Source organism: Leptothoe sp. EHU-05/26/07-4 (assembly GCF_043421015.1).
GTDB classification, from domain to species: domain Bacteria; phylum Cyanobacteriota; class Cyanobacteriia; order Phormidesmidales; family Phormidesmidaceae; genus Leptothoe; species Leptothoe turfae.
Window position 1 is genome coordinate 1,672,334 of the sequence record NZ_JAXSQV010000007.1, and the last position, 230,686, is coordinate 1,903,019.

Genomic DNA, 230,686 nt, shown 5'->3' on the forward strand with positions numbered 1-230,686 from the left:
GAGAGATAAAAAACACCTTGGATATTGTCTTCTATGGTCATCCGAGTGTGGGCTAACAGACCTGTGGTTAAACCCACTTTCTGAAGCAAGGCTAGCCCCAGGTGGATAGCTCCAAAACGAAGAATCCAGTTTTTGAATTGGTCTAAGGAGTCTTGTGTAAATGGAACGGAAATAAGGGCGGCCAAAAAGATAAAAGGCTCTGAGATAATCATGAGCCCTAAGAAGACATTGATCAGGCCTGCGTTATTTAGTAAGGCGCTGGCGGTTGCGATCGCAAACAATGCCACCAATCCAACAAGTAGAGCCTGTACAGTAGCCAACTGCCTGCGGGATTGATGCCGACTGCTCAACATCACTAGGCTGCAAGCCGCAGGTAGCACAATAAAGTGAACAAAATTGATCGGTGCTGGAGCCCCCATTGACTCAAGGAGTCTGGGAAAAAAAACCGTCGCAAATGAAATTAGTAACAAGCGAGAGCTTGAAATGAAACCCGCAGGCGCTTTGGGACGAGGTAGAGTCTGAGTCTGCATTGTTAGCGTAAAGTAACCGGTGTGGCCGATGGAGCCGATGGAGAAACGGGCACAAGTTGGGAGTAAATGGCCATCAGCTGCGAATAGTTAGCGGTTGCTGTATAGTTGGCCTCAAACTCAGCACGAGCATTTTGACGCATCTGTCCCTGAGGTTCAGGATGGTCTAACATCCAATGCACCTGACGGGCTAGATCGTCAGGATTGCCAGGGGTGAAATGTAAACCAGTATGGCCAGATTTAACAATTTCTGTGATGGCACCAATCTTAGAGGCAACCACAGGAGTACCCGTGGCAAATGCCTCGACAGCAACTCGACCAAAGGTTTCATACCACTTAGATGGAAAGATCAAAAACTGAGCCTCCCCCATCAGCTGATGCACCTCAGCCATCGGTCTACGGCCCAGCCATTCTATGTGGGGCATCTGTTCAACTGCTGCGGTCACCAGTGTCGACAGTGGCCCATCCCCTACAACTTTGAGGGGTAACGGTGTTTTGAGCTGTTTCCAGGCGTCTAGCAAGGTATCCAGCCCTTTTTCCACAGAAAGACGCCCCACATACAGAGCGTAACCGCCTTTGCCAGCCCCTATCTGCGGCTCTGGGGCAACAAAGTTGGGTTTGACGACAATTTTGTCAGCAGGTAGTCCCCCCTCAATGAACTTTTGTCGCGCAAACTCTGTTAACGCAATATAGCAATCAACTTTATTTTTCCATGTGCCCATGGCTCGATGGGTGGAGAGCATGGCCGCAACTCCGGCACTGGCTACACGATTTTCTCGGTAACAGCCATGGACCATGCCCGGATAGGGAATTGGCTTACCGACACAGTCTTCACACACCTGTCCCTGGCGGAAGAACAGGCCGTTAGGACAGACAAGACGATAGTTATGGAGAGTTTGAACAACAGGAATATTCTCAGCTTTAGCAGCGTAATAGATGGAGGGAGAAATCAGAGGGAAAAAGTTTTGCACATGCACAATATCGTAATGTTGTTGTGCCAGGCGCTTACGCACTGCGTTATAGGTAGTCTGTGACCACACAGTTTGTGCTGCCAGGGATAACTTACTCACCTCAGCAATGCGGTCATTGGTTTCCTCATAGAGATCCACCTGGTGCCCCTGCTCTTGCAGTAGACCCATTTCAGCTTCGTAGCATTCTTCTTCGCCACCACGGATCTGGTAGCGATTGTGAACCCCTAGAATACGCATTTGTAATCTAACTCCCTACGGTCTAAATTTACGAGTCCTTACTGCCAAGTCGGAATAGTTTGAAAGACGTCGGCAGTTTTTGTGAAAGGGCTTACGTTACATACCTGGTGACACAGCACAGAGTTCTTGATACAGCTGACTTAGCTGTGACGCTTTTGCCTGCCAGCTATAGTGCTCACGCACTAGCTTTTTCCCCGCTTCACCCATGGTTTTCCGCAGGCCAGGATCCTGTGCCAGCTTAAGCATTGCCTGACTGAGGTCTTGGGTCGCTTGCTCTGGTGTATGGGCTGCGATTCTAAATCCAGTTTCATCGGTCACCTGGACCGCTGGACCGCCTAGATCTAAGCAGAGAATCGGACGCCCTGCCGCCATCCCCTCTAAGCAGACCCAACCACCCGAATCATGCAGGCTAGGGTGTACCAACACGTGACTTTGAGCTAGCTTTTCCAGGGTTTCCTTACGGGGTAGCCGTCCCCAAAACTTGACTTTGTCGGCTACTCCCAGGTCCTTGGCTAGTGCCTGAAAGTTCTCCAGCTCCGGTCCCTCTCCCAAAATCCAATATTCAGCATCGGGCAAATTCGCTTTCGCAAATGCCTGAATACCCAGATAAAATCCTTTCCAATGGAGTAAACGTCCCATGCTGATCAAGCGGAAGGGGCCAGTCTCTGGCAGGGGACAACGATTTAACTTTTCTATCTCTTCTGGAGCCAGACCAGACTCTGAAGCGATTTGCACATGGGATGCGCCCATTTTGCTTAGTTGTTTAGCCGTGTCATGGGTGGTTGCTCGTACAACAGCACTACGTTGCGCCGTTAACCGGGTAAAGGGATCAATTTCACCCATTTTATGGGCTAGCTTACGCAGGGTTTCATACTGTTTTGCTTTGTCGCTAAAGTCTTTGAAGAAACTCTGAGGAGCCTGTTCGCCACCGCCCACCGGCCCCCAAACAAAGGGAACAGGCAATAGGGATAGCCAGCTAGGTGTTGAATAACGGACAAAGGTGACATGGTGAGCCACGTCAAAATTAATGTCTTGATGTAAGCGCCGGGCAACAAAGTAGGCTTGAATCTGCCACAGATAATAGTGAATTTGCATGGCACCCGATTGTCCCAGGCGCATGCTATCTTGCCAAAAGGGTAGCGTAAAGTAAACGAATTTCAGGTTGGGAATGGGGTTGCGGGCCAGTTCAGCTTCGATGGCCTCTTTGCTCTCATCAGGGCGAGTCAGCACCCAAACCTGATGGTGTTGCGCAACTTCTCGGGCAATATTCCAGCCCACACCAGGTTCTGAGCCTTTGCCAGGTTCACACGAATATGCTGATATAAGAACTTTCATCTGGAATACAGCCTTAAGGTTAACAGTCGAACAATTTTTAGCTTTTGTGACTACCAATCAAGACCCGTTTCATAACCAAGTTCAATCAGTAAATCTCCAGCAACTTTCTTGAATGCTGCCTTATGGTCTTCTTTGAAGTACTGTTGCCATCCTCCAATAGCGCCTTTTCCACCTTTCTTAAATGTGTGAGATTCTTCTGGGTTCATGGCATAGGAACCAAATTTAGCCTTGATTTCTTCAGAGGAAAGGTTGACCTGAAGATGGTCCATAATTTGACCAATAAGGTGTAGCCGCTTGTCTTCAGAGCCACCCCCCCTTTCTCCCACCAGATCTTCAAACTTAACCGCCAGGGTTTGTGAATCCTGAAGCCAGCCATGCCAGCGTGAGAAGTCTTGAGCAATATTAGGCTGGGAAAGGTTTGAACCAAACGGTGAGCCGACAGGGACACCGACAATGGAGTTCATTAACTGCTGGTCGAAGTTAGATTGCTGCTGATAAATATCGTGCAAAAATATGCGTTTCTCTTTGGTGACCCAGCGAGCATGGGAAACCGCTACGTCTCTGAGATCGCGATAGATAAATAAAGGCTTGCAATGGTGCTCACCTAAGATGTCTAAAATCTCTTGTGAATGCATCAGATGCGATCGCACAATAGATTGATTAGGGGCAGACCCTAACTTCCATCGAATATGGTTAGGCGTGTTCATAATGCCGCAAAGGGCTTGAACAGAAATAATGTCATCCCATCGCTTGAGGCCAGGGGTTGAATAAAGAATCTGATACAGTAAGTGAGTGCCACTTTTAGGATAGGAATTACAGATCACGAAATTCTTAGGACGGTTACCTGAAAGAGCTTTCGCTTTAAGCGTCCTAGTCAAAAAAACAGCATCTCTAGCATGTAAGCCTAGAACATTTCTGAGTTGATAGCTCATCCTATAATTCCTTAAATTTAAGCAATATTTGTTTCAGCAGCACTAGCTAATAGCGATTCATATATCTGAGCAATTTGCTCGGCGGTGTTTTTCCAAGTAAATTTCGCTGCGCGTGTTGTCCCCTTAGTTATCAGCTCACGTTTTACATCTGGATCTTTAAAGATTGCTTCTACTGATTTAGCAATACCATTAATATCCAGAGGCTCCACAAGGATAGCGGCATCATCAACCACCTCTGGTAGTGAGGTGACATTGGACGCAATTACAGGCAGACCACAGGCCATTGCTTCTAAAACCGTGATCCCAAAACCTTCATATGTTGAAGGCGCGACTAATATGTCAGCTGCATTATAAATTTTGATCAAAGTCTCCTTGTCAGGTTTACCTAGATAAGATATACGACCATCAAGTTGATGTTCCGCAATAAATTTTTTCTGGTCATGGGTAAAGTCATCCCCTGCCTTCCAAAAGTGAATGGGGAATCCTTTAGTTTGCAACTGAGCCACAACCTTCAAAATTGTAATGATATTCTTGCGTGGGTTGTTAGAGCCAACATTGAGTAAACAGCATGTTTCCGCAGGTATGTTTAAATCTTGACGAAAATGGCCCTCTGCCTGGGAAGTTATAGCCTGAAAAATATCGTCTACCCCGTTGGGAACAGTTTGGATTTTCGTTGCGTCCACGTCCAAATACTTAATAATATCTTGGGCGGTATAGTCCGAAACTGAAACAATTCGATGGGCTTCACACATGCTGCGCAGTGAATATTTCCATGTGGCTAAACTTAACCAAGGCATCAGAGCTCGATCACGAAATAACTCTGGATGGACTAGATTGATCAAATCGTGACAGGTAACAACAACAGGCACCTGGGCTGTTTTAAGCCAGTTCACGAGATAGCCATCACTGTGGTCAATAATATGAAAAATGTCGGACTCACAATTTTGTAAGCCTTTAGGATATTGCCAATATCTCTGGTGATATTTTTGTATGCCTTTGAGTAGAGAGTTAGTACGCTTGCCCTGAACAGGGTTATCGGGAAAATTTTCCACAATTTCCCAATTCGGTCGAACGGCTCTAAGTCCTTCCACCACGGCGTCGGCATACACATCCATACTAAAAGAAACGCCGGGAGAACGCCTTAATATTGTTATGCGCATTTCAGGTATAGGTCCTTAGTATTTACAGACAACTTCATCTCGTTAAATCTCGAAATACTAAGACGAAACAGGATGTAAATTCAATTTTTGTCCAGTTTTTTGCCGCTGGATGCGCTCAATAACTGCTAAAAAGGCATTGACTTCGCAATTTAAGTCTTGATTAGCAAACACTTCGCGCGCACGTTGGCTATAGGTTTGGCGAGTTTGGGTACAGGTCAGCGAGAGGATAGCGTTGGTCAGGGCATCCACATCCCCACAGGGGTAGACAAGACCGTTATAGTGGTGACGAACGGTATCGCTATAGCCCCAGTTGCCACAGCGATCGCTAATAATGGCGGTACAACCACAGGCCATGGCTTCAGAAACCACCAGAGGATGGGGGTCTGACCATGAGCTAGCCACAAATACATCTAGAGCTGCATAGTATAGGGGCAGCTTACTTTGATTAATAAAGCCAACGTTGATCACCTCTCCATTTAATTCACTCAAGCGCTCATTAATGGCAGCGTTGAGTTCGCCACCGCCTAGCATAATGCCTCGCACCCGTGGATCTTTACGATGGGCTTGCACAACGGCATCGATAAACTCAAAGGGGTTTTTGCGCTCAATATATTTGCCAACAAAACTATACAGAATCGTATCGTCATCCCAGGCTAGCTCTGCCCGAATTTTCTTGATCTCTTCTGGGTTTTGGGCCAGTGTCTGCTCGTAGCGATCGCGATCAACCGGATAACATCCCCGTACAATCTTGTCAGCGGAAACGCCATAGTGACGGAGATATATTTCATTGTGATCACCACTGGAGATCCAATGATCTACCAGCCCATACATGGATGGATACAGTAAAGTAGTGGCCAGCTTTCTTAAGTAGCTAAAATGTGAGTCTGTAATAATTGTGGCATCATTTTGCATAATAATGGGGATACCCTGCTGCTTACACAGCAAGATTGCCAGTCGATAGGAATAGGTGAAAAAGCTACTGACAAAGACAGCGTCAAAGTTTTTTGCCTTAAGCCTATTGATCAAGCCTGGAGTAAACAGTCCACGCTTAATCTTTGGGGCCACACTACCATTCCAATTCTTCAGATACTCATAGGTATAGCCACTGGTCAAATCCACGTCCCAAGCGGCTGTATTACCCACACCTTTAGCCCCTTGGGCCTGGTTTTCAGTACACAGATAAAAGGCTGAGACATCGACTCCTGGTTGAGCATTTAACTGACGCCAGAGAGGAGCATGGTGCTGAGTCGGATGAGTAAAAACAACGCCTAGACGAAAGTTATCAGTTGACATAGAGCTAAACACCTAACGCTAATGCTTTAGTAACAGAAAAAATAAACTGGTCATAGAAGAGTGAGAAGCCCCTGACCATTGTCTCAAGAAGAGGCAAATCAAAAGGAGCAGACGTTTTAGTGATTGAAGATTGAGTTTAGACTGATCGGCCTAGCAATTTTGGACTAGAAAATAGCCTTAAGTACTTTTTCCTAACCTGACAGACCGATCTGGGAGCTTCTTTGCAGAGTTTTTAAGCTGCGATTAACTGGTAGCTGGTTTAGAGAAAACGCGGCTCAATAGCCTAGGTCGTTTATTGGGCATAAATAACCAGTTAATGGCAAGTTTGGCCAACGATAATGGCATTAAACCAACCCAGATAAACCAAACACTGAATAATAGCTTTTTTGCCAGATTATGATCTGAAAACTGCCATAGCGCACGGATGCCAAAGTAAATCAACTTCAGCGAATTATCAGATGTAACCAAATGCTCTTGAGGATCGAGGCGTAAAGACACTAGTCGAGACCAAACTCGGCCAAACGAACGAAATTCTAAATCATCAGGGACAGTGTGACCTAAGGCTGACCCTTTTTGCCGGAGCAGCTCACAGCGCTGTAGATCATGTTTAATGAAACGGCGGAAGCGGCTACTGGACAGGTCAACCAGTGCCCACTGATTACTATCGTGAATACGATAACAACCGAGTGGTTCTTCAATGGCAATCACCTCTCCATGTAAGGGGATTAGAACAGAAAGGTAATCATCGGAAGTGGTACTAAATTCTGCTGGAATCGGGAAATTGGGAATCATGGCCCGACGATTCAGCGCATTTCCGCTAGTTGGGACACTGCGATATGTACCTATCTCTAAAACCGTAGACGCTAAATCACCTTGATCCAGTGGTTTGCCTCCTGGAGGATAGGAAGATCCTTTATCCTGACCTTGGCTATCGACAACGTCTAAACGATAGTGAACTTTAGCAAGAGTAGGTCGCCAGACGGATACAATTTTCTCGACAGCATAGGGATAGAGATAGTCGTCTGAGTCTAAAAAGATGACGATATCACCCTTACTATGGGAGAAGCCGTTATTAAAAGCAGCACCTTGTTTGCCATTGGGCTGAAGGATAGGAATGATGCGATCTCCATAGTCATTGATAACACTACGAGAATTATCGGTAGAACCATCATCAACAACTATAACTTCAACATTTGAGTAAGTCTGTTCTAAGGCGCTGCTAATGGCCTTAGACAAAAATTTCTCGTAATTATAATTGTTAATTATGATACTAACGAATGGTTGTGTACTCATGTGCTGTATCTCCTTATGCTATGTGTAAAATGACTCCCTATTTTTTATTACAACTATGACAACCATCCAGAAAGATCTTTGTTAATTATCTCTTGTAGCTTCAAGACGTCATCTTGATAGATTTGAGTTAGTGTTAACCGCGTTTTGGGGGATAATTCTGGTTTTTTCCCAATATTCCATTGCTTGATACGTTTTGCAGTTTGATGTCGCAAATCTTCGGGTACAACTGTCTGGATTGCTGATCTGACAACGTTGTCTTTAGAAAAGAACTTTTGTAAAAGCTTGCTTTTAGGCATCCCAGATACATTCTGCTTGGTCATATCTGGGTCAAAGTCAGGATCTACGCCTAAAAACTCAAAAATATCCCTTAGTACATTGAGGGAATCACGGCATAAATCTTCAAAAAGATAGATTCTGAATTGCTGTTTATCAAATAGTTTAAAATATGGTTTCAGCTGTCTATAATAATATCCAGCTGTTTGATAATGCCACAAGTGAGACCAGTTATTAGCAATTCTTGATGGCTCTGCTTTTAGGCCTTCCTCAAACGATAGAGGTTCATAGTCTTCACGTTTTAAGTGAGTGTAGCAAGAAAATGCCCTATCGACAGGATTTCGTAAGATGACAATCATCTTAACATCAGGAATATAGTGCTTAATACGATTAGCGGCCTTTTCACTGTATAAGTAAATGGGTGATGCCTCACCAATTGCTATCTCATCACTGACGTCTTCAAATAATTTCTGATAATCTTCTAAATTATTAATGGAGTATTGATTAATACCTTGATCAGGATTTTGAAAATTTAGTTCTTCACCTTCTAAGGCAAAAAATTTAGGCTCTTTAGAAAAGGGCATAAAAATTTCTGGATGCTGCCTTAAATAATAGTGGAGTGAACTTGTTCCTGCTTTGGCAGAGCCAATGATCAGAAAGTTTGGCATAGTCATAGCTTTAGTCCTTACTTTTACTCTGTACTGTCAATTTGCTTGACATGCTAAAGAATTATCTGTTAAACCATTTCTGCAAAGTAAAGCTTGAATGAATAATAGATGACCATCAAGTTCATCTTTATTCTGTTCAAGAAGCTTGTTTTAGCTAAATAATCTTTGACTAAATTCGTGAAAACCTGATCGGTTATCTGACTCTTTTTCTTAAGACTTACACCTTTTGCTAAGAGTTTGTCGCTTAGCTTTTCAAACTCAGGTCCCTTGGTTTTAATCCAATAGCCTGTGGCAATATAATTTTCAGCTCCAACTTTTCGTCTATTGACAAAATCGGTGGATGAAACAATGTTGTTATGCAATCTAAAGATACATAGATTCCTTTCTGTCTGATAGCCTGTTCCTAAGCCGACAGCTAATAATTTAATATACATATCATTAATAGCAATCCCTGATTTACCCCGTACTTCAGGCATAGGAAATATTTTTTGAGCAAGGGATCTAGATAAGCAGATATTAGACGTTGCTGGCGCAAAATCAGGTGCTTTGCCATTGCTAAGCTCAACCCTGAAATCAATTTTTCGAGGGGTTTCAGTTGTGTTGTTATGGTTGATCTCCTGAAAATGAGAGCCTAGCTTATCGTCGATGAGTTGGTCAGAGCGATAGGCCATTGAGCGATGAAAAAACCAGTCAGTATTATTATCTTTTCTAAAAATATTGACGACGTCTAAAACCTTGTTGGGGAGATAGAGGTCATCAGCATCAAGCAAACAGATAATCTCTCCGTTACTTTTGGCAAACCCTGCGTTTAATGCTGAGGCTTGACCACCATTGTCCTTAAGGACAGCAATTACTTTATCCCCATAGCTACGAATCACATCTTGAGAATCGTCTTGAGACCCATCATCTACGACAATAACTTCAATATTTTCATAGGTCTGATGGAGAGCACTGTCAATTGCCTGATTCACAAATGAACCATAATTATAGTTATTGATAAGTATGCTAACTAAAGGTGTATATTCGCTCATGATCAATATCAATGGTTGTGTACATAATGAAGAGGGACAATAAAATTGGTCGCCTGATGGCTTTAGGTCAATGGTTAACCACGTTCAGATATCCCACCGCCAAACTGTAGTCTCATTCTTTCTTTAATAGCGGCTCCTCTAAGGCGTAACATTACCGTAGTAAATTGAATTTTTTGGCGAGTTCCCCGCAATCGGTTGTCATGCCAGATGCGTATAAAAAAGCGGAAAGGGGGTTTGAGAAAACCAATAAAGTCGATGAGCAAAGCAAGCTGTGTTTTTTTGCTAGTATTGATGGCATCATAACGACCACCCATAATTCGAGTACAACGTTTATGGAGATCGTCCCAGGTATTTCGAGTAGGATGTTTTACACAGGCATCTTTACCATAAAGTTGTTTATAACCAGCCTTAAAGACCCGTTGTCCCCATTGCTTATCCCCGCCAGATTTGAGTGTTTTATCAAAATCACCGATGGCTTTGATAACATGGCTAAATGTAAATAGATTGGCGGTGACACCAAACTGACCATTCTCTAAAAATTGATCCTGTGGAAACCCTAGGGCGAGCATTTCATAGAGCTCATAGGGATTAGGATTATCAGGATCTTCGGCAAATAGATCAATGTGACCAGCAACTAAACCAACGTTAGGTTCACTAAGTAGAACAGCTACGCCATTTTCTAACCATGTTGGAGTTGGGATGCAGTCTGCATCTGTGAAAGCAATGACATTGCCCTTAGCTAAGGAAAGTCCTTTGTTACGTGCGACATATGAGCCAGGCTGAGATTCATGCGTCAATGTGACTTGCTCAAAGTCATTGGTCACATCGCTAACAGTTTCTTGTGAGTTGTTATCAATAACAATAACTTCGTACTGATCTTTTGGATACGTCTGAGCACTGAGCGCATCTAAACAAATGCGTAATGACCTGTTGTCATTAAAAACAGGAATAATAATAGAGACAAACGGCATCTTGTGAAAGTTTTCAGCCATAATTTTATCTGAAAGCCTAAGGGGATATAGCTTCTCCTGGGAACAAGTCGTAATCAAATTCTTTCTACGGCTATTGCGCCTCTAATTCCAGATATTATTGGTAGACCGCAAGGGTTTTTTCAGTGATCATCTCCCAAGTCCATTGACTCGCAACCTGATAGTTGTGTTGACCCATTTTATCGAGTTGTTCTGGAGGTTGCAGAGATGCATGCAATGCCTGAAGCAGTCCGTCTGGTAAATCTGGATCATACAAAAATGCGCCAACGTCGTCTAAAACCTCTCCGATATGTCCTCTACGAGGTGCAATGCAGGCTTTTCCAAAAGACATCGCTAAAATAACAGCACCAGATGTTAAAAATTCTCGGTAGGGAAACACAATGGTATTAGCCGCATTCATGTAGATCTGCAACTGTTCATCAGGGATAAACCCTGGCAAATATCGGACGTGAGCATCGTTTTTAGCAGCAGTTGTTAATTCGTCTGCTAGTCCTTGATCCTTAGATTTACCTGCAATGACCAGGTATGTATTGGTCGAATTCAGCTTTTTGAAAGCCTGCAGTAGATCGGCGACACCTTTATAGGGATGAATCGTTCCTAAGAACAATAGGACTAATCCTGACTCTGGCAGATTTAGTAATTTTCTAGCTTCTTGGCGTGTAATGGTATTGGGATAGCTGCCAATGTAATTAGCATGGGGTAACACATGGATACGTTGCTGATTGGCTAAGTAAAACTTTTGGGTTATCTCTGTTTTAGCTGTCTCACTATGGACAATCAACTTGTGAACAATGTGGGCAACTAAAAATGAAGCGATATTATCGAGTAATAGATATTTATTCTGATGATTTTTCAGGTTGTGAATTGTCCAAACAATATTAACTTTAGAAAACCTAAGGATAATTAGCTGAACAATAAATAGACAAAGCTTCAAAGCGGCTCTAAATCGGCTCTCTTCCTCTAAAAAGAAATGATGTAGCCAATGTAAATGTAGAACATCTGCCTGATTATTTTTAACTGTTTTGAGTAAGCTAGATGTGCTACAGCTAACGCCTGTAACCTGGTGCCCTTTTTGGGTTAACTGATCAGATAATTTTTGTTGATACGGGTTGTCAGTATACCAGGGGGCAATAATCACGTTAAGACTATCCTGGGATTGATTAGATGCTTGGATATTTTGACCAAAACTAGTCTCGCTAGCCCCTTTTTGGTCTGCCTGAGTCAATGACTTATTGTGTGTAAATGCTCCAAGCATATATTTTAAGTCTCCTAGTTCTTCAAGCCACGTTAGAATTACACCTATGTTCAGACAATCATGGGAAAATCATTGGCCATGGGTTACGAATTCTGAAAGAATCGTTTAGAGCGATTACGTTTAGATTCCTCAGGATTGGAGCGACAAATTGCTTGGGCGTAGCTCTGCGTATGATCATCAACTATGGTGCTGATCTGTAGCTGAGTGCGTAAATGTTCGATGGCTGTATTGTTAGACTCTTTCAGTTGAGATAGAAGATTGCTTAGAAGCATGGCCAGAGAGTTGGCAGTGTAAGGCTCAAAGGTATGGATTGAACCCGGTGAAATGTTATTATATTCCTCAATTTGAGGGAGCTTATAGGCGGCTACCTTTGGGTGTGAAATCGATATCCAGGTAGATAGTGAACCGGAGGCAGAACATTTCATAAATGGACAGACGGCAATGTCTGTAACCATAAGATATTCTTCTAGCTCTTTTTCGGATAGATAGCCTGTTATTTTTAGCCGATCAGCAACTTTGAGAGTTTCCGCTAATTGGGTGAGTTCTTGCAAAAACTGTTCGCCACCGATACCTTCACTGTTTTGTCCTGCAAAAACGACCATCACATCTGAGGGAAGTTTAGGGAGAGTTTCCACCACAAGTCGATGGCCTTTGCGGGGATGAATCCACCCTAGCAGTGTAATGATTTTCTTATTTTTAAGATCTAAAGACTGCCGAACCTCTTCAGGATTGATTTGAATATCCCTTGTTTCCACAAAGTGAGGGATTATTTTGATCTTTTCTTTAGCCTTAGTTTGCAAGTTAGATACGGATACGAGTCTGTCAAACTCCTGTTGGGTGCAAACAAAGACTTTCTGCATACGATGGATTAAAAACCGAATCGCTAGCGCTTTAGGCCCATACATGGCCTTAAAATAAAAGGCTGGTTTAGACCATTGAAAGGGGACTTGTTCCCAGTAAACATCGTGTAAGCTTACAACTAAGGCAGCGTTGCAGCTGAGGGCAAAAATAAAGAGGTTTAACGCACTTAGTGTTTCCCCCCAGATGGCCTTGTTATATTGAAAGTGAACGATATCGGCATCGGCCAATTTTTGTGCAGCTTGATGCAACGTTAACAGGTTTTGCCACCAGGCTTTGTCTAAAGCTGCACTGGTTTCAATAACAGAGTCATTGGGCCGTGTTTTGGCTTCCTCAGCAATGAGCCGACCATAGCGATGTAGGCCATGTTCTTGGGGGCCTACATGTAAGTAACCGATATTCATAGTTTTACTAGCTTGTTTATATAGCGTTTGGCAAGCTTTAACTTTTGCTGAGTATGTTTTTGGGCGTTCGCTTTTAAGAGCGGCCAACTGGCAGATTGCGTCTTATATCCAAGTTGGCACATCTCGCTGCTGGCAACCGCTTCAATGGTGGCAATTTCTAGGGTGGATAGCTCGGTTTGCCAGCGGTTTAAGGATTTGTTATTGACGGGTCTAACGGCATTTCCTTTCCAGGGTTCACGGTTGACATTGACTCGCTTAGATTGTTGGGTGTGATAGTCCAACATGCTGGCATCAAACGATAGCTCTAAAAAGTTGCACAGCTTTTTAAGACAATCTTCTGACGCTGAGATTAGTTGCTCATAGTGCAATGTACAAATAGCACCATTATTTGGTGGCAACTGACGTGCTGTGGCCATGTATCGTCGCCAAACCTCAGCGTCACCCCCAACACTGCCTGTACTCCACGGCACCGTCTTCCAAGAGTTAACGACAGCTCTAGGATCTCGTATTATGTGAATAAAACGAGCTTTTGGAAAGAAGGTCTGTAGGGTCTGCATATAGAGCAGATGGTTAGGGGTTTTCTCTCCTACGATCTGGGTGTTGCGACCTTGGCGAAACTGCTCTAGCAACAACTTGAACAGTGCAGCATAGCTTCTATCGAGTGTTTGTGCAGCATCCTGAAAAGTTGACAGGTCTAGTTCCATCTCCGCAAATTCGGGGATGTCGGCAATGGCGTGAAGCAAGACTTGGTAATTGGCATCTTCTGCTAGGTCGCCATAGTGCTCCCGCTTTAGCCAAAAATTTCGGATGAAATGGGTTTCAGGTGCGATCGCAACGTCTGGATGAGCATCCAACATCTGCTGTAGCAGCGTGGTACCAGAGCGCGGACACCCCACCAAAAAAATAGGATTTAGGGTCTGCATAGGTTTGCTATCTTTCATGGCGCTAGTGAGCATATCCCAACTGCCGGAGTAGAGAGCCTGCCTCTTGATTCACCTGTTGGCATTGTTCTTCAGCAAACTCCCTTTCCCAACCGCCAACGGACGTTGCTTTAGCTTGTGAGAATGCTTCGTAGAGCGTTTGGCTAGAGACCGAACCCTCAATTCCTAAGTAGTTAAGTAGCTTTTGTGCCGCCTGCTGAGGCTGACTAACCAGGTCTTCATAGCGTAGTTCGTAGTATTGATCGGCTGGTAATGCTTGGGCCTGCTCAAGAATACTGCTGACATGACGTCGCCAGGCCCAAATACAACGATGAATATCACTAGTGCTTTCAAACTCCTTCACACGTTCAGGTTCTACCCAGAAGCGAGCATAAGGACCATGGCGATAGCCGCTAGACTCTCGTTTGTCAGAGTTAGCCGAAGCGGTCTGTAGCCATGGCTTTTTGCTATGGGAGAGCGCGGCATCTCTGCCATCACGAATAATGTGAATAAACTGGGCGTCGGGAAAGGCTTGATAGAGAAAGTCAATTAAAAAGCAATTACGGGGGGTTTTTTCGGCAAAGCGTAAATCTCCATCTCCATGCAGTCGCATTAGCCATGCGTAAACAAGCTGATAGAAAAATTTAGCCTTGTCAAAGCTCCACGCCTGGGTATGAATATAGCGAGCGGCTGATTTAGTGGCGACTGGCTCAAAGTGATAGGAAAGCTCCGGCAGTTGGCCAATACATGATCCTAGAAATGTGGTGCCAGAGCGAGGAGAACCCACAATAAAAATAGGACGACTCAGATTGGGGAATAACAAATGCCACAGCCGATCTGTCGAGATCGGACGCTTTTGGTTGTGATAGTTCTTACGGTCGACAGATACTGTTTGTCGAGCCCAATCTAGTAGGTTAAACCAGCGGATTGGCTCAACCATTTCATGTGGCATAGAAGTCATTTTACCGCTAGTAGTTTCACTAAAGCTTTTCATACCTAATATCTTTAATTCAGGATGAAGTCTTGATTATCTGACCAAGTCTTAAAAGGTATAATTGCAGCGTTTGAAATTCATCTATAATACAGCTAATCAGTTGCTATACCCTGGTAGAGAAAAAGCCATTATACTATTTTTATTTTATCATTTTTTATTAATAAAGAGTATTTTTAGATCAGGCTTAAATTAAAATTATTTCAAAGCGGATTTCAGGTATTTTTATATACCTAAAAGTCTTATTTTGTGTGAAAAATTATATCTAGTAAAGAACAAAATTTATTGCTAATCACACATCCAAGCGTACTCAGTATCTTTAAGATACTCTTTAACTTCACCGTAATTGATGATAATTTCCGATAATGGAAAGGGATTAGTTCGACTAAGGCGAACAGGGGTTTCTTCTGGCTCTATATTGAGAAAATCACAAACCTGTAAGTATGCATTATTAGGATTTTCTGCAATATCATCTTCAAAATTCAGTTTTAGATATTTTTGATTAGCTAATAACTTCTCTAAATAAATATGATTTTCTTTTTGCATGTTAAGATGCTCAAGTAGTGTTTTTTTCGTTCCATTATATCCTGTATTTTTCACATCAATATTAACCTGCTTTAAAGTAGCCTTTTCAGATGATTTATTATGCGTTTTTTTCTCTGCTAGGCTATACATAACTGTATGAGAGATGATTGATCTTAAAAAATTTTTTCTTCTAAGGATCATATAATAAAAATCTTTTTTATTAAGTATCTCAATAAATTTTTCAATGTCGATATGCCCTTCAACTAAATGATGAAACTTAATTTCACAGCCAAAGTTCTTTGAGCCAGCTGCAAACATCTTTCGCTGTAAAAGCATTAGTGGATCTGGCGTTAAGGTAGGAGTTTTTGGATTTTGAGTTGTCTGAGTACGCCAATCATGAATATAAGGACAATAGATTTCTCCATTCCATTGAATTCGAGAATGCTGATATAAAAGATCTCCTAAAACACTGCTGCCACAGCGCCCCATATGAAACATGGCAATATTTCTAGCACGAAAAATTGACATGGGCATACCCCAAGCTGGAGCTGTTTTATAGCTAACGTATTTAATAACTTCCCTTGGTGAAGATAAGAAAGATACAGCTTTGGTTAACGTATTTGAGGTATTTTTCATTGCCTTTTTAACTATTACGTACTAGGATTACTTCGATTCAAGTTGCAATTACTTAAGATCTGATGGAGCTGTTCGCAAGATCTCCTCAACTCTTTCCAGCCAGTCAGAAGCAGGGTTGTCAAAGCTTTTAGCTAATGATTTGATGCTCGCATAATATTTCTGTGCAAGGTAATATTCGATCTCATCAGGTATGTCTTTCTTTATAGAAGTGTTTTTAGGTGATACTAAGGCATCAGAATATGCAAATTTTGATATATCAAGCTCTAAAAAACTAGATATTTCTAGAATTAATTTTTGAGGTTTTTTAATAACATCATCAAAAAAACCAATGAAGAGCTGATCATACTCAAAATAAGCAGACCAATTTTCAATTATACGTAGATAATCGCTACGTAAGCATTGAGATGGATGCTCAATCTTTGCTTTGATTTTTTCTAAACTTTGAATATTATCGATTCGATTTTTCATATAATCAAACCGTAATTGAGACCAGGCTCTATCAATTGGATTTCTTAAAATGAGAATGACCTTTAGATCGGGGAATAGTTGTTTGATTCTTTGGATATCATTTTGAGATAAAATAGAGTAAGAAGGTGTTATTTCCCCTTTGACTGAGTTTTGCCCATCTTTGAATAAGGACAAGTACCAATCATCACTATATGTGCCTGTGTAGTAGTGATGATTCCAGGCTGCTATGTCCCAAGCTTTGAGCTTAATTAGCTGCAATAAGTAGAATCTAAAGTGTTTACGAAACTCTTTATTGCAATCTTCTTTTCCAATCAGACGTTGAAAAAAATGTTTAGAAGCAAGATGGCTTGGTGATGGATAGCCGGGATCACGATCAAAATAGTGTAACTCTTTCTTCGGTGGCATCCATATATCTGGATGAGTCTTTAAAACACTCCATAGCCAGGTTGTCCCAGCTTTTTGTGCACCTATCCCTAAAAAATTTATGTTCTGTGGTGTCATCTTAATTTAACCCTTTACATTAGAGTGACTTCATATGTTCCTGCTAGAAACGTTCTGAGTATGAGACCAAATCAATTAAGACTATACTGGCAACACTATTGAGGATTTAAGGATGTAAATGTCGCCTTTAATGATGGCTCTACCTGTAAAGTGACTTCGTGTTGCTTATGACTATCACAACAGATAATTTTGTAACCATTGTTTATTGTGTGGCTTTGAATAGAGGAGAGAGCTGGTTGATCGACAGCGCGCCAATGTAGCACTCTAATTCCATAACCTTGTTGCGCATGATGATTGACAACCATGGTGAAACAAGGGTCAATGCTTTGCTTTTCCGCATCAAACGTCCACCCAAGTAAAGGACTCTCCTGTCCTCTGATAAGCTGAATATTCGATGTTGAAAAATCTCCCCCTAATAAAATATCAAGGGTTGTGTCATTATTTTTTGTGTCTTCAACACATATGGAGTGCTCATTTCGACTGGCCTCTAAGTCTGGGGCAAATGGCATTATAAATTGCCAATGTTCTTTTTCACTTCCCTCAAACTGGTCAATAACGAATAGCAGTTTTTCATGGCGCACAAAAATCAAATACCGAGTCACCTTTCCATTTCTAGGAAAGCGCTGTGAGATCATACTTACCACAGCTAATTGATCGGTTGAAAGATGGTCTTTGGAAAGTGTAGCGGAAAGTTCTGGGTGCTGTTGTGGCGCTAAGGCTTGGTCTCTAATAGCGCAAGTATTATGGGCATATGCACTTTTGAAGAATTGGTTGTATTTCTTGTCCAATGTGAATGCATATCGACCTGGATCAATGATCCAATGACGACCGGCTCCATACACAATGAAAGAGAGTGCATCTTCATGTCTATGGACGAGTGGAAGATGTTGCGATGAATGGCAGCAAATGTAGAATGTTTTTTGGTATTCTTCTGGAGTATTGCCCCAGATATCTCTTAATGTAGCTTCCCCTGCTGTTGGGAAAAACTTATCCAGCTCTTCCGGTTTCTGACCTTCTTTACCTTGAGACATAACATAGGTTACTCCTGGAGACCAACCTCGTGCTAAACTGCGGACTGCATTCATATTGGCAGTATCTCCGATGGTGGGCAGTGTGCCATCTGGTAACATGATATGCGTTATATACTGATCACTCAGCTCAAAGAAGCCTTTCAAAACCTGAGGTATTGGCAACTGATTTTCTTTGAGAAAATGCATTAAATACCAGAGCCATTGGTCTATATAGACCTGATACCCTGGTGTATGTTCTAACCACACACCTTCTTCAGAACAATATTCCGTTAATTGTTTTTCAAGCCCTAATAATGCAACCTGTCTCCAGGTGGGAGCTTCTTGAAAATAGGGCATTGCATATGAGGCAATTATTAAAAGGATATCCTGACGTAAGCCATGGTTACCAATCTGGTAATGCTGATTGCGTTTGAAGTAGAGATATGATACATGTTGATGGATAGTTGCTAATAACTTATATAGTGGAAGATTTTGTGAAGAACCCAAAGCTTTATAAGTCTTCAAAAACTCCAATAGTACGCCAAGTCGATGTACAACACATCCTTCGTACCAGGCGGCAGTATGGGCACCATTTGGGTAAGGGTTAGATTTTAACCAGTCGATCAGAATATTTTCCGCTGCGATGAGATATTGTCGATCCCCAGTCTTACGAGCTTCTTGGAGTAAAGGTACAAGATATCCTAAAAAATGGAGAACTCTTATGTAATAAATGCGTTGAGTTGGATTTTCACCCCACGGCAGAGGAGTTTTGAAGGGAATTGAAGCCTCACCGGGAACAAGTTGTAGTTGATTTCTATGGTAGTTTTTCAGAACTTTCTTGTTTGAATATAGATAGCCTAATAGGCCATTAGTTAGTGTTTGGGACAATATCACATTCCCAAAAACCTTACTATCACTATCCTTTAATTTTTTCTTTTTTATAAAAGGCTCTAGCTCTATGGTTGAAGCTATTTTTTCTCGCAACCATCTCCACGTAAATGATTCATAAGTAAACCTTGGAATTTTAGTTGAGTACGTTATAAATCGAGGCAAGTATCGAAAGATATTTCCTTTTACTTGTTTCTTTAAGATTTTCAATAAACTCATACATGGACCTCAAGCAATCATAGGATAAACAGCTAATAGAAGATAATCTTTAGGGATTTTTTATTAGACTGGGAAATCAGCATCCTGTATATACTCTACTCAATTAAGACTATCTCTTTGTACTTTCTTAAAATCTCAGTTAGAAGCATAAAAAATATTTCTTGATTTTCACTCAAATTAGAAAACCTAAAAGAGCTACTATTAATACAGCAAAATTATTTGTTTACACAGATTAATCTTGGTATAATATTTTTATCTGGATGGAGTCTCAAAAAATTTATGATTAATAGAAATTTTCTCTGTCATTTTTAAAAGAGATAGAATGAAGATCTTATTTCGAGAAATCATATATTTCTTTTTATAAAGAGAGCGCAGATGCTGACTACCTTTATCTCGAGCATCAACAAACTCTTGAATCAGTAATTTTCTATAGGCTCCTCTTTTCACAGTTGTTTTTTTAGAAAAGTTTTCAGGCTTATTGGCAAATTTTTGATACCAATCATGAAAGCCAATAGAATCAAAATGCAATAACTTTATTTCTTGAGTATCTGTAAATCTTGTATTTTCTTTGTCATATTCAAGCGGTTGATGAATTGCAATTTTTTGAATCTTTGAAGTCATTTTGATAGCTACTTTTGATCTTGTATGACCTTTGAAATAATTATTTCCATAGAAAACAGATTTGCAGCCGAATACCTTAGCTATTTTTACTTTTCGAGGTGATGGGTTAGGAACTTTAAATATCCTAGGTTCAAAGATATTTTTGTAATTTTCAATTTCAGGAATAGCTTCGCGTATTGATAATCTTATGACATCTGATTCACTATTATCTAAAACAGACTTGAAATTTTTGGATGAATAAATTAATTCATCTCTATCAATATGTATAATCCATTTGCAGCCGAGTTCTTTTGCAATAGTTATACCTTCATTAGCATTGATAACCTGCCTCTCCGTATGCAATTCAGGTCTATGGGAAGACTTTTTTAACCAATATTCATCCGTGCATGTTACTGCATGAACATTTTTATATGTTGAATGTATGTGATCGATGCAATTATCATTAGGATCATCGAAGAATAAAATAATTTTATCAATCCCTATATTCAAATGATAGTTGATGAATAAAATTAATTCCTCTAGAGTCCCTTTAACGGTAGAAATAATGGCTACTTTAGGGTCGTTTTTCATAATGAGTTCCTATACTGTATAAATGTCTCTCATCAATGCCTTAGAAGCTTAGCTAGTTGAAATTATTTTGACTAGAATACAATTTAGCTAGAGCTTCCTAGCGATAAAAAATATATAGAGATAAGAGAGTATTTCAAGCATCAATTCTATTAAAACTAATGCTTGAAGTAGATGTTAGTTAAGCTTCGACTGTAAGTGAAATATTGTACTCATATAGAAATTTAAAACCATTCTGAAGGCTTCTGGTACATCTTTGATGCCAAAAGTGGATTCTAAAATGCTTTTAGGTAGTTTTCCAATCATCTTATCTTGATGAATTTTTCCCTCACGGGGACCATCGTGGTTCCCATGTCCACAGGCCTTAGCCGCCCCTAAGAATGGGAAGTTTTCAAAATTAAGATATTCCGACTGATTAATATGTCTCCCCAAAATATTTACAGGATGCCATTCTTCTGCATAGTGGTCCTTTGAAATCTGATCTAGCCAGTCCGTCATTTCTGTTGGTATTGCAACAGTTCTTTCTTGGTGTGCTGCCAACCAATGGCTTGATTTACTAAATATATCTGAGTGAATTTCTAGAAGCTTAGCACGTAAAGTTGCTTGCTTAAATATGCGACATGTCCCACAAGATGAGTTGAATCTTCTGATGAAATATGTATTTCCATATTCAATCTCATTGTTTGAGTTAACCTTCACTTCTATCTGAAGACCCTTGTTAATGATATAGCCATCTACTGTAGAACTTTGCAGCGTTTTATCTAATGAATTGATGGCATATTTAGCAAGATTACTATTCACATAGTCATCACCATCAACGCGCATAAATAAGTCTACTTTGAATTTCTCAAGAGCATAAAGTATGCCTACTATAAACTTTAAACCCATATCTACCCTTGCAATATTTCGATTTGGTTTAAAGGTTTTAGAGTCGGCTACATCTAGAAAATAAATATTGTCACCAATGTCTTTTGCCCAGTCTGGAATTTTACAGCAGACAACTATGATTTTTATATCAGTAAACGTTTGTCTCCGTAATGACTCTAATGTCCTTTTAAGGACTATTTCAACATGCTCATAGTTGCTTACTTTAACGCTATCAGGATGAATTACAGGAAGAATAAATGCGAAACTCATAGGGTTAAACTCCTAACGTACTAATTTTCAATAAAATCTTAGCGACTTACAGTTTCTGGACATTTCAACCAATGGTCTAAATTTCTTTCAGTTAATAACTCAAGACTTTTTATTTCAGGTTCGAAAAGAATTTTGAGCCTTTGGAGCTGTTCATCTTTTAGCGGTATTTTATATTCCCTTTTATGAATTGTCTTTGGCTCAATTTTAACCGTGTCATCAACTTCTAAAAAGGAAAATATCTGCGACAGTGTCTCATTATGTTTCTCTTGTAGATCTTCTGATAAAAGAATCAAAATCTGATCTCTTGGGAAGAATCTAAGGAGGCGGCGTATTTGAGATGAGTAAAAGCTTCGATCAAGATAGGAAAAAGTTCTATTTTGGTCTGAGATAAATCTCTTCATTTTTGACGTTCCTGTCTTGACCCGTGAATAATCAAGTTCGGTAAAAATTGCTTCAGAGAAATCTCTATGCTCGTTACCTCTGGAAGCTGCCATGTTCCAATGGGAATAAGCTCTAGTGATAGGGTTTCTTAGCAACAGAATGATTTTTGCATCTGGATTATAGGTATGAATCCTTGCTGGTGCTTTTTCATTCCACATATAGCAAGGGCATGCTTCGCCAACAACTTTAGTAGATGGCGAAGGTTGGAAAAATGCATGATATTTTCGATAAGCTGGAAAAATAGAATGCAAATTTATAAAAAATCTATCATTGTCGAAAAAATGCACTTCCTTTAAGGAATAGGGCATACAAATCTCTGGATGTTTAGTAAGAAAATCATGCAGAGCTGTTGTTCCTCCTTTTTGTGTTCCTGCTATAAAAAAGGTCACTAATGGTTTGCCAACAGTAGCGGATCTACAACGCTTGACTAACTTTGAAACAATTTTTTCTGTATAAGTTACTTCACTAACGGTATGCATGCTGATTTCCCAATATTGATAACTTTCAGATTAATTAGCGCTACCCAATTCAAATTGCATTTGGTGATATTTCCAAAGCTTGCCGCGCTCTTTGAGTAAACTCTGATAATTTCCTTGCTCTACAATTCGCCCTTTCTCTAAGACGACAACTTTATCCGCATTAGAAATTGTTGATAGTCGATGGGCAATAGCAATTACAGTGCGCCCTTTTGATAACCTCTCGATTGATTCCTGAATCAGTTTTTCAGTTAATGAGTCAAGAGCACTTGTTGCCTCATCCAGAATTAAAATTTCGGGATCTCGCAACAGAGCACGCGCGATCGCAATCCTCTGACGCTGTCCTCCTGATAATCGGACACCCCGATTACCCAAGATCGTTTCAAATCCCTTCGGTAATTCTTGAATGAATTCCAGGGCATTAGATGCTTTCGCCGCTTCGATAATATCCGTGTCGCTAACATTTTCAACACCGTACACTAAGTTTTCGGCCACTGTTGTATTGAAGATAAACGTATCCTGGCTGACGATAGCCATTCGCTTTCTAAACGAGTTTATTTTTAATTCGTTTAGATCTACGCCATCAATTAAAATTCGACCGCGCGAAGGGTCATAAAAACGTGGAATCAAATCTGCCAACGTAGTCTTACCAGCCCCGGAAGCACCTACCAGTGCCGTCGTTTCCCCTCGCTTAATGGAGAGCGTAATGTCGTGGAGTATCGGCTCACCAGGATTATAGGAGAAGTCAACCGAAACAAAATCGATTGAGCGCTCTAACCGATGAAATTCTTGATGGCCGTCTTGGAAATAGGGCTTATCATCGCGTCGGAGCAGGTCATTGACTGAATGTAAGGCACCTTGCGATGAGAGAAAACCAACACGGATACCGTTTAAGGATGAAACCAGTGGTGTGGTACGAATCAGTACAAATAAGAATGTCAGTAGCTCTGCTGCTTTGAGTTGTCCCCTAGCAATGAGTAAGCTAAAGGATATGACAACCATGCCCACCAGGAGGGTAACGCCCAGACCTTCAATTAAGGGTCTTACTAATGCGGAAAAATTAATGACTGCAAGCTGAGAATCATGAATTTGCTGGGCAGCTGCATAAAAGCGCTTTCGTTCAAAGTCCTGTGTGCCTGAGGCGTGAACGGTGCGGATGCCGTTAATAAATGCAAGAGCGCGGTTAGTAAAGGCTTTGTTAGCAGCCGGGACTGCAAAGCTAGCCTCTCTCACCTTGGCCGTTAGAGAGGTTAATCCAACGGAGATTAGAGAAAAGACAAGGGTGGAGATTAAAAATAGCTGCCAGGATAACAGCAACATGGACGTTAGATAGGCCAAAACCTTAGAGCCTTGGACAACAGACGTTGCAAGAACATTAAATGCCTGCTGAACCTGATTCACTTCCCCCCGGATAGTGCTCATCAAAGCTCCAGGACTCACTGTGGTGTAGTAGCTGAGTCGCAAGCTTTCTAGCTGATCAAAAATTCGACCACGTAAGCGATTGACAAGGGTCAAAGAGGACTTCTTAGCATAGATAGTGCTTAAATAATCAAAGCAACCCCGTAACCAAACTCCCACCAGCAATAGACCAGACAGTCTGTAGATCCGTTCTGTTGCAGAAGCCTGGGTTGCCAAAAAAATGGTATCAAACCACTGAATTCCTGTTTGAATAGGAGGCTCTTCAGGGTTAGTGAGTCCTTGTAGAAAGGAGGCAATAAATCCAACCGTTACCCCTTCAAAGGCAGCTGCAATCAGAGCAAAGAGGATTGCTAGAAAGACGATTCTTCGAAAATATTTAAATTCCCTAAGAATTAAATGATGTTCCTTCCAGATCTGAGTTGTTTTGATCAGTGTACGAAGGGCACCAGGTAGCTTTATTTTCATGAAGTCAAAATATAGAAAATACTTCTGGGAAGCAGTTTATAACCCACAAACGTTAATCTGAGCCTATACGCATCACACTATAGTTTTCCTAATGTAAAGCGATTTTCGGGAAAGGTCAGAAACACCGAAAAGCAACCCATAGCTTTACCTAAACCACATCATTTAGCTATCACTAAAACAGTTGCTTCATCAAGCAACTATCTGATTTTCAGCATTGCTTCAGACAGCTCAAATAGCCCATCGAGCTGTTCCATGTCCTCAATGGGCTACAAGCGATAGAAAGCTTTCTACTGAAAGCGTTCTATCAAATCACCTAATGTTTTGGGCTATCGTCTACCATGCATCCCAAACGCAACGTTTACTTGAGGGCAACCAAATCTAGGCTCTAATCCTAACTTCACCTTAACCAGTTGCTTAAAGGCCAACAACAAAAATAAGGGGATTGTTTTGGCATAGCGCTTCCAAAGTCTGCCTGGCTCTTGTACTAAGCGATACAGCCATTCCAGGCCATTCTTTTGCACCCAAACAGGGGCCCACTTCTTCTCACCAGCAAAAATCGGAAATACACCACCTATACCCACCATAACTGACTGGATCCGGCCTTTGTGATGATGCATCCACCACTCTTGCTTAGGACAGCCCAACGATATCAGTACCAAGCCAGCTCCACTATCGTTGATCTCCTTAACTAAGGCCGCATCTTCATCCCGAGTGAGTGGTCTAAAGGGTGGCGATACCATACCTGCAATCTTTAAGTTAGGATACTCTCGCTTGAGCCGTTGTTCCATACTCCACAGCACATCAGGAGTAGAGCCTAAGAAAAAGATGCTGATATTTTCTTTAGATGCTTTTTCGCACAGGCTAAGAAAAATATCCATCCCTGCGACTCGATCTTGCTTGCGCTTTCTCAGGCGACTGGTTAGCCATACTAGGGGCATACCATCCGGCGTGAGCATATCGGCTCTATGTAAGACCCAGGCAAAGCCTTCATTGTATTTGGCCTCAACTAACATGTGGACATTTGCCACACACACGACTTTACTGAGTCGCTGATGTGCCCAACCTAACATCGTATTAATTTGGGCCTCAAAGGGTTCTGCTGTAACTGGAAAACCAATCACACTCTGCTTTTCCAGTTTTTTTGTGCTTCTCTTCCAAAGACCAGTAAGGTTAGACTTAGTAGTCGAATACAGCATAATGATTCTCGATTTTTGTTGAGGGCGGATTACAAAAACTTCTGTTTCTAATGCGATCGCACAAAATCGAATAAACCTATGAATCTTTATTGATAAATCTGCTTTCTTAAAATCAAATTTATCAAACTTGCACTACTGTAAGTACATTAAGAGAACTAAATGATTTAAGAAGGTTTATTCGCAGTGATGCACTAGAGCATCTACATGTAATAAAAGTCACTGCTGCGTTACTGCTGCCTTGAACGTAAGACTGACGAAGTTTGGAAGATTATCTTCAGAACACCCTTAATCCAAGCATTTTATCCATTTACTTAGATAAATCTGTTTAGTCTAAAAGACTGATTTAGACTAAAAGACCTATGGAAAAACTTCCTTGGTAGCGTAAACCCTGAGCCCCGTGTAAATCTTTACCAAAGATTTAGGTAGATAATACACAGAACAACACTCTATTCAATGGCTGGTAGCAACCTCAGGAGAATTATCTGTTAGTCATGTTTAATTAACGCGATAAAACTCAGAGACCCTGAAACGAATATGGTAGACCTTCTAGCCGTTGTAGATTTGGGGTTGGGTACACGAAGATAAACCTGCCGATTCATCCTACGTTACATATTGACAAATTCCTTGCTAATAGGTGTCGTCATATGATAAAAACACATTTTCTCAGTGGGAAAGCAATCTATACTTCATAATTGCTTTATAAACACACGTTTTTATTTCATAAACACCCTTGCTTTGCAGCCAGTATAGACAAAAAAAAATGATTTGTCATTAGCGGCAGTGGTCATCTATTTAAGTTGCACAATGGATCTCTACAAATCGATTGTTCAGTTTTACGGGCATTTTTATAACTACGGCTATTGTCTTGATGAGACCTATTTACTTATATAGATAACAACAGGCAATAATGTACGGCAGATCAAGGGTTACGACGATTCTGCTGCCAGTAAATATGTGAAATTAATGGCAGCGATTTCAAAATTAAACGGATTGGTGTAGATTCACACAGAAAACTGATACACCCCTAAAGGCTTATAGCTTATGGCCTGAATACAGTGTGTTCGAAGCTTGTGTTCTAACTTCTCACATTGCAATCTGTTTGATACCTATGTTTAATCGTCGCCTGTCCCAGCAAAACCTAGCCCTACTCTGTTTTGCACTCTGTGCAATGGGTATCTCTACCTCTCCAGCAAATGCTCAGCTTCAACCATTGCCAGGGTTGGATCGTAATAGAGAAGTCCCCACAAGCCGCAGTGCTGCACCCACATCAGAGGCCATTGCACCACCATCTGAAACATCTTATACATTAGGTGCTGGTGATGTAGTTCGTGTCGATATCTTTAGAGTGCCGCAATACAGTGGCGAGAGTGAAGTCCTTGTGGATGGCACTCTTAACTTACCCCTCGTGGGGCCTATAAACGTAGCGGGTCTGACGTTAGGCGAAACCACAGAGTTGTTGTCTAGTCAGTACGGTCAGTATCTCAAGCGTCCCTTAATTACCCTCAGTCTATTAAATAGACGACCTCTACAAGTTGGTATTTCAGGTGAAATCAACAGCCCTGGCTCCTACACCCTGACTCAAACCGGGACCCAGGCCCCCAGATTAAGCCAGTTACTAGAACGGGCTGGGGGGGTTACGCAAGTTGCGGCTATTCGGGACATTCAGATCCAGCGCCCTGGACGTAATGGAGAACAACAGACATTCACCGTTGATCTGTGGGAGCTGCTAGAAACTGGTAACTCCCAGTACGATATATCATTAAGAGATGGAGATTCTATTTTTATCCCCACAGGTACCCTCTCTCTACAAGAAGCCTCTTTTTTAGCAGATGCTAGTTTTGCCGCCAGCGTTAGTCAGCCCATTAATGTGGCTGTGATTGGTGAGGTTTATCGTCCAGGTCCATATACACTGCAAGGAGGTCGGGCTAGCACTGGAGATGCTGGTGTTCCGGGTGCCTCTTCTAGCTCGTCAACCCCCACTACGGTGACGCGAGCGCTACAATTGGCTGGCGGCATCAAACCCAGAGCCGATATTCGCAAGGTGCAAGTTGTGCGCCCGACCCGTTCTGGTGAGACCCAGGTTATTGATGTTGATTTGTGGAAATTGCTGGAAGTAGGGGATATCTATCAAGATGTCGTGCTGCAGCCTAACGATACTATCTTTGTTCCAGTCGCAACAGCTTTGAACCCTGCTGAAGTACCGACAGTTGCAGGTTCCAGCCTATCACCTAACTCAATTCGCGTTAACGTTGTCGGGGAAGTAAGCCGATCAGGAGTCATTGAGTTACCCCCTGACACCTCTCTCAGCCAAGCGATTCTTGCAGCTGGTGGGTTTAACCGTCGTGCCAGAAAAGGTGAAGCGGAATTGATCAGACTCAACGCGGATGGCACCGTTGCCCGTGAAACGATTCCGGTGGACTTTGCTCAAGCAATTAATGACGAGAATAATCCTATCTTGCAAAATAACGATGTCGTTATCGTTAATCCCAATGCTCTAGCTCGTGTAACCGATGATATTGGAGCTGTACTAGAGCCAGTTGGACAAGTGATTAGGAATGTCTTCTCTCCCCTAAGATTCCTGGATATACTCGATTAGGCAGAGATAGTCAAGAACTCTGAATTTTCACTTTTAATCTTGCACAATTCACCTCTATTATAATTATCTTCTACCTATGAGAGCCGATACCCTCCCCTCTTCACCCCCATGGACCCCTCAAGATCGTCTACCAACGACAGAAGATGAAGGTGGTCTAAATGTTGGCGGTCTCCTTAAAACACTACAGCGTAAGTGGTGGATCATCGCTGGCATGACAGTTGTGACCATGGGCTTGGCTGCGGTTAAAGTGATAACTACCAAACCCGTCTATAATGGCAGTTTTGAAATTTTAGTACAGGCTCAAAGTACTGAGACCGAGGTCATCTCGAACGTTCCTGAAACAATCACAAGCCAAGAACAAGTGGCCGTTGATGGAGACCTACTCAAGATTTTAAGAGGGCCTAAGGTCTTACAACCTGTTATTGAAGGCATTAGAGATCGATATCCTAATTTCTGTCCTCCAGCAGCCACGCAGTCAGAACCATTGGAGCTCAGTTATGATCCTTGCTACCAGCTGGTTACTAGTCGTTTAAAGGTAAAGCAGCTCGGCAAGAATTCAGACATCATTCAGGTAACATTGCAAGATCCTGATCCACAGACTGTTCGGGTTATCTTAGACCTAGTGTCTCAAGCCTATCTTGCCTATAGCTTAGAGTCAAAACAGGCTGATATTCGCCGAGCAATTGAGTTTGTTGAGAAAAAGCTACCTGATCTGGTCAATAAGGTAGAGTCTTTGCAAGATCAGCTGCAATCACTGCGTTTAGAGCACAATATTATTGATCCCGATTCCCGTGGAGCTCAACTATCAGGGCAGGTAAATGCCTTCTCTAAACAACAGCTTGACCTGCAAATACAGCTGGAGCAAAATCGGGCGACCTACGATAGTCTCCGCGGCCAGCTGAGTGGGCCTCAAGAACAGGCGTCTTCCTCTGCATTAGCTCAAAACCCCAGATATCAGACGCTACTTAATCAGTTGTTGGATCTAGATACCAAAATTGCTGAGGCCTCCACACTTTATCTAGACAGTAGCCCTGATATGGAAGTGCTCAAAGAGCAACGTCAGAATTTATTAGCGCTACTGCAACAACAGGGGGAACAATCCCAGAGAGATCTGATCAGTCAGCTGCAAGAGCTAGAATCACAGGAACGGGCATTGAATCAAACATTGCAGGGGTTGAGCTCAGGTGTTGATGACCTTTCAGGAATTTCGAGAGACTATTTAGAAATTCAACGGGAGCTAGGCATTGCCACAGAAAACCTGAATCAGTTTTTAGCAAAGCAAGCGGCTTTAGAAATTGATGAGGCTCAGCGAGAAATTCCCTGGGAAATTGTCACCCCGCCAACACAACCCAGCTCCCAGGCTGTGAGCATGGTGCAGAACTTATTACTGGGCGGTACCCTGGGATTATTAGTGGGTTCGATCATGGCCCTCTTGATGGATAAATCATCCGGGGTTCTGTATTCAGATAAAGAAATTCAACGGGTCATACAATTGCCTATCTTAGGCAAGATCCCCACGCCTCAACTGGTTGAAAAAGATATTCTAGAACCTGTCAAAGCGTTACAGTTATCTGTCAATAAGTCTTCTGTAGGCGATGCCCAAGCGAAAACGTCTTTAAGCAACGGGTCGGCATCTTACACTGAGGATCCATTTATGGAGGCGTTTCGCTCCCTTTACACTAACCTGAGACTCAGCAGTGTAGAGCAACCATTAACGTCGGTCGTGGTTAGCTCTGTGATGGATAATGAGGGTAAATCAATTGCTGCCATTCACTTGGCTGAAGCAGCTGCCTTGATGGGGCAACGGGTACTGCTGGTGGATACTAATCTACGTAATCCTAAGATTCACAGCTATCTTAAATTACCCCATGATGCAGGTCTCACTGATCTGGCTTCGATTGATCCTAGTTCCATTACCAAAAATACGTTTCTCCATGAACCTATTGATGGGCTTAAGGTTCTCTGTGCCGGAACAAAAGGTCACGATGCGGGCCATATCTTAACAACTAAGCGTGTTCAAGGCCTACTTCAACAGTTGAAAACCAAATTTGACTTAGTTGTATTCGATGCACCATCCTTGCTGGGTCAATCCGATGCATATCTGGTTGCTGAGCAAGCAGATGGCATGTTAATTGTTACGAACCCTGGTCAGATTAAGCAAAATCTAATCAACCAGGCTCTGGATCAACTGCGGATTGCCAATATTAATGTGTTTGGTATGGCTGTCCGAGAAAACTAAATCTTAGGAAACTAAACGATAGGCATTTTAGGTTTAGGCTTGCCTATTCTCACTTTTGTAATCAAGTCTGGTTTAATTACGAGGGGTCAAGAAAGAACCCATGGGTTCTTTCTTGACCCCTCGCAGTTTTGTGATTCAATGTAGCGTTTCTCACCCACCTTGATTGTGAGTCAGCATTGGGTGCACAGTCATTGATTTATTTTGCCATCCAGATAGCGACTGCCTAAACATACCGAGTCAGGCCTATGCGGTAGCGCTGTTTTTTGGTGATCATCACATCGCCAATTTCCAGTCTACCTTTACCGCGAATAGCGACTAGATCACCGGATTTTAGCGCATGACTGGATTGGGGAATCGTTTTCCAATTGACTCGAACATCGCCCGCAGTAATCATGTCTGCCATTTTGCTGCGGGACATGCCAAATCCTGCTGACGCTACAGCATCTAAGCGCATAGAAGCTTCGACAGTTGTGATTTCTTTTTTCTTGGGTTCACGTACTCTTAACTCACTCCAGTCAATGGGTTTTGTTTTAACGGGTACTGAACGTACCTGGGTCAGGCTTATTTCTAAAAATTCCACCAGCTCCGGAACAACAATTAGTTGGGCACCGCGTTCACCCAAGACAATGATGTCCCCCACTTTTTCCCGCACAATGCCGGTGCCCAATAATGCGCCCAAAAAGTCCCGGTGAGTTGCTGTATCAAACAAAAAGTTACCCGCTACGCTAAGTAATGCTAAGGGAAGCTCTTGTCCTGCTAACGGAATTTCAGTTCGTGCTATGGTCAGGCGCTGCCGTTCGGCCTGGGGGTACCCTCCGTGGGCCTGGGTATGAATATCGGTAAGACGACCAAATATGGCTTGGGCTTCGTAAAGCTCTGGTGGTGACAGAAAATCAGTTGTGACCGGCTCCCATGTACGAATAGACTGATCGGCTTGATCAATTACACGGGTTAGGGTTTCGGTGTTTTCAACACCCTTGAGTAGGTCGTCTTTGGGCAGCATAGGCGTGAGCTAGCTATACGATGGCTATTTTCTTACTATATTAAGCGGTGTTTGGTTATGCCGCTTTAGTCTGGCTCTGGGAAGCCCATGACATTTTATGGGGACAATATGCTTGAAGACTGCTCTCCATGGCTATTGAAGGTGTTTGTTTCTGCTTCGGGTTAACACTTAAATGATGGATTAAAGGTCAATCTGGCAATAGGATTAACAATCCGGAGGAGTTTGTATGACTTCTCCAACTGGCACGTGGGTCACAAGGTTTTCTTTAAAGTATGCGTCTCAATATCATGGGACATTTGCAGCTTTTAAAAACTCTCATCAGCTATACTTATAAATGGGAAAAACCTTTTATTCACAGGGCTTTTCAGGCTTGAAAAGATTTAAATCACTGTCAAATAGTCTTGAACTGTTGACATTTATGAGAATCAGTTTCTATGATGAATCACAGGTGCAGATCGCCACAACAACAAAGGGGAGATCCTAGCCGACTAGTTTATCCTCAACCTAATGCCGTTATAGAGTGATAGGTATTAGGGCCATACAAAAGTTCCCAATTGCCTCCAGAGTTGGATATTTCATATTGTGATGACCTGAGGCAGTGGCAAGGTTGCAATTGTTGCGATCGCATAGGTGACTCATTCTACTAAGTGTGTTCAACGCTAGAGAACCCCTTGATGGTTTTGCTATGAACAACGGTGCCGTATCTACGGCAGTTAAGTTAAATCGAGTTAGTTATACTAGCTGAGATTTAAGGGCTAGGGGAAGTAGTGAATTCTCAACGGGGTACAGGTACCACTTTTCAACCTAATCCTTTAAAAAAGCAAAGAACATGCAAATCAACGCATTTGAACGGGAAGTTCTTGAACTTACCAATGAGTTTCGTGCGCAAAATGGTTTAAAGCCTCTTGTTTTTGATCAAAGCTTGAACAAAGCTGCAGATCAGCATAGCAAGGACATGGCCCAAAAAGACTTTTTTAGCCATCAGGGTCAAAATGGATCAAGCCCTGCAGATCGAGCTAAAAATGCAGGCTATGAATCTGGATTTGTTGGAGAGAATATTGCAGCGGGATATCGTTCTGCCCAAGATGTAGTTGATGGATGGATTAACAGCCCTGGCCACCGCGCCAACCTGCTAAATTCTAACTATAACGAAATTGGCATCGGGTATTATTTCTTAGAAAATGATACGGGTAGTGTTAACTACAACAGTTATTGGACCCAGGTGTTTGGTAAGGGAACAATTGAAACATCTTCACCTAATCCACCTTCAAACCCAACTACACCCAAGCCACCCTCAAATCCCACCAACCCCAAACCACCTTCCAACTCAAATAACAACTCTGTTATTAGAGGAACTAACAAGGCTGACAAGTTGTTTGGTAGCTCGAAAAGCCAACGAATTTTTGGCAGGAGCGGCAATGACGTCATCGACGGAAAAGGGGGCAATGATACGATTTACGGTAATGCCGGAAGAGATATCCTGAAAGGCGGAGATGGCGATGACACGCTCCATGGTGGCTCTTTAAATGACAAGCTCTATGGTGGTGCTGGCAATGATCGGCTGCTAGGCGGAACACAGTCGGATGTTCTAGTCGGTGGTGACGGTAATGACCGTTTACAAGGGACCTCCTTTAGAAAGCGTGCAACCGAGAAAGACATTATGACGGGTGGTAACGGTCGCGATACCTTTGTTTTAGGTAACAAAGCTGGCGCTTTCTACGATGATGGCAAAGCCAAAACCAGTGGGCTAAACAACTACGCCCTAATCAAGGATTTCAAAGCTGGTCAAGGCGATATCATTCAGCTGAGCAACGATCATGACTATCGTTTAGGATCTTCTCCAAAGGGTGTACCCAATGGTCAAGCTCTATTTATTGATAATGGGGCTGGCCAAAAGGATGAGCTGATTGCTGTCATTCAAGGCGCAGGCAACCTGAATCTATCGAGCTCTAGCTTCCAGTACGTTTAAGCTGCTGGCGAAAGCCTGATACCGTTTAACATCAGGCTTTCTAAAATCACTTGAAACAGCTGACGAAACAGGGTGTTGAGTGCCTTTGAGGTGAAGCAAGAAAAAACAGCATGGAACCTTTTATAGGTGCATGCTGTTTTCTTCCTGTTTAAATCTACTGAGTTGACTGTGCCTACCAAGTAGACTGTTCTTTCTTTGAATAAATGTTCTTCAAGTGTTTCTTGACAGTATTTTCAGAAATAAATAGTGCGCTGGCAATTTCCTTGTAACTTTTACCCATCCGTTTTAGACACCATACATCGGTCTCACGAGTGGTGAGACCATAGCGCTGGGCCTCTTGATTGGCAATCACAGTGAGAGAATGTTGGCGGTCTTCTAATGTAATTAGGAAACAATTACTAGGCTGATAGCCAGTATTCTCCCAATCAAACCATTGGGCTCGCAAATGGATACTGCCATGCTCAGTGACAAGCTCATCCTCTAAAACAATGGTGTAATGTGTGGGAAAGAGATCTGAGACTTCATTTTGGTTTTCCATAAGACTTTGGCATGATTGCCAGAGAATATCAGGAATATTGCTGGACGATGGGCACGACATCTTCTTAAGTAGTGATTGAGCACGTTTGTTCTTGAGAAGAATAGTTCCATTTTGAGAAACAATCACAAGGCCAAATGTGGAATTTTCAATGGCAGCTATTAATAGAGCTGCTCGCATGTTAAAAGAGTCATTAGAATCATCGATTACTGCAACTGGAGAAGGAGCCATTGAGGGAACGAGTTGAGTCTGAGAAGCCATAACTAACGAGAAGTAATTGGCGGATGAAAATCTGAACTTCGTTGACTGTGCTAGTGGCGTCTGTGAGATTCGTATCAAATGCTGAATTAAACTAGTAGAAAATACGGATGCCGCTGTTGGTATTTACCTCATTTCCGAATTTGGAAAATCCGCATGAATTTGTGACAGTTTGGCGGGCGGCATAAATCAGTGCGCGTGTTTTGATTAGGGGATAGGGTGAGCATGTGGCATGCTGTAAAAGCAATGCGTAGATAGAATCTCGGTGTACGTTTTCACTCAAAAAGTATCTTCAGCACTGGAGCCAACATTGGCACTAGCACTAACGGCGGACGAGCGTACTCGCTCACGATATCGCTACAGTCTCTCCGGTGGTATTACGGACACTAAAGGGGAGACTGTAGACTTTAGTACAACCCAGCCAGAGACTACCCAGTCTGATGAAATCTATCTAGAACTACCCCGTGGAACGACGCTACGACACGGTGATTGCCTGGGAGGCAGCAACCATAGTCAGGTATTAAAAATTGTGGCAAAGCCTGAGCCAGTAATGACCGTGAGGGTTTCGACTAACGCTCAGCCCCCATCGACTAATGTTCAGGCCCCATCGACTAACGCCCAGGCGTCCTTGCGACTTTTGCAGGCGGCGTATCATTTGGGTAATCGTCATGTGGCCCTGGAAGTGGGGGCTGATTACTTACGCTTAGCGCCAGATCCGGTTTTGGCAGCGATGTTGCATCAGTTGGGTGTAACGGTCACGGAAGAAACTGTTCCCTTTCAACCAGAGTCGGGGGCCTATGGCCATCACCATTGATGAGCAAGCGCTGCTAAAGCTGCTGCAGTTGAGCAGTCCAGCTTTACCTGTCGGTGCCTTCAGCTACTCAGAAGGCTTAGAAACGTTAGTTATGCAGGGGCATCTTACCGATGGTGAGACGTTACACAGCTGGCTGCTGCAGGAGCTACGCTATGGGGCGGTGCGTTTAGACGTTGCGATCGCAACCCGCATCCACCAGAACCTTAACAGCCCTGATCAGCTTGCCTACTGGAATCAATGGCTCACCGCCAGCCGCGACACCGCTGAACTACGCCAGCAAAGCTGGCACATGGGTCGCGCCCTGGTGCGTCTGGTTTGCACACTTCACCCAGAGCTTCAGGCCACATTTAACGCCTGTGGCACCCCCTGCAATTTTGCCGTTGCCTTTGGCATCATCGCCGCCCACTGGCAAATGGATGTTCACACCATGGCCCTCGGCTATCTGCAAAGCTGGGCTGCTAACCTGATCGGTGCAGCCGTTAAGCTGGTGCCCCTGGGCCAAACCGACGGCCAACGCTGTCTGCTACAGCTAATTCCTGAACTGAGGACGGCAGCAGCCACCATGGTGGCACTGCAAGATGATCAGCTGTATGTGAGTGGGTGGGGCGGTGCGATCGCAAGCATGCAACACGAAACGCTATACACCCGCCTCTTCCGTAGCTAACGTAAAATCTAAAATTTTGAAGGTAAATTCTAGGCTCATTAAATAGGGGTTTTATCCTGGGATTTATTCCATTACCTATCCGGCATGCTCCCATGACTTCCTCCCCCTACCGTGTCGGTGTTGCCGGCCCCGTCGGTTCTGGTAAAACGGCCCTCGTCGATGCCCTGTGCAAATCCATGCGCAATGACTATTCCATTGCCGTGGTTACCAACGATATCTATACCCAAGAAGACGCCCAATTTTTAGTGCGCAGTCAGGCCCTACTGGACCATAACCGCATTGTTGGTGTAGAAACCGGTGGATGTCCCCATACCGCCATCCGCGAGGATGCCTCCCTTAACCTGGTGGCAATTGAGGAGCTAGAAACCCGGTTTGATGACCTAGACCTAATCTTTGTAGAGAGCGGTGGCGATAATTTAGCCGCTACCTTTAGCCCAGAGCTGGTAGATCTGACACTCTATGTCATTGATGTGTCCGCTGGCGACAAAATCCCCCGCAAAGGCGGTCCAGGGATTACTAAATCTGACCTGCTGGTGATTAACAAAATTGACCTGGCTCCCATGGTGGGCGCTGACTTATCGGTGATGGATCGCGACACTAAAACCATGCGTGGCGATAAACCCTTTGTCTTTACAAACCTTAAAATCAGCCAGGGGCTAGACACCATTCAGCAATTTATTCAGTTTCACGGGCGGTTGCCAGTTACAAATCTCACATAGGGGTGCGTAATGTTCTTGCCAAAACTTCTCTTGTTTCTAAACTCTTGTTTCTAAACTCTTGTTTAGAAAGTTAAATAATTCATTTTGCAAGAGATAAGGTTATTGAGACATAACATTCGAGTCTTTATTGGAGCCATAATCGCTTTATTTAATACCGGGGATCAAACGCAAACAAAAACAAATAAATCTACAGAGACCCGAAAAGTATCAAAGGCTACAATCGTCGTTTTCCTCAAGACTTACCATCACGAAGCGAATAAGTGTATCTACGGTAACTGCAACACTTGATTTGTGGCAGTGGCCGGTTCTTGATGCCATAGGTGTGTGAGTCTTTAGAAAGGAACGCCCAATGACGAGGATTAATAGACGTAAATTTTTGGTGTACGGCTCCACTGCCGTGGGTACCAGCATTTTGCTAAAGGCCTGTGGTGGAACTTCTGAGCCCACTGCAGATACTGCACCAGCCGAAGGCGAAACTACGATAGCGGCCGCTGGTGATGGCGACACAATTAAAGTCGGTATTCTGCACTCTCTAAGTGGCACGATGGCCATTAGTGAGACCACCGTGGTGGACGCTGAAGAATTAGCAATTAAAGAAATTAACGCAGCTGGTGGTGTCCTCGGCAAACAGATTGTTGCCGTTAAGGAAGACGGTGCCTCTGATTGGGATACCTTTGCTGAGAAAGCTGAAAAGCTCATCGACCAAGACCAGGTATCCGTGGTATTTGGCTGCTGGACCTCTGCTAGCCGTAAGAAGGTACTCCCCGTATTTGAAGCGAAGGACCACATGCTGTGGTACCCCGTACAGTACGAAGGTCAAGAATGCTCCAAGAACATTTTCTACACGGGTGCGGCACCTAACCAACAGATTGAGCCCGCTGTAGACTGGCTGCTCGAGAACAAGGGCACAGACTTCTTCCTGGTGGGTTCTGACTACGTATTCCCCCGTACTGCTAACACCATTATTAAAGAGCAGCTCAAGGCCAAGGGTGGCAACACTGTCGGTGAAGACTATCTACCTTTGGGCAACACAGAGGTCACTCCCATCATCACTAAGATTAAGGCGGCTTTACCCGATGGCGGTGTGATCTTTAACAGCCTTAACGGTGACAGTAACGTTGCCTTCTTTAAGCAGCTTAAGGGTGCAGGCATGGGTCCTGATAATTATCCTGTCATGTCTGTAAGTATTGCAGAAGAAGAAGTTCGCACCATTGGCCCCGACTTCCTGACAGGCCACTATGCAGCTTGGAACTACTTCCAAACTGTCGAAAGCCCTGCTAACGAGAAGTGGGTTTCCGATTTTAAAGCTGAGTATGGCGATGAGCGCGTAACCAACGATCCCATGGAAGCCGCTTACATCATGGTTTACCTATGGAAACAAGCGGTTGAGAAAGCGGGTTCTACTGATATTGCCGCAGTACGTGAGGCAGCCTATGGCCAGACCTTCGACGCACCAGGTGGTACGGTTACCATGAACCCCAACCATCACATTTCTAAGACTGTTCGCATTGGTGAAATCCGCGAAGACGGTCTATTTGAAATTGTTTCCGAGACTGATGGTCCGGTTGATCCAATTCCTTGGAATCAGTTTGTTCCTGATACTAAGGGCTATGCGTGCGACTGGTCTGACCCTGCTAAGGGTGGCAAGTTTAAAGCAGCCTAAAGCTTTTGTAGGTTAGCTGACAGGGGAGAGTCACTGTGGCTCTTCCCTTTTTTCATTCAAGGGAAGAAGAGTTTACTTTTTTGACAGGTAATTGTCGTGCTCGACGGTTTAATCAACGGCATATTTAACGGCATCAGCATTGGGGCAGTGCTCCTGATTGTTGCCCTGGGTCTGGCCATTGTGTTTGGTCTCATGGGTGTAATTAATCTGGCCCATGGAGAGCTAATGATGCTAGGGGCTTACACCACCTATGTGGTCCAGAACAGCTTTAAGTCCTTAGGGGACGGGGCTCAAGACTTCTACATTTGGTTAGCTTTACCCCTCTCTTTTATCGTGGCAGCCCTGGTGGGGCTCTTGTTAGAACGCAGCGTCATTCGATTGCTCTATGGGCGACCATTGGAAACGCTCTTGGCCACCTGGGGTGTCAGCCTCATTTTGCAGCAGTTTGTGCGCAGTGTTAGTTGGGCTATGGCCTTTGGCATTCTGGCTATTTGTGTACTGCTTTTTGGTGGGCGGGCTGTTTTGAACAAGTTTGCTAACTTGGGGCCGCGTCAAAAGCTGGCTAACTTTGTTGTTTTAGTACTTTCTGCCGCCATTGGCATCACGTTTGGGCGTTCTCTCAATGGTAATCCCACCATGTCCAAACCTTGGTTTAGTGCTCGTAACGTAGATGTAACGGCTCCCAAGTGGCTCCAGGATAGTATTAGTGTTACGGATACGCTTTCATTTCCAGCTGCACGTATTTTTATCATTGCACTGACAATTATTTGCCTGCTGGGTACATTCTGGTTTCTCAATAAATCTGCCTGGGGTTTGCGGATTCGAGCGGTGACCCAAAACCGTGACATGAGTGCCTGTTTGGGAATTCCTACAAAGCGAGTGGATGCCCTTACCTTTGCCTTAGGGTCCGGACTGGCTGGCATTGCCGGTTGCGCTGTTACACTGCTGGGCTCTGTAGGGCCGAACCTAGGCAGCAACTATATTGTTGACGCCTTTATGGTGGTGGTCGTTGGCGGGGTTGGTAAGCTCATCGGCAGCATTGTCGCTGCTCTGTTAATTGGCATCATTACCTACATCGTTGGTTCCGGCACTTTGGTACTGATGCTGCCCTCTAGCGAGTCTTTACAGCCTCTGATTGATACGGCGACATTCTTTGCCACAACGAGTATGGCCAAGGTCTTAGTATTTGCTCTGATTATTGCCTTTCTGCAGATTAAGCCAGCGGGCTTATTCCCACAAAAAGGCCGCTCGGTGGAGGTGTAACGATGGTAACGACAAAACCCGTAGGCAAAAAGCGCAGACGTGCCCTCGAAGCAAGTATTGTTATTGGTCTGGCCTTTGCCCTTATCTTTGTTGCGCCGTTAGTACTGTCTGGTTTCCGTTTAGGGTTACTAGGGCGGTTTTTAGCGTTAGCGATTGTGGCCCTGGGGGTTGACCTGATTTGGGGCTACACCGGGTTGCTGAGTCTTGGCCAGGGGATTTTCTTTGCCCTGGGAGGTTATGCATTTGCGATGCATTTGCAGCTCAATCTGGCTGGCGATGGTCTGCCAGAATTTTTTGGCTTGTATGGTGTGTCAGAGCTACCCTGGTTCTGGCAGCCGTTCTATTCATTGTCAGTCACCCTTATTGCCATGGTGGCCTTACCTGGTTTAGTGGCTGGTTTACTGGGGTATCTGGTTTTTCGTAACCGGATTCGAGGCGTCTATTTCTCGATTTTGACCCAGGCCATGCTGGTGGTGTTTTTTAACTTCTTTAATGGTCAACAAAAGCTAATCAATGGTACAAACGGTCTCACTACCGATACCACGGTTCTGTTTGGTCAGCAGGTGGGTAGCGATCGCATGCAGTTTGCCTTCTATGTTGCCACCGTTATTGTCCTTGCCCTTACCTATGGTCTTTGCCGATGGTTGACCCGTGGTCGCTTTGGTCGTCTACTCATTGCCATTCGCGATGATGAGAACCGCCTCAGATTTTCAGGGTATAACCCTGCCATGTTTAAGGTCCTGGTATTCGCCGTGGCAGGTGGTATTGCTGGAGCAGCGGGTGCTTTGTATACCGTTCAATCTAGCGGTATCACGCCACAGTACATGAGCGTTGCCTTCTCAATTGAAATGGTGATTTGGGTGGCTGTGGGTGGTCGTGCCACCCTCGGCGGTGCGATTTTGGGTGCCTTGGTGGTTAACTGGGCCCAAGCCCTTCTGAGTGAACAATTTCCAGAGGTGTGGCTATTCTTTCAAGGAGCCCTGTTCTTGCTAGTTGTCACGGTGCTACCTAAGGGAATCGTTGGTTGGGTCCGTGATGATGCCGTCCGCCAGATTCGTGATTTATTTGGTCTACAACCCCAGCTCAGCACCTATCCAGATCTGGAGCTAGATCCCGATGTCAAACGCGAACAGCGCGAATTAGCCGGTAAATAACCACCAAAAGCCTTGGTTGGGTTGAGCCTAAGCGCTAGCTCTTTTATTGATTGCTACGCCAATACCGCTCAATCCAACATCCCTCCATCCCACTTTCTCCAATCTCTGCAAGCGACCATCATTGCACACCCGATCATGGCCAATCCAATCCTCGAAATCGATAACCTCACCGTCAGCTTCGACGGCTTCAAAGCTCTCAATAAGCTCACCTTCTCCATGAACGAAGGTGAGCTGCGAGTCATCATTGGCCCCAACGGCGCAGGTAAAACCACATTCCTAGATGTCATCACTGGCAAAGTTCAACCCACCCACGGCAAGGTCCGATTCAAAGGCAAAAAGCTCAGCGGTCGTTCAGAACATAACATTGCCCGTCTAGGCATAGGCCGCAAGTTCCAAACCCCACGCATCTACCTTAATCTGACCCCGCGCGAAAATCTGGAGCTATGCTGCAACCAGGATAAGAACGTATTATCTACTCTGTTTAAGCCCACACCCACAGCAGAACGCCGTACCGTGGGTGGGTTGCTGGAAACTATCGGCCTTGACCATAAGGCCGACAAGCCCGCTGCGCTCCTCTCCCATGGCGAAAAACAGTGGCTGGAGATTGGCATGCTAGTGGCCCAGTCCCCAGATTTACTCCTGGTGGATGAACCGGTTGCCGGACTTACTGACGAAGAAACTGAACGCACAGGTGAACTGTTGATTGCCTTAGCCGAAAGCCATTCTGTAATCGTGATTGAGCACGACATGGAATTTGTGCGTCAGATTGCCCGTCAGGTAACGGTGCTGCACGAAGGTTCTGTGCTCTGTGAAGGTACGATGGATGAGGTACAAAATGATCCTCGGGTGATTGAAGTATATTTAGGTACCGAGACGTCCATTACACCAGACCAGATGTTGTTGTTACGTATCGCTGCAACTATGGCCTGGGCCGATGGCAACTTTGAACCCATAGAACAAGAGATTATTCTTGATCGCCTGAGTCGTCAGTTTGCCCATGAACCAGAGGAACAAGTTGCACTGAAAACAGAGTTAAAAGATTTGTTAGCGAAGAGAATTCCTTTACAAGAGTTGGTTCCTCAGCTGAAAACACCCGACCAGCGCGAACAGGCACTGATGCTGAGCTATGACGTCATTAAGGCTAACCAAATTAACCAGGCAGAAGCATCGGCATATCAGCAACTGTTACACCTGTTGGCGCTGCCTGAAGAAACCGTAAATCGTTTGGAAAACGCTGCTCTAGAACAATTTGAAAACGCTAATTAGGTTACCCAACTGCACTTTTTCGAAACTTCGATCTAGACAGTCTTTATTCCTCTTACTTCCCTTAAACAATCCTCATCCATGACAGAGACAGCCTACCCGCCTACCCATAAAGTCACCTCCACGGCTCCAATGCTGAAGATTTCCAGCCTTAACTTCTATTACGGTGAGAGCCATATTTTACGGGATGTCGATCTCACGGTACCCAGGGGCCAAATGGTGTGTTTGATTGGACGTAATGGAGTAGGTAAGACGACCTTATTGAAAAATATTATTGGGCTGTTGTCACCTCGTGGTGGTGCGATCGCATATGACGGACAAAATATTCATACTTTGACTGCCGATAACCGAGCCCGCATCGGCATTGGCTACGTCCCCCAAGGACGAGAGATCATTCCCCGCTTAACGGTCAAAGAGAATCTTCTTATTGGTTTAGAAGCGCTAGGAAAGCGTGCCCCCAAGGCTAAAAAAGAAATTCCCGACCTCATCTTTGAACTTTTCCCCGTCTTAAAAACAATGTTGTCACGGATGGGCGGAGATCTAAGTGGTGGACAACAACAACAACTATCCATCGCCCGTGCACTTATGGGGCAACCTCAGTTATTACTCTTAGACGAGCCAACCGAAGGTATCCAACCCTCAATTATTCTAGACATTGAAAATGCGGTACGACGGATTATTGAAACTACGGGTATTTCCGTTCTGTTAGTAGAACAGCACTTACATTTCGTCCGTCAAGCCGACTATTACTATGCCATGCAGAAAGGTGGTATTGTTGCATCGGGGTCAACGGATCAACTCAGTAATGATGTGATTCAAGAGTTCTTAGCGGTTTAATTCTCAGCGGTTTAACATAGTCTCTGTGGGCATACTGCTAGTACGCTCATTCATAGTCATTAGTCTCGGCTTTTCTAATGAAGAGGCGATGTTTTGCGATGTTTACATTATTTTACCTATGCATAGACAGGTAATTAAAGATATGTTGCGTAATGCCATTGTCCGTTAATTTTAGAAACTAGGGTTGAAACAACACGTCCGATTGTCTGGCATATCCACTTAGCCGTGTATAGCCGTATAACCTCTTTTAGACGTGTATTAAAAGGTATCTGAGCATTGGCAGATACACGGCACAGAAGAATCAACAACAATCAGTGAAATGCGTTTGTTGTCACGTACAAGATGCTTTTACTGCTTCTGGCTGTGGATTTTTACAGGAAACACTCACCATGTTAAAACGCTACATAAGAAAGTTCGTTCCAGTCAGCATTAGAACGTTTATTTCAAAAATCGAAAGCTTTTTACTATTTGATATTTATGCCTACCGCATTTTGGGTCCATTCCTCAGCAAAACGTTAAACCAGCGGCAACAGCCATCAAAATATCTTTTTGTTATGGCCCCCGCACGATCTGGTTCTACATTACTAGGCCACATACTCTACAGTCATCCGGAAGTGGCAGGTTATGGTGAAAGCCATGTGGGGTATTCATCAGAGACGGATCTGCGCCAGTTAACTTGGAGAACAGCTGCAGTTCTGGACAACTTTGATCCAATGGAACATACCTACATTGTGGATAAGATTGTTCGAAACTATCCGATTGCGGACAACATTCTGCAAAATAAACAGATTAAGTTTATATTTCTTCTGCGAGATCCCGCAGCCACTTACACAAGTACAGTGAAATCCTTTTCAGGACAAGAGTCCCCAGAAGGTGTCGATAAATGGCTTAATTATTACCGAAGGCGGCTAGAGTGCTTTGAAAGGCTAGTGATGCAAATTAATGACCCCAGTCGCTGCCTAACACTGAAATACAAGGATTTACTAGCTGATACCGACGCTACGTTGGCTGCCTTTCAGAAATTTCTTGGGACGAGTTCTCCATTTTCCGATAGCTATACGGTGGCGAAACACACGTCTCGTCTAAAGTATGGAGATAACTCCAAAGCAATTCAAGCCGGCAAGATTCTGCGTAAAAAGTTTCATAAACTGACGTTAAATGATGCTGTCTTTGCTCCAGAAAAGCAACAAGCTGCTTACGATTTTTACGCAAATTGTCTATCAACGTTAAGACAATACACCCAAGTTTGTGGTTCGATTTCCCCCCAGCCAGTTCAAGAAGTGAGTGTGCCACCCACAAAGGTTAACGTAACCTAGAATACCTACCCGTTTGTTAAAAACACTGATATACTTCCAAACAATTCACTTTGATGGTCGCAAAAGCCTAGGCGGGCTGTACGTTACAGCCGTAGTGCTTTAGTTGGCTCTATCGAGGAGCTAAGCTGCACCTCAATGTGGTTTAGCCTACACACTGAATTGTTGCATTTAAGGAAAACACAGTTATGGTTAGTAATCAGGCTCGCTCCCGTGCAGTGAATTCTGCCGGTAGTTTTATGAACGATTTTCGTGAGTTTTTGCTGCGTGGTAACGTTGTCGATTTAGCCGTGGCAGTTGTTATTGGTGGTGCTTTTGGTGCTGTCATCACCTCTTTTATTGAGGACATCATCACTCCTCTGTTATTGAGCCCTGCACTCAATAAGGCTGGCGTTGCCGATATTGCAGAGCTATCTGCCAATGGCGTCAAGTATGGTCTGTTCCTGTCGACCGTGATTAACTTTGTTGTAATTGCCTTTATTTTGTTCGTACTAATTCGTACATTTGAGCGTATGAAGCGTACTGAAGAAGTGGATGCTGGGCCTTCCACTGATGAAAAGCTAAACGATACGTTGGGTCGCCTCACTGGTTTCTTAGAGCAGCGGATGTAAACGTTGAGGCCTATTGACTGAATGGGTTTCATTTTGAATCAATGATTTCAGCAGCGAGTCGAGCACATTCTTGCCTCGACTCGCTGTTTTTATGTATCACTTACACCACCAGGCGATATTATATTCATCTCAATTGGTAACTGCTGTAGAAATATCAATATCGTTTAATTTCATGTATAGGAACTGCTAACTGTGGCTTCACCGACTGCAACACTTCTGATTTCTTGCCCCGATCAGCAAGGGCTTGTGGCTAAAATTGCAAACTTCATCTACGCCAATGGGGGCAATGTTGTCCATGCTGATCAACATCGCGATGAGCCATCAGAACTTTTTTTGTCACGCATTGAATGGCAACTGGATGGATTTAATCTAAAACGTGATCTGATTGGAGCAGCCTTTGATTCCATTGCTAAACCTTTAGAGGCAACATGGCAGCTCCACTTCTCTGATGAAGTCCCTCGCGTTGCCCTCTGGGTGAGTAAGCAGAATCACTGTTTGTTAGACTTGCTTTGGCGATATCAAGCGGGAGAGATAGCAGCAGAGATTCCGCTGATTATCAGCAATCATGAAACATTACGGTCCATTGCTGAGCAGTTTAATATCGCTTTTTACCATATTCCAATTACTAAGGCGACTAAAGCTGAGCAAGAAGCAAAGCAGCTGGCATTGCTAAAAGAGCATTCCATTGATTTGGTCGTGCTGGCCAAGTATATGCAAATTCTGAGCCCTGATTTTATCGAGCAGTTTCCCAGGGTGATTAATATTCATCATTCGTTTTTACCCGCCTTTGTGGGGGCCAATCCCTATCATCGCGCCTATGATCGAGGCGTCAAAATCATTGGCGCGACGGGTCACTATGTCACCTCAGATTTAGATGCAGGGCCGATTATTGAGCAGGATGTGGTGCATGTTAGCCATCGCGACCAGGTCAGTGATTTAATTCGTAAAGGTAAGGATTTAGAACGGGTGGTCCTAGCCCGTGCTGTGCGACTGCATTTGCAAAACCGCGTACTGGTGTATGGCAATCGCACAGTGGTGTTTGCCTAACCGTTATCGCCTACAAATTAATCACATTTGTTCAATCACATCTGTTCAAGTGGAGATTAGGCTAACGCCTAAATTATTGCTCAGTTCTTGAGCCAACCACTGGGATTCTCTTGTGGTTAAGCCTAAGGTCTTGCATTTAAGGTTATAAGAACGATGATTCGTGTGAATTTCAAGGATGTTTTTAGTTGTCTCTAGTCTTAAATGCAAGATATCTTCTCGCTGAGTCTGAAACAGAACTTTGCGCAATCGCATCAACAGTATAGTTTCTCGATAAATGATGAGATTGTCATCACTGAGACATATATGTAACTGACTCAGCAAACGATTCCTGGAGGGGGTAGGTAGCAGGACCATGCCTATAAACCCTGCAATAGCACTAACAACGCTGGAAGAAGCAAACCAGAACAAGATATAAATCCCTGAGAAATCGCCTATCAATGAAATGACAATCCCTACAGCCATTCTCACTACATAAGAGGAGATACTAAAGATGACTCCAAGAATCAATAGATCTAACCATGAACCCACTTGTTTCCTTCGAAAACCATAGGGACGAATAACAGTATCTACGGTGCTGTCCCGCTGATTCACTAAAATGCGATTTTGATCAAAAGGGCGTTCAGATAAAGCGCTTAAAGTACCCTTTTCTAAAACCGTCTGTAAGCCAGTCAGGGCCTCTGTGGCTGAGGCAGGTCGCTGGCTGACATCAGGGTGTATCAACCAGCGCAACCACTGGCGTATGGGAGAACTGATATGTTTGGCTTTGCTCTCAAACTGGATGCGCATATTGTTTTGGGGTAAATCCGCAGGATGGCATCCCGTCATCAGAAAAATTAGTGTAGCTCCCAAACTGTATAAATCTGAAGCCGGTGTGGCCCGTCCACCAAACTGCTCGGGTGGCATATAGCCATAGGTGCCCACAATGGTTAACGTGCCAGATGGATTTAGAAACGGGACCTGGACAGAGCCAAAATCTACCAAATAGAGCTGCCCCTGACTGTGGCCAGTACGATCACTGAGCAGAATATTACTGGGTTTCAGGTCACGGTGAATAATTGGCGGCATTTGACTATGGAGGTATTGCAAAATAGTCAATAGCCGCTGGGCAATGTCGATGACATCTGCCTCACTAAAACTCCGTCCTGTTTGCAGGTGCTCTTGTAGTGATTGTCCATGGACGTAGCTTTGCACTAGCGCATATCCCTTTGCGGATGGCAAATCTATCTCAAAATAGTCTAGATATCCAGGGATACCAGCATGATTAAGCGATTTGAGAACTTCCCCTTCTCGCTCAAACAAACGTAAATTAGCCCATTCAAAATCGTTACCGAATGTAATGACTTTAATGACGACAGGACATTGCGCTTGGGTATCATCAGCCAGTAACGTTCTACGTCCAACAGCTTTACCCAGCTCTTTGCGAATTTCATAGCGATTATTCAAGCACTTTCCTAGCCAAGCTGGTGGAGATGCCTCTGCCATCCTCTTTATCTCTAACTAACTAATTGAGTAAGTCTTCTAAGCGAAATCTAGCAATTTTTCCGATTTCCAAAATCGCTTGCTGTTTTTCTCTGACCGTCGTATGGTTCAAACGTTTGGCAAATGCAATTAATATCGCCGCCTTGGTCTGACCTTTGACTGCCATGATAAAGGGAAAGCCAAATTTTGTTTGGTAGGTGGCATTCAATTGCTGAAACCGTCCATATTCAGCTGGGCTCAGGCGGTCAAGTCCCACACTGGTTTGTTCTTGCACAGAGGCAGGGGCCATTTGCACCCGACTGCCTAAGTCAGGATGGGCTCTAATCAGCGTTAACTGATCGGCTTCAGGCATCTGTTCCACCAGAGTTACCATGATCTGGTGGAGACTAGCCAAATCCAGAAACGGACGATGATGCCAGGTCTGGGCTGCAATGCTGGGTGTGTCCTCAAACACGCTGCCAAAAACTTGAACAAACGCCAGCTGAGTCATGTGGTTAATCTCAATGATGCTATATCCCATGGCTAACTGCCTCGATAGGTGCTGTAGGACCAAGGAGAGCAGAGTAGCGGGACATGGTAGTGGGCTGTGGCATCGGCAATCCCAAACCGAATTGGTACGTTGTCCAGAAAAAGAGGGTCTGGTAGCTCTCCGGATTGTTGTTTGAAGTAGTCACCAACCGCAAATCGCAGTTCGTAGACGCCAATAGTGAATTCATTGTCCATTAGCAAAGGGGCATCGGTGCGACCATCGGCATTGGTGGTTACCGTTTTGAGCAGGTGCTCTGCTTTGAGTAGACCTTCTACCCACCAGAGTTCGATGGTCAGGCCTACAGCAGGGCAGCCTTGGGCTGTATCGAGAACATGGGTTGTAAGTTTGCCTGCCATGGTGATTTGCAGTCTAGTGAAACGGTCTAGTGAAACGGGCCTTTTTGGATGATTTTTGCGATCGCACCCATAATCCTACCGCCATCTTCCTGGGCCAACTCCTCGTACCACTGCTCAGTCTTTGCCGCGACGTTGCCATGAATCATATCCGCCCGCTCCCGCGCTTTAAGGATAATCTCAGCTGTCCGATCTTTCCTCTCAGTTTCATAGCGTTTCAGGGCATCTACCACACCGATATTGGTCGTTACCAAGTGGGTTGTTAAAGCCCAAGCATCTTCGATCGCCTGACAGCCCCCTTGCCCCAGGTCAGGGGACGTACTGTGGGCCGCATCTCCCAATAACGCCACACGCCCTTTTACCAGCTGTGGCAGCGGATCCACATCATGAATGGGAATGCGATTGGTCTTTTCTGGATTCAAACGCTGGATTAATGTTTGAACGGGTGCCGCCCAACCGTCGAAGTGATCGTTTAATTCCGCTCGCATATCAGCTTGGGGTTGAGCATCTTTGGGTAAGGGCACATCCAAGAAAAAGTAAAACCGATTATCACCCACAGGCATCATGGAGGCCCGCTGACCGTTACCCACATAAATCACCCAGCTATGGCTCGGAGCCAGCTCAGGGGCGATAGGTATCAGACCGTTCCAATTGACATAGCCTGCATAGCGCCGCTCTATGGTTTTCCCCACCACATAGTTGCGAAGAACAGAATGGGTGCCATCGGCGGCAACGACAAGATCGCCCGTTGCCCGTCGTCCATCCGCAAAAATAGCTGTAGCGTCTGTATCCGATTGTTCTATGCCGACACATTGAGAATTAAGCTGAACATTCTCTACACCAAAGGCTGATAACAACATCTGTTGCAAGTCTGTGCGGGCAACAGGATAGGGGCACTGACCAATCGCTTCTACCAGCGGTGTCAGGCTAAAATTGGTCAGAGTCTGTCCAGCTTGGGTGAAATACGCCATGCGCTGCATAGAACCACCGATATGGGCAATTTCAGCCCCTAAACCCAGTCGATTTAGCACTTTAATGCCATTGGACCAAAGGGAAATGCCTGCTCCTGCCGGTCGTAGTTGCCGAACGCGGTCATAGATCTCCACGTCGTAGCCTACCTGGCGCAGTGAGATCCCAGCCGTCAATCCCCCCATGCCTGCACCAACAACAATCACCTTTAGATTGTTCATGCTGAACTATCCTTATCGCTACGCACAACTTGAAATTTAACCTCCATGGTATAGTTTACGCGCAGCGAACATATACACCCCAAAATCATCCATAAATAGTCAATCTAGGAGATTTTCTAATGCAGAAGGAACAGCTTTTGACTCAAACAATGGCGTTTCTCTTATGTACAACCCCGGAAACTACACTAGGTAAACTATTGGGATTATGTTTAGCATCCAAAGTGGATGCTAAACACTCAGGCAAAAGCCCGTTAGAGTTTGCTGAAGAGCTACTACAATATCCTGAAACAATCTCCACCTGGATTTCAGATGTCGTTGATAGCGATGATCGCTACAGTGTAGAAGAAATGGTTGCACTTTCAGAAATAAACCTAAAGGATCCCGAAAAATTCATGAAGGAGTTGTTGAAAGAGATGACAACCTTAGATACCCAGGGGTTATAGACTTTAGAGCCGATGGGGTAGCCTATTCGACCAGGGCAGATCCAGAGTAAACTATCGTTAACTCCACATTAAAGACGCCAAGAAGGATGCAAAGACATCCCTCTCCCATCCCACCTCGTTACCCCATCTGTTTGACTCTATTTCTCCGAAATAACATTGATGGTGACGCTAGCAAAACTGTCACGAATACAGACCAAATTTCACGCTGTTACTGTTACAGAATATTGTCACTTAAATCCACTGCTAACACTCTGGAAAATCAGCATAGTCAACGCTCATGCAACTGTGGGGATGTGTACTGAAAACCGAATAATTATTGCTTGTTAAGATCCTAGTCAATTACCGAAAGGCTGTGTCAAGATCGATACGAGATACACAAAAGGCTGCTTAAAACAGCTGGGTTCTGAGAAAAATCCAACACATTGAGTGTGTCAATTTCAATGACCCCCAGTTTCTCCGAAGGCTGAATTGTTTAGACCTATTAAGGAGATTGCTTATGTTAGTGCGAAATGCGTTATTGGCTCTAGCTTTACCCATTTTTGTGGCGTTTCCAGGCCATGCAGCATCCGAAGAAGATCTGCAACGTTTGGTCATGACGGGTATCTGCCCTGACTGCGATCTCTCAGGGGCTGATTTGCAGTCCTCCCACCTAATTGGAGCAGATCTGCGAGGGGCTAATTTACAGGGGGTCAATTTGTCAGACAGCAATCTTGAAGGAGCTGACCTAACTGGGGCAAATCTGAAGGGCGCAAACCTGAGTAACGCCTTTCTAACCAATGCTGTTTTTGAGTCAGCAACGTTAGATGGCGCGAACCTATCTGGCTCAGCCCTCTACTTTACCGATGTCACTAATGCATCGTTGGAGAACATTGATATTGCGGATGCCGAAGTGGTGGGCACCCCCATCAGCATTGGTGGCCCCTATGAAGATTATGAAGAAGACGTTATGGGCAAGTAGCGCTGGCGTTGCGCGTACTAAGCAGCAGGGCAAGTCGCCCTGCTATTTTTTAGCCTAAACCGGCATGATTGAGCGCTGACAAGCCGGGCATACAGCGTGAATCAGAAGTTGACAATCCAGCAAGTGATAGCCTGATTTATCAGCCATTTTGGCTCCAGCTTTGAGTACGGAGTCGTTTTTAAACTCAATAGTTTTATTACACCGCACACAGATCAGGTGATGGTGGTGATGGGGAGAGGGCTGGTTGATTTCGTAGCGCTTCTGCCCTTCCGCTAGCTCTAGTTCGCGTAAAATGCCCATGCGGGACATCAGCTTAAGATTGCGATAAATAGTGGAAAGGCTAATGGGCTCACCCTCATCTTTGAGTAGCTCACACAGCTCCTCTGCGCTAAGGTGTTGCCCCTTATCAATATTTTGGAATGTATTTAGAATAGTTTCCCGCTGTGGAGTCATGCGCCATCCCCGTTCGTGAAGCTCAGCTTTCATTGCTGCGGGAGTGTAGGAGACCATAATCGTTCCTCTGGAGGATGTCATTAATAAGAGCTTAATGAGAATATAGCGAACTCTCAAGTTATTTGCAATAGTTTTACTCTATTGCAAATAATATCTAAAAGTTTATAAAAGAATAATTGAGGCTGTAATGGCCTCCGGATGGCGATAATACTTGCTAACTCGTTGAATATCAGTGGGTTAGTAGCGAAACTTCCGTCAACTTATGTTTACCTCTGCGCAAGGAATTTTTTGAGCTACAAACCGTCCAAGGATGTTCTTAATTATCAAGTAGGTCAGTTTTCCCCTAATATGATTATTTAGGAACTTTTCGCATTAACTGCTGGCTATGTCCTACAAACCTGTTTTCTTATGCATGGCACTCATGTCATTTGCGATCGCAAGCTGTGGTAATCAGGCGCAAGAGACGTCTGGGTCTGATACCCCTGCATCTGAGGCTGCGGCTGCCGTCGTCAATGTCTACTCCGCGCGTCATTATGAAGTGGATGATGAGTTGTTTGACAGCTTTACCGAGCAGACAGGGATTGAGGTCAATGTGGTCGAAGGTAAGTCGGATGAGCTAATTGAGCGGATTACGGTAGAGGGTGATGCCAGCCCGGCTGATGTATTTATCACCGTAGATGCAGGGCGACTATGGCGCGCTGAGCAGGCAGGGATTTTTCAGCCAATATCCTCCGCTGTATTAGATGAAAAAGTCCCTGAGAATTTACGCCATCCCGATGGACTGTGGTACGGCCTCACAAAACGGGCGCGGGTCCTAATCTACAACGTGGATACAGTAGATGCAGCTGAGCTGTCAACCTATGAGGCGTTAGCGGAGCCTGCATGGAATGGACGGGTGTGTGTGCGCAGTTCTAGCAATATTTACAATCAGTCTCTGGTGGGATCATTAATTGAAACCATTGGCCCAGAGGAAACGGAGGCTTGGGCCCAGGGCTTGGTGAATAATTTTGCCCGGGACCCCGATGGTGGAGATGTTAATCAGATCAAGGCAGTGGCAGCGGGCCAATGTGATGTGGCTATTGCTAATCATTATTATTGGGCACGACTGGCTAAGTCCGATGAGCCTGAGAGCCAGGATGTGATCGCGAAGACCGCTGTCTTTTTCCCAAATCAAGACGATCGGGGCACCCATGTGAATATTAGCGGCGTAGGTGTCGTGACAGGGGCTGAAAATAAGGAGAATGCGATCGCATTCCTGGAGTTTCTTGTGGGTTCTGAAGCACAGGAAGTCTTTGCCAGCAGCAATAATGAATATCCAGTTGTCGAAGGGATCACCATGGACCCTATCGTGGCAGAACTGGGCGAGTTCAAGGTAGATGAAGTCAATGTCTCTGCCTATGGTCGTAACAACCCCGAAGTTGTCAAAATAGTTGACCGAGCTGGTTGGCAGTAGGCCTCGGCTTAGTGAGTCAACATGGGATGACGGGCGGTGAGTCATGGGATATCAATGCCTTGCATGGGATGTTCACCGCCTTATCACGTTAGATCAGGGATGAAATCCCGTTAAACTGCCTGGCTAGATTTGGCCTATATCTCAACGCTGCTGCACAATGCTGTTTCAAATTCCTGATGTGCTCTCTGGGGATGAGTTAACCCAGCTCCACACAGCCTTAGCCAAGGCTGAATTTGTGGATGGCAAAGTCACAGCTGGCTGGTATGCCAAACAAGTAAAACACAACCAACAGCTCAAGCCTGGTGTCGGGCAACCACTAGAAGCAACGGTTAAGGCAGCCTTAACCCGCCATCCTTTATTTCAAGTCGCGGTTCGGCCCAAACATGTTCACAGTTTGCGATTTAGTCGCTACAGCCCTGGTATGTCCTATGGTACCCATGCAGACAATGCCATGATGGGGGGGTACCGTTCAGATGTGTCCTTTACGCTGTTTCTGAGTGACCCCACTGATTACGCAGGGGGAGAATTAGTCATAGAAGGAGCTGACGACGAGCAGCACTATAAGCTGTCAGCGGGCCATGCAATTGTCTATCCTTCGTCCACACTGCACCGGGTAAATGAGGTGACCCAGGGGCAGCGTTTGGTGGTGGTGGGTTGGGCACAAAGCCTGGTACGCGCCCCTGATGAGCGTGAGCTCCTGTTTGATATTGATACGGTGCGGCGATCAATTTTTGCCCAACATGGAAAGACAGCAGAGTTTGATCTGCTATCTAAAAGCGTGTCAAACCTGCTCAGACGTTGGGCAGAGTAATTTACCTGCTTACCAGGACTTTCCGCACATAGCTTCTGATTGCCGAGTAATATCCCAAAAGCCCTTCAGGTATAAATTGATAATATTTGAGCCAGCGTTCGTTGATCCGATTGCCCTGTTTACTGGTGGCTTTGGTAATTTCAACTCCTGCCTCAGGCAGTTCAATTTCAGAAAATTCAATGACCTGATGCAGGATGCCATCAAAATCTTCGACTAAACTCTCGTAGACCACTTCCAAAAAGGGCAAATCATTGCGTTGAAAAAACGACCGCCATTTCTGATTGCGTCCTGCAAGACCTTGTTTGTAGCGATAGATATTGAGGGGTTTAAAGAAGAGTTTGTGCGTTTTATTAGCGCGTTCCTTGTCGGTACCTTCGCTTCGCACAACATACACCCCTGTTTGCTTACCAATTTCCATAGAAATGGCCTGCTTAATGAGGTTCTGACGGCGAATAAAAATAAATCTAGGGTTTGGGAAAAGTGTAGAAAGGATTTCAATATCTGACCCTGTCTGCAAGGCTGGATCTGTGCGGACAATTTTGATCAAATTGATCATATGGTCCCAATGTAACTTGACGCCAAATACCTGGTTTGGCGTTTTTCCCTGAGCATACACGTTGGCTAAGTGTGGATATAACGTACTGACATGCGAATGCACACCATTTGCAGTCAATACATCGGGCCTAAAAAATTCCCTGGGCTTACCTGCATAGCCAGTATCTCCCAAAGAAAGCCCCAGAAGAGTACTCCCAGATCTACCTGTAGAACATATAACGATACTTTTAGTTGGCAATAACTCTGGCGCTATGGAATCCTTAAACGACATGGGAACCAGCCATCAGTGTTCCTACCAATAGTCAAGAGCTCCCAAGTAACATGATTTACTCTTCAACTCTTACCTAAATGACCAAATGCCTTGGTAGCAAATCTATGGTTTGCTACCAAGCTCGGTCTCCAAAGAGTACTATCAAAGCAATTAATAGGCATCCTGTAGCTCGTAGAAGTCTGGGGAAATGTAGTCTTTGCGCATGGGCCAACCCACCCAGTCCTCAGGCATAAGCAATCGCTTTAGATTGGGATGTCCCTCATAGATAATGCCGTACATGTCATAGCTTTCACGCTCTTGCCAGTCAGCCGCTTTCCAGATCCAATAAACCGAAGGGATCTTGGGATTATCCCGTGGAACGTAGACCTTAATGCGTACTTCCTCAGGGGCATCAGCATTATCACTAACCTTCAGAAGGTGGTAAAAACTAACTAAAGGTTTACCAGGGCCGGCATCGTATGCGCCCTGACACTGAAGATAGTTAAAGCCATAGGCATAGAGTGCCGTGCAAAAGGGAATCAAAAAGGCAGACTCAACTTTAAGCAATTCCACACCTAAATGATCACGCTCCATGATTTCATGGGCAAACCCCTGTTGCGTTAGCCAGCTTGATACAGGACCAGCTTCAGCCAGCACACCTGCGGCTTCAGCGGCAGGCTTAATTTCTTCATCAGCCATTAGTCTGCTTCTCCTCACCTAATTTTTCCGACTCAGCAACGTTCATAGGCATGCCCATGGACTGCATTAGCTCCTTAGAGGGAGCCTCACGACTGTCAGAACGAAGATATTTGCCAGTAAGAATGGGTTCAACCGCTTCCATCTTGTGGGAACGGGTATAGTAGCGATGGGTCTGCTCCAGGATGCCCCGCTCACGCATGGACTCATTTGCCACTTTCTTACGCAATTTGACTACGGCATCAAAAATGGCTTCAGGTCGAGGTGGGCAACCAGGGATATAAACATCCACGGGAATCAGCTTGTCCACACCGCGCACGGCTGAGGGAGAATCAACACTGAACATACCGCCAGTAATAGTGCATGCACCCATGGCGATCACGTACTTTGGCTCAGGCATTTGCTCATAGAGCCGCACCAACGCCGGAGCCATTTTCATGGTGACAGTACCAGCGGTGATCAGCAGATCTGCCTGACGCGGGCTGGAACGAGGGGCCAAGCCAAAGCGGTCAAAGTCAAATCGAGAACCTAAAAGGGCGGCAAACTCAATAAAACAGCAGGCTGTGCCATAGAGCAACGGAAATAAGCTGGACAAACGTGTCCAGTTATAAATGTCATCCACAGTGGTGAGAATGACATTTTCCGATAAATCCTGAGTCACAGTTGGCGGGGCTGCCGGATTCATAACCCGCTCATTGTCACTGATTAAGGAACTCTCTGCGGGAGACTTTATGACCATTCCAATGCTCCTTTACGCCACGCGTAAACCAGACCAATAAGTAAGATAGCGATAAAAATCAGAGCTTCCACAAATGCCAATACACCTAGCTTGTGGAAGGCGACTGCCCAGGGATATAGAAAAACGGTTTCTACATCAAAAATGACAAAGACCAGGGCAAACATGTAGTAACGAATGTTGAACTGAATCCAGGCCCCACCGATGGGTTCCATACCTGATTCATAGGTGGTGCGTCGAGCCGCACCCGTACCTCTGGCTCCGAGAAGCTTAGCTGCCCCCAGGGCCAAGACTGGCACCAGGCTGCAAATAATTAAAAAGAGTAAGAAGTATTCGTATCCAGTTAGTACAAACACGCGCGCTTTATGGTTTTCTCGTAGAGGGCTAACTGCCCCCAATAAGCTTACTTCTATTCTAGACAGCTGTGTAGGTTAATCCCATCGTGATAAAGAGATCCGACGATAAAAAAATCGAGACATTTCTATAGGACGTTTCTATAGATAGGTGCATGATGATGGCCTTGATACCTATACATGACAGGAGACGCAACTCAGTGTGTAATAATTGTTTACATGACGCTATCGGACCCCCCCATGAGTACTGAGCCTGATGCTAATCCAATAGTGGATGCGCCCGAGACTGATGTGCCTGAGACTGAAGAACCGTCTGCACCACTGACACCTTACGAGTTAGACCGCTACGAATGTCGTCCTTGTGGCTATGTTTATGAGCCTGTGAAGGGGGATGGTAAAGCGGATATTCCGCCTGGAGTGCCCTTTGATGAACTGCCTATCAAGTGGCGCTGTCCGGTGTGCGGTGCCCGCCCCAAGATGTTTGCCAATATTGGCCCTGCAGGTAAACCGTCAGGATTTAGTGAAAATCTGGGATATGGATTGGGGGTAAACACGCTGACACCTGGGCAGAAAAATATTTTGATTTTCGGAGCTTTGGCCGTAGCGTTCATGTTCTTTATGAGTTTGTACGGCCTTAAATAAGCTTTGAAAAACAGGCTTGTTCAGCCAGGGCGCTGAGTCTGATTTTCATCCCTGAATTTGTTTATTTGTCTTGATTTCGTAGAAATGCAAACGGTTTTAACAGACTTTTTCAATGAGCGATTGGCCATCGGGCTGAAGCGACTAATGCTGGTTGCGATCGCAGTTCTTAGCGTCGGCTGTACCAAGTTCTTCCTGCCAGCTTTGGAAGGTAATCCCTGGCAAACGATTGCCCTGGAAACCGACGCCACATTCTCCGATGTCGCGTTTACCGCAGATGCTAGCCATGGTTGGCTGGTGGGTAGTCGGACTTCTTTGTTTGAAACGAATGACGGTGGCGAGACCTGGGGACAAAGAACACTGGACCTGGGCGATCAGCGCTACACATTTACCTCTGTTAGCTTTGTCGGTGATGAAGGCTGGGTCTCAGGTTTGCCCAGCGTGTTGTTGCATACAACCGATGGCGGTCAGTCCTGGGCCAACGTGCCATTGAGCAATCAGCTTCCTGGTAGCCCGTTGATGGTGACGGCCCTAGCCAAAGGAGCTGTGGAACTGGCGACGGATGTAGGTGCTATTTATCGTACTGAAGATAGCGGTCGTCACTGGTCTGCGCTCGTCCAAGCCGCAGTGGGTGTGGTTCGTAACATGGCTCGTAGTGAAGACGGACGTTACGTAGCCGTTTCGTCTCGAGGCAATTTCTATTCCACGTGGGAACCTGGCCAGGATAGCTGGCAGCCCCATAACCGTGAGAACTCTAAGCGCCTACAAAATATGGGCTTTACCAGTGACGGCGATCTTTGGTTGATTGCTCGAGGTGGCCAGATGCAATTTAGCCAGACCGATGAAGATCCGGATGCTGTTAAATACGAAAGCTGGAGCGAGCCTTTGCGACCTGAGATCGGTACTAGCTGGGGGTTCTTAGATGTTGGTTATCGTACCGATAATGAGCTATGGGTAAGTGGTGGTAGCGGTACCCTGCTGATGAGTCCTGACGGCGGCGAAACCTGGCTTAAAGATGAGCCCGCTGGCGATGTTCCTTCCAATCTTTATAGGGTTAAGTTCTTTAATCAGGATCAGGGCTTTATTTTGGGACAGCGTGGTTATCTACTGCGATATTCCCCAGAAGCTATGGCTTAGGCCGTTTTGCTCGTTATGGGAGAAACATCAAGAGCGCGGAAACGTGAAGGAATCCTTAATCGTTGCTTGATAGGGATATGCCCTGTTCTCTATGATGTTACTAAACACTTTCCATCCATAGAACTTTGGTTTTCAGATAGTGAAAACTTTGTGTTCTAGTTTGGATATTAGTCACGCCTATTCGCTGTTAAGAGGAGATTGTGCAATGGCAGGTAATACTGGAGAACGGCCTTTTTCAGACATCATTACAAGTATTCGCTACTGGATTATCCACAGCATCACCATCCCTGCACTATTTATTGCAGGCTGGTTGTTTGTATCCACTGGCCTTGCCTATGACGTTTTTGGCACCCCTCGTCCTAACGAGTACTTCCCCAACAATCAGGTTCAAGTACCGATTCTTGAGAACCGCTACGATGCGGATAATCAAATTACCCAGTTTGGTAATTAGTCCCCTTTGTTGATTGTCAATTGAGATTGGAATCCCCTTATGACCAGCAGTAATCCTAACGAGCCCATCGTTTACCCAATTTTTACGGTACGTTGGCTTTCCGTTCATGCCCTTGGCATTCCCTCGGTCTTCTTCCTGGGTGCCATTGCTGCAATGCAATTTATTCAGCGATAGGAGATCACCGTGGATAGAATCCCGAATCCAAATAAACAGCCCGTTGAGTTAAACCGGACATCATTATTCCTTGGTTTGCTTCTAGTCTTTGTGTTGGGCCTGTTGTTTTCCAGCTATTTCTTTAACTAAAAGGTAACGGGTGTAGGTGGCCAATACTATGGCTGTCTACGCTCATTTTTCATGAGAGTAGGCGATAACTAGGAGATAAATGCATGTTTAAGGATGGCCGAATTCCCCTTTGGATTGTGGCAACTGTTGCTGGCACTGGTGTGCTAGTGGTTGTTGGTTTGTTTTTCTATGGTGCCTATGCTGGCGTGGGTTCAGGTGTATAACCTACCTACTAGCGCTCACTAATGTTGTGAACTAATGTGCACAAAGCTATAAAAAATAGGCGTTGAAAAACCCCTCAGGCTATTCAGCCTGAGGGGTTTTTCTAATTCAATACTTTTGGTGGTCTTACCACAGATTACATGTGATTAGAAAGTTCCACAGATAGATCGACAACCTATGCCGATGTTTCTTCCTGCTCTACATAGAGGAACATCGCGATCATAAATGCAAATGCATGAATAGCAACGATGGGGACCATAACCTGAGGCAAAAGGGATGTATCCATATATCGAGTCTCCTATCTCTCAATAGTGAGCAAATGCTCTAAAGAATTAATCATTGTCACATCCAGAAGATTAGGGCTTTCTCAAGAGAAAACTCCACATTCTGACTGTACGGTGGGTCTAGGACCTAGCCCTTAATTTACTGCGATTTGATGCGGTATATGTCAATTGTTTAGAAAGTTTGCATGGAATGTGTACACATTTTTAGGGGTGTTCCATGGAACGCCCCTAAAAAATTCCATCAAATATCCCAACCATCAAATATGGATAGGGAGTCGTCCGGTGGCATAACTCGTCGATTTTGCACGACTTTGCGACTTTCTTGTAAAGTCGCCATGTCAATTGAGATGGCAGCCACCTGCAGCTCTAAACAACCATGGGGAATCTGCACCCGCATAAGGGTTTCCAATTCATTGGAGTCGTTGGGGATAAACTGCATCAGCAAACGCGGCGAATCAATCATTGTTCGCGTTTGTAAATCGTTCATCCACACTTTGACATAGGGTTGATAATCGCCAGCCGGTACACGCACTTTGATGGCCATCCATTCGCCAGCTATTAATTCTTGCTCTGGTACGTCCAAAATGGGCGGAAATACTTGGATCGGATCATCTACCTCTTGAGCCGCCTTTCTTTGCTCAGGCCATGGAGAACGCTTCGGGGGGTCATACGCCACAAACTCATTTGTCTGTGTCCGTTGATTGCCCTTGTCCTCTAATGGTTGTTGCGCTTCAGAGGGGTGTAGCGCCTGCTTGACCTCCAGGGATTGACGATAACCCTCTTGAGTTAGCAAGTTAAGCTTTTGCCAGAACCGTTCCCGTAATTGCAGCTTTTGAAAAGCCTGATCAATGCTGTCAGTGGCTGGCTCCCACTGCGGCTCTTTGGACTCTTTGGAAGCAGAGTCTGGCTCAGGCAGACGGGTTGGGCGATTAACCACCACTGCTGCTGGAGCAACATCCTGCTTAAGAGCGGCATTGGCTACTTCCAGGTCTAAGTCATCGTCTTCAATGCTACTGAGCCCAAATACTCGGGGTTCGGCTACTCGGGGTTCGGCAAAGGGGAGTGGCTCGTCCATAGGAGGTTCTTCGACTTTTGTATCCTCCATAGCTGTTCCCAGTTCTATAGAACGCATCGCCTCAGGATCAGCATCGATGATTGGGGCCGTCGCAGGAGAGCCCTCTGACGGATTTTCTGCAATAGTGTCTGCGACTTCATCTGCCTGATCAGTCAATAGACTTTCTGTCTCAGCTTTGGTTGGAGAGCTGTCGGCGTTTACCTGAAAGGTGGGCAGTTCTGGTTGCCGGTCGGGATCCAGGTCTACATCACTGGGTGGCTTGATTTGAGGAGGTAGGGTCAAGCCTTCAGAAGGGATAATTTCCTTGGGAACTATAGGGGTATCGCTGGTAAGGAGTGCCTCTGATTTCTCTGGGGAGGGAACAAAGGCTTCCGTGGAGCCTGGAAAAATGGAGATTTCTTCTTCAAAATCGAGGTCTGGCTGATTTGCGATCGCATCCAGCATCTGCGCTAAACCGATGGTGACCGTAAAGGACGCCGACACCAACGCAGTTTTCTCCACCGAGCCATCTGGGCTCAGGAGCGAAATCGCCCCCAGAATAACCTGAGTAGATAGTTCCTCTGGCAACGCGATCGTGACCGAAAAGGGAGAGGGCAATGCTTTGGGTAAATCAAACGCCTTTTCAGTAACCGTACTGGCCGTTTGTGGATCCCGTAGCTCTACCCAAAGCTGCCCATTGGCTAAAGGACTCCCAGCCGTTTGAGATAGATGGCCAGTCAGGGTTAATGTTTGTCCCAACTCTGTTACATAGGCTTGTTGCTTTAGCTGCAACTGAACGTCAGGTGATTGAGCATCACCCAGTGCAATATCAGAGATACCAGCCGCTGGTTGCTCCGCACTGACCTCTGCATCAAGCGAGCGCCGATGGTCAACTGTAGCCTCCGACCAGTTAGGTTCCCAATCATCCTCATCTCGCGGCGTGACCTGTAATTGCACCGAATAATGCCATCCCCCCTCCCCCAGAAAGTCATCAATGACATTGGGACTGTTACACTCAATTTCCCAGCGGCCAGGACTCAGCTTGATAAACGGGAAAATAGCCAGCAATCCCGAGTCGTTTGTATTTGCTTTACGTTTACGAACACGACGGCGAGGAGGAATTTCATCTAGCAACAGTTGACTAACCCGAACTTCGACAGAAGTACTGTCATAGCTCGTATGGGCAGCCATGCGATAGCGACCTTCCAAGATTTCTACCTGCCTTGTTTCCAGCGGTAGCCAGGTCTGATCACCTTCCTGCTGAATTAAAAACTCCCAATAACGCATACTTAAACACCTGTCAGAGACCTGCCCGTATCACCTGTAGCCACTGGTGTGATCTATACAAACAGCTACAACATAGGGGCAATCCTAGCAAACATAGCTACGATTCTCACCTTTTTCCGTCAGAGTCACCGTTTTCCCTAAGCTTTCTGTACGTTAGCTATAGCAATACTAAAGAAATATGGCGAAGTACACGTTCAAATAAACAAGTTTTGTGATGTCAGTAATTTTCTAAAAAGACATTATACCAGTGGCTGGGGGTGGCTAATAGCATAGCCCTGCACATAATCTACACCCAGTGCCTGAACTTTTTTCAGCACAGCTGGACTTTCAACATATTCAGCAATTGTTTTTAAGCCCATGATGTGACCGATGTTGTTAATAGCTGCCAACATGGCACAGAGCAAATCATCTGTTGGGGATTCCTTGACAAAATTACCATCAATTTTTAAGTAGTCTACCGGTAAATGCCTTAGATAGCTAAAAGAAGACATACCACTACCAAAGTCATCTAGCGCAAAGTGACAGCCAATCTTTTTAAGTTTCAAAATAAGATCCGCCGCTTTTTGTAAATTAGCAATGGCTAGGGTTTCCGTTATTTCGAAACAGAGTATCGCGGGGTTGACGGGATACTTTCGTAGCTGCTTTTCCAAAAAACCGATAAAATTTTCGTCATTGATACTAGCACCCGATAGATTGACACTATAAATTGTCTTAGGCATCGGGGTATGGGACGTCAAATAACTAAAGAAACTTTCCACGACCCAACGGTCAATGCGGGGCATGAGGTTATAGCGTTCCGCTGTCGGTAAAAATGCCATCGGTGGTGCTATTTCACCGGTACGAGTATTGGGCAAGCGTAGCAAAATTTCACACAAGCGAATATCGCTAGAGTTGGGGACAGCGGATTCAATCGTTTGATAATACAGCTGAAACTGGTCCCCATCAAGGGCCTCCGTCACCCGTGAAAACCATTGCACATCTTCAGTTTGTCGGCTAATGCCGACATCGTCTGAGTGGTAGATTTGCACGCGATTACGCCCCTTATTTTTGGCGACATAACAGGCCTTATCCGCCAGCTGCATAACCTGTTTACTGCTGACAGTATTGGATACCATCGGCACAATACCAATGCTGACACCAATGTTGAACATCTTGCCATCGAACACAAAGCGAAACCCTTGAATACCCTGACAAAAGGACTTAGCAATTTCAGTGGCACGATCCAATTTACAGTTGTATAGCAACAGACCGAACTCATCACCACCAAGTCGAGCCAACACATCAGTTTGACGAATTTGCCTCCGCCACAGATCGGCCACTTGTTGCAACAACTGATCCCCAGCCGCATGGCCACAGGTATCATTCACAGCCTTGAAATGATCTAAATCCATATAACACAGCATGTGCTGTGATTCTGCACCGTGCAGCTCCTCAATGGCATTATCTAGAGCGTGCATAAACTTTTTGCGATTGAATAGTTCGGTCAGTGGATCGTGGGATGCTTGCCAGGCCAGTTGTTTAGCCCTACCCCGTTCTTCAGTGACATCGTGGAAGACAAGAACGGTGCCCAGCACCTCGCCGTTATCGGCACGAATGGGGGCTGCCGAATCTCCGATCGCAAATTCCTGACCAGTTTTAGAAATGAGTGTGGGATGATTGCTGAGGCTAATGGCTTTCTTTTCCTTGATGGCCTGTAAGGCTGGATTTTGCAGGGGCTGCTGGGTCGCACTATCAACAATGGTGCAAACTTCTGAAATGGAGCGTTTTTTTGCGTCATTGGCTTTCCAACCCGTCAGTTTCTCAGCCACCGGATTAAAATCCTTAATATAGCCATGGGCATCGGTTGTAATAACAGCATCGCCAATGGAGTGGAGAGTAATCTGGGCCAGCTCTTTCTCTTGATAGAGCGATTGCTCCAGATGTTTGCGCTCAGTGGTATCGGTTTGGGACCCGGCGATCCGGTAGGGCTGTCCTTCCTCATCCCATAAAGCCATACCGCGCGTTAACATCCAGCGATAGCTGCCATCAGCATGACGCATTCGATATTCAAATTGAAAGTTAGACCGCTGAGAAGCAAGGTGTTCTTGTAGTGTTTGTTCAAACTCTGACCGACTATCAGAATGGATACGTGACAACCACTCTTCAGGGCTATCACTAAGATTGCTGTGGTTAAGCCCCAGCATGGTTTTCCAACGGAGGGAATAACAAATAGTATTGGTTCTCAAATCCCAGTCCCAAATGCCATCGTTAGCCCCTTGCACCGCCAGAGCATAGCGTTCCTCACTAATTTCTAGCTTTTTTGTGAGTTCTGTACGCTCAATTGCATATTGAATGGTCTTAGCCAGGAGATTACCAACATCAACATAGCCTAACCTCTGCAATCTTTCGGGTGAAAATGTGTCTGATTTTACCAGGTAGTCTTGGGCACCCTCCTGCAAGGCAGCTATGGCAACGTTTTGATCTTGAATACCTGTTAGAACAACCACAGGCACCTTGGGCACAAGTGTTTTAATTTGCTTAACTAGATCGACACCTTGACCATCAGGTAGACAAAGGTCTAATAAAACCACATCAAAATTGTTATTAGTCTCTAGAGTCCTGATAGCTTCATTAAAGCGCTCAATATGATGCAATGTTGTTTCAAGCAGTTCAGAGGAAGATAACAGTTCTTGGAAGAGTTGAGCATCCGATATGTTGTCTTCAATCAATAGTGCATCTATACCTGTTGTCATGGGTACGCCCGTATAGGTTATATCTAAGGAGAAAATGTAAAAATGAAATAGCTAGTGTTTTATTCATAGGCATAGCAGCTCCTATAAATAGACTAGCTAGGTGGTAATCAGCACTGGTAATTATGCAACAACAAAAGAATAAATACGAGTCTCTACAGAAAACAACACGCAGCGTCCTAATTGATCTAGAGACATAGTAAGAAAAGTCGTTATAACTTGTATATCGCAAAAATACCTATTCTTACGATATGACTGCCTATACAGAGAGCACAGGTGCTACGGAATTGCTAGAGCATCGAAAAACATATATCGAGCTAACTCTACTCTAGATATTGGGTCAAAAATTGCTGAATTAGTATTTTAAGTTACAGACTGGTGGGCAATTGGGCAGTTTCAAGCCAAAAACCCAGGATTTTCTGAGCAATCAACTGATATTCCCTAAAGTTTGTGGGTTTAGTAATGTACGCATTAGCATGGAGCTGATAGCTTTTATCGATATCGTCACGAGTGGCAGAACTTGACAAGACAATGGTGGGAATAGCTTGCCAAGCTGAGTTCCCCTTAATTTCTCCTAGAACTTCGTGACCTGTTTTACCAGGTAAATTGAGATCCAGCAAAATCAGTTGAGGATGAGCGTGACTGTTATCGAATTGCTTTAGTAGGGTTAAAGCTTCGTCTCCAGTTTGAGCCAGTTGAATAGACCATTGGCAGCCGACATCATCAAAAGCAGCTGATAAGATAGCTGCGTCAGTAGGGGAATCTTCTACAAGAAGAATAGTTACGTCCATCTTAGTGGTCAGGCATGCTAACACCCATTGTGCACCCGAAGGCTATGATTCTAACCAGGACAGTGGACTTGAGGGTTTCCTCATAAGCAAACTTTAAGCTTCATGTTGATATTGATTTGGGACTAGAGTGAAATAAAATATTGAGCCTTCTCCTGGAGACGATTTGAGCCAAATATTACCTTGATAGTGCTCGACAATTTTTTTGCAGATAGCTAGGCCAATCCCATAACCCTTTTGCTCTTGTTGGTTATGCAATCGCTGAAATAGCTTAAAAATACGTTTTTGTTGGTCTTGGGGAATACCAATGCCATTGTCTTGTACGCTAAAAAACCACTTAGTGGCCTGCTGCTCAGCATTAATATGAATATGGGGCGGTTCCGGTCCTCGAAATTTAATGGCGTTACTGATTAAGTTTTGCAGTAGCTGTACAACATGATTTGTATCCACATCAAGGGTGGGTAAGTCCCCATGAGTAATAGTTACTTGATTTTCCAAACGTATAAGCTTAAGGTTTTCGAGTGCCGTGGCAAGGGCCTGTTCTAGGTTGGTGGGGTTGTTATTTAATTGTTTACTGTTAATGCGAGAGAGCTCTAAAATGCCATCTATCATGGCTTTCATGCGAGTGCCACCGTCAACGATATGGGTGATATATCGTTGGGCTGATGCATCTAGGCTGTCTTTATAACGCTGTGCCAACAGCTGGGAGAAAGCTGTCATGGCTCGCAGAGGCTCCTGCAAATCATGGGAAACGACATAGGCAAACTCCTCTAGATCCGCATTGGATCGGATTAATGCTTCAGCTTTCTGGGCTAACTTTTGCTCTGTTTGTTGTCGTTCCAATACTTCTGCTCGCAGACGTTTATTAATTGCGAGCAGTTCTGTCGTTTCGTTTTTAGGGTTATGGGATTGGGTTAAATTGTGCACTGATAAATCAGTACTGGCGCATTGGCCAAGCTTCTCTAATGAAGAGTCATAGGTCTCTCGTTCAACCAAAAGTGTTAAAAACTCTTCCGTTGACTCACTGGCAAGGTGTAAGTGAGCTTCTATGGTCACCCTATAGGGCTGTTCATTATCGACTGTGCTGATCTGGCCGCTAGCTCGTTGGATACCAGCATTGATGTGTGCTTGCTGGAGAGCTATGCTGACCGGCTGCCGCAATGAAATTGGCAAACATTTCAGGATGTCTTGACAATCACTACGGTCAGTCTGGGCATCAGACTGAGTTTTCAGCAGCCCAAGGGGATCGCCACAGACATGTAGTAAATAGTTTTGCCGATTGACAAGCAGACAGGTAACTCGGCGATGGTTTAGTAACGACTGAAAGGCTCTGCTAATTAGAGGCTCAGTTTGCTGGTTATATTGCAATGGCTACCAGAGAATGAAAAAGCTTAATAATTCAGTGACCTGGTCGCTGGGGGCAAAATGACCGTTGAGCTTAGCGCTACTGGAATAGGCTGGGTGCCCCTGGGGGTTGGAGCAAACTTTCCTATGCAGGCAAGAACTGGGAGGCGATAAACTAGCTATCTTAAAGTCTTACATCTACATGACATCTACAAATAAATAATAGAACCGGAGAGGTAATAATGACACCCCTCCGGTTAAAAGCCAAAACTTTCTGATGCTTGCTGACTAAACTGGGTTTATTTCGTCAGCTTAGCCAGGGATAAAGCCTGGGCAAAACTAAAAACTACCAGCTAGACTTCACTACGCCAGGTAGTAAGCCCTGGTGAGCCATATCTCTAAGAGCATTGCGGCAAAGACCGAAGTCACGATAATAGCCGTGAGGACGACCCGTTAACCAGCAGCGGTTATGCAAACGCGTAGGGGAACTATCGCGAGGCAGCTGCTGAATTTTTCGATGAATTTCTAACTTTTCTGCTTGAGAGCCAGCGGACCTAAATGTATCCAAAAGCTCCTGACGCTTAGCTGCATACTTTGCAACTGCCTTTTCGCGCTTACGCTGGCGCGCAATCATGCCTTTTTTAGCCATTGGGCTGATAATTTCCTAGGTGTTACCGATATTTACCACAGCTTCCCATAATAAAGGAGAACCTCTGCTTTGGCAAAGCTAACGTTAATAAATTAACGTTCTCGTTGATCGAAATCGTCTTCAATATCAAATTTAATCAGCCAATTAAGAATGCCAGCGGCTCCAATAAGAATGCCAATACCAACAAGTCCGAGTATGAACCAACCTAAACTATTCATAGGTTTTACAAGGGTTTGGGGGGGTGAACTCGTTGAGCTGTCAGGTACATACCCTGAATATCGTTGTCTTCATGCATTAAATTTCCCATCTATTCAGGAAAAATATATGGACGTTATCGGGCTAGGATTTCTTCTTTTTAGAGTTCTTGGTGCTTGCAGCCACAGCTCTAGCCTTAATTAGTTTAGGGCCAGAGGTGCACCATTCAATCAATTGACATCGCTCACAGGCTGGATTGCGAGCATCACAAACAGCACGGCCATGGTACACCAGCCGAATAGACCAGTTTTCCCAGTCTGGTTGAGGCAAAAGCTTCATCAGATCTTGCTCAATTTTGATGGGAGTGTCGTGTTTAGTCAGGCCAAGACGATTGGTAATGCGTTTTACGTGGGTGTCTACGGTGACTCCAGCATTGATTCCAAAAGCATGAGCTAGGACCACATTGGCTGTTTTGCGGGCTACTCCCGGAAGACTGGTGAGGGCTTCCATTGATTGGGGCACGTCACCACCAAAATTGGTAATAATCTTTTCACAGGCGGCGCGGATATTTTTGGCCTTATTACGATAGAAGCCGGTTGATTTAATGTACGACTCAATCTCGCTGACGTCTGCTTCTGCGTAGTCTGTGACCGTTGGAAAGCGCTCAAATAGATGGGGTGTGACAATATTGACCCGTGCATCAGTACACTGAGCCGACAGCATCGTAGCGATTAGTAGCTGTAGTGGATTGTCGTAATCGAGGGAGCAAGGAGCTTCGGGATAAAGCTCTTTGAGCTGCTCGAGGATGAATAAGGCTCGTCGTTTTTTAGTGAGGCGAGGGCGTTTGGTCTGGGCAGCGGTCACGGTGATTTAGGAGGCTGACAATGTCTTAGAAGGTGGCTTTGAAGGATTTGTCCTCACCCCAAACCCCTCTCTCTAGGGAGAGGGGTTTTGATGGCGTTTAGATGCTTTCACCTGAGCAAAACCAGCGCTCCTTTTGTACCCCTTTTCATGGAGGAGAAGGAGCTGGGGACTGAGGATTACCTACTGAAAAACATTCTGAAAAATTTCTAGGCGGGATATATCCCGAACAATCAACATGCTGCCTAAGCAAAGAAACAGCAGCAGGCCCGTTTGCATGACGCTCTCTTGAATTCGTCTTGGTAACGGTTTTCCCAGTAGAGCTTCTACCAGCAGAAAAGCCAGCTGACCACCGTCTAGGGCGGGTAAGGGCAGAATATTAATGATGGCTAGGTTGACGCTAATCAGGGCCGTAAAAGGAAACAGGCTGATAATATTGGCATCGGCCATGGTGCTACCCTGCTCAACAATACGTACAGGGCTGGATACCTGGTCGGATGTTTCAGAAAAGTTGGTTGCTAATTCAAAGAAGCCCTCGGCTGTACGGACAAATACATTTTGAAATTCATCAGCGGCGAACGTAAGCACCTCAATTGGATTAGCAGAACGCTCATAGCTAAATCTACCGTTGGGATATAGCTGAACACCGATAATGGGCGTCCCTTCGGGGGACATGTCAGGGGTCACCGTTAGATTGAGTTCCTGTTTCCCCCGCTGGATGAGCAAATCAACGGGTTTATTAGGGCTAGTTTGGATAGCATCAATCAACACCTGTACGTTTTCTTCGCCTTGGTTAAGGGGTTGATTCTCAACGGAGAGGATAATATCTCCCGCTTTGATGCCAGCTTGGGCGGCTGGGGATGTATTGGACATGACCTGAGGAATCAGGACACCTGGCTCAGGTATAAAGTCTTGAGGGACGCCAACGCTGGTGAACTGGATGACAAAGACAAGGTAAGCAAACAGAAGGTTAGCAATCACGCCTGCGCTCATCACAATGGCCCGATCCATCACCGGACGATTTTGCAGCAGGTTCGGATCGTCAGGGGCAAAACTGGTGTCCGAATCCTCATCCATGGGAAAACCCACAAACCCACCGAGGGGAAGTGCCCGCAGCGCGTATTCTGTTCGAGAGCCTTGAAACTTCCACAGGATGGGGCCAAAACCGATGGAAAACCGGTTAACGTGAATGCCCTGTAGTCGAGCAGCTAGGAAGTGGCCCAGCTCATGGACGAAAATTAATAGGGCAATGACAGAAATAACGGCCAGAACGGACATAGAAGACAGTAAGTAGGTCAGTAAAAGTCGCTTGATTGGTTCAGAACGTAGGTTTACTCTTGGGTATCAGAAAACCCACAAAAGCATTGACAGACAACGTCAATAAGACAAGCAAGCGAGTCAATTAACGAAAAACGTTTGTTATGATTCCCATTCTACCGTTCCCTTTAAATAGCTGTGGGTTAAATGCTTCAAAGAAACTCGCGACCCATGTAGGGTTGAAGGACCTCAGGCACTTTCACGCTTCCATTAGGCTGTTGGTAGTTTTCAAGGATAGCGGCCATGGTACGGCCAATAGCTAGCCCTGAACCATTGAGTGTGTGGACAAACTGAGTACCTTTCTGCCCTGGGGTTTTAAAGCGAATGTCAGCACGGCGAGCCTGGAAATCAACGCAGTTGGAGCAGCTGGAGATTTCTCGGTAGCGATTGGCTGAGGGTAGCCATACTTCTAAGTCGTAGGTTTTGGTGGCCGAAAAGCCGATGTCACCGGTACAAAGGGCGAGTACTCGATAAGGTAGCTTCAGCTGTTGCAAAATGTCTTCAGCATCCTTCGTCAAGGCTTCGAGTTCATCAAACGAGGTGTCTGGGTGCACAAACTTAAACATTTCCACCTTATTGAATTGGTGGAGGCGGATTAAACCACGGGTATCGCGACCATAGCTGCCTGCTTCTCGACGAAAGCATGGGGTATAGGCACAGTAGTTAATGGGCAGCTGATCTTCTGTGAGAATTTCACTGCGGTGCAAATTTGTGAGGGGAACCTCAGCTGTTGGTGTGAGCCAAAGATCATCATCTGCACATTTAAAGCTGTCTTCAGCAAACTTAGGTAGTTGCCCTGAGCCAGTCAATGAGGCCGAGTTGACCAAGATGGGGGGCAAAATTTCGGTGTAGCCTGACTTGGTATGGCGGTTGAGCATAAACTGAATCAAGGCTCGCTCTAGAGCTGCACCAGCACCGATCAAGGTCACAAATCGACTCTGGGCAATTTTGACTGAACGCTCAAAGTTCATGATGCCAAGCTTTTCACCTAGCTCATAGTGCGCAAGCAACTCATCGCCCTGGGGAATCAGGTCATCGCCCCAGCGACGAACTTCCACATTCTCCTCTTCATCCTTACCCTCTGGCGTTGTGTCGTTGGGCAAATTAGGTAAGGTTAGCAATATATCTTGAATCTTGGCCTTGAGTTCCTTTTCCTGAGGCTCTAGCTCGGCAAGCTCTTTTTTGATCTGGTTGCCTTCGCTGCGTAATGCCTTGACCTCATCACCTTTAGGGTCGGCACCGCCCTTGATCTTCATACCAACGGCTTTGCCGATTTCATTACTGCGAGCCTGGAGTTGAGATCGCACTCCCTCCAAGCCTCGCTGCTCACTATCTAATGCCTGGAGTTCAGATAGAGAGTTTGCATAGTCGCCGCTGCGTTTGGCTAAGGCCGCTGCCACTTGGTCAGGATTTTGTCGAATCAGCTTTAGATCAAGCACTGTGGTTCACCGAGTTTTCCCAGTAAATCAGGATAACATCCCTCACCCTAAATCCCTCTCCCCAAGGGAGAGGGACTTTGATGCTCTAAGCTACTTGTTCGATCTCAGCAATTTCAGGGATAAATTCGCGTAGGCGACGCTCGATACCCATGCGTAGGGTCATGGCAGAGCTAGGGCAAGAGCCACAAGCACCTTGGAGGCGTAGTTTAACTACAGGGCCATCGATGTCAACTAGTTCAACGTTGCCGCCGTCAGCCATGAGGTAAGGGCGGAGCTCGTCAAGTACTTTTTCTACGTTGTCGTTGGTGAGCGCTAGGGTTTCCATAGAGTCGGTTCTTAAAAAGAGTGAAACAGCTATTTTAATACTAGCTTTTGAGTAGAAAAGCTTGGTCTTAAGTTCTTCAATCCCCTACTTAGATAACTGCCAGCATCGAAGTTGACCGGCCCAGTCTCCGCTGATCAGGGTGCGGCCATCGGGGGCAAATACGGCTGACCAGACGCCGCTTTCGTGGCCTTCAAGGATATCGAGCAATTTGCGGGTGGTCATATTCCAAATGCGGATGGTGCGATCGCGACTGGCGGTCGCCAAAAGTTTGCCATCGCCACTAAACGTAACGCTATTCACCCCTTGGCTGTGGGCATCAAGTTCGGCTAGAAACCGACCGTCCCCCAGTCGCCAAAACATGACTTTATTGTCAGCTCCGCCGCTCACTAGTAACTCACCATCGGGACTGATGGCAAGGGATACGATGTCATCTGTATGCCGTTGTAAACGATGAAGAATGCGACCAGTTTTGGCATCGCAGATATTAATCTCCCGATCTTGAGTGCTGGTGACCAGGGTGCAACCATCGGGGCTCAGCACCAGGGTACGAATCCAGTGCTGATGGGTAATTAGGATGCCTTGTAACGTGCCATCGACAGCTGACCAGCGCCGCACCGTTTTATCCTGGCTACCCGTATATATCCACTGACCATCAGGACTAAACGTCACGGTGCGGATGCTATCGGTGTGGCCTTTGAGGATGGCTAATTGTTGGCCCTGCTCCAGTTGCCACAAACACACCTTGTTTTCATTGCCACCGCTGGCAATCAATGAATCATCCGGACTAATGGCTAAGGCTCTAACCCATCCCTGATGACCTTGCAGGGTTTGATGTAGCTGCCCACTGTTGAAATGCCACAGTTTTACGGAGCGGTCACCGCTACCGCTGACGATGTATCTTGCTTGGCTATCAATGGCAATGGAACGAATCCAGCTATTGTGGGCGTTAATCGTTTGAGTACATTGCCAGAGATGGCGACTCGGGGGTTGGGGAGACGAGTTCACAGCCGCAGCTCTAGTGACTACATGCATCAGAGGTACTGAGTAGTTATTATCACATTTGTTATGGGTTGTTTGACAGACCAAAGCCTTTGGGAGTGTCCGTTTGCAACAACGTACTATTAATAACGATTCCTCTAGGGAGAATTCCCGATAGCTTGAGCGGAAATTTTAATGCTGTCATGCAATTTTTTCCGGATGATACAGAGACGTCCAATGGCTGGGCGCAGCTGAACCCAAATCTTCAGGGATGAGCGCAGTCGCACCCTGATGTCGATCAGGCAATGCTGCCGCGTTTGCGAGCTTCTTTATAGGAGGTGCCAACATTTTGCAAACCAGCGCGAATCATTTGCTGCTCAAGTAGGGCAAAAAATCGGTTGCGATCGCCCCCCCGTACCACCGCCTGGTTATGGGCTTCTGCTAGGGAAACTGGGTAGCCAAAGCCTTTCTGTACTTGGGTGAGGGTCAGACTCAGGGCACTCTCAAATAGTTGATTGTCCTTGACCACCCATTCAGGAAACTCGACACGGGCAATTTCAGCGCCCACATGGACGTGGCAAAAATACACTTGATGGTCACCATAAAGTTGCAGAATGTCTGCCGAGCTTTTGAATAAGGGGCCGCGCTGTCCCGGTTCTAGCAGTGTGGCCCACAAGGTGACGTCTCGCAGTGGTGAAAATACCTGACAGGGGGCACCGTCGGTTTGCCCTTCGCAGTGCTTTTGACAATCTGGTTGCCCATAGGGACAGCTCTGCAGGCGTAGAAAGTTAAGGGCTTCGCTGCTCCGTGAGGCGCTGAGATATCCCACCAGGGGGACCTGGGCTGCACGGAGGGTATCCCAGGCCACCAGGATGGGCTCAAGAATTTGATCCCTGGCGGGTGCGGGCAGTTGATCGAGAAACCAATAAATTAATGACCCATCGGTCATGGCCAGGGTGGGGATGGATGCATGGGGTGAGGATTGCCTGGCTTCTAAGGTTGCTTGCGTCTCCGGCTGCCTCGGCTCTCCTTGCCCTCCATGCACATCCAGACCTAACTCTGCCAATACCACGGATTCTGATACCGTCCGGCGATAGCCCATCCACTCTTCTGTGCGAATGCCCCACTGGCGCGATGTGTAAAGGTCCTCGGGACGATAAATCACTTCTGGCTGGCTATCAAGCATTGGGAAGCGACTTTGGCCGTAGTGCAGCACAATACGACCGATGTTAAGCAAATAGCAATAGGCAATTTCGTGGTGGCTGGGGTTGATCTGTGAACCGTCGGTGGCAAGGACAGTGTGGGCTTCGGGGGCAGGTTTGATGTTGACTCGGGTATCTAGTGGTTCAACCGGTGCGGCGGCGGCAAAACCAATTTGCGGACCATGGGTTTGGAGTTGCTGGATTAAATGGGGTTGCTGTAATTGGGCCTGGTGGAGAAGTTGGGTTGCGATCGCAATCCTTGTCTTCGCTGCCTCAGCCTCCTTGGCCAGGTGATTACTGATCCCCTGCATCTGCTGTGCAATTTTTGATAGATCCAGCATGGTGCTGCCAGCCGCCTAAACGATATCGAACCTTTGTACTACCGAATTTAACGATAGCAGATGAATTCGATCGTCTTCCTGAGCCGCTTGACGTTCAGGCCCTAAGTTATAGCCCCAGTCGGCTAGAAACAGTTCAACGTGGTCTAGGTCAGATTGTTTCTTGACGGACTGGAGAGCCTTGATCCGGTCTTCGACAAACCAGATACTAGGGGGAACAGGATGATAGCCTTTAACTTCCTGATCAGTTTCCGTCCGAGCCATATGGCTTGCTGTCAGCAATCGCAGCGTTTCATATTTGGGTCGTTTAACCTCTTTACCCAGAATATTCTCAGCGGGCATGGCCACACCGCTTTGTTTAAGTAGCTGCTGGATAAAGCGGCCTTCTTTGGTGCTGACAATATAGGTGGGGCGTTTTTCCAGAGAGGCTTGTAGTACGGTTAACATATTGGGATAGAACCGATGCTGGGCTAGCCAGTTGTCTAAGTCGGTAGCAATCCAGTGGTCACGTTCACCATCCAAAATTTTGGCAGCTTCAGCCTGGGTAAGCTGGGTTTCTTCTAAAAACGGCAGCGCCAGGGTTGGCCAGCCTGGAATAATTTCCTCAGCTGTTTTACCTGAGACTAAAGCGCGTAACAGCATGGGCATTTCCCAGCCGGTCTCAATCACGGGACGCAGCGGATAAAACTGCTTAGCTAGTCCTTTAGGGGGCTCTAAGCTGTCTGGTTTAAACAGTTTGCAATAAGCCCGCCACGCCGTCTGAAAATATTCGATCAACCCGTCGCAAATTACTCCATCGAAATCAAATGCCAGAACATCTGGTTGCATGGTTGAGTTTCCTGTGGGGGCAATAAACAGAGGCCTTGAGTAAATAAAAACTCAAGGCCCGAGGGCGTAGAAGCACCCGATTCCAAACCCCACATTAATCTATACCAAAGGGGGTTAGTAAAAATTGTCAATTGATTAACTCTAATCAACTCAATCCTGAAACCTAACTGTAGCAGGATTGAGGGTTTAGAATAAATAACGCTTGACGCTGCTGATCCCCCGATCGGGTTGAAGCTGACAAGTTTTGCTGGATTGCACTCAATCCAGATCGGTATCTTGCAAAAATCAGCAACGGGAAACGCTGGATGGATAGGCCTATGAGCAGCTCGGTAGAGTTTTTAGATGAATTTGATGTAGTCGTGATCGGTGCAGGCCATGCGGGCTGTGAAGCCGCGCTGGCTTCAGCACGGTTAGGGGCTCGGACGCTGCTGCTTACCCTCAACCTGGACAGAATTGCCTGGCAGCCTTGTAACCCAGCAATCGGTGGGCCAGCAAAGTCACAGCTAACCCATGAGGTGGATGCCCTGGGTGGAGAAATTGGCAAAATGGCCGACCGCACCTATCTACAAAAGCGGGTATTGAATAATTCTCGTGGTCCGGCAGTGTGGGCTCTGCGGGCACAGACCGACAAGCGCGAATATGCCGCCACCATGAAAACCATCGTAGAAAACCAGGAGAATCTGGTACTACGTGAGGGGATGGCAACAGATTTAGTACTGGGTGACAACGATGAGGTGATTGGTGTTCAAACCTACTTTGGTGTTGCCTTTCGCTGTAAAGCGGTGATTCTCACCACAGGTACTTTCTTAGGGGGTGTTATCTGGGTGGGCAACAAATCAATGGCGGCGGGTCGAGCGGGGGAGTTTGCAGCTGTTGGTCTAACTGACACTCTAAACCAGTTAGGGTTTGAAACAGGTCGCCTCAAGACAGGGACCCCAGCCCGTGTTGACCGACGCACGATCAATTTTGATGTTTTAGAGAAGCAGCCAAGCGACACGGATGTACGCTGGTTTAGCTTTGACCCAGAGGTGTGGGTTGAGCGTGAACCGATGGATTGTCACCTAACTCGTACGACAGCAGAAACGCATCGCATCATCCAAGAGAATCTCCACATGTCTCCTATCTATGGTGGCTGGGTAGATTCTAAGGGACCTCGCTATTGTCCAAGCATTGAAGATAAGATTGTTCGCTTTGCTGATAAAGAAAGTCACCAAATCTTTTTAGAGCCAGAAGGTCGTACAATTCCTGAGATTTATGTGCAGGGATTTTCTACGGGGTTGCCCGAAAGTATTCAACGGGCGATGTTGCGCAGCCTACCTGGGTTGGAAAACTGTACCATGCTACGTCCGGCCTATGCGGTGGAGTATGACTATTTACCTGCCACCCAGTGTTTTCCCACACTGATGACAAAAAAAATTGAGGGATTGTTCTGTGCGGGACAAATCAACGGTACAACAGGCTATGAAGAGGCTGCGGCCCAAGGGTTTGTTGCTGGTGTTAATTCTGTTCGCTATGGCCGTGGTGACGAGATGATTATCTTCCCCCGTGAGGGGAGTTATATCGGTACGCTCATTGATGACCTGTGTACTAAGGATTTGCGAGAGCCCTACCGGATGCTCACATCACGGTCGGAATATCGGTTGATCCTGCGTTCAGACAATGCGGATCAGCGGTTAACGCCTCTGGGGCGTGACATTGGTTTGGTGGATGACCGACGGTGGGAACTATATCTGCGCAAACAGGAGAATATTGCAGCTGAAAAAAAGCGACTGCACAGTACACGGGTGAAGGCCCATGAGCCTGTGGGTAAGCAGATTGTGGCGGATACGGGGCAGAAAATTAAGGATGCGATCGCACTTGCCGATCTCCTCCGTCGCCCCCGGTTCCATTACACCCATCTGGAGCAATACGATTTAGGTAATTTAGACCTAACACGGGCCGAAAAAGAAGGTGCTGAAATCGACATTAAGTATTCAGGCTACATTCAGCGTCAGCAAAGTCAGATTGAGCAAGTAGCCAAACAACAGAACCGCAAGCTACCGAAAGATATTAACTACATGAGCATTGACACGTTATCGATGGAAGCTCGCGAGAAGCTAACATCTTTTAAACCCTTAACCGTAGGTCAGGCCACTCGGATCGGTGGTGTTAATCCTGCAGATATCAATGCACTCCTAGTACATTTAGAAATCAAGGAACGCAAAAAAGAAGCATTAGCCAAAACATAAAGGCCCATCCCTGTAGGGGCATTGCCTACGGTGCCCCTACAGTAAACAAAAAAAACGCTAGTCCTAAGGGAAACTAGCGTCTAGTTTACGTACCTAACAAAACTCTAGGAAAAGGAGAGAAACCTAACAAGACTAAACAGCTGTGGAACCCACCGTAACCACGGTTTGCACCTCAGTATCCTGTTCAATTAATTTCACCGTCTCAGCAGCAGTCTCATCATCTGCCGTCTTTACCTTACTTAATAGTGTGGCCTTAATCGCTTCCACGATAGCCTGTAGTTTTAGCTTGAACTGAGTCACAATGTCTTTCTCATCAGTAGCCGTTTCCTGTGCCGCTTGTTTTGCATTTACATAGGCTTCCTGTCCTTTTTCTTTGACTACTTGAACGGCGTTATCGGCTAGATCTTTAGCAAGGGGGTGAACGGTGCTGGCACCTTCTTTTACTTCACTGATAGCCTCCGAGAAAGCGGACTTAAGAATATCGCCAATCTTTTGAGTACGACGTCCGCCTTCTGCTTTGATGGACTGGAAGTTTTCGTTGATTACTTGGGTGTTGGTATTAGTCATGATTCTGTGCCTTATTGAATAAAGTGAATAATGAAACGTGATGAGCGCGACAAACTTACTCAAAGACTGAGCTAGCTAACGGATACCACCTCTACATCAACCACCTGCTCGGTTGTGCTAGTGGTATCAGGAGAATAATTAGCCTCTTGATGATTCTTTTTCTTAGAGGCGTTTACCTGTTCGAACAAGAGTTGAGACACTTCAGTAACTAGAAGAGTAGCGATAATGCCATCGTCTAGCCAGCCAATAATCGGCAAAACATCAGGTAAGATATCCAAGGGACTGACAAGATATAGAAGACTACCAAAAACCACAAGCCAACGATATTTAGAGTTGCGAATGGCGTTTCGGTACCAGTTGCGAATCCCTTCGATAATGGGTTGCTGTGCAGATGTCTTCATGGGCCGTATCTCTCTTGTTCGACAAATTCATCATCGCAAAAGGAGAGAATGGGTGCAGGTGGTGAATGCCCCCATGGGATGGGGTAAAATTACACCGACACTACCGTATACGGTTTCCCACTGAGATGGCTATAAACAAGGCTATAAAAGCGTTTTCATCGTTTTTAATAGTAATCATTTTGTCTGTTTTAATACTGCTTGTGCCAGTGGTAAAAGTGTCTTTATTGTTTCCTTTGTCTGTACCTATGGCTGATGCTGCTGCAAGAGACGACTTTCGACGGACTGATGTTAAAGGTGATGATGCTTTGATGGAAGCTTATCGCAATGGTGAGTCTGACCTGATTGTAGAAGGGGTAGGACGTGTCGAAAAGCTACTACCAGATGATTTGGAAGGCTCTCGTCATCAAAAGTTTATTTTGCGACTAGCCTCAGGGCAATCGCTGCTGGTCAGTCACAATATTGATAGGGATGTCGCTTCTCGTATCGATGCGTTACGCGTCAGTGATGAGGTGCGATTTCGGGGTGAATATGAATGGAATGAGCGGGGAGGTGTGCTGCACTGGACCCATGATGATCCCAAAGATTGGCATGCAGATGGATGGCTAGAACACAATGGGGTGCGATACGAGTAATCGGGTCCTTCCAAGCGATATTTTAGTTAACCACCACCGCAGCCGCTGCCACAGCCGCTACAACCACCACAGCCGCTACCAACACTGTAGTTGCTCCAATCTCCTTTAAGTCGAGGGCGAGAGGGGTCTTTGATAAAATCCACGAGTCCCATAATCATTCGTGTTGCGCCAAACCCTGAAGCAACAATCATAGCAGTGAGTAAAACTACCGCCAGTGGATTAATATTGCCTTCAGCACTGCTTAGATAATAACTACTGAATATCGAGGCTAAAAGCGTTGCTACACTGGCGATTGCTGCTTTTTGAACTTGTAATTTTGGCAGTATCCAATTCTGTTGGGTGTTAACTCGTAAAAAATGTAAGTCACGGCCAAAACGTTCTTCGGGTGCTGGCCAAAATTCTACTGGTGGTGGTTCGTCAAAAAGTTGTTCATAGCTCTCTAGAGTTTGACGATACCAATTATTGAACTTTTGGCTTTCATCGTCTCCCCCCAGGGTGGGATCGTGGTGTAGTGTTTTTTGCAAAACCCCAGAGCAGAATTCTTCCCAATAGGAGTGTGTATAGGACAAATGTAGGTGCCATACTTGGTCCACCTGGTCTGAAGGGGTGACTGGGTGCCCTGCTGCTAATGCTAAAAAGGCAAATTTCTTATATTCTTCAATGGCTCGCTGGGCATACTGCAGGGTCCAGCCATTATCTCTGGCTAGCCGTTTACTAAACGGTAGCTGGGCATCTGGCTTATCTAATGAAAACGCCTGAATGCGCTCATATAGTTCTATCTGCTTAGCATTCATTGATTGGGCACTTTCACCAGCCAACTCTTCAGTGTCTGCCATTGGACTCAACCTAGAGAAACTCTACCTTGAGCTTAGCACTGGCTTGAATACTCGTGGGATACCCCCATATCTTTTCCCCCTTGCAAACGGCAGCACGATTATCAGGTCGCTAGCAGTTATTCATTTGTTTCTCTTCTGTTTCTCTTCTTCAAGTTTGAATTTCATAGTAAAGCAATGGACGCTCATTAACGATTGCTCTCCGAGTTTGGGACAGCCCCACCGCTTCAAGCACTCGAATAGAAGCTTTGTTAGGTTCATCAACATCTGCCTCTACTTTTTTCAATCCAAGCACATCAAATGTGTAGCGAAGTACAGAAAGTGTAGCTTCCTTTGCATATCCCCGTCCCCAGAGTTGAGGCCGTGTGCCAAAAATTAGACTCGGTGAACTTTGTAATGAATGAAGTAGACCTGAAAACTCTTCTCAAAAATCCCTATACTAAATACTGCACAGCCCCATGGTATCTATCTTTCATGTCCCATCCCCTTAACGTTCTAGTCACAGGTGCAACTGGGCAAACCGGCTCCTTAGTTGTCAAAAAACTACAAACATTACCTGAATCGTTTCGTGTCAGAGGTTTTGCCCGTTCTCCTCAAAAAGCTAAAGCCCTCTTTGACTCAACCGATAATTTCTTCTTTGGCAATATTCTTCAGCCAAATGATCTAGTACCAGCTTTGGAAGGTTGTGATTCCCTGGTTATTCTCACCAGTGCAGTACCGCAGATGAAGGCCCCACCTCAGCCTGGACAACGTCCAGAGTTTACATTTGCCCCTGGAGAAATGCCTGAACAAATTGACTATCAGGGTCAGACCAATCAGATTGAGGCAGCCAAAAGGGCAGGTATACAACAGATTGTTCTAGTTGGCTCCATGGGAGGAACAGATGAGAATCATTTTCTCAACACGATCGGTAATGGCAATATCTTGATCTGGAAGCGTAAAGCCGAGCAACATTTGATTGACTCGGGTATTGACTACACAATTATTCGAGCCGGTGGGTTACTGGACCAGCCAGGTGGCAAGCGAGAACTCGTTGTCAGCAAAAATGATGTCTTGCTAAAAAATCCACCAGAAGGCATCACAACGTCGATTCCTCGGGCTGATGTTGCGGCGGTCGTGGTTCAAGCCTTGCTACAGACCACTGCCCGCAATAAGGCCTTTGATGTAGTTTCGAAACCAGAGTCACCGAATCAAACACCAGTCAACAATGACTTTAAGGCTCTATTTGCTCAAACCCAAGCTGGTTTATAGGTGAACTTAAGTTGCAAATACAAAGCCAATTACCCATGTCTTTAAGCTGATTTCTGCATACTTCCAACGAGCCTATATATTTATCCCATAGTAATCTCGAACATCTTTCCGTATTAGGAATATAAGCATCGGTATCCCAAAGAAAATGTATGCCGATGGAATATAGAGAACAGTAAGGACGAGGGCAACGATGTAAATTGCCTTGTTCGGTTTATGGACAATACAGGCAAAGAGAGTGGCCGCAATGCCTAGCAAGATTGAAAATAATCCAAAGCCATAGAAAAATACAGCAGGTAATTCAGCTGCATTGAGGACAGCTTCAAACCTTGGTAATACGCAGAAAGCAACACCTAAACCCAGATATAGCAATCCACTGAGTATCAGCGGGATGCGTATTAGGGAAAAAGGAATTTTTTGATGAGTCATGACTTTTTTCAGGAGAATCAGCAATGCCTAAGCTAGGTATAGCAGGTCTCGGTTCACTGAATCTGCCCTCTCAAATCCCATGAAGCTACATATACAATAAAAGTATCTGTCAACTGAGGTTGAGGCCATGCCAGAGCAAACCCGGCAATCGTGGGATTTTGGGCGCTTTTTTGACACCCTCAACTACTTTGAGGCCATCCCCATCATTAGCTCACTACAAAACATGTTCTTTGGTTCACCACCACCGCCGCCGCCCCAACTTCAAGCCAATGTAGTGTTTGACTTTCGTCAGCCTACAGAGCAAATGCGTGAACTATGGGGCGCTCTTGACGATGTGGTCATGGGGGGCGTCAGCCAGAGTGGAACCCAGCTACAACCTGAGGGTTTAGCGTTTACCGGATATGTTTCGACCGCTAACTCCGGGGGGTTTGCCTCGGTGCGCACGCGCAACTTTGAACCACCGCTAGATCTTAGTAACTACAGTGGACTTGAACTACGGGTCAAGGGCGATGGGCAACGCTATAAATTCTTTTTGCGTGATGGTGCGGGCTGGGACACCGTGGCCTATGCCTATTCTTTTGATACAGCTAATGGGGGCTGGGTAACTGTGCGCATCCCGTTTGCTGACATGAAGGCAGTACAACGGGCAAGGGTAGTACAACGGCCCCCAATTAATAGAGGCATCATCTATTCGCTGCAAATGATGTTGAGCAAATTTGAATATGATCGACAGCTCAATCCCCACTTTGAAGCAGGGCCGTTTCAGCTATTGGTAGAGTCGATCAAGGTTTACTAGCAGAGTTGTCGCTGATGGGAAACCAGAATTAAACGAGCCTATTTATAACTGCGTTGCGTCAGTTCAACGTTATCAAAAGCCAGTGTCTCTTTATGTAGTTCAGGGGGTTGTTCGTCACCACTGTAGGCCCAAGCTGCTACATAAGCATAGTCTTGATCATTTCGTTTGGCTTCACCATCACTGGTTTGATATTCTTCACGGAAATGACAGCCACAGGACTCTTCTCGATTGAGGGCATCACGGGCCATAAGTTCACCCAGTTCCAGAAAATCAGCTAGACGACCAGCATATTCTAGATTTTTGTTGAGGGTGTTAGCTTTGCCAGGAACCCGGAGATTTTGCCAGAATTCTGCTCGTAGGGATTGGATTTGGCGAATTACAGCTTTGAGACTATTGCGATCGCGACTCATGCCCACATGGTCCCACACCAGCTGACCTAGCTGACGATGGAACTGCATCACCGTTTTATCACCCTGGATACTGAGGAGCTTTTGGATTTTTGTTTGCACCGAGGCCTCAGCTTCAGCAAAGGCATCATCGGTAGTCTCTACTGCTGGTAAAGGGGTACGAGCCAGATAATCCCCCAGGGTGTACGGAATTACAAAGTAGCCATCGGCCAATCCTTGCATCAGGGCACTGGCCCCAAGACGATTGGCTCCATGGTCTGAAAAGTTGGCTTCGCCCAAAACAAATAAACCAGGTACCGTACTCATCAGATGATAGTCCACCCACAGACCGCCCATGGTATAGTGCACCGCTGGGTAAATGCGCATGGGCTGTTGGTAGGGGTTCTCGTCGGTGATGCGTTGATACATCTGGAAAAGATTGCCATAGCGGTTTGCGATCGCATCCTCACCATCCCGCGCAATGGCATCCCGAAAATCTAGATACACTGACAGCCCCGTTGCCCCCACACCACGACCGTCATCGGTCATATGCTTAGCATTGCGTGAGGCCACATCCCGAGGCACTAAATTGCCAAAGCTAGGGTAGCGTTTCTCCAGGTAATAATCTCTCTCATCCTCAGGAATCTCATTGGGCGAACGATTATCCCCTGGTTTTATCGGCACCCAAACACGGCCATCGTTCCGCAAACTCTCACTCATCAGGGTGAGTTTTGACTGATAGTCTCCTGATACCGGAATACAGGTGGGATGAATCTGGGTATAGCAAGGGTTGGCAAAATAAGCCCCACGCTTATAACAGCGCCATGCTGCTGTCACATTAGAGTTGCGACCATTGGTAGATAGGTAAAACACATTGCCATAGCCGCCGGTACACAAGAGTACCGCATCACCCTGGTGCCGCTCTAACTCACCAGTAATTAAATTGCGGGTAATAATTCCCCTGGCATGGCCGTCAATAACAACCAAATCCAACAGTTCACGCCGGGTGAAAATTTCAATCTGGTGGGCCATTTTCATCATGGCACTGTAGGCCCCTAGCAAGAGCTGTTGACCCGTTTGCCCACGGGCATAGAATGTGCGCGATACTTGAGCCCCCCCAAAGGACCGATTGGCTAATAACCCACCATACTCTCGGGCAAAGGGTACGCCCTGGGCAACACAGTGATCAATAATGTGATTACTAATCTGGGCAAGACGATACACATTCGCCTCTCGGGAACGATAGTCTCCCCCCTTGATGGTGTCGTAAAACAACCGCCAAACACTATCACCATCATTGGGGTAGTTTTTAGTGGCGTTAATCCCACCTTGGGCCGCAATACTGTGGGATCGTCGAGGAGAGTCTTGAATACAGAAACTTTTTACGTGGTAACCCAGCTCAGCTAGTGTCGCCGCTGCGGATGCTCCTGCCAAACCCGTGCCGACAATGATAATCGTATGCTTACGTTTGTTGTTGGGATTGACCAGCTGGCAGTGGTCTTTAAAGTTGTTCCACTTGTCTTTTAAGGAACCATGGGGAATGCGAGGATTTAAAGGCATAAGTGTAACGATAAGGAGTCGGTTGAGGTAAAGGGGGGTGGGTCTTCTTGGTTATTGGGTCTTGGTTATTGGTTTTGAGTTGCTGGCCTTTAATGTTTAAGAACACAAGAAAATTAGAGCTTTGAGAATCTGTTGCGGTCAGGAATTTGTGGAGCTGATAATTCCAAATTCATACCTCAAAATTCAACATTTTTTTTAGGTGATGAGCCCCAAATATATGGCTAAGGGTAAGACAATAAAGCCCAACGCGATGCCGATGGCTAATATAAAACTTGTCCCATACATGATGGGGCGTAGGGTGGCATTTAAGGCACCTAAGGATTGAAACGCACTCCAGATGCCGTGGCGTAGGTGGCTGGCAAGCATTACCATGACGCCGATGTAGCTAATCAAGTAGAAAGGCTGCTGAAATTTTTCGATAACCAGCCGCGATAAGTCGCGGATATCTGAGCCTGGTACGGTGTAGCGCACACCAAACTTAAAGGTGAGCAGATGCCAGACTAAAAAACTGCCCAGAACCAGCCCGGTAATGATCATGGAGCGAGAACTCATAGATTGGTAACTAGGCGTTCCGGCAGATGTATAGATGGCATATCCCTGAGGTCGTGCCCGCAACCGCCCCCAAAAAATCTGTATGCCCATCACAACGTGAATCAGCACAAACCCTAACAACCCCAGCTCAATCAGCCATGTCAATGGCCCCAATTGCTCGATCAGGTGACCATAACGGTTATAGCCATCGGCGCTAACTAGCAACACGAAATTGCCCGTCATATGAATGATGACAAAGGTGACCAAGGCTAAACCACTAAGGCCAGTGATGAGCTTTTTGCCAATGGATGACTTGTAAAGGGTAAGCAGGCGGTTTGACCCAGCCGAGGACGTAGAAGTCATAGTTGCTAATGCTGCGATTAGTTCTATTGTGTCTGGTTTACGAAAAGCCTTTGGAAGAATCGCAGGAAAAGTATAGAAGGCAAGTGGCCATGGCCCACTGCCCACTGCACCTTCCCCTGCCTAGGCCAGCGAACGACCCATTCCCTGACGAATGCCTAAAATATTTCTGCCAAGAGCCATAGTCGCTGCCATAGCTGTTTACTATAGAAAGTCTGTTGAGTTGATATGTTAATTGAGTTGGGAAATGCAGGCCATGGACTACACCCTGGTTTCAGAGCTGATGGACTACACCCTGGTTTCAGAACTGGTGGGTACTGCTGTAGGCACAGCGGCATTGGTGGGTGCAGTGATGGCGAGTCGCCTGGGCAAACAGAAGGCCCAGCAAGCGACCGAGCTGTCTAAGTTGGAGGGGACAAAAACCAAGCTAACTCAACAGGTAAATCAGGCTCAGACACAAAATAAAACCTTGAATGAGGCCATGGCCCTGGCTAAGGATGCGGTCATGGGCCTGGAGCAACAGGTGAGTGAGCTGAAGGCAGAACGCGATCGCATCTCTAAAATGGCCACTGCCGCTGAAGCTAAAGTGGCTCAGCTAGAAGGCAAAACAGCTCAATTAGAAGGCAAAGCGACTCAGCTAGAAAGCACAACGACTCAGCTAGAAGGTCAAGTAGCGGGTTTGACTTCAGAGAAACAGACGCTGGAGCAAACTTATAAAACGGAATGCGATCGTGCTAGCAACTTAGAACGCTCATTAAAAGCCACCCAGCAACGTCTGAATAGCCTAGAACAATCAGAGCAGCAGTTACGCCAGCTACGCCAAGAGACTCAGACTCGCCAAGCTGATTTGGAAACCCAACTGGGGCAACTACAGACCCAAACCTCAACTCAGCAGCAGCAGCAGCAGGATTTAGAGTCTGAAAAACGTCAGCTAGCTCAAACCGTTAAGACCTTAGAACAAAATAAGCAGCAGCTAGAGCAAACCCTGGCTAACGCCCAGACAGAAGCCACCCAAGCCCAAGCAACCGTTACCCAGCTCACGCAGCAATTAGAACAAGCCCAAGCCCAAGCCCAAACAGAAGCGACTCAGGCCCAAGCAACCATCACTCAGCTGACTCAGCAGTTAGAACAAGCCCAAACAACCGCCCAGACAGAGCAACAACAAGCGGCAGCAACCATTCATCAGCTCACCCAGCAACTGCAACAGGCAGAAGCGGCAAGCGAGACCGCTCAGACAGAAACGACCCAAGCTCAAACAACCATAACCCAGCTCACGCAGCAGTTAAAACAAACCCAAGCAACGGCTCAGGCAGAGACAACCCAGTCCCAAGAAACGATTACCCAACTCACCCAGCAGTTAGAACAGCTAGAACACACCAGAGCAACATCTCAAACAGAAGTTACTCAGGCTCAGACAACCATTACTGAACTGACGCAACAGCTAGAGCAGGTAACCTCACAGCTAGCCCAATTCCAGGCTCAGACATCAACCCAGCAGCAACAGCTTAAGAATTTAGAGACTGAAAACAGTCAGCTAGCCCACACCGTTACAACTCTAGAACAAAATAAACGACAGCTAGAGCAGTCCCTTGCGGCTGTGCAAACTGAAGATGAGCAAGTTCAGACAGCGATCAATCAGCTAACGCAGCAACTAGAACAAACACGCGAAACATCCCAGGCACAAATCGAAGCAGCTCAAGCAACCATTGCTGAACTCACCCAGCAACTGGAGCAAGCGCGCGAAACATCACACACAGAAACGACCCAGGCTCAATCGACCATCGACCGCCTCACCCAGCAGTTAGAACGGATAGAGCAAGCCCAGGCAACGTCTCAGATGGAAGCAACCCAGGCTCAATCGACCATCGATCAACTCACCCAACAACTAGAGCAAGTTAGAGCCGCTGCTCAAACAGAGTCTGCTCAGACTGAGACAACGATTGCTCAGCTGACTCAGCAACTAGAGCAGGTACGAGAACAGCAGGCTACGGCTATCCAGCAGCAAGAACAGATCGCCCAGCGTGAACAAACTAAGGTAGCCAGCTTGGGGCAAGAACGTGACCAGTTAAAACGTGACGTGGCAACCAGCCAGACCCAATTAGCTCAAACTCAGGCTCAGATTGCAGTATTAGAAGCAGAATTAGCCCAGGCACAGAAGTCTCTAGTAGATGCCCAGCTTTCCCATGATCGTGAAACAGCTCTACGCAATCAGCTAGAAGAACTGACCCAAGCTCATCAGCAACTGGCACAACAGACAGCTCAGAATACTCCCCAATTAAGTCGCCAGGTGGAGGAATTGACGGCAATGAACGCTCAACTGACTCAACAATTACAAGCCGCTCAGCAAACCATGACAACCCAGGCAGATCAGCTGAAAGTAACGGCTAAAGAGCAAGTGGCTATGAAAGAAGCCCTAGAGATTAGCCAAACTGTAATTGCGTCTCTCAAAAAACAACAAACCACTCCCGCACCATCGTCTGCCGTTGCGGTCCCCCCGTCTTCTCCATCTCCCGTTTCGGCAACAACAGCTCCGACTCCCACGCAGTCTAATGAACAGCCATCGACACAAGCTGCCAGCCTCACCACAGAACCATCTCAGGACACTACAACAGCCAAGGGGATAACGGGCAAAAGCTTTGTAATTACAGGCACACTCAAGGCTCTTACCTATGAGCAAGTGACCAAGCTAATTACTGATGCGGGCGGACGGCTTAATAAAATGCCCAGTGGAAAAACCGATTACATTATTGTTGGCAAAAACCCTGGCAGTAAACTCAAAAAAGCTGAAAAGTATAATACCCCGCAACTCAATGAAGCCCAGCTGCTAGCCCTGTTTGATACTGCTGATCAGTAGTGTAAAAGCAATACTACTTAGCCAAGACTTACCGGCTGAAGTTGATGCCCCATGGTTTTTATCGTTAACTTGCTGTTGACTTTCACCAGATCAATCTGATCTGGGTCAGCCTGCCTAAACAGTCGTTGAATGGGTTTAATGTAGCTAGAAAACATGAGTGTTTCTGGAGATGTGAGGTGCAAGTAAATCTCTTCACTAAGCCACTGAATCCCATACTGCACAAATTGCCAGCTAACTTTGGAACATGGGAAGACTAAAAGACATAGAGGCAGAAGCTCATTTTTAATAACCGATATATTGCCCTCCAGCAAAGAGAGCCAGATGTAGGTTTGAAACATGCTCAGATCGCGAACACTGGAGGTTTGCACCGGATCTGACTGGATGCAACCCTGACGACTAACATGATTTGGAAAAGTGCGTAATGCTCGATGATAAACCGCACTGGCAATAGGTTCCGTCAGGGGCAACATTTTGGTCACAAGTGCTGCTGCCGGGCTGTTGGATGAATGGTTACCTGCTGCTATGCATACGCGCTGCCAAGGCATACACAGCAATTCTTCAGTCAGTTGCAAATATGGAGAGAGCCAGATGCGCTCATAAACATCTAAACGACTTAAGATCCGTTGTCGAGATAGATGAATCTGTGTACTTAAAAAGCCAATGGCACGAAGATTGGTAGATGTTGAAATCAGAGATTGTAACCCCTTGAGTAACGGCGCTAATCCTTGCATCAATTGATGAAACTTGGGCAGTATCTGAAGTGCAACTACCTGTTTACTATCAATAGTGTGCAAATGCGGTAAGACCGGGGCAAATACAAAATCTCTCACATAAGCTTCCATTAAATATTGATAAATAGCCACTATCTGATGAGTGATTTTTTGAGCTTCAAGAATTTGCAATGGCATATGGCTATCCATCATCAGATGTTGCGCCCTTAACCCTGACATTGTGCAGTGGGCTGTTAGGTTTCCCAAAACTTTTCTACGGGTTTCTTGACGGGCTTCTGCTGACACGGCAACAGCAAGACGTGCCTTCACCTGGCTATGTGCTTGCAAAGAGATTAATCCCAGCTTGGGTAGATAGCGGATCAGCCAAATTTTAAGTAGGTCAATATTCAGTTTTTCTGAAGCTGGCGGGGAATCACAGGGTATCTCAACCATGACTATTCATCAAAAAACTATAAGGAAAAACTCGTTTTCCAATCACCAAAAGCGACTCCGATAGTTTTTACCATCCTCAATACAATACTGAGTGTTTTTTTGATGTTAGCCATAGGAATACGCTGTGTTAAAGATTACGAATCTTACAGCTATACTAATCGTAGAAATCCTGATAGTGCAAGACAAAAACAGGGTCAAATCACTCGGTATTTAGATATCTCTCTAAAGATGAGAAATATAAGACAAAAGACTGCGTTTAATGAGAAGAATGAGAGGGAATGAAATTATTTAAAAACAGAGATCTAAATAACATATCGGCCAAAAATGAAGAGATAGCATATTGCACAATAGGAGTTTGAGATTACTCTCTCTATTGTTAGTAAATTCTGTGGGGCTTGGTTAGCTATCTTACTCCCGAACACTCTATTCAGATGTGTTCTATTGAACCGTTCAATTAGTTGAACGGAAACTTATGGAGTTTATTTTAAATGCATTGACTTATCTATTGACTTATACGAAATTCTGACTAGTAACGCCCGATACCGAAGGGCATCCCTAAGGCATTGCCCCTACAGGATTGTCCATTTTTAATCAGGGTGAATAAATTCGGATTTGGTATGACATGAATGGGCCTCTAAAAAACTAGCCCTGTCTTTTCATGACCAATGAAGAGACAGGGCTGTAGTTTAAAGCTATTAATCATTAGCGGCTGGGCCACCAAAGCAATAGTTTTAGTCTTGAATGGTCACGGACACTATCTTATCGCCACCCTTAATGGCATTAACAACATCCATATCTGTGGTTTTACCAAAGACTGTGTGAACTCCATCCAGGTGAGGTTGAGGAGAATGGCATATGAAGAACTGACTACCTCCTGTATCACGACCGGCATGGGCCATGGATAGACTGCCTGCCTCGTGCTTGTTAGGGTTGATTTCACACTTGATTTTATAGCCAGGGCCACCAGTCCCAGTACCATTGGGACAACCGCCCTGAATCATAAAGTTGGGGATGACGCGGTGGAAATTGAGCCCGTCGTAGAATCCGTCTTTGGCAAGTTTGACAAAGTTTGCAACTGTATTGGGAGCATCGTTATCGAAAAAGTCGATATTGATAGTTCCCTTCGCGGTTTCCATGATTGCTTTAGTCATGCAGGCATCCTCGTATAGCAAAGCGGGTTAAAACCTTTGCCTATGATGGCAGCAAGCGTAGTTTGGCTCAAGCTGAGTTGCAGATATCTTATCGACGACGTTTGGTTTTGTTAGTTTTTTTAGCTTTTGGCGCAGGTTTCTTGCTGCCTTTAAAGCGATTGAGGGCGGCACTGGCAGCAGCTACAACACGGCTGTCAGTATCTCTAAGTGCCTGCCGCAGAAAGGGAATTGCCTTGATGGAACCAGATTCTTGAAGGGCTGTAATGGCTGCTAGACGAACATCAGCATCGACATCTTTGGTGAGCTTGCCAAGCTGGGGGACAGCGCGAATAGCTTCCTTACGATTGAGGGCGGCGGTTTTACCTAGTTCAGCTGCGGTTTGAGTCAGTTGGGTATTCTGGCTGGCGTTGGGCTGGCCAGGTGCAGTCGTTGTCTCAACCGAGGTTGTGGCCACTGTCTCTGGGGGGGTAGCGGGTTCAGATGTGGCTCCAGGTGGATTGTTGCTCTCTGCCCAGGGATCTGGAATGGGTGTAAAGGTTTGTTCTGGAATGGGTTGAGTGGCTTCAATTGGGGGCGCTGAAACCTCGTTGACTGCATCTGCCGTCGTTTCTGGCACTGCATTGGTTTCTTCTTGAAAGCCAATGCCGGTCAATGCTGCAATACGCGCTTCGTATTCGGCGTCTAGCTCGGTGAGTTGTTCTTCATGGGTGTCTTGGTAACGCTCAATTTTGGCGGCCAATTGCTGTTCGTAGTCAGCGGCCATTTTTTCCAGGGCTGCATTTAAATCTTGGGCATGATCTTCCTGGATGCGGTTCAAGCGATTAATGGATTGCTGTAAGGCATTATCCTGGCGACGAATAATGCGTTGCATTAAGAAGGCGGTTACACCCGAACCGATCCCCAATCCAATTAATACGCCTATCCCTGCTTGCGTCGCCATAACAGCGCTTCCTCATGTAGGTTCACTTTCTAAATCAGATGGATTATCCCCTAAAATCAGATGGATTATCCCCTATGATGCCAAAGTTTGACATCGGTAATGGCCATTAGGTATACCCACTGGTAATGTATTACACCTCGTTACACTATTGACTGCAGAATTGCTGAATGTGTTCTGCTTCAAATAATTTGCATTACCGTGTAGATATTGTTGATTTGATGAGGGAGCTTATTATCTTTGACTGAGGCACTTAGATTGGATACATCAGGAAATAGTGTAGATGCGATCGCAACGGAACAAATAGACGAAAAGGCATTAGAGCTGGCGACAGCCATTGCCAATGCCGCCGATGACCGGAAAGCAGAGGATATTTCTATCCTACAGGTGGGCGATGCGTCCTATCTAGCTGATTACTTTGTAATTGCCACTGGGTTTACCAATGTCCAGGTTCGTGCGATTGCCCGCTCCATTGAGTCCACCATCGAAACGGACCATGGCTGCTCTCCTCTACGTACAGAGGGCGTTGAAGAAGGGAAATGGGTGATTTATGACTACGGTGACGTCATTGCCCACATTTTTCAGCCACGTGAGCGCGAATATTACGATCTTGAGGCATTCTGGGGCCACGTTAAGCGCATTGAGTTTATTCCTACGCCCTCCCCTGGCATGGGGCCATAGGCCAAAGCGAGTGCTTATCCTATGATGAAGTTATTAAAACGTAACCATTGGCCATGAAACGCTCTGCACCACGCTGTCCTGTTCCTGCTGAGCAGCTGCCTATTCGAGAATATGAGGAAATGCGGGAGTCCTGGTTTTATAGCTGGGGTGCCCGTAGTTTGCGTGGTTACACCGTCCCTGTTCTAGTGGTTTGGGGGCTCAGTTGGTTAGTCTCCGCACCGATTGCCGCTGCCAGTTTTGCTCCAACCAAATTTTTGACTCAGTTTTTGGTGAGTGCCTCATTGGGAGCTTTGGTGATACCAACGCTAACGTTGCTACAGCTTTATGTGGGTTGGTCCCATGTGGGTCATCGCTTGCAAATCAGGGACCTGCCCTACGAAGAGTCGGGTTGGTATGACGGTCAGATATGGACTAAGCCTGATGATGTATTCAATCGCGATTGCCTGATCGTGGATTACCAGGTGAAACCAATCTTAAGTCGCCTGAGAAAAACCTTTGGTATCATAGCCAGCTGCCTGGCAACCAGTATTCTGGGGTGGTCGCTCCTCTAACTATTTTCCTGTTTTGCCAAGATAAGTCAGGTATTCAGTTTTTATCGGTGTATTCTGATCCCGGTTCAGATGGTCCGGTATCTTTGTATATCGTCATTTTCTAGCTGTTTCAATCAAAATTTATGCCTAGGCCAAGCCGTATCTCCACTACTCCATTGGCAGTCCAACTGTTGAGAGAAGGGATTGTCGAGTCTGTTCATCAGGTCCACGCGGCAGTGGCTGATAGTCGCGGGAGACTACTATCAGGAGCTGGTGATGCAGATAATGCCAGCTTTATACGTTCTGCCCTGAAGCCCTTCCAAGCGATGGCTATTGCATCTACAGGGGCTTTGGATGCGTTTAAGCTTACTGACAAAGATTTGGCCATTATCTGTGGTTCTCACCAAGGCCTGACCCACCAGGCCCGGCAAGTATTTGGCATTTTGTGGCGTGCTGATTTAGAACCTACGTGTTTACGATGTCCGGTGCCCGATGGCAAGAAGAGCCCGTTGGAACACAACTGTTCAGGTAAGCATGCGGGCATGCTGGCATGCTGTAAACAGCAAGGATGGGAACTCAATACCTATCTGAACCGCAATCATCCTTTGCAACAGCTGATTCTCAATCGCTTTGCCAGTTTATTGGGAATGCCATCTGACGAGTTTATTTGCGCCCACGATGACTGTGGTGCTCCCACCTATTTCATGCAGCTGCGACAAATGGCAACGCTGTATGCCAAATTGGCGTCAGGAGAAAACCTGGAGATGGAGCGAGTTGTGCGAGCCATGACACACCATCCGGAGATGGTATCAGGCCCCGGCGGATTTGATACGGAATTAATGTGCTTGACCCATGGCGAAATTCTCAGTAAGTCTGGGGCAGAAGGGATTCAATGTATGAGTCGAGTAGGGGAAGGCTTGGGGGTAGCCCTGAAGGTCGTGGATGGCTCTAAGCGGGCTAAATATGCAGCGGCTCTCCATGTTTTACGACAGTTGGGATGGATTTCTCCAGATATTGCCGACACGATGGCCGAAACCTATTTAAATTTGAGCGACTACAAGCGGCTCGATATGGTTGGTGAAATTGACCTTGTTTAGTTTCTTGAAAAGCCTACTGTCATGGGCTTTTGGCAGAATTAGATATGAAAAAATCTGGGGATCAAAAATTAATGGCAAAAAAGTATTGCACTTTACACAACCCATAGCTATAGTAGTAAAGCGCTGACGCGGGGTAGAGCAGTCTGGTAGCTCGTCGGGCTCATAACCCGAAGGTCGTTGGTTCAAATCCGGCCCCCGCCACTTAAGAAAAAATAAGGTTCGAAGTTTAACTTCGAACCTTATTTTTTTGTGTATCTCATCTAATTTCCTTAGTGTTTGAGACAACCTGTGGGCTTGGCCAGAAATGTTAACTTAAGTAAAGTATTTGCTTTGCTGTTGTTTGTTATGACCCTTTCGTTTGTCCGTCGTTGTATTTACCGTCTGGCTTTGTCGGTGCTCTTGGTGGGGGTGCTGATTTTAGGGCCATCATTACCGGCCCAAGCTCTCGGTGGTGAACAAGTACCGTTGGGGGAGCCTGCTCCTGCCTTTACGCTCCCCACAAATGTAGGCGATGGGGAAATTTCCCTAACAGATTACTTGGGACAGTGGGTTGTTCTTTATTTCTACCCCAAGGACTTTACCCCTGGTTGCACGTTGGAAGCACAACGCTTTCAGCGAGATTTACCAGAGTTTATTGAGCGCAAGACCCAGGTTATTGGTGTCAGTGCTGACGATGTGGATAGCCATGCTGAATTTTGTGATTCCGAAGGCTTAAAGTTTCCCTTACTGGCAGATACTGATGGTGCGGTGAGCCGTGCCTATGGGTCTTGGATGAAACCCATGTCGATGCGCCATACTTATCTAATTGCTCCAGATGGGACCATGCGCGAGCGTTTTCTCGGTGTGCGCCCGGCAATTCATAGCCAAGAAGTCCTGGCCCGATTGGACGAACTCCAGGCCTAATAATCGTGTGGGGACGTTCCATGGAACGTCCCCACACGATTTGGGGTATGGCTTTACGATTTGGACAACCCACGATTGGGTGATAGGCCTTAAAAAATGGTCTTGAGGTATTCGCGGCGCATGGTTGCGATCGCATCAATCGAAATTCCCTTAGGACAGACCGCCTGACATTCTCCGTGGTTAGAGCAATCACCAAAGCCTTCGGCTGTCATTTGTTCAGTCATGTTGATGACACGCTGACGGCGTTCGGGATGTCCCTGGGGAAGTAAAGACAGATGAGCCACCTTCGCCGCAGTAAATAGGGCGGCAGACGCATTGGGGCAAGCCGCTACACAGGCTCCACAGCCAATACAAGTGGCATAATCAAAGGCAGTTTGCGCTTTACCAGGGGCAACAGGAAGACTATTAGCTTCAGGCGCAGACCCGGTTTTTACAGATACAAAGCCCCCGGCTGCCATGATCCGGTCCAACGCACTGCGATCTACCACTAAGTCTTTAACAACTGGGAATGCCTGAGCCCTCCAAGGCTCGATGACGATGGTATCCCCATCTTTGAAGTTACGCATATACAGTTGGCAAGTAGCCGTACGCAGCTCTGGTCCATGGGCCTGACCATTGATCATCAGGTCACAAGAGCCACAAATTCCCTCTCTACAATCGTGATCAAATTCCACCGGCTCTTGCCCCGAGGCTGTGAGCTGTTCATTGAGTAAATCAAGTAATTCTAGAAAGGACATATCGGGAGATACGCCTGAAAGGCGATAGTCCTCTAGATGCCCTGATTGATCAGGAGCTGCCTGTCGCCAAACCTTAAGCTTTAGCTGCATTGTTCGTCATTGTTTTATCGATGGAATACATAGCCCTGAGATCTACGGTGCCGCTCAGAACTTATAGCTTGGCGCACATAGCTGTTGCTAGACACAAGGCAGATTTGTTTGCCAACAGTTCAATAGTACGCCCAGGGCTTCATGACTGCCACAACTATTATGTAATCCGACATTAGGCTGAAAAAAATAGTACTTAATATCTTTTGTTGGACTACCTCTTGTTTTTCAAGTCCGCAATTTTTCAGAATAGTTGACTACAAGTTTAAGTAAACACTCATCAAATTTCCTTGTTGTTACTGGCGTTTTTGTTATGACTCTCCTTTAGGGTATACATACAGGATTTAAAGATGTTTAGAGACCATAAATTGACTGAGCTAAGGTAATCTTGTCATGATGAATCGCGTTTGTTTGATGGCGGCAACAACTGCCATATTGACATTCTTTAAGGCACAAGTAGCTTTTGCTCACACTGTTTCCTATGACTTCACTGTAGATGTTACATCCGGCCCCCTCGCAGGAGAGCGCTATATAGGGTTAACATCCGTTGATGTCACGAATTTACTGAAAGAGAGTTACGAAACGGTTCGGCCTACGTCAATTATCTTTGATTTTGGTGGCATCACATTTACTGATGACAATGATGTTTTAGATATTGATGCCAACTCTCCAAAAGTCAACTTTCAAGATGGCCAGTTTATGGGTATCACCTATATCGTTTCTCGTTTAGGTAATAACCCTGCGGAAATTCCGCTTATTAACGATGTCGCAGTGGATGGATTTGCGATTGACAACAATGAATTTGGATATGTTGTGGGGGCAAATCTTTACCGAGGAGATACTGTGAATCATGCATTGCCCCCCAACTCGACTAGTCCAAATAGGCAGTCGGTGCCAGAGCCGTCTGTTTGGTTAGGCTTTGCCACAGTGGGCTGTGGCTGCTGGCTAACGCGCCGTCTAGGTTAGCAACACCCCCCTCCGTCATAGAACCAGGTGGATGGGGTTAAAACAATCTCATTAGGGAACTTGCTGGCCAGGTTAGCTGCAGTTTTATCGCATACTGCCAGGGGAATGCCTGGCTGCATGATATGTCCGGACTGATCGTCAAGGTACTCTTCTGTGCCAGCATAGACAGCTGTTTTGCCAGTAAAGACACAGGCTCCATCAGGAGGAAGGGGAACCTTGAACGCAACTGAGTCTAAGCTTTCTAGCAATAGGGGTTGATCTAGGTTGTAGGTTTCTTTACCCAGTAGACGGTAGGGGCGACGGGCTCGAATTTCCACCTGGCCAAAACCCGTGTCAATTAAGGCCTGAATATACTCGTTATAGGTGAGGGCTCCCGACAGGCATAGAGCCCGCAACCGTTCGTCTGCTTGCAAGTGGGGGGGGATTGGGCGAGTGGCAATGGGATCACTCATGACCAAACGACCGCCAGGTTTAATCACTCGATAGGCTTCTTTTAGAGCCCGTACTAGATCCGCCGGTTCAAAAATGTTGAACAGACAGTTCTGTGCCATCACATCGACGGAATTGTCGGGGATGGGCAAATCGAATGCATCACCTTTACGAATGTCGACAAAGCTGGGGTCAAACCAGTCGTTTTCTTCGGCAGCGATGGCTAGATTGCGCTGGGCTGCATCCCTCATCGCATCTACAGGATCCACAGCAATGACCCCCTGGGGCCGCCGTGAAAAATAGGCAAATTGTAAGGCTTCAATGCCACCACCAACGCCAACATAGAGCACGGTAGGGTCACCTGATAATTCGGACGGATGGACGGTTGTACCGCAACCGTAGTTCATTTCCTGCATCAGGGTAGGAACATTTAAGTCCGGTAGCTGCAATGGGGTGCTCTGAACACAGCACAGTCCTACCATGGGGTCTTCGGCCACGTCACTATAGAACTTAGCTGTGGTTTCAAGGTAGCTCATGTAATTCTCCTAGAAGAAAACGAAGGGGTGAGATAGAGGTCTGATTTTAGGCGGTTAGGCTGCTGTTATTAACGCCTACACAGCTGAAAATCTCCTGAAAATCGGCTGAACCTGTCGTGATGGCTTTGGATCATGCCATAGATTGTCTAATTTCTCTAATCTTGAAATGGTTAATAGAGAGAGGGGGGCTGTTGACTAATTTCTAATTCGAAGCAGTGAAATCCTTCAGGGTGTTGCCAGTTTTCGTTATTGGCATTGGCTAACTTGTGGGTGCTGCTATCGGTGGCAAAATTAGCGCAGAGCTGGTATAGACTCTCGTCAACTTTGCTATAGCCATAGGGCTCTTGAGTAATGGGATCTTGACGCTGATCATCCGGGTTTAGGGTGTCGGGTAGGACGTATTCTTCCTGGTCTTGATTTTGCCAATAAAGGGTATTTGCGATCGCATTCAAATCTTCCAATCGCTGTCGGTCACTCATGATCAGACGCTGCTGACCTGGTGTGCCCAACACCCAAAAACCAGCCGCTGCACCAGCAGCGACAGCCACAGTAGCGAGGGTGGCAAAGGTACGATCAAATGCTGAATGGTTCATAGTTTGCAAAGCGAGGTGGGCATAGCCCATCTGACGGTAGACGTTGAGTTAAATCTGAGCTGGACGTCGTTGAACCCATTGGTAGTAATATGCTAAGACGCTGCCGTCAATGACTAAAATAACCAGCACTTTGAGCAAAAACCGTGGAGTTAATTCGCCGCGCAAAAACGAAGTGAGAAACGCCATTAAGGTACCGATGCCCACCAATGCAACGATGAGTAGGGCAATATAGGTGAGCCATTTGCGGACACCGGAGTAGGTTTTTTCGCGATATACAGACAGGTCCTTGAGAATTCTGCGCATCAATAGCAGATATACCGGATAGGCCACCAACAGACGGGCTAGACAAAAGGCCACCTGAAACGATGAGTCGCCATAGGAACGGCTTAAGGGATCTGGGATGACGTGATTGATCAAGATAAACCCAATTTCTCCCAGTGCTTGGGTCCAAATTCCTAACGTGACAAACGAAAGCAGATAGATAAAGGCATCTCGCGCTGCTTCCCCTTGACCACCAGAGGGAGCAGGAATGGGCATGCCCACGAATTCTTCATAGACGACAAAATAGGCACGCTCAATCTCTCTTTGGGGCCAACCGAAATTGCGTAGTAGGCTACTAATAAACTCATCGGAGGCTCCCCGACTGCGAGCGGCTGCGATAAAATTTACCAGCTCTGAACGATTTTTAGGCTGGTTTAATGGGGTCTGAGGAGAGTTATCGGATATATCGTTAGATGGATCTTGGGCCATGGACACTCTAAATTAGCCTTTGATTCCGTTTACGCTAGCATCGCCATTGGAGCCTGTGACGGAAGTGAGGATATTTCTTAGTAATTGTCTCTGGAGTAATTGTCTCTGAAGGAATTGTGCCTAGTGCTTTTGGTGAGGGCTACGGGCTCCAGGCCATGGCCCTGGTGAGCTTTGGGGCAAGTCAAAAATATGTTGCTGTTGGTCATAAATGACCAACCCCCGCGCCTGATAATTTTTTAGGGCATGGGGACCATCAATGGAGTTGGTATGCACCCAGACCCGTGTTGAGGTGAGTTCCCAGGCTGTTTTGAGAGCCAGGGTTAGAAGATAGCCCCCGTGGCCTTGACCAATAAATTGAGGCAAGAGACCAAAATACTCAATTTTGGCACTGAGATCGGGTTGTTTTGACAGCTCAAAGTAGCCTGCTGGTACACCGTTGACATAGCCAACCCAGACACAAACAGACTCTTGGTTGAGATAATCGGCCCACTGTTGGTAGGTCCAACGCAGGCGGTCCATCCAGTACCATGATCCTCCCACTGCGGTGTAAAGGAATCGTTGGAATTCTGGACATGGGACAACAGCTTCTGTCAGGGTGATGTGCGTGGGCGAGGCAGGGTTAATCTGACTCACGGACAGCATTTCTAGATAGGTGGTGGTGACCTCTAGTCTTGACATAAATGGGTGAAGAGACGTTGCCTGCAACGTCTATACATGGGCTAATAGATCTAATTTTATTACTGGCGCAAGGTTGCAAGTTTGTTTTTTAGACTGTCAGCCTGTCTAATTAAATCAGTTTGAGACAGTTCTGACTGGTCTCCCGAACTCAGCCACTTTAGCTGTACAGTGTTCGCTTCAGCTTCGGCGTCCCCCAGAATCAAACAGCCAATAGCGCCGCTGCGATCAGCCCGCTTAAACTGTTTACCAAAGGCACTAGCACTCAAGTCGATTTCTACCGAAAATCCTGCATGGCGAAGCTTCTGAGCAAGCACTGTAGTCGCAGGCTCTGCTTTTTCACCTCGGGAAACGATGTAGAAATCTAAGGCAGGGACCGGTGTACTTTGCAGTTGCTGAAGTAAAATGGTGAGTCGTTCTAAACCAATGGCAAAGCCAATGGCTGGAACGTCTGGGCCGCCCAATTGTTGGACTAAACCATCATAGCGACCACCACCGCAGACTGTAGCCTGGGCTCCAAGATCCGCTGACATAATTTCAAAGGCAGTGTGGGTATAGTAGTCGAGACCTCGCACTAACCGAGGATTAATAGTGAAGTCAATGCCCAGGGCACTGAGCTGCTGTTGCACCTGGTTAAAGTGACGCTGGGAATCATCACTCAGATGATCCAGCAAACTGGGGGCATCGTTGACAATTTCCTGGGTGCGACTGTCTTTACTATCCAGAATACGCAGGGGGTTTCGCGTTAGGCGAGCTTGGGAATCACCGTCAAGTTCATCTCTGTAAGGGGTGAGGTAGTTCACTAAAGCATCGCGATAGACTTGGCGATCGGCTCCGCTACCGACTGAGTTGAGATCCAAGGTCAGAGACTTTAAACCCAGACTTTGGAGGATGTCGGTTGCGATCGCAATTACCTCCACATCCGCCCGTGGATCGCGACTACCCAAAATTTCTACATCTAGCTGATGAAACTGTCGCTGCCGCCCTTTTTGAGGACGCTCATAACGAAAGGCTGGCCCCGTATGCCATAGACGCTGTACACCGCCGCTCGCGTACAACTTATTACCAATAAAGGCCCGCACAAGACCAGCAGTAATTTCTGGCCGCAGTGTAATGGAACGTCCCCCCCGATCTTCAAAGGAGTACATTTCCTTACCAACGACATCGGTGGCCTCACCAATGCCCCGAGCAAACAACTCTGTTTGCTCAAACATGGGTGGGCGAATTTCTCGATAGGCAGCGCGATTGAGAATATCACGAGCTACTGATTCCACATGCTGCCACACCGTTACCTCATCGGGCAGAATGTCACGGGTACCTCGCAGTGCCTGGATATTGCTCATTAGTGAACTGTTAAAAATTTGCAGTGGGCATTGCCCACCCTATCAAATGATCGCCAGCTTAAACTTTATCCACAACCAGAATTAGATTTTTGTGCAGAAAAGACCACAGATGGCAACTTTGGTTTAAGACACTAGCTCCTGCTGGCCATTGGAGAGATGCTGATCATTATGACCATTAGTAGTGGGCAGGTTACAACAGTTAACGTCATCGATACAGACCTTGCCCCATTTCAGAGCCCAACGGACCAATGCCACCCGATTACCGGTGGCTGTTTTATTTAGAACATTACTGATGTGGTTATCAACGGTGCGCTTACTAATATCAAGCTCAGTTGAGATTTCTTGATTAGTTAAGCCAGCGGCAACCAGCTCAACAATCTGCAATTCCCGTTCTGACAAGGGAGTTTGCTCTTTTTCCTGGGAAGATTGGCTGGCTGACATGGAAGTACCCTTCACTCACTGCGTATATATGCTTAGTGCTTATTACATCATAACCATTTTTAAGATGAGGCGTGTTTGTTAGCTTTTTTACTTAATCTGCCCCATTTGTAACGGCCTGAGCAGAGATCTAAAATAAACCTGGAAAACTCTAGACATCCAGATATCTAACGTCTATCCAGTAATTGCCCAGCCCATTTCCATAGCCCGGTCAACCGACGACCGAGATTGAGCAATTCGGGGGCAACAGTGTCGCTTTCCACCAGCGGTGTGAATTGTTCCTGTAGTAGCTCCCTCAATCGGTTGCTAGTCAGGGGGCGATTCAGGCGACCCCGTTGGGCAATGGAAATAGAACCCGTTTCTTCAGAAACGACTATACACAGGCAATTTTCAATGCGTTCAGTAATCCCCATGGCTGCCCTGTGGCGAGTCCCCAACTGTCTTGAGGCAATTCTTTCTGAAATGGGCAGAATGACCCCGGCGGCTACAATCCGAGAAGCACGGATGAGAATGGCACCGTCATGGAGCAAGGTACTGGTTTGGAAAATAGTCTGAATCAGTTCCTTGGATAGATCGGCGTTCAGCCGTACTCCAGGAACCGAGAAATCATTTTCATCAATGGGGGGGCCAAGTTCTAAAATCATTAGCGCTCCCGTACGTTTTTGAGAGAGTTCCCGAACGGCATCCACCAGTTCATCAATCACACCATCTGGTCTGGATGTGGGGCGACTGGTGGGAGAAAACAGCTGAATAAGTTCGCCCCGTCCCAAAAGTTCTAAAAATCGACGAATTTCTGCTTGTAGCATCAGGGCCATGGCCACAGCGGCCCCAAAGGATAAATTAGTCAGCACAAAACCAAGCAGCGATAGCTTTAGCGCATGGCTAAGAACGGCTGCCAGCATCAGCACAATCAGTCCTCGAATCATCCATAGGTTACGGCGCTCGCCAATAACCACCAGCATTAGGTAGATGAGAACGAGAACAAGGGCAATATCGATGATATGGATGAACAGACCTAGCAAATGTCAGCCCCAACCTGGGTTTTCAATATAAGGATCTAAATAGTGCGTTAGACATTGCGTTAGACGCTCGGCTTTAGCATTCAAACCGTTCTTCTAATCACGGTAGCGGGGGCTACGTATCCTGCATATCGCTTTGAGAAGGACCCTGGTTGTTGGCCTGCCAAGGTAACCAACGCTTCCTCTAATTGCATTTACGAGATGCCACGGCAGATCTCAGGATGCACCCAGTTCAAAAATCAGGATTTACAGGATAAGACGCCACAGATAGCGTTAATAACTGTGGACGATTCATTGCTAAAGCGGCGGCTACTGTAAAGACTACCCAAGATGGCCTGCAGCATGTATCTTGGCTTCTATTCTAGGCAACAGCTCCATTGACCGCCAGATAGCCAAGCTCAGCTCCTCAAATAGCTGGGGAGACGGTCGTAGCGGATTAAGTCTGCATCGGTTTCTCGCTCTACTATTAATGAGGCCTCACCGTTTTTCACCAATACGGCTGCCGGTCGAGGAACGCGATTGTAGTTGGAGGCCATGCTGTAGTTGTAAGCCCCAGTGGCGGGAATAGCGACGATGTCGCCCGCCACTAAAACAGGCAGCTGGGCATCGTGAATCAGCACATCTCCTGATTCGCAGTGTTTACCTGCCAAGGTAACGGTTTCACTGAGGGGGGCTGACATTTTGTTAGCTGCTAACACTCGGTAAAGCGACTGATAGGTAATCGGACGAGGATTGTCAGACATACCGCCATCTACCGCAGCATAGGCACGAATACCGGGGACAGTCTTCTGGCCGCCGATGGTATAAGCGGTGATACAAGCTGTGCCAATGAGAGAACGTCCTGGCTCGCAGATTAATTTGGGTAAAGCCACATTGGCCTCTTGGCAAGCTTTGACCATGTTTTCGCAAACGACCTGTGCCCAATCAGTAATGCTGGGTGGATCGTCGGTTTCGGTGTAGCGAATGCCAAGGCCACCCCCCACATCGAGTTCGCTAATGGGTAAACCATGGCGTTTTGCTGCTTCCATCCAAGTTACAAGGACAGCAGATAAATCTTCATGGGGCTGTAGCTCAAAAATTTGAGAGCCGATATGGGCATGCAGACCAACACAAGCTAATGATGACTGCTGAGCTACGAAGGTAAAGACTTCTTCTAATTGATCGGGATCAAAGCCAAACTTGCTATCGATGTGTCCGGTGCGAATATAGTCGTGGGTGTGGCATTCAATGCCTGGTGTGATTCGTAGCAGAATAGTTGCGGGGGTTTGCGGACTGGCTAGCGCGCTGAGGGTTTTAAGCTCATGCCAGTTATCGACAACAATGCGGCAGCCTGCGTCAATGCCTCGTTGCAGCTCACCGTGGGATTTGTTGTTACCGTGAAAGTAAAGCTTATCTGGATTAACGCCAGCCGTTAGCGCCGTTAGGAGTTCCCCCCCTGATACCACATCCACGGCTAGGCCCTCTTGGGTTGCGATCGCACACACCGCCAAACAGTTCCATGCCTTTGAGGCGTACATCACTAGAGCCTCTCCCGGATAGTATTGGTCAAATGCCTGACGATATTGCTGACATGCCGTTCGTAGCGTCACTTCATCAAGAATGTATAACGGAGAGCCAAACTCCTTAACTAGCTCGACGACATCACACCCGCCAACTTGCAGATGATCCTGTTCATTCACCTGAACACTGAGGGGTAAAAGCCGCTGATTGGGTGAGTCAGACCCGTTAGTCTCCAGGTAGTCAAGGCTAGAACGAGTGGTTTGATTTGCAGAAGGAAGTGTGGAAACCATAGCTATTGTCAGAGGTTGTCAGCGGGTGAAATCACCCAATGCAAGCTTCCAGTGTACAATTCGTCACCGATCACCCTCTGGCTTCTTCTGAGAAAGTATCTATTTACCTGGACCTTTTCATACGCGTGATGACAACACTGACCTACCAAGTTTTGACCGATGAGTTGCTACCTGCTGTATTGCGGCTCGATCAGGTTTGTCTGGGGGGGCTGTGGACTGAAGCTGGCTACCGACGCGAAATTGACAGTCCCAATAGCGATCTACTTGTACTTTTGGCCAATCAAGATGTAATTGGTCTAGGCTGTCTATGGGCCATTCTAGATGAAGCCCATATCACTACATTAGCCATTCATCCCGATTATCACCGCCAATACTTAGGACAGCTCTTGCTCATTCAGCTGCTACAGCTGGCACGTCAACGCGAACTCACCCATGCCACGTTAGAAGTGCGAGCGTCTAATCAAAAAGCCCTGAGTCTGTATCAAAAATTTGGCTTTCGCACAGCCGGGCAACGTAAGCGATATTACCAGGACGGCGAAAATGCCCTCATTTTATGGCGCAGCCATTTGCAAAACCCTGAGTTTCTACAACAGCTAGAGCATTTAGAACTTGAATGCACAGAAACATTTCGTCAGCATCAATACCAATGGCACCCATGTAACAATCACTAATTAATACGTATTAAATATTTATGTGCGTAATGCCACGGAAAATCTGTGGAGTAAAATCTCTAAATTCAAGGCGTTTGCCCCCTAAACAAAGGCCCTGTCAGGCTTAAATCTTGGTTAAGGATGTCAGTAATCGGTGGTACACGATGTAACGAGCGCGACCAAGGACAATGCCACCTGACTTCACTCCCAGATCTACCCAAAAAATGTTTAAGTGAGTCTTTTTTTAGCGCTAGATCCATTGCAAGTCGTGAATACCGGCACAGTTTCAGCAAAAATGGCTGTGCTAGAATCATGGCAACTCCGCACAAGCCAGGTGATGAAAAGCCGCCATGTTTGAACGCTTTACAGAAAAAGCCATTAAGGTGATCATGCTCGCCCAGGAAGAGGCTCGCCGACTGGGCCATAACTTTGTGGGAACTGAGCAAATCCTCCTCGGTCTCATCGGTGAAGGTACCGGTGTGGCCGCCAAAGTTCTGAAGTCCATGGGGGTAAATCTCAAAGATGCTCGGATCGAGGTCGAAAAGATTATCGGTCGCGGTTCCGGGTTCGTCGCCGTAGAAATTCCCTTCACACCACGTGCTAAGCGGGTGTTAGAGCTGTCCCTGGAAGAGGCCCGTCAGCTAGGCCATAACTATATTGGCACTGAGCATCTGCTCCTTGGCCTAATTCGCGAAGGTGAAGGCGTGGCTGCCCGTGTACTAGAAAACCTTGGTGTCGACCTGTCTAAGGTTCGTACCCAGGTGATTCGTATGTTAGGTGAGACCGCTGAGGTCTCCACTGGTGGTAGTCAAGGTCGAACGAAGACGCCCACCCTGGATGAATTTGGCTCTAACCTGACTCAGATGGCCTCAGAGGGCAAGCTTGACCCTGTGGTTGGCCGTCAAAAAGAAATTGAACGTGTTATTCAGATTCTAGGCCGTCGTACCAAAAATAACCCTGTGCTCATTGGTGAGCCAGGTGTGGGTAAAACTGCAATTGCCGAGGGTTTGGCCCAACGCATTGCCAACGGTGATGTCCCCGATATCCTTGAAGAAAAGCGGGTTGTCACCCTGGATATTGGTCTGTTAGTGGCAGGAACCAAGTATCGCGGTGAATTTGAAGAGCGCCTGAAAAAAATCATGGATGAAATTCGCTCAGCTGCGAATGTCATCCTAGTAATCGATGAGGTTCATACCCTGATCGGTGCGGGTGCTGCTGAGGGCGCTATTGATGCTGCTAACATCCTCAAACCTGCCCTGGCTCGGGGTGAGTTACAGTGCATCGGTGCCACCACCCTGGATGAGTATCGTAAGCACATTGAGCGAGATGCTGCCCTAGAGCGTCGTTTTCAGCCTGTGATGGTGGGTGAGCCCAGCGTTGAGGAAACCATCGAAATTCTGCACGGTCTACGCGATCGCTACGAACAGCATCATAAGCTCAAGATTCTTGATGAGTCCTTGGAAGCTGCGGCCAAGCTGGCGGATCGTTATATCTCTGACCGTTTCCTTCCCGATAAAGCCATTGACCTAATTGACGAGGCAGGCTCTCGGGTACGACTGATTAATTCCCAGCTTCCCCCGGCTGCTAAAGAATTGGATCGGGAACTACGTAGCGTTCTAAAAGATAAGGACAATGCGGTGCGTTCTCAGGATTTTGACAAAGCGGGTGAGCTTCGCGATCGTGAAATGGAAATTAAGGCTGAAATTCGTGCGATCGCTCAAAGTAAGCGCACTGATGAAGCTGGTAGTTCTGATTCTCCTGAGGTTACCGAAGAGGACATTGCCCACATCGTGGCATCTTGGACTGGCGTACCGGTTAATAAACTGACCGAAACTGAGTCTGAGAAGCTGCTTCACATGGAAGATACGCTGCATCAGCGCGTTATCGGCCAAGATGAAGCTGTGAAAGCAATTTCTCGGGCAATTCGTCGAGCCCGTGTGGGTTTAAAGAATCCCAACCGGCCCATTGCGAGCTTTGTCTTCTCTGGTCCTACCGGTGTTGGTAAGACCGAGTTAACCAAGGCATTGGCCGCTTACTTCTTCGGCTCGGAAGAAGCGATGATTCGCCTTGACATGTCCGAGTTTATGGAACGCCACACAGTTTCTAAGCTGATTGGTTCTCCTCCGGGCTATGTCGGCTATAGCGAAGGCGGTCAGCTGACTGAGGCTGTACGTCGTCGTCCTTATACAGTCGTTCTCTTTGATGAGATTGAAAAGGCCCACCCCGATGTCTTCAACATGCTGTTGCAGATTTTGGAAGATGGCCGTCTCACCGATGCCAAAGGCCGTACAGTTGACTTCAAGAACACCTTGTTGATTTTGACCTCCAACATCGGTTCTAAGGTTATTGAGAAAGGTGGCGGTGGCCTTGGCTTTGAGCTAGAAGAAGATGCAGCTGAGTCTCAGTACAACCGCATTCGTTCTCTAGTTAATGAAGAGCTGAAGCAGTACTTCCGTCCTGAGTTCTTGAACCGTTTGGACGAAATCATCGTCTTCCGTCAGCTTACTAAGCCTGAGGTTAAAGAAATCTCCGATATTCTGCTCAAAGAAGTCTTTGGTCGGTTAACCGAACAGGGAATCACCCTAGAGGTAACGGACAAGTTCAAAGAGCGTTTGGTGGAAGAGGGCTACAACCCCAGCTACGGTGCTCGACCGTTGCGTCGCGCCATCATGCGTCTGCTAGAGGACACCTTAGCAGAGGAAATTCTATCCAGCCGTCTACAGGATGGAGATACAGCCGTCGTCGATGTGGATGAGAAAGGTAAGGTCGTTATCGCACCTAAGGAGAAGCGTGAGCTACTTACCCAAGGTGCCGATTAAGCTGCCCTAGTCTCAGTTCATTTCACAAATGACTTCTTGGAAAAGTTCCGAGAAGTCATTTTTAATGGCCATGCTTGGGCCAGATTGAGGAAACGATATCGCTTAAATAATCGCTTAAATAAGTAAGTTATTAACTATTGTAAACAGGTCTGATGCTTCCTTGCTTCCCACAGGCGTCAGATTTGATAATGGTTTTACCTCGCAGCGACTTCGTTGCAAGGTTATGATTGCCGATGGGATTCGGCGTATTTATTGCTGAACGTTGCTGTTTTTTGGAATAACTTAATCTGTAAGTTGCTAAATAATTCTTGGAATTCTTGGCGACGCAGCTAAAAATATTTCCTTAAATTAGCAACAACATTGCTGTTTGATTAGGAGCTTAGTTAGAGTGCTGGACAAACTTTTAGGTAAAAAGTCTGGATACTATTTAGAATTACCCGAAGAAGAAATCGCGGCTATTTCTGAGCCCACTGCTACGCCAGCACCTGCTGCTGCACCAGCGCCAAAGCCCGCTGCAGCGACAGCCAAAGCTCCTGCGGCTAAAAAGGTCAAGAATACTGATAACAAAGCATCCGAAACAGCTGCCCCAGTGGCCACTCCAACTGCCTCTATTTCAGATCCTATAGAACTAATTCGTACAGCACTGGCAGCTTCAGCTAATCAACCGCCAGCACCTGAACCAGAGCCAGCTCCCACATTTGATTACACAACCCCCGTTGCTAAGGCGAGTCGTCGTCGCCCAGGCCCCAGCATGTCGTCGTTTAAGTCCATGGCCAAAGCGATGAGGAGAACTACCGCTGGTTTCTAGTAAAGGCTGGATACAACATCCCTGCTGATAGCGCCCGGTGGCGAATCAATTCTATACCCAAAGGTCGGGCTAATCTATCAAGCTCGACCTTTGGGTGTATAGGAACATGCGGTTGATGCCACCTAGCGCTGGGCATAGGCAGCGATCGGTTCCTTGATAAATCGAATATACAGGTGCTTAAAGGTAGATTTCATCACCCGTGGCATGCCGAAATCAATGGGCATTAGCTTCTCGGGTAGTTGCCAGTTATCGATGTACAACTCAGCCGGTGACTGTAGAACAAAATCAATGTTAGTGGGGCATAGTCCAAGGCGTTGAGAGGCTGCAACGGTTGGCACTTGAGATGGCTTGATCTGAAGAACATCTACCATGGCCCGATCTAGAGCATAGACATTCTGTGATGCACCTAATACCCCAAGGTGTCGTGGTTCACCGCCGCTAGGTCCGTTACCTTCATGACCAATGATGCCATCTAAAATTGTCAGGTCTGGATCAATAGCTTGGGCAGTTTCCACCAACATTTGAGCAAATTTCTGACAGTCCTTACCTGATTCCATATGCCACCAGGCTTTCATTTTTCCTGGCACGCAGCCGAAGAGATTTTTGACACCCAATGTTAGCGTGAGCTGAACGTGGGATTTAACCTTAGGTAAATTGATCACCACATCGGCTTCCATTGCTTCTTTCGAGAGCAGCAGGTTATCAAAATTACCCTCTTGCTGAAGCTGATAGCGTTTACCGTGGAGTTCCACAATGGGTAGGTCAAGTTTCTTTGCCCACTGCAGTAGACCATTGGCCTTAGCAACACCGTAGGCGCTACCAAAGGCTGGGCTATCACCCAAAAACGGTTGGCCGCCAACTTCTTGAACCAGTTTAGCCACACAATAAACCAACTCTGCCCGCGTAGTGCATTCCTTGGTAGGACGTGCGCCTGTGAGTAAATTAGGTTTTAAAAGAACTCGCTGGCCTGGTTTGACATAGGCTGCCATGCCACCTAAAGGAGCCAGCAGGTCACGAAGCTGCTGCTCTAGGGTGTCGATATCGTAGCTGGTAGCTTTGAGCAGACTGACGGAAACCATAGATTATTCAAGAAAATGGTCAATATCATTATTTATTGTGAGTCTGGTGGCCCTAAATCGCAATCCAATATCTGATGTAGGGTCGTTCCATGGAACGACCCTACATGAAGAAATGCCTGGTTGATCCTGATGCGCAAGTAGAGTATTGACGACAAAAGGTGGGCTTAAGATTGTAGGGTGTCCAAGGGGACGATGATGGCCTCAGGATGCTATAGAAGATAAGAAAATAATGCTGAGCCTGTGGGCAAAGACAAGTGGGACCTGGATTAACGTGGTGCTGGTGCTATTGGGTACCACGAGTGGGCTAATTGTCAGGGGACGATTACCTCGGGCGATGCAGGATGTGATTACCCAGGCGGTGGGGCTGATCACTCTATTTATCGGAATGCAAATGGCTCAGCCATTGACTGAGGTAGATGCTGGCAACATTGCTGGTGTGATTGTTGGTTTGGTGGCCTTGGTTGTCGGTGGTCTGCTGGGCGAGTGGTGGCAGATAGAACGACGACTCATCGCTATTGGGGATGCTTTAAAAGCCAGATTTGGCGGCGGCGGTCAGTTTACTGAAGGGTTTGTTGCTGCGAGTTTGTTGTTTTGCATTGGCCCCATGGCAATTTTGGGCAGTCTCAACAACGGTCTTAGCGGTGATGGCACAATTTTAATTATCAAGGGCACTATGGATGGCCTGGTGTCGATCGCGTTGACCGGTAGTTATGGTGCTGGTGTTGGGTTTTCGGTGCTGCCCGTGGTGGTCTATCAGGGTGGTATGTCTTTGTTGGCTGGATTGTTGGCCAGTGGGATTGGTGATCCGGCATCTTCCCCCAGTGTGTTGTTGGTGACCGGTGTGGGTGGGGTCATTATTCTAGGGTTAGGTTTGAATTTGTTAAAAGTGGCGACTATCCGAGTGGCCTCATTTTTACCAGCGCTATTGTTGACACCACTGCTGTATAAACTTTGTCAGTTGTTGAGTGTTTAGAGACTACACTGCAAAAGCAGTTTGTTCTTCCATAATGCCAATGAGTACGGAGACTAAACTGTCTAAATCTCCTGGTAGTTTAAACAGTTCTAAGTCTTGAGTGATTTGTTGTTTCTGCGGATCGAGCTGACCAAATCGCCACACTTCACCAATGGTTACGGCACCAAATAAGGGGTCTAAGGATTCTTGTTGTTTTGCCAGGGCAATGAGTTCTACGGCTAACTGTGTAAAGCCTCGCGACAGATCGTCGTTTTTTGCCTCAATAATTAAAAACTCGTGATCAGATCGTAGGAGATAATCCAGATTACCTTTAAGCCATTGACTAACATTGAGGGGATATTCAATTTTGAGCTGACAATTGCAGAAAGCAGCTATTTCTATCAGGATAGGAGCTACCAAGGTCTCCCGACGAGCAGTTTCGCTAGTCAAACTCACGACTGGCAATGTACGTTCAATGCGCTGTTCTAATTCAGCAAGCTGAGGAAAGGTGCGTTTTCCCTGAGGTAAAGTAATTCGTGCCCTTTGTAGGCGATAGCCAAACTCAGCCAGGATATCCTCTGGATCATAGGTCATTTCAAAATATGACCGAAAGGTATATGAACGCTCAGGATCTAGGATTGGTGGTTTAGCCATTGAATTTACCTTTTAACCTAAGGCTCTGAAATACAGAAAGCACTTTAACTATAGCGAAGCTTCTAGTAAACACTTGAAGACAGAGGTTTGACTCATACGCGCATCCATTTTTTCAAGACTCGCATGGGCTGACCGCTTTTCGGTTCGGTTTACTCTTTACTCCAGGCATTGGGATCGGCAAAACTAAGCTTTAGGCAAAACCCGTACGAATGCCCCAAAGACAGTCGCAGGATGAGAGACTGAAGTTTCTGACTACGGATATTCATGAACTTGCGTCGCTGGATACAGTAGAGGGAACGGCTGATGCAGCGGAAGCGGTGTTGGGACTGGCAGATATATTCGTGACTGAAGAGCCTAATGTAAAAAAGCTGGCACCGCTAGTGGCGCAGCTAGACTCTTTGCTGGATGTGCTGAACTCGCCCTTGGGCAAGATTGTGGGGGCAAGTTTGCCGTTTGTGTCTATTGGTACAGGGCTAATGAAGTTTTACCTGGAAACTACCAAAGGAGAGCCGACACTAGCACAGTCGGTGGCGTTGATTAGCCAGGCTGCATATTTAGAAAGCTTCAAGGAATTTGCTCAACAGCGTCCAAAAGTTCAGAGCTGGTTAGCATCAGCCAGTCAAGGTGAAAAGGCAAAAAACATTCTGGCAAGGAATACAAGGAATCGACAGTGCCTTTGGTGTCCCGAATAAGCTAAAACAACAACTGGATTTAACTGATTGATAACAATCCAAAGTTTAGCTACAGCAATTGCCTCTGATGTAAGTGTGAATTACTTCAATACAGAGGAATTAGTCATCATAGTAACTAAGTTCACATCTACACCTTTAGTTTCAGTGATTTTAATTTTTGTACAATGGTTTTGAATCTGCATGCGCAAGAAACCTAGTCAAGTGTGCCACCTCATGCCCTTCACCACTGGCTATTCCGTCCCTCAAACCGAGCAGCCTCGCTCTCCGCGCGAGACACTGCCTACTATGTATGACCTACCCAGCGAATTTCCAGAGGAACCTGGTTTGCCAGACGAATTTCATGACCTACAACCCCAACTGCTGAGCCGTACTCTGCGCCTACAAGATTACGCCGCCGACAACCGCTTTACCGGCTCTGACCTTAACCTTTATTACGATGTTCAGCACCCCCTCTGGCACAAACGCCCTGACTGGTTCTTAGCACTCGACGTCCCTCGCCTCTACGATGGCCATGACCTACGCCGTAGCTACGTCGTCTGGCAAGAAGGCCAAGCCCCCACCATCGTTGTAGAATTTTTATCCCCCCGCACAGAACAGGAAGACCTGGGTCGATTTTTTAAAGATAGCGATCAGATTCCTGATGACGATAATAAAATTCCCGAGAGCAGAGTGGGCAATGCCCACCCTCCGGCCAATGGTGCCGAACGTCCTCCCAGCAAGGTCGACGTTTATGAAAAATATCTACGAGTTCCCCATTACCTGGTCTATAGCCGTTATACCCAGCGCTTGCGCTATTTTAAGCTCGTTGGTCGCCGTTATGAAGAGCAATCCATCCAGGATGGCACCCCTATGATTTGGCTAGACGATCTAAAAATCGGATTGGGTCTATGGGATGGCTACTTTGACGGGCTGCCTGGCCCATGGCTACGGTGGTGTGATGTAGACGGTAACTGGCTGCTAACAGATACCGAGCAAGCAGAAAAACGGGCAGAACAATTAGCAGAACGTCTTAGAGCGATGGGGGTTGATCCAGACACAGTTTAAGCAAGGAGACCATCAATGTCGCTTATTGAGCCAGGACCTAGGGGGAATTGTAACGATGGGCAGCACATTCACCCGATGGGTCATGCTGAGAATTAAACCGAGATGGGTCATGGGTTTTAGCGGCTAAAACAATTTGACCGTTGTCGTTAACCTGGGCGTAGCTAGCCTCAAGCATAGGTTGAGAATTTGAGATTGTTGGTCCCTCGATGATCACAGTCTCGCTTTCAGGTGCTGATGTTGTTGCCGCATCAACATCATTTAAAAAACGTAAATCTTGCCAGCCACCTGATGTTTGTAGTCGCTGGGTAGGATTTGTCGGTAGTCCGTTTTGGCCACCAATAACAAAACTATTGTTACTATCAGCGGCGCAACCTGCAACAATTTGATCTGTCGGATCGTTAATGGTGGCAGGTAACTCCACCAGGCCGCTGTCGGGTTCTAGCTCAGGTGTGTTGAGGTCGACCACACCGCTAAACTCAGGCCCCAATCCTGATGTGGCTGTAATGTCACTTGCAGGGGTTAGGTTTTCTCTAAAGGCTGTGCCGAGAATATTTTGGGCAGTGATGCTAACTCTTCCCCCTCTACCTTGTTGGGCATTGGCTGTAATATCGCTGTTTTCTAAGGCGATGAGAAAAACAGTATCAATGTCAATGTTGCCACCGTCGGCATTACCAGCATCGGTGTTAATGTTGCTGCCCTGTCTTAATAACAAAATAGGCGTTTGTAGCTCAATGTTGCCGCCAGCACCCGTGGTGGTGGCCGCGTTAATGGTGCCGCCATTTTCTAGTCGAATCAGATTGGCGGTGGCATTTAATGTGCCCGCATCACCAGGCCCCTGACTATTGATTGCGATCGCACCCCCATCTCGAATAATCAGCTCACCTGCAGTGACCTGTAGCTCTCCTGCTGCCCCATTGCCCACCAGCCCCGGAAAATCAGCCCGCCCAGATGACGAGACCAGGCTACTGGGCAATTCGACAATTACCCCTAAGGGTTGTCTTGTACCAGTGCCGCTGATTTCTAACACATCGGTCACATTGACGGTGAGTGTGCCCCCTGGACCATCGCTAAAGGTAGTGGTCGAAATATTGGCCCCATCTCGAATAAAGAGATTACCGGTGTTGAGTATTACATCACCTGCGGGAGCCCCGCTAAAGCTAGATGTACCCGGACCACTGCCAAAGCGACCATTTGGGGATAAGCCAATAATTTCAGTAGTGCCGCCGACGTTGAGAATGACATCTCCAGCGGGACCACCCAATGGAATGACGGCGGTCCCCAAAAAAGCCCCAGTTTGATTACTCACCTGCGCCCCTCCCATCATGGTGAGATCTTGGGTATTGACCGTGATATTTCCCCCTGAGCCTGAGCCAAAAATACTGTTGGCAAAAATGCCCGTAGGCGCAATGGCTCCAACCGGGGTATCTAGCAATTCAACTAACTCAGTAGCATTGACGATCAATTCACCGCCATCCCCTGAACCAAAGGTGACGGTTTGTAATAGTCCGCCATCACGCAATACTAGACGCCGAGTATCAAGAGTTAAATCACCTGCATCTTGGGTGGTGCCTTGCAAAGTGCCCGTTAAGATGGCTGAACCGATAATTTCAACTGACTCAGTGGTCTTGATAAACGCATCGCCACCCGCACCATTGCCACTAGTCGTGGTTGAGATTAATGCTCCGTCCTGCAGGCGTAACTGGGGCGTATCAATCCTTAGTTGACCCGCTGCTCCGGTTCCATCACTGCCGGCTAATAGTCCACTTTCAGCAGCAGAAATATCTAATGTGCCTTGAAGGGCACCGATAATCAGGGTTTGTAGTGACTGAAACCCAGTCCCGCTAAGTTCAATCGAGTCGCTAGCCCGCAGGATCAGATTACCTCCAGCTCCATTCCCTGCTGTGGAGGCCGATAGCAAACCGCGATCGCGAACCTGAAGCTGCCGTGTATCCACAATCAGGTCGCCGCCCATGCCATCACCAATGGTATCCGTACTCAAACGGCTGATAATCTGACCATTGGCCGAGTCTCCTTGCACGGTGACCGAATCAGTGGCCCTTATCCTTAAATCTCCCCCTGATAATGGCCCCTGGGTTACCGCTAATACCTGGGAACCGTCTTCCACAAGAACTGTTTGTCCCCGTAGGTCAATGTCTCCGGCCCCAGGGCCACTGGTGTTAAGTAAGGCTCCCTGACTCAGGTCAATTGCGCCAAATCTTGAGACGGTGTTGTATTGCAGATCAAAACCGTTGGTAACAGGCCTTAGTCTGACTGTCCCCTGGGCCGCACTGCCAATTTCTAACCGTCCCGATGGTGCCGACACAGTGCCACCGACTACACCGACATCACCTCCCAATAAAGCCAGGGTATGACCAGGGGACACAAATAAACCGGGCCGTGTGGGTGGAAAGTCACCTGAACCTTCCACAAGGATATCTCCTGGCGTTGTTCCTAGCTGCAACCCCACAGGGGTACTCACGGTTAATAACGGTGGAGCATTGGCTGTAGCAGCGCTAAAAACATCGCCATTGGCAAAGACAACACTGTCAGCGCTGCTGGCAATAAAAGAACCCGGCACCTGGAGCACGGCATTGGGACCAAAGATGACGCCGTTGGGGTTAAGTAAAAACAAATCAGCGTTGCCCTGGGCTGCGATCGCACCGTCAATATCCGAGCGTTGCCCCCCTGTCACCCGCGTGATGATCGTGCTCAGGGACGGATCATTCAAGAAAAGAGCCGCCCCGCCAGTAGGTACTGAAAACTGTTGAAAACTGTGAAAAAGAGTTTGACTATCGTCGCTGAGGATACCGCCCGTAATCGGGCATGTAGTACAGCCCTTGGGCACCACCGAGTTAGTCGTGTTGTCAGGCACAATCGGGTCCTGGGTCTGGGCCTGGGCTGCTGGGACAATCCCTGGGGGGGCCAACGCACTCAGCAGCGTTGCCATCACCCAGCTGTAACCCGTCAGCTTAGTAGACCAGTCTAATCGAGGTATTACTCGTCGGGGCATTACCAGTCGAGACATGATAGGGAGCCTTGCTTCTATGAGCGTTCATAACATGATTGGCTTGCCCAAAGACCAACAACTTTGTCTTCTTGCCATAGCTTACAAAACACAGCTAGAGCGATCGGGAGAATTGTTGAATCATGGGTTTTAATTTACGGATCATTCACTATAGGGTTAAGTCGGTCTTTAAAGGAGCACCTGGATAGAACAAGGCGTTAGCTACCCCATAGAATTAACTGGTCAGGGCTTAGAATCCTGGTAGATTCTAGCGTTATGGTCTAATCAAGGGAACTTGGCTTGAGTGGATATCCCCTTGCGACCTGGGTGGTTAAGAAATGTATTTATCACCCCAATTATCTGATGGATATCCCGATTTCTACGGAGACAGGTTGAATGACCTTATTAGACATCGTTGCCTAGAAATGTCACAGAGGCTAAACGGCGATGCGACTTGTGCAGATATGTAACAGACGGTTTTGGCGACGTAGCTGGCTAATGATGTTGGCCATAGTCAGCTGCTGGCTATGGATGTGGGGGACGCCCGTGATAGCAAGGGGAGAGCTTTATCTCCCCAGCCCCATTCATCAGGCAAAGACTACTGTGGGGGAACCATTAGCTGAGGGTATCAACCTTGCGGGTTCCAATCTTGAGGATCCCAACATCAGTGCCCTCAGCCAGGGCGGTGCCTTATTTGCAGCGGGTCAGTTAGTATCAGCCGCAGATGTTTGGCAGCAAGCGGCCAAGGACTATGAACGCCAGGGCCAGCAACTACACCAGGCCAGGGCACTACACTATCTGGCGCTGGCTTATTTTAATTTGGGCCAGTGGGCATTGGCCCAGCAAACCAATCATAAAAGTCAGACCCTATTGGCGGAGACATCCCAACGGGATGCAACACTGTTGGCCGCCAGCTTAAACCTGCATGGACAATTGCAACTGGTTTTAGGACAGCCTGAGCAAGGAATCGAAACCTGGAAGCGAGCGGCAGCTACCTATGCTTCGGTAGGCGATACCACTGGTCAACTAGGGGCCCAGCTCAATCAAGCGAAGGCGCTACAAACTCTGGGATATTATCAACAGTCTCAGCAATTATTAGAACAATCTCTGGCAACAGTAAAGACCCTCTCAGAGCCCACGGTAAAAGCAACTAGCCTCAAACTTTTAGGCACAGCCCTACAGGCGGTGGGAGATTTAGAGCGATCGCAATCCCTACTCACCGAAAGTCTGGCGATCACCCAGACGCTGGTGGCCACCACACCAGTCTTTGCGGATGAAGCCAGTGCCACTTTAGTTAATCTAGGTAATACCCTGGCTGCCCAGGGTGACTATGAAACTGCCCTATCCCACTATCGGCAAGCGGTGGATAGGGCCAGTCAGCCAATGTCTCGCATGGAGGCCCAGCTTCATCAGCTGCAACTGTTGGTCAAAACAGGGCAGTGGTCGTCAGCACAGTCTCTGTTATCTGCATTACCTGATCCATTAGCGACCCTACCACCGGGTCGGGACACCATTTATGCCCAGGTCAACTTTGTTGCGAGCTGGATTCGGGCAGCCCAATCACCCATCGGCCAGCAATTATCTGGTCAGAGGGCAACCATGGCCCAATTGTTGGCTAATGCGGTGCAATCTGCCCAGATGCTATCGGATACGCGGGCCGAAGCCTTTGCCTTGGGACAGCTGGGCCACCTCTATGAGGCCGCTGGGCAATGGCAAGACGCTCAACAGGTGACACAACGGGCAATGCAGTTGGCAGAAGGTCTGAATGCACCTGATTTGAAAACCACCTGGCAGTGGCAGTTGGGCCGCATTTTGAAACATCAGGGAGAGACTAAAGCTGCGATCGCATCCTACAGTAATGCGGTTAAATCCCTCCAGTCCTTAAGACAGGAGCTAGTGGCCCTCAATCCTGAGCTACAGTTTTCCTTTCTTGAAACCGTTGAGCCAGTGTATCGAGAACTTGTCTCACTCCTCCTAGAGCAAGACCCTCAGCAGGCTCAGCTACAACAGGCCAGGCAGTTGATTGAATCTCTACAGCTGGCGGAACTGGATAACTTTTTTCGTCATGCTTGTTTACAAGCAAAATCTCAACTCATTGACACCGTTGATGCGACAGCGGCTGTCATTTATCCAATTATCTTGTCCGATCGTCTGGCGGTGATTGTTTCCCGCCCCGACCTACCCCTGTTTTACTATGAAACGCGTCTGCCCCAGGCCGATATTGAAACCGCCATTGCCCAGCTACAACTTTACTTAAATCCTCACTTTTTCGAAGCCGATCGCCTACAGGTGTCACAGCAGCTCTATGACTGGCTGATCCGCCCGGCTGAGCACTTCTTAGGGGATACCCAAACACTGGTGTTTGTGCTGGACGGCACGTTACGAAATTTGCCCATGGCGGCACTGCATGATGGTAAACGCTACCTCATTGAGCGTTATGGCATTGCCCTCAGCCCAGGGTTACAGCTGCTTGAACCCCAGTCCCTCGATCCGGGGCGGCTGGATGTGCTGACGGGGGGATTGAGTATTTCTCAACAAGGGTTCTCCGCGTTGCCCGGTGTTAACACAGAAGTCAATCAAATTGGCTCTACACTGCCCACCACCACGCTACTCAATCAAAGCTTTACCACCGATCGACTCCAACGCGCCCTCAACGATATACCCTTTTCAGTGGTGCATTTAGCGACCCATGGCCAGTTTAGCTCCAAGGCAGAGGAAACGTTTCTGGTGACATGGGATGGTCGGATCAATGTTCAAGATTTGGAGGCCTTACTACAGCCCAGAAAACGAGACCCGGACCAAGCCTTAGAACTCTTGGTACTCAGTGCCTGTCAAACGGCTACGGGAGATAAACGGGCCGCCCTAGGGTTAGCTGGCATTGCCCTACGGTCTGGTGCCCGCAGTACCCTGGCAACACTTTGGCAAGTGAAAGATGAATCCACGGCCACCCTGATGGTGGAGTTTTATCGCCAGCTGGCAGAAAACCCAGACATGAGTAAAGCGGCGGCCCTAAGAGCGGCACAGTTAAGCTTGTTAAAACACCCCCAGTATCAGCAGCCTTTCTACTGGGCTCCGTTTGTTTTAGTGGGTAATTGGTTGTAGTGGGAGGTGGTTTATGAAGTGATGCTAAACCTGGAGGAATGAAACAAAAAAATTAAATAAGGAGGCATCTCAGGCCATGCCATATCTCTCATAGGGAGGGATAACTGATTAGGCACATGGTGCAAACGGCTTCATTCAGATACCTGTTTAAAATCTCCTTTACTTAAAATCTTTGCTGTTGATGATTTAGAGGGTAAATCGATCTAGCAGGATTATCCAAAATCCTTGATTTTTCAGATTGAATCCTTCCAAGAATCAGTACAGCCAAATCTTTTTCATTTTCCATTGATATCAGATACCTATGAAACGTTCTCTACATAACCGCTTGTGTCTGGCTCTACTAGGAATCTTGTCGTTTGGGTCAGTGATTAATTTTGGGTCAGTAATTAATACGGTAGCCCAGGCTAGTCCTGCGCCATCCCCTGGTCCCATGAGGGCGTCGCGTCCGGCAACCGCCACTCCCTTAATTATGTTTGAACCGCCTACTGATGAAAAGGTAGATAATTCTCGCGGTGGAGCCTCTCGCCCTGCAGACATAAAATGTATGCAGGATGCATCCTATGCGTTTCCGATGACAGCACTGGTGCCCCAGTCTGGGGTAGGGTTGACGACGTCTCCCCACCCCACCCTGATGGTTTATGTGCCTCCCACAATGGCCACTCAGGCCCATTTAACGTTGAGAGATGACGAGCAAAACGGCGTATATCAAAGCCGTCTACAGATTCCTCAAACCGGGGGGATTCTTAGGATTTCTTTACCGATGGATAGTCCTGAATTGGTCGTGGGGCAAACGTATCATTGGTCCCTGGCACTGCTCTGCCAGCCCACGCAAACAGATCTGCCCATCACCAGTGGTCAGATTCGTCGCATTGACCTGTCTGATAATGACTTGCCCCCTCAGCAGCCCTTGTTGTCCCAGGCGGTTATTTACGGACGGGCTGGTGTTTGGCATGATATGTTGTTAAGCCTGGCACTGCTGAAGGAACGCCAGCCTGAGAGCAATGCTCTCAATGAGAATTGGATTGAGTTGCTCCGGTCTGAAGATTTAGGTGCGATCGCAAACACCCCATTTCTTAACTAGCATTGCATTACCCTATAAAAACTCAGATAAGTCTCCCATCAGTTAGGCCATGGAACTGGTAGAGAATTGAGTCATGGGTTTTCTTGTTTCTCATTGTTTACCCTACAATTTGCGCTTGAGTGACCACGATACATCCGCTAATTTGCCTCCTTGCCTGTATGAAAACACATCAGCTACCCTGCTCTGCAATAATGCAAGAGTCGCGCTGATAAAAAGAAGAGAATGCACAGTACTTTTCAGATGACTTAGATGCGATGGATTGCTGCACTGTTAACAACGCCAATTGTGGCTGGTGTCGTCATCGCCATACGCTTTACAGGCGCGCTACAGTTATTAGAGTGGGCGATCTATGACCAATACTTTCAACTACGACCAGTAGACCCCATTGACGAACGAATTCTGCTGGTCACCATTGAGGAATCTGATATCAGTCGTCTCGGTCAGTGGCCTCTCTCTGACGCCACACTGGCCCAGCTGATTCAAAATCTCAGACAACATCAACCTGCTGTCATCGGTTTAGACCTGTATCGCGACCTACCTGTGGAGCCGGGGCATCAAGACTGGGTTGAGGTGATGACGTCTACCTCTAATCTGATTGGTGTCGAGAAAGCCATTGGCCGCACAGTGGCCCCCCCCGCTGAGTTAGAGAGCCAGGGACAGGTGGCCCTGACGGACTTGCTGGTGGATGCGGATGGTAAGTTTCGGCGAGGATTGTTGTCCCATGCCAATGCAGACGATGAGCTCCGACTGGGGCTGGGGGCAGAGCTGGCCGTGCGTTATTTAGCCATGCAGGGAGTTCCCCAGGAAGTGGTGGATGCGGACCAGAAAATTTATCGTTTGGGACAGGCGATCCTCAGGCCATTGCGCGGTAACGCTGGTGGCTACATTCGCACTAACGCTGGTGGTTATCAGATTCTGATTAATTTTCGCGGCCATGCAAACCAATTTCCCCAGATATCTGTAACTGAGGCCCTGAATAATCGTCTAGAGCCAGATTTGGTTCGCGATCGCATCGTACTTGTCGGCGGCATGGCCACCAGTCTCAATGACTTGTTTTATACGCCCTACAGCAGTCGCCTGATCAATACACCAGAAGCGACGGCAGGAATGGTACTCCATGCCAATCTGGCCAGCACTCTAGTGAGTGCAGCCCTGGATGGCCGGGCAGTGCTGCGGGTGTGGGCTGACCCCATAGAGGCAGTCTGGATTTTGATCTGGTCTGGGGTGGGAGCCCTGGGATACCAGTGGCTATTGGAATCCAAACGAGATAGTACCCGGAGGTTTACCCGTCTGGCTATTTTGATCACCGCTGTAGTATTGGCAGGGGGTGTTTTGTCAGTCAGTAGCTATCTAACATTCCTCGGTGGCTGGTGGATTCCGGTGGTGCCTCCATTTTTAGCGCTGATTGGGTCTGCAAGTGCGATCGCAGGCTACGAAATCCTCAAATTACAACACTATCGCACCGAGTTAGCCCAACAAAATCTCAAACTTGAGAAAGACAAAATTCGAGCTGAAGCCGCATCCCAAGCCAAAAGTCAGTTTTTAGCCAAAATGAGCCATGAATTTCGGACACCGCTTAACGCGATCTTAGGCTTTACTCAGCTAATGGGACAAGATCCATCATTAACGACACAACAAAAAAAGTCTTTAGACATTATTAATCTTAGCGGCGAGCATCTCCTCAATTTGATTAACGATATTCTTGAGATTTCTAAAATTGAAGCTAACCGGGTTGTATTACATGAAACCAGCGTAGACCTGCACAGTCTGTTGGATATGCTCAAAGCCATGCTAGAGCCTAAGGCCATGGCTAAGGGGCTAAAACTCTATTTTGAACGAACCCCCAATGTGCCCCAGTTTGTGACGGCGGATGAAGGCAAATTACGACAAGTATTAATTAACCTATTAGATAACTCAATTAAATTTACTGAGGCCGGCACTGTTATTCTGCGCCTTTCAGGTACCATGAGCAAACAGTCTCAACTTCTGTTGCACTTTGCAGTAGAAGACACTGGTCCCGGTATCGCTCAGGAGGAAGTGTCTACTCTGTTTGAGATTTTTACCCAAGGTAAAGTAGGGCGAACTTTTTTAGACGGGGTAGGATTGGGTTTACCCATTAGCCAGCAGCTGGTTAATTTAATGGGAGGAGAAATTACCATTAGTTCCGTTTTAGACCGAGGAACAATATTTAAGTTTGATATTCCAGCCAGCCTAGAACCGTCCTTTCAGCATCAACCTCCCCCTGCCTACCATGTCAGTAGTCTGGCTGCGGATCAAGCACCTTTACGCATATTAATTGCTGATGATGAGCCGATTAGTCGTAAGTTACTCAACAAACTATTGACATCGTTAGGATTTCAGATCCGTGAAGCCACCAATGGTCAAGAAGCCGTTGCTCTCTGGGAAAGTTGGCACCCCCACTTCATCTGGATGGATATGCAAATGCCCGTGATGAATGGCTGCGAAGCCACTCGCCAAATTCGGCAGAAAAGCCAAGAGGCCAATATCTCTTCGCCTACTATTGTGGCACTGACTGCCAGTGCTCTGGCTCAAGATCGAGAAAAAAGCCTGGGAGCTGGTTGCGATGATTTTGTCAGCAAGCCATTTCGCCGCGATGAGCTGTTGGATAAATTGTCCCAATATTTAGGTGTGCGTTATCAGTAGACCGTGTACGGGCGGGTCGACATTACCCACCCGTAAAGAAGATTAGACAACCAGCCAGTAGCAACGGGAGCACGACCTTAGAAGGGCTTATCTATTGTAAATAATTGCAACTGCATGTAAATGCGTTGCAATCCTACCGTCTGATCAGGTGTAATTGCCCTGAAATAATGGGTCCGCTTCATTGACTGTCACCGACTACGGTTTTCCCTAACGGATACCTTGAGACTATCGACTACTATAAAGTCACAGCAAAAAAGAAACGTAAACATCATGGATGCAACCTTTGATAGCGATAAGCGCAAAGTCTTGTCAGCCCTGGCCCATGGCTCCATCTTTCTAAGTCAGCTAATATTTTCAGCTGGCATTCCTGCTGCGCTTTGGATTGTTTCTGATGACCCAGTTGTGAAGGAAAACTCTAAAGAAGCCTTGAACTTCCACCTGAATATCTGGATCTATAGTTTTGTCGTAGGTATTTTGGTATGGATCCTGATTGGCTGGCTGCTTGTCATTCCCCTAATAATTTTTCAGTGGGTTATGCCAGTGCTCGCAATTTTGGGAAGTTTCAGTAACCCTGATAGTGCCTTTAAATACCCATTTATTATTCGCTTTCTGTAAGTCAGCGTAGACATCTCTGCTCAAGCTCTTTACAAATCAGGGCTTGAGCTTGAAATGTTTTTTCGTGTCCGAGTAAATACTGAGATGATTTCATCATTTATTGACACTTAAAGACTTGACTAATCTCCTGATGGGTCTATGGCCAGGATGAATACTGTAATAAGTAGTCCAACATCTTAGACGGACTGCTTTTTTCGTAACCCATTCGGCAACCCCTGTGAATAAAGATCGCTGGTTTAATTGGACTGAATACGCACTGCTCGTAGGCTCTGGTGCTGGAACAGTTGCCTCCATGGCTACACAACAGGCACTGTTAGCTGCGGCCCCTTTGTCACTACTAGCTGGTTTAGGGTTAATCAGCCGCAGACAGCTACAATCGAGGCTTTCCCAGAGCGAGTCAGTGATGTTGTCGGTCAACAGCACCTTAGATAACCGGTTGCACGATATGCAAGAGCAACTGGAAGATGTGCCCACCCATGAACAGCTTCAGGCCGTGCGGCAGTCAGTCGTTGCTCAGAACCAGCAAGATATTCTGAGTTTATCCCAGTTATTTGAATATACGCGGAACATGTTGCTGGAAAAAATTGAACAGCAAGAAGTTCCAGACTTACAGGAGCTGCACCAGGACATTGGGAAACTGAAGGAGCACTGCACCAAGCTAGGGATTAACCTCAAGGATGTCAGGTCTCGCTGTCAGCAACTTGCAGACACCAGCCGCCTTGAAACAGCTGAGTCGATGGTGACAAAGCTCAAGGCTGAGTTGATGCAGTTGCGAGTTCATCTGGAAGTCTTTGGGGCAGATACAAAGAATAATTATTCTGGCCTAAATGACAAGCTTCAATATTTGAAACAGCAGGTGCTACAGCTCACAACTGATGAGCGCCAATCGTTACTCAAAGCCGAGGTGCAGGAGCTGGTTAAAACGGTTTCAGATATGGTCTCTCGGGATGAGTTTTTGGCACTATCAGCTCGATTGCAGGAAATACAGGCTGATAAATCAGCCATGCTGCAGGCAGCTCCCAGCTTTACTAATGAGCCATCAGTCCCGGTAGCGCGATTACAACGGCGGGTTGATTCCTTAGAGCAAGAAATGAGCACAGTAACTAACTCTGTGTTAGAGGCTGTGGCTGAAACATTAGGTCCCTTGCACAATCCAACAGGTGATGTCTTTGCCCAACTGCAAGAGCGTTTAGACGCTACGGATCAGCAAATGAGCACTATCACCGAAACGGTGCTACAGGCGGTGGCTGAAACCCTGGAGCCATTCCAAACATCACTGTCCTCTGCGGCTGAGAGTCAGTGGCTATTCGACTTTGACAATGTGGAAGGTAAGTCAAATAGTCGACGGGCCCTAGAACAACTTTTGGCCAAGGCTCAGAAAAGAGTTGTGTTGGTTTGGCCTTGGGCTGACAGTGTTAACCTTGATGCCGATCTGCTACAGCAACTACGTCAAGTACTCGATCGCAACTGTCGCTTGGATATTGGCTGGTGCCACCAAGGAGAGAATCGTGAGCATCCCTTACTACGCAGCATTAGCCAACGTTGGAGTGAAAGTAACGCTCGCCATCGTCAGCTAAAACATGCCCTTAATCAGTTATTACCCCTCAAGCAAGATTATCCAGATCTGTTTTCTTTTAAGGTTTTGGGTACCACCGAGAACTTTATGGTGTGTGATTCCACCTCTGCCCTGATTGGCATGCAGGCCCTATCTACCCAAACCAGTCTCTTTCCCACCGTAAAGCTTAAACTGCACACGACTGATCTCGGTGTGATTCAGCCCCTGATTCAGCGTTTTGAGAATCCTGTCATTAACGCTGAAGATACCGGTGCTTACTTTAATCGCGGCATTACTCGCTACGATATGCGTGACTTTGCCGGAGCAATTGACGACTTTACCCACGTGATTGCCAGTAGCCCTAGTGCAGCTGCCTACAATTGTCGTGGTGTTGCCTGGATGGAGATGAATGACTATGCCAGAGCTCTTAAGGACTTTGGCGATGCCATTCACTTGAACGCTGGATTGTTTGCCGCTCGCTGTAATCGAGGCGTACTGAGAATAGATATTCGGGACTATGATGGTGCCCTGGATGACCTGGCCGCTGCTTCTGAGCTTTGCCCCCAGAGTGCTATTCCTTACTTTTATCAAGGGCGAATTTTCCAATTTCAGGGAGAGCTCCGCCAGGCGGTGGGAAAATTTGGCTTAGCAATTGAGCGACAGCCTAAGCTAGCACTGCCCTACTGCTACCGGGGCGCAGTCTATCAAAAACAGGGTAAGGTGTTGCAGGCAATTGCTGACTTAGAAACAGCTGCCCGTTTACTGCGGGCCACTGGCGATTGGAATAATCTGAAACAGGTAGTGCGCAAGTTAGCTCGGCTTAAGCAAATACTGCAGATAAATGCGCCAGTGGCAATCTAGCATTATGAACTTTCGGTGCCCTGTTGGGGTTGTCTATGTTTAAGCAACAACGGCATGGGCAAGCTGACCCATTAAGCCAATTTCACTGCAAACTTCGTAGAACTTTACGTCTGGTGGTGCGGCAAATAGACCGGATAGCTCCCTAACAATTTTTTGATAGGTAGGGTTCTGATGGGCATCCATATCTTCGACGTTGTCCCACAAAATTACGGCAATGCCTCTATCGGTGCCTGGCTCTTGGAAAAGATAGGCTCCTTGAAAGCCATCACCATTACCATAGGTGGCAACAGCCTGTTCATAAAGCTGTCGGGCCTCAGAGAAACGACCGGGTTGGAATTCGCCAATGGCAATGTAGGCCTGTTTATGTTTAAGAAAATCGGTAAAGTCGCTCATAGTCATCTCACGGTTCAGTTGTAGGGAACTTCTAGTGTGGAGCAACAGTTATGAGGTGCTGCAAATTTGTGACGTTGGTTTGTGATTCTTAGGGTTGATTTACGGTTGGCTCAATAGCTGTTTCAGGGAGGTTGCTAACTTCAAGATGAGCAGGGTAGTGTCAGGGAATAAAGCCCCCGGTCAGACTACCTATGCTAACGCTTTCTAAGTTAATCGATGAGAACAAATGCTACGAGACTATTCGCACGATGCGTTGGCCTGAGGGCGTTTGCTGCATTGATTGTGGCGCGAAAAGCATTACCAAACGAGGGAAGCATGATACCTATTCGGCACGGCAACGCTATATCTGTGGTGAGTGTGGTCGTCACTTTGATGACTTAACCGGCACCCTCTTTGCCGGTCGTCATCAACCGTTACATATCTGGATAGCGTGCCTATATTTGATGGGTCTCAATGTGTCTAATCAACAAATTGCCGAAGAGTTGAGTCTGCATAAAGATGATGTCCATCAGATGACGAGTGAATTACGTCAAGCGGTGGCCGATAAGCGTCCAGAAGTCCAGTTATCAGGAACGGTGGAGTTTGATGAAGTCTATGTGACAGCAGGCCATAAGGGGCAGCCAGAAAAGGTCAAAAAAAAGGGCGTAAGGGACGCAGACGGAAACTCAAAGGGCTTCGGGGGCGCGGTACGCTCGAAACGGAAAAACCGCCGATCTTCGGGATGATTCAGCGAGGCGGAGAGGTGGTGATTAAAATGCTGTCGAATGTTCAACAACAAACCATCAAACCGATTATTCAGTCAATAGTAGAACCTGGCACCCTTATCTATACTGATGAGTATGACATCTACGCTCGCTTAGAGAGTTGGGGCTATACTCACAAAAGTGTTTGCCACAGTGCCGGAGAATATGCCCGAGATGACGATGGCGATGGATTCTGTGAAGTCCATGTCAATACGATGGAAGGCTTCTGGTCATTGCTGCGGTCATGGTTGAGACCCCATCGAGGCATCTCACAAGAAAAATTACCGATTTATTTGGGGTTCTTCGAATTTGTACACAATGCCAGAAAACGGGGTAAAGCCTTGCTAGGCAGTCTATTGACTACATTGCTTGTCTAGCTCCCTGAAACGTCGATTGAGCCTTACGGTTTTGTTGATTTGGTAGACAATAGAGCTACATCAACCTGCTGGTAGAGACATTTTCTATCCTTAGAATTATCGAGCACCCAATCAGCCTGGGCGACTTTCTCACTGAGGGGAAGCTGATGGTTAATGCGTGCTGTTGCTGCACTTAGGGAAAGTGAATTACGGGACATCAGTCGCTGTTTTTGTTGTTCAAGGTTACAAACAACTACCCAGACTTCGCTAACTAGATGGGTTAGTTTAGCTTCAAATAACAGTGGAATAGCGTAGACCAGGGTTTGATTAGCAGGATACTCACGACGCACCTGGTTGAATCGCTGGCGGACAAAGGGGTGGATTTGCTGCTCAACCCATTGTTTCTCATCGGGCTGATTAAAAATAATGGTGCCCAGCTGTGGACGATTGAGGGAACCATCAGCGAGCAAAAGGTCATTCCCATAGCGCTGGGCTAAGGTACACAAGATGGGAGAGCCGATGGCCACTGCTTCACGGGCATAAACATCGGCGTCAAGAATAGGCAGGCGGTGGGTGGTGGCAAGATAGTCAGAAACAGTCGTTTTACCGGTGGCGATGCCTCCGGTCAGACCAATGATGCGCTGGTTTATCGATCCATTCATGGGCCATCAGCCCAGGCGACTAGGGCATCGGTCAGACCCTCTAGGGTGTAAGTCGTGGCTTCAATATCTACGCGTCCCAGGTCTTCCAGGCAAGTTTTTGTGGTTTGGGGACCAATGGATGCGATCGCAACCCCTTCCATATATGTCATCCACCCCTCACCAAACTGAGCCATCATCAGCTGTTTAAAATGTCGCACGGTTTTAGAACTGGCAAACGTGACAGCATTAACCAGACCTTGCTGCAGAGCTGTTACGGCCTCAACAGCCATTGTTTCAGGACAGCCCGACTCATAGGCAGCCACCTCTGTGACGATGGCCCCCTGACTGGAGAATTCTTTAACCAGAATATCTCGCCCCCCTGTCTCTACCCTTGGAAACAGAATCTCTAAGCCATCTACAGGCACCGGAAAACTCTCTACCAGATCATCAGCCACATAATTAGCTGGAATGAAATCAGATCTTAACCCCCGTTCAGTCAAAATCTTGGCCGTTTTTTTACCCACAACGGCCAGTTTCAGATGGGCCAATTGCCGCAGATCGTACTTGTTCTCTAACAACCGATCTAAAAAGAAATTAACAGCATTGGCAGAGGTTAAAATTAGCCAGTCAAACCGCTGTAAGTTTCCCAATGCCTGATCTAATGCAGTCCAGTTGGATGGTGGTCGAATTTCTAACGCAGGCATATCAATCACCGTGGCACCTTGGTGATTGAGCATTTGAGTAAACGCGCTGGATTGTCCCACAGCACGAGTCACGAGAATTATCTTGTCATCTAGGGACAGCTTGTCCTGGGATAGATTGTCAGTCGTCATCGGCGGATGCAAAAACTCTCGCAAGCGTACCACCTCACCGATGACAATAATGCAGGGCGATAGCCGTTCACCCTTTGTAAGCTGGGTAATGTTGAGCAAGGTCCCCTGCCAACATCGCTGTTGCGGCTGACTAGCCCATTGAATGATGGCGATGGGGGTATCACCATGGCGTTCGTGGATTTGCAGCTGATAGCAAATTTCCCCCAGATGTCGCCCACCCATTAGAAAAACCAAGGTTTCTAAATTGGCCACCTTAGCCCAGTCAAGGGCTTGCAGGTCATGGGCGGTAAAAACACCAAACCCATGGCTGAGAGCTGGATCGGTCAATGGAATGGCATTTAGCAGAGGAGCTGCTAGCGCTGATGATACCCCAGGAATTACCTCAAAATTGCAGCTGGCGCTTTTAAGGGCCTGAATTTCTGCAGCTGCACGGCCAAAGATAAACGGGTCACCACTTTTGAGCCTCACCACCTGTTTCCCCTGTTGACAGTGGGTGACCAGTAACTGATTGATCTTAGTCTGGGGTGTACTAGGCTGACCGCCGCGTTTGCCCACATGGATGGTTTCGCATACAGGAGATAGCTGCAACAAGAGTCGCCTATCCACCAAGGCATCGTAAATTAAACAGTCCGCTTGCCGCAGTACCTGTTGTCCCCGCACAGTCAGGTAGTCGATATTGCCTGGCCCTGCGCCCAAGAGATAAACCTTGCCGCTCACGTTTGATCGCCCCCTCTTAATAGACCTCTCTTAATAGCCCCCCTTTCAGATATCTTGCTGGCGTTTTACCCATCGATGCCTATGTATTTTTTGGTGTAATACTAGGCGTGGCAATGCTTGGAGTCCCCTTAGCACTATGCCCCATAGCTTGTTGACCAATGCCTTGGACCGTTAGCACTGAACAAGGGGCATGGTGCATAACATAGTTGCTGACGCTACCCAGTAACAACTCACTAAAGCCAGTGCGACCGCGGCGACCCATGATAATCAGGTCAGCCTGCCAACGGGTTGCGACCTCGCATAGGGCCGTACCAGCGGTACCCAGCGGGCAATCGTATTCTGCCTTGAGACCCTGGCGATGGACAAACTCCGTTTGCGATCGCAGCCAGTGTTCAATTTCCTGTTTGCGCTGTTGCCAGCTAACTATATGACTTTGATATAACTCGCTGGTCCAAACACCCTGCATGCCTTCCATACTTAAATAGATAGGCTCGGGATAGCCAACATCCATAGGTGGAATGACCGTAACAAGGTTTAGCCGAGCGTTGGCCTTGGCTAAAGCAATAGCTTCTTCCAGGACGTTACGGCTACTGGTACTGCCCTCTAAAGCTACTAAAATTCGTTGAAACATAGCGACTATTCTCCTATACACGGACGGCGTGGGGGTAAACAATCGTGCCTTTATTATCGATTACTTATTACTCAAAGATTCTAAAAAATTCTGTAGTTACTAAAAAAACTATCAATTGAGAAATATTAAGTTTTTAAAGATCGTTTATGCCCCTAGACAGCGACAATGCTTGGGCAAAACATAGGATCTAGCATCCTTTAGATTAAATAAAAATATAATCAACATAAAGGATAGATTGCATCCATAAAAATAGCTCTCAAGAGTTGTAACCACCAAGATTTCTAACTGTTAATTCTATCAATACCGACTATGGAACTTGCTATCAATGCTTGATAAGTAATATGAACAATGCTTTCAAGTCTTTGCTTACCGTTGTTTAACGTGGAGCTGGAACCCTAGAATACAAACAGTTCAAATGGTCAAGAAATTATAGTAAAAGAGTTCCATTGCTCTAGATTACTATTCCTTAAAACTGATCTTTTGCAACTCTCGTTTCCTTGTTTAGCCACAATTAGTGATACCCCAAACTTCAGGTTGCTGAATTAACTAAAAGCTAATGACTTGATTTGAGGTATCTACATATTTCCCACCCCAGTTAATACTCATTGAGAGGTTAGGAATCATGCATGTTCTTCGTTGGTTAGCGACTAGTTTTGACTATATTTTTGGCGCAGCCATTCGTATTTTCGGTCCAAATGATGATGCCTATCCAACTATTGGTGTGCAGCCCTATGAAGGCGACCCCTATTCTTCTGGTTGGATCTAACTAATCGGTTGCTGTTACCCAGCTCATTACGTCAAGCTCATCGAGAATCGATATGCTCCTCTAGGGCTCTGGTATTACTGCCAGAGCTTTTTCATTAGTGTTCAGCATGGGCTGGCTAATGCAGGTGTGACCTAATTTCCTAAGCGCTGCAACGGTGTACTGTTCGCGTTACGATAAGGTTGTCGATTAAAAAATCTTAAATATCCATGGGTTGGCAATGCTGACGGCAAACAAGTGGATGGAGTAACGCTTAATGACGCTTTCTTTGCCTATGGGTTTAATGGGGCCTCAGTCCGAGTTAGATAGCCGCGTAACCCTAGATGTTCAACACCTGAAGAAATCCTATGGTCGCGGTAAGCGAAGATTTGAGGCAGTGCGGGATGTCTCGCTGCGCATCTGTGCCGGTGAGGTGCTGGCGTTTTTAGGGCCCAACGGTGCTGGCAAAACAACGACCATCAAGATGATTGGCGGTCTGGTGCGACCTGACGCTGGGCAGGTCAGCATTGATGGTTTAGATCCCCATCGTCAGCCAGCCGCACTTAAACACGTTGGGGCCGTTTTAGAAGGTAACCGTAATCTTTACTGGCGGTTAACGCCTTTAGAAAATATTGAGTACTTTGGTGGTTTACGGCAGGTACCTCGGCGTTTGGCACGACAACGCGGTGAACAACTGTTGGAACAGTTTGGTCTCATTGAAAAACGTAAAACACCTGTGCAAAAACTGTCGCGAGGGATGCAACAAAAACTTGCGATCGCAGTTGCCTTAGTACATCAGCCTACACTGTTATTGTTAGATGAACCCACACTGGGACTGGATGTGGAAGCTAGTGAAACTGTGAAAACCCTAGTGCGAGACATTGCGGCAGCGGGCTGCGCTATCTTGCTGACCACCCACCAGTTAGATGTGGCTGAGGAACTTTCACATCGGGTTGCCATTATTCGTCAAGGCCAAATTATTACAGAGCAACCCACACTCTCCCTAATTCAACAGTTTTCTGGAACAACCTATCGTATTGACTGTGGCCAACCCATTGATGTTGGGCGCACCCAGAAAATTGTGCACCTTGGCGGTACTGTGCATGATAATCAGGTGCATTTTCCAGGCGAGGCCCTCTATGAATTACTAGATATTCTTCGGCCTTTACCCATTAGAGAGATTCGACAAGATCGGGCTGATTTGACCGATGTATTTCTGTCGTTGATTCGTGATGCTAACGATAATCGCGATGAACAAGGGTTGCTAACAGACCAATGACGAGCACGCTAATCATTGGGGATGATTCGGGTATATCTTGAGCGCTGTTGCTGTGATCAATTAAGCGGCCATAGCCATCACCCCCAACCCCGTCATTAGCCGCATCAATGCTGTAGGTCCAACCCTGGTGGAAGGTACCCGCACAGGCAACATGGACAACAGCTAGACTGCTTAGGGTACAACCAATGAGCAACAAAAATGGTTTCATAGGCGATCGCCAGTATTCATGTTTAACCCTGATGTCAGTGCTATGGTGCAGATATGATCACGCATTCCAAACGCTGCACGGTCTTAATGCTACTGATGGTTGGCGATAGCGCTCCCGCAGAATTACCGACTTACCTTACAAAATAAGGACTTTAAATAAGTATATGCCTGCAAAAGACTTCTACAATGATGTTATGCGCAACAGCCTAATGAGAGATGGTTGGACGATTGCTTACGCTCCCTTTCGTTTGCCGGTCGGTAGTTTAGCTAGTTTTTTTGAACAGAGAAAGGGTTAGGATTTAATAGACTTTGAACTTAATCGGTAATCGCTATAATTATCATCAGGCTTGTGATTCAAATTCAAGGTTTGCCCCTTGGTTTGCCCGTAGGCCACAATGGATCGGTTTTATCTGAGACAACATTGCTATGGTAGCCATCAAGCAGTCTAATTATTTTTCACCAGAAGACTATCTTGAGGCAGAGAAATCAAGCCTGGTTAAACATGAATACCATGATGGTGATGTTTATGCGATGGCGGGTGCCAGCGATGAGCATGTCACCATTGGAATTAATATTACGTCCTTACTGCGAAGTGCTTTGCGAGGTAGCAACTGTCGTACCTATGGATCTGATATGAAAGTTCAGATCGATGCGGTCAATCACTATTATTATCCTGATGTGATGGTGAGCTGCGATCAGCGTGATCGAGAGTTTAAATACTTTAAAAAATATCCAACTCTAATTATTGAAGTTCTTTCAGAGAGCACTGAGGCTAAGGATCGGGGTAAAAAATTTGAGCATTACCGACATCTGGAAACATTGCGAGAGTATGTTTTGGTAAGTCAAGCTCAGCAACAGGTTGAAGTGTTTCGGAAAAATGAGTCAGGATTATGGGTGTTGCATCCGTTTGGTAAGGATGATGAGGTTAAACTGATGAGTGTAGATATAAGGTTTTCCATGGCATCCCTATACGAAGATGTTGAATTTGTAGCCACTTTCAATGATTGATTTTGCGTCATATTATGGAGGCGAGTGGGATTATCAGGAAAATATAGACAACCTGTCCCATATAGATTTTGCATGTTTAACCTACTCATCGGCGAGCTGAAAAGAACGTGGATTCAATTCATTCGTTACCCCAGTGAGATCATTGGCGGCATTGTTATTATCACTACCGTTTTTTACGGTCTATTTGTGAGTGCACAATATATGGCTGGTCCGGCGATCAACTTTGGTGATCGTCTAGATTCTGTGGTGGTGGGCTATGTGCTGTGGACGCTGGCGCTATATATCGTCAATGACATTGCGTTTAATATTCAGGCTGAGGCTCAGACCGGGACTCTAGAGCAGATTTTTCTGTCACCCTTTGCGGCCCCGACAATCTTTTTTGCACGTGCGATCGCAAGTCTAGCCCTACGAATGACCATCATTGTCCTCATCCTGTTTATCCTGATGAGCATTACCGGCAGCCAACTATCGTTTCCGTTAGGGTTAGTTTTTCCATTGCTCACACTGTTGATGGCAGCCTACGGTCTTGCTTTTGTTATGGGGTCCTGCGCATTGGTTTTTAAGCGTGTGCAACAGATTTTGCCAATCTTTCAGTTTGCTTTATTGTTCCTCCTGGCAGCCCCCACTGAAGAATGGAGCGGTCGTGCTCGGATAGTTGCAAATTTCTTGCCGATGTTGCCAAGCACAGGGTTACTGCGCGATCTGATGGCTCGTGGAGAAGGATTGGATATATCTTTGCTTGGTATTGCCCTAATTAATGGTGCGGCCTATTTTGGGATTGGTTTACTGGTGTTTGGTTGGGCTGAGCGCCAGGCAAAACGTAAGGGAATTTTGGGCGGATATTAGAAGTTTCCGATAGCGCTAGCTCAAAGAAGATGTGCCATTATTGGGGTAGATTCTCAATAGAGCTAGAGTTATGAAGCTTGCGAGTGTGACAGCGTTACTTGTCTTATCGATAGCTCAATCTGCCCGTTCAGAGCTATTGTTTGATCGAGGATTACCTTTCAAGCACATTAACAATGAGGCTGGAGAAGGGCGTAGTAATGTCCGTTGGGCCGCAGGCTTTGATAATCAAAATTTTTATGGTGACGACTTTTCCATTGGTGAACTTGGAGAACGCTATCGTATTGATCATATTCGCACATGGGTAGTGCTGGGCTATCGAGAAGACGATCTCCCGGCTGAACCCGGTGAAGTGGGTGACTGGTTTAGTGAGGTGAGATTGCTGGGTGGCTTGCCAGCTGCTGAACCTTTGTCAGTAATAGCTTTGGGAGAGCTAACCAAAGGTTCAAGTGTGATCAATAATTCCAATATTGAGCTGAGCCGAGTTACCTATCCCAATGCTACAGGCTCGAATTACCATAATTTTGGTCGAGATATCACTGTTTGGCAGCTTGATTTTTATGATTTGAACTGGGTTGTTGAAGGCGGTAGACGCTATAACTTTTCAGTACAAGGCGTGGGACGTCCGCTAGAAAAGCGAGATTATCTGCACGGATGGTACAACCATGCTACTAGTGCTCAGTACAGAGTTTCACCCCAGCAGGGTGCCGACAATCTGATGCTGGTTTTTAGCAATGAAGGTGAATTTGTTCGTGTTGCAGAGGCTGAAGAAAATTGGGATAAACCGTCGGATATTAATATTCAAATCTTCGGTGAGCAGCTGGCAAATAGTGGCTCACTAGCTGTAGATACTCCCAATGCTCTGATAGAGATTACGAATAATCTGTATCAGGCAGAATTACTGTCAGAACGATTTCGTCAATGGCTACTGATTGAGATTGAGCAGGGAGTGACCGATCGTAAATCCAGGCTCTTGGCAGCAGTCGCTGGACATGCATTAGAAGAAAATAGTGGCAGCTATTTGCCTGAACAGTATGTAGATGTAGAGCTTTCAACTGAGGATTCCGCGCTAGCAGCAAGTATTCTATCTCGTCTACCAAGTTTCTTGATGGAATTTATCACTGAGTTTGAAGAGACTTATGGAGTATCGACAACAGATGGGTTGTCCGCTGAAAAGAAGGAAGTCTTTTTTCGAGAATTTGAAGCGGCACATGGCTTAAATGGTGAAGACTTTGAAGCACTTATAGTCGAGAGTGTTCAGGGAGTTTTTACTGAATCTTTTGGAGAGTATCACGGTGTGGGGATAACTAATCTTGGAGACGTAGAAGAACAACTTAGCCAGCGCTTGGCAGAACTTGATAGTACCGGCATTCTAGATAGATCTGTATATGATCATTTACAAAATAAGCTCTCAAACTACGAAATTCTATCCACATTTGAACTGTATGAGAGGGCTCTAGACTTAACAATTACTCTAGAAAATCTTCGGCCACCTTACATCAATGAACGATTAGACTCACTGCAGCAAGCAACTATTCTTTTACCTGAGTCTCAAACAAATCTTTTGGCTGCATTAGAAACAGAACAAATCACTAGTGAGATTGAGTTCTTTAACTATATCGACCAAGCAACTCTGTTGAATATGGATGAATACCCTGCCCATCCTCAGCTGTATTTGCCGCGAGTCTATGAGGATGTTGCCCAAATGCTGAACGGGGTAGATATCCTAGAGAACGACTTCGGTACCTTTCAAGTAGTAGACGCAGTTGAAGGATCCAGCTACTTTAGTGGGTCTGGCCCTTTTATTGCCCATGGGACTTTGGTTTCAGTGGACGGCGAAGACATTAAAGAGGAACTAGATGACGTGGTACCGTTGTGGGCCGACGATTGCCGATTTCACTGCGAGCTAGCGATCTCAGCTAAGTTTAGCAATCGTACCTATCAACAGGCTGGTGTGTATGCTCTGCTCGAAGAGATAAAAGGTGACTATGATATCTACTTTGAAGAATTGTCTGCCTTCTTTAATCAGGTTTTACGTGATCAAAACTCTCCCTATCGCCTCTATACGATTGGTCCATCATTCGACCCAAGGGTATTTACAGATGTAAGAACGCTTGAGTCTAATGACAATCGGCTAGGATTTATTGCTCTCACCGAAGACCAAAAAGCGAATTTCTTTGACAGAAACCACATTGCCTTTAGCGACAGTAGTTTATACAGTGAGCAACCTGGTTTACGTAGTGAAGTCGTTGGCAAAATAGTAGACTCGCTAGAAACAACTGGTGTTCTAAGCCATTTGAATGATGAACAAATCGCGCTTGGTAAAGGCCGTCTGGCTCAAAACTATGTTACGCACAGTGGTCAAATTCTCAGTGTGTTTGATGATGTGATTTACAACATTTTTAGTCTGTCGGGTGAAGGTGATGGGCTATATCAAGAACTAACGCTAGCCTTAGCAGACATCTCACGCGGAGCGTTTCAGCCTTCTAATTTTGAGCTTGTCTATGATGAGGTGTCTCAAACTGAACGGTATTCATTTGATGTGAATGGTAATCGCTATAGCAAATCCTTCCAGGCAGATAATGAATGGGCGTCAATTTCGGACATCGTTTTATTTGTCGCAACGACTACTGCTAGGGAAAATTTAGAGGGAAGGTTCTATCAGTTGAAAGACCAATACGATACCCTCTCTGGATATATATTTTTATCAGATGCCCAGTACGAGGCCCTAAATGACTTCGGGGTCTTTGATATACAATCTATTGACTAGGCAGTTGGTGTTGATTTACTCTGCAAACGCAGTTGCTCTGGCCTAAGCTATATCTGATGAGATTTAGGCTAGACTTATGACATTTTGGGCTGGATGGTTAACGGTATTTATTATGGGTTTGGTGGCTGTTATCACCCCTGGACCCGATTTTGCGCTGACATTGCGGAGTAGTCTAGCCTATTCGCGGCGAGCTGGCGTGTATACGGCAGTGGGCATTGGTTTGGGGAATACCATTCACGCCACATACTGTTTAATTGGCATTGGCGCACTGATTTCCCAATCCATTTTGTTATTCAATGGGCTCAAGCTGCTGGGGGCTGGGTATCTAATTTACCTGGGCATCAAATCTCTACAGGCCAAACCTGTCAGAACCGAATCTCTACAAGATAATCGACGGATTGTCAGTGCATTTGCTGCTTTTCGATTGGGGTTGTTTGGCAATTTACTAAACCCCAAAGCTACACTGTTTTTCTTAGCTCTATTCACTCAAATTGTGCAGCCAGAAACACCATTCGCAGCTCAGGCTCTTTATGGTGGCACCGTGGCATTACAATCCCTTGTTTGGTTCTCTTTACTAGCATTATTAATTTCTCAGCGATGGGTAAAACAGCTGTTAATGGATGTATCTCACTGGTTAGAGCGGGTAACGGGAGCGTTATTAATTTTGTTAGGGCTACGGCTGGCGGTGACTAAGCTTAGCGACTAACGAGTTTGAAACACGCTCAGGCTGAATGTGTAGACATAGCCTGTCAGGAATAGCACCAAGAAAGGAAGTGAGAAGTAGTGGTGATTGGTGAATGCGATCGCAATCGTCAGCACCAAATACACCATCATCGCCAGCTCTAAATAGGGCACCCAATTTTTAGCCGCTCGATACTTCTTGTCGATCCAGCTTTCCTTTTTGCCAATTACACCATGCTTGGGTGTGCGGATAAAATCCCTATTGTTACGCAATAGACCATCACACACAGCCAGGGACTGATTGATGCTAAGGCCAATGCCTACGCCCATTAGTAAAAACAGGTTCCGTAATATATCCCAGGAAAACAGTTTTTTCCTGGGCTGTTGTAAGGAGATTAAATAAAAGCTGACTAAGCTAATGCAGGTTACTAAAGACAGTGGTACGTAGAAGAATATGGCATACTGCCAACGGTAAGGCATAACATAGAGCTGATATGGCAAAGAGAGTAGAAGCATCAGCAACATCAACAGATAGTTGAAGTTGTTGGTCAAATGAAAGAAGGCCTCCCATTTAATATGGGCCGGGAAGTCAGCCCGTAAAAGAGACGGCAATAGCAGCTTTGCCACCTGGCTAGATCCCTTAGCCCAGCGAAACTGCTGGGATTTAAATGAATTCATCTCCATGGGTAACTCTGCAGGTACCCTGATATCTGGTAAGTAGATACACCGCCACCCTTGCATTTGAGCTCGATAAGACAGATCTAAATCTTCGGTAACCGTAGAATGTTGCCAACCGCCTGCATCTTTAATGGCATTGATCCGCCAAATGCCAGCGGTGCCATTAAAGTTAAAAAAACAGCCTGTGCGGCTGCGAGAGGTTTGCTCGGCAACAAAGTGTCCGTCTAACATCAGCGCCTGTAATTCCGTTAGCTGAGAATAGCCACGGTTTAGATGCCCCCAGCGAGCCTGCACCATGCCCACCTGGGGGGCTGAAAAATAGTGCACCATTTTGAGCAATGTGTCTGGTGGTGGAACAAAGTCAGCGTCAAAAATGGCGACAAGTTCCCCCTTTGCCAGGTTTAAACCATGGGCTAGGGCTCCTGCTTTTAAAGCCTTGCCGCTGCTGGCGATGGATATGATGAATATCCAGATTCTGTTGTCTGAGCTGCTCTACCTTTTGCTGACAGACCTCTTGAGTTTCATCCGTTGAGTCGTCAAGCACCTGGATTTCTAATTTGTCGATCGGATAGTTCAGCTCACCAACAGCTTTTAGTAGTCGCTCCACCACATACATTTCATTAAAGATGGGCAGTTGGACAGTGACTTTTGGTAGCGTGGCGTCGGTGTAATACTGCTGCGGCTGCGATGCTTGATGTCGATAATGGTAGAACCGCCAGATAATTAGTAGCCTGTGGAAGCTATAAAGGGCAATGATGCATAGGATTAAGTCATAGGCATTGGTGACAATGTCAGACAGGCTCATGTATTTAATACTGATGTTGTTAGGCGGGCTAAGCTGCCAGCAGAGGCATTATAGTCAACGAAATTATGAATAGGCTGGGAAAAAGCTTAGCGGTTGCTGATTTAAGGCAATAAATCTATCTAAAAATTCTCCGATTGCGCAAAAAATCCATTAGGGCCTGGCAAAGCTGAGAACTGTCAGACGCATAATGGATGGGATGGGTAAATCAACCAATATTGGATGCCTCTATGGATATTGTATTTGGCTTGTTAGCTGCATTTGCATTGCTGTTGATCAGTGCACTACAGGGAATAGCGCTAGTGTGGCCATTGGCGGGTGCGATCGCACTATTCATCCTTATCCACCTACATCGCGGCTATGGGCTACTGACACTCCTACGTTTCTGTTGGCAAGGAGCTAGACAGTCCTGGCCTGTGTTTAGCATTTTGCTACTCATTGGTGCCCTCATGAGTAGTTGGCTCGCTGGGGGTACCGTACCAGCCCTTGTTTACTACGGCACCCAGTTGATTGCCCCCCACTACTTTGTACTGTCGGCCTTTATCTTGACCGCATTAGTATCCACCTTACTTGGCACCTCCTTTGGGGCTGCTGGCACCATTGGTTTAGCCTTGATGATCATGGCCCGCAGCAGCGGTATGCCCCAGCTTAATTTGGTGGCTGGGGCCATTATTGCCGGAGCTTATGTGGGCGATCGGTGTTCTCCGCTTTCTTCCAGCGCCCATTTGATTGCAACAGTTACTGACACACGCATTTACCAGAATCTGAAACAAATGCTGTTAACGTCTCTGCTGCCCCTATCACTAACGTTACTGACCTATGGCATATTTTCCTGGTTCTATCCATTAGAAATCTCTCAACAGTCCGACATTAGTCGACAAATTGCAGCTACGTTTGATCTCCATGGTGTAACACTTGTTCCGGCGTTACTGGTGTTGGCACTGGCAGCGATACGCGTGAATGTAAAACTTACGATCAGTCTAGGTTGGGGCGTGGCCGTTATCTTAGCGATCGGTCTGCAACACTATTCTCTTACAGATATTCTCCGCTTTACCCTATGGGGTTTTCGACTGGAATCTAGTTCCGAACTAGATTCTATTTTGTTGGGCGGCGGTTTATGGCCCATGCTAAAAGTTTGTGCTGTTGTTTTATTGTCAACCGCCCTATCAGGACTCTTGAGCAATACCCACAGCCTGGACCGTGTAGGACGTTGGTTACGCATAGCGCAACAACAGCGTACTCTCTTTGCGGGCACAACCTTAATTAGCCTGCTTTCAGGAGCCTTTGGCTGCACCCAAACCATTACTATTTTACTTACCCATCAGCTGGTATCGCGTCAATATAAACAACAGGGCCATAACGCCCAGCAAGTAGCCATTGATCTAGAGAACACAGCCGTTGTGCTGGCACCCATGATTCCCTGGAACATTGCGGGGTTAGTCCCCGCCACATTACTGATGGCTGGTCCGGGCTTCATTCCGTTTGCGGTGTATCTCTACCTCGTTCCCCTCTGTAACTGGCTCTGGCCTGCTCGCCTAGGGTCTGTACCTGTGCTAGCTACCGTTCAAAAATAAGTCCTGGCCTTAATCGCATCCTCCCTGTTAGTTTGCAAAACGCCGGAGGCACTATTAATAATAGGGCAGCTTGATTTATTACTCAGTTTGTTGCCAACCTCTGTCGTTCGTATTCAGTTCCAACCCATGCGCTTTACCCTCTCCAGGTGTATTCGTTTGCAGGTAGTGCCTTTAGTTTTACTGAGCTTGGGAATAGCTTGCGGTGCGCCTGTGCTTGATTCCACAGATGTGGAGATTACGGATACCCAACCAACACAAAATGCTGCTCCTGTAACCGGAGACCCCGTATACTTTGGAGTATTAGCCATTGACAGTGCGGTCTCTGTAAACGAGCGCTACGGCCCCCTGCTCAATTATCTATCAACTGAGATTGGTCGACCTGTTGAGCTAGTTATCTTATCTCAAGAAAGTCAGTTCACTAAGGTTGCAGAAGAAGCATTAGATTTCACTACGAATAATCCCTTGGCTGCCGTACAGATTCAGCGACTTTATGACACTGAGTTCTTGGTGACCCACACTCGCCCTAAAACCGGTGCTCAGTTTAGCGGTCTGATTGTCGTCAATGCTGATAGTGATATTACATCTATCCAAGACCTGAAAGGCCGAAAAGCAGCCTGTGTTAATTTTCAAACAGCAGCAGCAGGATGTACATTTCAGATTTATCACCTGTTGCAAAACGACTTTGATCCCCATAAAGAGTTCAGCAGCTTTGTGGAAAACAAATCCCAAGATAATATTGTTCTCGCTGTGCTCAATGGAACAATCGATGTGGGCTTTATTCGCACGGGACAGCTAGAGAAAATGGTCAATAAAGGACTGCTTAACGATTTGGGTGAAATACGGGTTATTGATGCGGCAGACGATGACTTCTTTTATCCACACACAACCGAGCTGTATCCTGAATGGCCCATCGCAGCCCTATCAAGTACCGATCCTCAGCTGGCTGAACAAATGCAAGCCGCCCTCCTCAGACTGCCGACTGATCACCCTGCTTTAACAACACTAAAAGCAGATAGCTTCATCCCAGCAGTCAATTATGACTCATTAAATCGCTTGGTGGAGACCTTAGAACTCAAAAGTTGGGATGCTGATCCAGTTGAGTAATGACCACATTTTTATAAACAGAATATTGACTTCTATCACAGATATTACATTTATTTGTTATCAGATTCGACCAGTATGAAGGATCTGTGTAAGTGGTTAATGCGTCAGTTTAAAAATAGTGTGTCATTACGCTATCTGACGACTGTTAGTTCTTTTGTGCTGGTGGTGCAACTAATTTTTAGCCTACTACAAATACAGCGCAATCAGGCACGACAAATGGAGATCTTGCATAAGCAGGTACAAAGTAATACTAATTTTATTCGAGATATTGCCCCGGAAGCTATTTTTAATCTCGACTTTCTCTATTTAGAAACGTTGATGCAACAGACAGCTGAAGAAACTGATGTTGTTTATAGCGTCATTATCAACCAGAATGGCAAAGCGCTCACTCGTTACCTCAATCATGAACATCCTCTGATCAAGTCTGTAATACAGAATACTGACACACCACAGGATGACATTCTAAGTTTACTAGCAGCGGTTGATCGATTGCCACTTGTGCATAAAAAACAAGTATCGATTGCATCCTATGGGCAACCCCTAGGAGAAGTACACATCGGATTCTCGACTCAACGAGTGCGCTCAGAAGGTTTCAGAGCTGCTGTGAATAGCATCATTACAGCTCTATCGGTAAGTTTGTTACTCGCTGTTTTAACAATTTTATTATTTAACCGACAGGTGCATGGGCCTTTAAAGTCCCTAAGAAAGTTTGCACATGGCTTTGAAGAAGGAAACCTCAGTCAGCGCATTCAAATTCGATATCCCGACGAAATTGGTCAGGTGGGGCGAGCATTGAATCGTATGGCTGATCAACTTCAGGAAAACTTGGTGGGACTTGCTAAGGCAAGAGATCAGGCAATTGCTGCAAATAAAGCAAAAAGTAAATTTTTAGCCAACATGAGCCATGAGTTGAGAACACCATTAAATGCCATTTTAGGCTTTAGTGAGCTAATGACCTATGAGAGTGACACAACGCCTGCCCAAAAGCGAAACCTTGAAATTATTAATAACAGTGGGGAGCATTTGCTATCACTGATTAATGACATTCTGGAAATGGCAAAGATTGAATCTGGTCAGGCATCTATTGAGTCTATCGCGTTTGACTTACATCCTGATGAAGGGGATGCTCCCACAGCAACCGCTGAGAACGCAATCCCCCCTTTTAAAGCGGTTTTAGCTGAGGATATTCGTGCCCAGATAGCTGCTATGCCTCAAGACTGGCTGACACAGATACATGAAGCGGCTGTTCAACTCGATCATGAGAAAACCTCCACTCTGATTCAACAGATCATGGACAGTCACCATGAATTGGCTATGCAATTACACACTTGGGTCACTAACTTTAGGTTTGACAAGATCACCAATTACACGACTGACATTTTAGGACTGACCTAGAAGGGTCAATCTATCTCATTTAATGGTATCAAGTGTTCATTTTAACTCTTAATATTACAAGGAATTAGCATGACCAGTAATATTCTCTTAGTTGATGATACACCTCAAAATCTTCAACTGTTATTTAACATATTACTCAATCAAGGGTATAAGGTTCGCTGCGCAATCAACGGTGCTTTAGCCCTGAAGGCGATTGAATCCTTACCGCCCGATCTGATTTTGTTGGATATTAATATGCCAGATATGGATGGCTATTCCGTATGTCGTCAGCTGAAAAGTTGTCAAAATACTCAAGAGATTCCAGTTATTTTTGTCAGCGCTATGGGAGAGACGCTCGATAAGGTAAAAGCATTTGAATCTGGCGGTGTTGACTATGTCACAAAACCATTCCAACTTGAGGAAGTATTAGCCCGCATCTCTACCCATTTAAGCCTTAAACAGGCCCAGGCTGAGATAAAAGTGCTCAATGAACAACTAGAGCAGCGGGTTGTGGAACGCACCCTTCAACTCCAGGAAGAGATGGCTGAACGTCAGCGAGTGCAAGAAAAGCTGATTTATCAAACCACCCACGATCGGCTTACGGATTGCTTAAATTTACCTGGATTTGTCAAAGTCCTAGAACAGTCTATGGACCAAACCCAATTTTTATCGGAAACCTATGCCGTTTTGAGTTTAACGTGTGAACGCTTTCAACGTATTACCAATGCATTTGGCCACCTAGTGGGTGACCATCTACTGTTACAGGTGGCACATCGCCTTAACCATGGTTTCTCTGACCAGGCAGTAATCGCTAGAATTGAGAGTGATCGATTTGTGGTGTTACTAAAGGGCCTTGCAGCTAACCGGGAGATTGCTCAGCAAACTTGTTTAGCCATGGCTAAACAAGTTCAGGGAGAGTTATCAAAGGTGTTTATTGTTGATCATCATCAGATCTTCTTGCAAACAAAATGGGGGATAACCCTAGGACAACCCCATTATTCTAGAGCGGATCACATTCTGCGAGATGCTAGCATTGCCTGTTCTCAGGCTTATTCTCAAGGTTTAACTTTACCAGGGAGGACGGAGGGGAATATAGCAGCGTATTGTGTGTTTAATGCCCACATGCACGATCAGGCATTGGAAAAGGTGCAGTTGGAGAGTAATCTCAGACAGGCTATTGACCGCCAGGAGTTTATTGTTCATTATCAACCCATTGTCTCTCTTGCTACTGGAGAAATCCGAGGCATGGAGGCACTGGTGCGTTGGCAACATCCTGAACAGGGATTTATTTCACCGATCCAGTTTATCCCAGCAGCTGAATCATCTGGATTAATTGTTCCTTTAGGCGCAATTGTGATGCGTCAGGCTTGCGAACAGTTCCGTCAGTGGCAACAGCAGCATCCGTCTTTAGAGCAATTAAAGGTAAGCGTCAACCTTTCGGTACGCCAGTTCGCTCAACCAGATCTGGTAGAACGCATTCAACAGATGTTAGCAGACACAGATCTGCAACCTGAGAACTTACAACTTGAGATTACCGAAAGTGCCATTATGGAGAGTAGTAAATCAGCTGCATCTATTCTGGAAAGATTGCGATCGCAAAACATCCAACTGGCTATCGATGACTTTGGTACAGGCTATTCCTCTTTGAGTTATCTCACTCAGTTTCCTGTCGATACCCTCAAAATCGATCGAGCTTTTGTTAATCAGCTAGACCAAGATCCCAAACATGTCGGTATCTTCCAAGCGATTGTCACCCTGGCAAATACCCTAGGAATGGATATTGTTGCCGAAGGCATTGAAACAGATCTACAGCTACAGCAGTTGAGAACATTTGGCTGCCAATTAGGCCAGGGTTATCTCTTCTCTAAGCCGGTCGACAGTACAACCATGGCTAAGCTATTCACTCAGCCTGTTTGGTCCCATCATTGGCTAACGGATAATATTAAGAATGATAAAGGTAGGGTAGCCACCCTCCACTAGTTCAGTCGACATTGCTGCTCCTTAGGATGACTTTAGGTATGAAACACCGTTAAATAGCCATAGCTCTAGATCGGTGCATCTCCTAAATCAGCAATTGTGTGCAATCGAATCAGCGATATATTTTCTCATTGGGACGTTTGAAGCCTGCATTTGTTGGCCGATCATAGACGCCGAGTCTTGTCAAAAATCGACGGAAGCTAACATATACTAGCCATGCGCCGATGAGTGCGGGCAAAATGAAAGCCGCCATCGTGACCTTATCGAAATACTGACCTTCTAGAATTCTGGCTTGCCATACAATCACTATCCTGGCTGGGCCTGTTTCTGTAGATACCCAATGCGTAATGAAGGCCATGCAAAGGCCCAAAAAGCCGAGGGGGACAAGGCAGCCAAGGTTCTGTAACCAGTCTTTCAAGATTGGATGCATGGTTCTAAAGGGATACAGACCGGGGGAAGTCTGCATCAGTGACGAAGAAACTTATACCTATAGAATTCCCATGCAATTTACCAAATCCAGAATTTTTGATTAAACCTGCTCACATCTTATGGAGTTCATAACAATGCAACATGTCTATTGTGGCTACCTGATAGTCAGTTAAAACCCACCTATACGGTCATTCCAGCCATGGCTTGCAGCATTACCAATGCATATTTACACCATTAAGGACCCCATGGATGAACTTATGGACAGAATAGTCACCTGTCGGTAGATAACTTCAAAAAATTACAGCATACAAAGTTCTTTCTGATACAAAATTGATCGATCAGTTCTAGAAAAGAGACAGCGTTTAGGGTGAACCTATCTGTCTTTTAACTAAGCGCTGTTGACTGCCAGTGGGTAAAAATGTGAGTCCCTTGCACCCGTAACTCACAATCATCCAGATCAAAGATCAGCGGCTCATACTTAGGATTGGCAGCCTCTAAAACAACCACTGACTCTTTTTGAAAAAAATGTTTTAGGGTAGCACCTTGGCCTTCCACATAAACTGCAACAATCTCACCAGGCCCAGGTTGGTAATCATCAGCTACAGGTCGAATGCCGACATAGGCTCCATCAGGAATACCGGCACCCACCATACTATCTCCTGAAATTTTCAGGACATAATCGTTGGGCTTACGCCCGTTGTACTCAATGTTGAGATACCCATGGTCTTCTGTAGCAGGCTCGTGGCAATAACCGGCTGCAATTTCACCGCGAATGGGTATTCCTTCTAACTCTGATAGTTCAGTGGGAGGAATGTCGTAGGCTTCGAAGTTAACGACCTTAATACCCCGTGATGTACGTTTGCGACGAGTAATATATTGGTTTCGCTCTAACCATTTCAGACTGTTTTGAATGCTGCCATGGGAGCGAGCTGTACCGGTGGTAATTTCTCTCACCGTAGGGCTGTTCTGATGTTTGCGCCAGTACGCTTCGATGAAGCTGAGTACAGTTCCGTGGGGTTTGCGGACAGCCATGGGTCAACATCGTATAGGACAAATGTATTGTAGTTCAATTGTCCTATCAGTGACTAGGGGGTTTGAAAAAAATCAAAAATAGACACTACTGCGCCTGACCGTAAGTTAGAAGAGGTGCTCAATGCTTTGAGGTATTCTATCCGATGATTTATCGGTTTTCTTCTATGCAGTTGACTGTTGTCGTGCTTAGTATTCACACCGACATCGACTTTCGATGCTGACGGAAAATATTTAGCAGCCTGCAATACGCCAGCTTAAATCAGATTGTTGCTGCATCATATAAGCTGCATCATATAAAGAGTCCACACCAGAATTCATCGGCTGGAGACTCATTGCTACTAACCTGCTACTAACTATGTTACAGAACCTATGCCTGCTATAGAAGTGAAAAACCTAACCAAGGTCTATCCAGTGGCCATTAAGCAACCTGGCCTAGCTGGAACATTACGTCACTTTTTCCAGCGTCAATATCGTCAGGTCAAGGCTGTCAATAATGTATCGTTCTCCATAGAACCAGGGGAAGTGGTTGGTTTTTTGGGACCCAATGGAGCCGGTAAAACCACAACGTTAAAAATGCTGACCGGATTAATTTATCCATCGTCTGGCCAGGTAAGCGTGGCTGGGCAGATCCCCTTTCAGCGTCAGCGTTCTTTTTTGGAGCACATCACTCTGGTCATGGGACAAAAGCAGCAACTAATTTGGGATTTACCGACCCTAGATTCACTGCGGATTAATGGGGCGATCTATGGGCTATCCCACCAAGAGCTACGCGATCGCATCCATGAACTGTCTGAGATGCTTGACCTGACCGATAAACTTACACAGCCTGTCCGTAAGTTATCTTTGGGAGAACGGATGAAGGCCGAAATGTTAGCAGCTCTATTACATCATCCTCGGGTGTTGTTTTTAGATGAGCCCACATTGGGACTGGATGTCAATGCCCAAATGGCGGTGCGAAATTTTTTGCAGGCTTATAACCGGCGCTACCAGGCAACCATTGTTCTAACGAGTCATTATATGGCTGATATTACGGCGCTTTGCGATCGCGTTTTACTCATCTATCAAGGACAACTCATTTATGATGGGTCTTTGAACAGTCTGATTGAGCAGTTTGCCCCCTATCGTGAAGTGACTGCTGAGCTTGCCCAAGAAATTCCCGCTGCCTCTTTAGAACCCTATGGTGAAATTCAGTCTATCGATGGTTGCAAAGTTGTTCTTTTAGTGCGTAGAGAAGACCTGACCAAAACCGTATCCCAAGTGTTAGCCCAATTGCCAGTCCATGATTTAACCGTTACCGATCCCCCCATAGAAGATGTCATCGGGCGAGTATTTGATATTGGGCTTGAGATTGTTCGCAACTAAAAACATGACCGTCAAAACTCTCCCCCTTACCTGAAGATTAGCCACCCTCACCGATAAAGGGAGTTCCCCCCTTACCTGAAGATTAGCCACCTTCACCGATAAAGGGAGTTCCCCCCTTACCTGAAGATTAGCCACCTTCACCAATAAAAGGAGTTCCCCAAAATTTCCAATTTTCCTTATTAAATGGCGAGCGCCACTTATATATGAGAGCTGATTCAATCGCCTGGCGAGGGCGGCGTTCAGCAGGAGCATGACGCCAAAACGCTATACCTAACTGGCTGTCAAGACCATGATGATAATGCGCATGGCGATAGTTCATTAAATAGCGTTTACAGTCATGTTCCCCTTTCCAACGCTGATTTGATTTGACGGTTTCGCCCACATACAACAGCAACTCACTTTTGTAATCAATGACAAAATAGAGGGCTGCCACCCCCACATCACTAAACTGCCAGCGCCAAAATTCCGTATTTTGCTGAGGTAAAGTAAACGGATCGATATCCTCGCCAGGATCACGAGCTGCTTCAAACAAACAAGCTTGCTCCATTATGGGTGTCGCTTGTACGGACGTCTGAAATGTAGCAACTTTACATTTCCAAGCAACGAGCTCGCTATGGCTCAAGGTAGTTTGAGACTGTAAGTTTTGGAATCGAGACTGACTAACGGCCCGCTGAACCTCGTCATTCAGTAGGGAGGGTTGGTTACGATTGCCCATGGAATTACTCCAAGCTTGACGCTATATATGGCGTAATTATGCCTCTAAAAGGCAATCATACCTCTGTATCTAGCATCAAGAATACCTGCTTTACAAGAACATTGCAGAGATGGCAGTAGATTTAATCTGGAAAGTTAACGATTCACCATGTATTGATAGGTATCGACATCGGCCTATTAACGTTCTGAGTAATGACACGTCCTCCACTGTGATGCAAAAGTAACTCCCATTGTGAAGAAAACTACCGAATCTAAGGGCAAGTTTATATTGATTTTGTAGACACTACCTTTTATCAAGTCGGGTTTTGTTGTTACTACTTAAAATTGGATAGAGCAGAGGGTGGCTACCGAGTAAATGCCGAATTGCGTGAGTAATCACTCGATGTTTATTCGTTAGGCTAAACAAGGCGAACAGTATATAGATAACCCGTCTGATGGAACTTTTGGGCAATCTAGGGTTGCCGATTGTTCTACTAGTCTGTTGTAAATATTGCTATTAGATTATGGTCGATAGTGTTAAGACATCCTCTCCTATGTCAGCGTTGGTCCAATCGGAGTTTCAAACTATTCAGCTGCCCATCAGTATGGCAGTAGCTGAAGCAACAGCATTTAAGCAGCAGTGTCAGACGCTTTTTGCCGAGCAGCCTGATTTATCTGAGTTGGTACTGGATTTTTCGGCAACCCGATTTATTGACAGTAGTGGCATTGGCGCTTTGGTGATTTGCCATCGCCTATGTGCGGCTAAAGGTGCCAGGTTGCGATTGGTCAATGTACCCGCCCAGGTCATGATGGTGCTGTCATTAACTGAACTAGATAAGGTATTTGACATTACCCTTGCTGCTGAGGAAGATTCCAATCCTGAAGATCAGGTTTTACCTGAAACTCATCCTTCAGTAAATTCCAAAGCAAAACGCACGCTAGACATCGTAGGAGCCTTTGTAGGATTATTCTTGACTGCTCTGGTTTGTGTACCAGTTGCAATCATTATTAAGCTGGATGATGGAGGTCCTATTTTCTTTGCTCAGACCCGCTGCTCTTGGCTAGGTAAGCGGTTTAAGATTTGGAAATTCCGCTCGATGGTAACGGATGCCGAATCTCGTAAGAGCGAGGTCTCTAACCAGGTGGAAGGCCCACTATTTAAGAATGAAAACGATCCCCGAATCACTAAGATTGGGCGTTTCCTTCGCAAAACCAGCTTAGATGAGTTTCCTCAATTTTGGAATGTGCTCAAGGGGGATATGAGCCTTGTGGGTACAAGACCCCCCACACCTGATGAGATTGAGCAATATGAAGTTGGCCAGTGGCAACGTCTAAATGTCAAGCCAGGAATGACTGGAGAATGGCAGGTTAACGGTCGCTCTAGCATCACTAAGTTTGAGGATGTGATTAAGTTAGACCTGCGCTATCAGGAAAACTGGAGCTTCTTCTATGACATTAAGCTAATTGTCAAAACGGTTCTGGTTTTGTTTAGCAAAAAATCTGGAGCTCACTAAAGCTTTTAAGATTAACACCTAGATAAAAATGAAAAGAAGGGGGTGAACCCAGGTTCACCCCCTTCTCTGTTGAATTGAAACTTTTAAAGGCTCAAATTAGCCAATGTCTACCTGGCTAGTGTCAACGGCAGTGGCACCATCAACGTCTTTAGCAACAGCAATCATTTTGTCGAGGATAGCCTGGCTGGGAACTTTGCCCTTGAGCACTACTTTGCTGCTGAGCTGCGCTACCCATAGAGTTTCGACATCATCCAGCTGAGAATCTTCATCAAAGGCCAGGGTGACCCGCTTAGCTAGACCACTTTCATCAAATTCACCTGTGAGGCCAATTTTGCACAGTGGAATTTCGTTCTCTGCTGCGGGTGAAGATGAAGGTGCGTTATTGGCAGCAGCGGCAGTGGGAGCAGCAGCAGTCTTTTTAGGGGTGGAAGCTTTTTTGGTACCAGGGCGACGACCAGCGGTAATACTAGCGCCTGCAGGCTTGTCCTGCTTAAAGATACGTTTTAGAAAACCCATGAAAATTTCCTACGTGAATACCACAAGTGAGTAGAACAAATGCCTCACATTGATCAGGGTACCGGTCGACTTCTGATCCCATCGACATTTTCAGAAACAAATAACCTTAATGACGTCTAATCGCGTATTTTTCTGCGCCGGATGGCAGATTTTCTAGGGTATGCAATTTCTATAGTACGTAATCGTCACGATGAACATTGAAGGAACTTGCTAAGGAACTTGCTATAGTCTGAACACGGTTGCATAGATGTTTTCGCCGAAGCGAACCATGGTACGAGACGGGCTGAAAACGGTAACGAATCGCTATTTTGGTGGGCGGCGAGTATCCCCCATGGCGCTAAAGCACATGCGCGATAGCCTCATGGATGATTCAGAGCTAAATCGTGACTATGTGGTCATGACAATTGGTGCCTGTATCATTGCGACGCTGGGTCTCCTTTCAAATAGTGCGGCGGTAATCATAGGGGCAATGCTGGTGGCACCGCTGATGTTACCGATTCGGGGCATGGCCTTTGGTTTTTTGGAAGGTGATATTGAGCTGATTACAGAAGGTGCCAAGGCGCTGGGAGTGGGTACGATACTTGCGATCGCACTATCCACGGCTCTAGGCTTCATGCTAGGTCTCTCGGAATATGGTTCGGAAGTGTGGGCGCGATCAGAACCAACGCTACTGGATCTGGGCATTGCAATTACGGCAGGTGGAATTAGCGGATTTGCCAAGGTGCAGCCGAAGATATCGAGTACGTTGGCGGGAACTGCGATCGCAGTGGCCTTAATGCCGCCAGTCTGTGTGATTGGGTTAGGGTTAGCCCAGGGAAAAATGGCCCTGAGTCAGGGTGCGACCTTACTGTATGTGACCAATCTGATCGGTATTACCCTGGCCTGTATGTTGGCCTTTTGGCTAACAGGGTATGCACCGTTTCAAAAAGCGCGTAAGTCGTTGCGATATGTGTTAATCATCACAGGGGCATTAGTGATTCCACTGGCCCTGAGTTTGGTGGAGTTAGTGCGCCAGAACCGAGCCGAAGATAGTGTTCGCGATGCATTGGTGAATGGCACAGTCACGTTTCAACGGTTAGAGCTGATCGACCTTGATATTGATTGGTTGCCTAGCCCACCGGAGGTGCGGTTGACGGTGTATAGCGTAGAGCCGGTAACGCCTACCCAGGTGGGATTACTTGAGCAATATGTAGCTGATCGCATGAACCGACCGTTTCGATTAATTTTTGAGGTCAGCGAGGTGCAGGAAGTCACCAAAGAAGAAGTGCAGCCTGCCAGCGGTGAGCCAGATGGCGAAGAGTAATATCGTAAGACATCTTTAGCCGAAAGTGAAGCGAAATCCACTGCAGAGTTTCGTTTAGGTATTCCCTTTGTGATGGATCTGGTGGCGGCGATGTGTGCAAAGGGGAAGCCCATCACTAAAATTGGGGCTCCGGTGCCGAGAAAAGATGGAGAAACTAGCGAGCGAGATCGGGTGATTAAAGAGACTTGTGAACGGTTTCTAAAACATTGTTTGGATACCCCGAAGACCCTTGCCAGATAAGCAGCTTACCTTTGTCCTGGCAATGTTGCGGCGGTCGCAGATGGATTTGTTGGGGGCGATGGTGAATGTGCAAACGGGTCTGGAAGGACGGTTAAAAGCACTACAGGGGAGATATACCTTTTGACCTCGATCCGTCCTATGCCACGGCGCACAACAATCTGGCCAATACGTACAGAAATGATTACCCTCCTCCGCAATGCTATCGCCCAGCCATCCACCCAATAATCTAAAAAATTGAGAAACTACTGAAAACCAAGAACCAACAACCCCAACCTATTGGCAAGCTAAAATCTAAACATAATTGCTTGGCATGAGGGCTCATAACCATGACCACCACCCTACTCATCCAAACCGAAACCCATCCCTTAACCGTATCACTACCTACGGTTGCCCCCATGAGCCGCGAAGAATTCTACGCCTTTTGCCAAGCCAACCGCGACTTACGCATCGAACGCACCGCCACAGGGGATGTCGTGATTATGCCTCCCGCCTTTTCAGATACGGGAAATCGTAACTTTAACCTAGCCGTTCGATTAGGCATATGGGCAGAGCAGGATGGCACCGGCCTCGGTTTTGACTCCAGTTCAGGCTTCACCCTACCTAACGGAGCCACCCGCTCACCCGATGCCGCCTGGATCAACGCCGACCGTTGGAACACCTTAACCGACGAAGAAAAAGCTTCCTTCGCCCCGATTGCACCAGACTTTGTCATCGAGCTACGGTCAGCCAGCGATACCTTGAGTGGTCTACAAAGTAAGATGCAGGAATACATCGATAATGGTGTGTCCCTGGGCTGGTTGATTGACCGCAAGCACCGTACCGTTCATATTTATCAACCTGGTCAAACTCCTCAAATACTTGAAAACCCTGATGCGGTCAGTGGCGATCCAGAATTACCTGGATTTACGTTACCGATGGCTAAGGTCTGGTAAGGAGATATTGATGTTCCTATTCCTCACAGGCCAAATAGATCAGAATACCTAGCAAACGTTCTAGTGGTTCCAGGCAGTAGGCTTCTAAATCAATGGTCAAATCAGTCCCCTGAAGCTTGAGAAATTTCCAGAGTTCACCGTTAGTAACACAGCCATAGATTGTTTTTTCCGACTGTGGTAAGAAACGCATGGCTTCATGAACATTGAGGCCAGACTCTTACTGTACTTTCTGTAAGCTAAATTTGCTATACGGCATCTGTAGTCAAGCTAACCGGACTATACCTTGATCATCGCTCAGGGTTAGAACTTGCCATCCAATGCCTCTACGCAACGTTCGCAGATGGTCTCATGCTCCGCCGACTCGCCCACATGGGTGGAATAATTCCAACAGCGATCGCACTTTTTCCCATCCGCATCCACAATGCCAATGCCAAAGGCATCCGACTCACTGCGATACTTAATGTCCTTCAGCCTATCAACACTGTCTAAGACCTCTACCTGGGACACCAAGAACAAATATCGAGCCTCATCCACATGGCTAGAATTGGGTGCGATCGCATCAATGGGATTCATCGCCGTTAACTGTTCTCTCAGTTGATCATCAGCAATGTAGATCAGCGCTTTCGCCTGCAACGACGAACCAATATCTTTTGCAGAACGCGCCTGTTCCAGCACCTTGTTCACCTCGTCCCGTAGTTCCCTCAGCTGGTTCCAGGTATCCGCCAGTTCAGGCTTTTTCCACTGCGGATCAATCTTTAACCACCCCGCCTCAAATACAGACTTTGTACTGGTCTCATAGGGCATAAACTGCCAGATATCCTCTGCCATGTGGCACAGCACAGGGGCAATGGACTTGGCTAAATTCTCCAGGGCAACTGCCAGTACCGTTTGACAGCTACGTCTTCGGAGAGATGCCGCATCACTGATGTAGAGACGATCCTTAGCAATATCCAGATAGAAGTTGGAGAGATCCACCACACAGAAATTCTGCACCGTCTGGAAGAACTTAAAGAACTGATAGGTGTCAAAGGCAGTCTCCACCTCAGCAAAGATCTCGGTCATCCGATGTAGCATGTACTGATCTAAACTGGGCAGCTGGTCATAGGGAACAGCATCTTTGGCTGGGTCAAAATCATGCAAGTTGCCCAACAAGAATCGGGATGTGTTACGAATCTTACGGTACACATCCGCCAGCTGCTTAAGGATGTTTTTACCGATGGGGACATCGGAGGAATAGTCCACTGAGGAGACCCATAGCCGTAGTACGTCAGCACCGTAAGGCGGATCCTGTTTCTTGTTCTTGCCACCCTCAATGATTTCATAGGGGTCCACCACGTTACCGATGGACTTACTCATCTTGCGGCCCTTTTCATCCAGGGCAAAGCCATGGGTAAGTACAGTTTTGTAGGGGGCACAGCCATGGGTAGCCACACTGGTGAGCAAGCTCGACTGGAACCAACCCCTATGCTGATCAGAGCCTTCCAGGTATAGGTCTACCGGATATTTCAAGGCATCTCGCTGATCGGCGACTGCTGCCCAGGAAGAGCCTGAGTCAAACCATACGTCCATGGTGTCGAAGCCTTTGCGATAGGTATGGCCGTTGTTGTGATAGCTCTTGGGCAGTAGTTCCTCAACGGGCATACTCCACCAAGCATCAGAACCATGCTCAGCAAAAATACCTCTGACATGGGCAATGGTTTCTTGATTCATCAATACTTCACCAGTCTCTTCATCGTAGAAGGCTGGGATGGGCACACCCCAGTTGCGCTGACGAGAGATGCACCAGTCAGAACGGTCGCCCACCATCGGTGTAATCCGGTTTTCGCCCTGGGCCGGAATCCACTGCACATCCGAGATGGCTTTCAGGGCTTCATCGCGGAACCCTTCCACAGAGGCAAACCACTGCTCAGTAGCCCGGAAAATGGTGGGTTTTTTAGTTCGCCAATCGTAGGGATACTTGTGGACGTAGGGTTCATGTTTCAGAAGCGTATTGGCTTCGGTCAGTGCCTTGATCAGTGCTTCGTTAGCCGTTTTTAGAACGTTCAAACCTTCAAAGCTCCCGGCTTCAGCGGTGAAATTACCACGCTCATCCACTGGACAGAGGATGGGGAGACCGTACTTTTGACCGACGCCAAAGTCTTCCATCCCGTGACCGGGTGCAGTGTGCACCAGACCAGTACCGGATTCGGTGGTGATGTAGTCGCCGCCAATCACAATGGGGCTTTCACGATTGAAGCTGTCTTCTTTGCTGTGGAGCGGATGGTAATAGGTAGACCCTGCCAGGTCCGCACCGTTGATGTCGATCTTGGGGGTCAGGTCTGTTTCAAATACATTGGCCAGGGTTTCCACCAGGTCCTTACCGACGATGAGGTATTTGTAAGGGGCACCGGAGGCGACTTCTACCACGGTGTAAACCAGGTCTGAGTTGACCGCTACGGCCACGTTGGCGGGAATTGTCCAGGGTGTCGTGGTCCAGATGGCGACACCCAGATTATCGAGATACGGGGAAAATGCTTTTTCTGCGGTATCTGAGGCGCTCACCATGGGGAAGCCGACGTAGATACTGGGGGAGGTATGGCCTTCGGGATATTCCAGCTCAGCTTCTGCCAAGGCGGTTTGTGACGACGGACTCCAGTGAACAGACTTCAGCCCTCGGTAGATGTAGCCTTTGAGGACCATCTGACCAAATACGTCTAGCTGAGCGGCTTCATACTCAGGCTGCAGAGTCATGTAGGGCTTTTCCCAGTTGCCCCATACGCCAAAGCGACGAAATCCCTTGGCTTGTTTCTCGACGGTGTCCAGGGCAAATTCCTTAGCTTTTTGGCGTAGCTCCAGCGGTGTCAGATTGGCTCGCTCTTTGCGGTCGATGGTTTGCAGTACTTTTAGCTCAATGGGTAGACCGTGGCAGTCCCAGCCGGGGACATAGCGAACTTTGCGATCGCGCAGCAGCTGATACTTATTGATGATGTCCTTCAGCACCTTATTTAAGGCATGGCCCATGTGGAGACTGCCATTGGCATAGGGCGGTCCATCATGCAGTACAAAGACATCCCCAGAATTTTCCTGGGAAAGCGTTTCATAAATCTTGCTGTCATCCCAAAATGCCTGCAGCTCTGGCTCACGCTTAACAGCGTTGGCCCGCATACTAAAGTCGGTCTTGGGCAGTAGGACGGTGTCCTTATAGCTCTTAGCGTCGGCGCTTTTGGGGTCAGTCACGATGTAAGGAAAAAACTAAGGGGATTTACTACGCTCCAGTCATTCTGCCTTAGAACTTCCTATAGCTTCAATAGTTTTAGTTTTTTTACGTTGAGCAGCCACTGGAAATCCTAGATACAAAGCCTGCTGGGGCCTGACCTATGAATACATATTGTCCAAGTTCAGAACCGTAGTGTTTCTTGACAAGAAGCTACAAGTTCTAACTTGGACGTAGTTTAGTGGTTACCACCACATGTGACACGGTGTCTTAGCTGGTTGATGTCAATCTGTCTAGTACAGCGGAGCTACCCTGCCTTTAAAGATAGTCTCTCAACAGCACTGCTCAAATCATGTTGAGTTCAATCAATGACTTAAGCACATTTTTGGGCTTAATTGGTTTACTCACAAATTCCGAGGCCCCAACCATCTTGGCCCGCATGCGTTCAGCCAGACTATTTTCACTCCCTACCATCACAATGGGAGTATCCTTAAAGCCTGATATCCGACGAATTTGAGCACACAGTTCGTAACCATTTACCACGGGCATCGTCAGCTGCAAAAAAATTACTTTTGGCTTGAGCTTAACTAGCTGTTTCAATACCTCAAGCGGATCGGAAATGTTGCTATAGCGAAAGCCCGCCGCTTCAACAATGGTTGCCATTGTTTGACTGTTGGCCAGACTGTCATCCACATAAACAATTCTGGCGTCCTTAGGGATAATTGCCTGCGCTATTTTAAAGACAACATCCTCTTGATGCGCGATTACCGAACGAGGAATCTTATCTTCCACAGACTTAAGCCGCAGTGACTGATTGTGAATGTGAGGCAAAATCGACATCACAAATGGCTGTAGCGGCTGGTTAGCCTTCAATGCTATATCTCGCAATGTTTGCTGACGATTGGCCAACGCACTCAATAATTTGAAGAGTCGCGGTGATGCTAGATCTTCTAGAGAGGCTAAGTCTTGTATCACTAGAGCATCGTTAGGACCTATGGCGGTGAGACCGGCTTCTTCCCACTGGTGCCACCTGTGCTTTGCCTGGGCCCATATACCGATGGTTTGCAAATTTATATAGGAGAAATCGCAGGCTTTTTGAGATTTGATGCGATATTTTAATCCTTTCCCAGTTTGTTGAAAGCTTAAAGTTCCCTGCTGCTGAAGATCAAACAACGCTTCTGAGATACACCCGGACACGATATGTGAAAATACCTGCCGATTGAATTTCTTACAGATAACTAGCCTAGCTAACCGACTATAGGTCCAATCAGCGGGATAGGCACTCAGGCCATTTTTGAGCAACTCAGGACGATGTTGCAGTAGCTGGCGACACCAGCGACGCTTTGCATGGGTACGCGTATTTGCCCAGACTAACTGCCCCGCCAAAAAATATAAGCGCCATTGATGGATCATGTCACTTTCAATCGCTAGGATGCCAGTCAAATGCTTTTGTTTAACGAACTGGATCTTCTTATCCAGTTCGGAAACAATTACATTTGGGATAGCGACTTCAGCTCTCATGACTTTTACTGTCTATACTCGGGCTTGTTTAATCGTTCTTGTAAACAATTTGACTATAATCCACAAGAACACAGTGAATGTTCGTATTTAAGCTCCTTTAAATAATAATTACGCTAATGTGCGTATTTTCCTCTGGTGGTTCATAAAGTTTTACGACTATTGTGTTGGGTATAAGCTTTGTAAAGCCAGACTGTTTGAGTCGTGGGGAACATTTTTAGATGGTTTGTGTCCGTGAGAGATTGGTATATTTTTTAGCTCTAGAAATGGTTCGATTTACGGGCATGCAGGGCTTAAGAAACGTCTATGCAAATCTCATATGAAGTTTAATATTAAAGAGACTTTATAACGTCTTCGCAAATATCTGGTACATCTCTACAGCTTGTTTAGGTGCAGGTTGTTGTTTAATGGAAATTGAAGAGATTTTAGTTGGAGAAAACTAGTCCCAAAAGTCATCATCAGGCCAGTTGCTGTCTTCAGTATCTGTGCCCCTAGGTTCTAGACTGGCTGAAGCTGCTGTGCCTGAAGAAGGGGAAGGTGAGGTGTCGAGAGTTTCTTCTTGAGGGTTTGGCTGGTCACCATCAGGAACACTAGCTGAAGTCTCTAATGTATCGGTCTCTAATGTATCAAATATATTGGTTATGTTAGCTATGTCGGTTGTTGCTGACAAGGTGTCTGCTTTAGGTATGGACGGTGGCCTGGGTGGCAGCTCAATCATGGGTTTGGGTTCTTTCTTTTTCGGCGTGACAACTTCTTTAAGCCAGCCTACGAAGATACCGACAGCAGCAATGGGATTTGGTATTTCTCGCTTTTTGGTTGTTTGAGAAATAGGTGGGTTCTCCGCCTTTGGAAGGGTTTCTTCCAGAGAGTCTTCTTTCTCGATGTGGGACTTTGGAATTGCAGCAGGGACAACTATTTTGGGCGCAAATTCATCTGCCGTCGGCTTGATTAAGATGGGACTGTTGGGATCGGCATCCTGATCGACTGCATCCTCCACGCCATCTTCTACAAACTCATAGTCTTTGGCAATGGGACGACTGGCGCTGCCATTAAGGCGACTGCGTTCAGATTTGCCTAATCGGATGGGGGTTTGCTGTGCGGTCGGTGTGGTTTCGCGACGGAGCAGTAGAGTTTGGTATCCCAGCCATATCAGTAGACCAACTGAAGCTGTTTGCCCTAGCAGTACTGCGCCGCTCATTTGCCTGGCGCAATACCACAGCACCACGGCATAAAACATGCCGACACCGCTCCAGAAAAAGTCTGATCGACGATGTACCTCTGGCAGAATAAAAGCTGCCAAATAAAACCCTAGACTACCTAATCCAACAATCACCGCCAATAGATTTGCCAGCATCCGCTTCGACTCCAGCGTGATGAACAGCCTTAATTATTAACGATTACGACCCCACAGGAGGGAGTTTTGAAGGTAGAGTTTTGAATTTTAAGTTTGGAATTAGGTCTTTGAAACCTCAGTAGCCTCGGAAATCAATTGAACCTGAACCTCAAAGCTAAGAACTCAAAACTCAAAATTACATACTGCGGTTGTAAGATATCTGACTGTACTTCCGTCTCAGAACCATCATGAGCAATCAGTCGAAAATTCCTGTCGTAGTTAATGGTGCCATGGGCCGGATGGGGTGTGAGATTGTCAAGGCTATTGCCGGTGCCGATGATATGCAATTGGTGGGTGCCGTGGATCGTAAGCTTGAGGCCGTTGGTCAGGATATTGGTGAGATCGCAGGCTGTGGTCCTCTGGAAATACCAGTGACGACGGATTTGGAAGCCACCCTGGTGATGGCCCAAAGTGCAGGCAATGCGGTGATGGTAGATGTGACTCACCCAGCCAAAATTTATGAGCAGGTGCGAGCAGCTATTGCCTATGGTGTGAGGCCTGTAGTCGGTACCACTGGTCTAACATCTGAACAAATTATTGAGCTGGCGGAGTTTGCAGAAAAGGCCAGCGTCGGCTGTTTGATTATTCCTAACTTTGCCATTGGGGTAATTTTGATGCAGCAGGCGGCTCTGAAAGCGGCTGAGTATTTTGACCATGTGGAAATCATTGAGCTGCATCATAATCGCAAGGCCGATGCCCCAAGCGGTACGGCGATTAAAACGGCTCAAATGCTTCAGGAAGTAAAACCGTCCTTTAACCCACCTCAAGTGGACGAAACTGAAACCCTTCAGGGTTCACGGGGTGGCACTACGGAGGAAGGCATTAACATCCACAGTGTTCGTCTGCCTGGATTAGTAGCTCACCAGGAGGTGATGTTTGGTGCCCCTGGCCAGGTGTATACCCTGCGTCACGATGCGATGGATCGGGTATGTTTTATGCCCGGTGTGTTGTTGAGTATTCGTAAGGTATTACCCTTGAAATCCCTTTTGTACGGGTTGGATAAAATCCTGTAGGTTGGGTTGAACTTGTGAAACCCAACATCGCCGATGCATTCATGCGAAACCCAACATCGCCGATGCATTCATGTGAAACCCAACATCGCCGATGCATTCATGCGCATAAATATGTATTTGAGATATCGGTAATGTTGGGTTTCGTGCCTCTACCCAACCTACGTGCTGGGGTGTCCTGTATGTAGCCCAATGGCTTCTTGTATGGAATTTAGGCCATGGTCGTCGAGCTTGGTCAATAGGCCCTGTAGGATATTTTTCACCATCCACGGACCTTCGTAGATCCAGCCAGTGTATACCTGCAATAAAGATGCGCCTGCGGTGATTTTTTCCCAGGCATCGTCAGCGGTGAAAATACCCCCTACGCCGACGATGGGAAGTTGTCCGTTGGTCTTTTGATAAATGTATCGAATGACATCAGTTGCCCGCTGACGGACGGGAACACCACTAATACCGCCAGCTTCATCAACAACCAGATTGCCAGTTTGGCCTAAACGCTTGGTCACCAGTTTGTCCTTGGCAATGGTGGTATTGGTGGCAATAATTCCTGCCAACTGGTGCTGCTGGGCCAGGTCTAAAATATCGTCGATGTCTTCCCAGGCTAGATCTGGAGCGATCTTGATTAGCAGAGGTTTTTGCTGAGTATTGGCGGTTTGTAGGGTGGCAAGAATGGGTTCGAGTTGGGATTTAGCTTGGAGCGATCGCAACCCAGGTGTATTGGGTGACGACACATTGACCACAAAATAATTGCCGTGCTCCTGCAATCTTTGAAAGCTTTGCAAATAGTCACCTGCCGCCTCTTCTAGGGGGGTCACCTTTGACTTGCCTAAATTAATGCCCCTGGGAAAGTCAGGTGTTAGGGGTAAGGCCTTAAGCCGTTCCGCGAGTACTGTCGAGCCCTGATTATTAAACCCCATGCGATTTAAAGCTGCCTGGTCCTGCGGCAGACGAAACAGACGAGGTTTAGGATTACCCGACTGGGCATGGCACGTAACCGTCCCTAACTCTGCAAAGCCAAACCCCATCAAAGGCCAACAAGCAGCTGCCAACCCATCTTTATCAAAACCAGCTGCTAACCCCAGGGGGTTGGCAAAAGATTGCTGCCATAGCTGCTGACTCAAGCGCAGCGAAGTAACCTGGCAACTATTTTCACACCAGGCCTGGGCAAAGCGTCGTAAAGGTTGAGTCCAGTAGGGGGCGGTGGTGGGTGGTTCAGCTATCCAAGCCAATGTCTTGATGGTCTGGTGATGTACCACTTCTGGATCGGCTTTCAAGTGCTGAAATAACGACGGAAGCAAGCTAGATTTATAGATGTCTTGCAGCACGAACAATATTTCTAAATGGCCCTGTGGATTATATCGTTGAATTTGAAAACTAGTTGCGTTGATTGATTTGGTTTAGGGTTAGCAGCTAGTTGAGTCGGTTGCTGATATAACTAGGTAGTTGTGATGAACGATAGTCATGATGTATGACTTTTTAACCATCGGCAATAAGTAGCGTTAGACCCCGTTACGATAGAGCCAACTAATGTCAACGATAGATTGATGCCACCCATATCCTGTTGCAATATAGCTATTCCGCTTGAGCCGCGATGGTGACTCATTTTCCTAAGCAATTTGATTAAATAGCATGTTTTAGAGAGCCAGGCTAGCTTAAATTAAGCTATATCCTCCATCGTTACTATTCAGGCAGTAGCCTGTTTCCCAAATCTGAGTTTTTATGGTTAGCCCCATACCCCCAGCGACATGTGAACAGCATTTGGCCACTTTGGGTCAGGTTCTCAAGAATGTATGGGATCAGGATACCGTTGATACCCAATTGACCGAGCTTGCTGACTATATGCAGCAGCTTTATCCCAATGAACTCACCTGGATTGGCCTCTATGATGCCGGTGACCAGAGTTTGACAACTCAAATGGCCGTTCTGGGTAGCGGTAAGAATTTTTTATGGCAAAAGATAAACCTTCAGACTGATGATGCCGTGCAGCAGGTGATAGAGCGAGGTGCTCCGGCGGCTGTTTATGATTTACAAGAATCCCATCGGGCTGGTGAGTGGAAAGCCATTGCTAAGCGCCTCGGCATTCATGACGCCATTATTTTTCCGATTCAGCGGCAGAATGAGTGTCTAGGCATTTTATTGTTGGGTGCCAGTCGGCGGGGAGCGTCTCTAAAATCTGGTGTGCAGAAAAAGACGTTTTCTATTTTGGTCACCACCATTGCGACCATCTTGCACAGATATCAGAAAGACTATTATCAGCAGCTAGAAAAACGTCCCTCCCAGCCATTCTTTCAGCTGTTGGCTAAATTGGAGACGATTCAAGAGTTAGAGCCTAGACTACAGGCGATTGTGGATGCTACTCACCGATTTGTGGGGGCTAGTCGTACCCGTGGGTATTGGTTTGAGCCGCAACAACGCTTTTTCTGGCATCGGGTAGCTAATGGTGGCCACAATCGCCATGCCTATGCGACTCAAGAACCTGGAGTATCCCAGCTATCTGCCAGTGGCTATCAAGAGGTCTATCAGGCCCTATCTTGTGGTGATGTGATTGTTATTGGCGAAGACACCTTTTCTCATCCTGAGGCCGTCATTGAACCTCTGAAGCAGGCCTTTGGCAAGTCCTCTTTATTAGTGGCACCCATTTTAATGCAGGGAGACTTGCTGGGTTTTTTGGTGGTGGAGTCCACCCAACCCCGTCAGTGGAGTGTGCCAGAAAAACGCTATTTAACCGCAGCAGCTCAAGTGGTCAGCTTGGGGATGCCCACATCGGTCTTGCAGGAACGGGTGGCCGATCTAGAAGCTAACCATCAGCTGTCGGTAGGTATTGCCCAAAGTATCCATGGCGATCGCGATTGGCAGTCGGTCATGTCCCAATGCGCTGAGCAACTGATTGCCACCCTTGAAATTGATGGCTTACTGGTGCTTATACCCGATCTAGAATGTGGTGGTTTTGAGGTGGGTTATCAGCACCATGGCACCCAAAGCAAGCCCACTCAGGGAATGTGGCGCTCACTTCACGACGTTGATTGGCAGCTCCTAGCCCGAAAGTCTGCACCAGTCTGTATCGAAAATTTAGATAACGATCTGAAGCTGCGAGCGTGGCATCCTCAGTTCTTACAGATGGGGATGAAGTCGGCGATGGCCTGTAATCTTTCGCCCGGTCAGGCTCCAGAAGGGGTGCTGGTGGTGACCGATAGCCATGGCCGACGCTGGAATCAAACAGAGCAGGATCTGCTGCAGTCAGTTGGACGACAAATTGGGTTAGTTTTGCATCAGTGGTCCTTGCAGCGACAGGCTCAGCAGCAATCCCAGATGAATGAAACCATGCAGTGGGGCTTGCGTAACCTACAGCGTACATTTGATGTGGAGCAACTTCAGCAGGCGGCCACCCATCACGTTAGCCAGCTTTTACGCTTGCCGCTGGTGGCCTTGATCGTTTGGGAAAATGGCCAAAAGGAAGCCCGGTTAGCTTCCACTGTGATCCGGGAGCAGCAGTTTGCAGCTAAGGATAATCCACCGATCTTGGTGGAGAGCGATGCTGTGATTAACTGGGCCATTCAAACCGATGGTGTGATTCAGCTTGAATTTGAAGATCTGCCTGATGTCACTCGCCAATGGTTGCGGTGTCCGGCCCATGCTCAGCTGTTGGTAGTGGCTCTCAGGACATCACCAGAGCATACGCTCAATGGGACGATGGTGCTGGCTGATCATGGTGATCGTCGCTTTTCTGACCAACAAATGAGTATGCTAGCGGTTTTGGTACATCAGTTGGCCTGGTGTCGGCGTCATTTATTGCTAACCAATCGTTTGCGCGAACAGAAAAGTCAGCTCACAGAGCTGAATTGGTATAAGCACCACCACATGGATGACATTCGGCGGCAGGTTCGAGAGTCGCGCCGTCAGCTGGCTAATTTGAAACAATTACCTGAGATCAGCGAACAACCTTATTTCCATGCGGTTGAAAGTCGATTGGCAGGCATGGAAAAGGAATTATTACGATTGACAGGCCGAGAACGGTGGGCAATGGCGTCCGATCCTCGCAAGGTGCCCTTGATTGGTTTACTCAACCGTCTAATGAAGCGGGTGCAAACTCAGGTGCAAAAGAAACAGCTTTGGACGCAGGTGCACTGCGATAGCAACCTGGCCCTTCAGGGTGAAATGCAGAAGATTGAGTTTATTTTGTATGAACTTATTTCAGCAGCTTGTCGACGTTCGCCAGCTAGAGGTCGGGTAGATGTTTGGAGCCGTCCCCTTGAACAGCATTGGATTGAGCTGTCAATTACGGATGATGGCGATGTAGATGAAGCTATCATCAAAGCGCTGAGCGAAGGAAATCATCAGCGGGATCATTTAGCAGAATCACCGTTGGATAGACCGCCGGGTTTAAATCTGGCGATTTGTCAGTCCCTGATGATCCGTTTGGGCGGTGAGTTCATCCTAGAAAAACTGGAAGACAATCGGATTCGCAGCTCCGTTATGTTCCCAATGCATAGGCTTCATACCATTGGTCAGGACTAGAGGGATTTGAACGCAAAACCTCTAACCCTGACCCGCAATGATGCTTAAGTTTTAAAGAGAATTCTCAAGCATGGTTGGAAAAGTAGCCGTCACAGGGCTAGCAACTGTGTTGGCAATCTCGCCAACGTTCTCCACCTGAGACGCTTGTAGCAAAGGGGTCTTGGTGACAGCGTCGTTAGCCAGGGTAAATAGAGGGTTAGATAGTACCCCCGCTAGGGAAGTGGCCACCACGGCTACCACCAAACTCAGCTGTAACGGACGCATGCCTGGCAAATCCCAGCGAACCGGTGGATAGTTCTTGATAGATTCGGACATTTCCTGGGGCTCCTTAACTACCATCATTTTCACTACGCGGATGTAGTAATAGATGGAGATCACACTGGTAATTAAACCAATGAGTACCAGACTGTAAGCACCGGCCTGCCAGCCAGCCCAAAAGATATAAAGCTTACCAAAGAACCCTGCTAGCGGTGGAATACCGCCAAGGGAGAGCAGACACAGTGACAGGCATAAGGTAAGCAGGGGGTCCTTTTGATAAAGCCCGGCATATTCACTAATTTGGTCTGTACCCGTACGGAGGGAAAAGAGAATGACGCAGGTAAATCCACCCAAGTTCATGAACAGATAGACCATCAGGTAGAAAATCATGCTGGCATAGCCTGCATCGGAACCGATGACCAAGCCAATCATCATAAAGCCTGCCTGGCCAATGGATGAGTAGGCTAGCATCCGCTTCATACTGGTCTGGGCTAAAGCCACCACATTGCCCAGCACCATACTCAGGATCGCCAGAGCAGTAAACACAAAGCGCCACTCGTCTTCCACTAGGGGGAATGTGCTGACTAAAAGGCGAATTGCTAGGGCAAAGCCAGCAGCCTTAGAGCCAACGGATAGGAACGCTACCACAGGTGTAGGTGAGCCTTCATAAACGTCAGGGGTCCACTGATGAAAGGGCACAGCGGCTACCTTGAAGGCAATACCGGCAATGACAAATACCAGTGCAACGACTAGACCAATGGAGCTATTGCCAGTGCTGGACGCTAAGTTGGCTGCGATCGCACTCAACCGGGTCTCACCACCCGACAGACCATACAGCAGGGAAATGCCGTACAAAAAGATGGCTGAGCTCGCTGCCCCAATCAACAAATACTTCAGGGCGGCTTCGTTTGAGCGCGGATCCCGCTTCATGTAGCCCGTCAACAGGTATGACGAAATACTTAGGGTTTCAAGGGACACAAAAATAGTGACAAGCTCATCGGCACCCGCCAGAAACATGCCCCCCAGGGTTGCGGTCAGCAAAATCCCTAAAAACTCAGCTAAGGCTGTGCCTGACTTTTCCACATAGCGGATAGCCATAGGGACGGTCACAGCCGCTGACAGAACGATAATGCCTCGAAATACGATACTGAGAGCATCGCTGTTAAACTCTCCAAAAAAGGCGAGGGGATTGCCTGTGTCCCACTGTAGAGCTAATGCCCCAACGGCAGCCAAACAACCGCCGATAGAGACATAGGGGACCCAGCGCGATGACGCTCGGCCTACAATCAAATCACCTACCAAAATCACTACAATCGTCGCAATGATGATCAGTTCAGGCAGGATTTTACCTGTGTTTAATTGGGCAGCGAGGCTGACAACGTCCATTGGTGCTGTGGTTCGGTATTTCCATTTGGGATCTTACCCTAGTATTCTCGCTCATCTTGTAGTTTCCCAAAGGGAATTTTCTGAATCAGATTAAATTCTATGGATGTAAACCATAGAGGAACTTCGTTCAGATGACCTGCCTGGGGTCCCAATTTTTCTAAAGAAAACACTTTTTTCAATTTCTCTAGATTTCTTTTATGAATGGGGCCACAACCAGCCAAATTAATGCCTCGACGATAGCTATAGGCCAAATTTGGCCCTATGGGGTTAGTTTTACCCCCCTGGCAATGGTCATGAAATAAAAGCCTTTTCTTAATTCAGAGGTGGACGAAATTCGCCATTTCGATCTATCGATATATAAAGGCAACTGTACGAAAAGCTCTGCGAACATGCAGGTACGGCTTTTGTCACTAACCCTCGGCGCTTCCCTCTGATAAATTCTGAGCTAGATGCCATGGTTATGTATAGTTAGCCAATAAAAAACCGTCGTCATTGCCCACTTATCGGGCATTCTCTCTAGTGTTCAAGCGTTTCGCTAGACGCGGTTTGAGATTTGTTAGTGCCTTGGATATCAGGGTGTTGACAAATTTTCAATTAAACGTAGTTCGACCATTACTTTCAGTTCAGCTGTATGTCCACACTTGTCATTGTTGAGTCACCTACAAAGGCAAAAACAATTCGCAACTATTTGCCCAAAGGCTACCGTGTAGAAGCCTCCATGGGGCATGTGCGCGATCTGCCTAAATCGGCAAGTGAGATTCCCGCCAGCGTGAAGGGCGAGAAATGGGCACAGCTGGGTGTGAATGTAGAGGCGGATTTTGAACCTCTTTACTTGGTACCCAAGGATAAAAAGAAGGTTGTTAAGGCCCTGAAGGATGCCCTAAAGGAAGCCGATGAGCTAGTCCTGGCTACGGATGAAGACCGCGAAGGGGAAAGCATTAGCTGGCACCTATTACAGCTACTAAAACCTAAGGTGCCCACCAAGCGCATGGTGTTTCATGAGATCACCGAAGACGCGATTCAGGCTGCCCTCGAAAGCTGTCGTGATATTGATGATCAGCTAGTAAGGGCCCAGGAAACTCGACGAATCTTGGATCGTTTAGTGGGCTATACCCTATCTCCACTACTGTGGAAAAAAATTGCCTGGGGTCTGTCCGCTGGTCGAGTGCAGTCGGTGGCAGTCAAGCTACTGGTGGAACGGGAGCGCGATTGCAGAGCCTTTAAGCAAGGTTCCTATTGGGACCTCAAGGCCACACTCCAGAAGGCTGACAATCCATTTGAGGCCAAGCTCGTTAGCCTGGGTGGTACTCGTGTTGCTACGGGTAGTGATTTTGACGAAAACACCGGACAAATTGCCGCTGGACGCAATGTGGTGCTTTTGGATGAAACCCAAGCCCAGGCATTAAAACAGCGCTTGGAAGCCAGCATTTGGACCGTATCTAATCTGGAAGAGCGACCCTCTAGTCCCAAACCAGCTCCGCCATTTACCACCTCCACACTGCAGCAAGAATCCAACCGCAAACTGCGTCTGTCTGCCCGTGACACCATGCGTACGGCCCAATCTCTGTACGAAAAAGGGTTTATTACCTACATGCGTACTGACTCGGTAAATTTGTCACAGCAGGCAATTACAGCGGCTCGAACCTGTGTGGAGCAAAAGTACGGTAAAGAGTACCTCAGCCCTCAGCCCCGGCAATATGCCACCAAGAGCAAGGGAGCCCAGGAAGCCCACGAAGCAATCCGCCCCGCTGGTAGTACTTTCCGTACTCCCCAGGAAACCGGGCTAAAGGATCGTGAACTTAGCCTTTACGACTTAATTTGGAAGCGCACAGTGGCTTGCCAAATGGCCAATGCTCGCCAAACCCATATCACCGTCAGCGTAGAAGTGGATGATGCGGTGTTTAAGGCCACTGGCAAACGAATTGACTTTCCAGGCTTTTTCCGGGCCTATGTGGAGGGTTCGGATGATCCCAATGCCGCCCTTGAGGATCGTGAAGTGACCCTGCCGCCCCTGAAGGTGGGAGATACCCCAAGCTGCACCGAGCTAGAGCCCATTGGCCATGAGACTAAGCCACCAGCTCGTTATACCGAGGCCACATTGGTTAAGACCCTAGAGAAAGAGGGTATTGGGCGTCCCAGTACCTATGCATCAGTCATCGGTACCATTATCGACCGAGGCTATGTGCATCCGCTGAATAATAGCTTGATGCCTACGTTTACAGCGTTTGCGGTGACCGAGCTACTGGATCAACATTTTCCAGATCTGGTGGACGTTAAATTTACGGCCCGCATGGAACGCACCCTGGATGAAATTTCTATGGGTGAAGCAGATTGGCTACCGTACCTCAAGGACTTTTATTCTGGAGATACGGGTCTAGCGGGGCAGGTACAGACCAGAGAAAGCCAGATTGATCCCGCTGAGGCCCGCACCGTTGACTTAGCTGATCTCAGCGCCAAGGTTCGCATTGGCAAGTATGGCCCCTACATTGAGGCCATCAGTGAAGAAGAGGGCGATGAAACCGTACGGGCTTCTATTCCTTTGGATGTGAGTCCAGCGGATCTCAACGACGAGCAGGTACAGGTCCTCCTCAAGCAAAAAACAGAAGGTCCGGAAAAGCTAGGTTTGCACCCTGAAACGGGTGAACCCATTTATGCTCTGATTGGCCCCTACGGTCCCTATGTGCGGCTGGGAGATAAGACAGAAGAGAATCCAAAGCCTAAACAGGTGTCACTGCCCAAGGGGGTAACGCGTGAGTCTGTGGATCTAGAAACGGCTGTAGGACTACTATCTCTGCCGCGTTTGTTGGGGATGCACCCAGAGACTGGTGCCAAGGTCAAAGCCAGCTTGGGTCGCTTTGGTCCCTATGTGGTTCACGATCAAGGTAAGGAAGGAAAGGACTATCGCTCTTTGAAAGGAGACGATAACGTTCTGACCGTGACCCTGGAGCGAGCCCTGGAACTTTTGGCACAGCCTAAGCGAGGGCGAGGGCGTAAAGCTGCTAAACCGTTGCGGGAATTGGGTAAGCACCCTGAGTCGGAAGAACCCATCAACATTTACGATGGCCCCTACGGTCCCTATATCAAGTACGAAAAGGTCAATGCTTCATTGCCGGAAGGTAAGAAGGTTGAGGACGTTACCTTGGAAGAAGCCTTAGAGATTATTGCGGCGAAGGCAGCTACTAAGAAAAAAACAACCCGTCGTAAAACGACGACCAAAAAGTCCACCACTAAAAAGACGACGGCTAAGAAGACTACAACTAAGAAGGCGACAACTAAAAAATCCACCACCAAAAAGGCCAGTACGGCCAGCGGGACTACGGCTGCGGCTAAGAAGTCCACGACGGCTAAGAGTAAGTCGACAACCCGTAAAAAGAAGAGCACCGATAGCGACGCCGAATAAACGCCCCTAGATTTTTTGGGCCAACCCACCCGTGCCGTTTTTGTAAACCAATGGTAGATTAGCAAGCGTTGTTTGTTTCTTGCTGGTCCATGGTTCTCAAGCAACGGCCTCCTTTGTTGGTCACAGTTAGTACGGCGGTTTTACTGATACTGGGTGGGGCAGCGGCCTATCTGCGGCTTGGTCAGCGGCTCTCTACGGGTGTCAAGCTACCAACGGGGATGGAAGTTGTGCCCGGTAATGCCCTGGCAACCCTAACGCTGTCAACGGATGCAACCCAGTGGACTCGTTTACGACAGCTGGGGACACCTGAGTCACAAAAAGCATTGGATCGATTTTTAACCACCTGGCGCGATCGCATCCTCAGTACCAACGGCTATCGCTTTAGAACCGACATTCAACCCTGGATTGGTGAGCAGGTAACCCTTGTCTTTTTGCCCAAGGCCGGTGATAGCGAAGCAGCTGCGGAGATGGTGCTGATTGTGCCCATTGCTGATCCAGATAAAGCCCAGGAACTGATGGCAGAGCCACGGGACGGCACTACTTGGGTTGGCCGTGACTATAACGGTGTTGGCATCCAGTCCATTAAAACTACGGCAGGTGAGACCTTTGAGAGTACCGTTTTAGGTAACCAATGGCTGGTGTTAGCGTCAGGTGCTAACGGTATTGAATCTGTGATCGATAGCTTTGATGGTGGGACTTCGATGCTCAATAGCGATGCCTATCGCCAAGCCGTTAAGCATGTACAGATGCCCTCTGCCTTAGTCCAGCTGTATCTCAATATCCCTGAGGCAGGCAAGACATTTTTGGGCAGTGATAGCTTACCCAGTATTAATGGCCTAGTCGCCGCTGTAGAGCCATTGCCCAACGGTTTGGATATTGAAGCCTCAACCTGGCTAGGACCGGAAGATCAGCCAATTTATGTCGATATGATCAACACCCAGTCCATGACGCCCCAACGGTTACCGGACTCAACCGTGCTGATGTTGTCCACCAGCAGCATTGGTCCATTTTGGCAGGCCCTTAGCGAAGCTGAGCAGCTAAATGCCCTGTTACCGATCTCGTCGGGCTCCCTCACCAAGGGTCTCAAGAACCAAACGGGACTGGATTTTGAAAATGATATATTGCCCTGGCTGTCAGGTGAAGTTGCCTTTGGCCTGTTACCGCCAAGCACGGCAGCGGAATCACCCATGCCCATGGGACAGCTAGCCTTAGTGGCAGAGGTCGCCGATCGTCAGGCAGCTGAGGCCACCTGGGAGCAACTGGATGAAGTCATGACCAGTCGATTTCGCTTTGATGTGAAACCTTTGGATGCGGAGCAACCCGTTAATCAGTTGGTGTCTTATTACGGTGGCATTGCCATGGGACATGGTTGGTTGGATAACGATGTCACCTTTTTTGGCGTTGGCCCAGAGGTGTTGGATGCGATCGCACCTCAACCGTCTAAATCTATCCAAACCAATCGAGCCTTCCAGACCCTTCTAGACATTTCCCCTGATGAAAACAGTGGTTATTTCTTTATCGATGTTGATCGCCTGAAGGATTTGCAAGGCACCCTGCCTTTTCCAAAACTACCTGAAGGCCCAATGGTCTCAGCCATCAAAAGCATCGGAATTGTCACCAGTGCTCAAGATGAGCGCACACTCAGCTATGACATGTTCATAGAATTGCCCAAGGGTAGACGGGTAAAACCGCTCTAAGCTTCCCCACTGGCTGATGAGTTGGCAAACGCAGGGCTCAAGAATGCAACCAGGGCACCAATCATAAAACCAGCAATGTTACGAACCAGGGGTAGCCAGTCCTGGGTGCGAGAAACCACTGGGCCAATGCCAAACGCAATGAACAGCATGCCCCACAGGGGTGAGAAAATCAGCATCCACTGCCAGGAAAAGACCTGGCCCTCTTTGCGGGGATGGGCAGCAAAGCCACAGATAACCCCCCCAAGGATGGATGTAATGAGGGTTAAAATCCATTGCTCTCTAGGTAGGCCAGGCACAACTGAACAGCCACCGCGAGCGAGGCAAGTTTCTAAGGATGCAATGGATTGCATGATGGATTGATCTTCACCGTTGTCACGTACAAAAAACTGATTACCAAAGCGAGTTTGTAGCTCAATCCAGAAGACTCTGGGCAACAGTGAATAGACCGTATCACCAACGCTAAAGTTAAGGATATTGCCTCCCCGTGGGTCGGCAATCAGCATAATGCTCTTATCGTCTAAGTTCCAAAAATCTTTGACAGCACGTCCTGGAGTTTGATCAAACTGGGTTAAAACCCTAAGTTTCCAACCCGTCTCAGCCTCAAACTCCGGTAAATGTTCATTCAAATACTCTTCCTGAGAATTGGTCAGAATTCTTGCTAGGTCGATGACCATAGTCGGCTCATCTGGCAGCAGTTCTGGATTGTTGTAAGCATACGCAGCTGGTGCCGTGATCCCTGTGACGAATGCAATACAACAAACCAACAGCCCCCCTAATAAGGAAGCCTGCAACCAATCCTTAAAGCGTACGGTCATGATGTTTACACTTATTTACCTATCTTTAATGTAGAGAAGAAGCCCGGTTTCCGTCAATCATTGACCAGGAAAGCGATCCTCGGACGTATTACTGGGAGGGCGCTGGGGCGATGTTGGTTGGACTTGGGATGAGGGGGGATGCGGCGGCTCAACAGGTTTGGGTGGTGGTGGTCGTCGTTTACGTTTACGCGCATTAGCTGGTTTGGTGAGGACCCGCCAGGCGGCCCTAAAGCCGACAGCCACACTGCGAGTTGAGCGTTTTACCTGAGACGCCTGCAGACGCACATCACTGAGACTTTGATCCACTTGTTTAACAATATTACGAGCACTGCTGACACTATCGGTCATGTCATCCGCCAGGTCACTCAGGTCAGCACCCGTGTGACGCATTGCCTCTAGGGTGCGGGGTAACTCGCGATCAAGGGTATCAAAGAATTTTTCAGCACTGCGGGCAGCCCTCGCCAGGCCAATCAACGCAGGAATGGACACACACACCAATGCGACTAGACCGAAACCTAGTAGCAGAATGGATAACCCTAGCCAAATTAAAGGATCAGTCACGCTTGGACTCGACCACCGTTTGAGCAAAGTCTTCTCGAGAAGCAGCTTGCCCAGCAATTAAGGCCTCTCTCAGTCGTTCCAGGGTGCTGTCCCAATTTTGCAACGTAGTATTGGACAGCCTATCGGCATGGAATTGCAGGCTAGTGGATAAATCTTCAATGATGTCAGGCACGGCATCCGCTGACTTTTTAAGAACCCTACGGGTATGTTTGCCGCTGCGGGGAGCGATCAGTAAACCGATGACGGTGCCGATGGCGGTACCAGCCAGCAGGCCACTGAGGAAGTGATCGGAGTTGTGTTGAGCCATGGGGAATGCGGGGAGTGGGGAGCAGGGAATGGGGCGTGAGGGGTTAGAAGCGGTGGCGACGTTGGCTAATCAGCCAAACACGCTGTAGGAATTTTGCAGTTTGAATGAGACGTCGCTGTTGTAGCTGCCATTTCAGATGAATCAGCTGCCATTGCCGTAGGTTGGTGCGTTGTACAGTAAAGGCTAGGGTTTGTTGGGCCAAGTTGTCCTCTAATAGTACTGTCCAACGTTGGAGATTTCGGTTGAGCTGGGCAACCTGGTGACCAAACCGAGCGACATGCCAGGTGAGAACAAGGCAGAGAATCGCGATCGCAACATTAGCTATGGCAATAACAATAAGCATGGCAGTTTAGGCATCGCAAGTGCCATTTTTGGAAGACAGAGACGCTAACGTGCTTATTTACTCGGAAATAGACTACAACGAAGATAAATTTTTCAGTCAGAATTATTAATCATAGGTCAACCGTTAGCGTTTACCTTTACCCTGAGTGGGTTAATCAATCAGTCTAGTGGCCATGGTGCAAGCTACTGCCTCTGTTTTATATGTCAATCATGCCAGCGGTGCCCAAGGTAATGGCACTCGCCAATCGCCGTTCAAAACCTTGACCCAGGCTTTGGATCGCGCCAGTTCTGGCACCACCATACAGCTAGAAGCGGGCACCTATGGCAGTGGCGAATCGTTTCCGCTGATTGTGGCCTCTGGAGTAACCGTTGTGGGTATTCATGGCACCGTGGCCATTCGAGGTGGAGGGGTGCTGGCAACGGAAGAATTTGGGGGCATGTCCGTCACGATGAAGTTAGAGGACCGCTCCCAGATCCGCAATGTCACAGTGACGAACCCACAATCGCAAGGTATAGGGGTGTGGCTAGAAGCTGGATCAGCGTTACTCACCCGCTGTCGATTTAAGGGGTGCGGGCGTGATGGTGTTTTTGCCACCGGGACTGCCATACCAGTGTTGCTGGCCAATGAATTCACCGAAAATCAGGCCAGCGGTCTGTTTATGGTGCGCAGGTCTAAAGGAGAAGTCCGACAAAACCGCTTTGAACAGACAGGGTATGGGGTGGCCATTAGCGATCAAGCAGCACCGCTAATTATTGATAACGAGGTGGTGAATAACAAAGCGGGCATTGTTCTGTCCCGTGCCGCTCGGCCAGTGCTACGGCAAAATCACATTCGGCGTAACGAAACGTCGGGATTATGGCTACAGGATACCGTGCAACCTGATGTAGGCCAGAGTCAGGACCTGGGCGAAAATGAGTTTCGAGACAATGGCCAGTGGGATATCCGCAACGAGAGTCGGCAACCCTTAACCAGTGCGGGTAATCATATCAACCCCAATCGAGTTAAAGGATCCGTTCGCTATGTGGCCAGTGAACTTCCCGATCCGGTAGCTGTGCCAGCAATGCTATTAGGCAAAGTGCCCCCCCAACCTGCCCCCCCGACACCGGAATCCCCTGCCCCCCCAACCCTCAATTTAGATAGCCGTTTTAGCGATGTGATTGGGCATTGGGCCGCTCCCTTTGTGGATGCCATGGCCGCAGCAGAACTCGTCAAAGGCTTTTTTGACGGTTCATTTCGCCCCAATGCATTGGTGACCAGAGCCGAGTTCGCTGCTCTGGTCATGGCGACATTTCCTGCGAGTGACGGTGACAATCGCCGGTTTAAGCCCTTTAGGGATGTCTCTTCTAATTTTTGGGCCCGTTCAGTGATTTATCAGGCTCAGGCCCAGGGCTTTATCGCTGGTTTTCCAGACAATACATTTCGGCCCAATGATCCCATGACCCGAGCCCAGTCCCTGGTGGCCCTGATTAATGGTTTGCGACTGAGCCAGGGTATGGCATCCGAACTCGGAGTATATCGGGATCGCGCCCAGGTGCCCCCCTATGCCGTTGAGGAAATTGCCATTGCTACCCGTCAAGGCATCGTGGTGAACTATCCCGATGTGGCAGAACTGCGACCGATGCAGCCCATTACTCGAGCTGAAACCACGGCTTTGGTTTATCAGTGCCTGGCCAATCTAGGTCGGATGCAGTCCCTGACGTCTCCATATATTGTGGAGCCAGCCAGAACCGCCGTTAGTAATAGTGTGGCTGCTGCCAGCAATACAATTGTCACCCACAGCCACTGGGCCGATGACTTCTGGCAGTCCCTCAAGGCGCACAATTTTCTAGAGCGGACCAGTGCTCCCGACGCCTCCATGACCCGTGCACAGTTTGCCAGTTTAGTGGTGGCTGCCTTTGCTCCGAAACCAAAACGTTATCCGGTTGCGTTTCGTGATGTACCTTCATCCCACTGGGCATCCCAGGCCATTCACACCGCCTATCGTGCCAAGTTCCTCTCAGGGTTTCCCGACTATACCTTTGCGCCAGAGCAGCCCATCTTAAAAATTCAGGTGCTGCTGGCTCTGGTTAGTGGCTTAGAGCTTACCGCTAAAGATACGGCTGGATTGCTTGCCCGTTATCAAGATAAATCCCAGGTCCCTCGCTATGCAGAAAGCGCGATCGCAATCGCCACCAAACTTGGTTTAGTCTTTAACTATCCTGACCTAGACCTGCTATCCCCTAACCAGGTGGCCACCTATGGTGAAGTGGCCGCTATGGTTTATCAAGGATTAGTGCTGCGAAAGCGCATGCCCCCCATCTTGTCTGACTACCAGGTGCACCCCCAGATGTAGGGTCATCCCATGGAACGTCCCTACATCAATACCTATGGACGAGGATTTTCAAAGAGTGTTTTAAACAACACTCATATGATGGGATGATGGAGCTTAATGCTTTTTAACAAATAGCCCATAGTCATTTAGTTAGAGGACAGCGCAATGGCAGAAATCCAATTTGCTCAGGGTGTAGCTGAGGAAGTCATTCCAGACGTGCGGCTCACCCGTGCTAAGGACGGTTCAGATGGCACTGCTACGTTCTACTTTGATAAACCCAAGGCCCTCGTGGAAGAAGGATTTGAGGTAACGGGTCTTTACCTGGTAGACGAAGAAGGCATGATGACCAGCCGCGAAGTAAACGCCAAGTTTATCAACGGCGCACCAGCTGGCTTAGAGGCACGTATACTGCTTAAGAGCCGCGATGAGTGGGATCGGTTTATGCGCTTTATGAATCGCTATGCCGAAGAGAAAGGATTAGGCTTTACGAAGAGTTAGTTTTGAGTTTTGTAGAGATTGCTCTTCTCGACGTTTTGACTATTATCCATGGCTACCCCCCATCCCGATCCAGATTTCACCCCAGCTATCTGCGGTGTCATTACTGTCAGTGATACACGTACGGTTGACACTGATAAAAGTGGACAGCTGATTAAGGTCAAACTGCGAGAGGCAGGCCATCGATTAGAAGCGTATCGGTTGGTGAAGGATGAGCCGGATCAAATAGCTGGCTTAGTAAAGCGCCTGGCTCCGACCGTAGATGTCATTATTTGTAATGGAGGGACTGGGATCGCCCCCAGGGATACCACATACGATGCGATCGCAACCCTATTAGTAAAAGAAATACCTGGCTTTGGCGAAATTTTTCGTCACCTTAGCTATGCTGAAATTGGCTCTAGAGCCATTGCCTCTAGGGCTACTGCCGGGGTGTATCAATCTACCCTGGTATTTTTGCTACCGGGCTCCAGCAATGGTGTTGCCCTGGCCATGGATACTTTGATTTTGCCGGAACTAAGGCATTTAATACGGCAGATGAAGGGATAGGTTATTAATGTAGAAACGTTCCATGGAACATCTCTATCTCGGAACGGTGTAGGTATCGATTTTGAGGAGAATCTCAGGGTTTTCCCCAATCACTCTAGGTTCTCTTAACCGGTCCTTTACCTGGCATCTGGGAGCCCCCGTTATAGTGAATCTTGGTCAACATTTGCGTTATCACAGAATGGTCGCCATCGTTCGGTTGGGGGCACTGCTAGGGTTAATTCTTCTCAGCAGTTGCTCACGACATTTGAATATGTCTCGGATAGAGACAGATATCCAGGATAACATTGAGCGCCAAGGGCGGCGGCTTACCCTGAAGGATGTAATTTGTCCAAATCGTGTCAAGCAACAGGCGGAAGCATATTTTCGCTGTGTCGGTGAACTGCCAGATGGTGGCCAGTTCACCATTAATGTGATTCAGCAGGATGATCAGGGCACGATCGCGTGGGATGTGCCCAGTTCTAAGGTGATCATTAATTTGGTATCCCTTGAGGAAAAAATTCAAGAGGATATCAGGGAAGCGTTGGGGAAAAGCTTGGCCGTGGATTGTCGCGATACATATCGCATTAATAAACGAGGCGATTCATTTGAGTGTGACGTAGTGGGTGCTGGCACGGTAGCTGCGGGTCGAGTCGAGTCAGTGCTGGTCAAAGTCAACGGCGAAAGCAATTTGGAATGGCAAGAGGTGATCGTTGGAGCAATTCCAACTGCTACACCCCAGCCAGGGACTGAAGGTAACGCCACACCCGCAGCTACCCCAGATGATGCAACAGCAGACGAAGATCCCCCAGATACATCGACGACGGCATCGAACCCTGGCACTGAGTCGAGTGCGGCGGGTGAAGAGACAGGGGAGAATGAAGGGGATCGCCCGTAGATTCGGCGGCGCTGCATTCAGTTTGTATCCACATTTTTGAATCGCGTTTTAATAGTTTCAATCGGTAAACGGCAGACCGGACAGGCAAACGTAATCCAGGAAATTCGGCTATGGCAACTGTATTTGATTTTCTAGCTAAGGGTGGCCCGGTGATGGTACCCATTGTTGGAGCTTCGGTGCTAACAATTTCATGCGCTCTAGAGCGGACACGTTTTTGGTCTGATCTGCTACGCCGTGAAGGCAAAATTGTCAGCGATGTTTTGGATGCAGCTAAACGGGATTTAAATGAGGCAGCTGCGATCGCAAATCAACACCACGATACCCCCATTGGCCGGTTTTTGTTTGCCCCCCTACGGTTAAACAACGCCTCCCCTGAAACCTTCCGCCTGGCCATGGAAACAGCGGCGGATCGTGAATTCGTTAAAATGCGCCAGGGTGAAAAACTACTAGAAACCATCGTTGCCATTTCGCCACTGCTAGGTCTGTTGGGTACGGTAACGGGTCTAATTGCCACCTTCTACAGCTTAAATATCGGCGGCAGCAGCGGCGGTGAAGGAGCCAGTGAAGCCGCAGCGGGTATTGGTGAAGCGCTGATCACAACAGCCGCCGGCATGGTGGTCGCGATTTTAGCGCTGCTAGTGCTGCGGATTTTGGTCTCTCTCCAGAGCCAACAGGCTGACTATTTCTCAGAAGCTGGTAACGAGCTAGAGCTAATCTATCGTCAAAATTGGTACGAGCCTGCATTGTTAGCCTCAGAGAATGGTCACTCTGTTGAAGAGCCATCAGTCTCAGCAACCTATCAATCATAATTTAGTTATTTGTTATTCGTTATTTGTTATCGGCCTCAAACAAATTTGTTTCGGTTCTACTGAATTAGAGACCCAATAACCAAGACCCAATAACCAAGACCTATCCCCCACCTGTATCTTGATACCCCCATCTAAACCTCCATGCCCTTAGGTAAACGCCGAGAAAGTAAAATCCCCACCATTGATTTGGTGCCGATGCTCACGGTAATGATGGGTGTGCTGGCATTTTTTGTGGTGATTTCGGTTTCTTTGGGCAGTGAACAGCTGATTGAAGTAGAACTCCCCCCAGAGCAGACAGAGGATGTGCCGCCAGACCAGTTACCCTCTGCTGATGAGATTTTCATTGTAGAGATGGATGAGAATCAGGAAACTTCGCTCAATGGCCAGCCGATTGATAGTACACAGCTAGCATTAGAGATTGACAACTACCTGCAGAAGAATCCTGATAAGACGGTTTATCTGGTACCGGATCAGGAGCTGCCCTATGAGAACGTTATGCAGTTTCTAGGAGATATGCGTGCGGTCGGTGGTGACCAGGTCTCTCTGGCGTTAGAGGATGCGGAGGAGGAGGAGTAGAAGATGGGCTTACGATCTCGCCATGGAAATTCTGGAGTGCCTGAGGTAAATCTGGTACCGATGATGGATGTGTTGATGACGGTTCTGACGTTTTTTGTCATCATCTCCATGGAACTCAGCGGTGTACAGATTTTTGGAGTGAGTTTGCCCCAGGCAGTCTCTGGTGTAGATGAAGAGGTAGTTGAAAAGATTGAGCCATTGGTAATCGGTCTGCGAGAAGATGGCCAGGCGGTTTATGAAGATAAGCCGATAACAACTCCAGCATTGGCTCCTATTATCCAAAGCTATTTTGCCGAAAACCCAGACGGGTTTGTCATGCTCAAGGCAGATCGCACATTGCCCTATGCCGATGTGGCGAAACTCCTGGCAGACCTGCGGGGTATTGGTGGTAAGCGAGTTTCTTTGGCGGTTGAATAAAAAGAGTCAACAACACTGTTATTGTTGCAAAAAATAATGCAGTGTTGTATTTAAATCGTTAGAGAAAAACAGAAGAGATTAGCAACAATAGTAAATAAAAACTGTTGTGGTAGGTTTTTATGCCGCTGAGTTGTGATATTAGTTCCTTGAGCGATATCCATTGGCACATGCTACGGAGCAGAGTTTCAGGCCAGACAAAAGCAAGGCTACTATATAAAATCTGGCATTGCTGATCCTCAGGATGACTGTAGTTGTGAGATACCATTCAATAGCAATGGCTCTAGACCGGTTTATCCCCTAAATCAGCCATCGCTAAAATACCGTTGCTGACTACAGAATGAATCAGCAACGGCATGATTGGGAGGTGAATTTACGTTTGGCGACGGCGATGTACAAGTGCACCTACACCGGCTAAAGCAAATGCCAATGTGGTTGCAGGCTCAGGTACCTGAGTCGGTGGATTAGTTTCTCCCTCATCAGGTTCTGATGGGGGTAGGACACCAAGGATATCCAATGCCCACTCATTGGTACGAACATCACCAGTAAAGTCACAAAACATACTGTCAGTTGTACACCGTGCAAAGTTACTGGTGAAGTTGGCATTACCCTCCTGTCTGAAGCCATCAGCCAGGTTGGTGGTGTTGCTAAAGTTGTTATACTGCGTCAATGCCAGTGTGTAGTCGCCAGCCTTTAGCACAATATCCAGGAAGCCGTCATAGGCCCTACCAGTGGTAGGGTCATTAGCAACTGTGCCAGACTCATCATCGTCACTTAAGAAGATAAAATTCCCGTCACCATCAAACAAAGACAACACAGGATCAAAACCGCCTGCATCAATGAACGTTCCATCTGCTTGAGTACCACCTGCGTAAGAGTAAGTTCTGAGGGTGACTGCTGATTCTGTAGCTATGCTGAAATCAAACAGCTGTACATCATCATCTTGAGCGAATGTGCCACGGAGGGAAAAATCGACAGCCAAAGCTGCACTAGTCATACCAAGCGTGGTCACTATCGCACCAGTGACCACCCCCATTAGGGCTGACAATGGTTTCATAAGACTGTTTTTAAGGAATGTTTAGGCGCTTAGACAGCTGCTTGCTGATCTGTAGGGTAGATTTGCCTGTGAGGTGATGAATATATAAAAGCGTTTACTGCAGCAACGGTAGACATCTAAAAGCAGTAGTTTGAGATGATGTGCTCGCCTGATATTGCCAACTTATTTCAAATGAACAGGTATCAACAACCCAGAGTGTGCAACTTTAATAAGAACTCAATTAATCTTTGCAAGATATGAAATTCTTCTATGATTGGTAGTTATTGCCGGAGAAAGACGGCGAAGGCTTGTTCAGCCTTCGTTTCCGTAGTTCAGTGGGTAAGGATGTAGCGAATGATATGCCCGTTATCTGCCTGGGAGCCAAAGCTACTGACAAACTGCCCCTGACCGCCTGTTTCTAGCTGCTTGAGTATGGTTGCATAGACTCCAGCCGTAGTACTGCCCACATTGGGATTACTCAATAGCCCCATAGGTAAAAACAACTGAAGCAGAACGACAGGCTCATAAGCTGATAGTATTCCCTATCAAGCAAAGGCCAATGAACTAGCAAGCCGAGCATTTCATAGCATCAGTATTGAGTAAAGCTGAATTTTTTTCCCTATGATCTCGTCTTTTTAAGGGAAATGGCATCATTAGATAATGCGTTAAAGATTTCTATGAAGCAACTGGTTGAATCGTTTTACGCCTTATATCGCAGCGGCTTACGCAATCCTAAATATCGCTGGTTGATTATTTTTGGGACATTGACTTACATATTAAGTCCCCTTGATATTTCTCCCGATTTGCTTCCCATTGTCGGTTGGATTGACGATGGGGTTTTAATTACTCTGTTGTTGACCGAAGTTTTTTATCTATTTCAGGGGGCCTTCAGCTCCTCTGATCAGGATATGGTTGACGAGCAGACCCCGGCCAACGAAGATGATGACGAAGGCGTGGTCATAGATGTCAAAGCTCAAGAGGTTCCTTAAGGGGCTTGATCTTCTGATTCGTTGTCTGGTTCGGATTCTTCAGAGGATTGTTCTACGTCCTGACTATCAATAATATCTATATCTTTGCTGTTGGCTTCCTCTGAAGGCATGTCTGCATTATTTTCAACAGACTCCACGGGTCGCCAGTTGGCAATATCCCAGGTACTTGCATCCCAGGGCGTAAAATTATAGCCAGTAATACGATAGCTAACGGCATTGGAGAGCGCCCGATGCACAATGGGTAACACTGCCACATCGTCCGCTAACATCTGATCCATTTGCCGAAATAGTTCGTTGCGCTTATCGGCATCACGTTCCTGGCGGGCCGTATTCCACAGTTTGTCGTACTCTGCATTGCAATAGCGGGCATTGTTGGGTTTTTGCCAGTTGTTGGCCAGTGCCGCAATGTTGTCGCAGGTCCACCAGCCCATGTAAATCGTAGGATCAGGGATGTCATTGCCGATGGCATATTCCTGCATGTCGGCATAGAAATGGTTGATGCTGTTGGTTTGCTCTGGGTCAGCAGAGAAAAAATCCTCAGTGCGGACCCGCTCAATCAAGATGTCAATGCCGATGGCTGCTAGCTGCTCTTGGACAAGACTTTGGGTGGCCTGGCGAATCGTGCCGATGGAGGTTTGGAAGAGCAGCTGTAGGGGTTGGTCGTTGCGATCTCGAATACCATCGTCATCGCTATCGACCCAACCGGCTTCTTCCAAAAGCTCCTTGGCCTTCTCCACATCATGGTTAAAATCAATCAGCTCATCTTCCGCAGGCGTTGGTGCCATCAATAACTGAGAGGTGGGAATCCCCAAATCTCCATAGAGCTGGTCAACGATGGCCTGTCGATCAATGCCATAGTCAATCGCCTGTCGGACCCTCACATCTTGCAAAATTGGGTGAGGGAATTCCTTACTCGCGCGTTCTTTGGCCTCAGTTTCTTGATCAGGATCAGCAAAATTCAACATAATGCGCTCCACCTGGCTACCAAAGGTAAGCACGAGCCCACCGGCTTCACCGGTTTGCACTAAATCCACTAAGGCCGCTGACTCTAGCTGAATATTATGGGCAAAATCGGCTGTTCCATCTCGCAGGACATCGCGGGCAGCCACATAGGGCGGAACATTACCCAAAATTTCGATGCGCTTAAAGCCCCCCACAGGTTGACGATAAAGCTCATTGGGGACAAACAACAAACGGCCATTGGCCTCAGTCAAATAGCGATAGGGACCAGTGCCCACCGGTTGAAAGTTAGCTGGAGCTTCCCGAGCCTTACGGCTGTTGAAATCTTTGAATAAATGTTCTGGCAAAATCAATCCATTTAGACCAGTAAACGGCATTTGCCAGCTGGCTGTCGGCTGTTTAAACGTAATTTTTACCGTATGGTCGTCAGTGGCTTCTACCGATTCAATATCTTGGTAGTACTGAGCCGTAACCGCAGCAACGGTGGGATTAGCAATAAATTTATAGGTGAAAGCGACATCTTCAGCAGTTAAGGCTTCTCCATCTGACCATCGCAGGGTTTCTTTCAGCTTCCAGGTAACGGAGAGGCCATCCTCACTAACACCCCCATTGTCTAGAGAGGGGATTTCAGCCGCCAAAACCGGGATAAGCTCCCCATCAGGGCCATAGCTGGCCAGCGGCTCATAGATAATACGCGCCACTTCGAAGTCTTGGAAGCCAGTCGCTAAGTGAGGATTAAGGGTAACAGGAGCCCGACCATAAATCAGCGTTAACACCTCTGGAGGAGCTACGTACTCTTCAAGGGAGTCATCATGGGGAGAATCAGTGGATGACACAGGCTGTACAGGTTGTTGGCATCCAGTAATCAGTACCGATAATGCCAATAGACTGGCCATCCTTTTTTGCACGAGGGGCAGTTGCCGTAAGGATTGGGACCAGGAAAAAAGCATGTGTACGTTATGGAATCAGTGTGACCATGTTTGATAGTAACTGCTGCTGCCACCAAGTTGCTGGTGGCGAATCACAGCAAAGTTGTAGCCAGAACACTATGGGATTTCTCCTGACCACTGTCCATTTCTTAGAAGACCTAATTGGTAGATGCACCCTGATGTCCTCCCCGGTGGAGTAATCCACTGGGGAGTTTTTTTGCTTTTATGGACATCTCAAACCAGTCGTTGGTAGCGATTTGACTGGGTTTGAAAAATTTTTATGCTAAATACCAGAAGGCACCTGGTGGCCCACCAGGTGCCTTCTGGTATTGAAGGGAGCAGCCTTACTCTGCTACAGGAGCTTCAACTTCAGCAGTAGCCTTATCAGCCTCATCGGTGGCGGCTTCAGCAGTTACTGCTTCAGTTTCTGTAGCCTCAGTTTCTGTAGCTTCAGTTTCTGAAGCCTCTTCGCTAACGTCAGGTTCAGGCTCAGGCTCAACTTTCTGAGTGGGTTTAGGACCTCGCATCAAAGCTGGGTTGATAGGCGGCTTTTTCCGATCGTCCTTATCGCGCTTGCCTTTACCCTTGCCCTTACCTCTGCCTTTGCCTTTAGCTCTTTCCTTATTCTCTGAAGGTTTACGGTCCCTATCCTCTGGGGGACGATCTTTCTTCAGAATTGGTTTATCTACCATGGCACTCCGTCAATTCCTGCCTAGTGATCCTAACATTTGCTTAATGATTTACTTTGGTGGCTTTTTGCATACCCAACAGTGAATCCAACTTTGAAGATAACCACACTATCGAGACTATTGAGCGATGAGTTCTGGTTGCTTATCGACTAACGTTGGTTTCACAGGAGCTGTTAACGCTTCTTCCAGCGGGGCCAGACCGAGACGGTCCTCCAAAATATCCATCACTTCTCGACCAAAGTCGTTGGGGTTTTGACGAAAAGCCTGCAAGCACACATCGCCAAAGAAAGCACCCAGGGGTTCTGGATTCCAGAGCAGTTTATTCGCAACCCAGGGGAGATAGATGGCCAGCGGATTGTAGTCCTTCTTGAGAAGATTGTTCTCAAACGCGTAGGTTTCTAAATGGGTATGGGGTTGCAAACCAATAAAGAAAATTGCGGGTTCTACCTTATCGCGACCAAAAATTGCTTCTAGGGCACGATGATACGCCAGGGTCTGGCGTACGGTTTCCATCCGCTCATCGATCACATTGAAGGAGTAATTAACCGAAACTAGATCATTAAACCCGGCGGCTTTAAGGTCGCGGCAGTTTTGCAAAACAGTACGTAGGTTATACCCCATGCGCATCTTACGAACCAGTTCTTGAGAGCCACTGGTAATGCCAATCTCAAAATAGTTCATCCCGGTTTTGACCATCAGATCGCACAGCTCAGGTGTGAGATTATCAGCCCGGATATAGGCGGCCCAGTGGATATCCTTCATACCTGAGTCAATGATTTTTTGTAGGAGCTCAACGGCATCGTCAATAAAGCGACGAGCCGGAATAAATTGAGCATCGGTAAACCAGAAGTTACGGATACCACGGTCGTATAGCTGTTGCATTTCCTTAACGACTTCGTCGGATGGATTAATGCGTACCTGCTTGCCTTCTACAACGGTGTAGACACAGTAGCAACAGTTATGGGGACAGCCTCGTTTGGTTTGAACGCCAATGTAAAAATCGTTTTCCTGGAGATAGTAGTTAAATTCAGGCCAGATTTTTTCGATATAGGCGTAATCGCACGCGCTTTTCTCAATAGCAGTTGGCCATTCATGAATGAGACGTTCGCGGGGCTCTGTTTCACCAACGACGTAGCAGCGTTCACCACTGATGGATTCCTTGCGAACTAGTTTTTCTAGCAGTAATTCGCCTTCACCGACGGAAACAATCGTGCCCTTAGGCATCCATGAGGCGACTTGCTCATAGAAAACGCTAACAGCACCACCACCCACCACCAATTTTGCATCAGGGCAGTAGCGCTTAGCCCGTTTAAAGCCTCGTTTAATCAGACCAGTATTTTGCCAGAGTTCATTCATGTAGGTGGCAACCATTCGCACTCCCCCCAGGGCCCCACGCATCTTAACTAGGGGGTTGCGGGCGTAGTTGAACTCGAAGGCATTTTGTAAGGGATTGCCGCCACGTCCACCAACCGGTGCATAGATTTGAATATCCCGCCAAGAAAAGACCAAAACGTTAGGCTGAAAATTATCAATGCAGCGATCTAGTGCTGAGCCGAAGTCCAGGGCTGGGAATGTCCCCAAATCAAAGATACGTTGCTCTATATCGGGAAAGACCTTGTGAAGGTGGTCTGCCAAGTACACAACCCCGATGGGAAAAATAGGGTTACACGGAAGTCGGACGTATAGAACGCGGTTAGCCATTACTGCACTGGTTGCCTAATGTTACGTAGCGTAAAAAAATGAAGTGAGTTTTCAGTTTTTTCACATATCGTTACGATAACATTGCTGTTCTGAGATTTCATCGCTGCCGTACATCCCCCAAGGTGACCAACACTCCCAAAACCATGGTGTCTAAGGCAAAGGATTGAAAAACCAGGTAGCAAGGAATTTAACTTCTCAATCCACTATAGTCATCCGTCTTGATTCTTGAGGGTAGATCGGTATGATCTGAGAAATTGTATTCATCAGAGCATGTTCCCCCCGTATCGTTATGAGTTCGGAGATACCAGTATCCAGTCAAACCGCAGCCATCGAAGAATTGAAAACCTTCATCAAGACGCAACGTGATGGTCGTCAGGTGAAGAAAGCCCTAGCAGTTAAACTGCTCTATCAGGGGCATACCTACGAATCGATTATCAGTATTCTCGACGTGTCGATGGGCTTCATTGCAAACTGGAAGCAGCGATACGAGGCCGAGGGACTCAGCAGCTTTGCACCGCGTCATAAAGGTCGTCAAAGCTATCTGAGTGCTGCTCAAAAGGCCGCTGTTATCGAGTGGCTCGGGACCAAAGCTATCTGGACACTGAATGAATTGGAGTATCACCTGGCCAGTGAATATGGGGTCAGCTATGAGTCCAAACAGAGTTACTACGACTTATTCGAGACCGCTGGTCTGAGTTGGAAGAAAACCAGCAAGGTCAACCCCAAAACCGATCCCGCTCTAGTGGCTAAAAAAAAGCCGACATCCAACGGCTATTGGCACGCTACCGCACCGAGATTGAATGTGGCCAAGTGAGGGTGTTGTTTGTCGATGAATGTCATCTGATGAGTGGGGATCTCGAAGGCTACGTTTGGGGACGTCGAAATCAGCGCGTTGAGGTCCCGATTGTCAATGAACGCGACCGGCAGACGTACTATGGGGCCTTGGACCTGCTGAGTAAACGCGTTTTCGTTGAGGCCCACGCTGCCGGCAATACGACCTGTACATTGGCCTATCTCAAGTTCTTGCAGCGTCAGTTTCCAAACCAGCGCTTGATTATTCTATGGGATGGAGCCAGTTATCATCGTTCTCAGGAGATTCAAGCGTGCTTAAACGAGCTCAATGAAGGACTGCCAGAATCCCAGTGGCGTATCCACTGCATTCGCTTTGCGCCCAACGACCCAACTCAAAATCCGATTGAGGATGTTTGGTTACAAGCCAAGACCTGGGTCAGACAGATGGCTGGATTGAAGCCGTCATTCACTGGCCTCAAAGCTCTATTTGAGCAGTTTTGTGCCCTGGAACTCTTTGACTTTCCCAAAATGCATATGTATGGAACATTCTCACCAATCAAATAGGAACGCTATAGTGATTTTTTTGTATCGATTAAAGCAGTATAAATGTCATCTTATCTGAACATTTAGTGACACTTCTTAAGCTCATATAAACTCATAAAGGTAGTACGTGAATTCCCTTACATTAGCTAAAAAAATAAAAATAATTGGGTGTTTCAAGAGTAATAGGCTGAGTTTTGGAATATCTTATTTCATTGCTTTTAATTGTTCATTATTAAAATAATTACGTTTTTTATTCGCAGATAGTAATAAAACTGATAAACCATCAAAGCTCCTTATGTTGAATGTGTAAAGTTTTCTGAAAACCTCATCGGTAGCAGCTTTTACAGTTGTTGGGGATCACTAAATGTTAGTGTTATGGATACTGTTGGCATCCCTCCACACTCTTTTCTCCTCCCATGACACAAATACTCGATCCCGTACCCTTTGATGATACGAAAACAGTCTTATGTTGCTATGTGAATGACTCTAGTAGGATTCAGGTAGCTAGAATTACAAATATTTCAAATTGGTATTTTGAACGTGTTGTTTTTCCAGGGCAACGATTAATGTTTGAATCACATATTAATGGGCAATTAGAGATTCATTCTGGCTCCATGGCAAGCTCTATTTTGGAAGATACAGTTCCCTGTTCGCGTCTAAGGATTGATAACGCAGAAGATATAGTGGGTGACGAGAGTCTTGGCTCAGCTTTGGATTTAGAAAGTGAGGCGTCAGCTGCCTTGAATGCGATGCAGCCGGTCCATGGTTAGTCCTCGTCATATCCGTTAGGCTCTTAGGCTCTACCACTAATGGTGATGCTGTCTCTAGCAATTGGTTAAATCGCTGCCTCAAGTCGTCACGTTTGGTATGTCACAGTTGAGCGGGCTAGAGGCAGGCTTGCACATCAGTTTTAGTTAACTCTTAGGCAGGCGATTGAGCTGGCCTAGCGGTACTGCTCTATGGTAAGGCTTACAAAGGTTCTGATATTTCTGGATAGGCTCGGAAATATCAGAACCTTTAGAGTTTAGGGTAGTGCGCATGGACTTGCCATCGTTTATTTGGTTGTGGCGTATTGCGGCCTGGTCTATGGGGCTCTCCGTCACGGTGTATGGAGGTTTGCTAATGACGGGTGGCCTTGTTTGGCATGCACGCACTCAGCACAAGCCTCAGCTTAGTTGGGTGAGAGTGATGCATTTTATGCTGGGCGGGGTACTGGTTGCTTTAGTGCTGTTATTGCTGAGTATTGGCATCATTGGCACGTTGGGCGAGCATGGAAATCTGGGACATTCCTGGCATTTGTGGGCCGGGCTGTCAGTTGTCGGTTTAGTGCTAGCGTCATTAGCGGCTGCTACTCAGATTTCCAGCCGCCCCTGGGCTCGTACCCTGCACGTGACACTCAATGCCTTACTTTTCGTTGCGTTTGCGGCGGTTAGCTACAGCGGTTGGGATGTGGTGCAGCAGTATTTGCCTTAGGGTATGTGAGCCTGGGATTTACCCGTGAATGGCAGCACAACAACCAGACTCTTTGAACTAATGTTACGCTCAAAATTTCGTGGCTTTTGAATCTATACCTATGTCTTCGGTGGATAAGCCTATTGACCGGTTTCGTATTTCACCACTCATTAAGGTGACATTACTGAGTTTTTATGTGGCGCTACTGTTACCGTTGCCGTTTCTGGCTCAGGCAACGGATGCACCAGTTAAACCTTGGATATTGGTTGTTCTAGCATTACTAGGGGCGATTTTTCTGGGGGCAGGGTTAAGTGAACAGGTGCAAACCTCCGACGAGGGGATTGCCCTGGTGTCACCGCTGCCCTGGCGTGGTTGGTCTTTGCAATGGTCTGAGATTAAAGCTCTAAAGCCACGTTCAACCGGACAGAATGGCACGGTCTATTACTTTATTACTGCAGCCGCTGACCGAGCTTATTTATTGCCAATGCGGGTGGTCGGGTTTGCTCGACTGGTGCGTACGGTGGAAGCAAAAACTGGGATTGATACTCAGGATGTAACACCGTTGGCGCAGCCATGGATGTACCTGTTTTTGCTGGTAATGACAGTCTTTTTGCTGTTGATGGACGCTTGGGCCGTGTGGACAGCTACCCACGGCGGTGTAGTTTGAAATAAATTAGTCAATTAGCCTGGGTAATGTGTTTTGCACAGCAGTCATGCCGTCCTAGAATTTACCGACGTGTCTTTGCGGGCCAATGTGGGTATGGGTCTATTGTTGGATCGCATATCGTTTGCGATCGCAGCCAAATCTCGCCTCGCCATTGTCGGACCATCGGGGGCAGGTAAAACGACACTGCTGCGACTCATGAACCGTCTCAGCGATCCGAGTGACGGTCAGATCACCTATCAACAGCAACCCCTCAAACACTATTCAGTGATAGACCTACGCCGCAAAGTTGGTCTGGTGATGCAAGATAGTACGCTACTGGACCAGTCTGTAGAAGAAAGCCTGTGTTACCCGGCCCGCCTGCGTGGCGTCGGTGCCGCCTCTGCCAGACGTACATTACAGCCGTGGCTAGAGCGGTTAAAAATTCCCCAAGATTGGCTAGGTCGTCAGGCGGTGGAACTATCGGTGGGGCAGCGTCAGCGGGTTGCGATCGCACGTACCTTGGCCACTGAACCTGACATCGTACTGCTCGATGAACCCACTGCTGCCCAAGATACCGGTTACGCCCAGTACTTGCTCAGCTATCTCGCCACCCTAGACAAGGTCAGTGCTGTCGTCATGGTCAACCACCAGCTAGAACTTATGAAAGATTGGGCCACCCATGTTTTATATGTGCAGGGGGGCAAACTGGTCAGCTACCAGCCGGTTCGGCAGGTGGATTGGGGGCGTTTAAAGCAAGCAATTGTAGACGCCCAAAAAGAAGACGATTGGGATGATGATTGGAACGAAAAATCGTAGAAACGTCCCTACAATTTTTAATTGAGATATCTTCAAACCGCATTGACGGCCTTAGCCACACCTACACCCACCGGATGATGGTTATGCGTATGCAACCGCTCAATATTCAACCGATACCCCACATTGCGTACGGTCTGAATAACACTTGGCTGGCGGGGATCCACCTCAATTTTTTTACGCAGCGATAACACGTGGGTATCAACCGTGCGGGGATTATCGATGGCATCGGGCCAAGCCCGTCGCAGTAAGTCAGCCCGGCTCAAAGGCGATCCTTCGGCTTGGGTAAGCACATACAACAAACTAAACTCTTGGGGTGTCAGGTCAATAAACTGCTCCTTAAAGCGCACCCGACGCTGTATTAAGTCGATATTCAAATCGCCATAGGTCAACGACGCAGGGGCCGTGATTTTACGATTGCGTCGCGTCAGCGCTTCGACTCTCGCCAAAAATTCTTGCATGCCAAAGGGCTTTTTTAGATAATCGTCAGCTCCGGCCTGTAACCCTGCCACCACATCCGGCTCACCCGACTTAGCAGATAGGATCATCACCAGAGGACGCCCTCGCTGCTGTAACCATTGGCAAAGCTCTAAACCATTACCATCCGACAGCTCTGTTTCCAGAATCACCAGGCTAGGCTGGGCCGTCTGAAAGGTTTCCTTAGCCCGCATAATGTCAGCAGACTGGTTCACTCGATAGCCTGCCTGTTGAAGATGCCAACTAAGTAGCGATCTCAGGTGAGGATTACCCTCAATAATTTGAATACACGTAGAGGCCACAGCTAATTGAGAAGCCCAGGCTTCATAACACTCTCGTAGAAGAGTATCAAAGACCTCAAGAATATTTTGTAGTTGCGGCTACGGGGCTGATGATGCGTCCGTATTTAGATCTGGTCTTTGGGTAGATACTCATATACCAATAATGCAACTATTACAGAGACGAAACCACCACAGTTAGCAATGTAAACCCGTTAGTCAACTCTATATAATTTGCAAAGGATCGAATAATGGCTCAAATTAAGCTGATAAAATCTTAGAAAGAATACTGAAAAAACAAAAAAAGTTTACATAAACCTGAGCGTTGGAATAAATAGTGCAAGAATAAATATAGCTGTATCTACCCCCTGCAATTCTAATTCTTACAACTGTTTTTCCGTCACTACATCGGTGATTCGTCTCCATCGGATAAATGTCGGTTATTTAGCAGAAAGTCGACTAGCAAGCCCCCCATTATTGACTCATCCACAGCGCTAGCAGATAGGTCCCGATCAAGCGGTTTAGAGGAGGCCCACACACAATGCTTCAAGATGCAAAAACAATTCGCTACTACCAGAGAATTACCGATGCCCTAGTGGATCAGTGGAATCGTGGATACCGTAATGACGACTTACGACGCTATCTCGAAGGGTATTTAGCAGCGCTCCGTCATTCGGATGCCCTAGAGCCCTATTTGATCCATCGTCTAGAGGATGAAGTAAATCGGTTTTTATTTGATTCCTCAAACTTCGTTACAGCACAACCCCAGCCCGAACATGACTATCGTTAATGTTTAGCTAGAAATTTTTTGCCAAATATTTCTTAGCGTTCAGGAGGACATCCATCAGCGATGCCCTCCTATTTCTATTATTTAAGATGCCAAAGCGACTTCAACCATTTCCTGTAGCTTGCCACTTTGATAGAGTTCGATCATGATGTCTGAACCACCAATAAATTCACCGCCGATATAAACCTGGGGAATCGTTGGCCAGTTGGAATATTCTTTAATGCCCTGACGGATGTCGTAATCTGCCAGCACATCGATGGTTTCATAAGGAGCACCCAAAGAGTTAAGAATTTGGGCAACATTGTTGGAAAACCCGCACTGGGGCATCAGCTTAGTACCCTTCATAAACACAAGAATTTTGTTGGATGCGAGCAAGCTGTCGATTTTTTCTTTGACTTCTGGAGACATGGCTATAGCACTCAATAACTAAGCTAACTGTTTGACGTCGCTGATTTACAGGATAAAGCTGTGGGGACACATGCTATTGGCCAGACCTTTTGAGCTTGAGTCCTTTTAAGAATCAGCAACGCCAGTTGTTCTATGTAATCTTATCGAACGATTTGTCCCATTGTGTTAACCCTGCTGGGCCCACTCCTCAGGAGTAAAGGTTTTAAGGGTCAGCGCATGGAGATCGCCCGTTACCATCGCTGCATTAACGCTGCCGTACACCAGCTGATGCTGTTTAACGAGATTGAGTCCCTCAAATGAGGTGGAGACGATCGTGGCTTGATAATGATCTTGAGTACCCGTTAGATCCTGGATGGTTACCTGGGCATCGGGTAGCTTTGCTTTAATCAGTTGCTCTACTTGGTTGGCAGGAATCATAGGAAAAAGTCTGTGAGAAAAATTCGAAGCTGCTTGATATAGACAGTGGGTGATGCTCAACATTAAACGTGAACAGCAGACACTGCCTACCCTAACTATCTTGACTTAGGTTCACCCTACTCGGCCAATCCATGTACATGGCCAATTGATGTACGTAAGATGGAGATAGCTGTTATGAGCACTTATTGCTCAGAGGAGGTTGCCGTCTCTTCATTGACAATGTAGGGCTGAGCGACAAACCCAATTTCAAGGAGCTGATCGTAAGCCTGCTGTCCCAGAGCACGGGTGGGGTTTTGGCTGCTAAGTACTTCCACTAATAGGGGGATAGCTAACGTAGGCTGCTGTTGTGCTTGATAGGCACGCGCTTGTTTTAAGGAGGCCTGATCCCTAAGCTCCGCTGCCTCCAGGGCTTGCTGACGCATCTCGTTGCTAACGCGACGGTCAATTCCTGAGAATGTGGTCAATAGACTTTGATAATAACCAGAAGATTGATTTAAGGTTTCCCTTGCAGCCTGTAGGCGCGCCACCGCAGTGGCGTAGTCAGCAGCAGCGTAGGCGGCATCCGCTTCATTAATCAAAAGTTCAGCCGCACGAATCCCCGTAGGACTATCCCCTTGATTCAGGGGTCGGGCGACGTTGGCAACGGCATTACTGGGATCTTCAGACCCTGTGCGGCGATAAGGTCGGCTGACAAAGCCCAGTTCAAACAATTGTTGATAGCCATCCAGACCTAGATCGCGGTTAGGCCCCTGGCTTTGTACAATTTCCACTAGCAGTGGAACGGCCAATTCTGCCTGCCCCTGGGCCCGATAGATCAGAGCCTGTCTATAGGTGGCCTGATCACGCATCTGGGCGGCATCACGGGCACTGATGCGCAAGCTACTGCTGATGTCTGCGTCCACCCCTGTAAAGGCTGCTGCAATATTTTGGTAGCTGTTGGACGTTTGGTTTAAAATTTCTCTGGCTTCTTGAAGTTTGAGGACGGCTAGATCATAGTCCTGACTCTCAATGGCGGCTTCTGCCTCTGCCATGAGGCCTTCCCCAGGTGCAATTCCTAAGCCTGCATCGATGTCTCCCTGAGCCAACAGAGTGGGGGAAGATAAAGTCTCCGTGGCGTCTGAGGTAGCTATGGAGGCTGCTGGGGCAACAGGAGCCAACAGAGCAAAACTAGCGGCTGCTCCTAAAAAGGAGAACATACCTGGTTGAACAATGTGTGATAAAGAAACCATGGGGCCGACTAAATTGATGACAAGGCAATTGATGACAAGGCGGGATAACAAAGCGTAACGATTTGGTTCACAGAGAGATCTAGGTTTTAGAACCCTAATATATCGTTACAGAGGTTATCAATACACAGATTTTAGATTTCCAGGCATTGTGCCTATTGTCAAAGTGGATGTTGTCCGTGAAGTACCTGAAATGACTACAGGAGAAAGCTTACAAGGGGTTAGCCCAGAGCAAGCAGGGGTGATTTTGCAACGGGGTGGCGAGGAACTCTTGCTCTATAAGGTGCACAACTGGCTGACAATTCGGATTGAAACCTTGGAAGAACAGTCGAGTTTGCTGGAGCACCTTAAGCAGGAATGGCGTCCCCTCGCTGTGAAATCAGTGGCGCGGGGACAGCTCATAGCCTTGAAGGTGCATCGTCAGCAGCTAGAGAACGCTCTACAGATGGCGCGCCAGTTGGACAGCATACGCTTTGCCAGTCATGTATATGAGTTAGCGGCCAGTCCTAAGACCCATATTTATTTACTGGATCAGCTCACTGTACAGTTTACGACTGAGTTCCCTTTAAGAACCATTGACGAACTCGCAAGGGAGCTAGGCCTTATCCGCGAAAAAGGATTGGATGGGACCGAACGTACCTATATTTTTCGGGTCACTAAGGCAGCAGCCGAGAATCCGATTAAACTAGCCAATCGCCTGATGCGTAATGCTCAGGTGTTAGTGGCTGAGCCCAATGTGGTCGTGTCTACAGCTCCCCTATATCGGCCCAAAGACTCGCTTTATAGTGAACAGTGGCATTTACAGCATCAAGGGGGACGTGGCCTGGCTTCAAAGTCCCATATTGATGCAGAAAAAGCTTGGGACATTACTCGGGGTAGCCGCTCAGTGGTGATTGCGGTAACCGATGATGCCTTTGATCTCAACCACCCAGATTTACAAGGCATGGGGAAATTAGTTGCTCCGTCCGATCTGAAGCATCGTGATGGTTTACCCATGCCTAGTCAGGCCCATGAAAATCATGGTACAGCGGTGGCTGGCTTAGCCGTGGCAGAAGAAACCGGTAGTGGTGTTGTGGGGGTGGCTCCAGGCTGTAGCTTTATGCCGATTCAAACGACTGGGTATCTCGACGATGAATCGATCGAGCAGCTGTTTGAAGGGGCGGTTAGTCGGGGCGCATCCGTGATTTCCTGTAGCTGGTCCCCCGCAGCGGTTTATTTCCCCCTGTCGCTGCGCCAGCGTAATGCCATTAATCGCGCTGCTACCAAGGGACGTAATGGTAAAGGGTGTGTGGTGCTGTTTTCAGCTGGCAATGCCAACCGACCGTTAAACGGCAAGGTGCGTGAGCTCGGCTGGCCTAAAAATGCCTTACGGGGAGTGACCCAATGGCTGGGTGGGTTTGCAATGCATCCGGATGTGATCACAGTGTCAGCCAGCACTAGCTTGAATCAGAAAGCCGTCTACAGCAATTGGGGCAAACATGTCTCTGTGGCAGCACCCAGCAATAATGGACCGCCGAGTATGGCGTTACCAGATGTAGGACAGGTGGAAACCGGGCCTTTAGTGAACGGATCGTTTGCTGGTTTGGGCATGACCACCGCCGATCGCACAGGTAGGACGGGGTATAGCCGGACCAGCTATACCAGTTCATTTGGTGGTACATCGAGTGCTTGTCCTGTCGTGGCAGGCGTGGTGGGCTTGATGCTATCAGCCAATCCAGACTTGGATGCGGGTGAGGTGAAGCAAATTTTGCAAGATACTGCCGACAAAATTGAAGACAAAACGCCTGATCCTCAGCTGGGATTGGCCTATGGCAGCTACGACAATCGTGGCCATTCTCTATGGTTTGGCTATGGGAAAGTGAATGCTTACAAGGCAGTTAAAGCAGCTCAAGATCGGCATCTGGCCCATCGCCGTCTCAGCAAGGTGATTGAACGGACAAGTGCCGTTACCTTAACTATCCCAGCTGATAGAACCGCGATGCAGAAGGCTGGGATTACGATCAATCAGCGAGGGACGCTGCAAGATATTCAAATTTATGTAGAGATTCGCCATGGCTTTTTGGGAGATCTGTCCATTGCAGTGATGTCGCCCCCAGGAAAATCCGTGTTATTGCAAGGACGTACATTGGGGCGACAAACCCAGTTACGCAAGACCTATACCTTTGAAAATACGCCTGCCTTAAGTTTGTTGATGAACGCTGGGATACATGGACGTTGGCAGCTCAAAATTTTGGACCATAGTGAAACTCACCAGGGACAATTGTTACAATGGTCACTAAAGCTAGGCATTTAGCAGAGATACGTACGCCAATTGTCGTGCAAATAAAAACCTTATTATTTGAGGCTCTGAGCTTACGCTATATATGGTTGGAGGGGTTAGTAACACAGCTTACTCATTTTTTTGCTGAGGATGCTAAATTTATGGGTATGACGCTTTTATTAGCGCAATACCCACTACCAACATAAATATATGTTGCTGGCTTACTGGTGATATCTACATGTCCTGCGTAGGTAGTAGTTACTACCAGTTTTTTGGGGGATATTACTACACTGCCTCAAGTATCGAGACATCAGGGTTTGATTGAACAGACTTACTAGCGTTGATAGGGATGCTAGTTAAATGTGTGAGCGAGTGTTTGTGATTGATATGACAAAATCTGTAGCTATTTCTGGATGGATATCAGAAGTTATGGGTTTGTCGGCTAGATTATTCCATTTTTTTAGGACAGCTGAACTAGCAGTCCAGCTGTCTGGCAACTCTTAGTACGCATGCACATGCCAGTTGATCAGTTACAAAATCGGGATGACTGGATTCGAACCAGCGGCCCCTTCGTCCCGAACGAAGTGCGCTACCAAACTGCGCTACATCCCGTCTCAGCTCACCTTAAGCAATCGCTAATTCAAGTGATTTATACCTGAATTATTGCTACAGGTTATTACTGCTACCAAACTAGGTTATCACACTCACTTTTAGAGTGAATTATTAGTTCATGCTAATAGGCATAACTTAGAGGGAAACGTAGTAAATCTGAGATATGCACTATGATTGCCAAGGGCTTTACTGATTTTTCAAGGTTCTAAGCCTATGTTCGTTAGTTTCTTTATATATCTAACGTTTCAATTTGGTTTCATATGTGCATCCTTACCCTAAGGGTGTGAGTTGTTCCCACTTTACTGACACACTATTCATGTTGCTGTTGCTATGCGCTGCGATTTGATACAGACAGGTAAGGAATTACTGAGTCTGCCAATGTAGCGAAAGTTAACCGCTTAGGAGACCATCCGTGTTTGCTCTCAATATTGACTGTTCACCCACTGCCGATGCATTAGAGGCAGATGTACTGAACATAACTAATGTCCCTACGGGGTTTGATTTTCAAGTTTTGAAGCCATTGGAAATGGTAACAAGCCAGTTTGCCGGGGTGAGTTTTGGATGTGCGATCGCACTGATCCCTTCTAACCCCAGGTTTGTGGCACGAGTAGGAGAGCGGATAATCATGCCAACGGGTAATGACAACCGCTTGTCCATCGCCCTAGACGACGACGTCGACTCCTTCTGCCTCTGGGGGCGTTGCACACAACCCATGGTGCTCAAGGTATTAGAAAGTGGCGGCAAGGTGCTGCAAATCCACAGCGATAAGGCCTTCCGGTGGCCCAATAGCTCAGAAACGGCCCTGCTACCTCTCCAGATTCTAAAACTAGAGAATATGAGTAATATCGCCATGATCGAGCTCTTTGCCGATGCGCCATTTACCATTGAAGGACTTTCTGTATAAGGACGCTCTGTGTAGCGAGCTATACCTACTAATGCTGCCGTGGTTGCGGCATTTGCTCAAATTTGCTGTCTAGGCAACTCTTCAGAGCACTCGTCAGTCTATTTCAGTAAGGCTAGGTTCGAAAAATACTGTGTTATGGGGCTTTCCCCTCTGGCATTTGCTAAGGGCACTGTTTAAACTGCTGAGGGGATCAGGATCTCCCTTAGCATCTGTGAATTCCTTAGATGTGGCATTACTGAAATCATTATGGCAACCGCATTATCTCCATCGGTATTTGTAGGTAAATCGATTAAGTTTGGTACAGATGGTTGGCGTGGCATGATTGCCGCCGACTTTACCTTTGAGCGTGTTGAGCTAGTGGCCGCTCTGTCCGCTAAAGTTCTCGAAGACTATTTCGGCAGCAACGGCAGCCGTACAGTGATTGTGGGTTACGACCGCCGTTTTCTATCCCCTGAATTTGCAGGCCATGCCGCTGAGGCAATTGCCCAGGCTGGTTACGACGTATTGTTATCTGAATGTTTTGCACCCACCCCTGCCTTTAGCTGGGCGGCTCACGAAAAAAGCGCGTTGGGTGCCATTGTGATCACGGCTAGTCACAACCCCGCTGCCTACTCTGGCTTAAAGGTTAAAGGTGCATTTGGCGGTTCCGTTTCCCCCGATGTCACTAAGAAAGTAGAGTTGATGCTGCCCCAGGGGAAGCCCGTGGCTGATAAGCCGGGCACAATTACATCTTTTGATCCCTGGCCTAGTTACTGTCAAGCACTTCAGGGCATGGTGGACATCGACGCTATTCGCTCTGCCATTGCTGATGGCCAGCTAACGCTGTTTGCAGATGTGATGCATGGTTCTGCTGCAGGCGGGTTTGAAAAAATCCTTGGCATGCCCATCCATGAAATTAATGGCGACGCAGACCCTCTGTTTGAAGGGGGGGCTCCTGAGCCCTTGCCCAAGTATATTCCCAAGCTCTACAAGGCCATCAAAGAGCGTTACCAGTCTGGTGGCAAAGGTTTGACGGTCGGTATTATCTTCGATGGTGACAGTGACCGGGTAGCTGGCATGGATGGCCAGGGCGAGTTTTTGAGCTCCCAGGTACTCATTCCTATTTTGATTGAGCACCTGAAGGAACGCCGTAGTTTTGAGGGTGAAGTGATCAAAACCATTAGCGGCTCTAACCTGATGCAAAAGGTCGCTGAGCTCCATGGCCTATCGGTGCATGAAACGCCCATTGGCTATAAGTACATTGCCGATCGCATGCTAGAAACTAAGGTGTTAATCGGCGGTGAAGAATCTGGCGGCATTGGCTATGGCCATCACATTCCTGAGCGAGATGCGCTGTTATCGGCGCTGTATCTGCTAGAGGCTGTGGTGAAAAGTGGTAAAGATTTTGGTCAGCTGCACCAGGCTTTACGCCAGCAGACTGGTTTCACAGGAGCCTATGATCGGATTGACTTGCCCCTGGCCAATATGGATGTGCGGGCTAAGCTGCTGGACCAACTCCAAAATGCTACACCGACTGAAGTTGCCGGTAAGGTCGTAGGTGATGTGCTTTCCATTGATGGTTATAAGTTCACCCTGGCGGATGGCAGCTGGTTATTGATTCGCTTTAGTGGCACCGAGCCAGTACTGCGTCTCTATTCCGAAGCAGCCACCCTTGAAGAAGTGCACAAGCACTTGAACTGGGCTAAGGATTGGGCTAATTCAGTGGGCTAGTCCTTTATTTGGATTGGTTTAAACTGAGATGAGGATCATGTCCCTTGGGGTGTGGTCCTTTTTATATACTCGTTAGGTAGGCGGTCAATTACCCCAGTACCCTAATACATGGCTCGTTTTTCTACAGATGCTTCTGATAGTGAGTTAATTCGTAGCTTGAGAGCTGGACACCAGGAAGCACTTACTGTTCTCTACGATCGCTATGGTGGCTTAGTTTATACGGTTGCCTTGAGATTTTTAAAACAACCCGCTGAAGCTGAAGACCTCACCCAGGAAATATTTTTTAATTTTTGGAAACAGGATAAGTATGACCCTAATCGGTCTGTCTTAAGTACGTATCTAAGCCTGGTGACTCGCTCGCGAGCCTTAGATCGAATTGCTAAGCGCAGTACCCAAAAGCGTTCTCTACAGCAATTAAAATCCTTACCGGATCGCACCATAACGCCCCTGGAAAATGCCACCTTATCAGAACAGCAAGAAACCTTGCGACAAGCCCTCTCACAACTTAAAGATCAGCAGCGTCAGGTTCTAGAAATGAACTTTTATCAGGGCATTAGCCATGCAGATATTGCTCGACAGTTAAATATGCCTTTGGGAACTGTAAAAACGCGAGCGCGTCAGGGGCTCATTGAACTGAGGAAGCGATTAGGGGATGTGGTTGAATGATGAGCAACAACAGGCCCGGTCCGTTGCCAGAAGAAAAATATATGTTGCTCTCAGGTTATGTGCTGGGGGACTTAACCTCGGAAGAGGTGGAGCAGGTGGAGCAGCTGGCCCTTGATGATCCGGCAGTTTTGAAAGAATTGCATTCTCTGGAGGCGAGTTTTGAGCTGCTGCCCCAAGGATTAACGCAGATATCGCCACCGGCAAGTTTACGGGAGCGGTTTTTTGTACCCTCTAAGTCACTTGAAACGGCACCTGTTTTGCCCCAGGGTTCTAAGGGAGTTATTTGGAAAATTTTGGTGGGGCTGGCTGCGATCGCAACCCTAGCCCTAGCCACTGACAATCTAAGACTACGGCAGCAACTGGCCCAACAGCTCGAAGAAGATCGAGTGGCTGCCATTTTACAACAGCCCAACAGTCGGCTAATTGCGTTGACGGGCAATGGCACCAACGCGGCTGGCACACTATTATTTACCCCCGGTAATTGGCAAGAGGTGATTGTCTCATTAGGCGATTTGCCACCGCTGCCACCAGACGAGGTTTATCGGATGTGGTTAGCGTTAGAGAACGGAACAGTTATTTACTGTGGTGAGTTTGATACGGGAGACGATGGTTCTATATTTGTCAGATTTACCCCCAATGAAACACCACCGGAGGGGGTAAAAACCACAGAGTTATTTGTCACCATTGATGGCCGTCAAACGGACCCTGACCCTTCGGGTGTGCGGGTAATGACGGGGGCAATTTAAGGGCGTGAATTTAGGCAATGTAGGGGCGTTACATGCAACGCCCCTACATCGATTATGCTTGGGAGGTGTTTGATGCCGCTGTCTGATGGTTGCCGAGGTTACGTTTACCCCCATAGCTTATATTCAATCTTGTTATCCCGATCGATTTGGCATTCCTCGGCAGGCGGGGTTGGTAGAGTCGGCCTACGCAGATATTGTTTTTGAGGCTACAGAAGAGAATAAATTAGCACTGCGGGGCATCCAGGAGTTTTCTCATCTGTGGGTTTTGTTTATATTCCATGGGCAATCCTACGGTGATTTTAAGCCCCTGGTGAGACCCCCACGCTTAGGGGGTAATAAGAGTGTTGGCGTCTATGCCACCCGTAGCCCCAACCGCCCCAATGCCATTGGCATGAGTGCTGTCAAACTGTTGGGAATGACTGAAAAGAAGAGAAAATTGCGTTTGCAGGTGCAGGGAGGAGACTTTTTAGATGGTACGCCGGTTATTGATGTCAAACCCTATGTGCCCTATGCAGATGCAATTCCCACAGCTGATGGAGCCTGGACGGTGGAGCAGCAAATATTGTTGCCAGTGCGCTGGAATAACAACGCTGAATCAGTTTTAATTGAAAGCCTAGAGCCTGAACCAGAGAAACTACGCCGTTTAATTGAAGAGACCCTAGCGCAGGATCCACGTCCAGGATATGAACGTGGAAAAGATGGCCGAGAGGGGCAGCGCTGGAATATGCAGGTCAGCCATTACAGCGTCTTTTGGACCGTGAAAAATGGCATAGCTGAAGTTGTGAAGTTAGAGTGGGTTGGGAGGAGACCTACCCCGGAAACCCTGTAGGGGCAGTGCCTTGTGCCTGCCCAGAGATAACATACGCCTATGCTGCGATGTCAACTAAAAAGAGTTTGCCACACCAAAAAGACTCCCATGCCGACAAGAATTGTTAGCAGCAGATTCTTTCTCCAAAGCCCCACCCCTAACGCAGCTAGAGCACCCATCAGACGCGGATTACCCACCCCGAGCCAAAGGCTATCGCCTTCTATGAGGACACTGGGGACAATAATGGCAGTTAATACCGCCGGAGGGACATAGGTTAGGGCCTGCAATAGTCGAGGTGGCAAGGTAATGTGACCACTCATGGCGAGGAGCGGGTAGCGAATCAAGAAGGTGACAAGGGTCATGCCGCCCAGCAGTAGTACTTCGTTCGTCATAGTTCTTCTTTGAGCTTCTTTGAGTAGTTTTCGAGTAGGACACCCACAAGGATGCCTGCGATCGCAGCGACCATCAGACCCAATTGATGGGGCAAGCCTCGGGCGAGCAGAGCCGTAACGCCTGCCGTGACAACCGTAGCCACCATGGGTCGATTCGTTAAATAGGGAATTGTCATGCCAATAAAGGTGGCGACCATGGCAAAGTCCAACCCCCAGGCACTGGCATTGGGAATGCTTTGCCCCAGGGTTAGCCCCAGCAGGGTGCAAAGCTGCCAGTTAACATACATGGCCAGAGCTGAGCCCAACTGAAACCAATGTTTGTGAGGGGATGGATCATCCTGGCGATAGCGTTGGATGGCCACCATAAAATTTTCATCAGTCAGCCAAAACCCCAACGGTAACTTCCATGTCTGGCTGAGGTGTTTGACATAGGGAACAAGGCTGACAGCATAGAGCAAGTGCCGCAGATTGACCACCCAGGTCGTCAGAATGATGATGCCGAGAGGGGTACCTGCTGCCAATAGCCCCAAGGCAATAAACTGGGACGAACCAGCAAAGACAACGGCTGACATACCCATCGCCCCCCCAAAGGAGAGTCCGCTGGACTGAGCCAGGGTACCAAAGATAATGCCAAACGGAATTGCGCCGACGATCAGGGGGATAGTTTGCCGAGCCCCCGCCCAAAACTCATGCCAGGGACGCTGGGTCAGCTTAGAGACCATAGTCATGGGAATATCTAATGCAAGATCACCCAAAGCTTAGATCGGCTTAACTAGGCCTGTCTTGAACGTTTTTGCACTAAATGACGCTCATCGAGAAAGTAATCATCACCAGAGGAATAGGCATCTTCTTTTGAGTAGCTAGAGTCCACTATAAATTGAGGGGGTCTAGCAGCAGATGTTGTCAGGGGAATATCGGTAATACATGATACACACCTAAAAAATCGGCCCTGACTGCCTGAAAATTAACTGTGAGATCGCTAATATCCCTGGCCCACCAGCATTGACTGAATACAATCCTGATCATGAATGCCACTCATGGGATTCCATCAAAAAAACACGCCCCATAAAAAAATAGATATGCGCTATGGTGGACCATATCAGGCCCTAGTACAGCGTTTACTAGGCGTTTGACTTATTCAACCTGCACCAGTCGCGTTTTTTGTTGTACGGAGTTTTTTGAGAGTTACTTTCTAGCCTATTTTTAGTCCCACAAGAGAATTTAAACACAACGTTGTTGTAATTGTTCAATGCCATGGGGCATCCGTTAAATTGAACGATGGTTTGTCTTTTGGTCCTTAGGTGATCCAATTGTTTTTCCACCTGTTTATTGTCTGAACATTATCCGAACTTCGGTTTGAATCTGTCAAAGTTCGATAATATGGAACTATCGACCAAGGATCGCTGCTAGCGGCTCCTGTCAGTTTTTTAGCTTTTATGACTTCACACTCTGGTTCTTCAACAGCATTAGAGACATCCTCCATGCAGTCCTCCTCTGTGTCATCTCAGGTCCCAAGTCAGCGTAACTGGTTGATTTGGCTGGCAACTTTGATTGTGTTGGCTGGAGGAGGCTTTGCACTGTGGCTATTGTTAGGTAGAGGTGGCGGACCATCGGGTATGCCCATGGGGGGTGCTGTTCCTGTCACAATAGAACAGATGCGGCCAGAAACGTTACGCGATCAGGCTACGTTTGTTGGCACGTTAGACGCCCAAGCGGGGGTGGTGCTACAGCCGGAAGCCGATGGTCGGATTACTCGCATCTATGTTTCATCAGGTGATCAGATAGCGGCAGGTGATCCCATTATGGAACTGAGTGCCGATCGCTCTCAAGCTGAGCTGAGTGCAGCGTTGGCCAGTGTCAGTGCAGCGCAATCGGCTCGGGATAACTCTCGGGCCCAACTGCAATCGTTGGTGGCGCAGCGTATTCGCATAGAAGCAGATGTGAAGTTGCAAAATACTGAATTTGGGCGTACACAACGTCTTGTGGAGGCAGGGGCTCAGTCGCAGCAGGAACTGGATGAGGTAGAACGCGATCGCGACGCGGCCATTGCGTCTTTAGAGGCTGCCACAGAGGAAATTGAGGCGGCTCAGGCAAGTCTGAGCCAGGCCGAGGCATTTCTAGAACAGTCCCAAGCCACAGCAGAGGCCACCCGTGAAGACTTGCTGGATAAAACGGTGACCGCACCGATTGCCGGTGTAGTTGGCGATATTCCAGTGGAACTGGGGGATTATGTGCAAGTGGGGGGGACATTGACCACCATCACCCAAAATGAAGTGCTGGAGCTGGAGATAGATATTCCTGCTGAACAGCTTGGTGAAATTCAACTGGGCATGCCGGTGGAGCTACTGACCTTTGGCGCTGGTGAACCCGTGGCTACTGGTGCTCTAAGTTTCATTTCACCTCAAACAGATGTCTCAACCCAAACCGTATTGGCAAAGGCTCGGTTTTCGAATTTAGCAGGCAATTTACAGGATAACCAGCGCGTAGACGTGCGCGTTATTTTAGATGAACGTCCTGGTCTATTGATTCCAGCGACGGCCATTACCCGTTTAGGGGGACAATCCTTTGTTTATGTAGCAGCTGATGCACCACCGCCAGAAGATGGGCAGCCCCCCATTGAGGGACCGGTTGCTCAGCTACGACCAGTTACATTGGGCGCTATGCAGGGCAACAACTTTCAAGTGCTAGAGGGTCTCTCCGCTGGAGAAGAGATTGTGACCACTGGTCTATTAAATTTGCAGGACGGTGTGCCGATTACTCCCCAGGAAGAAGCGGCTGAGGCCGGTGTATCTCCTTAAGTCTGTTGTTGGATCATTTCAAGTCCTCTTCCGCCCAGGGGAAGTACAGGACTACCCCATACGTCTAGGGTAGGTACAAGACCAGCCCCTACGTTGCCTTTTTTGCCTAAGCAATTAACAGTACAAGACCAGCCCCTACCCCCCACCCTATTGGCATCTTTCCATGGTCAACTATTTTATTAAGCGGCCTGTTTTTGCCACCGTCTGCGCCATTATCATTCTGTTGATTGGTGCGGTGAGCATTCCTACGCTGCCCATTGCCCAGTATCCAGACATTAGTCCCACCCAGGTTAATGTAACGGCCACCTATATTGGTGCCGATGCCGAAACCGTTGAGAAAGCCGTCACCACCGTGTTAGAGCGGGAGATTAACGGGGTGGAAGGGATGCGCTATATTTCTTCCAACAGTAGTAATAGCGGCATTAGCAATATTGTCGTCACCTTTGACGCCAGCCGCGACAAGGATATTGCAGCCGTTGACGTGCAAAACCGGGTGTCGCTGGCAGAGCCCCAGCTACCGGAAGAAGTGCGGCAGACCGGTGTGGTCGTGTCCAAGCAGAACAGCAATATTCTGCTGGGCATGAGTTTGTTTTCAGAGGATGGCACGTTTGACAGTGTGTTTTTAAGTAACTACGCCGATTTATACATTGTGGATGCCCTGCGACGGGTGCCCGGTGTTGGGGATGTGGTTATCTTTGGCGAACGTACCTATGCGATGCGACTGTGGTTAGATCCGCAGCGTTTGGCCAGACGAGAGCTGACGGCTGATGATGTAGTCCAGGCTTTGCAAGAACAGAATATTCAGGTGGGTGCGGGTCAAATTGGTCAGCCTCCCTCACCGGAAGACCAAACCTTCCAGATTGACCTGCGGGCTGTCAGCCGTTTACAGGAAGTCTCTGAGTTTGAAGAACTGGTCATTCAAACCGGAGAGAATGGCGCTTTGGTAAAACTCAAGGATGTGGGACGAGCTGAGCTGGGGGCAGAAAGCTATAACACATTCCTGCGATTTAATGGCAATGAATCGGTAGGTCTTGGTATTTTCCAACTGCCGGGCAGTAATGCCTTGCAGGTGGCCCAGGGTATACGAGATGTGATGGCAGAGCTGGCGGACGAGTTTCCCCAGGGCATGGAGTACGGTGTTGGTTTCGACACGACAGAGTTTGTCCGCCAGTCTCTTGCTCGCGTAGTCTGGACGCTGGTTCAGGCAGTGGGTCTGGTGGTGCTGGTGATTTACCTCTTCCTCCAGGACTGGCGAACGACGCTTATTCCGGCGATTACCATTCCGGTGGCTCTGATCGGTACCTTTGCCATTGTTAAAATCTTTGGCTTTTCCATCAACAGTCTGACGCTGTTTGGTCTCACCCTGGCCACAGGGATGGTGGTGGATGATGCCATTGTGGTGGTGGAAGATATTGCCTCGAAGATTCAGAATCGGGGCATGTCGCCGAGGCTGGCGGCGGTGGAGGCGATGCGGGAGCTGACCGGGGCGGTGATTGCCACATCCCTAGTGCTGATGGCGGTGTTTATTCCGGTGGCGTTTTTCCCAGGGACTACGGGGGCGCTATATCGGCAGTTTGCACTGACCATTGCGTTTGCGATCGCACTCTCCACTTTCAACGCCCTGACCCTCACCCCCACCCTGGCCGGTTTGCTGCTGCGCCAACATACCGGCAGCCACGGCTGGCTAGACATTATCTTCAATCCCTTTAACCGTTTACTTGACAATATACGCGCCCAGTATGGCGGTGCCCTACAGATTCTCAACCGGTTCAAAGTCTTTGTTTTAGCAGCATTTGTAGCATCTTTGGTATTGACCGGCTGGCTATATAACAGTGTGCCATCAGCGTTTTTACCCGATGAAGACCAGGGGTATTTCATTACCTTGATCCAGGGTCCAGAGGGGTCTTCCCTAAACCAGACCAGTAAGGTCATGCGTCAGGTGGAAGAAACCATTTTGGCCCAGGACGGTGTACGAGCCACATTTGCTGTGGGTGGATTTAGCTTTAACGGTAACACTGCTAACAACGGTGTCGTCTTCACGACGCTAGAACCTTGGGAAGAGCGACCACCGGGCATAACATCCTTTAGTTTGATTGGTCAGCTTTTTGGCGAATTTAGCAGCATTACTGAAGCGCGTGTCTTTCCGGTAAACCCACCCTCTATTCAAGGTTTAAGCAGCTTTAGCGGTTTCCAGTTTCAACTACAGGATCGACGTGGCAATCTGACCATCGATACCCTGGTGCAAAACATGTTTGGCCTGCTGGGCGCAGCCAATCAACACCCTAACCTCAATGCAGTGTTTAGCACCTATGCAGCGAACTCTCCTCTGATTGAGATTGATGTCGATCGCGATAAGGCTAAAGCACTGGATGTGGACATCGACGAAGTCTTTGGCACATTGCAGACATATCTCGGGTCGCGTTACGTTAACGACTTTACGTTGCAGGGACGCACCTATCGGGTATATGTTCAGGCCGATCAGCAATATCGTTCAGCTCCAGACGATATCAACAAACTCTATGTCCGTTCTAACAATGACGTGATGATTCCCATGGGTAGTCTGGTGAGTCTGAGTGAGACCACTGGAGCCCAAACGATTAACCATTACAACCTCTTCCGCTCTATTGAAATTAATGGTGCGGCGGCACCTGGTGTCAGTTCTGGTGTGGCCATTGACACCATGGAAGAGGTCGCCGCTCAAGTATTGCCAGCCAGCCTTGGCTATGAGTGGACGGGCAGTGCATTAGAAGAGATTGAATCGGGTAGTCAGGCTCCGATTATCTTTGGCTTGGGGATTATCTTTGTATTCCTGGTATTGGCAGCCCAGTACGAGAGCTATGTGGACCCGGTGATTATTCTCTTTGCGGTACCGCTAGCGGTATTTGGGGCGTTGCTAGCTCAGTCGATGCGAGGATTACCGAACGATGTATATTGCCAGATTGGTTTGGTAATGTTGATTGGTTTAGCCAGTAAGAACTCGATTTTGATTGTGGAGTTTGCCAATCAGCTGCGCGACCAGGGGTTACCCATTGTCAAGGCGTCGTTAGAAGCCGCTCAGTCAAGGATGCGACCAATTTTGATGACCGCAATTTCCACACTGAGTAGTATTTTCCCACTGGTAATTGCAACAGGTGCGGGCGCGGGTAGCCGTCAGTCGTTGGGGACAGCGGTATTTGGCGGCATGTTTGTGGCAACCTTCTTGAGTTTGTTTGTGGTGCCGATTTTGTACATCATCGTGAAGAGTTTAAGCGAACAGTTTAAGCCTCCGAAGGGTCCAAATGATGGTGAACAGATGGCTGTTTATGAGAGAAAAATGACGGGAACAGGCGTTTAACCCCCCCGATTACAGCTCCCTCCGAGGAGGGAAAATCTGCAGATAGACTTGACCTCTGCAGATTTTTTTTGGCTAAAATTCCGAATTTCTGTGTCTAGTAACTGACTGGCTAAAACTAACAGGCTATATTAAGAGCGACTTACTCCATGCTCTATCAATGCCTAAAATCCTGATGCTTGCGGCGAATCCGAATGATACTGCACGTTTACGGATAGGTGAAGAAGTTCGGGATATTAGTGAGGGACTGCAACGGGCTAGTCATCGTGATGAGTTTGAGATTGTGCAACGCTGGGCTGTACGTCCTCGTGATTTGCAGCGGGCGATGCTAGAAGAATCGCCGCAGATCGTTCATTTTTCTGGGCATGGTGCTGGCGATGCAGGCCTGTATTTTGAGGATGTGTCGGGTAATAGTCAGCTGGTGTCGGGAGCTGCTTTAGCAGGTTTGTTTCAGCTGATCGGGCAGAAATCGCCGATTAACTGTGTGCTACTAAATGGGTGTTACTCGCAGGCGCAGGCACAGGCAATTGTGGAGCATATACCCTATGTGATAGGCATGAGTGACGCTATGGGTGACCGTGCTGCGATTGAGTTTGCAGTAGGGTTTTATGATGCGCTGGGGGCTGGGGAGTCGGTGGACTTTGCGTTTGAGTCAGGCAAGGTGGCAATGGCGCTCAATAGTACGGGGGATGAGGATGTGCCAGTATTGTTGAAGGGGAATGTGAAAACCAAAACTCAGCCAGCGTCTCCACCAGCATCTCCATCCGTGACCAATCCTGATCTAAATGAACCGCTAGGTGTATTTATTTCCTATTCCCATAAAGATGAGGGCCTTAAAGAAGAACTAGAGATTCACTTGTCGGCACTAACGCGACAAAAGAAGATTAAGCCCTGGCAAGATCGGGCGATTGAAGCAGGAACAGAATGGGATGATGCGATCAAATCTGAATTAGAAGTTGCGCAGATTATTTTGTTGTTGGTGACACCTCGGTTTATGGCATCAAACTATATCCATGATATTGAACTGGCGCAGGCCATGGAACGTCACAAGGCTGGGACTGCGCGGGTGATTCCTATCATTTTGAAGCCGGTGGACTTTAAAGGAACACCATTTGAGAAGCTACAGGCGTTACCCAAAGATGCAAAGCCAGTGACTCGATGGGATGATCAGGACGAAGCCTTTCTGGATGTAGTACAGGGAATTCGGCGTGTAGTAGAGTCATGGCATGCCATGACTCTACCTGAAACCCCTTAGCACTCCAGGGTAAACACCAGCAAAAATCTACCGAGCCATGTTGTTAACTTTAGCGACTATAGGACCAAAAACACAACACAAAAATCCGCTACTGCCTTATTGTGCCTTGATCTAAAAGATTTCATCAAGTTTTTCTACTTGTAGATGTCCTGGCTTTAAATATTAAATTCACAATAATTATGTCTTTATATTAAGACGCTGTAGAACTTGTTACTACCGGGTTCTCAGATATAAATTCTGTTTTTATTCTTAATTTCAAAGCACAAGGATCAGCATCTCCAAACATGAAGCACGTGAAAAGCTCTATCTACCTTGGGTAAAGGTGGTGTGTTTTTGCACATCAAAACAGTCTTTTCATGCTTTATTTTTATGCTTTATGTTTTTCATTTTCAAAGACGGTTCAACTCAATACTAACCCAAGTTTTTAATCTATGCCACTACTAAATGTGCTGACCCACACTCGTATTGTTGATGTGGTCAACCCACGCGTATCGGTGGCCTGCCGCCGTGGAAAAACATCTATTACTCCAAAGACTGTTATTTTTGATCCACACATTGATAACCTAAACTTACTGTTAGATGGTTTACAGGCCAATGTTCAAGCCTATGTGCTGACGAAAGAGCGTGATGGCATAGAGCAAATTACAACATTTCTACAGCAAAATCCAACCCACGATCTCACCCTAATTGGCCATGGCTTCCCTGGTGGCATGGGTCTTGGATCGGCCACACTAGAGCTACAGAACTTAGACGATTATGCACAACAGTTAGAGCGGTGGTTTGCCTCGACTAACCAGGCTAAGCTTACCCTGATGGCCTGTAATGTTGCCCAGGACAATGTGGGTCAAGACTTTATCCAGCGCCTTACCGAGATCACGTCAGCTACAATTATTGCTAGCGCCAAAGTGCTCGGTAATGGTGAATGGTTACCTGTTGCTAACTCGTTGTTTACACCAGAAACACTACAGGGCTATCAAGGCACGCTGGCATGGACTCAGGTGGGATCTGGTGCCATTTCTCAAGACATTGCCAATGACTTTGATATTGAACTGGATAGTCAAGGTAGGCCCTACATCATTTTTCAGGATGGTGGCAACGACTTAAAACTTACGGTCAAGCAGTTTAATGGTGTCGACTGGGTAACTGTGGGAACACCAGGGTTTCCTGGCGGTAATGCAAGTTTTGCAGGGTTAGAGTTTGACTCTAACGATACGCCCTATGTTGTCTTCAAAGATAGCGCTAACAGAAACCGGGCCTCTGTCATGAAGTTTGACGGGAATGACTGGGTCTATGTCGGCAGACCTGGGTTTTCTGCAGGTGGTTTGAAAGATATTAGCCTCACCTTTGATGGGGATAGGGCCTACATTGCTTACACCGATAGGAACCAGGATGGACGAGCCACTGTTCAAACGTTTAACGGTACTACTTGGGTAAATGTTGGCCAGCCTGGATTTTCGAGTGGTGAAATTGAGGCCGCTGATCTGAATGTGGATGGTAATGGTGTTCCTTACATTGCGTATCTTTCGGCCAGTGGCCGCACCAATAGGGTAACTGTACAACGGTTTATCAATGGGCAATGGAGCGTTGTTGGCACAGAGGCATTTTCGATTGGGGCAGAGTCCTACGCGCCCGACATCGAGTTTGATAACAACAATGTGCCCTATGTGGTTTATCGCGCCCGGGGCAATGGTGAAGGGAATAAAGCCATTGTAGAAAGGTTTAACGGCACTGATTGGGTGCAGGTTGGCAACAATAATGCCTCCACCGCAGGTGGATTTCACCCTGATATCGAGTTTGACAACAATAATGTTTTACATCTGGCCATTGTTGATCAAGCCAAAAAAGATAAGGTTTCGGTCAGAGTTCTAGAGAATGACACTTGGGTTTATCTGGGGGACAGTGGGTTTTCCATTGGACCAATGAACTTTCCTGATCTTGAATTTGATGTTAACAATATTCCCTATGTTCTCTATCGAGAGACTTTTGATGCTGAGGGAGCTATTGTTAAAGGTGCTGTTGTGAAACGGTTGGGAGAACCACCCGAGGTTGTTGATGAGATTGCGCCTGTACTAGAGAGCATTCGTCGCAAGACTCCTACCGATGAAGTTGTTAGCGGCGATACAGTGGTCTTTGAGGTCACATTTAGTGAGGCGGTGACTAACGTTGGCCTAGAAGATTTTGTGATTAATGGGGATCCAACAGCCACCATCGATTCCGTGACTGCCATAGACAGCACTCGCTATGAAATTTCTGTTACGGTTAATGCGAGTGCCCCACCTAACAATATCGTTGGCATTGACTTGGCTGGGAATCCAGACATTACGGATATTGTGGGCAATGGGTTAACTTTGCGCGAACCGACCATTGACGAGGTGTATACAATTACTGAGCCGGAACTCCCGGACCCTGTGGAGGAAGAAGAAGAGCCTGTGGTGCCGGAGCCGCCTGTGCCTGACCCCGAGGTACCAGTCACTAATCCAGACCCTGAAGAGCCTTCAGAAGAGCCGCCCACGGCTGGTCCTGACAATGGCAATGATGATTCTCCTCCATTGAACGGCTTACTCACGGTCTTGCCGTCCACCAACGGGGTGGAAGTGACGGAACTAGGTAATGACAACACTATTCGGTTAACGTTTCTCCAGGGGACGATAACTGAGGTTAAGGATGTCATGGTTTTTGGTGCTGGGACATCGCCTACGGACTTTGGAGAGCCCATTGGCCAGTTTTCGTTACTGAACTATAACGAGCTAGCCATGAATACGCTGCCTCTGTTTACGGTCGATAGCGATCGCATTGATCCCGGTGAACAGCTCCAGTTTGCTATTCGAGATAATGGTCAGACTCTGTTTGCAACATCAAGCTCAGTGTCTGATTCTGAAGTACTACTAGACTTTAGCAATGGTGTCAGCTTGAGTGTTGAGTTGGCCACTGCAACTGTGAATACAAACCTGCTGGTTAACGATGCTCAGTCTATTGATTTAACCGCTCAATCCTCCGAACTTGCCATGGGCTTCTCGGTATATCGAGAGGCTGCAATGGATAATACGATTGATTTTTACACCACTGACTTTGCCAATGGTGGAATTATCGATACCTTCACAGGACAAACCTTGATGCCTGGAGATGTAGGGTATGAAGAGGCTGCGATCGCAAACCGATTAAACATCAACCTATCGGGTACTAACGGTCAGACAAATACCTTTGAAGCATCCCTCACTGGCGGTCTGCACCTGGGCATCTTTGTCATTATTGATGGCATAGACCCAACTGTGGACGAAGTCGTATTTAGTCACAGTGGTGCTAATACTGGCAATAACGACCACATTAAACATCTGGGTGACAACGCCTTTGGCATCGAAGATCAAGCGGGTCTTGGTGATCGAGACTTTGATGATGTTGTTGTTCGATTTTCCACTATCTAGCTTTTCGCTAGGGCATGATTGATTGAACCCTAAACCATTCCCATGAAAGGACCGGCTGGATATCCAACCGGTCCTTTCATAGTTAAGATGCGCTGAAACTGTGAGATGGTTCAACGGGGAACCAGTGAACTACAATCTTTCAATATCAGCCCCCTGTAAAGAATTGCTTGCGCGTTCACGTCAAGAAACTTTCAGTGATTCTGCAAAAACCTCAGTATATCTTTATACTTAAAACTTCAAATGCTTATAGGGCAAGGCTTTAGGGCTTTGTAAAAAACTTGAAAAAACATCCGGGTAAACCCGTAGCTGTACGAAGAGTAGAACGGATAGAAAGTCTCATACGAGGTTGTATCACAAATAGCATTTATCAACCTTAGATAGTCAGCTTACCTGATTATGTCCAATTAATCACCACCGGCTTAGTCAACTTCCTTGCCCCGGGAAGCCCGAGATCGCCAACCAACACTATCGAATTCGATAGCTGTTGTTGCCTGCTGGATATTTATCAAAAAAATTCTTTCTTTTGTTAATGCTGGCCCTGATTTGGGTAAGCAAACGCTAGTGCTACCTGCTAGAAAATAGTCTGTAATCATTTAACTATCTCAGACTATTTTTCTCCTAGCATCAACACTTTTACGTATATTTCTAGCCTCTTTAACTTTCTATTGCCCGCAAATCTTTCTCCGTTCTTCTACAGCGCATTGTCATGAAACAACAACGTTTTTGGCATACCAAACGCCGTTGCCATATGTACCTGCCCATTTCTAACTCCCCCGGCATGTTTATGTTTATGGGTAAACCCTGGACCCCTAAGGCGTTACAAGCTCTGGGCTTGGTACAGGAACCAAATGAACAAAAAGTCGAACATCAGCCCAAACTGGTCTTTGGCGATCCCGAACGATTTCAAGGTACCTTTTGCAAGACCCAAGGCAAAGGTTCTTCCCCGTCTTGGGGCGCTACCGGTGGTTCTGGCGGCAAAGTTGCACGATCACCTAAGAGTTAAGGGGACTGCACAAAAATAAAGACCCAGGTTGGGGCTATAGATGGGTGGATGAGTGATGGAATAATGGGGTGCTTATTTAATTTAAGTGCAAGCGCCTAAATGTTATCCAAATTGAAGCTTAGGGCTACCTGTATGATACAACAGCCATTCTGAATAAACGCATACGGGAGATCGGAGAAAACGTCTATCTCCCGTATTTTGTATCCTATGACCCAAAGTGCGATCTTCGAAGCCGTAACATTACTTCATATATCTCCATAAGCCCTAACCTAGCCCCATATTGCTTAAGGTTTATTTCAGATAGCTATTAGCGCTCAACCGTATGAGATCCTAGGGTACTTAACGGATCAAAACCACTTTAGACTCGCTTTTAGACATCAACACCCATGGACCAATCTCAGCAATCAACGGCGGTAGTTACCGGGGCCTCCTCCGGCGTTGGCCTATACGCAGCAAAGGCTTTGGCTGATAGAGGCTGGCACGTGGTAATGGCCTGTCGCAATCTGCCTAAAACTGAAAAAGTGGCAAAGGAAGTCGGTATGCCCGATGGTTCCTATTCCATTATCAAGTTAGACTTGGCCAGTTTAGATAGTGTACGTAGCTTTGTAAAAGACTTTCGTGCCAGTGGCAGAACATTAGATTCCCTTGTTTGCAATGCCGCTGTCTATTTACCACTGCTCAAGGAACCCATGCGTAGCGAAGACGGTTACGAGCTGAGCATGGCAACCAACCACCTGGGGCACTTCCTGCTGTGCAACCTGATGCTGGAGGACCTGAAAAAATCGTCCCATCCTCGTCTGGTCATCCTGGGTACTGTAACTGCTAATCCCAAGGAACTAGGCGGCAAGATCCCATTCCCTGCACCACCAGACCTGGGTAACCTTGAAGGTTTCGAGCAGGGCTTCAAAGCACCGGTCACCATGGCCAATGGCAAAAAGTTTAAGCCCGGTAAGGCCTATAAAGACAGCAAGTTGTGCAATGTGCTAACCATGCGCGAGCTGCATCGTCGCTATAGCGAGTCTACCAATATTGTATTTAGTTCTCTCTATCCTGGTTGCGTTGCCGAAACCCAACTTTTCCGCAACCACTACCCAGCATTTCGGACCATTTTCCCCTGGTTCCAAAAGAACATTACCAAGGGCTATGTGACCGAAGCCGTCGCTGGCGATCGCGTTGCTGCTGTGGCTGCTGATCCTGGTTATGAGCAATCGGGTTACTACTGGAGCTGGGGTAACCGCCAGCAGGAGGGCCGTAAGTCCTTTGTGCAGGAAATGTCGAATGAGGCTCTAGACGATGTGAAAGCGCGTCGTCTGTGGGAGCTAAGCGAGAAGCTAGTCGGCATGGCATAGGGATTGGTTCCCCTAAGGACAACCAGATCTAAGGTCATCCCCTCTCGGGAGAGGTGCTGGTTAGACGGGGTGGGTTTCGACCGATGGCGTAAGCGGTCAACCCACCCCGGAGCCCCTCCTTGGAGGGGAAGTTTTTGGTAATTAGGGCTTGCTGAAAAAGTAATCAGTGCTTTAACAGCAAGGAATTTGACCGATTTTTCAAAAAGCTAGTGCAAGGTCGAAATCGCTGAAACCATTGATTTTCCGTAAAATTCTGTTATTTAACCTTGCACCTAACTGAGCCTTTTGAGGCTGAAAGCCTTATCCAGATTCGATTCCGATTTATTCAGCAAGCCCTAATTAGCAATAGGTATTGATAGCCCTGGCGTTTGACTTCTTTTTCAACCCCAAAAAATTCTCTTATCAGCAGCCGTTATTCAGGCAACTTCGCCATCACTCATCTATAAACAGATCCCAAAAAATCGGCTTTAGCAGGTCTCACTCCTGTACTATGGCGTGCGAGTAACTCAACGCAGTTTCAGAACAGGATCTCTATGGTGCAGGCAGATATTGGCATTATTGGCGGCAGCGGTCTCTATAAAATGGATGCCTTGACCGATGTCGAAGAGATGACAATCGATACCCCCTTTGGTGACCCCTCCGATGCCTTTATTTACGGCAAATTAGACGGTACTCCCGTCGTTTTTTTGGCACGTCATGGTCGGGGCCATCGGCTGATGCCTACGGAGCTTCCCTTTCGGGCAAATATCTACGCGATGAAGAGTCTGGGGGTGAAGTATCTGGTATCGGCATCGGCGGTGGGCTCTCTAAAAGAAGAGGTGAAACCGGTGGATATGGTCATCCCGGATCAGTTTATTGACCGGACAAAAAATCGGGCGGCCACATTTTTTGGGGATGGCATCGTTGCCCACATCGCTTTTGGGGATCCGGTTTGCAAAAATCTGGCGACTATCCTAGGTGATGCTGTCGAAAGCCTAGACCTGGATGGGGTGACACTCCATCGAGGTGGCACCTATGTGTGTATGGAAGGACCTGCGTTTTCTACAAAGGCAGAGTCTAATCTGTATCGCAGCTGGGGGGCGACGGTGATTGGCATGACCAATTTAACAGAGGCAAAACTGGCGCGGGAGGCGGAAATTGCCTATGCCACCTTAGCCATGGCAACTGACTACGACTGTTGGCATCCCGATCATGACAATGTGACCGTGGAAATGGTGATCGGTAATTTACAAAAGAATGCTGTTAATGCCCAGCTTGTCATTCGTGATGTCGTGCGTCGGTTAACAGAGAATCCACCGTCGTCAGAAGCCCATGCCGCTCTGAAGTATGCTGTGATTACGCCGTTGGACATGGCACCTGCAACGACAAAAGATAAATTAAAGCTATTACTGGAGAAGTATCTGCCTACGGACTAACGGTTAGCCTTAGCTATGATCTATGGTCTAAGGCATTAAGGGTGCTGGATCTGTGCTGGGCCAGTGTAACGTTCAAGCAAGGTTTACCAATTGGTTCAAGAATGCCTAAGATATGTAGACGCTTCTGGAATACATTATGACCGGTGAACTTGGTTATTCTTTACCCCCAGCTGTCCGTCGGATTGCTAACAATTTTCGCCTCGTAGGCTGGGTTAGCTTCTGGGTGCAAATAGTGAGTGGTGTGATTGCCACGCTGTTATTTGTCACGTCTTTGTTGGGGCTACAGTCGGTCAGTAATCGCGGTGGTGCCGAGAATGCTGCCGCAGGCAGCGGTTTCTTTCTGGCTGCCGTCGGTTTAGCTGCGGTGTATGTAGGTGTGTTCTGGGCGTTTCAATACACACGCTTTGCCCATAGGCTCAAATCTAGCAACCCAGATTTAAGGCCGAAGCCTAAGAATGCGGCCAAGATGATTGCCACAGGTTTAATCATCAGTGTTTTAGGGATGTTTTGTGGTTTGCTGGGTGCTGGCGGTGTCGTGGGTGGCCTAATGCTAAAGGTGATTTCTCAGCCCCAGTCGAGCATTGCGGTGGCAAACCCCACCCTGGCTGTGGAACCGCTGGATGTGTTTTTAGTGCAAGCAACCATCAATACCTTGATTTCTCACTTTGCTGGCATTGTTGGCTCGCTATGGCTCTCTTGGAAAATTAACAAACAATCTTAGAACACCTAATTTTATAAGCAGTTCGGCTATCTGAACAACAACAATTCAGGAACAGCGAGTACAACTCTTGTGGCCCATTTGGGAAACGATAGGCATCTGCTCCATTGGTTTCATATCGACCGGTGTAGCATTTGGCACGTCTCAACCTTCCATTTACGGAGGCTTAGCTAGAGTAGATGAGATGACCCCGTGAGTTCCTGGAAGGTGCACTATGGAAGAAAAAGCTGCTGTTACGTGCGATCGCGTTTGGTTGCTGTACCTACAGGGGCGGCTCTCCCCAGCTCAGCTACTGGCATTGTGTAAGGTTGCCTCAGAAAACAGACTCTCCCCAGAAAACAACCAAAATAATGCGAGCCAGCAGTCGTCTGCTGCCTAGGCTGGCATCAAGCATAGACTAAGAGTTCGTCACCAGGCAGATATACGATTAACCCCACGGTTCATTACTCTTATTACGACAATTCATGAAATCATTGGCAGACCGCATTCCAGCGCCAACGCTGGTTATTTTGGCGGGTGTGACGGTGCAGCTAGGGTCTGCCCTGGCAAAGTCTGTATTTGAACTGGCGGGTCCCTTGGGCACCGTATTTCTACGGGTGGCCCTCTCGGCAGTGTTGTTGTTTGTGCTGTGGCGTCCAGGCTGGCAAGCGACCCGTAAACACTGGCCTTTAGTGATGGCCTATGGCGGTGTCTTAACGTTAATGAATACGTCTTTCTACCTGGCCATTGACCGCATCCCATTAGGGGTGGCGGTGGCAATTGAGTTTATTGGACCATTGGGGCTGGCGGTGATCAAGTCGAGACGCTGGTTAGATGTTGTGTGGGTAACCCTGGCAGCCTTGGGGATAATCTTGCTGGCACCTTTGCAGGGTAGCGGCTTAGACCCTCTGGGGTTAGGGTTTGCGGGTCTAGCAGCGATGGCTTGGGCTGGCTATATCCTGCTGGCGGCAGCAACGGGGAATGTGGTGGCCGGCATAGAAGGATTGGCTTGGGCCATGGTGTTTGGTACCTGTATATTGACGCCCATTGGCATCAGTGCGGCGGGTACAGCGTTGTTGGATGGACGTCTGCTGGTGACTGGCCTGGCTGTGGCCGCGCTCTCTTCGGCCACCTATGCCCTGGAACTGGTGGCTCTACGACGGATACCGGTGAATGTGTTTGGCGTTTTACTGAGTGTGGAGCCGATGTTGGCGGCAGCCTCTGGCTTTTTAGTTTTGGGCGAAACGCTAACGGTGCGATCGCTCATTGCCATTGTCTTGATTTCCATCGCTGCAGCTGGGTCGGCGCGCTACGGTGTGCCCGTTAAAGATTAGGCCTGGATTAGGTCTGGGAGATGAGGTCTGGGAGATTAGGCCTGGGAGATGAGATAGACAAAAAGCACCCCCCGAGTGCGATCGCACTCGGGGGGGTAACGTGTTCTTAACTCTGGTTAAAACGAAACGTTCATACAATTGCTTCGTTGAGCAGCTCAGTAATGGCACGATGCTCAATGGGAGGCTCAGCCAGCACTGCTTGACGGGTATCCGTAATCAACCAGTCGAGGGCAGCCTCTTGCATATCGATGGATGCGCCGGTCTTATCCACGCAGTAACGACCAAACACCAGCTTGTCCATTAGGCGCACCCCAGGACCGATGCGTGAATATTCAAAGATCACGCTCTTATCCACCAGGGCACCACTGCAAATGCAGCAATTAGGACCGATCATACTAGGACCGATGATGGTGGCACCATCTTCAATCTCAGCCATCCCACCGATGTACACAGGACCTTCGATGGTGATCTTGTCCCAGTTGGCCTTCACATTCAGACCCGTGAAGACACCAGGTTTTACTTCCTGACCAGGAATGCCAACACCTTTTACCTGACCAGTCAGAACATCTTGGATGGCCTGCCAGTAATCAGGCACTTTACCGATGTCCACCCACTCAAAGTCCATGGTGATACCGTAGAACGCTTCGTTAGCTGCCACCAGCTTGGGGAACAGGTCGCCACCGATATCAAACTCCTGACCGGAGGGAATGTACTTAAAGATCTCAGGTTCAAAAATGTAGATACCTGTGTTGATACTGGTGCTGAGAGCTTCCTCGACCTTGGGCTTTTCTTGGAAAGACTTGATACGACCCGTATCATCAGTTACCACCACACCATAGCTAGGCACCTGCTTTAGAGGCACCGACTTCATCACGATGGTGGCGATGGAGCCCTTTTCCTTGTGCTGCCGAACCGCCTCAGTGAGGTCCAGGTCAATGAGTGCATCACCACAAAGAACGACAAAGGTATCATCAAAAAACGGTGAAAAGTCCTGAATTTTACGCATACCACCAGCAGAGCCCAGGGCATCGCCCACTAGCTCACCATTGGTAATGCGACCTTCAAAGGAATAGGCCAGTTCAACACCAAAGCGTTGACCATCTCTAAAATAGCCTTCAATTTCATTTGCGAGGTGGCTCACATTTGCCACAACCTGCGTAAAGCCGTGCTGTTTTAGCAATTCTAATAGAAACTCCATCACTGGCTTTTGCAGGATGGGGATCATCGGCTTTGGAATGGTGTACGTGATGGGACGTACACGAGTACCTTTCCCTGCGGCCAAGATCATGGCTTTCATAAATGCTCTCTCTATTCCTTAACTAACAGCGTAAGAGGTAAAAATAAAAACGTTGCAGCTGCAAATAACCTGCAACGGCAACAAGCACGTGGCTTAAATGCACGAACTGACAAGAGCTATCGAAAGACAAATTTAAGTAAGTTCCTAAAATTTGCCATTACCGACAAAAACTGACACCTGCAAGCAAGTAAAAGCTCGGCAATGTCAAGATAGTAGCAAGCATGTTTATAGTATACCCACGCTTATTGATGGTCTTCATTGATGCCTTACAGAGCCCCGGACAAATATTGATTTTTGTAGATTTATGACATCGCCTGACACTAGCCAAATGTACTTTACTACGGACATGCGGCTAAATGCAATATCAATCAATCTGTCTCAATCTGTCTTGCCTAATCAGGTAGTACATACGCCGGAACATCTTTCAGGGTGGCCTCATTTAGCTGTCTCACTTTAAGGTCGCGATAAAATCGTTCTTGAGCCAGCTCTACCTTAGATTGGGACGATAAGAATAACAGCCCCCAAAAAACACCAACTTTTTCATGGCGATAGTCTTCGTCGGTTAGTTCTGTGGTAATGGGACCGCCTAAAACATCGGGGCGAAAATGGGCCCAATGCTCTAAGAGGCGCTCAAAGTCCATCCATTCAATGGCGCTTTCTAGTTCTTCCCAATATCGGTCTAGGAAGGAGGAAAGAGCGTCGGCAATTTCCGATAGGTTTTCCTGGTGGGCTAGCTGGGCAATGGTGCTAATGGCCTTGCGTTTGGAATGGGGCTTAGCACCGCGATGACGATTGCGGGGGGTGGGGTTAGCCATGGCGACGGCCATCATTTCCAGCTGGGAGATCAGTTCCTGGAGGGTGACCTGACGCTGTTCCGGTGGGTTGGCCACCGCCCGACGATGGATGTAGCGCTCTAAATTAGGAGGCAGGCGTTTAGCGTAGCCTTGGGGCTCAAACGCTTCTTCAGGATCTTCGAACTCATCAACCTCTTCTTCAATCTCAGCGCGAATGAGGGTGTCGGCCTTAAGTAGCACCAGCATTGCTGCGTAAAGAAAGGCTTGACCTGATTCAGCTAGATTTTTCTCGTAGGGCGACCGACCGTTATGGGCGATGGGCGCTTGCTCCTTGAGGCTTTTGAGAAAGCGGTCAACCACGTCGATGACATTGACATCCCACGGATCAATTTCACCGCGTTCGGAAAGGTCAATCAGAAATGCGATCGCACGTTGAGCTAAAGAATTAGCCATAAATACAGCCTGGTATTTTATTTAGCCGACGCTACTATTAGCTGACGCTACATCTAGCGTGAACAGATGCACTATAGCTTAGAAGAATTGAAAATTCAAAAAAAACTGTCCAATTCAGTTACAAAGACCCATCGACCGGTTTAGAAACGAGTAAAAAATGACCATTGAACAAATGTTCTACAGCACTAGGTTTTAGATCAACCAATTATTTATCGAAAATGAAAAAAGAGACCTGAGCCGGGTGGGAAATATCCCATTGCCCTGTTCACGTCCCTTTTTACCTCATGTGAGTAGGGCAACGCCCAGGCTACCCGCATAGCGACGCGCCTGCTAGCGACGCCTACCTAAGCAACCGCTTCTTCAGTACCAGCATCTTTATTGGCAGCACCTGGCAGCATGGGCTGTAGGTCTTCCAGTTCTACTCGATAGCGCTCGACATCTTCTTCTAGCTGCTGAATGCGCATTTCCCGCTGCTGGACTTGAGGGTTGATATTGAAATATCCCTGTACCTGCACCCACACGCTAAATACCCAGGCGAGAACCGCACCGACACCCAGAGAAATCATGAGCTCGATACACAGTGGTGCTTCAATATTCACCCCACGCACAACATGGATAGTAGCGGACTCTGTATTCTCAATGCCAAACAGTACGAGGGCTAAGCAAATGACAAAGATAACGACAAAGTTAATCTGCCGCATAGCAGTCACCTCAAATCGTGTTTTATATAGGTCAGGTACAGGCTACTACAGGACAGTCAGAATCGGGAGAACATTTTTATTTATTAAAAGACTGTCAGGCTGGCATTATTTGATCAAACCCTAAAATTATCAGGCGTTACCTTCGATTAAATCCATACCGCACCCCATAGCCAGCAGCACAGATCAGGGCAATGACCACAGCCCCAATTCCAATCGGGCTAGGGAGCCAAAATGTGGTGTCGATGGTGTTCACCTGGCCGGGTTTCAAGGGCCACTGGTGGGTTTTACCCAGGGACCCTAACTGAAAACTGAGGGTTAAGGTGCGCCAGCGATCTAAGGCTCCACCATCACCAATGGCGCTATCGGCTTTTAGGGCACCCAGGTCAATGTCAGCCTGGAGATGATTGAGCAGAGCTACACCCCAATTTTGTTGGGTAAGGTCCAAATGGGCCAGTACAGGTGGAGCCCCTGGCACCTGGGTCATCAGTCCATCTTCGGCAAAAAGTTGATTAAATTTCTGCACTAAGTCAGCACCGTTGTAGAAGTCGATGCGTATTTGGAGTGCGCCATCGTCTAGAGAGGTTACCTTGCCTGAAAAGACTTTAGCTTCTTCGATAAAAATCTCCAGCCACTGCTGCCGGACATTGTTATTGAGGGCAACAAACTGATCGTCAAGGTGCAGAGTTTGGACTAAAACACCGTGGGTTTGACTGCCAAACTGTATGCCCAATTGATAATCGACACAGCCTGTTAACCCCAGGGATAGGGCTGTAATCACCAGTAGTCGAACGATCAGATGCCTTAACTTAGCCACCAAAGCCCCCCCAGTACAATGGCGCTACCCATCAAGGCAAACCATACAAAGCCATTATCTTCAGTATTAACTTCACTGAGGGGCAGGGGCGGCGGTGGTGGCTTGAGGCGACGGGACTTGGGTGGACGGGGTTGCCAGGGTTTTTCCTCGCTACTTTCCAGGGTCGCCAGATCTGGGATCTTAGTGAGCCATTCTTCCCTGGCCTGTAGTTTTGGAGCCTGGATAATGTACAGCACCCGTTTGCTTTGTTTTCTGACGTCCAAGTCTGGATGCAGGGCCAGCTTGCCACATAGCTCAATGGCTTCTTGACGCCGATCTGAAGCGGCTAATGCATTCACGAGCCATAGTTTTAACTCCCCATCTAAAGCGATACTCGGTTGCTCAGCGATGCCCTGTTCAAAGGCGTTGACGGCATCGGCATAGCGGCCCCGCTCAAAGGCCTGTTGCCCCAATTGAAAGGCGGCTTGGGCACGTTGATTGGCTGCATTTGGCATTGCGGCTAGTCTCTGGTCTAATATCCTGGTGCTCAGATATTTTACGGTGAATTGTGTAGGGACGTTCCATGGAACATCCCTACACGATTTCTAGGCTCCAACCGCTTCTTTGGCCGCATAAATGACTTCAGCTGTAATTTCCGTATAGCCTTGCTCGCGTGCAAATTTTTCAGTATTGCGCTTGACCTTGCCTCTGACAAACCCTGGAACGCGTTTCAACTCGGTGAGGCCATCGGTTGTCCAGTTTAAGTCGGCATCGGCAGACAGTGTGTGGGTGATGACTTCCTTGGTGTCGTGACCACCGAAGATTTCTAGCAGGTGATCTTCCATGCCCAGGGTAAAGGAGTTGTAGATCAAGTCGACTAGCTGATTAGCGCCTTCATAGCCAAGGAAAGGACGATAGCCAACGGGAAAATTTTGGACATGGATGGGAGCAGCAATCACCCCACAGGGGATGTTGAGACGCTTGCCCACATGACGTTCCATTTGGGTACCAAAAATGGCGGCGGGTTCTAGCTGGGCAATTTTATCTGCGATCGCACCATTATCCTCACTAATCAGCACCTCGTCACAGTACCCTTCCACCTCCTGGCGGAACCAAGCTTCGTCATACTTGCAATAAGTACCCGCTAATACCACCTTTAGCCCCATTTCCCGCGAGAGAACTTTGGTGAGGGCCGCAGCATGGGTATTATCACCTAAGACAACGCAGCGTTTGCCCGTCAGATTTTGACAGTCGATAGAGCGAGAGAACCAGGCCGCCTGTGAGGCAAACCGAGTTTGGTCATCAATAAACTGGTCATAATTGGCAGCAACACCGCGCTCATTTAAGAGTTTTTGGATTGCACGAATACAGCGGGCCGTTTCGACTACACCCATGGGCGTAATATCCACATAGGGCATCTCAAACTCACGCTGCAAATATTCGGCAGTGAGTGAGCCAATCTCCCGATAGGGGATCAGGTTAAACCAGGCTTTGGGCAAATTCTTAAGGTCATGGACCGAAGCACCTTCAGGAATTACGGCATTGACCTCGATCCCCAGGTCTGCCATCAGCCGTTTTAACTCGGTCACATCATGGTTGTTGTGAAAACCTAGGGTGGTAATGCCGATGATATTGACCGACGGCTTTTCCGTTCTCTCTACAGGTAAGTCTCCCTGCTTGGCCGCCTTCTTTAGATAAAATTCAACAATCTGTTGCAGCGTGCGGTCAGCCGCCTGTAGCTCATTGGCGCGATAGTGATTCACATCTGCTAGCATGACATCACCTTGGGCATCCATCTGAGCGCGCTCAACAAAGTTAGCCAGATCTTCTTGCAAAATGCTGGAGGTGCAGGTCGGTGTGAGAACAATCAGATCAGGATTTTCTTCCTTATCTTTACGGGTAATATTATCGACAACTTTCTCTTGAGAGCCTCGCGCTAACACATGACGATCGACAACGCTAGTCGTTACTGGCGTAAAATCTCGCTCACGAGACAGCATAGAGCGCATGACATTAAAATAATCATCCCCTAGTGGGGCATGCATGATGGCATGGACATTTTTGAATGAGCTGGCAATACGCAAGGTGCCGATATGGGCGGGACCTGCATACATCCAATAGGCCAGTTTCATAGACAGCGCTCCGGTGGAAAGATTCTGGGATGGGTTAGGGCAATGTCCCGATGATGGGGAGCCCAACCCTCAGAATATGGGAGTCCTTCATCAGACACGGGTATCGCTAAACGATTCGCAACGGTTTGTAAGAATGGGTTACAGCTAACGGAGTAAATGATGCAAATGAAGGGTCGTTGCAATCATGTAGGGACGTTCCATGGAACGGCTCTACAAAGGTTCCTGGGTACCATAAAATTTTGCCATAAAGTTCCTATGTAGTTTCAAATACCGTCCCGATTGTTCTGGAACGGTAGCTTTACCATGTGGAGTAATCCATATCAATGTTCTTCAGTGTTCCTTAGGAGGCCAACATGCGGTCCATAGTCAGTAGTTTAGGTGTGATGGGCGTATTGCTGGGATTAGCCATGCCCGTATCAGCCGAGGTGCTGCTACAGGCCGGTGCAACAGAAACAAAGTTGGTAACAGAGGATACTTACCAACCCCTAAGGCATCAGCTGACGGCTGAAGTGGGGCAAACGGTGGCGATTAAACTCAAGTTAGCCAATAACAATCCTGGTATTGTTAGTCGTGTTGCAGTTTATGTTGCTGGCAAGCATACGCCTCTTTTTGTTGAGAACCAGGTGAGCTATCGCACGGTTGATCCCACACAGAAATCACAGATTAGTCATCTTGTTGTTTTGACCCTACCCGGTGAGCATAAGGGTACTCCGATGAGCTACGAGATTGAGCCTCTGTTTGATTATGAAGTTGAGCCTCAATTCGCCGTAGACACTGATATTGCAGCTGCTGAGACAACCTCGCCATCGACGGTGCGCTATCGAATGACAGTAGAAACAGCAACCGTGTCTCAGCGGTTGTTGTTAGAGGCTCAAGCACAGCAGATTAGTCAGGACTATGAAGGTGCGCGCTCAACCTACACCCGTGCCATTAATCTCAATCCTGACATTGCTGAGTTTTATGCCCAGCGCAGGGATGCCTATCTATCGCAAACAGACATTGCCAGTGAGATACTTCAAATGAATGAAGCGACAGGCCATGACTATCGTGCTACAGCGCTCCGAAATCAGTTAGAACTGTTTTAGGTCTTTAAGCAGCTTTGATGATCAAGGAGTGCCCCATTCTCGTTTATTCTAATGACAACTTTGTTTAGGTCAGATTGAGGCCTGGTTTTCTCAAAAAAGAAAACCAGGCCTTTTTATGATTATCATTTTTTCCGTTCCCCGCCATCCCTACCCACAGCGCGATACTATTTCCCACAGGTCCCCTTAACAGCTAACCGATGAAACAGCCCGTCATTCAGGTAGACGCCTTTACAGATCGCCCCTTTGGCGGTAACCCAGCTGCCGTATGTGTGAGTGAAACCCCTTTGGATGAATCTCTAATGCAGCAGATTGCCAAGGAAATGAATTTGTCAGAAACGGCGTTTCTCTATGCCCTTAAAGATGAGGGTAACTATAGTTTGCGATGGTTTACACCAACGGATGAAATTGAGTTATGTGGCCATGCCACCTTGGCCAGTGCCCATGTACTTTGGAGCGAAGGACACCTATCGCCTGACATTACAGCCCGTTTTCAGACCAAGAGCGGAGAGCTGTTGGCCTCTCGCAACGGTAATTTCATTCAGCTAGATTTTCCAGCTCAGCCTGTCCATGATGCATCTATTTCTCCAGCTATGGTGGCGGCCATGAACCATGCGGATATTGTCCATGGGGCGCGTAATGATGTGAATTATTTGGTAGAGTTGCGATCGCATCAAGCTGTTGCTAACCTCGCCCCAGATTTAGATAGACTCGCAAAATTACCCTACCAAGGTGTCATTGTCACCAGTGTTGGAGACTCTCCCTACGATTTTGTCTCCCGTTATTTTGCACCGGCCATCGGTATTCCTGAAGATCCGGTGACTGGTTCGTCCCACTGTTCTTTAGCCCCCTATTGGCAAGCAAAACTGGGCAAAGATACCATGGTCGCTTATCAAGCATCACCCCGTGGTGGCGTATTACACGTAGAATGCACACCAAAGCGAATTTATATCAGTGGCAAGGCTGTCTCTGTTTTGCGCGGTGAGCTATTGCTGTGATTAGGGTGAAGTAGCACTGAGCCAATGAAGACAATGTGGAGAGCGCCGAGCAAAAGCTTTAGAAGAGCGATTAGCCGCCCTTGGGATTGAGCCGAACGAAATTTAATGCTGGGTAGATAGGCTAACCGATGATAGATCCAGATATTCGATGGAAGCAGCGTTTTGCCAACTACGAGAGAGCTCTGGCGCAGCTTACCAAGTTTATTGATAAGGGTGAATTGAATGAACTGGAAGAGCAAGGGCTAATCCAGTCGTTTAAATATACCCATGAGCTAGCCTGGAATGTCTTGAAAGATTATTTGCAGTATCAAGGTAATCAGAACATTTATGGCTCACGGGATGCCACCCGTCTTGCTTCTAATGTGGGTCTGATTGAAGATGGTGGAAGCTGGATGGATATGATTAGAGAGCGAAATCGGACTAGTCATACTTATAATCAGGCAACGGCTCAAGCTATTGCAGAAAATATAAAAGACAGTTCACTAAAATTGAACGGGTTGTCCTGTACGGATCACGAGCCAAAGGTAATTATCGGCCAGGGTCGGATATTGATTTGACCCTAATGGGTAGGGATATTTCCCATGAACAGTTATTGGCTATCGAACATCAGCTAGACGATTTGCTGTTGCCATATCTGTTTGACCTATCGATTTTTAGCCATATTGAGAATCCTGATGTGATTGCTCATATTAATCGAGTTGGGCTTACTTTCTATGAGAAGAAGCCGTCGATTGATGAGCAACAGGAACCTACTCAAGTATCTAATAGTAGATGTTAGTGCGGCTAGTCAATAATTTACTAACGGGGCAGGTATTTCACCAAGGCTCGCATAGATTCGCCGGGTTGGGGTTGGATGGGGCGATCGGTGGGGAGGAATTGGGTCCACTCAAATGGTTCGGCGAAGTGGTGATGGTGTTGACGGTTGCCTGGGAGCCGATGATAAGGATTTTGACGGGCTCGCGGTCAGGTTTTGGGACTGAGTAGAGCTGGAGGGCTGACTCAGGGGTGGTTATTTCAGTGGTTAGAGCGGGTGTAGCCAGAAAGCTGGTGTACATGGCAACGTCGTCCATTTGGATGTCTAGAATCAAATTAGACGACCACTAGGACGACTGTCAACCATTGGGCTGTTACAGTGGTGAAAACCTCTGACAGGATGTGCCCATGGGAAAAGCGGGAAAGGCGCTCAAGCAAGTGCTTGAGTCCTATGAAATTAGTCAATATAGTTTGTCAGTTGCGATGAATGTGGAGCGCAACAATGTTTACCGTTGGGTAAATGAAAAACGTGATCCGACGGCGGAAACGGTAGTTGAGATTGTTAGGGCGTTAAAGACTCTGAATCCTGAATCAGCAAACGCTTTTATGCAAAGTTACTTGGGGGATGAGGTTTAGCTATTCAGCTGTTTCGGGCAATCCATCACCCCTTGGCGGTTAGCCTGTTTAAAGCTCGCGATAATGGTGCGAGAAATTCTAAATCTGCCACCAGTAGTGGCAGAAATCCAAAACTCCCATTGTTGGTGGGAGAAATTTTCTGTTCCATGAAACTTAGTTCAATTAGTCTGGTAATTCTGGGCAGAGCGGAGCATCTCAGCTGCTATCTTTTTGACAAACCATTCTGGTGCTAGAAGCCGTATGTTCTCTCCATACTGGAGTAGACGCTGGCGGAACCAAAATAAAGACTCTTCTGTTGTGCTGATCTCAACCCATTGGGAAGTTTTGGCAGAATCTCGTTTGATTATTGTTTCATTGGCTCGACGTGGTTGATATCTGCCGAGTGGTCCGGTCATTCGGTAGGTTAAGTCGATGGATGGGAATGTCAATCTGCCCCAGGGGATATTGGAGGCTGCTCCTACAGTGAGAATGCGATCTACTCGAAAGATTTGATTTTTTTCGACATCATGATGACGAGCTGAAAAGTCAGGGGCATAGGCAAATAAGTAAAGGACGCCATTGTGTAATCGTAATTCTGAACGGTCTAGATCCCAGGGACGTTCTTGGCCACTGCTACTGCGATAGCGAATGGTGTAACGGCGATGTTTTTGGAAACGGTCTTGCAGGGTTTGGACAACGGTATCTAGGCGATCTTCTCCGTAGTCTACTGGAGGGCTAAAGTTGACCTTTACCTGTGATGGTAGTTGGCTTTGCTCGAAGCCTGAGATTTGAAGTATCTGGCTAGCTTGGCTTGAGAATCCCATGTCATTCAGGATGTAGGCGGCTAGAGCTAGTGCTTCGCGTTGATACGGAGTGAGAATAACTGGAAAGTTAGATTGAACTAATTTATAAGGACGATTGGGAGCACTCTTTATTTCAAAGCCACAGTCACGCATTTTCCCTATCATGCGGCTGATTTTACGCGTTGCGTCGTCTGTGGATTGGCCATTTTCCTCTAAAAACTGATACAGCTCCTCACTGAGGGTTTTAGGAAAATATGGTTTCTCTGCAAGTTTTTGAAGAATTGCGATCGCAAATTTCAGTTGATTAAATCCTGCTGGCATCGCTTTGACTCCCAGAATAACTAGAGAGTTCTAAAATAAATTTAGATAGAGCCAATATATGGCGTTATCTATTTTAAGAAAGGGTCTAGGATATGGCAAGCAAGGATGAGTGCCATGAAGATTCTAGTCAAACCACTCTATTCACAAGTGAATGCAGGTTTTGGTGCCTGTCCCCTAGGTTGCCAGCAATCATGCCGAGTAACTGACAAATCGTCTGATTTTCAACCGATGGATGATTGCACCTGTCCCCTATCGAGTCATCAGGCAGAAACGGCTGCTGCCGTTTTTGATGGTGAAGCTGACATTATTTTTAATACGAGTGTGACGGGTGATGGTAAATCATTGGCCGCAACTCTGCCCATTTTGCTTGATTCGCAATATCGCATGGTGGGGTTATACCCAACCAATGAGCTAGTTGAAGATCAGCTACGAGGGCAGCAAGATTATCACCAAAAATTTGGACTGAATGCTCAAAAACGAATTGATTTGCTTTACGGCCAGGAGTTAGCTCGTCGGGTAAAGGCCAATGACAGAAATCGTTTTCGAGAATTAGAACTAGCGATTCAACATAAACCCGTTTTATTAACGAATCCAGACCTGTTTCATCTGATGCTGCATTTTCGGTATCGTAATGCCGCTTATGACAATGCGGAACTCCCCATGTTGATGGCCACATTTCCTGATTATTGGGTCTTTGATGAGTTTCATATCTTTGGCCCCCATCAGGAATCGGCTGTGCTCAACAGTCTCTGTTTTATACGGGCATCTGCCCAGGGAAAGCGTAAGTTTCTGTTTACATCGGCAACCCCAAAGACAACATTTATTAAGCAGTTAGAAGCCTCTGGGTTTAAGGTGAAGTCTATTTCTGGGCAGTACGCTAGCGAAGCTAGGACAGGGTATCGACCGATACTACAGCCTGTAGAGCTGGAGTTTGTAAAACTAAAACCAAAGCAAGGAATCTTAGATTGGCTACAGGATAATGTAGGGCTACTCCAAAATTTACTGCTTGCTGAAGCCAACGGTCGTGGTCTGCTGATTTTGAACTCTGTGGCCCAGGCAGGGAGGGTTGTTCGTCTATTGAAAACGTTGCTACCTGATAATTTTGAAATTACTGAAATCAGTGGACGGATTGATCGTCAAGAACGGCGCAAGACGCAGGAAAAATTAAAAGATTCTCCACATCCTGTTCTTGTTGTGGGTACATCTGCTGTGGATGTGGGTGTTGATTTTAAGATTCACCTGCTGATTTTTGAGAGTAACAATTCGGCAACTGTGATTCAACGGCTGGGACGTTTGGGGCGTCATCAAGGATTTCACAAGTACCATGCGTTTTGTTTATTACCTGGTCATGCACCCTGGATTTATTCGCGTCTTGAAAAGTCTTTAAATGAGGGTCAGGTCGTTGAGCGACAAATGCTTAATGATGCGATTCGCTCTGCCTTTGAAGAACCGAAGGAGTTTGAGCAATATCGTCAACAGTGGGGTGCATTACAGGCTCAAGGAATGCTCTGGCAGATTAAACAGGTGAGTGAGTCTGCCAAGGTGATGGAACCGATTTGCGATCGCATCCTCTCTGCCCTCATCCCAGTCTATAGCGAAGCCAAGTTAGAGGGTGTTCGCAAATGTTGGCATGCCATGGGCAATGACTCTATTGGCAAAGCTACCCAGGAAGAGCTTTTGAGATTTCGAGGTGGCACAACGTTACAAGCAGCTGTATGGGATGACCATCGCTTTTACACTTATGATTTGCTCAGGCTGTTGCCCTATACGCATGTAGAAATCATCGAAGAATCTGACTTTTTAACGGCTGCGGATAAAGCTGGATATGGAGAAGAGTTTTTCAGCTATGCCAAGGTCTACATTAAAGTTCAGTACTGGCTAGATGAACGTTTGCCCATTCAACTGCGATGTAATCGAGATAGCAGTGAACTAAAATGTTGCGATCTAATTCAGATTAAAGAGTTGAGAATCGAGAATCATCCTCAAATTGAAGTTGTTCGTGCCCTCAGTCAAAAACCAACGTTAGCTTTCCTAATACCACTGGGAAAACGTCAGTTCCATTGGGATATTGCAAAAGCATTGCGTCTCAGTCCCCTCTTTGGATTACATCACCTGACAGATGCTTCTGAACAAGCCTATGCCTGTGCATTTAATCAAGATGCACTACTGCTAAAAGCCTTTGAAAAACACCATCGACTGACAAAGTTCTGTCGACAGGCAGGTTCTCTTTTCTTCTAATACAGTCCTACACACTCTTTCCAAAACTGTTATGGCAACTCTATTACAAACGCTGCTAATTAACACCCTCGCTGCTGATACTGATCCTATTTTGCGACAGTTCATTGATACGGTTTTGCCTGCAATGGATCAGAAGTTTGGTTCTATTACTGCCCTAGGTGGGTCCTATGAGGTCCACCTTGATCGCTTAACACGTAAAAAACATTCCTATGCAGAAGAAACAGCACAACGATGGTCAAACAGTGCTGATCAGAGCTTGCTCGTACATGTCCTCAATGGTTTGCTAACCGCTTGGAACCTCATTCCATTGTTGCCAGACAGTGATTTAACTGATGCCGAAAAACGGTTGCTGTGCCTGGGCTTAACGTTGCACGATTATAACAAGTACTGCCAGGGGGAAGAAGACGATCCACCCAAAGCTTATGAAGTAGATAGTATCCTGGCGCTTTGTCACGAAATGGGACAAATGCTAGATTTTGGAAGTTTTTGGACTGAGTGGCAAGATTATGTATCAGAAATTGGATTTCTTGCTCAAAATACTCAGGGCAAACATGGCACTAATTTAGCCCCACGA

208 protein-coding genes, 2 tRNA genes and 4 pseudogenes (2 of these 214 cut by a window edge) are annotated in these 230,686 nt (G+C 47.1%); 105 read left to right on the plus strand and 109 right to left on the minus strand.

What is annotated here, in order from left to right:
* From U2F10_RS31800 to U2F10_RS31905, 22 genes are all read right to left on the minus strand, one after another.
* Positions 1–353: the start of a hypothetical protein gene (locus U2F10_RS31800; RefSeq protein ID WP_250565715.1), read on the minus strand. It extends 808 nt beyond the left edge of the window; 353 of the gene's 1,161 nt are visible here — the first part of the coding sequence; the start codon lies at positions 351–353; its stop codon lies beyond the left edge, outside the window.
* A 179-nt stretch (positions 354–532) separates the two neighbouring features.
* On the minus strand, positions 533–1,735 hold the full coding sequence (locus tag U2F10_RS31805) for a glycosyltransferase family 4 protein (RefSeq protein WP_499874323.1): 1,203 nt from the start codon (positions 1,733–1,735) through the stop codon (positions 533–535).
* Between the two features lie 96 nt (positions 1,736–1,831).
* The gene (locus tag U2F10_RS31810; protein ID WP_163669980.1) at positions 1,832–3,070 is read right to left on the minus strand and encodes a glycosyltransferase family 4 protein; all 1,239 of its coding nucleotides are present in this window, start codon (positions 3,068–3,070) and stop codon (positions 1,832–1,834) included.
* Between the two features lie 50 nt (positions 3,071–3,120).
* Positions 3,121–4,002 (minus strand): sulfotransferase domain-containing protein, encoded by an 882-nt coding sequence (locus tag U2F10_RS31815; RefSeq protein WP_163669978.1) that lies wholly within the window; start codon positions 4,000–4,002, stop codon positions 3,121–3,123.
* Positions 4,003–4,019: 17 nt separating this feature from the next.
* Complete coding sequence (locus U2F10_RS31820) at positions 4,020–5,162, minus strand: glycosyltransferase family 4 protein (RefSeq protein WP_163669976.1); 1,143 nt, start codon at positions 5,160–5,162, stop codon at positions 4,020–4,022.
* A gap of 57 nt (positions 5,163–5,219) precedes the next feature.
* Positions 5,220–6,455, minus strand: a complete 1,236-nt coding sequence (locus U2F10_RS31825; RefSeq protein WP_499874325.1) for a glycosyltransferase family 4 protein — start codon at positions 6,453–6,455, stop codon at positions 5,220–5,222.
* 243 nt (positions 6,456–6,698) lie between these two features.
* A complete protein-coding gene (locus tag U2F10_RS31830; protein ID WP_499874326.1) occupies positions 6,699–7,748 on the minus strand; it encodes a glycosyltransferase family 2 protein in 1,050 nt (349 codons plus the stop codon).
* 53 nt (positions 7,749–7,801) lie between these two features.
* A complete protein-coding gene (locus U2F10_RS31835) occupies positions 7,802–8,695 on the minus strand; it encodes a sulfotransferase family protein (RefSeq protein WP_499062059.1) in 894 nt (297 codons plus the stop codon).
* Between the two features lie 62 nt (positions 8,696–8,757).
* Positions 8,758–9,720, minus strand: coding sequence for a glycosyltransferase family 2 protein (locus U2F10_RS31840; RefSeq protein WP_499062058.1), 963 nt, complete (start codon positions 9,718–9,720; stop codon positions 8,758–8,760).
* A 74-nt stretch (positions 9,721–9,794) separates the two neighbouring features.
* Complete coding sequence (locus U2F10_RS31845) at positions 9,795–10,712, minus strand: glycosyltransferase family 2 protein (RefSeq protein WP_499874327.1); 918 nt, start codon at positions 10,710–10,712, stop codon at positions 9,795–9,797.
* A 94-nt stretch (positions 10,713–10,806) separates the two neighbouring features.
* Positions 10,807–11,964 (minus strand): glycosyltransferase family 4 protein, encoded by a 1,158-nt coding sequence (locus U2F10_RS31850; RefSeq protein WP_499874328.1) that lies wholly within the window; start codon positions 11,962–11,964, stop codon positions 10,807–10,809.
* A gap of 83 nt (positions 11,965–12,047) precedes the next feature.
* A complete protein-coding gene (locus U2F10_RS31855; RefSeq protein ID WP_499062055.1) occupies positions 12,048–13,226 on the minus strand; it encodes a glycosyltransferase family 4 protein in 1,179 nt (392 codons plus the stop codon).
* A complete protein-coding gene (locus U2F10_RS31860; RefSeq protein ID WP_499062054.1) occupies positions 13,223–14,167 on the minus strand; it encodes a sulfotransferase family protein in 945 nt (314 codons plus the stop codon). Before U2F10_RS31860 ends, U2F10_RS31855 begins: the two co-directional genes overlap by 4 nt.
* Before the next feature lie 4 nt (positions 14,168–14,171).
* Entirely contained in the window at positions 14,172–15,107 is a 936-nt protein-coding gene (locus tag U2F10_RS31865; protein WP_499874329.1) for a sulfotransferase family protein, read from the minus strand.
* Between the two features lie 318 nt (positions 15,108–15,425).
* Positions 15,426–16,298: a hypothetical protein gene (locus tag U2F10_RS31870; RefSeq protein WP_499874330.1), complete on the minus strand. Its 873-nt coding sequence runs from the start codon at positions 16,296–16,298 to the stop codon at positions 15,426–15,428.
* A gap of 48 nt (positions 16,299–16,346) precedes the next feature.
* Positions 16,347–17,267, minus strand: a complete 921-nt coding sequence (locus U2F10_RS31875; protein WP_499874331.1) for a sulfotransferase domain-containing protein — start codon at positions 17,265–17,267, stop codon at positions 16,347–16,349.
* A 95-nt stretch (positions 17,268–17,362) separates the two neighbouring features.
* Positions 17,363–19,384, minus strand: coding sequence for a heparinase II/III family protein (locus tag U2F10_RS31880; RefSeq protein WP_499874332.1), 2,022 nt, complete (start codon positions 19,382–19,384; stop codon positions 17,363–17,365).
* Positions 19,385–19,636: 252 nt separating this feature from the next.
* On the minus strand, positions 19,637–20,575 hold the full coding sequence (locus U2F10_RS31885; RefSeq protein ID WP_499874333.1) for a glycosyltransferase family 92 protein: 939 nt from the start codon (positions 20,573–20,575) through the stop codon (positions 19,637–19,639).
* Between the two features lie 174 nt (positions 20,576–20,749).
* Positions 20,750–21,709: a glycosyltransferase family A protein gene (locus U2F10_RS31890; protein ID WP_499874334.1), complete on the minus strand. Its 960-nt coding sequence runs from the start codon at positions 21,707–21,709 to the stop codon at positions 20,750–20,752.
* Between the two features lie 38 nt (positions 21,710–21,747).
* The gene (locus U2F10_RS31895) at positions 21,748–22,629 is read right to left on the minus strand and encodes a sulfotransferase family protein (protein ID WP_499874335.1); all 882 of its coding nucleotides are present in this window, start codon (positions 22,627–22,629) and stop codon (positions 21,748–21,750) included.
* Between the two features lie 30 nt (positions 22,630–22,659).
* Positions 22,660–24,510 carry a heterocyst formation ABC transporter subunit HepA gene (gene hepA / locus U2F10_RS31900; RefSeq protein WP_499874337.1) on the minus strand — a complete coding sequence of 617 codons (1,851 nt, stop codon included), beginning with the start codon at positions 24,508–24,510 and terminating at the stop codon, positions 22,660–22,662.
* 326 nt (positions 24,511–24,836) lie between these two features.
* The gene (locus U2F10_RS31905) at positions 24,837–25,706 is read right to left on the minus strand and encodes a WecB/TagA/CpsF family glycosyltransferase (protein ID WP_163698120.1); all 870 of its coding nucleotides are present in this window, start codon (positions 25,704–25,706) and stop codon (positions 24,837–24,839) included.
* A gap of 1,168 nt (positions 25,707–26,874) precedes the next feature.
* On the opposite strand from U2F10_RS31905, the gene U2F10_RS31910 reads away from it, so the two are divergent.
* Together U2F10_RS31910 and U2F10_RS31915 are read left to right on the plus strand one after the other, a co-directional pair.
* Positions 26,875–28,302: a polysaccharide biosynthesis/export family protein gene (locus tag U2F10_RS31910; RefSeq protein WP_250565164.1), complete on the plus strand. Its 1,428-nt coding sequence runs from the start codon at positions 26,875–26,877 to the stop codon at positions 28,300–28,302.
* A 76-nt stretch (positions 28,303–28,378) separates the two neighbouring features.
* A complete protein-coding gene (locus tag U2F10_RS31915) occupies positions 28,379–30,541 on the plus strand; it encodes a GumC family protein (RefSeq protein WP_163669942.1) in 2,163 nt (720 codons plus the stop codon).
* Between the two features lie 223 nt (positions 30,542–30,764).
* Here the strand turns inward: U2F10_RS31915 and U2F10_RS31920 are convergent, their stop codons facing one another.
* Positions 30,765–31,544 (minus strand): photosystem II electron transport protein, Sll1252 family, encoded by a 780-nt coding sequence (locus U2F10_RS31920; RefSeq protein WP_163669940.1) that lies wholly within the window; start codon positions 31,542–31,544, stop codon positions 30,765–30,767.
* 829 nt (positions 31,545–32,373) lie between these two features.
* Here U2F10_RS31920 and U2F10_RS31925 point away from each other — a divergent pair.
* Entirely contained in the window at positions 32,374–33,513 is a 1,140-nt protein-coding gene (locus U2F10_RS31925; RefSeq protein ID WP_163669939.1) for a CAP domain-containing protein, read from the plus strand.
* 172 nt (positions 33,514–33,685) lie between these two features.
* Here the strand turns inward: U2F10_RS31925 and U2F10_RS31930 are convergent, their stop codons facing one another.
* Positions 33,686–34,309 carry a helix-turn-helix transcriptional regulator gene (locus tag U2F10_RS31930; RefSeq protein ID WP_163669937.1) on the minus strand — a complete coding sequence of 208 codons (624 nt, stop codon included), beginning with the start codon at positions 34,307–34,309 and terminating at the stop codon, positions 33,686–33,688.
* Between the two features lie 307 nt (positions 34,310–34,616).
* Here U2F10_RS31930 and U2F10_RS31935 point away from each other — a divergent pair, with 307 nt between their 5' ends.
* The 11 genes from U2F10_RS31935 to purU all read left to right on the plus strand — a co-directional run bounded on the left by U2F10_RS31935 (position 34,617) and on the right by purU (position 45,654).
* Positions 34,617–35,120, plus strand: coding sequence for an urease accessory protein UreE (locus tag U2F10_RS31935; protein WP_499868947.1), 504 nt, complete (start codon positions 34,617–34,619; stop codon positions 35,118–35,120).
* Positions 35,104–35,784 (plus strand): urease accessory protein UreF, encoded by a 681-nt coding sequence (locus U2F10_RS31940; protein WP_499874339.1) that lies wholly within the window; start codon positions 35,104–35,106, stop codon positions 35,782–35,784. Before U2F10_RS31935 ends, U2F10_RS31940 begins: the two co-directional genes overlap by 17 nt.
* A 92-nt stretch (positions 35,785–35,876) precedes the next feature.
* Positions 35,877–36,503 carry an urease accessory protein UreG gene (ureG, locus tag U2F10_RS31945; RefSeq protein ID WP_163698128.1) on the plus strand — a complete coding sequence of 209 codons (627 nt, stop codon included), beginning with the start codon at positions 35,877–35,879 and terminating at the stop codon, positions 36,501–36,503.
* A 349-nt stretch (positions 36,504–36,852) separates the two neighbouring features.
* Positions 36,853–38,166 carry an urea ABC transporter substrate-binding protein gene (gene urtA / locus U2F10_RS31950; protein ID WP_163669929.1) on the plus strand — a complete coding sequence of 438 codons (1,314 nt, stop codon included), beginning with the start codon at positions 36,853–36,855 and terminating at the stop codon, positions 38,164–38,166.
* 96 nt (positions 38,167–38,262) lie between these two features.
* Entirely contained in the window at positions 38,263–39,429 is a 1,167-nt protein-coding gene (locus U2F10_RS31955; protein ID WP_163669927.1) for an ABC transporter permease subunit, read from the plus strand.
* A gap of 2 nt (positions 39,430–39,431) precedes the next feature.
* The gene (gene urtC / locus U2F10_RS31960) at positions 39,432–40,583 is read left to right on the plus strand and encodes an urea ABC transporter permease subunit UrtC (RefSeq protein ID WP_499874341.1); all 1,152 of its coding nucleotides are present in this window, start codon (positions 39,432–39,434) and stop codon (positions 40,581–40,583) included.
* Between the two features lie 135 nt (positions 40,584–40,718).
* Positions 40,719–41,849 (plus strand): urea ABC transporter ATP-binding protein UrtD, encoded by a 1,131-nt coding sequence (gene urtD / locus U2F10_RS31965; RefSeq protein WP_490795512.1) that lies wholly within the window; start codon positions 40,719–40,721, stop codon positions 41,847–41,849.
* Positions 41,850–41,927: 78 nt separating this feature from the next.
* Positions 41,928–42,683 (plus strand): urea ABC transporter ATP-binding subunit UrtE, encoded by a 756-nt coding sequence (urtE, locus tag U2F10_RS31970; protein ID WP_006518599.1) that lies wholly within the window; start codon positions 41,928–41,930, stop codon positions 42,681–42,683.
* Positions 42,684–43,072: 389 nt separating this feature from the next.
* Positions 43,073–43,999, plus strand: a complete 927-nt coding sequence (locus U2F10_RS31975) for a sulfotransferase family protein (protein ID WP_163669921.1) — start codon at positions 43,073–43,075, stop codon at positions 43,997–43,999.
* A 185-nt stretch (positions 44,000–44,184) separates the two neighbouring features.
* Positions 44,185–44,607 (plus strand): large conductance mechanosensitive channel protein MscL, encoded by a 423-nt coding sequence (mscL, locus tag U2F10_RS31980; protein ID WP_163698134.1) that lies wholly within the window; start codon positions 44,185–44,187, stop codon positions 44,605–44,607.
* A gap of 192 nt (positions 44,608–44,799) precedes the next feature.
* Entirely contained in the window at positions 44,800–45,654 is an 855-nt protein-coding gene (gene purU / locus U2F10_RS31985) for a formyltetrahydrofolate deformylase (protein ID WP_163669917.1), read from the plus strand.
* A 45-nt stretch (positions 45,655–45,699) separates the two neighbouring features.
* On the opposite strand, the gene U2F10_RS31990 is transcribed toward purU, so the two are convergent.
* The 4 genes from U2F10_RS31990 to hpxO are packed head-to-tail and all read right to left on the minus strand — an operon-like array spanning position 45,700 to position 49,205.
* Positions 45,700–47,136, minus strand: coding sequence for a serine/threonine protein kinase (locus U2F10_RS31990; RefSeq protein ID WP_499874343.1), 1,437 nt, complete (start codon positions 47,134–47,136; stop codon positions 45,700–45,702).
* Positions 47,137–47,155: 19 nt separating this feature from the next.
* On the minus strand, positions 47,156–47,653 hold the full coding sequence (gene uraD / locus U2F10_RS31995; RefSeq protein WP_499874345.1) for a 2-oxo-4-hydroxy-4-carboxy-5-ureidoimidazoline decarboxylase: 498 nt from the start codon (positions 47,651–47,653) through the stop codon (positions 47,156–47,158).
* A gap of 2 nt (positions 47,654–47,655) precedes the next feature.
* Entirely contained in the window at positions 47,656–48,018 is a 363-nt protein-coding gene (gene uraH, locus U2F10_RS32000; RefSeq protein WP_163669911.1) for a hydroxyisourate hydrolase, read from the minus strand.
* A gap of 26 nt (positions 48,019–48,044) precedes the next feature.
* Entirely contained in the window at positions 48,045–49,205 is a 1,161-nt protein-coding gene (hpxO, locus tag U2F10_RS32005) for an FAD-dependent urate hydroxylase HpxO (protein ID WP_499874346.1), read from the minus strand.
* Between the two features lie 119 nt (positions 49,206–49,324).
* On the opposite strand from hpxO, the gene U2F10_RS32010 reads away from it, so the two are divergent.
* Positions 49,325–49,648 (plus strand): hypothetical protein, encoded by a 324-nt coding sequence (locus U2F10_RS32010; RefSeq protein ID WP_499062040.1) that lies wholly within the window; start codon positions 49,325–49,327, stop codon positions 49,646–49,648.
* Positions 49,649–50,144: 496 nt separating this feature from the next.
* Positions 50,145–50,606, plus strand: coding sequence for a pentapeptide repeat-containing protein (locus tag U2F10_RS32015; RefSeq protein WP_163669893.1), 462 nt, complete (start codon positions 50,145–50,147; stop codon positions 50,604–50,606).
* A 54-nt stretch (positions 50,607–50,660) separates the two neighbouring features.
* Here the strand turns inward: U2F10_RS32015 and U2F10_RS32020 are convergent, their stop codons facing one another.
* Positions 50,661–51,116, minus strand: a complete 456-nt coding sequence (locus U2F10_RS32020; RefSeq protein WP_006518590.1) for a Fur family transcriptional regulator — start codon at positions 51,114–51,116, stop codon at positions 50,661–50,663.
* A gap of 355 nt (positions 51,117–51,471) precedes the next feature.
* Here U2F10_RS32020 and U2F10_RS32025 point away from each other — a divergent pair, with 355 nt between their 5' ends.
* Together U2F10_RS32025 and U2F10_RS32030 are read left to right on the plus strand one after the other, a co-directional pair.
* Positions 51,472–52,512: a Fe(3+) ABC transporter substrate-binding protein gene (locus U2F10_RS32025; RefSeq protein WP_499062038.1), complete on the plus strand. Its 1,041-nt coding sequence runs from the start codon at positions 51,472–51,474 to the stop codon at positions 52,510–52,512.
* A gap of 157 nt (positions 52,513–52,669) precedes the next feature.
* Positions 52,670–53,323: a Fe2+-dependent dioxygenase gene (locus U2F10_RS32030; protein WP_163669889.1), complete on the plus strand. Its 654-nt coding sequence runs from the start codon at positions 52,670–52,672 to the stop codon at positions 53,321–53,323.
* 1 nt (position 53,324) lies between these two features.
* On the opposite strand, the gene U2F10_RS32035 is transcribed toward U2F10_RS32030, so the two are convergent.
* From U2F10_RS32035 to ndhC, 4 genes are all read right to left on the minus strand, one after another.
* Positions 53,325–54,149, minus strand: a complete 825-nt coding sequence (locus U2F10_RS32035; protein WP_163669888.1) for a Stf0 family sulfotransferase — start codon at positions 54,147–54,149, stop codon at positions 53,325–53,327.
* A gap of 150 nt (positions 54,150–54,299) precedes the next feature.
* On the minus strand, positions 54,300–54,827 hold the full coding sequence (locus tag U2F10_RS32040; RefSeq protein WP_163669885.1) for an NAD(P)H-quinone oxidoreductase subunit J: 528 nt from the start codon (positions 54,825–54,827) through the stop codon (positions 54,300–54,302).
* Positions 54,820–55,563: an NADH dehydrogenase subunit K gene (locus U2F10_RS32045; protein ID WP_250565162.1), complete on the minus strand. Its 744-nt coding sequence runs from the start codon at positions 55,561–55,563 to the stop codon at positions 54,820–54,822. Before U2F10_RS32045 ends, U2F10_RS32040 begins: the two co-directional genes overlap by 8 nt.
* The gene (gene ndhC, locus U2F10_RS32050; protein ID WP_036019082.1) at positions 55,554–55,916 is read right to left on the minus strand and encodes a photosynthetic/respiratory NAD(P)H-quinone oxidoreductase subunit C; all 363 of its coding nucleotides are present in this window, start codon (positions 55,914–55,916) and stop codon (positions 55,554–55,556) included. Before ndhC ends, U2F10_RS32045 begins: the two co-directional genes overlap by 10 nt.
* Positions 55,917–56,153: 237 nt before the next feature.
* On the opposite strand from ndhC, the gene U2F10_RS32055 reads away from it, so the two are divergent.
* The 6 genes from U2F10_RS32055 (at position 56,154) to U2F10_RS32080 (ending at position 58,646) form a co-directional block, all read left to right on the plus strand.
* Positions 56,154–56,555, plus strand: a complete 402-nt coding sequence (locus tag U2F10_RS32055; RefSeq protein ID WP_250565161.1) for a rubredoxin — start codon at positions 56,154–56,156, stop codon at positions 56,553–56,555.
* Between the two features lie 84 nt (positions 56,556–56,639).
* Entirely contained in the window at positions 56,640–57,689 is a 1,050-nt protein-coding gene (locus tag U2F10_RS32060; protein ID WP_163669883.1) for a photosynthesis system II assembly factor Ycf48, read from the plus strand.
* A 205-nt stretch (positions 57,690–57,894) separates the two neighbouring features.
* Positions 57,895–58,140 (plus strand): cytochrome b559 subunit alpha, encoded by a 246-nt coding sequence (gene psbE, locus U2F10_RS32065; protein ID WP_006518581.1) that lies wholly within the window; start codon positions 57,895–57,897, stop codon positions 58,138–58,140.
* A 39-nt stretch (positions 58,141–58,179) separates the two neighbouring features.
* A complete protein-coding gene (psbF, locus tag U2F10_RS32070) occupies positions 58,180–58,314 on the plus strand; it encodes a cytochrome b559 subunit beta (RefSeq protein ID WP_006518580.1) in 135 nt (44 codons plus the stop codon).
* A 9-nt stretch (positions 58,315–58,323) separates the two neighbouring features.
* Complete coding sequence (gene psbL / locus U2F10_RS32075; protein ID WP_006518579.1) at positions 58,324–58,443, plus strand: photosystem II reaction center protein PsbL; 120 nt, start codon at positions 58,324–58,326, stop codon at positions 58,441–58,443.
* An 83-nt stretch (positions 58,444–58,526) separates the two neighbouring features.
* On the plus strand, positions 58,527–58,646 hold the full coding sequence (locus U2F10_RS32080) for a photosystem II reaction center protein J (RefSeq protein WP_006518578.1): 120 nt from the start codon (positions 58,527–58,529) through the stop codon (positions 58,644–58,646).
* A 523-nt stretch (positions 58,647–59,169) separates the two neighbouring features.
* On the opposite strand, the gene U2F10_RS32085 is transcribed toward U2F10_RS32080, so the two are convergent.
* The 13 genes from U2F10_RS32085 to U2F10_RS32145 form a co-directional block, all read right to left on the minus strand.
* The gene (locus U2F10_RS32085; protein WP_163669881.1) at positions 59,170–61,269 is read right to left on the minus strand and encodes a hypothetical protein; all 2,100 of its coding nucleotides are present in this window, start codon (positions 61,267–61,269) and stop codon (positions 59,170–59,172) included.
* Between the two features lie 239 nt (positions 61,270–61,508).
* On the minus strand, positions 61,509–64,001 hold the full coding sequence (locus U2F10_RS32090) for an EAL domain-containing protein (RefSeq protein ID WP_499874347.1): 2,493 nt from the start codon (positions 63,999–64,001) through the stop codon (positions 61,509–61,511).
* Positions 64,002–64,366: 365 nt separating this feature from the next.
* Positions 64,367–64,789, minus strand: a complete 423-nt coding sequence (locus U2F10_RS32095; RefSeq protein ID WP_163669877.1) for a response regulator — start codon at positions 64,787–64,789, stop codon at positions 64,367–64,369.
* Positions 64,790–64,882: 93 nt separating this feature from the next.
* Positions 64,883–66,154 (minus strand): sensor histidine kinase, encoded by a 1,272-nt coding sequence (locus U2F10_RS32100; RefSeq protein ID WP_499874349.1) that lies wholly within the window; start codon positions 66,152–66,154, stop codon positions 64,883–64,885.
* A gap of 322 nt (positions 66,155–66,476) precedes the next feature.
* Positions 66,477–66,779 carry a 30S ribosomal protein S14 gene (rpsN, locus tag U2F10_RS32105; RefSeq protein WP_163669873.1) on the minus strand — a complete coding sequence of 101 codons (303 nt, stop codon included), beginning with the start codon at positions 66,777–66,779 and terminating at the stop codon, positions 66,477–66,479.
* A gap of 92 nt (positions 66,780–66,871) precedes the next feature.
* Positions 66,872–66,997 carry a hypothetical protein gene (locus U2F10_RS32110; RefSeq protein ID WP_284681676.1) on the minus strand — a complete coding sequence of 42 codons (126 nt, stop codon included), beginning with the start codon at positions 66,995–66,997 and terminating at the stop codon, positions 66,872–66,874.
* A gap of 121 nt (positions 66,998–67,118) precedes the next feature.
* Positions 67,119–67,838 (minus strand): endonuclease III, encoded by a 720-nt coding sequence (gene nth / locus U2F10_RS32115; protein WP_163669864.1) that lies wholly within the window; start codon positions 67,836–67,838, stop codon positions 67,119–67,121.
* A 180-nt stretch (positions 67,839–68,018) separates the two neighbouring features.
* Positions 68,019–69,113, minus strand: a complete 1,095-nt coding sequence (gene rseP, locus U2F10_RS32120; protein ID WP_163669862.1) for an RIP metalloprotease RseP — start codon at positions 69,111–69,113, stop codon at positions 68,019–68,021.
* Between the two features lie 191 nt (positions 69,114–69,304).
* A complete protein-coding gene (serS, locus tag U2F10_RS32125; protein ID WP_499874350.1) occupies positions 69,305–70,591 on the minus strand; it encodes a serine--tRNA ligase in 1,287 nt (428 codons plus the stop codon).
* An 85-nt stretch (positions 70,592–70,676) separates the two neighbouring features.
* Positions 70,677–70,916 (minus strand): NifU family protein, encoded by a 240-nt coding sequence (locus U2F10_RS32130; RefSeq protein ID WP_006518566.1) that lies wholly within the window; start codon positions 70,914–70,916, stop codon positions 70,677–70,679.
* An 84-nt stretch (positions 70,917–71,000) separates the two neighbouring features.
* Positions 71,001–71,948, minus strand: a complete 948-nt coding sequence (locus U2F10_RS32135; protein WP_499874352.1) for a WD40 repeat domain-containing protein — start codon at positions 71,946–71,948, stop codon at positions 71,001–71,003.
* 244 nt (positions 71,949–72,192) lie between these two features.
* The gene (locus U2F10_RS32140) at positions 72,193–73,437 is read right to left on the minus strand and encodes a DNA double-strand break repair nuclease NurA (RefSeq protein ID WP_499868966.1); all 1,245 of its coding nucleotides are present in this window, start codon (positions 73,435–73,437) and stop codon (positions 72,193–72,195) included.
* A 15-nt stretch (positions 73,438–73,452) separates the two neighbouring features.
* Positions 73,453–74,262, minus strand: coding sequence for an HAD family hydrolase (locus tag U2F10_RS32145; RefSeq protein WP_499874354.1), 810 nt, complete (start codon positions 74,260–74,262; stop codon positions 73,453–73,455).
* A gap of 317 nt (positions 74,263–74,579) precedes the next feature.
* Here U2F10_RS32145 and mnmG point away from each other — a divergent pair, with 317 nt between their 5' ends.
* Entirely contained in the window at positions 74,580–76,490 is a 1,911-nt protein-coding gene (gene mnmG / locus U2F10_RS32150; RefSeq protein ID WP_163669844.1) for a tRNA uridine-5-carboxymethylaminomethyl(34) synthesis enzyme MnmG, read from the plus strand.
* Positions 76,491–76,622: 132 nt separating this feature from the next.
* On the opposite strand, the gene U2F10_RS32155 is transcribed toward mnmG, so the two are convergent.
* Both U2F10_RS32155 and U2F10_RS32160 read right to left on the minus strand, forming a co-directional pair.
* Entirely contained in the window at positions 76,623–77,057 is a 435-nt protein-coding gene (locus tag U2F10_RS32155) for a hypothetical protein (protein ID WP_163669843.1), read from the minus strand.
* A 71-nt stretch (positions 77,058–77,128) separates the two neighbouring features.
* Positions 77,129–77,458: a YkvA family protein gene (locus U2F10_RS32160; protein WP_163669841.1), complete on the minus strand. Its 330-nt coding sequence runs from the start codon at positions 77,456–77,458 to the stop codon at positions 77,129–77,131.
* A 245-nt stretch (positions 77,459–77,703) separates the two neighbouring features.
* On the opposite strand from U2F10_RS32160, the gene U2F10_RS32165 reads away from it, so the two are divergent.
* Complete coding sequence (locus U2F10_RS32165; protein ID WP_250565160.1) at positions 77,704–78,090, plus strand: DUF3465 domain-containing protein; 387 nt, start codon at positions 77,704–77,706, stop codon at positions 78,088–78,090.
* Positions 78,091–78,116: 26 nt separating this feature from the next.
* On the opposite strand, the gene U2F10_RS32170 is transcribed toward U2F10_RS32165, so the two are convergent.
* Entirely contained in the window at positions 78,117–78,926 is an 810-nt protein-coding gene (locus U2F10_RS32170) for a glycine-rich domain-containing protein (protein WP_499868972.1), read from the minus strand.
* A 148-nt stretch (positions 78,927–79,074) separates the two neighbouring features.
* Positions 79,075–79,341: pseudogene (locus U2F10_RS32175) on the minus strand (GNAT family N-acetyltransferase); the annotation flags it as partial.
* A 56-nt stretch (positions 79,342–79,397) separates the two neighbouring features.
* On the opposite strand from U2F10_RS32175, the gene U2F10_RS32180 reads away from it, so the two are divergent.
* A complete protein-coding gene (locus tag U2F10_RS32180; RefSeq protein ID WP_163669835.1) occupies positions 79,398–80,174 on the plus strand; it encodes an SDR family oxidoreductase in 777 nt (258 codons plus the stop codon).
* A gap of 72 nt (positions 80,175–80,246) precedes the next feature.
* Here U2F10_RS32180 and U2F10_RS32185 read toward each other — a convergent pair whose 3' ends face one another.
* A complete protein-coding gene (locus U2F10_RS32185; RefSeq protein ID WP_163669833.1) occupies positions 80,247–80,600 on the minus strand; it encodes a hypothetical protein in 354 nt (117 codons plus the stop codon).
* A 127-nt stretch (positions 80,601–80,727) separates the two neighbouring features.
* Between U2F10_RS32185 and U2F10_RS32190 the strand changes: the two genes are divergently transcribed.
* Positions 80,728–81,396, plus strand: a complete 669-nt coding sequence (locus tag U2F10_RS32190; protein WP_499874356.1) for a CIA30 family protein — start codon at positions 80,728–80,730, stop codon at positions 81,394–81,396.
* A gap of 38 nt (positions 81,397–81,434) precedes the next feature.
* On the opposite strand, the gene U2F10_RS32195 is transcribed toward U2F10_RS32190, so the two are convergent.
* Both U2F10_RS32195 and U2F10_RS32200 read right to left on the minus strand, forming a co-directional pair.
* On the minus strand, positions 81,435–83,342 hold the full coding sequence (locus tag U2F10_RS32195) for a fumarate reductase/succinate dehydrogenase flavoprotein subunit (protein WP_499874357.1): 1,908 nt from the start codon (positions 83,340–83,342) through the stop codon (positions 81,435–81,437).
* A 195-nt stretch (positions 83,343–83,537) separates the two neighbouring features.
* Positions 83,538–84,236 carry a succinate dehydrogenase cytochrome b subunit gene (locus U2F10_RS32200; protein ID WP_163669828.1) on the minus strand — a complete coding sequence of 233 codons (699 nt, stop codon included), beginning with the start codon at positions 84,234–84,236 and terminating at the stop codon, positions 83,538–83,540.
* Between the two features lie 253 nt (positions 84,237–84,489).
* Here U2F10_RS32200 and U2F10_RS32205 point away from each other — a divergent pair, with 253 nt between their 5' ends.
* Complete coding sequence (locus U2F10_RS32205; protein WP_499874360.1) at positions 84,490–87,087, plus strand: BRCT domain-containing protein; 2,598 nt, start codon at positions 84,490–84,492, stop codon at positions 87,085–87,087.
* Positions 87,088–87,104: 17 nt separating this feature from the next.
* On the opposite strand, the gene U2F10_RS32210 is transcribed toward U2F10_RS32205, so the two are convergent.
* The 3 genes from U2F10_RS32210 to U2F10_RS32220 form a co-directional block, all read right to left on the minus strand.
* A complete protein-coding gene (locus U2F10_RS32210; protein ID WP_499874361.1) occupies positions 87,105–88,250 on the minus strand; it encodes a hypothetical protein in 1,146 nt (381 codons plus the stop codon).
* Between the two features lie 731 nt (positions 88,251–88,981).
* Positions 88,982–89,401 (minus strand): peptidylprolyl isomerase, encoded by a 420-nt coding sequence (locus tag U2F10_RS32215; RefSeq protein WP_163669822.1) that lies wholly within the window; start codon positions 89,399–89,401, stop codon positions 88,982–88,984.
* Positions 89,402–89,489: 88 nt separating this feature from the next.
* Positions 89,490–90,341, minus strand: coding sequence for a HEAT repeat domain-containing protein (locus U2F10_RS32220; RefSeq protein WP_163698837.1), 852 nt, complete (start codon positions 90,339–90,341; stop codon positions 89,490–89,492).
* 237 nt (positions 90,342–90,578) lie between these two features.
* On the opposite strand from U2F10_RS32220, the gene rsfS reads away from it, so the two are divergent.
* From rsfS to U2F10_RS32245, 5 genes are all read left to right on the plus strand, one after another.
* Positions 90,579–91,019: a ribosome silencing factor gene (rsfS, locus tag U2F10_RS32225; RefSeq protein ID WP_499874363.1), complete on the plus strand. Its 441-nt coding sequence runs from the start codon at positions 90,579–90,581 to the stop codon at positions 91,017–91,019.
* Between the two features lie 53 nt (positions 91,020–91,072).
* A complete protein-coding gene (locus U2F10_RS32230; RefSeq protein WP_163669818.1) occupies positions 91,073–91,570 on the plus strand; it encodes a CGLD27 family protein in 498 nt (165 codons plus the stop codon).
* Positions 91,571–91,692: 122 nt separating this feature from the next.
* Positions 91,693–92,646, plus strand: a complete 954-nt coding sequence (locus tag U2F10_RS32235) for an asparaginase (RefSeq protein ID WP_163669816.1) — start codon at positions 91,693–91,695, stop codon at positions 92,644–92,646.
* A 127-nt stretch (positions 92,647–92,773) separates the two neighbouring features.
* Positions 92,774–92,847 (plus strand) — tRNA-Met (locus U2F10_RS32240).
* Positions 92,848–92,991: 144 nt separating this feature from the next.
* Positions 92,992–93,549 (plus strand): peroxiredoxin, encoded by a 558-nt coding sequence (locus tag U2F10_RS32245; RefSeq protein WP_163698835.1) that lies wholly within the window; start codon positions 92,992–92,994, stop codon positions 93,547–93,549.
* Positions 93,550–93,638: 89 nt separating this feature from the next.
* Here the strand turns inward: U2F10_RS32245 and U2F10_RS32250 are convergent, their stop codons facing one another.
* Positions 93,639–94,376, minus strand: a complete 738-nt coding sequence (locus tag U2F10_RS32250; RefSeq protein WP_163669812.1) for a succinate dehydrogenase/fumarate reductase iron-sulfur subunit — start codon at positions 94,374–94,376, stop codon at positions 93,639–93,641.
* 390 nt (positions 94,377–94,766) lie between these two features.
* Here U2F10_RS32250 and U2F10_RS32255 point away from each other — a divergent pair, with 390 nt between their 5' ends.
* Entirely contained in the window at positions 94,767–95,339 is a 573-nt protein-coding gene (locus U2F10_RS32255; protein WP_499062014.1) for a PEP-CTERM sorting domain-containing protein, read from the plus strand.
* On the opposite strand, the gene arsM is transcribed toward U2F10_RS32255, so the two are convergent.
* The 8 genes from arsM to lysA form a co-directional block, all read right to left on the minus strand.
* Complete coding sequence (arsM, locus tag U2F10_RS32260; RefSeq protein ID WP_163669802.1) at positions 95,336–96,304, minus strand: arsenosugar biosynthesis arsenite methyltransferase ArsM; 969 nt, start codon at positions 96,302–96,304, stop codon at positions 95,336–95,338. The genes U2F10_RS32255 and arsM overlap by 4 nt on opposite strands.
* A 170-nt stretch (positions 96,305–96,474) precedes the next feature.
* Positions 96,475–96,897 (minus strand): hypothetical protein, encoded by a 423-nt coding sequence (locus U2F10_RS32265; protein WP_163698834.1) that lies wholly within the window; start codon positions 96,895–96,897, stop codon positions 96,475–96,477.
* 48 nt (positions 96,898–96,945) lie between these two features.
* Entirely contained in the window at positions 96,946–97,647 is a 702-nt protein-coding gene (locus tag U2F10_RS32270; RefSeq protein WP_163669799.1) for a DUF5671 domain-containing protein, read from the minus strand.
* Positions 97,648–97,767: 120 nt separating this feature from the next.
* On the minus strand, positions 97,768–98,325 hold the full coding sequence (locus U2F10_RS32275; RefSeq protein WP_163669797.1) for a GNAT family N-acetyltransferase: 558 nt from the start codon (positions 98,323–98,325) through the stop codon (positions 97,768–97,770).
* A 59-nt stretch (positions 98,326–98,384) separates the two neighbouring features.
* A complete protein-coding gene (gene hisS / locus U2F10_RS32280) occupies positions 98,385–99,665 on the minus strand; it encodes a histidine--tRNA ligase (RefSeq protein WP_163669795.1) in 1,281 nt (426 codons plus the stop codon).
* Positions 99,666–99,788: 123 nt separating this feature from the next.
* Positions 99,789–100,106, minus strand: coding sequence for a photosynthetic electron transport-dependent transcriptional regulator PedR (gene pedR / locus U2F10_RS32285; RefSeq protein WP_163669793.1), 318 nt, complete (start codon positions 100,104–100,106; stop codon positions 99,789–99,791).
* Between the two features lie 164 nt (positions 100,107–100,270).
* Entirely contained in the window at positions 100,271–101,125 is an 855-nt protein-coding gene (gene cdaA / locus U2F10_RS32290) for a diadenylate cyclase CdaA (protein ID WP_006518533.1), read from the minus strand.
* Between the two features lie 395 nt (positions 101,126–101,520).
* Positions 101,521–102,912 carry a diaminopimelate decarboxylase gene (gene lysA, locus U2F10_RS32295; protein ID WP_499874365.1) on the minus strand — a complete coding sequence of 464 codons (1,392 nt, stop codon included), beginning with the start codon at positions 102,910–102,912 and terminating at the stop codon, positions 101,521–101,523.
* 128 nt (positions 102,913–103,040) lie between these two features.
* Here lysA and rimI point away from each other — a divergent pair, with 128 nt between their 5' ends.
* From rimI to U2F10_RS32310, 3 genes are all read left to right on the plus strand, one after another.
* Positions 103,041–103,583: a ribosomal protein S18-alanine N-acetyltransferase gene (gene rimI / locus U2F10_RS32300; RefSeq protein WP_458789377.1), complete on the plus strand. Its 543-nt coding sequence runs from the start codon at positions 103,041–103,043 to the stop codon at positions 103,581–103,583.
* 329 nt (positions 103,584–103,912) lie between these two features.
* Positions 103,913–106,381 (plus strand): ATP-dependent Clp protease ATP-binding subunit, encoded by a 2,469-nt coding sequence (locus tag U2F10_RS32305; protein WP_163669775.1) that lies wholly within the window; start codon positions 103,913–103,915, stop codon positions 106,379–106,381.
* A gap of 388 nt (positions 106,382–106,769) precedes the next feature.
* Positions 106,770–107,189, plus strand: coding sequence for a hypothetical protein (locus U2F10_RS32310; RefSeq protein ID WP_163669773.1), 420 nt, complete (start codon positions 106,770–106,772; stop codon positions 107,187–107,189).
* 122 nt (positions 107,190–107,311) lie between these two features.
* On the opposite strand, the gene U2F10_RS32315 is transcribed toward U2F10_RS32310, so the two are convergent.
* Positions 107,312–108,268, minus strand: coding sequence for an Npun_F2552 family protein (locus tag U2F10_RS32315; RefSeq protein ID WP_499874367.1), 957 nt, complete (start codon positions 108,266–108,268; stop codon positions 107,312–107,314).
* Between the two features lie 229 nt (positions 108,269–108,497).
* On the opposite strand from U2F10_RS32315, the gene U2F10_RS32320 reads away from it, so the two are divergent.
* Positions 108,498–109,241, plus strand: a complete 744-nt coding sequence (locus tag U2F10_RS32320; protein ID WP_163669769.1) for a DUF554 domain-containing protein — start codon at positions 108,498–108,500, stop codon at positions 109,239–109,241.
* Between the two features lie 3 nt (positions 109,242–109,244).
* On the opposite strand, the gene U2F10_RS32325 is transcribed toward U2F10_RS32320, so the two are convergent.
* A complete protein-coding gene (locus tag U2F10_RS32325) occupies positions 109,245–109,874 on the minus strand; it encodes a hypothetical protein (RefSeq protein ID WP_163669767.1) in 630 nt (209 codons plus the stop codon).
* Positions 109,875–110,083: 209 nt separating this feature from the next.
* Between U2F10_RS32325 and U2F10_RS32330 the strand changes: the two genes are divergently transcribed.
* Together U2F10_RS32330 and U2F10_RS32335 are read left to right on the plus strand one after the other, a co-directional pair.
* Positions 110,084–110,566 carry a hypothetical protein gene (locus U2F10_RS32330; protein WP_499874369.1) on the plus strand — a complete coding sequence of 161 codons (483 nt, stop codon included), beginning with the start codon at positions 110,084–110,086 and terminating at the stop codon, positions 110,564–110,566.
* Between the two features lie 180 nt (positions 110,567–110,746).
* On the plus strand, positions 110,747–111,610 hold the full coding sequence (locus U2F10_RS32335; RefSeq protein ID WP_499874370.1) for a Uma2 family endonuclease: 864 nt from the start codon (positions 110,747–110,749) through the stop codon (positions 111,608–111,610).
* Between the two features lie 37 nt (positions 111,611–111,647).
* On the opposite strand, the gene U2F10_RS32340 is transcribed toward U2F10_RS32335, so the two are convergent.
* Positions 111,648–114,635, minus strand: coding sequence for a two-partner secretion domain-containing protein (locus U2F10_RS32340; protein WP_499874371.1), 2,988 nt, complete (start codon positions 114,633–114,635; stop codon positions 111,648–111,650).
* Between the two features lie 426 nt (positions 114,636–115,061).
* Between U2F10_RS32340 and U2F10_RS32345 the strand changes: the two genes are divergently transcribed.
* The 5 genes from U2F10_RS32345 (at position 115,062) to U2F10_RS32365 (ending at position 124,492) form a co-directional block, all read left to right on the plus strand.
* Entirely contained in the window at positions 115,062–117,716 is a 2,655-nt protein-coding gene (locus U2F10_RS32345; protein WP_499874373.1) for a CHAT domain-containing protein, read from the plus strand.
* A gap of 301 nt (positions 117,717–118,017) precedes the next feature.
* Complete coding sequence (locus U2F10_RS32350) at positions 118,018–118,797, plus strand: DUF928 domain-containing protein (RefSeq protein ID WP_499874374.1); 780 nt, start codon at positions 118,018–118,020, stop codon at positions 118,795–118,797.
* A 249-nt stretch (positions 118,798–119,046) separates the two neighbouring features.
* Positions 119,047–121,461 (plus strand): CHASE2 domain-containing protein, encoded by a 2,415-nt coding sequence (locus U2F10_RS32355; RefSeq protein ID WP_499874376.1) that lies wholly within the window; start codon positions 119,047–119,049, stop codon positions 121,459–121,461.
* Positions 121,462–121,731: 270 nt separating this feature from the next.
* Positions 121,732–122,076 (plus strand): DUF4870 domain-containing protein, encoded by a 345-nt coding sequence (locus U2F10_RS32360; RefSeq protein ID WP_163669746.1) that lies wholly within the window; start codon positions 121,732–121,734, stop codon positions 122,074–122,076.
* Between the two features lie 217 nt (positions 122,077–122,293).
* On the plus strand, positions 122,294–124,492 hold the full coding sequence (locus U2F10_RS32365; protein WP_499874378.1) for a hypothetical protein: 2,199 nt from the start codon (positions 122,294–122,296) through the stop codon (positions 124,490–124,492).
* Between the two features lie 39 nt (positions 124,493–124,531).
* Here the strand turns inward: U2F10_RS32365 and U2F10_RS32370 are convergent, their stop codons facing one another.
* On the minus strand, positions 124,532–124,885 hold the full coding sequence (locus U2F10_RS32370) for a putative quinol monooxygenase (RefSeq protein ID WP_163669743.1): 354 nt from the start codon (positions 124,883–124,885) through the stop codon (positions 124,532–124,534).
* Between the two features lie 191 nt (positions 124,886–125,076).
* Here U2F10_RS32370 and U2F10_RS32375 point away from each other — a divergent pair.
* Positions 125,077–126,005, plus strand: a pseudogene (locus tag U2F10_RS32375) (IS1595 family transposase).
* Between the two features lie 23 nt (positions 126,006–126,028).
* Here U2F10_RS32375 and coaE read toward each other — a convergent pair.
* The 3 genes from coaE to U2F10_RS32390 form a co-directional block, all read right to left on the minus strand.
* On the minus strand, positions 126,029–126,634 hold the full coding sequence (gene coaE / locus U2F10_RS32380; RefSeq protein WP_163671821.1) for a dephospho-CoA kinase: 606 nt from the start codon (positions 126,632–126,634) through the stop codon (positions 126,029–126,031).
* Positions 126,635–126,642: 8 nt separating this feature from the next.
* Positions 126,643–128,175, minus strand: a complete 1,533-nt coding sequence (gene cobA, locus U2F10_RS32385; protein WP_499874379.1) for a uroporphyrinogen-III C-methyltransferase — start codon at positions 128,173–128,175, stop codon at positions 126,643–126,645.
* Positions 128,176–128,254: 79 nt separating this feature from the next.
* Entirely contained in the window at positions 128,255–128,806 is a 552-nt protein-coding gene (locus U2F10_RS32390) for a universal stress protein (protein ID WP_499062002.1), read from the minus strand.
* A gap of 622 nt (positions 128,807–129,428) precedes the next feature.
* Here U2F10_RS32390 and U2F10_RS32395 point away from each other — a divergent pair.
* Together U2F10_RS32395 and U2F10_RS32400 are read left to right on the plus strand one after the other, a co-directional pair.
* A complete protein-coding gene (locus U2F10_RS32395; protein ID WP_163669737.1) occupies positions 129,429–129,572 on the plus strand; it encodes a hypothetical protein in 144 nt (47 codons plus the stop codon).
* A 253-nt stretch (positions 129,573–129,825) separates the two neighbouring features.
* Complete coding sequence (locus tag U2F10_RS32400) at positions 129,826–130,827, plus strand: ABC transporter ATP-binding protein (protein WP_499874381.1); 1,002 nt, start codon at positions 129,826–129,828, stop codon at positions 130,825–130,827.
* On the opposite strand, the gene U2F10_RS32405 is transcribed toward U2F10_RS32400, so the two are convergent.
* Positions 130,784–131,035, minus strand: a complete 252-nt coding sequence (locus tag U2F10_RS32405) for a hypothetical protein (protein WP_499874382.1) — start codon at positions 131,033–131,035, stop codon at positions 130,784–130,786. The two genes, U2F10_RS32400 and U2F10_RS32405, sit on opposite strands and share 44 nt — an antisense overlap.
* A 163-nt stretch (positions 131,036–131,198) precedes the next feature.
* On the opposite strand from U2F10_RS32405, the gene U2F10_RS32410 reads away from it, so the two are divergent.
* The 5 genes from U2F10_RS32410 to U2F10_RS32430 all read left to right on the plus strand — a co-directional run bounded on the left by U2F10_RS32410 (position 131,199) and on the right by U2F10_RS32430 (position 136,361).
* Positions 131,199–131,330, plus strand: a complete 132-nt coding sequence (locus tag U2F10_RS32410; RefSeq protein ID WP_163669734.1) for an element excision factor XisH family protein — start codon at positions 131,199–131,201, stop codon at positions 131,328–131,330.
* A 130-nt stretch (positions 131,331–131,460) separates the two neighbouring features.
* The gene (locus U2F10_RS32415; RefSeq protein WP_163669732.1) at positions 131,461–132,042 is read left to right on the plus strand and encodes a Uma2 family endonuclease; all 582 of its coding nucleotides are present in this window, start codon (positions 131,461–131,463) and stop codon (positions 132,040–132,042) included.
* 72 nt (positions 132,043–132,114) lie between these two features.
* Positions 132,115–132,888, plus strand: a complete 774-nt coding sequence (locus tag U2F10_RS32420) for an ABC transporter permease (RefSeq protein WP_499874383.1) — start codon at positions 132,115–132,117, stop codon at positions 132,886–132,888.
* A 70-nt stretch (positions 132,889–132,958) separates the two neighbouring features.
* A complete protein-coding gene (locus U2F10_RS32425; protein ID WP_499874385.1) occupies positions 132,959–135,655 on the plus strand; it encodes a hypothetical protein in 2,697 nt (898 codons plus the stop codon).
* 76 nt (positions 135,656–135,731) lie between these two features.
* Entirely contained in the window at positions 135,732–136,361 is a 630-nt protein-coding gene (locus U2F10_RS32430) for a LysE family transporter (RefSeq protein ID WP_163669705.1), read from the plus strand.
* On the opposite strand, the gene U2F10_RS32435 is transcribed toward U2F10_RS32430, so the two are convergent.
* The gene (locus U2F10_RS32435) at positions 136,358–137,488 is read right to left on the minus strand and encodes a glycosyltransferase family 2 protein (RefSeq protein WP_499874530.1); all 1,131 of its coding nucleotides are present in this window, start codon (positions 137,486–137,488) and stop codon (positions 136,358–136,360) included. The two genes, U2F10_RS32430 and U2F10_RS32435, sit on opposite strands and share 4 nt — an antisense overlap.
* On the minus strand, positions 137,382–137,819 hold the full coding sequence (locus U2F10_RS32440; RefSeq protein WP_499874387.1) for a glycosyltransferase: 438 nt from the start codon (positions 137,817–137,819) through the stop codon (positions 137,382–137,384). The genes U2F10_RS32435 and U2F10_RS32440 overlap by 107 nt, the downstream gene beginning before the upstream one ends.
* Before the next feature lie 227 nt (positions 137,820–138,046).
* On the opposite strand from U2F10_RS32440, the gene U2F10_RS32445 reads away from it, so the two are divergent.
* From U2F10_RS32445 to U2F10_RS32465, 5 genes and pseudogenes are all read left to right on the plus strand, one after another.
* A complete protein-coding gene (locus tag U2F10_RS32445; RefSeq protein WP_163669694.1) occupies positions 138,047–139,390 on the plus strand; it encodes a Na+/H+ antiporter NhaC family protein in 1,344 nt (447 codons plus the stop codon).
* Between the two features lie 126 nt (positions 139,391–139,516).
* On the plus strand, positions 139,517–140,494 hold the full coding sequence (locus U2F10_RS32450; protein WP_163669692.1) for a phosphate/phosphite/phosphonate ABC transporter substrate-binding protein: 978 nt from the start codon (positions 139,517–139,519) through the stop codon (positions 140,492–140,494).
* Between the two features lie 75 nt (positions 140,495–140,569).
* Positions 140,570–141,889: a histidine kinase dimerization/phospho-acceptor domain-containing protein gene (locus tag U2F10_RS32455; protein ID WP_499874389.1), complete on the plus strand. Its 1,320-nt coding sequence runs from the start codon at positions 140,570–140,572 to the stop codon at positions 141,887–141,889.
* A 69-nt stretch (positions 141,890–141,958) separates the two neighbouring features.
* Positions 141,959–142,870 (plus strand): annotated as a pseudogene (locus U2F10_RS32460) (GGDEF domain-containing response regulator); the annotation flags it as partial.
* Positions 142,871–143,041: 171 nt separating this feature from the next.
* A pseudogene (locus U2F10_RS32465) lies at positions 143,042–143,848 on the plus strand (putative bifunctional diguanylate cyclase/phosphodiesterase); the annotation flags it as partial.
* Between the two features lie 109 nt (positions 143,849–143,957).
* Here U2F10_RS32465 and U2F10_RS32470 read toward each other — a convergent pair.
* Positions 143,958–144,311 carry a hypothetical protein gene (locus U2F10_RS32470; RefSeq protein ID WP_499874390.1) on the minus strand — a complete coding sequence of 118 codons (354 nt, stop codon included), beginning with the start codon at positions 144,309–144,311 and terminating at the stop codon, positions 143,958–143,960.
* Between the two features lie 347 nt (positions 144,312–144,658).
* Complete coding sequence (locus U2F10_RS32475) at positions 144,659–145,306, minus strand: LexA family protein (protein ID WP_163669684.1); 648 nt, start codon at positions 145,304–145,306, stop codon at positions 144,659–144,661.
* 369 nt (positions 145,307–145,675) lie between these two features.
* Between U2F10_RS32475 and U2F10_RS32480 the strand changes: the two genes are divergently transcribed.
* On the plus strand, positions 145,676–146,668 hold the full coding sequence (locus U2F10_RS32480) for an ABC transporter ATP-binding protein (RefSeq protein ID WP_499874392.1): 993 nt from the start codon (positions 145,676–145,678) through the stop codon (positions 146,666–146,668).
* 127 nt (positions 146,669–146,795) lie between these two features.
* Here U2F10_RS32480 and U2F10_RS32485 read toward each other — a convergent pair whose 3' ends face one another.
* Positions 146,796–147,383 carry a GIY-YIG nuclease family protein gene (locus U2F10_RS32485; protein ID WP_490794802.1) on the minus strand — a complete coding sequence of 196 codons (588 nt, stop codon included), beginning with the start codon at positions 147,381–147,383 and terminating at the stop codon, positions 146,796–146,798.
* A gap of 532 nt (positions 147,384–147,915) precedes the next feature.
* On the opposite strand from U2F10_RS32485, the gene U2F10_RS32490 reads away from it, so the two are divergent.
* Complete coding sequence (locus U2F10_RS32490) at positions 147,916–148,875, plus strand: sugar transferase (RefSeq protein WP_499061989.1); 960 nt, start codon at positions 147,916–147,918, stop codon at positions 148,873–148,875.
* Between the two features lie 96 nt (positions 148,876–148,971).
* Here the strand turns inward: U2F10_RS32490 and U2F10_RS32495 are convergent, their stop codons facing one another.
* Positions 148,972–149,391, minus strand: a complete 420-nt coding sequence (locus U2F10_RS32495; protein ID WP_499874393.1) for a phospholipid-binding protein — start codon at positions 149,389–149,391, stop codon at positions 148,972–148,974.
* A 268-nt stretch (positions 149,392–149,659) separates the two neighbouring features.
* On the opposite strand from U2F10_RS32495, the gene U2F10_RS32500 reads away from it, so the two are divergent.
* The 3 genes from U2F10_RS32500 to U2F10_RS32510 all read left to right on the plus strand — a co-directional run bounded on the left by U2F10_RS32500 (position 149,660) and on the right by U2F10_RS32510 (position 151,866).
* Positions 149,660–150,694 carry a TIGR00341 family protein gene (locus tag U2F10_RS32500; protein WP_163669668.1) on the plus strand — a complete coding sequence of 345 codons (1,035 nt, stop codon included), beginning with the start codon at positions 149,660–149,662 and terminating at the stop codon, positions 150,692–150,694.
* A 229-nt stretch (positions 150,695–150,923) separates the two neighbouring features.
* Positions 150,924–151,058: a hypothetical protein gene (locus U2F10_RS32505; protein WP_499061986.1), complete on the plus strand. Its 135-nt coding sequence runs from the start codon at positions 150,924–150,926 to the stop codon at positions 151,056–151,058.
* Between the two features lie 202 nt (positions 151,059–151,260).
* The gene (locus U2F10_RS32510) at positions 151,261–151,866 is read left to right on the plus strand and encodes a Uma2 family endonuclease (protein ID WP_490792973.1); all 606 of its coding nucleotides are present in this window, start codon (positions 151,261–151,263) and stop codon (positions 151,864–151,866) included.
* Between the two features lie 16 nt (positions 151,867–151,882).
* Here U2F10_RS32510 and U2F10_RS32515 read toward each other — a convergent pair whose 3' ends face one another.
* The 4 genes from U2F10_RS32515 to U2F10_RS32530 form a co-directional block, all read right to left on the minus strand.
* Entirely contained in the window at positions 151,883–152,056 is a 174-nt protein-coding gene (locus U2F10_RS32515) for a hypothetical protein (protein WP_499869038.1), read from the minus strand.
* Positions 152,057–152,166: 110 nt separating this feature from the next.
* Positions 152,167–155,010, minus strand: a complete 2,844-nt coding sequence (gene ileS / locus U2F10_RS32520) for an isoleucine--tRNA ligase (RefSeq protein ID WP_499874532.1) — start codon at positions 155,008–155,010, stop codon at positions 152,167–152,169.
* 394 nt (positions 155,011–155,404) lie between these two features.
* Complete coding sequence (locus U2F10_RS32525) at positions 155,405–156,580, minus strand: response regulator (protein WP_163671424.1); 1,176 nt, start codon at positions 156,578–156,580, stop codon at positions 155,405–155,407.
* A 436-nt stretch (positions 156,581–157,016) separates the two neighbouring features.
* Positions 157,017–157,931 carry a Ycf66 family protein gene (locus U2F10_RS32530; RefSeq protein ID WP_499874395.1) on the minus strand — a complete coding sequence of 305 codons (915 nt, stop codon included), beginning with the start codon at positions 157,929–157,931 and terminating at the stop codon, positions 157,017–157,019.
* 227 nt (positions 157,932–158,158) lie between these two features.
* Between U2F10_RS32530 and dapB the strand changes: the two genes are divergently transcribed.
* On the plus strand, positions 158,159–158,983 hold the full coding sequence (gene dapB / locus U2F10_RS32535) for a 4-hydroxy-tetrahydrodipicolinate reductase (protein WP_163699368.1): 825 nt from the start codon (positions 158,159–158,161) through the stop codon (positions 158,981–158,983).
* Between the two features lie 158 nt (positions 158,984–159,141).
* Here dapB and U2F10_RS32540 read toward each other — a convergent pair whose 3' ends face one another.
* The gene (locus U2F10_RS32540) at positions 159,142–160,305 is read right to left on the minus strand and encodes a quinone-dependent dihydroorotate dehydrogenase (RefSeq protein ID WP_163671421.1); all 1,164 of its coding nucleotides are present in this window, start codon (positions 160,303–160,305) and stop codon (positions 159,142–159,144) included.
* 394 nt (positions 160,306–160,699) lie between these two features.
* On the opposite strand from U2F10_RS32540, the gene U2F10_RS32545 reads away from it, so the two are divergent.
* Positions 160,700–163,495 (plus strand): GAF domain-containing protein, encoded by a 2,796-nt coding sequence (locus U2F10_RS32545; RefSeq protein ID WP_163671420.1) that lies wholly within the window; start codon positions 160,700–160,702, stop codon positions 163,493–163,495.
* A 51-nt stretch (positions 163,496–163,546) separates the two neighbouring features.
* Here U2F10_RS32545 and U2F10_RS32550 read toward each other — a convergent pair whose 3' ends face one another.
* Positions 163,547–165,139: an NAD(P)H-quinone oxidoreductase subunit N gene (locus U2F10_RS32550; RefSeq protein WP_163671419.1), complete on the minus strand. Its 1,593-nt coding sequence runs from the start codon at positions 165,137–165,139 to the stop codon at positions 163,547–163,549.
* Between the two features lie 631 nt (positions 165,140–165,770).
* On the opposite strand from U2F10_RS32550, the gene topA reads away from it, so the two are divergent.
* On the plus strand, positions 165,771–168,539 hold the full coding sequence (topA, locus tag U2F10_RS32555; protein ID WP_499874396.1) for a type I DNA topoisomerase: 2,769 nt from the start codon (positions 165,771–165,773) through the stop codon (positions 168,537–168,539).
* An 89-nt stretch (positions 168,540–168,628) separates the two neighbouring features.
* Positions 168,629–170,236 carry a DUF3352 domain-containing protein gene (locus tag U2F10_RS32560; RefSeq protein ID WP_499869045.1) on the plus strand — a complete coding sequence of 536 codons (1,608 nt, stop codon included), beginning with the start codon at positions 168,629–168,631 and terminating at the stop codon, positions 170,234–170,236.
* Here the strand turns inward: U2F10_RS32560 and U2F10_RS32565 are convergent.
* The 4 genes from U2F10_RS32565 to U2F10_RS32580 form a co-directional block, all read right to left on the minus strand.
* Positions 170,233–170,910 (minus strand): TPM domain-containing protein, encoded by a 678-nt coding sequence (locus tag U2F10_RS32565; RefSeq protein WP_225920435.1) that lies wholly within the window; start codon positions 170,908–170,910, stop codon positions 170,233–170,235. The genes U2F10_RS32560 and U2F10_RS32565 overlap by 4 nt on opposite strands.
* 198 nt (positions 170,911–171,108) lie before the next feature.
* Complete coding sequence (locus U2F10_RS32570) at positions 171,109–171,612, minus strand: hypothetical protein (RefSeq protein WP_250565872.1); 504 nt, start codon at positions 171,610–171,612, stop codon at positions 171,109–171,111.
* Positions 171,605–171,919 carry a YtxH domain-containing protein gene (locus U2F10_RS32575; protein ID WP_163671416.1) on the minus strand — a complete coding sequence of 105 codons (315 nt, stop codon included), beginning with the start codon at positions 171,917–171,919 and terminating at the stop codon, positions 171,605–171,607. Before U2F10_RS32575 ends, U2F10_RS32570 begins: the two co-directional genes overlap by 8 nt.
* 43 nt (positions 171,920–171,962) lie before the next feature.
* The gene (locus U2F10_RS32580; RefSeq protein ID WP_163700687.1) at positions 171,963–172,262 is read right to left on the minus strand and encodes a hypothetical protein; all 300 of its coding nucleotides are present in this window, start codon (positions 172,260–172,262) and stop codon (positions 171,963–171,965) included.
* A 172-nt stretch (positions 172,263–172,434) separates the two neighbouring features.
* Here U2F10_RS32580 and U2F10_RS32585 point away from each other — a divergent pair, with 172 nt between their 5' ends.
* From U2F10_RS32585 to U2F10_RS32615, 7 genes are all read left to right on the plus strand, one after another.
* Positions 172,435–174,594 (plus strand): S-layer homology domain-containing protein, encoded by a 2,160-nt coding sequence (locus U2F10_RS32585; protein WP_499874398.1) that lies wholly within the window; start codon positions 172,435–172,437, stop codon positions 174,592–174,594.
* 144 nt (positions 174,595–174,738) lie between these two features.
* On the plus strand, positions 174,739–175,071 hold the full coding sequence (gene psb28 / locus U2F10_RS32590; protein ID WP_163671413.1) for a photosystem II reaction center protein Psb28: 333 nt from the start codon (positions 174,739–174,741) through the stop codon (positions 175,069–175,071).
* A gap of 48 nt (positions 175,072–175,119) precedes the next feature.
* A complete protein-coding gene (locus U2F10_RS32595; RefSeq protein ID WP_163671412.1) occupies positions 175,120–175,614 on the plus strand; it encodes a MogA/MoaB family molybdenum cofactor biosynthesis protein in 495 nt (164 codons plus the stop codon).
* A gap of 178 nt (positions 175,615–175,792) precedes the next feature.
* Positions 175,793–176,488 (plus strand): DUF4333 domain-containing protein, encoded by a 696-nt coding sequence (locus U2F10_RS32600; protein ID WP_499061976.1) that lies wholly within the window; start codon positions 175,793–175,795, stop codon positions 176,486–176,488.
* Positions 176,489–176,598: 110 nt separating this feature from the next.
* Positions 176,599–177,297 (plus strand): MotA/TolQ/ExbB proton channel family protein, encoded by a 699-nt coding sequence (locus tag U2F10_RS32605; protein ID WP_163671410.1) that lies wholly within the window; start codon positions 176,599–176,601, stop codon positions 177,295–177,297.
* Between the two features lie 141 nt (positions 177,298–177,438).
* The gene (locus tag U2F10_RS32610; protein ID WP_163671409.1) at positions 177,439–177,873 is read left to right on the plus strand and encodes an ExbD/TolR family protein; all 435 of its coding nucleotides are present in this window, start codon (positions 177,439–177,441) and stop codon (positions 177,871–177,873) included.
* A gap of 3 nt (positions 177,874–177,876) precedes the next feature.
* Positions 177,877–178,290 (plus strand): ExbD/TolR family protein, encoded by a 414-nt coding sequence (locus U2F10_RS32615; RefSeq protein WP_163671408.1) that lies wholly within the window; start codon positions 177,877–177,879, stop codon positions 178,288–178,290.
* A 370-nt stretch (positions 178,291–178,660) separates the two neighbouring features.
* Here the strand turns inward: U2F10_RS32615 and U2F10_RS32620 are convergent, their stop codons facing one another.
* Together U2F10_RS32620 and U2F10_RS32625 are read right to left on the minus strand one after the other, a co-directional pair.
* The gene (locus U2F10_RS32620; RefSeq protein ID WP_499061974.1) at positions 178,661–179,344 is read right to left on the minus strand and encodes a DVUA0089 family protein; all 684 of its coding nucleotides are present in this window, start codon (positions 179,342–179,344) and stop codon (positions 178,661–178,663) included.
* Between the two features lie 311 nt (positions 179,345–179,655).
* Positions 179,656–179,814: a hypothetical protein gene (locus tag U2F10_RS32625; RefSeq protein ID WP_163671406.1), complete on the minus strand. Its 159-nt coding sequence runs from the start codon at positions 179,812–179,814 to the stop codon at positions 179,656–179,658.
* Between the two features lie 186 nt (positions 179,815–180,000).
* Between U2F10_RS32625 and U2F10_RS32630 the strand changes: the two genes are divergently transcribed.
* Positions 180,001–180,312 (plus strand): YkvA family protein, encoded by a 312-nt coding sequence (locus U2F10_RS32630; protein WP_163671405.1) that lies wholly within the window; start codon positions 180,001–180,003, stop codon positions 180,310–180,312.
* Here U2F10_RS32630 and U2F10_RS32635 read toward each other — a convergent pair.
* From U2F10_RS32635 to U2F10_RS32645, 3 genes are all read right to left on the minus strand, one after another.
* Positions 180,309–182,222: a peptide ABC transporter substrate-binding protein gene (locus tag U2F10_RS32635; RefSeq protein WP_499874400.1), complete on the minus strand. Its 1,914-nt coding sequence runs from the start codon at positions 182,220–182,222 to the stop codon at positions 180,309–180,311. The two genes, U2F10_RS32630 and U2F10_RS32635, sit on opposite strands and share 4 nt — an antisense overlap.
* 323 nt (positions 182,223–182,545) lie before the next feature.
* Positions 182,546–182,893 (minus strand): hypothetical protein, encoded by a 348-nt coding sequence (locus U2F10_RS32640; protein ID WP_163671403.1) that lies wholly within the window; start codon positions 182,891–182,893, stop codon positions 182,546–182,548.
* 114 nt (positions 182,894–183,007) lie between these two features.
* Positions 183,008–184,591 carry a photosystem II high light acclimation radical SAM protein gene (locus U2F10_RS32645; protein ID WP_163671402.1) on the minus strand — a complete coding sequence of 528 codons (1,584 nt, stop codon included), beginning with the start codon at positions 184,589–184,591 and terminating at the stop codon, positions 183,008–183,010.
* 328 nt (positions 184,592–184,919) lie between these two features.
* Between U2F10_RS32645 and U2F10_RS32650 the strand changes: the two genes are divergently transcribed.
* From U2F10_RS32650 to U2F10_RS32670, 5 genes are all read left to right on the plus strand, one after another.
* Positions 184,920–185,947, plus strand: a protein-coding gene (locus U2F10_RS32650) for an IS630 family transposase (RefSeq protein ID WP_431732065.1) whose coding sequence is annotated in 2 segments (ribosomal slippage) — positions 184,920–185,349 and positions 185,349–185,947 — 1,029 coding nt in all. Because the reading frame shifts where the segments join, the coding sequence is not laid out codon by codon here.
* 395 nt (positions 185,948–186,342) lie between these two features.
* Positions 186,343–186,696 (plus strand): DUF1830 domain-containing protein, encoded by a 354-nt coding sequence (locus U2F10_RS32655; RefSeq protein WP_163702607.1) that lies wholly within the window; start codon positions 186,343–186,345, stop codon positions 186,694–186,696.
* 268 nt (positions 186,697–186,964) lie between these two features.
* The gene (locus U2F10_RS32660) at positions 186,965–187,399 is read left to right on the plus strand and encodes a DUF4079 domain-containing protein (protein WP_499874402.1); all 435 of its coding nucleotides are present in this window, start codon (positions 186,965–186,967) and stop codon (positions 187,397–187,399) included.
* Between the two features lie 100 nt (positions 187,400–187,499).
* Complete coding sequence (locus U2F10_RS32665) at positions 187,500–188,045, plus strand: hypothetical protein (RefSeq protein WP_499874403.1); 546 nt, start codon at positions 187,500–187,502, stop codon at positions 188,043–188,045.
* Between the two features lie 33 nt (positions 188,046–188,078).
* Entirely contained in the window at positions 188,079–188,840 is a 762-nt protein-coding gene (locus U2F10_RS32670; protein ID WP_499874404.1) for an ABC transporter ATP-binding protein, read from the plus strand.
* 32 nt (positions 188,841–188,872) lie between these two features.
* Here the strand turns inward: U2F10_RS32670 and U2F10_RS32675 are convergent, their stop codons facing one another.
* On the minus strand, positions 188,873–189,616 hold the full coding sequence (locus U2F10_RS32675; RefSeq protein ID WP_163671397.1) for a winged helix-turn-helix domain-containing protein: 744 nt from the start codon (positions 189,614–189,616) through the stop codon (positions 188,873–188,875).
* A 517-nt stretch (positions 189,617–190,133) separates the two neighbouring features.
* Here U2F10_RS32675 and U2F10_RS32680 point away from each other — a divergent pair.
* Positions 190,134–190,382 (plus strand): DUF6761 family protein, encoded by a 249-nt coding sequence (locus U2F10_RS32680; RefSeq protein ID WP_163671396.1) that lies wholly within the window; start codon positions 190,134–190,136, stop codon positions 190,380–190,382.
* Positions 190,383–190,463: 81 nt separating this feature from the next.
* Here U2F10_RS32680 and grxD read toward each other — a convergent pair whose 3' ends face one another.
* The 3 genes from grxD to U2F10_RS32695 all read right to left on the minus strand — a co-directional run bounded on the left by grxD (position 190,464) and on the right by U2F10_RS32695 (position 192,433).
* The gene (gene grxD, locus U2F10_RS32685) at positions 190,464–190,787 is read right to left on the minus strand and encodes a Grx4 family monothiol glutaredoxin (protein ID WP_006518443.1); all 324 of its coding nucleotides are present in this window, start codon (positions 190,785–190,787) and stop codon (positions 190,464–190,466) included.
* A 165-nt stretch (positions 190,788–190,952) separates the two neighbouring features.
* On the minus strand, positions 190,953–191,204 hold the full coding sequence (locus tag U2F10_RS32690) for a BolA family protein (protein WP_163671395.1): 252 nt from the start codon (positions 191,202–191,204) through the stop codon (positions 190,953–190,955).
* Positions 191,205–191,386: 182 nt separating this feature from the next.
* The gene (locus tag U2F10_RS32695; RefSeq protein WP_250565973.1) at positions 191,387–192,433 is read right to left on the minus strand and encodes a hypothetical protein; all 1,047 of its coding nucleotides are present in this window, start codon (positions 192,431–192,433) and stop codon (positions 191,387–191,389) included.
* A gap of 190 nt (positions 192,434–192,623) precedes the next feature.
* On the opposite strand from U2F10_RS32695, the gene U2F10_RS32700 reads away from it, so the two are divergent.
* Positions 192,624–194,723: a S8 family serine peptidase gene (locus U2F10_RS32700; protein ID WP_250565490.1), complete on the plus strand. Its 2,100-nt coding sequence runs from the start codon at positions 192,624–192,626 to the stop codon at positions 194,721–194,723.
* A 505-nt stretch (positions 194,724–195,228) separates the two neighbouring features.
* On the opposite strand, the gene U2F10_RS32705 is transcribed toward U2F10_RS32700, so the two are convergent.
* Positions 195,229–195,302: transfer RNA gene (locus U2F10_RS32705), tRNA-Pro, on the minus strand.
* A gap of 412 nt (positions 195,303–195,714) precedes the next feature.
* On the opposite strand from U2F10_RS32705, the gene U2F10_RS32710 reads away from it, so the two are divergent.
* The 5 genes from U2F10_RS32710 (at position 195,715) to tsaA (ending at position 200,157) form a co-directional block, all read left to right on the plus strand.
* The gene (locus tag U2F10_RS32710; RefSeq protein ID WP_163671392.1) at positions 195,715–196,206 is read left to right on the plus strand and encodes a hypothetical protein; all 492 of its coding nucleotides are present in this window, start codon (positions 195,715–195,717) and stop codon (positions 196,204–196,206) included.
* 246 nt (positions 196,207–196,452) lie between these two features.
* Complete coding sequence (locus tag U2F10_RS32715; RefSeq protein ID WP_499874405.1) at positions 196,453–197,916, plus strand: phosphoglucomutase/phosphomannomutase family protein; 1,464 nt, start codon at positions 196,453–196,455, stop codon at positions 197,914–197,916.
* Positions 197,917–198,024: 108 nt separating this feature from the next.
* Positions 198,025–198,582 (plus strand): sigma-70 family RNA polymerase sigma factor, encoded by a 558-nt coding sequence (locus tag U2F10_RS32720; protein WP_163671390.1) that lies wholly within the window; start codon positions 198,025–198,027, stop codon positions 198,580–198,582.
* Positions 198,579–199,328, plus strand: a complete 750-nt coding sequence (locus U2F10_RS32725) for an anti-sigma factor domain-containing protein (RefSeq protein ID WP_499874407.1) — start codon at positions 198,579–198,581, stop codon at positions 199,326–199,328. Before U2F10_RS32720 ends, U2F10_RS32725 begins: the two co-directional genes overlap by 4 nt.
* Positions 199,329–199,413: 85 nt before the next feature.
* Complete coding sequence (gene tsaA / locus U2F10_RS32730) at positions 199,414–200,157, plus strand: tRNA (N6-threonylcarbamoyladenosine(37)-N6)-methyltransferase TrmO (protein WP_499874408.1); 744 nt, start codon at positions 199,414–199,416, stop codon at positions 200,155–200,157.
* A 50-nt stretch (positions 200,158–200,207) separates the two neighbouring features.
* On the opposite strand, the gene U2F10_RS32735 is transcribed toward tsaA, so the two are convergent.
* Positions 200,208–200,528, minus strand: a complete 321-nt coding sequence (locus tag U2F10_RS32735) for an AzlD domain-containing protein (RefSeq protein ID WP_499874409.1) — start codon at positions 200,526–200,528, stop codon at positions 200,208–200,210.
* Positions 200,525–201,256 carry an AzlC family ABC transporter permease gene (locus tag U2F10_RS32740; RefSeq protein ID WP_499874410.1) on the minus strand — a complete coding sequence of 244 codons (732 nt, stop codon included), beginning with the start codon at positions 201,254–201,256 and terminating at the stop codon, positions 200,525–200,527. The genes U2F10_RS32735 and U2F10_RS32740 overlap by 4 nt, the downstream gene beginning before the upstream one ends.
* Positions 201,257–202,009: 753 nt before the next feature.
* On the opposite strand from U2F10_RS32740, the gene U2F10_RS32745 reads away from it, so the two are divergent.
* The 10 genes from U2F10_RS32745 to U2F10_RS32790 all read left to right on the plus strand — a co-directional run bounded on the left by U2F10_RS32745 (position 202,010) and on the right by U2F10_RS32790 (position 217,132).
* On the plus strand, positions 202,010–203,326 hold the full coding sequence (locus U2F10_RS32745) for an efflux RND transporter periplasmic adaptor subunit (protein WP_163696288.1): 1,317 nt from the start codon (positions 202,010–202,012) through the stop codon (positions 203,324–203,326).
* 163 nt (positions 203,327–203,489) lie between these two features.
* A complete protein-coding gene (locus U2F10_RS32750; protein WP_499874411.1) occupies positions 203,490–206,660 on the plus strand; it encodes an efflux RND transporter permease subunit in 3,171 nt (1,056 codons plus the stop codon).
* Between the two features lie 157 nt (positions 206,661–206,817).
* Positions 206,818–207,912 (plus strand): TIR domain-containing protein, encoded by a 1,095-nt coding sequence (locus U2F10_RS32755; RefSeq protein WP_499874412.1) that lies wholly within the window; start codon positions 206,818–206,820, stop codon positions 207,910–207,912.
* A 431-nt stretch (positions 207,913–208,343) separates the two neighbouring features.
* Complete coding sequence (locus tag U2F10_RS32760; RefSeq protein WP_499874413.1) at positions 208,344–211,334, plus strand: DUF4347 domain-containing protein; 2,991 nt, start codon at positions 208,344–208,346, stop codon at positions 211,332–211,334.
* Between the two features lie 706 nt (positions 211,335–212,040).
* Complete coding sequence (locus U2F10_RS32765; protein ID WP_006518424.1) at positions 212,041–212,337, plus strand: hypothetical protein; 297 nt, start codon at positions 212,041–212,043, stop codon at positions 212,335–212,337.
* A gap of 386 nt (positions 212,338–212,723) precedes the next feature.
* Entirely contained in the window at positions 212,724–213,686 is a 963-nt protein-coding gene (locus tag U2F10_RS32770) for a protochlorophyllide reductase (protein ID WP_163671381.1), read from the plus strand.
* A 533-nt stretch (positions 213,687–214,219) separates the two neighbouring features.
* A complete protein-coding gene (locus U2F10_RS32775) occupies positions 214,220–215,101 on the plus strand; it encodes an S-methyl-5'-thioadenosine phosphorylase (protein ID WP_163696296.1) in 882 nt (293 codons plus the stop codon).
* 136 nt (positions 215,102–215,237) lie between these two features.
* On the plus strand, positions 215,238–215,822 hold the full coding sequence (locus tag U2F10_RS32780; protein ID WP_163671379.1) for a DUF3611 family protein: 585 nt from the start codon (positions 215,238–215,240) through the stop codon (positions 215,820–215,822).
* Between the two features lie 211 nt (positions 215,823–216,033).
* On the plus strand, positions 216,034–216,198 hold the full coding sequence (locus tag U2F10_RS32785; RefSeq protein ID WP_163671378.1) for a hypothetical protein: 165 nt from the start codon (positions 216,034–216,036) through the stop codon (positions 216,196–216,198).
* An 85-nt stretch (positions 216,199–216,283) separates the two neighbouring features.
* Complete coding sequence (locus U2F10_RS32790; RefSeq protein WP_163696299.1) at positions 216,284–217,132, plus strand: EamA family transporter; 849 nt, start codon at positions 216,284–216,286, stop codon at positions 217,130–217,132.
* A 130-nt stretch (positions 217,133–217,262) separates the two neighbouring features.
* Here the strand turns inward: U2F10_RS32790 and U2F10_RS32795 are convergent, their stop codons facing one another.
* From U2F10_RS32795 to bchB, 6 genes are all read right to left on the minus strand, one after another.
* On the minus strand, positions 217,263–218,429 hold the full coding sequence (locus tag U2F10_RS32795; protein WP_163671376.1) for a nucleotidyltransferase family protein: 1,167 nt from the start codon (positions 218,427–218,429) through the stop codon (positions 217,263–217,265).
* Between the two features lie 392 nt (positions 218,430–218,821).
* Complete coding sequence (locus tag U2F10_RS32800) at positions 218,822–219,676, minus strand: segregation/condensation protein A (protein ID WP_163671375.1); 855 nt, start codon at positions 219,674–219,676, stop codon at positions 218,822–218,824.
* A 344-nt stretch (positions 219,677–220,020) separates the two neighbouring features.
* The gene (locus U2F10_RS32805; RefSeq protein WP_163671374.1) at positions 220,021–220,377 is read right to left on the minus strand and encodes a lipopolysaccharide assembly protein LapA domain-containing protein; all 357 of its coding nucleotides are present in this window, start codon (positions 220,375–220,377) and stop codon (positions 220,021–220,023) included.
* Between the two features lie 136 nt (positions 220,378–220,513).
* On the minus strand, positions 220,514–221,191 hold the full coding sequence (locus U2F10_RS32810; protein WP_163671373.1) for a DUF3153 domain-containing protein: 678 nt from the start codon (positions 221,189–221,191) through the stop codon (positions 220,514–220,516).
* Positions 221,179–221,685 carry a tetratricopeptide repeat protein gene (locus U2F10_RS32815; RefSeq protein WP_163696303.1) on the minus strand — a complete coding sequence of 169 codons (507 nt, stop codon included), beginning with the start codon at positions 221,683–221,685 and terminating at the stop codon, positions 221,179–221,181. The genes U2F10_RS32810 and U2F10_RS32815 overlap by 13 nt, the downstream gene beginning before the upstream one ends.
* Before the next feature lie 90 nt (positions 221,686–221,775).
* Positions 221,776–223,302, minus strand: coding sequence for a ferredoxin:protochlorophyllide reductase (ATP-dependent) subunit B (gene bchB / locus U2F10_RS32820; RefSeq protein WP_499874415.1), 1,527 nt, complete (start codon positions 223,300–223,302; stop codon positions 221,776–221,778).
* Positions 223,303–223,655: 353 nt separating this feature from the next.
* On the opposite strand from bchB, the gene U2F10_RS32825 reads away from it, so the two are divergent.
* The 4 genes from U2F10_RS32825 (at position 223,656) to U2F10_RS32840 (ending at position 226,160) form a co-directional block, all read left to right on the plus strand.
* Positions 223,656–224,387 carry a tetratricopeptide repeat protein gene (locus U2F10_RS32825; protein WP_163671370.1) on the plus strand — a complete coding sequence of 244 codons (732 nt, stop codon included), beginning with the start codon at positions 223,656–223,658 and terminating at the stop codon, positions 224,385–224,387.
* A gap of 197 nt (positions 224,388–224,584) precedes the next feature.
* Positions 224,585–225,382: a PhzF family phenazine biosynthesis protein gene (locus tag U2F10_RS32830; protein WP_163671369.1), complete on the plus strand. Its 798-nt coding sequence runs from the start codon at positions 224,585–224,587 to the stop codon at positions 225,380–225,382.
* A gap of 128 nt (positions 225,383–225,510) precedes the next feature.
* Positions 225,511–225,939 (plus strand): nucleotidyltransferase substrate binding protein, encoded by a 429-nt coding sequence (locus tag U2F10_RS32835; RefSeq protein ID WP_499874417.1) that lies wholly within the window; start codon positions 225,511–225,513, stop codon positions 225,937–225,939.
* Positions 225,885–226,160: a nucleotidyltransferase domain-containing protein gene (locus U2F10_RS32840; protein ID WP_499869176.1), complete on the plus strand. Its 276-nt coding sequence runs from the start codon at positions 225,885–225,887 to the stop codon at positions 226,158–226,160. Before U2F10_RS32835 ends, U2F10_RS32840 begins: the two co-directional genes overlap by 55 nt.
* 37 nt (positions 226,161–226,197) lie before the next feature.
* Here U2F10_RS32840 and U2F10_RS32845 read toward each other — a convergent pair whose 3' ends face one another.
* Positions 226,198–226,452, minus strand: coding sequence for a hypothetical protein (locus tag U2F10_RS32845; protein ID WP_499874419.1), 255 nt, complete (start codon positions 226,450–226,452; stop codon positions 226,198–226,200).
* A gap of 91 nt (positions 226,453–226,543) precedes the next feature.
* Between U2F10_RS32845 and U2F10_RS32850 the strand changes: the two genes are divergently transcribed.
* A complete protein-coding gene (locus tag U2F10_RS32850) occupies positions 226,544–226,771 on the plus strand; it encodes a helix-turn-helix domain-containing protein (RefSeq protein WP_163696305.1) in 228 nt (75 codons plus the stop codon).
* 158 nt (positions 226,772–226,929) lie between these two features.
* Here U2F10_RS32850 and U2F10_RS32855 read toward each other — a convergent pair whose 3' ends face one another.
* A complete protein-coding gene (locus tag U2F10_RS32855; protein WP_499874420.1) occupies positions 226,930–227,874 on the minus strand; it encodes a helix-turn-helix transcriptional regulator in 945 nt (314 codons plus the stop codon).
* Positions 227,875–227,988: 114 nt separating this feature from the next.
* Between U2F10_RS32855 and cas3 the strand changes: the two genes are divergently transcribed.
* Positions 227,989–230,112 (plus strand): type I-D CRISPR-associated helicase Cas3', encoded by a 2,124-nt coding sequence (cas3, locus tag U2F10_RS32860; RefSeq protein ID WP_499874422.1) that lies wholly within the window; start codon positions 227,989–227,991, stop codon positions 230,110–230,112.
* A gap of 31 nt (positions 230,113–230,143) precedes the next feature.
* Positions 230,144–230,686: the start of a type I-D CRISPR-associated protein Cas10d/Csc3 gene (cas10d, locus tag U2F10_RS32865; protein ID WP_499874423.1), read on the plus strand. The gene runs 2,418 nt beyond the window's last position; only the first 543 of its 2,961 coding nucleotides appear in the window; it begins with the start codon at positions 230,144–230,146; the stop codon falls past the right edge of the window.

Coding starts and splice junctions, on each gene's coding strand:
- U2F10_RS31805 (WP_499874323.1), bottom strand. CDS start 1,735: ATGCGTATTCTAGGGGTTCACAATCGCTACCAGATCCGTGGTGGCGAA.
- U2F10_RS31810 (WP_163669980.1), bottom strand. CDS start 3,070: ATGAAAGTTCTTATATCAGCATATTCGTGTGAACCTGGCAAAGGCTCA.
- U2F10_RS31815 (WP_163669978.1), bottom strand. CDS start 4,002: ATGAGCTATCAACTCAGAAATGTTCTAGGCTTACATGCTAGAGATGCT.
- U2F10_RS31820 (WP_163669976.1), bottom strand. CDS start 5,162: ATGCGCATAACAATATTAAGGCGTTCTCCCGGCGTTTCTTTTAGTATG.
- U2F10_RS31825 (WP_499874325.1), bottom strand. CDS start 6,455: ATGTCAACTGATAACTTTCGTCTAGGCGTTGTTTTTACTCATCCGACT.
- U2F10_RS31830 (WP_499874326.1), bottom strand. CDS start 7,748: ATGAGTACACAACCATTCGTTAGTATCATAATTAACAATTATAATTAC.
- U2F10_RS31835 (WP_499062059.1), bottom strand. CDS start 8,695: ATGACTATGCCAAACTTTCTGATCATTGGCTCTGCCAAAGCAGGAACA.
- U2F10_RS31840 (WP_499062058.1), bottom strand. CDS start 9,720: ATGAGCGAATATACACCTTTAGTTAGCATACTTATCAATAACTATAAT.
- U2F10_RS31845 (WP_499874327.1), bottom strand. CDS start 10,712: ATGGCTGAAAACTTTCACAAGATGCCGTTTGTCTCTATTATTATTCCT.
- U2F10_RS31850 (WP_499874328.1), bottom strand. CDS start 11,964: ATGCTTGGAGCATTTACACACAATAAGTCATTGACTCAGGCAGACCAA.
- U2F10_RS31855 (WP_499062055.1), bottom strand. CDS start 13,226: ATGAATATCGGTTACTTACATGTAGGCCCCCAAGAACATGGCCTACAT.
- U2F10_RS31860 (WP_499062054.1), bottom strand. CDS start 14,167: ATGAAAGATAGCAAACCTATGCAGACCCTAAATCCTATTTTTTTGGTG.
- U2F10_RS31865 (WP_499874329.1), bottom strand. CDS start 15,107: ATGACTTCTATGCCACATGAAATGGTTGAGCCAATCCGCTGGTTTAAC.
- U2F10_RS31870 (WP_499874330.1), bottom strand. CDS start 16,298: ATGAAAAATACCTCAAATACGTTAACCAAAGCTGTATCTTTCTTATCT.
- U2F10_RS31875 (WP_499874331.1), bottom strand. CDS start 17,267: ATGACACCACAGAACATAAATTTTTTAGGGATAGGTGCACAAAAAGCT.
- U2F10_RS31880 (WP_499874332.1), bottom strand. CDS start 19,384: ATGAGTTTATTGAAAATCTTAAAGAAACAAGTAAAAGGAAATATCTTT.
- U2F10_RS31885 (WP_499874333.1), bottom strand. CDS start 20,575: ATGAAAAACGACCCTAAAGTAGCCATTATTTCTACCGTTAAAGGGACT.
- U2F10_RS31890 (WP_499874334.1), bottom strand. CDS start 21,709: ATGAGTTTCGCATTTATTCTTCCTGTAATTCATCCTGATAGCGTTAAA.
- U2F10_RS31895 (WP_499874335.1), bottom strand. CDS start 22,629: ATGCATACCGTTAGTGAAGTAACTTATACAGAAAAAATTGTTTCAAAG.
- hepA (WP_499874337.1), bottom strand. CDS start 24,510: ATGAAAATAAAGCTACCTGGTGCCCTTCGTACACTGATCAAAACAACT.
- U2F10_RS31905 (WP_163698120.1), bottom strand. CDS start 25,706: ATGCTGTATTCGACTACTAAGTCTAACCTTACTGGTCTTTGGAAGAGA.
- U2F10_RS31910 (WP_250565164.1), top strand. CDS start 26,875: ATGGGTATCTCTACCTCTCCAGCAAATGCTCAGCTTCAACCATTGCCA.
- U2F10_RS31915 (WP_163669942.1), top strand. CDS start 28,379: ATGAGAGCCGATACCCTCCCCTCTTCACCCCCATGGACCCCTCAAGAT.
- U2F10_RS31920 (WP_163669940.1), bottom strand. CDS start 31,544: ATGCTGCCCAAAGACGACCTACTCAAGGGTGTTGAAAACACCGAAACC.
- U2F10_RS31925 (WP_163669939.1), top strand. CDS start 32,374: ATGCAAATCAACGCATTTGAACGGGAAGTTCTTGAACTTACCAATGAG.
- U2F10_RS31930 (WP_163669937.1), bottom strand. CDS start 34,309: ATGGCTTCTCAGACTCAACTCGTTCCCTCAATGGCTCCTTCTCCAGTT.
- U2F10_RS31940 (WP_499874339.1), top strand. CDS start 35,104: ATGGCCATCACCATTGATGAGCAAGCGCTGCTAAAGCTGCTGCAGTTG.
- ureG (WP_163698128.1), top strand. CDS start 35,877: ATGACTTCCTCCCCCTACCGTGTCGGTGTTGCCGGCCCCGTCGGTTCT.
- urtA (WP_163669929.1), top strand. CDS start 36,853: ATGACGAGGATTAATAGACGTAAATTTTTGGTGTACGGCTCCACTGCC.
- urtC (WP_499874341.1), top strand. CDS start 39,432: ATGGTAACGACAAAACCCGTAGGCAAAAAGCGCAGACGTGCCCTCGAA.
- urtD (WP_490795512.1), top strand. CDS start 40,719: ATGGCCAATCCAATCCTCGAAATCGATAACCTCACCGTCAGCTTCGAC.
- urtE (WP_006518599.1), top strand. CDS start 41,928: ATGACAGAGACAGCCTACCCGCCTACCCATAAAGTCACCTCCACGGCT.
- U2F10_RS31975 (WP_163669921.1), top strand. CDS start 43,073: ATGTTAAAACGCTACATAAGAAAGTTCGTTCCAGTCAGCATTAGAACG.
- mscL (WP_163698134.1), top strand. CDS start 44,185: ATGGTTAGTAATCAGGCTCGCTCCCGTGCAGTGAATTCTGCCGGTAGT.
- U2F10_RS31990 (WP_499874343.1), bottom strand. CDS start 47,136: ATGGCAGAGGCATCTCCACCAGCTTGGCTAGGAAAGTGCTTGAATAAT.
- uraD (WP_499874345.1), bottom strand. CDS start 47,653: ATGGGATATAGCATCATTGAGATTAACCACATGACTCAGCTGGCGTTT.
- uraH (WP_163669911.1), bottom strand. CDS start 48,018: ATGGCAGGCAAACTTACAACCCATGTTCTCGATACAGCCCAAGGCTGC.
- hpxO (WP_499874346.1), bottom strand. CDS start 49,205: ATGAACAATCTAAAGGTGATTGTTGTTGGTGCAGGCATGGGGGGATTG.
- U2F10_RS32010 (WP_499062040.1), top strand. CDS start 49,325: ATGCAGAAGGAACAGCTTTTGACTCAAACAATGGCGTTTCTCTTATGT.
- U2F10_RS32015 (WP_163669893.1), top strand. CDS start 50,145: ATGTTAGTGCGAAATGCGTTATTGGCTCTAGCTTTACCCATTTTTGTG.
- U2F10_RS32020 (WP_006518590.1), bottom strand. CDS start 51,116: ATGGTCTCCTACACTCCCGCAGCAATGAAAGCTGAGCTTCACGAACGG.
- U2F10_RS32025 (WP_499062038.1), top strand. CDS start 51,472: ATGGCACTCATGTCATTTGCGATCGCAAGCTGTGGTAATCAGGCGCAA.
- U2F10_RS32030 (WP_163669889.1), top strand. CDS start 52,670: ATGCTGTTTCAAATTCCTGATGTGCTCTCTGGGGATGAGTTAACCCAG.
- U2F10_RS32035 (WP_163669888.1), bottom strand. CDS start 54,149: ATGTCGTTTAAGGATTCCATAGCGCCAGAGTTATTGCCAACTAAAAGT.
- U2F10_RS32040 (WP_163669885.1), bottom strand. CDS start 54,827: ATGGCTGATGAAGAAATTAAGCCTGCCGCTGAAGCCGCAGGTGTGCTG.
- U2F10_RS32045 (WP_250565162.1), bottom strand. CDS start 55,563: ATGGTCATAAAGTCTCCCGCAGAGAGTTCCTTAATCAGTGACAATGAG.
- U2F10_RS32055 (WP_250565161.1), top strand. CDS start 56,154: ATGAGTACTGAGCCTGATGCTAATCCAATAGTGGATGCGCCCGAGACT.
- U2F10_RS32060 (WP_163669883.1), top strand. CDS start 56,640: ATGCAAACGGTTTTAACAGACTTTTTCAATGAGCGATTGGCCATCGGG.
- psbE (WP_006518581.1), top strand. CDS start 57,895: ATGGCAGGTAATACTGGAGAACGGCCTTTTTCAGACATCATTACAAGT.
- psbF (WP_006518580.1), top strand. CDS start 58,180: ATGACCAGCAGTAATCCTAACGAGCCCATCGTTTACCCAATTTTTACG.
- U2F10_RS32080 (WP_006518578.1), top strand. CDS start 58,527: ATGTTTAAGGATGGCCGAATTCCCCTTTGGATTGTGGCAACTGTTGCT.
- U2F10_RS32085 (WP_163669881.1), bottom strand. CDS start 61,269: ATGCGTTATTGGGAGTTTTTAATTCAGCAGGAAGGTGATCAGACCTGG.
- U2F10_RS32090 (WP_499874347.1), bottom strand. CDS start 64,001: ATGACAACAGGTATAGATGCACTATTGATTGAAGACAACATATCGGAT.
- U2F10_RS32095 (WP_163669877.1), bottom strand. CDS start 64,789: ATGGACGTAACTATTCTTCTTGTAGAAGATTCCCCTACTGACGCAGCT.
- rpsN (WP_163669873.1), bottom strand. CDS start 66,779: ATGGCTAAAAAAGGCATGATTGCGCGCCAGCGTAAGCGCGAAAAGGCA.
- U2F10_RS32110 (WP_284681676.1), bottom strand. CDS start 66,997: ATGAATAGTTTAGGTTGGTTCATACTCGGACTTGTTGGTATTGGCATT.
- rseP (WP_163669862.1), bottom strand. CDS start 69,113: ATGTCCGTTCTGGCCGTTATTTCTGTCATTGCCCTATTAATTTTCGTC.
- U2F10_RS32130 (WP_006518566.1), bottom strand. CDS start 70,916: ATGGAAACCCTAGCGCTCACCAACGACAACGTAGAAAAAGTACTTGAC.
- U2F10_RS32135 (WP_499874352.1), bottom strand. CDS start 71,948: ATGCATGTAGTCACTAGAGCTGCGGCTGTGAACTCGTCTCCCCAACCC.
- U2F10_RS32140 (WP_499868966.1), bottom strand. CDS start 73,437: ATGCTGGATCTATCAAAAATTGCACAGCAGATGCAGGGGATCAGTAAT.
- U2F10_RS32145 (WP_499874354.1), bottom strand. CDS start 74,262: ATGCAACCAGATGTTCTGGCATTTGATTTCGATGGAGTAATTTGCGAC.
- mnmG (WP_163669844.1), top strand. CDS start 74,580: ATGAGCAGCTCGGTAGAGTTTTTAGATGAATTTGATGTAGTCGTGATC.
- U2F10_RS32155 (WP_163669843.1), bottom strand. CDS start 77,057: ATGACTAATACCAACACCCAAGTAATCAACGAAAACTTCCAGTCCATC.
- U2F10_RS32160 (WP_163669841.1), bottom strand. CDS start 77,458: ATGAAGACATCTGCACAGCAACCCATTATCGAAGGGATTCGCAACTGG.
- U2F10_RS32165 (WP_250565160.1), top strand. CDS start 77,704: ATGGCTGATGCTGCTGCAAGAGACGACTTTCGACGGACTGATGTTAAA.
- U2F10_RS32170 (WP_499868972.1), bottom strand. CDS start 78,926: ATGGCAGACACTGAAGAGTTGGCTGGTGAAAGTGCCCAATCAATGAAT.
- U2F10_RS32180 (WP_163669835.1), top strand. CDS start 79,398: ATGTCCCATCCCCTTAACGTTCTAGTCACAGGTGCAACTGGGCAAACC.
- U2F10_RS32185 (WP_163669833.1), bottom strand. CDS start 80,600: ATGACTCATCAAAAAATTCCTTTTTCCCTAATACGCATCCCGCTGATA.
- U2F10_RS32190 (WP_499874356.1), top strand. CDS start 80,728: ATGCCAGAGCAAACCCGGCAATCGTGGGATTTTGGGCGCTTTTTTGAC.
- U2F10_RS32195 (WP_499874357.1), bottom strand. CDS start 83,342: ATGCCTTTAAATCCTCGCATTCCCCATGGTTCCTTAAAAGACAAGTGG.
- U2F10_RS32200 (WP_163669828.1), bottom strand. CDS start 84,236: ATGACTTCTACGTCCTCGGCTGGGTCAAACCGCCTGCTTACCCTTTAC.
- U2F10_RS32205 (WP_499874360.1), top strand. CDS start 84,490: ATGGACTACACCCTGGTTTCAGAGCTGATGGACTACACCCTGGTTTCA.
- U2F10_RS32210 (WP_499874361.1), bottom strand. CDS start 88,250: ATGGTTGAGATACCCTGTGATTCCCCGCCAGCTTCAGAAAAACTGAAT.
- U2F10_RS32215 (WP_163669822.1), bottom strand. CDS start 89,401: ATGACTAAAGCAATCATGGAAACCGCGAAGGGAACTATCAATATCGAC.
- U2F10_RS32220 (WP_163698837.1), bottom strand. CDS start 90,341: ATGGCGACGCAAGCAGGGATAGGCGTATTAATTGGATTGGGGATCGGT.
- U2F10_RS32230 (WP_163669818.1), top strand. CDS start 91,073: ATGAAACGCTCTGCACCACGCTGTCCTGTTCCTGCTGAGCAGCTGCCT.
- U2F10_RS32235 (WP_163669816.1), top strand. CDS start 91,693: ATGCCTAGGCCAAGCCGTATCTCCACTACTCCATTGGCAGTCCAACTG.
- U2F10_RS32245 (WP_163698835.1), top strand. CDS start 92,992: ATGACCCTTTCGTTTGTCCGTCGTTGTATTTACCGTCTGGCTTTGTCG.
- U2F10_RS32250 (WP_163669812.1), bottom strand. CDS start 94,376: ATGCAGCTAAAGCTTAAGGTTTGGCGACAGGCAGCTCCTGATCAATCA.
- U2F10_RS32255 (WP_499062014.1), top strand. CDS start 94,767: ATGATGAATCGCGTTTGTTTGATGGCGGCAACAACTGCCATATTGACA.
- arsM (WP_163669802.1), bottom strand. CDS start 96,304: ATGAGCTACCTTGAAACCACAGCTAAGTTCTATAGTGACGTGGCCGAA.
- U2F10_RS32265 (WP_163698834.1), bottom strand. CDS start 96,897: ATGAACCATTCAGCATTTGATCGTACCTTTGCCACCCTCGCTACTGTG.
- U2F10_RS32270 (WP_163669799.1), bottom strand. CDS start 97,647: ATGGCCCAAGATCCATCTAACGATATATCCGATAACTCTCCTCAGACC.
- U2F10_RS32275 (WP_163669797.1), bottom strand. CDS start 98,325: ATGTCAAGACTAGAGGTCACCACCACCTATCTAGAAATGCTGTCCGTG.
- hisS (WP_163669795.1), bottom strand. CDS start 99,665: ATGAGCAATATCCAGGCACTGCGAGGTACCCGTGACATTCTGCCCGAT.
- pedR (WP_163669793.1), bottom strand. CDS start 100,106: ATGTCAGCCAGCCAATCTTCCCAGGAAAAAGAGCAAACTCCCTTGTCA.
- lysA (WP_499874365.1), bottom strand. CDS start 102,912: ATGGTTTCCACACTTCCTTCTGCAAATCAAACCACTCGTTCTAGCCTT.
- rimI (WP_458789377.1), top strand. CDS start 103,041: ATGACAACACTGACCTACCAAGTTTTGACCGATGAGTTGCTACCTGCT.
- U2F10_RS32305 (WP_163669775.1), top strand. CDS start 103,913: ATGTTTGAACGCTTTACAGAAAAAGCCATTAAGGTGATCATGCTCGCC.
- U2F10_RS32315 (WP_499874367.1), bottom strand. CDS start 108,268: ATGGTTTCCGTCAGTCTGCTCAAAGCTACCAGCTACGATATCGACACC.
- U2F10_RS32320 (WP_163669769.1), top strand. CDS start 108,498: ATGCTGAGCCTGTGGGCAAAGACAAGTGGGACCTGGATTAACGTGGTG.
- U2F10_RS32325 (WP_163669767.1), bottom strand. CDS start 109,874: ATGGCTAAACCACCAATCCTAGATCCTGAGCGTTCATATACCTTTCGG.
- U2F10_RS32330 (WP_499874369.1), top strand. CDS start 110,084: ATGCCCCAAAGACAGTCGCAGGATGAGAGACTGAAGTTTCTGACTACG.
- U2F10_RS32335 (WP_499874370.1), top strand. CDS start 110,747: ATGCGCAAGAAACCTAGTCAAGTGTGCCACCTCATGCCCTTCACCACT.
- U2F10_RS32340 (WP_499874371.1), bottom strand. CDS start 114,635: ATGTCTCGACTGGTAATGCCCCGACGAGTAATACCTCGATTAGACTGG.
- U2F10_RS32345 (WP_499874373.1), top strand. CDS start 115,062: ATGCGACTTGTGCAGATATGTAACAGACGGTTTTGGCGACGTAGCTGG.
- U2F10_RS32350 (WP_499874374.1), top strand. CDS start 118,018: ATGAAACGTTCTCTACATAACCGCTTGTGTCTGGCTCTACTAGGAATC.
- U2F10_RS32355 (WP_499874376.1), top strand. CDS start 119,047: ATGCGATGGATTGCTGCACTGTTAACAACGCCAATTGTGGCTGGTGTC.
- U2F10_RS32360 (WP_163669746.1), top strand. CDS start 121,732: ATGGATGCAACCTTTGATAGCGATAAGCGCAAAGTCTTGTCAGCCCTG.
- U2F10_RS32370 (WP_163669743.1), bottom strand. CDS start 124,885: ATGAGCGACTTTACCGATTTTCTTAAACATAAACAGGCCTACATTGCC.
- U2F10_RS32390 (WP_499062002.1), bottom strand. CDS start 128,806: ATGTTTCAACGAATTTTAGTAGCTTTAGAGGGCAGTACCAGTAGCCGT.
- U2F10_RS32395 (WP_163669737.1), top strand. CDS start 129,429: ATGCATGTTCTTCGTTGGTTAGCGACTAGTTTTGACTATATTTTTGGC.
- U2F10_RS32400 (WP_499874381.1), top strand. CDS start 129,826: ATGACGCTTTCTTTGCCTATGGGTTTAATGGGGCCTCAGTCCGAGTTA.
- U2F10_RS32405 (WP_499874382.1), bottom strand. CDS start 131,035: ATGAAACCATTTTTGTTGCTCATTGGTTGTACCCTAAGCAGTCTAGCT.
- U2F10_RS32410 (WP_163669734.1), top strand. CDS start 131,199: ATGCCTGCAAAAGACTTCTACAATGATGTTATGCGCAACAGCCTAATG.
- U2F10_RS32415 (WP_163669732.1), top strand. CDS start 131,461: ATGGTAGCCATCAAGCAGTCTAATTATTTTTCACCAGAAGACTATCTT.
- U2F10_RS32420 (WP_499874383.1), top strand. CDS start 132,115: ATGTTTAACCTACTCATCGGCGAGCTGAAAAGAACGTGGATTCAATTC.
- U2F10_RS32425 (WP_499874385.1), top strand. CDS start 132,959: ATGAAGCTTGCGAGTGTGACAGCGTTACTTGTCTTATCGATAGCTCAA.
- U2F10_RS32430 (WP_163669705.1), top strand. CDS start 135,732: ATGACATTTTGGGCTGGATGGTTAACGGTATTTATTATGGGTTTGGTG.
- U2F10_RS32440 (WP_499874387.1), bottom strand. CDS start 137,819: ATGAGCCTGTCTGACATTGTCACCAATGCCTATGACTTAATCCTATGC.
- U2F10_RS32445 (WP_163669694.1), top strand. CDS start 138,047: ATGGATATTGTATTTGGCTTGTTAGCTGCATTTGCATTGCTGTTGATC.
- U2F10_RS32450 (WP_163669692.1), top strand. CDS start 139,517: ATGCGCTTTACCCTCTCCAGGTGTATTCGTTTGCAGGTAGTGCCTTTA.
- U2F10_RS32455 (WP_499874389.1), top strand. CDS start 140,570: ATGAAGGATCTGTGTAAGTGGTTAATGCGTCAGTTTAAAAATAGTGTG.
- U2F10_RS32470 (WP_499874390.1), bottom strand. CDS start 144,311: ATGCAGACTTCCCCCGGTCTGTATCCCTTTAGAACCATGCATCCAATC.
- U2F10_RS32475 (WP_163669684.1), bottom strand. CDS start 145,306: ATGGCTGTCCGCAAACCCCACGGAACTGTACTCAGCTTCATCGAAGCG.
- U2F10_RS32480 (WP_499874392.1), top strand. CDS start 145,676: ATGCCTGCTATAGAAGTGAAAAACCTAACCAAGGTCTATCCAGTGGCC.
- U2F10_RS32485 (WP_490794802.1), bottom strand. CDS start 147,383: ATGGGCAATCGTAACCAACCCTCCCTACTGAATGACGAGGTTCAGCGG.
- U2F10_RS32490 (WP_499061989.1), top strand. CDS start 147,916: ATGTCAGCGTTGGTCCAATCGGAGTTTCAAACTATTCAGCTGCCCATC.
- U2F10_RS32495 (WP_499874393.1), bottom strand. CDS start 149,391: ATGGGTTTTCTAAAACGTATCTTTAAGCAGGACAAGCCTGCAGGCGCT.
- U2F10_RS32500 (WP_163669668.1), top strand. CDS start 149,660: ATGGTACGAGACGGGCTGAAAACGGTAACGAATCGCTATTTTGGTGGG.
- U2F10_RS32510 (WP_490792973.1), top strand. CDS start 151,261: ATGACCACCACCCTACTCATCCAAACCGAAACCCATCCCTTAACCGTA.
- U2F10_RS32515 (WP_499869038.1), bottom strand. CDS start 152,056: ATGCGTTTCTTACCACAGTCGGAAAAAACAATCTATGGCTGTGTTACT.
- ileS (WP_499874532.1), bottom strand. CDS start 155,010: ATGCGGGCCAACGCTGTTAAGCGTGAGCCAGAGCTGCAGGCATTTTGG.
- U2F10_RS32525 (WP_163671424.1), bottom strand. CDS start 156,580: ATGAGAGCTGAAGTCGCTATCCCAAATGTAATTGTTTCCGAACTGGAT.
- U2F10_RS32530 (WP_499874395.1), bottom strand. CDS start 157,931: ATGCTGGCAAATCTATTGGCGGTGATTGTTGGATTAGGTAGTCTAGGG.
- dapB (WP_163699368.1), top strand. CDS start 158,159: ATGAGCAATCAGTCGAAAATTCCTGTCGTAGTTAATGGTGCCATGGGC.
- U2F10_RS32545 (WP_163671420.1), top strand. CDS start 160,700: ATGGTTAGCCCCATACCCCCAGCGACATGTGAACAGCATTTGGCCACT.
- U2F10_RS32550 (WP_163671419.1), bottom strand. CDS start 165,139: ATGGACGTTGTCAGCCTCGCTGCCCAATTAAACACAGGTAAAATCCTG.
- topA (WP_499874396.1), top strand. CDS start 165,771: ATGTCCACACTTGTCATTGTTGAGTCACCTACAAAGGCAAAAACAATT.
- U2F10_RS32560 (WP_499869045.1), top strand. CDS start 168,629: ATGGTTCTCAAGCAACGGCCTCCTTTGTTGGTCACAGTTAGTACGGCG.
- U2F10_RS32565 (WP_225920435.1), bottom strand. CDS start 170,910: ATGGTCATCGACCTAGCAAGAATTCTGACCAATTCTCAGGAAGAGTAT.
- U2F10_RS32575 (WP_163671416.1), bottom strand. CDS start 171,919: ATGGCTCAACACAACTCCGATCACTTCCTCAGTGGCCTGCTGGCTGGT.
- U2F10_RS32580 (WP_163700687.1), bottom strand. CDS start 172,262: ATGCTTATTGTTATTGCCATAGCTAATGTTGCGATCGCGATTCTCTGC.
- U2F10_RS32585 (WP_499874398.1), top strand. CDS start 172,435: ATGGTGCAAGCTACTGCCTCTGTTTTATATGTCAATCATGCCAGCGGT.
- psb28 (WP_163671413.1), top strand. CDS start 174,739: ATGGCAGAAATCCAATTTGCTCAGGGTGTAGCTGAGGAAGTCATTCCA.
- U2F10_RS32595 (WP_163671412.1), top strand. CDS start 175,120: ATGGCTACCCCCCATCCCGATCCAGATTTCACCCCAGCTATCTGCGGT.
- U2F10_RS32600 (WP_499061976.1), top strand. CDS start 175,793: ATGGTCGCCATCGTTCGGTTGGGGGCACTGCTAGGGTTAATTCTTCTC.
- U2F10_RS32605 (WP_163671410.1), top strand. CDS start 176,599: ATGGCAACTGTATTTGATTTTCTAGCTAAGGGTGGCCCGGTGATGGTA.
- U2F10_RS32610 (WP_163671409.1), top strand. CDS start 177,439: ATGCCCTTAGGTAAACGCCGAGAAAGTAAAATCCCCACCATTGATTTG.
- U2F10_RS32615 (WP_163671408.1), top strand. CDS start 177,877: ATGGGCTTACGATCTCGCCATGGAAATTCTGGAGTGCCTGAGGTAAAT.
- U2F10_RS32620 (WP_499061974.1), bottom strand. CDS start 179,344: ATGAAACCATTGTCAGCCCTAATGGGGGTGGTCACTGGTGCGATAGTG.
- U2F10_RS32625 (WP_163671406.1), bottom strand. CDS start 179,814: ATGGGGCTATTGAGTAATCCCAATGTGGGCAGTACTACGGCTGGAGTC.
- U2F10_RS32630 (WP_163671405.1), top strand. CDS start 180,001: ATGAAGCAACTGGTTGAATCGTTTTACGCCTTATATCGCAGCGGCTTA.
- U2F10_RS32635 (WP_499874400.1), bottom strand. CDS start 182,222: ATGCTTTTTTCCTGGTCCCAATCCTTACGGCAACTGCCCCTCGTGCAA.
- U2F10_RS32640 (WP_163671403.1), bottom strand. CDS start 182,893: ATGGTAGATAAACCAATTCTGAAGAAAGATCGTCCCCCAGAGGATAGG.
- U2F10_RS32645 (WP_163671402.1), bottom strand. CDS start 184,591: ATGGCTAACCGCGTTCTATACGTCCGACTTCCGTGTAACCCTATTTTT.
- U2F10_RS32655 (WP_163702607.1), top strand. CDS start 186,343: ATGACACAAATACTCGATCCCGTACCCTTTGATGATACGAAAACAGTC.
- U2F10_RS32660 (WP_499874402.1), top strand. CDS start 186,965: ATGGACTTGCCATCGTTTATTTGGTTGTGGCGTATTGCGGCCTGGTCT.
- U2F10_RS32665 (WP_499874403.1), top strand. CDS start 187,500: ATGTCTTCGGTGGATAAGCCTATTGACCGGTTTCGTATTTCACCACTC.
- U2F10_RS32680 (WP_163671396.1), top strand. CDS start 190,134: ATGCTTCAAGATGCAAAAACAATTCGCTACTACCAGAGAATTACCGAT.
- grxD (WP_006518443.1), bottom strand. CDS start 190,787: ATGTCTCCAGAAGTCAAAGAAAAAATCGACAGCTTGCTCGCATCCAAC.
- U2F10_RS32690 (WP_163671395.1), bottom strand. CDS start 191,204: ATGATTCCTGCCAACCAAGTAGAGCAACTGATTAAAGCAAAGCTACCC.
- U2F10_RS32695 (WP_250565973.1), bottom strand. CDS start 192,433: ATGGTTTCTTTATCACACATTGTTCAACCAGGTATGTTCTCCTTTTTA.
- U2F10_RS32700 (WP_250565490.1), top strand. CDS start 192,624: ATGACTACAGGAGAAAGCTTACAAGGGGTTAGCCCAGAGCAAGCAGGG.
- U2F10_RS32715 (WP_499874405.1), top strand. CDS start 196,453: ATGGCAACCGCATTATCTCCATCGGTATTTGTAGGTAAATCGATTAAG.
- U2F10_RS32720 (WP_163671390.1), top strand. CDS start 198,025: ATGGCTCGTTTTTCTACAGATGCTTCTGATAGTGAGTTAATTCGTAGC.
- U2F10_RS32725 (WP_499874407.1), top strand. CDS start 198,579: ATGATGAGCAACAACAGGCCCGGTCCGTTGCCAGAAGAAAAATATATG.
- tsaA (WP_499874408.1), top strand. CDS start 199,414: ATGGTTGCCGAGGTTACGTTTACCCCCATAGCTTATATTCAATCTTGT.
- U2F10_RS32735 (WP_499874409.1), bottom strand. CDS start 200,528: ATGACGAACGAAGTACTACTGCTGGGCGGCATGACCCTTGTCACCTTC.
- U2F10_RS32740 (WP_499874410.1), bottom strand. CDS start 201,256: ATGACTATGGTCTCTAAGCTGACCCAGCGTCCCTGGCATGAGTTTTGG.
- U2F10_RS32745 (WP_163696288.1), top strand. CDS start 202,010: ATGCAGTCCTCCTCTGTGTCATCTCAGGTCCCAAGTCAGCGTAACTGG.
- U2F10_RS32750 (WP_499874411.1), top strand. CDS start 203,490: ATGGTCAACTATTTTATTAAGCGGCCTGTTTTTGCCACCGTCTGCGCC.
- U2F10_RS32755 (WP_499874412.1), top strand. CDS start 206,818: ATGCCTAAAATCCTGATGCTTGCGGCGAATCCGAATGATACTGCACGT.
- U2F10_RS32760 (WP_499874413.1), top strand. CDS start 208,344: ATGCCACTACTAAATGTGCTGACCCACACTCGTATTGTTGATGTGGTC.
- U2F10_RS32765 (WP_006518424.1), top strand. CDS start 212,041: ATGAAACAACAACGTTTTTGGCATACCAAACGCCGTTGCCATATGTAC.
- U2F10_RS32770 (WP_163671381.1), top strand. CDS start 212,724: ATGGACCAATCTCAGCAATCAACGGCGGTAGTTACCGGGGCCTCCTCC.
- U2F10_RS32775 (WP_163696296.1), top strand. CDS start 214,220: ATGGTGCAGGCAGATATTGGCATTATTGGCGGCAGCGGTCTCTATAAA.
- U2F10_RS32780 (WP_163671379.1), top strand. CDS start 215,238: ATGACCGGTGAACTTGGTTATTCTTTACCCCCAGCTGTCCGTCGGATT.
- U2F10_RS32785 (WP_163671378.1), top strand. CDS start 216,034: ATGGAAGAAAAAGCTGCTGTTACGTGCGATCGCGTTTGGTTGCTGTAC.
- U2F10_RS32790 (WP_163696299.1), top strand. CDS start 216,284: ATGAAATCATTGGCAGACCGCATTCCAGCGCCAACGCTGGTTATTTTG.
- U2F10_RS32795 (WP_163671376.1), bottom strand. CDS start 218,429: ATGAAAGCCATGATCTTGGCCGCAGGGAAAGGTACTCGTGTACGTCCC.
- U2F10_RS32800 (WP_163671375.1), bottom strand. CDS start 219,676: ATGGCTAATTCTTTAGCTCAACGTGCGATCGCATTTCTGATTGACCTT.
- U2F10_RS32805 (WP_163671374.1), bottom strand. CDS start 220,377: ATGCGGCAGATTAACTTTGTCGTTATCTTTGTCATTTGCTTAGCCCTC.
- U2F10_RS32815 (WP_163696303.1), bottom strand. CDS start 221,685: ATGCCAAATGCAGCCAATCAACGTGCCCAAGCCGCCTTTCAATTGGGG.
- bchB (WP_499874415.1), bottom strand. CDS start 223,302: ATGAAACTGGCCTATTGGATGTATGCAGGTCCCGCCCATATCGGCACC.
- U2F10_RS32825 (WP_163671370.1), top strand. CDS start 223,656: ATGCGGTCCATAGTCAGTAGTTTAGGTGTGATGGGCGTATTGCTGGGA.
- U2F10_RS32830 (WP_163671369.1), top strand. CDS start 224,585: ATGAAACAGCCCGTCATTCAGGTAGACGCCTTTACAGATCGCCCCTTT.
- U2F10_RS32835 (WP_499874417.1), top strand. CDS start 225,511: ATGATAGATCCAGATATTCGATGGAAGCAGCGTTTTGCCAACTACGAG.
- U2F10_RS32845 (WP_499874419.1), bottom strand. CDS start 226,452: ATGGACGACGTTGCCATGTACACCAGCTTTCTGGCTACACCCGCTCTA.
- U2F10_RS32850 (WP_163696305.1), top strand. CDS start 226,544: ATGGGAAAAGCGGGAAAGGCGCTCAAGCAAGTGCTTGAGTCCTATGAA.
- U2F10_RS32855 (WP_499874420.1), bottom strand. CDS start 227,874: ATGCCAGCAGGATTTAATCAACTGAAATTTGCGATCGCAATTCTTCAA.
- cas3 (WP_499874422.1), top strand. CDS start 227,989: ATGAAGATTCTAGTCAAACCACTCTATTCACAAGTGAATGCAGGTTTT.